This window comes from Quadrisphaera sp. GCM10027208 (genome assembly GCF_042658805.1).
In the GTDB taxonomy this organism is placed as follows: Bacteria; Actinomycetota; Actinomycetes; order Actinomycetales; family SCSIO-59966; genus SCSIO-59966.
Genome location: NZ_JBHSRC010000005.1, coordinates 1 through 230,686, shown reverse-complemented (window position 1 = coordinate 230,686; position 230,686 = coordinate 1). Strand labels below are relative to the sequence as shown.

The 230,686-nt window shown below is 73.3% G+C and carries 197 protein-coding genes, 1 tRNA gene and 1 pseudogene (1 of these 199 cut by a window edge); 73 read left to right on the top strand and 126 right to left on the bottom strand.

The genetic code is table 11. The features are described 5' to 3' along the window. From ACFP6A_RS10325 to ACFP6A_RS10290, 8 genes are all read right to left on the bottom strand, one after another. A protein-coding gene (locus tag ACFP6A_RS10325; protein WP_379603429.1) for a MerR family transcriptional regulator crosses the window boundary here: on the bottom strand, positions 1-16 show its start. The gene continues 737 nt to the left of window position 1, outside the view; only the first 16 of its 753 coding nucleotides appear in the window; its start codon is at positions 14-16; the stop codon falls past the left edge of the window. Next, positions 13-516: an FHA domain-containing protein gene (locus tag ACFP6A_RS10320; protein WP_379603428.1), complete on the bottom strand. Its 504-nt coding sequence runs from the start codon at positions 514-516 to the stop codon at positions 13-15. Before ACFP6A_RS10320 ends, ACFP6A_RS10325 begins: the two co-directional genes overlap by 4 nt. Before the next feature lie 117 nt (positions 517-633). Further along, positions 634-1,020, bottom strand: coding sequence for a glycine cleavage system protein GcvH (gene gcvH, locus ACFP6A_RS10315; protein WP_379603427.1), 387 nt, complete (start codon positions 1,018-1,020; stop codon positions 634-636). Positions 1,021-1,087: 67 nt separating this feature from the next. Continuing rightward, positions 1,088-1,858, bottom strand: coding sequence for a DUF881 domain-containing protein (locus tag ACFP6A_RS10310; RefSeq protein WP_379603426.1), 771 nt, complete (start codon positions 1,856-1,858; stop codon positions 1,088-1,090). Next, complete coding sequence (locus tag ACFP6A_RS10305) at positions 1,855-2,187, bottom strand: small basic family protein (protein ID WP_379603425.1); 333 nt, start codon at positions 2,185-2,187, stop codon at positions 1,855-1,857. The genes ACFP6A_RS10310 and ACFP6A_RS10305 overlap by 4 nt, the downstream gene beginning before the upstream one ends. Continuing rightward, positions 2,184-3,077: a DUF881 domain-containing protein gene (locus ACFP6A_RS10300; protein ID WP_379603424.1), complete on the bottom strand. Its 894-nt coding sequence runs from the start codon at positions 3,075-3,077 to the stop codon at positions 2,184-2,186. Before ACFP6A_RS10300 ends, ACFP6A_RS10305 begins: the two co-directional genes overlap by 4 nt. A 10-nt stretch (positions 3,078-3,087) precedes the next feature. Continuing rightward, positions 3,088-3,690: a CDP-alcohol phosphatidyltransferase family protein gene (locus tag ACFP6A_RS10295; protein ID WP_379603499.1), complete on the bottom strand. Its 603-nt coding sequence runs from the start codon at positions 3,688-3,690 to the stop codon at positions 3,088-3,090. Between the two features lie 34 nt (positions 3,691-3,724). After that, a complete protein-coding gene (locus ACFP6A_RS10290) occupies positions 3,725-4,831 on the bottom strand; it encodes a CapA family protein (RefSeq protein WP_379603423.1) in 1,107 nt (368 codons plus the stop codon). A 175-nt stretch (positions 4,832-5,006) separates the two neighbouring features. Between ACFP6A_RS10290 and ACFP6A_RS10285 the strand changes: the two genes are divergently transcribed. Continuing rightward, positions 5,007-5,080: transfer RNA gene (locus ACFP6A_RS10285), tRNA-Pro, on the top strand. Positions 5,081-5,127: 47 nt separating this feature from the next. Here the strand turns inward: ACFP6A_RS10285 and der are convergent. From der to ald, 10 genes are all read right to left on the bottom strand, one after another. Continuing rightward, a complete protein-coding gene (gene der / locus ACFP6A_RS10280; protein WP_379603422.1) occupies positions 5,128-6,588 on the bottom strand; it encodes a ribosome biogenesis GTPase Der in 1,461 nt (486 codons plus the stop codon). Next, positions 6,585-7,280: a (d)CMP kinase gene (gene cmk / locus ACFP6A_RS10275; protein ID WP_379603421.1), complete on the bottom strand. Its 696-nt coding sequence runs from the start codon at positions 7,278-7,280 to the stop codon at positions 6,585-6,587. Before cmk ends, der begins: the two co-directional genes overlap by 4 nt. 200 nt (positions 7,281-7,480) lie before the next feature. Continuing rightward, complete coding sequence (locus ACFP6A_RS10270) at positions 7,481-8,620, bottom strand: prephenate dehydrogenase (RefSeq protein ID WP_379603420.1); 1,140 nt, start codon at positions 8,618-8,620, stop codon at positions 7,481-7,483. 3 nt (positions 8,621-8,623) lie between these two features. Next, complete coding sequence (aroH, locus tag ACFP6A_RS10265) at positions 8,624-8,986, bottom strand: chorismate mutase (protein ID WP_379603419.1); 363 nt, start codon at positions 8,984-8,986, stop codon at positions 8,624-8,626. 141 nt (positions 8,987-9,127) lie between these two features. Beyond that, entirely contained in the window at positions 9,128-10,006 is an 879-nt protein-coding gene (locus ACFP6A_RS10260) for a pseudouridine synthase (RefSeq protein WP_379603418.1), read from the bottom strand. Continuing rightward, entirely contained in the window at positions 10,003-10,662 is a 660-nt protein-coding gene (gene scpB / locus ACFP6A_RS10255) for an SMC-Scp complex subunit ScpB (protein ID WP_379603417.1), read from the bottom strand. The genes ACFP6A_RS10260 and scpB overlap by 4 nt, the downstream gene beginning before the upstream one ends. Further along, a complete protein-coding gene (locus tag ACFP6A_RS10250) occupies positions 10,659-11,534 on the bottom strand; it encodes a segregation and condensation protein A (protein ID WP_379603416.1) in 876 nt (291 codons plus the stop codon). The genes scpB and ACFP6A_RS10250 overlap by 4 nt, the downstream gene beginning before the upstream one ends. Further along, positions 11,518-12,396, bottom strand: a complete 879-nt coding sequence (locus ACFP6A_RS10245) for a ParA family protein (RefSeq protein ID WP_379603415.1) — start codon at positions 12,394-12,396, stop codon at positions 11,518-11,520. Before ACFP6A_RS10245 ends, ACFP6A_RS10250 begins: the two co-directional genes overlap by 17 nt. Before the next feature lie 67 nt (positions 12,397-12,463). Continuing rightward, on the bottom strand, positions 12,464-13,426 hold the full coding sequence (gene xerD, locus ACFP6A_RS10240) for a site-specific tyrosine recombinase XerD (protein WP_379603498.1): 963 nt from the start codon (positions 13,424-13,426) through the stop codon (positions 12,464-12,466). Further along, positions 13,423-14,538, bottom strand: coding sequence for an alanine dehydrogenase (gene ald, locus ACFP6A_RS10235; RefSeq protein ID WP_379603414.1), 1,116 nt, complete (start codon positions 14,536-14,538; stop codon positions 13,423-13,425). The genes xerD and ald overlap by 4 nt, the downstream gene beginning before the upstream one ends. A gap of 346 nt (positions 14,539-14,884) precedes the next feature. Between ald and ACFP6A_RS10230 the strand changes: the two genes are divergently transcribed. Further along, positions 14,885-15,727 (top strand): spermidine synthase, encoded by an 843-nt coding sequence (locus ACFP6A_RS10230; protein ID WP_379603413.1) that lies wholly within the window; start codon positions 14,885-14,887, stop codon positions 15,725-15,727. Positions 15,728-15,749: 22 nt separating this feature from the next. On the opposite strand, the gene ACFP6A_RS10225 is transcribed toward ACFP6A_RS10230, so the two are convergent. Beyond that, on the bottom strand, positions 15,750-17,510 hold the full coding sequence (locus ACFP6A_RS10225; protein WP_379603412.1) for a DUF885 domain-containing protein: 1,761 nt from the start codon (positions 17,508-17,510) through the stop codon (positions 15,750-15,752). Positions 17,511-17,757: 247 nt separating this feature from the next. On the opposite strand from ACFP6A_RS10225, the gene ACFP6A_RS10220 reads away from it, so the two are divergent. From ACFP6A_RS10220 to ACFP6A_RS10205, 4 genes are all read left to right on the top strand, one after another. Beyond that, positions 17,758-19,119, top strand: a complete 1,362-nt coding sequence (locus tag ACFP6A_RS10220) for an ABC transporter substrate-binding protein (protein WP_379603411.1) — start codon at positions 17,758-17,760, stop codon at positions 19,117-19,119. A 123-nt stretch (positions 19,120-19,242) separates the two neighbouring features. Next, entirely contained in the window at positions 19,243-20,232 is a 990-nt protein-coding gene (locus ACFP6A_RS10215) for a carbohydrate ABC transporter permease (protein WP_379603410.1), read from the top strand. Beyond that, the gene (locus ACFP6A_RS10210; RefSeq protein WP_379603409.1) at positions 20,229-21,164 is read left to right on the top strand and encodes a carbohydrate ABC transporter permease; all 936 of its coding nucleotides are present in this window, start codon (positions 20,229-20,231) and stop codon (positions 21,162-21,164) included. The genes ACFP6A_RS10215 and ACFP6A_RS10210 overlap by 4 nt, the downstream gene beginning before the upstream one ends. Positions 21,165-21,244: 80 nt before the next feature. Continuing rightward, a complete protein-coding gene (locus tag ACFP6A_RS10205; RefSeq protein WP_379603408.1) occupies positions 21,245-23,374 on the top strand; it encodes a RecQ family ATP-dependent DNA helicase in 2,130 nt (709 codons plus the stop codon). 388 nt (positions 23,375-23,762) lie between these two features. Here the strand turns inward: ACFP6A_RS10205 and ACFP6A_RS10200 are convergent, their stop codons facing one another. The 6 genes from ACFP6A_RS10200 to ACFP6A_RS10175 all read right to left on the bottom strand — a co-directional run bounded on the left by ACFP6A_RS10200 (position 23,763) and on the right by ACFP6A_RS10175 (position 28,919). Then, complete coding sequence (locus ACFP6A_RS10200) at positions 23,763-23,966, bottom strand: hypothetical protein (RefSeq protein ID WP_379603407.1); 204 nt, start codon at positions 23,964-23,966, stop codon at positions 23,763-23,765. Positions 23,967-24,003: 37 nt separating this feature from the next. Further along, a complete protein-coding gene (locus tag ACFP6A_RS10195; protein ID WP_379603406.1) occupies positions 24,004-25,044 on the bottom strand; it encodes a zinc-dependent alcohol dehydrogenase family protein in 1,041 nt (346 codons plus the stop codon). Next, positions 25,044-25,571 (bottom strand): shikimate kinase, encoded by a 528-nt coding sequence (locus ACFP6A_RS10190; protein ID WP_379603405.1) that lies wholly within the window; start codon positions 25,569-25,571, stop codon positions 25,044-25,046. Before ACFP6A_RS10190 ends, ACFP6A_RS10195 begins: the two co-directional genes overlap by 1 nt. Then, the gene (mgrA, locus tag ACFP6A_RS10185; RefSeq protein WP_379603404.1) at positions 25,568-26,599 is read right to left on the bottom strand and encodes an L-glyceraldehyde 3-phosphate reductase; all 1,032 of its coding nucleotides are present in this window, start codon (positions 26,597-26,599) and stop codon (positions 25,568-25,570) included. Before mgrA ends, ACFP6A_RS10190 begins: the two co-directional genes overlap by 4 nt. Positions 26,600-26,674: 75 nt before the next feature. Further along, positions 26,675-27,721: an App1 family protein gene (locus tag ACFP6A_RS10180; protein WP_379603403.1), complete on the bottom strand. Its 1,047-nt coding sequence runs from the start codon at positions 27,719-27,721 to the stop codon at positions 26,675-26,677. Positions 27,722-27,740: 19 nt separating this feature from the next. Continuing rightward, positions 27,741-28,919 (bottom strand): zinc-dependent alcohol dehydrogenase, encoded by a 1,179-nt coding sequence (locus ACFP6A_RS10175; RefSeq protein ID WP_379603402.1) that lies wholly within the window; start codon positions 28,917-28,919, stop codon positions 27,741-27,743. Between the two features lie 56 nt (positions 28,920-28,975). Between ACFP6A_RS10175 and ACFP6A_RS10170 the strand changes: the two genes are divergently transcribed. Genes ACFP6A_RS10170 through ACFP6A_RS10160 form a run of 3 tightly spaced genes read left to right on the top strand, consistent with a single transcriptional unit; the run spans position 28,976 to position 31,490 of the window. Further along, positions 28,976-29,944 carry a glucosyl-3-phosphoglycerate synthase gene (locus ACFP6A_RS10170; protein WP_379603401.1) on the top strand — a complete coding sequence of 323 codons (969 nt, stop codon included), beginning with the start codon at positions 28,976-28,978 and terminating at the stop codon, positions 29,942-29,944. Positions 29,945-29,985: 41 nt separating this feature from the next. Continuing rightward, positions 29,986-30,798 (top strand): dihydropteroate synthase, encoded by an 813-nt coding sequence (gene folP, locus ACFP6A_RS10165; RefSeq protein WP_379603497.1) that lies wholly within the window; start codon positions 29,986-29,988, stop codon positions 30,796-30,798. After that, complete coding sequence (locus tag ACFP6A_RS10160) at positions 30,795-31,490, top strand: hypothetical protein (RefSeq protein WP_379603400.1); 696 nt, start codon at positions 30,795-30,797, stop codon at positions 31,488-31,490. Before folP ends, ACFP6A_RS10160 begins: the two co-directional genes overlap by 4 nt. Here ACFP6A_RS10160 and ACFP6A_RS10155 read toward each other — a convergent pair. Further along, on the bottom strand, positions 31,442-32,398 hold the full coding sequence (locus tag ACFP6A_RS10155; protein ID WP_379603399.1) for a DUF72 domain-containing protein: 957 nt from the start codon (positions 32,396-32,398) through the stop codon (positions 31,442-31,444). The genes ACFP6A_RS10160 and ACFP6A_RS10155 overlap by 49 nt on opposite strands. A gap of 4 nt (positions 32,399-32,402) precedes the next feature. Continuing rightward, entirely contained in the window at positions 32,403-33,530 is a 1,128-nt protein-coding gene (locus tag ACFP6A_RS10150) for a Vms1/Ankzf1 family peptidyl-tRNA hydrolase (RefSeq protein WP_379603398.1), read from the bottom strand. A gap of 183 nt (positions 33,531-33,713) precedes the next feature. Here ACFP6A_RS10150 and ACFP6A_RS10145 point away from each other — a divergent pair, with 183 nt between their 5' ends. Continuing rightward, positions 33,714-35,741, top strand: coding sequence for a SpoIIE family protein phosphatase (locus tag ACFP6A_RS10145; protein WP_379603397.1), 2,028 nt, complete (start codon positions 33,714-33,716; stop codon positions 35,739-35,741). 22 nt (positions 35,742-35,763) lie between these two features. Here the strand turns inward: ACFP6A_RS10145 and ACFP6A_RS10140 are convergent, their stop codons facing one another. After that, complete coding sequence (locus ACFP6A_RS10140) at positions 35,764-36,609, bottom strand: NAD-dependent protein deacetylase (RefSeq protein WP_379603396.1); 846 nt, start codon at positions 36,607-36,609, stop codon at positions 35,764-35,766. A gap of 56 nt (positions 36,610-36,665) precedes the next feature. Between ACFP6A_RS10140 and hrpA the strand changes: the two genes are divergently transcribed. Then, positions 36,666-40,670: an ATP-dependent RNA helicase HrpA gene (gene hrpA, locus ACFP6A_RS10135; RefSeq protein WP_379603395.1), complete on the top strand. Its 4,005-nt coding sequence runs from the start codon at positions 36,666-36,668 to the stop codon at positions 40,668-40,670. A gap of 309 nt (positions 40,671-40,979) precedes the next feature. Continuing rightward, positions 40,980-41,444 carry an ATP-binding protein gene (locus tag ACFP6A_RS10130; protein WP_379603394.1) on the top strand — a complete coding sequence of 155 codons (465 nt, stop codon included), beginning with the start codon at positions 40,980-40,982 and terminating at the stop codon, positions 41,442-41,444. Between the two features lie 29 nt (positions 41,445-41,473). Here the strand turns inward: ACFP6A_RS10130 and ACFP6A_RS10125 are convergent, their stop codons facing one another. The 6 genes from ACFP6A_RS10125 to ACFP6A_RS10100 form a co-directional block, all read right to left on the bottom strand. Then, positions 41,474-42,742 (bottom strand): class I SAM-dependent methyltransferase, encoded by a 1,269-nt coding sequence (locus ACFP6A_RS10125; protein WP_379603393.1) that lies wholly within the window; start codon positions 42,740-42,742, stop codon positions 41,474-41,476. A 22-nt stretch (positions 42,743-42,764) separates the two neighbouring features. Beyond that, positions 42,765-44,090 (bottom strand): FAD-binding oxidoreductase, encoded by a 1,326-nt coding sequence (locus ACFP6A_RS10120; protein WP_379603496.1) that lies wholly within the window; start codon positions 44,088-44,090, stop codon positions 42,765-42,767. Between the two features lie 91 nt (positions 44,091-44,181). Further along, positions 44,182-44,496, bottom strand: a complete 315-nt coding sequence (locus tag ACFP6A_RS10115) for a DMT family transporter (protein WP_379603392.1) — start codon at positions 44,494-44,496, stop codon at positions 44,182-44,184. 14 nt (positions 44,497-44,510) lie between these two features. Next, positions 44,511-44,720 (bottom strand): RNA-binding S4 domain-containing protein, encoded by a 210-nt coding sequence (locus ACFP6A_RS10110; RefSeq protein WP_379603391.1) that lies wholly within the window; start codon positions 44,718-44,720, stop codon positions 44,511-44,513. 76 nt (positions 44,721-44,796) lie between these two features. Further along, positions 44,797-46,527, bottom strand: coding sequence for a sodium:solute symporter family protein (locus ACFP6A_RS10105; protein ID WP_379603390.1), 1,731 nt, complete (start codon positions 46,525-46,527; stop codon positions 44,797-44,799). After that, positions 46,524-46,802 (bottom strand): DUF4212 domain-containing protein, encoded by a 279-nt coding sequence (locus ACFP6A_RS10100; RefSeq protein ID WP_379603389.1) that lies wholly within the window; start codon positions 46,800-46,802, stop codon positions 46,524-46,526. Before ACFP6A_RS10100 ends, ACFP6A_RS10105 begins: the two co-directional genes overlap by 4 nt. 205 nt (positions 46,803-47,007) lie before the next feature. Between ACFP6A_RS10100 and ACFP6A_RS10095 the strand changes: the two genes are divergently transcribed. After that, positions 47,008-47,409: a hypothetical protein gene (locus ACFP6A_RS10095; protein WP_379603388.1), complete on the top strand. Its 402-nt coding sequence runs from the start codon at positions 47,008-47,010 to the stop codon at positions 47,407-47,409. 9 nt (positions 47,410-47,418) lie between these two features. On the opposite strand, the gene ACFP6A_RS10090 is transcribed toward ACFP6A_RS10095, so the two are convergent. The 4 genes from ACFP6A_RS10090 to ACFP6A_RS10075 form a co-directional block, all read right to left on the bottom strand. Then, positions 47,419-49,461, bottom strand: a complete 2,043-nt coding sequence (locus ACFP6A_RS10090) for an exonuclease domain-containing protein (RefSeq protein ID WP_379603387.1) — start codon at positions 49,459-49,461, stop codon at positions 47,419-47,421. Then, positions 49,461-50,504 carry a putative nucleotidyltransferase substrate binding domain-containing protein gene (locus tag ACFP6A_RS10085; protein WP_379603386.1) on the bottom strand — a complete coding sequence of 348 codons (1,044 nt, stop codon included), beginning with the start codon at positions 50,502-50,504 and terminating at the stop codon, positions 49,461-49,463. The genes ACFP6A_RS10090 and ACFP6A_RS10085 overlap by 1 nt, the downstream gene beginning before the upstream one ends. 67 nt (positions 50,505-50,571) lie before the next feature. Further along, on the bottom strand, positions 50,572-52,788 hold the full coding sequence (locus ACFP6A_RS10080; protein ID WP_379603385.1) for an NADP-dependent isocitrate dehydrogenase: 2,217 nt from the start codon (positions 52,786-52,788) through the stop codon (positions 50,572-50,574). A gap of 126 nt (positions 52,789-52,914) precedes the next feature. Next, positions 52,915-54,585, bottom strand: a complete 1,671-nt coding sequence (locus tag ACFP6A_RS10075; RefSeq protein WP_379603384.1) for an NERD domain-containing protein — start codon at positions 54,583-54,585, stop codon at positions 52,915-52,917. Positions 54,586-54,718: 133 nt separating this feature from the next. Here ACFP6A_RS10075 and ACFP6A_RS10070 point away from each other — a divergent pair, with 133 nt between their 5' ends. Further along, a complete protein-coding gene (locus tag ACFP6A_RS10070) occupies positions 54,719-55,519 on the top strand; it encodes an SDR family NAD(P)-dependent oxidoreductase (protein WP_379603383.1) in 801 nt (266 codons plus the stop codon). On the opposite strand, the gene ACFP6A_RS10065 is transcribed toward ACFP6A_RS10070, so the two are convergent. From ACFP6A_RS10065 to ACFP6A_RS10055, 3 genes are read right to left on the bottom strand one after another with little or no spacing between them, the layout of a single operon-like run. Then, positions 55,459-55,956, bottom strand: coding sequence for a hypothetical protein (locus ACFP6A_RS10065; RefSeq protein ID WP_379603382.1), 498 nt, complete (start codon positions 55,954-55,956; stop codon positions 55,459-55,461). The genes ACFP6A_RS10070 and ACFP6A_RS10065 overlap by 61 nt on opposite strands. A gap of 59 nt (positions 55,957-56,015) precedes the next feature. Next, positions 56,016-57,149, bottom strand: a complete 1,134-nt coding sequence (locus ACFP6A_RS10060; protein WP_379603381.1) for a calcium/sodium antiporter — start codon at positions 57,147-57,149, stop codon at positions 56,016-56,018. After that, positions 57,146-58,573, bottom strand: coding sequence for a glycosyltransferase (locus ACFP6A_RS10055; RefSeq protein WP_379603380.1), 1,428 nt, complete (start codon positions 58,571-58,573; stop codon positions 57,146-57,148). Before ACFP6A_RS10055 ends, ACFP6A_RS10060 begins: the two co-directional genes overlap by 4 nt. A gap of 76 nt (positions 58,574-58,649) precedes the next feature. Here ACFP6A_RS10055 and ACFP6A_RS10050 point away from each other — a divergent pair, with 76 nt between their 5' ends. Further along, positions 58,650-59,306, top strand: a complete 657-nt coding sequence (locus tag ACFP6A_RS10050; protein ID WP_379603379.1) for a hypothetical protein — start codon at positions 58,650-58,652, stop codon at positions 59,304-59,306. Here ACFP6A_RS10050 and ACFP6A_RS10045 read toward each other — a convergent pair. The 4 genes from ACFP6A_RS10045 to ACFP6A_RS10030 are packed head-to-tail and all read right to left on the bottom strand — an operon-like array spanning position 59,222 to position 68,622. Then, positions 59,222-60,748, bottom strand: coding sequence for an FAD-dependent oxidoreductase (locus ACFP6A_RS10045; protein WP_379603378.1), 1,527 nt, complete (start codon positions 60,746-60,748; stop codon positions 59,222-59,224). The two genes, ACFP6A_RS10050 and ACFP6A_RS10045, sit on opposite strands and share 85 nt — an antisense overlap. A gap of 16 nt (positions 60,749-60,764) precedes the next feature. Further along, positions 60,765-66,476: a carboxyl transferase domain-containing protein gene (locus ACFP6A_RS10040; protein ID WP_379603377.1), complete on the bottom strand. Its 5,712-nt coding sequence runs from the start codon at positions 66,474-66,476 to the stop codon at positions 60,765-60,767. Continuing rightward, positions 66,409-68,373, bottom strand: coding sequence for a heavy metal translocating P-type ATPase (locus tag ACFP6A_RS10035; RefSeq protein ID WP_379603376.1), 1,965 nt, complete (start codon positions 68,371-68,373; stop codon positions 66,409-66,411). The genes ACFP6A_RS10040 and ACFP6A_RS10035 overlap by 68 nt, the downstream gene beginning before the upstream one ends. Positions 68,374-68,382: 9 nt before the next feature. Then, positions 68,383-68,622, bottom strand: coding sequence for a heavy-metal-associated domain-containing protein (locus ACFP6A_RS10030; protein WP_379603375.1), 240 nt, complete (start codon positions 68,620-68,622; stop codon positions 68,383-68,385). A gap of 146 nt (positions 68,623-68,768) precedes the next feature. On the opposite strand from ACFP6A_RS10030, the gene ACFP6A_RS10025 reads away from it, so the two are divergent. Further along, positions 68,769-69,527, top strand: coding sequence for a Crp/Fnr family transcriptional regulator (locus ACFP6A_RS10025; RefSeq protein WP_379603374.1), 759 nt, complete (start codon positions 68,769-68,771; stop codon positions 69,525-69,527). On the opposite strand, the gene ACFP6A_RS10020 is transcribed toward ACFP6A_RS10025, so the two are convergent. After that, positions 69,502-70,689 (bottom strand): acyl-CoA dehydrogenase family protein, encoded by a 1,188-nt coding sequence (locus ACFP6A_RS10020; RefSeq protein ID WP_379603373.1) that lies wholly within the window; start codon positions 70,687-70,689, stop codon positions 69,502-69,504. The genes ACFP6A_RS10025 and ACFP6A_RS10020 overlap by 26 nt on opposite strands. A 128-nt stretch (positions 70,690-70,817) precedes the next feature. On the opposite strand from ACFP6A_RS10020, the gene ACFP6A_RS10015 reads away from it, so the two are divergent. Next, entirely contained in the window at positions 70,818-72,107 is a 1,290-nt protein-coding gene (locus ACFP6A_RS10015; protein WP_379603372.1) for a hemolysin family protein, read from the top strand. Between the two features lie 10 nt (positions 72,108-72,117). Here ACFP6A_RS10015 and ACFP6A_RS10010 read toward each other — a convergent pair whose 3' ends face one another. Both ACFP6A_RS10010 and ACFP6A_RS10005 read right to left on the bottom strand, forming a co-directional pair. Continuing rightward, entirely contained in the window at positions 72,118-73,614 is a 1,497-nt protein-coding gene (locus ACFP6A_RS10010) for a DEAD/DEAH box helicase (protein WP_379603371.1), read from the bottom strand. A 249-nt stretch (positions 73,615-73,863) separates the two neighbouring features. Further along, positions 73,864-74,487 (bottom strand): hypothetical protein, encoded by a 624-nt coding sequence (locus tag ACFP6A_RS10005; protein WP_379603370.1) that lies wholly within the window; start codon positions 74,485-74,487, stop codon positions 73,864-73,866. Between the two features lie 46 nt (positions 74,488-74,533). Here ACFP6A_RS10005 and ACFP6A_RS10000 point away from each other — a divergent pair, with 46 nt between their 5' ends. Then, on the top strand, positions 74,534-75,154 hold the full coding sequence (locus ACFP6A_RS10000) for an L-threonylcarbamoyladenylate synthase (protein ID WP_379603369.1): 621 nt from the start codon (positions 74,534-74,536) through the stop codon (positions 75,152-75,154). Between the two features lie 2 nt (positions 75,155-75,156). On the opposite strand, the gene ACFP6A_RS09995 is transcribed toward ACFP6A_RS10000, so the two are convergent. After that, the gene (locus ACFP6A_RS09995; protein ID WP_379603368.1) at positions 75,157-75,648 is read right to left on the bottom strand and encodes a beta-class carbonic anhydrase; all 492 of its coding nucleotides are present in this window, start codon (positions 75,646-75,648) and stop codon (positions 75,157-75,159) included. 178 nt (positions 75,649-75,826) lie between these two features. Between ACFP6A_RS09995 and ACFP6A_RS09990 the strand changes: the two genes are divergently transcribed. Then, a complete protein-coding gene (locus ACFP6A_RS09990; RefSeq protein WP_379603367.1) occupies positions 75,827-76,573 on the top strand; it encodes a hypothetical protein in 747 nt (248 codons plus the stop codon). 18 nt (positions 76,574-76,591) lie between these two features. Here the strand turns inward: ACFP6A_RS09990 and recD are convergent, their stop codons facing one another. The 10 genes from recD to ACFP6A_RS09940 form a co-directional block, all read right to left on the bottom strand. Beyond that, positions 76,592-78,550, bottom strand: coding sequence for an exodeoxyribonuclease V subunit alpha (recD, locus tag ACFP6A_RS09985; protein WP_379603366.1), 1,959 nt, complete (start codon positions 78,548-78,550; stop codon positions 76,592-76,594). Next, positions 78,547-82,035 (bottom strand): UvrD-helicase domain-containing protein, encoded by a 3,489-nt coding sequence (locus tag ACFP6A_RS09980; RefSeq protein ID WP_379603365.1) that lies wholly within the window; start codon positions 82,033-82,035, stop codon positions 78,547-78,549. Before ACFP6A_RS09980 ends, recD begins: the two co-directional genes overlap by 4 nt. Further along, complete coding sequence (gene recC, locus ACFP6A_RS09975) at positions 82,032-85,487, bottom strand: exodeoxyribonuclease V subunit gamma (protein ID WP_379603364.1); 3,456 nt, start codon at positions 85,485-85,487, stop codon at positions 82,032-82,034. Before recC ends, ACFP6A_RS09980 begins: the two co-directional genes overlap by 4 nt. A gap of 135 nt (positions 85,488-85,622) precedes the next feature. Beyond that, positions 85,623-86,477 (bottom strand): YhjD/YihY/BrkB family envelope integrity protein, encoded by an 855-nt coding sequence (locus ACFP6A_RS09970; RefSeq protein ID WP_379603363.1) that lies wholly within the window; start codon positions 86,475-86,477, stop codon positions 85,623-85,625. A gap of 75 nt (positions 86,478-86,552) precedes the next feature. After that, positions 86,553-87,308, bottom strand: a complete 756-nt coding sequence (locus tag ACFP6A_RS09965) for a dienelactone hydrolase family protein (protein ID WP_379603362.1) — start codon at positions 87,306-87,308, stop codon at positions 86,553-86,555. Positions 87,309-87,476: 168 nt separating this feature from the next. After that, positions 87,477-88,712 carry a TIGR02679 family protein gene (locus tag ACFP6A_RS09960; RefSeq protein WP_379603361.1) on the bottom strand — a complete coding sequence of 412 codons (1,236 nt, stop codon included), beginning with the start codon at positions 88,710-88,712 and terminating at the stop codon, positions 87,477-87,479. Next, entirely contained in the window at positions 88,712-92,902 is a 4,191-nt protein-coding gene (locus ACFP6A_RS09955; RefSeq protein WP_379603360.1) for a TIGR02680 family protein, read from the bottom strand. Before ACFP6A_RS09955 ends, ACFP6A_RS09960 begins: the two co-directional genes overlap by 1 nt. Further along, the gene (locus tag ACFP6A_RS09950; RefSeq protein ID WP_379603359.1) at positions 92,899-94,131 is read right to left on the bottom strand and encodes a TIGR02678 family protein; all 1,233 of its coding nucleotides are present in this window, start codon (positions 94,129-94,131) and stop codon (positions 92,899-92,901) included. Before ACFP6A_RS09950 ends, ACFP6A_RS09955 begins: the two co-directional genes overlap by 4 nt. A 25-nt stretch (positions 94,132-94,156) precedes the next feature. Beyond that, the gene (locus ACFP6A_RS09945; RefSeq protein ID WP_379603358.1) at positions 94,157-95,734 is read right to left on the bottom strand and encodes a TIGR02677 family protein; all 1,578 of its coding nucleotides are present in this window, start codon (positions 95,732-95,734) and stop codon (positions 94,157-94,159) included. Positions 95,735-95,900: 166 nt separating this feature from the next. Next, the gene (locus tag ACFP6A_RS09940) at positions 95,901-96,095 is read right to left on the bottom strand and encodes a hypothetical protein (RefSeq protein ID WP_379603357.1); all 195 of its coding nucleotides are present in this window, start codon (positions 96,093-96,095) and stop codon (positions 95,901-95,903) included. A gap of 227 nt (positions 96,096-96,322) precedes the next feature. Here ACFP6A_RS09940 and ACFP6A_RS09935 point away from each other — a divergent pair, with 227 nt between their 5' ends. Beyond that, complete coding sequence (locus tag ACFP6A_RS09935) at positions 96,323-96,739, top strand: PPOX class F420-dependent oxidoreductase (RefSeq protein WP_379603356.1); 417 nt, start codon at positions 96,323-96,325, stop codon at positions 96,737-96,739. Positions 96,740-96,749: 10 nt separating this feature from the next. On the opposite strand, the gene ACFP6A_RS09930 is transcribed toward ACFP6A_RS09935, so the two are convergent. Continuing rightward, entirely contained in the window at positions 96,750-97,580 is an 831-nt protein-coding gene (locus ACFP6A_RS09930) for a nuclease-related domain-containing protein (protein ID WP_379603355.1), read from the bottom strand. Positions 97,581-97,860: 280 nt separating this feature from the next. Between ACFP6A_RS09930 and ACFP6A_RS09925 the strand changes: the two genes are divergently transcribed. From ACFP6A_RS09925 to ACFP6A_RS09895, 7 genes are all read left to right on the top strand, one after another. Then, a complete protein-coding gene (locus tag ACFP6A_RS09925) occupies positions 97,861-99,786 on the top strand; it encodes a DNA/RNA helicase domain-containing protein (protein WP_379603354.1) in 1,926 nt (641 codons plus the stop codon). A 110-nt stretch (positions 99,787-99,896) separates the two neighbouring features. Further along, positions 99,897-101,312, top strand: a complete 1,416-nt coding sequence (locus ACFP6A_RS09920; protein ID WP_379603353.1) for an MFS transporter — start codon at positions 99,897-99,899, stop codon at positions 101,310-101,312. 111 nt (positions 101,313-101,423) lie between these two features. Continuing rightward, on the top strand, positions 101,424-102,359 hold the full coding sequence (locus tag ACFP6A_RS09915) for a hypothetical protein (RefSeq protein ID WP_379603352.1): 936 nt from the start codon (positions 101,424-101,426) through the stop codon (positions 102,357-102,359). After that, positions 102,356-102,790 (top strand): nucleotidyltransferase domain-containing protein, encoded by a 435-nt coding sequence (locus ACFP6A_RS09910; RefSeq protein WP_379603351.1) that lies wholly within the window; start codon positions 102,356-102,358, stop codon positions 102,788-102,790. The genes ACFP6A_RS09915 and ACFP6A_RS09910 overlap by 4 nt, the downstream gene beginning before the upstream one ends. Before the next feature lie 661 nt (positions 102,791-103,451). Next, on the top strand, positions 103,452-104,729 hold the full coding sequence (locus ACFP6A_RS09905; protein ID WP_379603495.1) for an acetamidase/formamidase family protein: 1,278 nt from the start codon (positions 103,452-103,454) through the stop codon (positions 104,727-104,729). Between the two features lie 178 nt (positions 104,730-104,907). Further along, positions 104,908-105,639 carry a hypothetical protein gene (locus ACFP6A_RS09900; RefSeq protein WP_379603350.1) on the top strand — a complete coding sequence of 244 codons (732 nt, stop codon included), beginning with the start codon at positions 104,908-104,910 and terminating at the stop codon, positions 105,637-105,639. An 18-nt stretch (positions 105,640-105,657) separates the two neighbouring features. Further along, complete coding sequence (locus ACFP6A_RS09895; RefSeq protein WP_379603349.1) at positions 105,658-106,038, top strand: HigA family addiction module antitoxin; 381 nt, start codon at positions 105,658-105,660, stop codon at positions 106,036-106,038. Here ACFP6A_RS09895 and ACFP6A_RS09890 read toward each other — a convergent pair. From ACFP6A_RS09890 to ACFP6A_RS09880, 3 genes are read right to left on the bottom strand one after another with little or no spacing between them, the layout of a single operon-like run. Beyond that, positions 106,014-106,967, bottom strand: coding sequence for a PD-(D/E)XK motif protein (locus ACFP6A_RS09890; protein ID WP_379603348.1), 954 nt, complete (start codon positions 106,965-106,967; stop codon positions 106,014-106,016). The genes ACFP6A_RS09895 and ACFP6A_RS09890 overlap by 25 nt on opposite strands. After that, a complete protein-coding gene (locus ACFP6A_RS09885) occupies positions 106,964-109,174 on the bottom strand; it encodes a Z1 domain-containing protein (RefSeq protein ID WP_379603347.1) in 2,211 nt (736 codons plus the stop codon). Before ACFP6A_RS09885 ends, ACFP6A_RS09890 begins: the two co-directional genes overlap by 4 nt. Positions 109,175-109,212: 38 nt before the next feature. Beyond that, on the bottom strand, positions 109,213-110,799 hold the full coding sequence (locus ACFP6A_RS09880) for an ATP-binding protein (RefSeq protein WP_379603346.1): 1,587 nt from the start codon (positions 110,797-110,799) through the stop codon (positions 109,213-109,215). 127 nt (positions 110,800-110,926) lie between these two features. Here ACFP6A_RS09880 and ACFP6A_RS09875 point away from each other — a divergent pair, with 127 nt between their 5' ends. Both ACFP6A_RS09875 and ACFP6A_RS09870 read left to right on the top strand, forming a co-directional pair. After that, positions 110,927-113,140, top strand: coding sequence for an RNA polymerase sigma factor (locus ACFP6A_RS09875; RefSeq protein ID WP_379603345.1), 2,214 nt, complete (start codon positions 110,927-110,929; stop codon positions 113,138-113,140). Continuing rightward, the gene (locus ACFP6A_RS09870; protein WP_379603344.1) at positions 113,115-113,567 is read left to right on the top strand and encodes a very short patch repair endonuclease; all 453 of its coding nucleotides are present in this window, start codon (positions 113,115-113,117) and stop codon (positions 113,565-113,567) included. Before ACFP6A_RS09875 ends, ACFP6A_RS09870 begins: the two co-directional genes overlap by 26 nt. Here ACFP6A_RS09870 and dcm read toward each other — a convergent pair. Further along, positions 113,547-114,863 (bottom strand): DNA (cytosine-5-)-methyltransferase, encoded by a 1,317-nt coding sequence (gene dcm / locus ACFP6A_RS09865; protein WP_379603343.1) that lies wholly within the window; start codon positions 114,861-114,863, stop codon positions 113,547-113,549. The genes ACFP6A_RS09870 and dcm overlap by 21 nt on opposite strands. 77 nt (positions 114,864-114,940) lie before the next feature. Between dcm and ACFP6A_RS09860 the strand changes: the two genes are divergently transcribed. Continuing rightward, positions 114,941-115,177, top strand: a complete 237-nt coding sequence (locus ACFP6A_RS09860; protein WP_379603342.1) for a hypothetical protein — start codon at positions 114,941-114,943, stop codon at positions 115,175-115,177. 16 nt (positions 115,178-115,193) lie between these two features. On the opposite strand, the gene ACFP6A_RS09855 is transcribed toward ACFP6A_RS09860, so the two are convergent. Beyond that, on the bottom strand, positions 115,194-115,640 hold the full coding sequence (locus ACFP6A_RS09855) for an acyl-CoA thioesterase (RefSeq protein ID WP_379603341.1): 447 nt from the start codon (positions 115,638-115,640) through the stop codon (positions 115,194-115,196). 84 nt (positions 115,641-115,724) lie between these two features. Beyond that, complete coding sequence (locus tag ACFP6A_RS09850) at positions 115,725-119,342, bottom strand: ATP-binding cassette domain-containing protein (protein ID WP_379603340.1); 3,618 nt, start codon at positions 119,340-119,342, stop codon at positions 115,725-115,727. Between the two features lie 203 nt (positions 119,343-119,545). On the opposite strand from ACFP6A_RS09850, the gene ACFP6A_RS09845 reads away from it, so the two are divergent. Further along, the gene (locus tag ACFP6A_RS09845) at positions 119,546-119,905 is read left to right on the top strand and encodes a type II toxin-antitoxin system HicB family antitoxin (RefSeq protein ID WP_379603339.1); all 360 of its coding nucleotides are present in this window, start codon (positions 119,546-119,548) and stop codon (positions 119,903-119,905) included. A gap of 60 nt (positions 119,906-119,965) precedes the next feature. Here the strand turns inward: ACFP6A_RS09845 and ACFP6A_RS09840 are convergent, their stop codons facing one another. From ACFP6A_RS09840 to nrdR, 5 genes are all read right to left on the bottom strand, one after another. Further along, positions 119,966-120,562 carry a hypothetical protein gene (locus tag ACFP6A_RS09840; protein ID WP_379603338.1) on the bottom strand — a complete coding sequence of 199 codons (597 nt, stop codon included), beginning with the start codon at positions 120,560-120,562 and terminating at the stop codon, positions 119,966-119,968. Between the two features lie 43 nt (positions 120,563-120,605). Then, positions 120,606-123,653 carry an AAA family ATPase gene (locus ACFP6A_RS09835; protein WP_379603337.1) on the bottom strand — a complete coding sequence of 1,016 codons (3,048 nt, stop codon included), beginning with the start codon at positions 123,651-123,653 and terminating at the stop codon, positions 120,606-120,608. Position 123,654: 1 nt separating this feature from the next. Continuing rightward, positions 123,655-124,755, bottom strand: a complete 1,101-nt coding sequence (locus ACFP6A_RS09830; protein ID WP_379603336.1) for an exonuclease SbcCD subunit D — start codon at positions 124,753-124,755, stop codon at positions 123,655-123,657. A 242-nt stretch (positions 124,756-124,997) separates the two neighbouring features. After that, positions 124,998-128,945 (bottom strand): vitamin B12-dependent ribonucleotide reductase, encoded by a 3,948-nt coding sequence (locus ACFP6A_RS09825; RefSeq protein WP_379603335.1) that lies wholly within the window; start codon positions 128,943-128,945, stop codon positions 124,998-125,000. A 144-nt stretch (positions 128,946-129,089) separates the two neighbouring features. Then, positions 129,090-129,617 (bottom strand): transcriptional regulator NrdR, encoded by a 528-nt coding sequence (nrdR, locus tag ACFP6A_RS09820; protein ID WP_379603334.1) that lies wholly within the window; start codon positions 129,615-129,617, stop codon positions 129,090-129,092. A 345-nt stretch (positions 129,618-129,962) separates the two neighbouring features. Between nrdR and ACFP6A_RS09815 the strand changes: the two genes are divergently transcribed. From ACFP6A_RS09815 to ACFP6A_RS09795, 5 genes are all read left to right on the top strand, one after another. Beyond that, complete coding sequence (locus ACFP6A_RS09815; RefSeq protein ID WP_379603333.1) at positions 129,963-130,184, top strand: helix-turn-helix domain-containing protein; 222 nt, start codon at positions 129,963-129,965, stop codon at positions 130,182-130,184. Positions 130,185-130,387: 203 nt separating this feature from the next. Next, on the top strand, positions 130,388-131,329 hold the full coding sequence (locus ACFP6A_RS09810; protein ID WP_379603332.1) for an ABC transporter ATP-binding protein: 942 nt from the start codon (positions 130,388-130,390) through the stop codon (positions 131,327-131,329). Positions 131,330-131,333: 4 nt separating this feature from the next. Further along, complete coding sequence (locus ACFP6A_RS09805) at positions 131,334-133,046, top strand: ABC transporter permease (protein WP_379603331.1); 1,713 nt, start codon at positions 131,334-131,336, stop codon at positions 133,044-133,046. Between the two features lie 10 nt (positions 133,047-133,056). After that, complete coding sequence (locus ACFP6A_RS09800) at positions 133,057-133,980, top strand: ABC transporter ATP-binding protein (RefSeq protein WP_379603330.1); 924 nt, start codon at positions 133,057-133,059, stop codon at positions 133,978-133,980. Next, positions 133,977-135,158, top strand: a complete 1,182-nt coding sequence (locus ACFP6A_RS09795; RefSeq protein ID WP_379603329.1) for an ABC transporter permease — start codon at positions 133,977-133,979, stop codon at positions 135,156-135,158. Before ACFP6A_RS09800 ends, ACFP6A_RS09795 begins: the two co-directional genes overlap by 4 nt. Positions 135,159-135,316: 158 nt before the next feature. Here the strand turns inward: ACFP6A_RS09795 and ACFP6A_RS09790 are convergent, their stop codons facing one another. Continuing rightward, the gene (locus tag ACFP6A_RS09790; protein ID WP_379603328.1) at positions 135,317-136,372 is read right to left on the bottom strand and encodes a DMT family transporter; all 1,056 of its coding nucleotides are present in this window, start codon (positions 136,370-136,372) and stop codon (positions 135,317-135,319) included. Positions 136,373-136,448: 76 nt separating this feature from the next. On the opposite strand from ACFP6A_RS09790, the gene ACFP6A_RS09785 reads away from it, so the two are divergent. After that, entirely contained in the window at positions 136,449-137,087 is a 639-nt protein-coding gene (locus ACFP6A_RS09785; protein WP_379603327.1) for a CGNR zinc finger domain-containing protein, read from the top strand. Here the strand turns inward: ACFP6A_RS09785 and ACFP6A_RS09780 are convergent. From ACFP6A_RS09780 to ACFP6A_RS09765, 4 genes are read right to left on the bottom strand one after another with little or no spacing between them, the layout of a single operon-like run. Continuing rightward, entirely contained in the window at positions 137,030-137,494 is a 465-nt protein-coding gene (locus ACFP6A_RS09780) for a nitroreductase family deazaflavin-dependent oxidoreductase (RefSeq protein ID WP_379603326.1), read from the bottom strand. The genes ACFP6A_RS09785 and ACFP6A_RS09780 overlap by 58 nt on opposite strands. 20 nt (positions 137,495-137,514) lie before the next feature. Beyond that, a complete protein-coding gene (locus tag ACFP6A_RS09775; protein ID WP_379603325.1) occupies positions 137,515-138,492 on the bottom strand; it encodes a hypothetical protein in 978 nt (325 codons plus the stop codon). A gap of 5 nt (positions 138,493-138,497) precedes the next feature. Continuing rightward, positions 138,498-139,772 carry an RNase A-like domain-containing protein gene (locus ACFP6A_RS09770; protein ID WP_379603324.1) on the bottom strand — a complete coding sequence of 425 codons (1,275 nt, stop codon included), beginning with the start codon at positions 139,770-139,772 and terminating at the stop codon, positions 138,498-138,500. Positions 139,773-139,801: 29 nt separating this feature from the next. Beyond that, positions 139,802-140,092, bottom strand: coding sequence for a hypothetical protein (locus tag ACFP6A_RS09765; RefSeq protein ID WP_379603323.1), 291 nt, complete (start codon positions 140,090-140,092; stop codon positions 139,802-139,804). Between the two features lie 139 nt (positions 140,093-140,231). On the opposite strand from ACFP6A_RS09765, the gene ACFP6A_RS09760 reads away from it, so the two are divergent. Beyond that, a complete protein-coding gene (locus ACFP6A_RS09760; protein WP_379603322.1) occupies positions 140,232-141,509 on the top strand; it encodes a D-alanyl-D-alanine carboxypeptidase family protein in 1,278 nt (425 codons plus the stop codon). An 831-nt stretch (positions 141,510-142,340) separates the two neighbouring features. On the opposite strand, the gene ACFP6A_RS09755 is transcribed toward ACFP6A_RS09760, so the two are convergent. Then, on the bottom strand, positions 142,341-142,760 hold the full coding sequence (locus tag ACFP6A_RS09755; RefSeq protein WP_379603321.1) for a LysM peptidoglycan-binding domain-containing protein: 420 nt from the start codon (positions 142,758-142,760) through the stop codon (positions 142,341-142,343). 390 nt (positions 142,761-143,150) lie between these two features. On the opposite strand from ACFP6A_RS09755, the gene lexA reads away from it, so the two are divergent. Continuing rightward, on the top strand, positions 143,151-143,891 hold the full coding sequence (gene lexA, locus ACFP6A_RS09750) for a transcriptional repressor LexA (RefSeq protein WP_379603320.1): 741 nt from the start codon (positions 143,151-143,153) through the stop codon (positions 143,889-143,891). A gap of 20 nt (positions 143,892-143,911) precedes the next feature. On the opposite strand, the gene ACFP6A_RS09745 is transcribed toward lexA, so the two are convergent. The 4 genes from ACFP6A_RS09745 to hflX form a co-directional block, all read right to left on the bottom strand. Then, a complete protein-coding gene (locus ACFP6A_RS09745; protein WP_379603319.1) occupies positions 143,912-144,283 on the bottom strand; it encodes a TraR/DksA family transcriptional regulator in 372 nt (123 codons plus the stop codon). Then, on the bottom strand, positions 144,280-145,359 hold the full coding sequence (locus ACFP6A_RS09740) for an aminotransferase class V-fold PLP-dependent enzyme (RefSeq protein ID WP_379603318.1): 1,080 nt from the start codon (positions 145,357-145,359) through the stop codon (positions 144,280-144,282). Before ACFP6A_RS09740 ends, ACFP6A_RS09745 begins: the two co-directional genes overlap by 4 nt. Positions 145,360-145,408: 49 nt before the next feature. Further along, positions 145,409-147,466: an ATP-dependent DNA helicase gene (locus ACFP6A_RS09735; RefSeq protein WP_379603317.1), complete on the bottom strand. Its 2,058-nt coding sequence runs from the start codon at positions 147,464-147,466 to the stop codon at positions 145,409-145,411. A gap of 74 nt (positions 147,467-147,540) precedes the next feature. Continuing rightward, entirely contained in the window at positions 147,541-149,019 is a 1,479-nt protein-coding gene (gene hflX, locus ACFP6A_RS09730; RefSeq protein ID WP_379603316.1) for a GTPase HflX, read from the bottom strand. Positions 149,020-149,172: 153 nt separating this feature from the next. Here hflX and ACFP6A_RS09725 point away from each other — a divergent pair, with 153 nt between their 5' ends. Beyond that, complete coding sequence (locus ACFP6A_RS09725; RefSeq protein ID WP_379603315.1) at positions 149,173-149,799, top strand: class I SAM-dependent methyltransferase; 627 nt, start codon at positions 149,173-149,175, stop codon at positions 149,797-149,799. Between the two features lie 19 nt (positions 149,800-149,818). Here the strand turns inward: ACFP6A_RS09725 and ACFP6A_RS09720 are convergent, their stop codons facing one another. Continuing rightward, positions 149,819-150,022, bottom strand: a complete 204-nt coding sequence (locus ACFP6A_RS09720; RefSeq protein ID WP_379603314.1) for a hypothetical protein — start codon at positions 150,020-150,022, stop codon at positions 149,819-149,821. A 219-nt stretch (positions 150,023-150,241) separates the two neighbouring features. Here ACFP6A_RS09720 and ACFP6A_RS09715 point away from each other — a divergent pair, with 219 nt between their 5' ends. Then, positions 150,242-151,789 (top strand): S-layer homology domain-containing protein, encoded by a 1,548-nt coding sequence (locus tag ACFP6A_RS09715; RefSeq protein WP_379603313.1) that lies wholly within the window; start codon positions 150,242-150,244, stop codon positions 151,787-151,789. Positions 151,790-151,836: 47 nt separating this feature from the next. Here the strand turns inward: ACFP6A_RS09715 and dapF are convergent, their stop codons facing one another. The 3 genes from dapF to miaB form a co-directional block, all read right to left on the bottom strand. Next, positions 151,837-152,766, bottom strand: a complete 930-nt coding sequence (gene dapF / locus ACFP6A_RS09710; RefSeq protein WP_379603312.1) for a diaminopimelate epimerase — start codon at positions 152,764-152,766, stop codon at positions 151,837-151,839. A 9-nt stretch (positions 152,767-152,775) separates the two neighbouring features. Then, complete coding sequence (miaA, locus tag ACFP6A_RS09705) at positions 152,776-153,762, bottom strand: tRNA (adenosine(37)-N6)-dimethylallyltransferase MiaA (protein WP_379603494.1); 987 nt, start codon at positions 153,760-153,762, stop codon at positions 152,776-152,778. 329 nt (positions 153,763-154,091) lie between these two features. Beyond that, positions 154,092-155,570 carry a tRNA (N6-isopentenyl adenosine(37)-C2)-methylthiotransferase MiaB gene (gene miaB, locus ACFP6A_RS09700; protein ID WP_379603311.1) on the bottom strand — a complete coding sequence of 493 codons (1,479 nt, stop codon included), beginning with the start codon at positions 155,568-155,570 and terminating at the stop codon, positions 154,092-154,094. 234 nt (positions 155,571-155,804) lie between these two features. Here miaB and ACFP6A_RS09695 point away from each other — a divergent pair, with 234 nt between their 5' ends. From ACFP6A_RS09695 to ACFP6A_RS09680, 4 genes are all read left to right on the top strand, one after another. Next, positions 155,805-156,545, top strand: a complete 741-nt coding sequence (locus ACFP6A_RS09695) for an amino acid ABC transporter ATP-binding protein (RefSeq protein ID WP_379603310.1) — start codon at positions 155,805-155,807, stop codon at positions 156,543-156,545. Positions 156,546-156,621: 76 nt separating this feature from the next. Continuing rightward, a complete protein-coding gene (locus ACFP6A_RS09690; RefSeq protein ID WP_379603309.1) occupies positions 156,622-157,488 on the top strand; it encodes a glutamate ABC transporter substrate-binding protein in 867 nt (288 codons plus the stop codon). A 69-nt stretch (positions 157,489-157,557) separates the two neighbouring features. Then, entirely contained in the window at positions 157,558-158,205 is a 648-nt protein-coding gene (locus ACFP6A_RS09685) for an amino acid ABC transporter permease (RefSeq protein ID WP_379603308.1), read from the top strand. Continuing rightward, the gene (locus tag ACFP6A_RS09680) at positions 158,202-159,125 is read left to right on the top strand and encodes an amino acid ABC transporter permease (RefSeq protein ID WP_379603307.1); all 924 of its coding nucleotides are present in this window, start codon (positions 158,202-158,204) and stop codon (positions 159,123-159,125) included. The genes ACFP6A_RS09685 and ACFP6A_RS09680 overlap by 4 nt, the downstream gene beginning before the upstream one ends. Here ACFP6A_RS09680 and rny read toward each other — a convergent pair. From rny to recA, 3 genes are all read right to left on the bottom strand, one after another. Next, positions 159,082-160,629 (bottom strand): ribonuclease Y, encoded by a 1,548-nt coding sequence (gene rny / locus ACFP6A_RS09675; RefSeq protein ID WP_379603306.1) that lies wholly within the window; start codon positions 160,627-160,629, stop codon positions 159,082-159,084. The two genes, ACFP6A_RS09680 and rny, sit on opposite strands and share 44 nt — an antisense overlap. 48 nt (positions 160,630-160,677) lie before the next feature. Beyond that, the gene (locus tag ACFP6A_RS09670; protein WP_379603305.1) at positions 160,678-161,346 is read right to left on the bottom strand and encodes a regulatory protein RecX; all 669 of its coding nucleotides are present in this window, start codon (positions 161,344-161,346) and stop codon (positions 160,678-160,680) included. A gap of 83 nt (positions 161,347-161,429) precedes the next feature. Then, positions 161,430-162,476: a recombinase RecA gene (gene recA, locus ACFP6A_RS09665; protein ID WP_379603304.1), complete on the bottom strand. Its 1,047-nt coding sequence runs from the start codon at positions 162,474-162,476 to the stop codon at positions 161,430-161,432. Between the two features lie 263 nt (positions 162,477-162,739). Between recA and ACFP6A_RS09660 the strand changes: the two genes are divergently transcribed. Then, positions 162,740-163,108: a pyridoxamine 5'-phosphate oxidase family protein gene (locus tag ACFP6A_RS09660; protein ID WP_379603303.1), complete on the top strand. Its 369-nt coding sequence runs from the start codon at positions 162,740-162,742 to the stop codon at positions 163,106-163,108. Here the strand turns inward: ACFP6A_RS09660 and ACFP6A_RS09655 are convergent. The 3 genes from ACFP6A_RS09655 to ACFP6A_RS09645 all read right to left on the bottom strand — a co-directional run bounded on the left by ACFP6A_RS09655 (position 163,066) and on the right by ACFP6A_RS09645 (position 165,624). Then, complete coding sequence (locus ACFP6A_RS09655) at positions 163,066-163,821, bottom strand: ABC transporter permease (RefSeq protein ID WP_379603493.1); 756 nt, start codon at positions 163,819-163,821, stop codon at positions 163,066-163,068. The genes ACFP6A_RS09660 and ACFP6A_RS09655 overlap by 43 nt on opposite strands. Positions 163,822-163,882: 61 nt before the next feature. Next, on the bottom strand, positions 163,883-164,707 hold the full coding sequence (locus tag ACFP6A_RS09650) for an ABC transporter permease (protein ID WP_379603302.1): 825 nt from the start codon (positions 164,705-164,707) through the stop codon (positions 163,883-163,885). Next, positions 164,707-165,624, bottom strand: coding sequence for an ABC transporter ATP-binding protein (locus ACFP6A_RS09645; RefSeq protein ID WP_379603492.1), 918 nt, complete (start codon positions 165,622-165,624; stop codon positions 164,707-164,709). Before ACFP6A_RS09645 ends, ACFP6A_RS09650 begins: the two co-directional genes overlap by 1 nt. A 415-nt stretch (positions 165,625-166,039) precedes the next feature. Between ACFP6A_RS09645 and ehuB the strand changes: the two genes are divergently transcribed. The 4 genes from ehuB to ehuA are packed head-to-tail and all read left to right on the top strand — an operon-like array spanning position 166,040 to position 169,099. Further along, positions 166,040-166,942: an ectoine/hydroxyectoine ABC transporter substrate-binding protein EhuB gene (gene ehuB / locus ACFP6A_RS09640; RefSeq protein WP_379603301.1), complete on the top strand. Its 903-nt coding sequence runs from the start codon at positions 166,040-166,042 to the stop codon at positions 166,940-166,942. Between the two features lie 12 nt (positions 166,943-166,954). Continuing rightward, positions 166,955-167,680 (top strand): ectoine/hydroxyectoine ABC transporter permease subunit EhuC, encoded by a 726-nt coding sequence (ehuC, locus tag ACFP6A_RS09635; RefSeq protein ID WP_379603300.1) that lies wholly within the window; start codon positions 166,955-166,957, stop codon positions 167,678-167,680. Continuing rightward, on the top strand, positions 167,680-168,330 hold the full coding sequence (gene ehuD / locus ACFP6A_RS09630) for an ectoine/hydroxyectoine ABC transporter permease subunit EhuD (protein ID WP_379603299.1): 651 nt from the start codon (positions 167,680-167,682) through the stop codon (positions 168,328-168,330). The genes ehuC and ehuD overlap by 1 nt, the downstream gene beginning before the upstream one ends. After that, positions 168,317-169,099, top strand: a complete 783-nt coding sequence (gene ehuA, locus ACFP6A_RS09625; RefSeq protein ID WP_379603298.1) for an ectoine/hydroxyectoine ABC transporter ATP-binding protein EhuA — start codon at positions 168,317-168,319, stop codon at positions 169,097-169,099. Before ehuD ends, ehuA begins: the two co-directional genes overlap by 14 nt. 14 nt (positions 169,100-169,113) lie before the next feature. Here the strand turns inward: ehuA and ACFP6A_RS09620 are convergent, their stop codons facing one another. After that, a complete protein-coding gene (locus tag ACFP6A_RS09620) occupies positions 169,114-170,382 on the bottom strand; it encodes an MFS transporter (RefSeq protein ID WP_379603297.1) in 1,269 nt (422 codons plus the stop codon). Continuing rightward, a complete protein-coding gene (locus ACFP6A_RS09615) occupies positions 170,379-170,603 on the bottom strand; it encodes a DUF3046 domain-containing protein (RefSeq protein WP_379603296.1) in 225 nt (74 codons plus the stop codon). The genes ACFP6A_RS09620 and ACFP6A_RS09615 overlap by 4 nt, the downstream gene beginning before the upstream one ends. Positions 170,604-170,682: 79 nt before the next feature. On the opposite strand from ACFP6A_RS09615, the gene ACFP6A_RS09610 reads away from it, so the two are divergent. Then, entirely contained in the window at positions 170,683-175,290 is a 4,608-nt protein-coding gene (locus ACFP6A_RS09610) for an ATP-dependent helicase (RefSeq protein WP_379603295.1), read from the top strand. A 61-nt stretch (positions 175,291-175,351) separates the two neighbouring features. Here the strand turns inward: ACFP6A_RS09610 and ACFP6A_RS09605 are convergent, their stop codons facing one another. Further along, positions 175,352-176,368 (bottom strand): class I fructose-bisphosphate aldolase, encoded by a 1,017-nt coding sequence (locus ACFP6A_RS09605; protein WP_379603294.1) that lies wholly within the window; start codon positions 176,366-176,368, stop codon positions 175,352-175,354. Positions 176,369-176,495: 127 nt separating this feature from the next. On the opposite strand from ACFP6A_RS09605, the gene ACFP6A_RS09600 reads away from it, so the two are divergent. Then, positions 176,496-177,323, top strand: a complete 828-nt coding sequence (locus tag ACFP6A_RS09600) for a DNA-formamidopyrimidine glycosylase family protein (protein WP_379603491.1) — start codon at positions 176,496-176,498, stop codon at positions 177,321-177,323. Between the two features lie 39 nt (positions 177,324-177,362). On the opposite strand, the gene ACFP6A_RS09595 is transcribed toward ACFP6A_RS09600, so the two are convergent. From ACFP6A_RS09595 to ACFP6A_RS09570, 6 genes are all read right to left on the bottom strand, one after another. Then, positions 177,363-177,695, bottom strand: a complete 333-nt coding sequence (locus tag ACFP6A_RS09595) for a helix-turn-helix domain-containing protein (RefSeq protein ID WP_379603293.1) — start codon at positions 177,693-177,695, stop codon at positions 177,363-177,365. A 183-nt stretch (positions 177,696-177,878) separates the two neighbouring features. Further along, complete coding sequence (locus tag ACFP6A_RS09590) at positions 177,879-179,456, bottom strand: S8 family peptidase (protein WP_379603292.1); 1,578 nt, start codon at positions 179,454-179,456, stop codon at positions 177,879-177,881. 212 nt (positions 179,457-179,668) lie between these two features. Next, positions 179,669-180,139: a CinA family protein gene (locus tag ACFP6A_RS09585; RefSeq protein WP_379603291.1), complete on the bottom strand. Its 471-nt coding sequence runs from the start codon at positions 180,137-180,139 to the stop codon at positions 179,669-179,671. A 5-nt stretch (positions 180,140-180,144) separates the two neighbouring features. Next, on the bottom strand, positions 180,145-180,786 hold the full coding sequence (gene pgsA / locus ACFP6A_RS09580; protein WP_379603290.1) for a CDP-diacylglycerol--glycerol-3-phosphate 3-phosphatidyltransferase: 642 nt from the start codon (positions 180,784-180,786) through the stop codon (positions 180,145-180,147). After that, a complete protein-coding gene (gene rimO, locus ACFP6A_RS09575; protein ID WP_379603289.1) occupies positions 180,783-182,213 on the bottom strand; it encodes a 30S ribosomal protein S12 methylthiotransferase RimO in 1,431 nt (476 codons plus the stop codon). The genes pgsA and rimO overlap by 4 nt, the downstream gene beginning before the upstream one ends. A gap of 66 nt (positions 182,214-182,279) precedes the next feature. Further along, positions 182,280-182,702 carry an SPW repeat protein gene (locus ACFP6A_RS09570; protein ID WP_379603288.1) on the bottom strand — a complete coding sequence of 141 codons (423 nt, stop codon included), beginning with the start codon at positions 182,700-182,702 and terminating at the stop codon, positions 182,280-182,282. Between the two features lie 43 nt (positions 182,703-182,745). Between ACFP6A_RS09570 and ACFP6A_RS09565 the strand changes: the two genes are divergently transcribed. Further along, the gene (locus tag ACFP6A_RS09565) at positions 182,746-183,231 is read left to right on the top strand and encodes a cation:proton antiporter regulatory subunit (protein ID WP_379603490.1); all 486 of its coding nucleotides are present in this window, start codon (positions 182,746-182,748) and stop codon (positions 183,229-183,231) included. Between the two features lie 10 nt (positions 183,232-183,241). Then, complete coding sequence (locus ACFP6A_RS09560; protein ID WP_379603287.1) at positions 183,242-184,378, top strand: cation:proton antiporter; 1,137 nt, start codon at positions 183,242-183,244, stop codon at positions 184,376-184,378. 391 nt (positions 184,379-184,769) lie between these two features. Here the strand turns inward: ACFP6A_RS09560 and ACFP6A_RS09555 are convergent, their stop codons facing one another. Further along, positions 184,770-187,592 carry a DNA translocase FtsK gene (locus ACFP6A_RS09555; RefSeq protein ID WP_379603286.1) on the bottom strand — a complete coding sequence of 941 codons (2,823 nt, stop codon included), beginning with the start codon at positions 187,590-187,592 and terminating at the stop codon, positions 184,770-184,772. 69 nt (positions 187,593-187,661) lie between these two features. Here ACFP6A_RS09555 and ACFP6A_RS09550 point away from each other — a divergent pair, with 69 nt between their 5' ends. Further along, positions 187,662-188,087: an OsmC family protein gene (locus ACFP6A_RS09550; RefSeq protein WP_379603285.1), complete on the top strand. Its 426-nt coding sequence runs from the start codon at positions 187,662-187,664 to the stop codon at positions 188,085-188,087. Here the strand turns inward: ACFP6A_RS09550 and ACFP6A_RS09545 are convergent. Genes ACFP6A_RS09545 through dapA form a run of 4 tightly spaced genes read right to left on the bottom strand, consistent with a single transcriptional unit; the run spans position 188,065 to position 192,590 of the window. Next, the gene (locus tag ACFP6A_RS09545; protein WP_379603284.1) at positions 188,065-188,940 is read right to left on the bottom strand and encodes a thioesterase family protein; all 876 of its coding nucleotides are present in this window, start codon (positions 188,938-188,940) and stop codon (positions 188,065-188,067) included. The two genes, ACFP6A_RS09550 and ACFP6A_RS09545, sit on opposite strands and share 23 nt — an antisense overlap. Then, positions 188,937-189,974 (bottom strand): TIGR03617 family F420-dependent LLM class oxidoreductase, encoded by a 1,038-nt coding sequence (locus ACFP6A_RS09540; protein ID WP_379603283.1) that lies wholly within the window; start codon positions 189,972-189,974, stop codon positions 188,937-188,939. Before ACFP6A_RS09540 ends, ACFP6A_RS09545 begins: the two co-directional genes overlap by 4 nt. Positions 189,975-189,987: 13 nt before the next feature. After that, complete coding sequence (locus tag ACFP6A_RS09535; protein WP_379603282.1) at positions 189,988-191,673, bottom strand: ribonuclease J; 1,686 nt, start codon at positions 191,671-191,673, stop codon at positions 189,988-189,990. Then, on the bottom strand, positions 191,670-192,590 hold the full coding sequence (dapA, locus tag ACFP6A_RS09530) for a 4-hydroxy-tetrahydrodipicolinate synthase (RefSeq protein ID WP_379603281.1): 921 nt from the start codon (positions 192,588-192,590) through the stop codon (positions 191,670-191,672). Before dapA ends, ACFP6A_RS09535 begins: the two co-directional genes overlap by 4 nt. A gap of 251 nt (positions 192,591-192,841) precedes the next feature. Between dapA and ACFP6A_RS09525 the strand changes: the two genes are divergently transcribed. The 5 genes from ACFP6A_RS09525 (at position 192,842) to ACFP6A_RS09505 (ending at position 198,023) form a co-directional block, all read left to right on the top strand. Continuing rightward, positions 192,842-193,270 carry a TadE/TadG family type IV pilus assembly protein gene (locus ACFP6A_RS09525; RefSeq protein WP_379603280.1) on the top strand — a complete coding sequence of 143 codons (429 nt, stop codon included), beginning with the start codon at positions 192,842-192,844 and terminating at the stop codon, positions 193,268-193,270. Next, positions 193,258-194,292 (top strand): pilus assembly protein TadG-related protein, encoded by a 1,035-nt coding sequence (locus ACFP6A_RS09520; protein WP_379603279.1) that lies wholly within the window; start codon positions 193,258-193,260, stop codon positions 194,290-194,292. The genes ACFP6A_RS09525 and ACFP6A_RS09520 overlap by 13 nt, the downstream gene beginning before the upstream one ends. A gap of 233 nt (positions 194,293-194,525) precedes the next feature. Next, positions 194,526-196,151 (top strand): GAF domain-containing sensor histidine kinase, encoded by a 1,626-nt coding sequence (locus tag ACFP6A_RS09515; RefSeq protein WP_379603278.1) that lies wholly within the window; start codon positions 194,526-194,528, stop codon positions 196,149-196,151. Further along, positions 196,148-196,777 (top strand): response regulator, encoded by a 630-nt coding sequence (locus tag ACFP6A_RS09510; protein WP_379603277.1) that lies wholly within the window; start codon positions 196,148-196,150, stop codon positions 196,775-196,777. The genes ACFP6A_RS09515 and ACFP6A_RS09510 overlap by 4 nt, the downstream gene beginning before the upstream one ends. A 244-nt stretch (positions 196,778-197,021) precedes the next feature. Continuing rightward, positions 197,022-198,023 carry a DnaB-like helicase C-terminal domain-containing protein gene (locus tag ACFP6A_RS09505; RefSeq protein WP_379603276.1) on the top strand — a complete coding sequence of 334 codons (1,002 nt, stop codon included), beginning with the start codon at positions 197,022-197,024 and terminating at the stop codon, positions 198,021-198,023. A 47-nt stretch (positions 198,024-198,070) separates the two neighbouring features. Here the strand turns inward: ACFP6A_RS09505 and ACFP6A_RS09500 are convergent, their stop codons facing one another. The 9 genes from ACFP6A_RS09500 to ACFP6A_RS09460 form a co-directional block, all read right to left on the bottom strand. After that, positions 198,071-198,904 (bottom strand): hypothetical protein, encoded by an 834-nt coding sequence (locus ACFP6A_RS09500; protein WP_379603275.1) that lies wholly within the window; start codon positions 198,902-198,904, stop codon positions 198,071-198,073. Positions 198,905-198,944: 40 nt separating this feature from the next. After that, positions 198,945-199,868: a type II secretion system F family protein gene (locus ACFP6A_RS09495; protein WP_379603274.1), complete on the bottom strand. Its 924-nt coding sequence runs from the start codon at positions 199,866-199,868 to the stop codon at positions 198,945-198,947. A gap of 1 nt (position 199,869) precedes the next feature. After that, positions 199,870-201,819: a type II secretion system F family protein gene (locus tag ACFP6A_RS09490; RefSeq protein WP_379603273.1), complete on the bottom strand. Its 1,950-nt coding sequence runs from the start codon at positions 201,817-201,819 to the stop codon at positions 199,870-199,872. After that, positions 201,816-203,237, bottom strand: coding sequence for a CpaF family protein (locus ACFP6A_RS09485; RefSeq protein ID WP_379603272.1), 1,422 nt, complete (start codon positions 203,235-203,237; stop codon positions 201,816-201,818). Before ACFP6A_RS09485 ends, ACFP6A_RS09490 begins: the two co-directional genes overlap by 4 nt. A 2-nt stretch (positions 203,238-203,239) precedes the next feature. Beyond that, on the bottom strand, positions 203,240-204,436 hold the full coding sequence (locus ACFP6A_RS09480) for a CpaE family protein (protein WP_379603271.1): 1,197 nt from the start codon (positions 204,434-204,436) through the stop codon (positions 203,240-203,242). Continuing rightward, entirely contained in the window at positions 204,433-205,218 is a 786-nt protein-coding gene (cpaB, locus tag ACFP6A_RS09475) for a Flp pilus assembly protein CpaB (protein ID WP_379603270.1), read from the bottom strand. The genes ACFP6A_RS09480 and cpaB overlap by 4 nt, the downstream gene beginning before the upstream one ends. Positions 205,219-205,260: 42 nt before the next feature. Further along, positions 205,261-205,413 (bottom strand): hypothetical protein, encoded by a 153-nt coding sequence (locus ACFP6A_RS09470; RefSeq protein ID WP_379603269.1) that lies wholly within the window; start codon positions 205,411-205,413, stop codon positions 205,261-205,263. A gap of 93 nt (positions 205,414-205,506) precedes the next feature. Then, positions 205,507-205,701, bottom strand: a complete 195-nt coding sequence (locus tag ACFP6A_RS09465; protein WP_379603268.1) for a Flp family type IVb pilin — start codon at positions 205,699-205,701, stop codon at positions 205,507-205,509. A 205-nt stretch (positions 205,702-205,906) separates the two neighbouring features. Further along, positions 205,907-206,872, bottom strand: coding sequence for a lysophospholipid acyltransferase family protein (locus tag ACFP6A_RS09460; protein WP_379603489.1), 966 nt, complete (start codon positions 206,870-206,872; stop codon positions 205,907-205,909). A gap of 112 nt (positions 206,873-206,984) precedes the next feature. On the opposite strand from ACFP6A_RS09460, the gene ACFP6A_RS09455 reads away from it, so the two are divergent. Together ACFP6A_RS09455 and ACFP6A_RS09450 are read left to right on the top strand one after the other, a co-directional pair. Then, the gene (locus ACFP6A_RS09455; RefSeq protein WP_379603267.1) at positions 206,985-207,746 is read left to right on the top strand and encodes an alpha/beta hydrolase; all 762 of its coding nucleotides are present in this window, start codon (positions 206,985-206,987) and stop codon (positions 207,744-207,746) included. Continuing rightward, positions 207,743-208,297, top strand: coding sequence for a hypothetical protein (locus ACFP6A_RS09450; protein WP_379603266.1), 555 nt, complete (start codon positions 207,743-207,745; stop codon positions 208,295-208,297). Before ACFP6A_RS09455 ends, ACFP6A_RS09450 begins: the two co-directional genes overlap by 4 nt. 72 nt (positions 208,298-208,369) lie before the next feature. Here ACFP6A_RS09450 and ACFP6A_RS09445 read toward each other — a convergent pair whose 3' ends face one another. The 7 genes from ACFP6A_RS09445 to ACFP6A_RS09415 all read right to left on the bottom strand — a co-directional run bounded on the left by ACFP6A_RS09445 (position 208,370) and on the right by ACFP6A_RS09415 (position 213,564). Beyond that, on the bottom strand, positions 208,370-209,080 hold the full coding sequence (locus ACFP6A_RS09445; RefSeq protein WP_379603265.1) for an endonuclease/exonuclease/phosphatase family protein: 711 nt from the start codon (positions 209,078-209,080) through the stop codon (positions 208,370-208,372). A 9-nt stretch (positions 209,081-209,089) separates the two neighbouring features. After that, on the bottom strand, positions 209,090-210,064 hold the full coding sequence (locus ACFP6A_RS09440; protein ID WP_379603264.1) for an ROK family glucokinase: 975 nt from the start codon (positions 210,062-210,064) through the stop codon (positions 209,090-209,092). Positions 210,065-210,066: 2 nt separating this feature from the next. Further along, a complete protein-coding gene (locus tag ACFP6A_RS09435; RefSeq protein WP_379603263.1) occupies positions 210,067-211,008 on the bottom strand; it encodes an ROK family glucokinase in 942 nt (313 codons plus the stop codon). Between the two features lie 10 nt (positions 211,009-211,018). Continuing rightward, positions 211,019-211,462 (bottom strand): hypothetical protein, encoded by a 444-nt coding sequence (locus ACFP6A_RS09430; RefSeq protein ID WP_379603262.1) that lies wholly within the window; start codon positions 211,460-211,462, stop codon positions 211,019-211,021. 33 nt (positions 211,463-211,495) lie between these two features. Then, complete coding sequence (locus tag ACFP6A_RS09425; protein WP_379603261.1) at positions 211,496-212,689, bottom strand: ArsA family ATPase; 1,194 nt, start codon at positions 212,687-212,689, stop codon at positions 211,496-211,498. A gap of 8 nt (positions 212,690-212,697) precedes the next feature. Then, positions 212,698-213,141: an SRPBCC family protein gene (locus ACFP6A_RS09420; RefSeq protein WP_379603260.1), complete on the bottom strand. Its 444-nt coding sequence runs from the start codon at positions 213,139-213,141 to the stop codon at positions 212,698-212,700. A 72-nt stretch (positions 213,142-213,213) separates the two neighbouring features. Continuing rightward, positions 213,214-213,564, bottom strand: a complete 351-nt coding sequence (locus ACFP6A_RS09415) for a hypothetical protein (protein ID WP_379603259.1) — start codon at positions 213,562-213,564, stop codon at positions 213,214-213,216. Between the two features lie 166 nt (positions 213,565-213,730). On the opposite strand from ACFP6A_RS09415, the gene ACFP6A_RS09410 reads away from it, so the two are divergent. From ACFP6A_RS09410 to ACFP6A_RS09395, 4 genes and pseudogenes are all read left to right on the top strand, one after another. Next, positions 213,731-215,536 (top strand): AMP-dependent synthetase/ligase, encoded by a 1,806-nt coding sequence (locus ACFP6A_RS09410; protein WP_379603258.1) that lies wholly within the window; start codon positions 213,731-213,733, stop codon positions 215,534-215,536. A gap of 1,160 nt (positions 215,537-216,696) precedes the next feature. Beyond that, a pseudogene (locus ACFP6A_RS09405) lies at positions 216,697-216,810 on the top strand (hypothetical protein); the annotation flags it as partial. Positions 216,811-216,945: 135 nt separating this feature from the next. Continuing rightward, positions 216,946-217,338 (top strand): hypothetical protein, encoded by a 393-nt coding sequence (locus ACFP6A_RS09400; RefSeq protein ID WP_379603504.1) that lies wholly within the window; start codon positions 216,946-216,948, stop codon positions 217,336-217,338. Next, positions 217,335-217,961, top strand: coding sequence for a response regulator (locus ACFP6A_RS09395; protein ID WP_379603257.1), 627 nt, complete (start codon positions 217,335-217,337; stop codon positions 217,959-217,961). Before ACFP6A_RS09400 ends, ACFP6A_RS09395 begins: the two co-directional genes overlap by 4 nt. Before the next feature lie 66 nt (positions 217,962-218,027). Here the strand turns inward: ACFP6A_RS09395 and ACFP6A_RS09390 are convergent, their stop codons facing one another. Genes ACFP6A_RS09390 through ACFP6A_RS09380 form a run of 3 tightly spaced genes read right to left on the bottom strand, consistent with a single transcriptional unit; the run spans position 218,028 to position 220,877 of the window. After that, positions 218,028-219,161 (bottom strand): glycosyltransferase family 4 protein, encoded by a 1,134-nt coding sequence (locus ACFP6A_RS09390; RefSeq protein WP_379603256.1) that lies wholly within the window; start codon positions 219,159-219,161, stop codon positions 218,028-218,030. Positions 219,162-219,172: 11 nt separating this feature from the next. Further along, positions 219,173-220,690, bottom strand: coding sequence for a peptidase MA family metallohydrolase (locus ACFP6A_RS09385; protein WP_379603255.1), 1,518 nt, complete (start codon positions 220,688-220,690; stop codon positions 219,173-219,175). Next, on the bottom strand, positions 220,653-220,877 hold the full coding sequence (locus tag ACFP6A_RS09380) for a hypothetical protein (RefSeq protein WP_379603254.1): 225 nt from the start codon (positions 220,875-220,877) through the stop codon (positions 220,653-220,655). Before ACFP6A_RS09380 ends, ACFP6A_RS09385 begins: the two co-directional genes overlap by 38 nt. Positions 220,878-221,020: 143 nt before the next feature. Between ACFP6A_RS09380 and ACFP6A_RS09375 the strand changes: the two genes are divergently transcribed. From ACFP6A_RS09375 to ACFP6A_RS09365, 3 genes are all read left to right on the top strand, one after another. Continuing rightward, positions 221,021-222,838, top strand: coding sequence for a DEDD exonuclease domain-containing protein (locus ACFP6A_RS09375; RefSeq protein WP_379603253.1), 1,818 nt, complete (start codon positions 221,021-221,023; stop codon positions 222,836-222,838). 18 nt (positions 222,839-222,856) lie between these two features. After that, positions 222,857-223,141, top strand: coding sequence for an Lrp/AsnC family transcriptional regulator (locus ACFP6A_RS09370; protein WP_379603252.1), 285 nt, complete (start codon positions 222,857-222,859; stop codon positions 223,139-223,141). Positions 223,142-223,553: 412 nt separating this feature from the next. Further along, positions 223,554-224,531, top strand: coding sequence for an aldo/keto reductase (locus ACFP6A_RS09365; protein ID WP_379603251.1), 978 nt, complete (start codon positions 223,554-223,556; stop codon positions 224,529-224,531). Between the two features lie 252 nt (positions 224,532-224,783). Here ACFP6A_RS09365 and trpD read toward each other — a convergent pair whose 3' ends face one another. Next, positions 224,784-225,806: an anthranilate phosphoribosyltransferase gene (gene trpD / locus ACFP6A_RS09360; RefSeq protein ID WP_379603250.1), complete on the bottom strand. Its 1,023-nt coding sequence runs from the start codon at positions 225,804-225,806 to the stop codon at positions 224,784-224,786. 4 nt (positions 225,807-225,810) lie between these two features. After that, positions 225,811-226,251, bottom strand: coding sequence for a hypothetical protein (locus ACFP6A_RS09355; RefSeq protein WP_379603249.1), 441 nt, complete (start codon positions 226,249-226,251; stop codon positions 225,811-225,813). Positions 226,252-226,343: 92 nt separating this feature from the next. On the opposite strand from ACFP6A_RS09355, the gene ACFP6A_RS09350 reads away from it, so the two are divergent. Genes ACFP6A_RS09350 through ACFP6A_RS09335 form a run of 4 tightly spaced genes read left to right on the top strand, consistent with a single transcriptional unit; the run spans position 226,344 to position 230,555 of the window. After that, on the top strand, positions 226,344-226,988 hold the full coding sequence (locus tag ACFP6A_RS09350) for a heme-copper oxidase subunit III (RefSeq protein WP_379603488.1): 645 nt from the start codon (positions 226,344-226,346) through the stop codon (positions 226,986-226,988). Between the two features lie 56 nt (positions 226,989-227,044). Beyond that, the gene (locus tag ACFP6A_RS09345) at positions 227,045-227,839 is read left to right on the top strand and encodes a c-type cytochrome (RefSeq protein ID WP_379603248.1); all 795 of its coding nucleotides are present in this window, start codon (positions 227,045-227,047) and stop codon (positions 227,837-227,839) included. Between the two features lie 44 nt (positions 227,840-227,883). Further along, positions 227,884-228,897, top strand: a complete 1,014-nt coding sequence (locus ACFP6A_RS09340; protein ID WP_379603487.1) for a Rieske 2Fe-2S domain-containing protein — start codon at positions 227,884-227,886, stop codon at positions 228,895-228,897. Continuing rightward, the gene (locus ACFP6A_RS09335) at positions 228,894-230,555 is read left to right on the top strand and encodes a cytochrome bc complex cytochrome b subunit (protein ID WP_379603247.1); all 1,662 of its coding nucleotides are present in this window, start codon (positions 228,894-228,896) and stop codon (positions 230,553-230,555) included. The genes ACFP6A_RS09340 and ACFP6A_RS09335 overlap by 4 nt, the downstream gene beginning before the upstream one ends. The last annotated feature ends 131 nt before the right edge of the window (positions 230,556-230,686 follow it).

Here is a 230,686-nt window from a genome sequence, read left to right as displayed (position 1 = left end):
AGGCGGCCGTACTCACTGCGCGGTGCCACCGGTGGCGTGACGGTGGGGGTGGAAGGTCATCCGGAACTTGCCGACCTGGACCTCGTCCCCGGCCGCGAGCAGGACGTCGTCCACCCGGTCGCGGTTGACGTACGTGCCGTTGAGGCTGCCGACGTCGCGCAGACGGAACCGGTCGCCCTCGCGGAGGAACTCGGCGTGCTTGCGGGAGACGGTGACGTCGTCGAGGAAGATGTCCGAGGCGGGGTGACGGCCGGCGGTGGTGCGGTCGGAGTCCAGCAGGAAGCGGGCCCCCGCGTTCGGGCCGCGGCTCACGACAAGGAGCGCCGAGCCGGGCGGCAGGGCGTCGACGGCCCGCTGCTCGTCGCGCGAGAGCGTGGTCTGCTCGGCCTCCCCCTCGGCGGCGGAACCACCCCAGGACACCGTGGTGTCGGGCCCGGACCGCTGGGGCTCTGCGGGCGGTTCTGCCTGGGGCTCTGCGGGCGGTTCTGCCGCGGCCGGGTCGTCCTCGGACGCCATCACGACCTCCTCCCCCTGTCTCGTCGGCTCACGCCGTGGTGCGGCACACCCTAACCCTCGCCTGGAGGGTCGAGGTAGACGTGCGACGTCGTCGTCGCGGCTGCTGTCCCGGTGCGGTCAGGACAGGCTCTGGCGGTACCCGTCGGCGTCGAGCAGCCCGTCGAGCGCGGCCGGGTCCTGGGGCTGCAGCTCGAACAGCCACCCGTCGCCGTACGGGTCGGAGTTGACGAGCTCAGGGCTGGCGTCCACGGCGTCGTTGACCGCGGTGACCGTCCCGTCGACAGGCGCGTAGACGTCACTCACGCTCTTGGTCGACTCGATCTCCCCGCAGGGGCTGCCCGCGTTGACGACGTCCCCGACGGCCGGCAGCTGCAGGTAGACGATGTCCCCGAGCGCGTCCTGGGCGTAGGCGGTGATGCCGACCCGAACGACGTCCCCGGCGCGGCGGACCCACTCGTGCTCGGCGGTGTACCGCAGGTCCTCCGGGTACTCGAACTGGGCCATGTCGGGGCTGCTCCTGTCTGCGGGGACTGCTCTACGGACTGCTCTACGGACTGTTCTACGGACTGTTCTACGGGGACGGCGGCGGAGGGGGGGCCACCGGCTCGGCCGGGCGAGCGTACTGAGGCTCCTCGAGCGGCCGCAACGCGTCGATCAGCACCTCGTCGTGCTGGGTGACGACCGCGCTGCCGTCGCGCTCGACCTTGTCCACCACCCCGTCGGGGAAGGACATCGCGGTCGCCAGCGTCTGCGGGTCGCCGATCGCCCGGAACACGTACGGCTGCTCCACGACTCTGCCGTCCACCTCGAGCCGGCCGCCCGGCAGGTCGACGAACGGCGTGCTCGCGACCACGCGCACGTCGTTGACCTGGATCGCCTCGGCCCCGGCGTCCCGCAGCTCCTGGACGACGTCGACGACGAGCCGGGCGTCCACGCCGTCCCCGCGCAGGGTCAGGTGAATTCCCGGCCCCCGGGCCGGAGCGGTGCCGGCGAGGATGGACAGCACCTCGACCCGCTCCTGGGCCTGCAGCCGGGCGGCCTCACGGCTGTCACTGCCGGAGAGCAGCTCGTCCCGCGTCGCGGCGAGCTCAGCGGCCTCCTCGTCCAGCCGGTCGGACCGCTCGGTGACGTCGTCGAGGATGCGCACGAGGTCGGACTGGCGCAGCGTGGACAGGTCGGCCTCGTCCGTGGACCCCACCTGGACGACGAGGGCGAACCCGAGCAGGCCGAGGAGCAGGCCGGCGAGGAGCTGGCCGCGTGAGGCCCGGGGCCGCAGGCTCTCCGCGAGCCGCTGCCAGGCCTGGGACCGCTGAGGGTCCTGCGGGGCGCCGGTGGTGCTCATGCCCGGAACAGGTGCCGGCGGATGGCCGCGGCGTTGGAGAAGATCCGGATGCCGAGGACGACGACGACGCCGGTGGAGAGCTGGGCGCCGACGCCGAGCTGGTCGCCGAGGTAGACGATGAGGGCGGCGACGACGACGTTGGACAGGAACGACACGACGAACACCCGGTCGTCGAAGATCCCGTCGAGGACTGCGCGGAACCCGCCGAACACCGCGTCGAGGGCGGCGACGACGGCGATGGGCAGGTACGGCTGCAAGGCGACCGGCACCGCTGGCTGGAAGACCAGGCCCAGGACGATACCGACGAGCAGTCCGAGCGCCGGGATCACGAGCTCACCTCCGTGGGGTCCATCGTCTCACCGGCGCCCTGCGCCGCGGCGCCGTCGGGCACCTCGGCGTACCGCAGCCGCAGCGTGCCGGTGCCGGGCAGCTCCAGGTGGTCCTCCTCCTGGACCGACACCCGCAGCCCGTACCGGTCCTGGACGAACGCGAGGTAGCTGGCGGCGGAGGACTCGGCGAGACCGGTGCGCAGCGCGGCCGGGTCGCCGATGGCCTGGACGCGGTAGGGGGGCTGCAGCGGCCGGAAGCCGACGAGGACGGCGCCGCCGGCGGACCGGATCGCCGACAGCGACGTCAGTCGCTGGTCGTTGACGGCGATCGCCTCGGCGCCGGCCTCCCACAGCCCGTTCACCGTGACCTGCACGTCGGCGTCCACGACGCGGTCGTCCTCGGCGTCGCTCTCCCGGGGGTCCTCGGCGAGCGGGTCCCGGACCCGGGAGGCGTCGTCCAGGGTGACGACGAGGCCGGGCCCGGTGACCGGGACGACGCCGGCGTCCTGGGACAGCCGGCGAGCCAGCTCGAGCACCTCGGGCTCCCCCTGCAGGGCCTCGGCCTGCAGTGCCTCCACCTCGGCACGCAGCGCGTCGACACGCTCGCGGGTCTCGTCGGCGTGCTCGGACCGGGCGGAGATCTCCTCGAGCAGGATGGTGCGGGCGTCCCCGGGCTCGGGACGGCGCAGGTCGAGCACGGCCGCGCCGAGCAGCGTCCCGGTGACGACCGCGGCGAGGGTCCACAGCACCAGGCGCCGGCCGCGGGTGGGGGGCACCCGGCCTTCTCGGCGGTCCTGCGCCGCGAGGGCGTACCCGGGGTCGAGGGGGTTCTCCATCACCTCGGTCAGCAACGACATCGAGTCGTCGCGGCGACGGGTCGGGGTGCTCACCGGCCGGCCCTCACGCAGGCTCGCCGACGCGGGTGCCGGCGAGCAGCAGGCGCATCTGACGCAGGTAGAGCAGGCCGGCCCACCAGTACAGTCCCGTCCCCCACCAGGCGAACGCCCAGCCGAGGGGGCGGGCAACGTCGCCGACGAGGCCCGGCCACTCCCCCAGCAGGATCAGCGGGAAGGCGTAGAGCAGGTTGAACGTCGCGGCCTTGCCGAGGAAGTGCACGGGCAGTGGCCCGTAGCCGTGCCGCGCGAGCACCGGCATGGTCAGCGCCAGCAGCACGTCGCGGGAGACGATGAGGGCCACCAGCCACCACGGGATGAGGTCCCGCCAGGCGAGGCCGAGGAGGGTGGACAGGATGTAGAGCCGGTCGGCGGCCGGGTCGAGGAGCTGCCCGACCCTGGAGATCTGCTGCCACCGACGGGCGAGGTAGCCGTCCAACCAGTCGGTGAGCCCGGACACGGCGAGGACGAGCAGCGCCCAGCCGTCCTGCTCGGCGACGATGAGGACGGCGAACACCGGGACGAGCAGCAGGCGGAGCAGGCTCAGGGCGTTCGGGATCGTCAGCACCCGGTCCGTCGTCGCGGCATCCACGAGCTGGGACCTCCTGATGCTCACCCCCACTGACGTGCGCAGCCTATGCCAGTCAGCACGTGGAACCGGGAGGCGCCCACCCTGCGGCGGCGTCCTGCTGGGGGCCGGTGGGGTACGGCAGGCCGTCGGTGATCCGCATCGGCTGCCAGCGGGCGTCCTGGACGCCGTCGGCGCCGACCTCCAGGGTCAGCACCCCGGAGGACCGGGCCGGCTCGCGGAAGGCGTAGAACACGAAGTTTCCCAGGCCGTAGTGGACGTAGACCCCGTCCGGACGCCGCTCGGCCGGCAGCGGGACGTGGGCGTGGCTGCCGACGACGGCGTCCGCGCCGGCCTCGGCCAGCGCGTCGGCGAGCTGGATCTGGCGGTCGGTGGGGCAGGCCTCGTACTCGCGGCCCCAGTGGGCGACGACGACGACGACGTCCGCGGTCGCCGCCTCCTGCCGGACGGCGCGCAGCAGCCGGGCCTCGTCCGTGCCCTTGGCGGAGGCCATCCCCGGCCGGTCCCCGCGAGCCACCCAGGCGTCGATCGCGAACGTGTCGAGGACGTCGGTGACTGCGAGCACGGACACGTCGAGCCCGTCGACCGTCGTCCGCAGCGGCGCGTACGCGGCGTCCTCGTCGCGGCCGGCGCCGATCACCTGGACGCCGGCGTCCTCGGCGGCGGTGAGGGTGTCGTGGAGCCCGAGGACCCCGTAGTCCATCGCGTGGTTGTTGGCGAGGGAGACGGCGTCCACCCCCGCGTCGGCGAGGACGTCGAAGGCGCGGTCGTCGGTGCGGAAGAGGTACGTCTTGGGCGCCGGGGTGCCACGGTCGGTGACGGCGGTCTCGAGGTTCACCACGGCGAGGTCGGCGGCGGCGAGCAGGTCGGTGGCCGGGCCGATGCCCTCGGTGAGGGCTCGGCCGGACACGCCCTCGAAGTGGACGTCGCCGGCGACGGCGAGGGTCGCCGTCCCGGTCGGCACCGGCTCGGCGGTCACCACGGCGTCCGCGGGGACGGCGGCCGCGGCCGGAGCGGCGGGAGCGGTCACAGGGGGCCTGGTGGGGGTCCCGGCCGGCTCGGGCGTGCCCACGGCCTCCTGGGCGGCTGCCCCGCCGCTGCAGGCGGCGAGGGTCAGCGCGGCGCAGACGGCCGTGGCGACGAGGCCGGGGCGGGCAGGCACAGGCAGGTCCCCCTGGGTGGTCGTGGTGTGGCTGTGTTGTGTGTGGCTGTTTGCGTGTGTGCGTCTCGGCGCGGGCCAGCGACGGGCCGGCGCGCCCCAGGGTACGTGACGGCTCACCAGCGTCTCCCGTCCCGGCGAGGGACGGCGTGGCGGACGTGTAGCATTCCGGCCGTCGCGGGCTGTGGCGCAGCTTGGTAGCGCACCTGACTGGGGGTCAGGGGGTCGTGGGTTCAAATCCCGCCAGCCCGACGCTGTGGCGTGAGGTGCCGAACCGAGCGCGCTCCTGCCTGGAAGGGTCAGCGACCGGGACGGCCGCGGCGCTTCTCCCGCACCCGCACGGACACCTCGATCGGCGTCCCGGTGAACCCGAACGTCTCGCGCAGCCGGCGCTCGATGAAGCGGCGGTACCCCGCCTCGAGGAAGCCGGAGGCGAAGATCACGAACCGGGGCGGCCGGGTGGCGGCCTGGGTGGCGAACAGGATCCGCGGCTGCTTGCCACCACGGACCGGGTGCGGGTGGGCCGCCACGAGCTCACCGAGGAACGCGTTGAGCCGGCCGGTCGGGACCCGGGCGTCCCACGACTCCAGCGCCGTGTCGAGCGCCGGCACCAGCCGCTCGACGTGCCGGCCCGTCCGGGCCGAGACGTTGACCCGGGGCGCCCACTGCACCTGAACGAGGTCCCGCTCGATCTCCCGCTCGAGGTAGTGGCGGCGCTCGTCGTCGAGCAGGTCCCACTTGTTGTAGGCGATGACCAGCGCCCGCCCCGCCTCGACGACCATCGAGATGATCCGGGTGTCCTGCTCGGTCAGGGTCTCGCTGGCGTCGATGAGGACGACGGCCACCTCGGCCTTCTCCAAAGCGGCCTGGGTGCGCAGCGATGCGTAGAAGTCTGCGCCGCGGGTCTGGTGGACCCGGCGACGGATGCCGGCGGTGTCGACGAGCTGCCACGTGCGCCCACCGAGCTCGACGAGCTCGTCGACCGGGTCCCGGGTGGTGCCCGCGGTGGCGTCGACGACGACCCGCTCGCTGCCGGCGAGGCGGTTGAGCAGGCTGGACTTGCCGACGTTCGGCCGGCCGACGAGGGCCACCCGCCGCGGCCCCCCGGCGACCGGACCGAGCCGCTCGCGGGGGGTCTGCGGCAGCACCTCCAGGACGGCGTCCAGCAGGTCCCCCGAGCCGCGCCCGTGCAGGGCGGACACGGGGTGCGGCTGCCCGAGGCCCAGCGACCACAGCGACGCGGCCTCCAGCTCCCCGCGCTCGTCGTCCACCTTGTTCGCCACCAGCAGCACGGGCTTGCCGCTGCGGCGCAGCAGCCGGACCACGGACTCGTCGGTGCTCGTCGGTCCCACCGTGGCGTCGACGACGAACAGGACGGCGTCCGCCAGCTCGACGGCGATCTCCGCCTGCTCGGCCACCCGGGCGTCGAGGCCCGCGACGTCCACCTCCCAGCCGCCGGTGTCCATCACCGTGAAGCTGCGCCCGGCCCACGTCGCGGGGTAGGTCACCCGGTCCCGGGTGACCCCGGGGACGTCCTCGACGACGGCCTCCCGCCGTCCGAGGATGCGGTTGACCAGGGACGACTTGCCGACGTTGGGGCGCCCGACGACGGCGAGCACCGGCAGCGGGCCGGCGTCAGCGCCGGGCAGGTCCTCCGGTGCGGCGTCGAGCAGCGAGATGTCGGACTCGTCGAGCTCGTAGTCCTCCAGCCCGGCGCGCAAGGCCTCTGTCGGGTCGGCGGCGTCGTTCGGGTCGGTCATCGGGGCTCTCCGGTGCGGTCGGCGACGACCTGGAGGACGGCGTCCACCGCCTGCTCGAGGGTGAGGGTCGAGGTGTCCACGGTGACGACCCCGTCGGCTGCTACGTGGAAGGTGGAGACGGTGGCGTCGTCGCGGTCGCGGCGCAGCACCTCGTCCCGGGTGGCGGCCAGCGCCTCCTGGGCGCTGTGGCCGTGCAGCTCGAGGGCGCGGCGGGCCAGTCGCGCCTCCTCGTCGGCGGTGAGCAGCACCCGCACGTCGGCGTCCGGCGCGACGACCGTGGTGATGTCCCGGCCCTCCGCGACGATGCCGGCCGTGGCCGCGGCGATGATCTCCTGCTGCCGGCGGACGAGCTCGGCGCGGACGGCGAGGTTCGTGGCGACCAGGCTGACCTGCCGGGAGATCCGGCTCTCCCGGATGGCGGCGCCGACGTCCTGACCGTCGACGAGGACCCGGGGACCGGCCGGGTCGGTCCCCATCTGCAGGGGCAGGCGGCGGGCCTCCTGCGCGACGGCCTCGACGTCGGTCAGGTCGATGCCCCGCTCGAGGCACCACCAGCACACCGCCCGGTACATCGCCCCGGTGTCGAGGTACGCGAGCCCGAGCCTGCGGGCCACCTCACGGCTGACCGTCGACTTGCCCGAGCCGGACGGACCGTCGATCGCGACGACGATGCGGCGCTGCAGGGCGGGCACGTGCGACTCCTCGACGGTTCGGTGGGGGCTGTGCCGAGCCTAGTGGAGTACGCCCCCACCCCCTCCCCCGTCTGTCTCCACCCGGCCCCCTCCCCCGTGATCATGCAATCCCGCCACCCTCGTAAGGCGTGATGCAGCTGTTCCACCAGCACAGACAGGGGTGGCGGGATTGCATGATCACCGAAGGGGTGTTCGAGTGATCAGCGAGGGGAGGAGTGGACGACCCAGCCGCGGTGGCTCAGGGCGGTCTCGAGCCGCTCCCGGGCGGCGGGTACCACCGACAGCTCAGCCAGACCCACCGGCTGCCCCGGAGAGTGCTCCAGACGCAGGTCCTCGAGGTTGACCCCGATCTCCCCCATGTCGGAGAACAGCCGCCCGAGCTCACCAGGCCGGTCCGGGACGACGACCGTGACGACGGCGTACGGCGTGGGCGGCGCCCCGTGCTTGCCGGGTATGCGCGCGTGCCCGTCGTTGCCGGCGGCCACCAGAGCGGCGAGCGCGGCACTCGCGCCGACCGCCGGGCCGCCGTCCCCCGCGGCGGCCCCCGCGTCGTCCGCACCGCCGCCGGCCAGCCGGTCCAGGGCGTCCAGGACGACGTCGAGGTCGTCGCGCAGCGCGCCGAGCACCCGGCGAACCGGGGCGGCGTTCCCGCCGAGGATCTGCACCCACAGGGCGGGGTCGCTGGCGGCGATCCGGGTGACGTCCCGCAGCCCCTGACCGGCCAGGGCGACGGCCTCGGCAGGGGCGTCGCGCAGACGGGCCGCCACGAGGCTCGCCGCGACCTGGGGGACGTGCGAGACGATCGCGACGGCCTCGTCGTGCGCCGCCGCCGACAGCGCCACGGGGGTCGCGCCGATGTCGGTAACGAGGTCCTCGACCCGGCGCACGGCAGCCTGGTCCGCACCGGGGACGACGACCCACGGCCGGCCGGCGAACAGGTCCGCGCGTGCCGCGACCGCGCCGCCGCGCTCGCGCCCCGCCAGGGGGTGCCCGGGGACGTAGCGGGCCAGGTCACCGCCGCGGTCGGCGACCTGGCGCAGCGGACCGGCCTTCACGCTCGCGACGTCGGTGACGACGGCGTCCGGCCAGCGCGCCAGCTCGTCGGCGACGACGTCTCCCGTGACGTCCGGCGGTGCGGCGACGACGACGAGGGCCGGCGGGGGGTCGTCGTCGGTCGCGGGTCGGCCGGCGCCGAGGTCACGAGCCAGAGCCACGGCGGACGGCGAGGGGTCAGCCAGCAGGACGTCGACCCCGCGCGTCGCCAGGGCCAGGCCGACGGACGTGCCGAGCAGCCCGGTGCCGACGACGCGCACCGGCCCGCGGGTCCGGGTGGGGGTCACGGCCTACTGCGCGAGGTCCCGGCGCAGCACCTCGGCGCCGCGCAGGTAGACGTGCTGCACCTGGCTGCGCGGGACGTCCAGCTCCGCGTGCGCCATGAGCCGGACGACGCGGGGCAGGGCGCCGGGGACGTCGACCTCGACCGTGCACAGCAGCGGGACGTCGCCGAGCCCCAGCTCCCGGGCCGCCAGCGCGGGGAACTCGCTGCGCAGGTCGGCGGTCAGGGTGAAGATGATCGAGATGAGGGCGTCCCGGTCGAGGCGGTTCGCCTCGAGCACCTGGGTGACCAGCTCGCGGGTGCGCTCGAGCAGGTGCTCGCGCTCATCCACCTCGAGCTGAGTGGCCCCGCGGATGGCCCGCACCGCCATCGGTACCCCTCCTCGCGTCGTCCGCCGTCGGGACGAGCCTACCGACGCATCCACGTGCTGAGACGCCATGACCACGACTCGGACCACGACTCGGACCACGGCGCCCCGCGCTCGCCGGCGTCCCTCACCGGCGCACCGACGTCACAGCCCGGTGTCGAGCAGCAGCGCGCTCAGCTCGGCCCGGGTCAGCGGCCGGGTGCTGCCGGGGCGCAGGTCCCCGAGCCGCACCGGGCCGACCTCGGTGCGCACCAGGCGCGTCACCGGGTGACCGACCTCGGCGAGCAGACGGCGGACGACGTGCTTGCGGCCCTCGTGCAGGACCACCTCGACGAGGGTGCGCCCGCCGGCGGCGTCCACCACCCGGAAGGAGTCGACCGCGACCGGCCCGTCCTCGAGGTCGACCCCGGCCCGCAGCCGGCGACCGACGTCCTTGGAGACCCGACCCTCGACCTCGGCCAGGTAGGTCTTGCGGACGCCGTAGGAGGGGTGCTGCAGCCGGTGGGCGAGCTCGCCGTCGTTGGTCAGCAGCAGCAGACCCTCGGTGTCGGCGTCCAGACGGCCGACGTGGAACAACCGCTCCCCGCGGTCACCGAGCAGGTCGGCCAGGCACGGCCGGCCCTGCGGGTCCTCCATCGTGGACAGCACGCCGCGAGGCTTGTTGAGGGCCAGATACGTCCTGGACTCGTCCAGCTGGAGGCGCACCCCGTCGACCGTGATCACCGCCGTGGTGGGGTCGACCCGCACGCCGAGCTCGGTGACGACGTGGCCGTCCACGGTGACCCGGCCGGCCGCGATGAGCGCCTCGCAGGCCCGCCGGGACCCGACCCCGGCGTGCGCGAGGACCTTCTGCAGCCGGACGCCGTCCGGGTCGTGGACGTCGACCGCGGGCTCGACCGGCTGAGCCGGCCCCGGACGACGAACCCGCTGCCTGGCCGGCCCGGCGGACGGCCGGCCGGTGGGTCGGGCGGGGCGCCCGCGGTGACCGCCTCGGCCCTGCCCGCGGCCGTCGGGCGGGCTCACCGCTCCTCCCCCGCCAGCTGCTCGAGGACGTCCGCGTCGGGCAGGTACGGGGCCAGCGGTGGCAGGTCGTCCACCGACGTCAGCCCCATCCGCTCGAGGAAGTAGCTCGTCGTCCGGTAGAGGACGGCGCCGCTGTCGGGGTCGTGGCCGGCCTCCTCGACCAGACCGCGACTGCTGAGGGTGCGCATCACGCCGTCGACGTTGACCCCCCGGATCGCAGACACTCGTGCCCTGGACACCGGCTGACGGTAGGCGACGACGGCGAGGGTCTCCAGGGCGGCCTGGGTGAGCCGAGCCGTCTGCCCGTCACGGACGAACCGCTCGACCACCGGGGCGACGTCCGGCCGGCTAAAGATCCGCCAGCCGCCGGCGACCTCCCTCAGCTCAAAACCCCGGTGCTGCTCGGCGTAGTCGGCGACGAGGTCGGCCAGGAGCGCCTCCACCCGCTCCACGGGTAGGACGAGAGCGGACGCCAGCTGGAGCACGGGCACCGGTTCGTCGACCACCATGAGGACGGCCTCCAGAGCAGCCCGCGCCCCGCCGGGGAGCACGTCGAGGTCGAGGCCCTCGGCCACCGGGTCCTCCCCTGCCGCCCGGCTCGTCGCGCCCTGTGCTGCCGCGTTCGCCGCGTCGCTGTGCGTGCCGGCGTCGGTCACGGTGCCACCTCCTGCTCGGCGTCCCGGCCGGCGAGCTGCACGCCGTCCGGGTCTGTCTGGTCGAACTCATCGTCCACCTCGACGTCACCATCCTCGCTGCCCGTCCAGCGGACGCTGAGCTCCGCCAGTGCCTCGACCTGGTCGAACGCCACGGCGCCGTCGCGGAACAGCTCGAGCAGCGCGAGGAAGCGGGCGACGACGACCGTCGTCGAGGAGGCGTCGGCGACGAGCGCGCGGAAGGTGGTGCGGCGGCTGCGACGCAACCGGTCGGCGAGGACCTGCGCCTGCTCCCGGACGCTGACCAGAGCACTGTGCAGGTGAGCCAGGCTGACCCCCTCCGGCTGCGGACGGGGTGCCAGCGCCCGCGCTGCCGCGGTGGCCAGCTGCTCGGGCGTGGTGCTCATGACGAGCTCGGGCAGCAAGTTCGCCAGGTGCGGCTCGAGCGGCACCGACCGCGGGTACCGACGGCCCTCGGTGGCCAGGCGCTCCGCCAGGGAGGCGGCGACCTGCTTGAACGCCCGGTACTGCAGCAGCCGCGCGAAGAGCAGGTCTCGCGCCTCCAGCCGGGCGACGTCCTCGTCGTCGTCGACCTCGCCGGCGGGCAGCAGGCGGGCCGCCTTCAGGTCCAGCAGGGTCGCGGCGACGACGAGGAACTCGCTGGCCTGCCCGAGGTCCCAGCCGCCGTCGGCGGCCGAGCGGATGTGCGCGACGAACTCGTCGGTGACGGTCGCCAGGGCGATCTCGGTGATGTCGAGCTTGTGCTTGGCGATGAGGGACAGCAGCAGGTCGAACGGCCCGCTGAAGTTCTCCAGGTGGACCTCGAAGGAGCGTCCGGCGGGGCTGCCCGGCCCCTGCTCAGGCGGCGTCACCACGGGCGATGAGCTCGCGGGCGAGCTGCCGGTAGGACTCGGCCGCCGGGTGGCCGGGCGCGTACGAGGTGATCGGCTCCGCGGCGACGGACGCGTCCGGGAACTTCACCGTGCGGGCGATGACGGTGTGGAAGACCCGGTCGCCGAACGCCTCCACGACCCGGGCGACCACCTCCCTGCTGTGCAGGGTGCGCGAGTCGTACATCGTGGCCAGGATGCCGTCGATCTGCAGCGCGGGGTTCAGCCGGTCCTGGACCTTCTCGATGGTCTCCACCAGCAGCGCCACCCCGCGCAGGGCGAAGAACTCGCACTCCAGGGGGATGACGACGCCGTGGGCGGCGGTCAGCGCGTTGACGGTCAGCAGGCCCAGGGAGGGCTGGCAGTCGATGAGGACGACGTCGTAGTCGTCGGCCACCGGGCGCAGCACCCGGGCGAGCACCGTCTCGCGGGCCACCTCGCCGACCAGCTGGACCTCCGCCGCGGACAGGTCGATGTTCGCCGGCAGCAGGTCGAGTCCGGCGACCCCGGTGGGACGGATGACCTCCCGGACGTCGCTGGAGCGCTCCATGAGCAGGTTGTAGATGGTCCGGTCGAGCTCGTGCGGGTTCACCCCGAGGCCCACCGACAGCGCACCCTGGGGGTCGAAGTCGACGAGGAGCACCCGGCGGCCGTACTCGGCCAGGGCAGCACCCAGGTTGATGGTCGTCGTCGTCTTGCCGACGCCGCCCTTCTGGTTGCACATCGCGATGATCCGAGCCGGACCGTGCCCCGCCAGCGGGGCGGGTTCGGGAAAGGCGGGCAGTGGGCGGCCGGTCGGGCCGACCGTCTCCCCGGCAGGCACCACGGTGGTGTCACTGCTGCTCACAGGTGCTCTCGTCTCCTGCTCGGACGGCGGTCAGATCGCAGCGACCCTACCCCAGCAGCACCGCGGGTCAGCGGGCCCGCGGGTGCGCGGCGGCGTACACCTCGCGCAGGGTGTCGACGGTGACGAGCGTGTAGACCTGCGTGGTCGTCACCGAGGCGTGTCCGAGGAGCTCCTGGACCACCCGGACGTCGGCGCCGCCCTCGAGCAGGTGGGTGGCGAAGGAGTGCCGCAGGGTGTGCGGGGAGACGTGCTCGGACAGCCCGGCCCGCTGAGCGGCCGAGCGCAGCACCGCCCACGCGCTCTGGCGCGACAGCCGTCCGCCCCGGCTGTTGAGGAAGACCGCCGGGGTCCCCCGCCCGGCCCGGGCCAGCACCGGGCGGGACCGGACGAGGTAGGCCTCGAGCGCCTGCACGGCGTAGGACCCGAGCGGCACCAGCCGCTCCTTGCCGCCCTTGCCGACGAGCCGCACGGCGGCGCCGACGCCCCCGTCGTCCCCGGTGAGCACGTCGTCGACGTCCAGCCCGACGGCCTCGCTGATCCGGGCGCCGGAGCCGTAGAGCAGCTCGAGCAGCGCCCGGTCCCGTAGCGCGGCGGCGGTGTCGCCGACCGACGCGGCCTCGAGCAGCCGGGTGACCGCGGCGACGCTGATGGCCTTGGGCAGCCGCTTGGGCGGGGTCGGCGGGCGGACGTCCCGGGCCGGGTCGGCGACCGTCGTCCCCTCGAGGGCGAGAAAGCGGTGCAGGCCGCGCACGGCGACGACGGTGCGCGCCGCCGACGAGGCGGACAGCGCCGGGCGGCCGTCCTGCCCGGTGCGGATGGTGGCGAGGAAGTCGCTGACGTCCTGGGCCACGACGTCGCCGGGGTCACGCCGGCCCTGTCCCTCCAGGAACGCCACGTACCGCTCGAGGTCCCGGCGGTAGGCGCCGAGGGTGTTCACCGACAGTCCCCGCTCGACGGTGAGGTGCTCGAGGTAGCCGGCCACCGCGCGGGCCAGGCCGCTCGGTGGTGCTGGCCGCCGCGGGCTCGTCAGGAGAGCACCTCGGCCAGCGGGACGGCGTCCAGCCCGTGGGCCTCCGCGACCGGGGCGTACGTCACCGCCCCGGCGTGGGTGTTGAGCCCGAGGGACAGCGGCTCGTCGTCGCGCATCGCCTGCTGCCAGCCCTTGTCGGCCAGCTCCAGGGCGTACGGCAAGGTGACGTTCGTCAAGGCGTAGGTGGAGGTGTGCGGGACGGCGCCGGGCATGTTGGCGACGCAGTAGAAGACCGAGTCGTGCACCCGGTAGGTGGGCTCCGCGTGCGTGGTCGGGCGGGAGTCCTCGAAGCAGCCGCCCTGGTCGATGGAGATGTCGACGAGCACGCTGCCGGGCTTCATCCGGGAGACCAGCTCGGTGCTGACCAGCTTGGGTGCCCTGGCGCCCGGGACGAGGACCGCTCCGATGACGACGTCGGCGTCCAGGACGGCCCGCTCGATCTCGTAGGTGTTGCTCGCGACCGTCTGGCAGTGCCCCTGGTAGATCGCGTCCACCTGGCGCAGCCGGGCGACGTTCTTGTCGAGCAGGAGCACCTCGGCCTGCATACCGAGCGCGATGGCGGCCGCGTTGAACCCGGCCACGCCGGCTCCGATGACGACGACCTTGGCGGCGTAGGTGCCCGGCACACCCCCCATGAGGACGCCGCGGCCGCCCTGGGCGCGCATCAGGGTGTGCGCGCCGACCTGCGGGGCGAGCCGGCCGGCGACCTCGCTCATCGGGGCGAGCAGCGGCAGCGAGTGGTCCGGCAGCTCCACGGTCTCGTAGGCGATGGCGGTCACCTTGCGCTCGACGAGCTCGGTGGTGAGCCGGGCGTCGGCGGCCAGGTGCAGGTAGGTGAAGAGAGTCTGCCCCTCGCGCATCCGGTGGTACTCCGACGCCACCGGCTCCTTGACCTTGAGCACGAGGTCGGCCTCGGCCCACACGTCGTCGGGTGAGTCCAGGATCTGGGCTCCCGCGCCGGCGAAGTCCTCGTCGGAGATCGAGGACCCGGTCCCGGCGTCCGTCTCGACGTACACCTGGTGACCGTGGCGGACCAGCTCGTGGACGCCGGAGGGGGTGGCGGCCACCCGGTACTCGTTGTTCTTGACCTCGCGCGGGATGCCGATCTTCACGAGCCGTCACTCTAGTGTCATCTGCGTCACCTCCCGCCACGTCCGCGCTCGGCGGTCCGTCAGCCGACCACCCTCGGTGGTCAGTCGACAATCCCCCCTCGTGATCATGCAATCCCGCCACCCACCCGCTCGCAGAATGCTGGGTTGTGGGCGCGACACGCCGGCCAGGCCGTGCTGAGCGCAGCATTCTGTGGTGGAGGCGCGCCACCCGACGTGAGGCTGACATGGCAACCAAGACCACCTCGGAGGGTGGCGGGATTGCATGATCACCGAGGGGTGGGGCTCGGAGGGTGGCGGGATTGCATGATCACGGCGAGGGGAGGGTGTGGGGGTGGGGAGGGTGGGGATGAGGAGCCGGCAGCGTGACGGCCATGGGCGCAGCGACCGGTCAGGACCGGTGGAGGGCGAGTACCCGGTCGACACCGGCACGGTGCGCCTGACCCGCGACGGCGCCGACCCCGACGCGTGGACGGTCTGGGTCAACGGGGTGCCGAGCTCGCCGGTCAACCTGCGCGACCCGACAGTCCTGGACTTCGAGTACCTGCAGTGGATGGCGGACGTCGTCGAGGTCGCGGCCGCCCCGGCTCCCCAGCCGCTCGACGTCGTCCACCTCGGCGGCGGCGGGTGCGCCCTGGCCCGGCACCTGGACGCCGTCCGGCCGGGGTCCCGGCAGGTCGTCGTCGAGCTGGACGCCGAGCTGAACCGGCTCGTCCGCGGCTGGTTCGACCTGCCCCGCTCCCCTCGCCTGCGGCTGCAGTCCGGGGACGCCCGGGAGGGCCTGGCAAGGCGTCCGGACGCCAGCGCGGACGTCGTCGTCCGGGACGTGTTCGCGGGCTCCAGGACTCCCTCGCACCTGACGACAGCCGAGTTCCTGGCCTGCGTCGCCCGGGTGCTGCGCCCGGGCGGGGTCTACCTGGCGAACGTCGCCGACCCCGGGACCCTGGCGGAGCTGCGCGCCGAGATCGCTTCCGCGACAGCTGTTTTCGAGTCCGTCGCCGTGCTCGCCGAACCCGCGGCGCTACGGCGCCGGCGGTGGGCGAACGCCGTCCTCGTCGGGTCGCACGCCCTCCTGCCGATCGCGGCCCTCGCACGCCGGGCGGCGTCCGGGGCCGTGCGGGCCCGACTGGTGCACGGGGACGCCCTGGTCCAGCTGCGGGCCGGTGCCCGGCCGCGGCACGACCCCCGCTGAGCGCGCCGCGACCGGCTCCGTCTCACAGGCCGGCGAGCACCTCGGTGAGGTCGTCCAGGCCCAGGGACCCGGCCGACAGGGCGGCCATGTGCCAGGCCTTGAGGTCGAAGTCCTCGCCCCGGCGGCGGCGCGCCTCCTCCCGCCCCGCGAGCCACGCGCGCTCCCCCAGCTTGTAGCTGATCGCCTGCCCGGGCCAGCCCAGGTACCGCACGACCTCGCTGTCGATGAACGCGGCCTCACGCCCGCTGTGGGCTCCGAAGAACTCCCTGGCCAGCTCCGGCGTCCAGGTCTGCCCGGGGTGGAACGTGGAGTCCTCCGGCACGCTGAGCCGCAGGTGCATGCCGATGTCGATGACGACCCGGACGGCGCGCATCATCTGCGCGTCGAGGTAGCCCAGCCGGGCGCCTGGGTCGGCGAGGTAGCCGAGCTCGTCCATGAGGCGTTCGGCGTACAGGGCCCATCCCTCGGTGTTCGCGCTGACCGAGCCGACCGTCGTCTGGTAGGTGGACAGCTGTGGCGCGACGTACGCCCACTGGGCCAGCTGCAGGTGGTGGCCCGGGACGCCCTCGTGGTACCAGGTCGAGACCAGGTTCCACAGCGGGAACCTGGTCTGCCCCAAGGTCGGCAGCCAGGTACGGCCCGGCCGGGAGAAGTCAAGGGTGGGGCGGGTGTAGTACGGCGCGGCAGCGCTACCGGGTGGGGCGATGCGGGCCTCGACGACCTTCACCGGCTCGGCGATGTCGAAGTGCGTCCCGTCGAGGTCGGCGACGGCGCCGTCGAGCATCTGCTGCAACCGTTCCCGGACCTCCTCGACGCCCTCCACCACCTCGCCCTCGGCGTCCAGGTGCCGCATCGCCTCCAGCGGCGTGGCGCCGGGTAGGACGCGCTCGACCTCCTCGCGCATCTCGGCGTCCAGGCGCAGGTACTCCTGCCAGCCCCAGTGGTAGGCCTCCTCGAGGTCGAGGTCGGCACCGGTGGACAGCCGCGCGAGCAGCCGGTAACGCTCGGCGCCGACGGCGTCCGGGGTGCCCTCGGTGGCCGGCAGGTACTCGTGCAGCAGAACCCCCCGCAGGTCGGCCGTGGCCCGGTTGGCCGACTCGGCGGCCCGCCTCAGGTCGATCCGCAGGCTCTCGGGGAGATCGGCGGGCGCCTCCTCGACGAACCCGGTGAACCAGCCCCGACCGCCGGCGGCGTCCAGCCAGTCCCCGAGCTGGTCGGCGAGCGTGCGCACCTGCCGGGGCGCGGCGTACAGACCACGGCGGCCTCCCGCGCGCAGCGACTCGACGTACCCGGCGAAGGACTCGTCGACCCGGGACATCCGCCGGGCGATGACCGCCCAGTCCTCCGGTGTGCGCGCCGGCATCATCGAGAACAGCTGCCGGACCGCCTGGGGCGGTCCGAAGATGTTGCGCACCTGGCGCAGGTGCTCACCAGCAGCACTGACGGCGAGCTGGGCCTCGAGCCGCTCCCGCAGCAGCCGGGCGGCCCGCGCCTCCAGGGGGTCCTCGGCCGCACCCGCGGCCTCGGCCGCCGCGAGCCGTCCGAGTGCCCGGCGGGCGGCGTCGTCCTTGGCGTCCTGGGCCTGCGGCGACAGGTCGGGGGCCCGGTCGTCGCCGGGACGTCGTCCGAGAGAGGTGGCGACCAGCGGGTCGAGCTCGACGAGCTCGTCGACGTAGGCGTCCGCGATGGCCCGAGGGGTCCGCGGCCCGTCGTCCCGAGGCCCCGTGCTGGGGCCCGTGCTGGGGCCTGTGCTGCCGCTCGGCCCGGTCGTGGTGGGTGGCATGTCCTCATCGTGCCGGAGTCAGTCGTCGGAGCGCTCGTCGAGTCACGATCACCCGTGTGCGGCGGTATGTCGCTGTCTGCGGTGATTGGCCATTCTCGTCGGGCGGCCCGGACCTGAGTTACCGCGCACGTGACCGGATTGTTACGCCGATGTTGACGAGTCTGCTTGCCGCTCACGGCCCTGGGGAGTTGGCTCGTGACGCACTGTGCGGCAACCCCGCCGCAGTCCCGATGGAAGGACCAGGTTCATGGCATTCAGTACGCGCAGACGTCGTTCTGCCGCGGTCGCGGGCGGTCTGGGCATCGCCCTCGTCCTGACCGCCTGCGGCGGCGACAGCGGCGACGGCGGAGACGGCGACGCCGAGGCCGGCGGCGAGGTCGACTGCTCGGCGTTCGAGGAGTTCGGCGACCTGGCGGGGGAGACCGTCTCGGTCTACACCTCGATCGTCTCCCCCGAGGACGCCCCGCACATCGAGTCCTACAAGCCGTTCGAGGAGTGCACCGGCGCCGAGATCGACTACGAGGGCTCCCGCGAGTTCGAGGCCCAGCTCATCGTCCGGATCCAGTCGGGCAACGCCCCGGACATCGCCTACATCCCCCAGCCGGGCCTGCTGCAGACGCTGGTGCGTGACACCGACGCGGTCGTCCCGGCGCCGGACAGCGTCGCGGCCAACGTCGACGAGTTCTGGAACGAGGACTGGAAGGAGTACGGCTCGGTCGACGGGACCTTCTACGCGGCCCCGATCGGCGCGAACGTCAAGTCGTTCGTCTGGTACTCGCCCTCGATGTTCCAGGAGGCCGGCTACGAGATCCCGCAGACCTGGGACGAGCTCATCGACCTGTCCGACCAGATCGTCGCCGACGGCGGCGTGCCGTGGTGCGCCGGCATCGGGTCCGGCGACGCGACGGGCTGGCCCGCCACCGACTGGCTGGAGGACCTCGTCCTGCGCACCGCAGGCCCGGAGGTCTACGACCAGTGGGTCGCTCACGAGATCCCGTTCGACGACCCACAGATCGCCGAGGCGCTCGCGGAGGTCGGCTCGATCCTCAAGAACGAGGAGTACGTCAACGGTGGTCTGGGCGGGGTCCAGAGCATCGCCTCCACCGAGTTCGGCGACGCCGGCCTGCCGATCCTCGACGGCGCGTGCTGGATGCACCGTCAGGCGTCCTTCTACCAAGCCAACTGGCCGGAGGGCACCGAGGTGGCCGAGGACGGCGACGTCTTCGCGTTCTACCTCCCGTCGATGGACGACACCCGGCCGCTGCTCGGCGGTGGCGAGTTCGCCGCCGCGTTCTCGGACCGGCCGGCCGTGCAGGCGTTCCAGACCTACCTGTCCTCGGACGACTGGGCGAACGAGAAGGCGAAGGTCAGCGGACCGGGCTGGGTGAGCTCGAACACCGGCCTGGACCCGGCGAACCTCGAGTCGCCGATCGACCAGCTCTCCGCCGAGCTGTTCCAGGACGAGGAGGCGATCTTCCGGTTCGACGCCTCTGACCTCATGCCCGGTGAGGTCGGGGCCGGCAGCTTCTGGACCGAGATGACGAACTGGATCGCCAACGACAAGGACGACCAGGCCGTTCTCGAGGCCATCGAGGCCTCCTGGCCGTGACGGTCGAGTGACCCGGACGTCGTCCTGACGTCGTCGTGACGTCGTCCGGCCGGGAGTGCCGGGGCCTGTGGCAAGGTGGCCCCGGCACTTCCGGTCCGGGCGGCACGCAGCGAGGAGAACGAGATGGACTGGTTGCTCGACGCCGGGACGCCCGGCGAGAAGTTCCTCGTGATGGCGTTCGCCATCGCGCTGTTCGTCGTCGTCATGGCCGGCATCCTCTTCGCCGTCGACCGGCCCAAACGCATCCCGAACTGGGTGGTCGTGGCCGGCTTCCTCGGCCCGTCCGTGCTGATGCTGCTCCTCGGTCTCATCTACCCGGCGATCCGCACGATCGTGGACTCCTTCTACGACAAGAACGGGCAGAACTTCATCGGCCTGGCCAACTACGAGACCATCTTCACCCAGGAGGGCTTCCAGATCGTCCTGCGGAACACGGCGATCTGGGTGCTCGTCGTGCCGATCGCGGCGACGTTCCTCGGCCTCGTCTACGCCGTCCTGGTCGACCGCTCACGCTTCGAGTCGTTCGCCAAGGCGCTGATCTTCCTGCCGATGGCCATCTCCATGGTCGGTGCGAGCGTCATCTGGAAGTTCGTCTACGAGTTCCGTCCCGACCAGCCGGGCGTCAGCCAGATCGGCCTGGCCAACCAGGTGCTCGTCTGGCTCGGCCTGGAGCCCTACCAGTTCCTCATCAGCACGCCGTGGAACACGTTCTTCCTCATCGTCGTCTTCATCTGGATCCAGGCCGGCTTCGCCATGACCGTGCTCTCCGCGGCTATCAAGGCCATCCCCGACGACATCATCGAGGCCGCTCGTCTCGACGGCGTCGGCGGCGTGCGGATGTTCCGCTACGTGACCGTGCCGAGCATCCGCCCCGCGATCGTCGTCGTCTTCACCACCATCGCGATCGTCACGCTGAAGGTCTTCGACATCGTCCGGACGATGACCGGCGGGAACTTCCAGACCAGCGTGGTCGCGAACGAGTTCTACGTGCAGGCCTTCCGGCAGTTCAACACCGGCCTGGGAGCCGCGCTCGCCGTCATCCTCTTCGTGCTCGTCATCCCCATCGTCGTCTACAACGTCCGGCAGATGCGCCTCTCCGAGGAGATCCGGTGAGCACGACCACACCCGCCGCCACCGCCACCGCCGTCGAGACCTCGCGCCAGAGCCGCAAGGCGGCGAAACGAGCCCAGCGCTCCGCCGAGGCGAAGACGAAGCTCAGCTCCCCGTGGGCGTCGGGCATCGCCATCGTCATGGCGATCCTGTGGACGATCCCGACTCTCGGCCTGCTCATCACGTCGTTCCGGCCGGAGATCGACATCCGCAGCTCGGGGTGGTGGGAGTTCCCCTTCAATCCGGAGGTCACGCTCGCCAACTACGAGCAGGCGCTCTTCGGCACCGGCGTGAACTTCTCCACGTTCTTCGTCAACTCCGTCGTCATCACGATCCCCGCCGTGGTCATCCCGATCACGCTGGCGCTGCTGGCGGCGTACGCCTTCGCGTGGATCGACTTCAAGGGACGGGACACGCTGTTCGTCGCCGTCTTCGCCCTGCAGATCGTCCCGATCCAGGTGACGCTGATCCCGCTGCTGACCCTCTACGTCGACTGGGGGCTGGCCGGCTCGTTCTGGACGGTCTGGCTGTCCCACTCCATCTTCGCGCTGCCGCTGGCCATCTTCCTGCTGCACAACTTCATGAAGGACATCCCGCGCTCGCTCATCGAGGCCGCCCGGATGGACGGCGCGGGACACGTGAAGATCTTCTTCCAGGTGCTGTTCCCGCTGCTCGTGCCGGCCATCGCCGCGTTCGGCATCTTCCAGTTCCTCTGGGTGTGGAACGACCTGCTGGTGGCCCTGACCTTCGCCGGCGGCGACCAGAACGTCGCCCCGCTCACCGTGCAGCTCGCGAACATGGTCGGCACCCGCGGGTCGGAGTGGCACCTGCTGTCAGCCGGCGCGTTCATCGCGATGATCGTCCCGCTCATCGTGTTCGTCACCCTGCAGCGGTACTTCGTGCGGGGACTGCTCGCCGGTGGCGTGAAGGGCTGATCCACCGGGACGGCGCGCCCGGAAGCGCGGAGGGGCGGCCGGTCGACCTCGTTGTCGGCGGCCGCCCCTACGCTCGCCGCATGCCGAGCGCCGCACCCCCTGTCCCCGCGTCCGAGGACGCCCTGCGCCTGCTGCGCCGCCTCACCGGGAACCAGGACGCGACCTTCCGTGAGGGCCAGGACGACGCGGTCCGGGTGCTGGTCGAGGACCGCGCCCGGGCCCTGGTCGTCCAGCGCACCGGGTGGGGGAAGTCCGCGGTGTACTTCGTCGCCACCGCGCTGCTGCGCGGCCGCGGCGCCGGCCCGACGCTACTGGTGTCCCCGTTGCTCGCCCTGATGCGCGACCAGGTGACGGCCGCGGGCCGCGCCGGAGTGCGCGCGGTGGAGATCAGCTCCTCGAACGTCACCGAGTGGGACGACGTGGCGGCCGCGCTCGACCGCGACGAGGTCGACGTCCTGCTGGTGTCACCGGAGCGACTCACCAACCCGCGGTTCGCCGCCGAGCAGCTGCCCGACCTGCTTCGGCGCTGCGGGCTGCTCGTCGTCGACGAGGCGCACTGCGTCTCCGACTGGGGGCACGACTTCCGGCCGGACTACCGCCGGATCGGTGACCTGCTCGACCGTCTGCCCGCGGGCACGCCGGTTCTGGCCACCACGGCGACGGCGAACGCCCGGGTCGTCGAGGACGTGGCCGAGCAGCTGGGTCGCGGCGGCGTGCCGGTCACGACGATCAGGGGGCCGCTGGCCCGCACCTCGCTGCGTCTCGGTGTGCTGAGGCTGCCGAGTGCCGAGGACCGGCTCGGCTGGCTGGCCACGCACCTGCCCGCACTGCCCGGCAGCGGGATCGTCTACACGCTCACCGTCAGCGCCGCGGAGGACACTGCCGCGCTGCTGCGCGAGGCCGGTCACGACGTCCGGGTCTACACCGGCCGCACCGACGACACCGAGCGCCGCGAGGCCGAGGAGGCCTTGCGCGACAACCGGGTCAAGGCGCTGGTGGCGACCTCGGCGCTGGGCATGGGCTTCGACAAGCCGGACCTCGGCTTCGTCGTGCACCTCGGAGCGCCGTCCTCACCGGTGACCTACTACCAGCAGGTGGGTCGGGCCGGTCGTGCGGTGAGCACGGCGGACGTGCTGCTGCTGCCGGGTCCGGAGGACCGTGAGATCTGGCGCTACTTCGCCACCGCGGCCATGCCCCGCCGCGAGGACGCCGAGGCGGTGCTCGCCGCGCTGGCCGCAGCAGACCAGCCGCTGTCCGTCCCTGCGCTGGAGACGGTCGCCGACGTCCGCCGCACGCGGCTGGAGCTGCTGCTCAAGGTCCTCGCCGTGGACGGCGCCGTCCAGCGCGTGGGCGGCGGCTGGACGGCGACCGGCCGGCCGTGGGTCTTCGACGCCGAGCGGTACGAGCGGGTGGCGCAGGCACGCGTGGCGGAGCAGGACGCCATGGTCGCCTACCAGCACGGCGCGACCTGCCGGATGGCGTTCCTCCAGCAGCAGCTCGACGACGAGACCGCCGCACCGTGCGGCCGCTGCGACGTCTGCGCCGGGCCCTGGTACCCCACCGCGGTCCCCACCGAGGTACGACAGTCGGCCGGCGCCGCGATCCGCCGGGTGGGGGTGCAGGTCGACCCCCGGACGACGTGGCCCACCGGGATGAGCCGGCTCGGCGTCCCCGTCCAGGGACGGATCCCCGTGCAGGAGCAGGTGGCGCCGGGACGCGCCGTCGCACGGCTCACCGACCTGGGCTGGGGGCAGCGCCTGCGGGGACTGCTCGCGGACGAGGCCGAGGACCGTCCCGCCGACGACGAGCTCGTCCGGGCCTGCGTCGACGTCCTGGCCGGGTGGGGCTGGCAGGTGCGGCCGGCCGCCGTCGTGACGGTCCCGTCGCGCCGCCGCGGGCGCCTCGTCGCCTCGGTCGCCGAGCAGATCGGGGCACTGGGCAGGTTGCCGGTGCTCGGGTCGCTCGTTGCCGTCGACGGTGGTCCGGTCGGTGCCCGCGGTGGCAACAGCGCCTTCCGGCTAGCGGGCGTGTGGGACCGGTTCGAGGTGCCGCCGGACATGGCCGCGGAGGTGCGCCGGCTCGCTCCGGCGCCCGTGCTCCTCGTCGACGACCTCGTCGACTCCAGGTGGACGCTGACGGTCGCGGGGCGGCTGCTGCGAGTGGCCGGTGCGGGTGGCGTACTGCCGTTCGCCCTCGCCGTCGCCGCCTGACCCCTCGCCGCCGCCTGACCCCTCTGCGGGGCAGCCCAGGCCGCTCTGCGTGATCAGTCGACTAACCCCGTCACGATCCGTCGACCACCCTTCGTGATCAGCTGCGAATCCCCTGTTCGTGATCATGCAATCCCGCCACCCTGGCCGCACGGCTCCCGGGTCCGCCACCTCGCAGAATGCTGGGTCGCAGGCACGACACGCCGCTAGAACGATGCCGCAGCCAGCACTTCGTGCTGGGGTGGCGGGATTGCATGATCACGGGGGGGTGCCGGCCGGGGGTGCCGGCCGGGGGTGGCGGGATTGCATGATCACCGGGAGGTGCCGGCCTGGGGTGGCGGGATTGCATGATCACCGGGGGGTGCCGGCCTGGGGTGGCGGGATTGCATGATCACGGGGAGGGGGGGTCGTGGGGGTCCGGCGCGCTGCCGTCGCCGTCGGCAGGGTGCTTGGACGCCGCCTGCGGCTCCGGGGCGGTGCGCCGCTCCTCCTCGGGCTCCTCGCGGTGGAAGGGCTCGGTCTGCGCCGCCCGGTCGGCGGCCTCCTTCGCCCGCTCCACGGCCTCCCGCGAACGCTCCAGCGGTTCGTCACTCATGACACCGAACGTACCGGCGGTCCCCCGACCCGGCACCTCACGGCACGGCCACCGTGATCCCGGCGCCGAGGCGCCCCTCGCCGAGGGCGGCCAGCGCCGCCGGCACCTCCTCGAGCGCCACGGTCCGGTGCACCAGGGCAGCCCGGGGCAGCCGACCGGAGGTGACGAGGTCGAGCAGGGGCGGGTAGTCGGCGGCTGGCATGCCGTGACTGCCCAGGAGGTCCAGCTCGTAGGCGATGACCCGCTCCATCGGGACCCGCGGGTGGCCGGTCGCGGCCGGCAGCAGCCCCACCTGCACCTGGCGGCCGCGCCGGCGCAGCGAGAGCACCGAGTCGGCGCAGGTGACGGCGGAGCCGAACGCGTCGAGGGCGACGCGTGCTCCGCCCCCGGTGGCGGCGACGACAGCAGCGGGCACGTGGCCGTCCGTGGCGGCGTCCAGCACCACCTCGGCGCCGAGCTCCCGCGCCGCGGACAGCGCCTCGGGGCGGACGTCCACGGCGACGACGCGCGCTCCGACCGCGACGCCGATGGCCACGGCCGCCAGGCCCACACCGCCGCAGCCGTGCACGGAGAGCCACTCCCCCGGCTGGACCCGACCGCGCGTCACGACGGCGCGGTGGGCCGTGGCGACCCGGCAGCCCAGGCCCGCTGCGGTGACCGAGTCGAGGTCGTCAGGCAGTGCGACGAGGTTGGTGTCGGCGTGCTCGAGGGCGACGAGCTCGGCGAAGGACCCCCACCCGGTGAAGCCCGGCTGGGTCTGGTGCGGGCACACCTGGCCGTCGCCGGCCCGGCAGACCTCGCACGTCCCGCAGGCGCAGACGAACGGGACGGTGACCCGCTGCCCCACGGTCCAGCGGACGACGTCAGGGCCGACGGCAACGACCGTGCCGGCGAGCTCGTGCCCCGGCACGTGCGGCAGGACGACGTCGGGGTCGTGCCCCTGCCAGGCGTGCCAGTCGCTGCGGCAGATGCCGGTGGCCTCGACCCGGACCACCACGCCGGCCGGCGACGGCACCGGGTCGGGCACCTCCCGCAGCACCGGCAGCACGCCGAACTCCTCGACCACGACCGCGCGCATCAGGGACCCGCCGGGTCGACGCCGACGGCGGCACGCGCCCTGGCGAGGACCTCCTCGACCGGCGCCGAGGCGTCCAGCACGACGTCCGCGACCTGCGCGAACAGCGGCCGGCGCACCGGGTCCTGACGACGCAGCAGCTCCAGCGGGTCGCTGCCGAACCGGGGCCGGTAGTCGCCGGCACCGAACCGCACCGCGAGCACCTCCGGCGCGGCGTCGAGCCACAGGACGAACGCGTCCGCCAGCGCCGCCCGGCACCTGGGCACCTCCACGGTGCTGGCCGCTGCCGCGACCACCACCGCAGGGCGCTCCGCCACGCCGGCGAGGAGGTGCTCGGCCTCCCACCGGTGCAGGGCGTCGACCCCGTCCCGGTCGGCGAGCGTCGCGGTGTCGATGCCGTGCTCACGCAGCAGGTCGGTGTCGCTGTCGCGCAGCGGCCGGTCCAGCGCGCGGGCGAGCTCCGAGGCCACGGTGCTCTTGCCGGAGCCCATCAGCCCGAGCACGACGACGGCCCGGTCGCGCACCGTCATGCCTGCCGGGAGGACGCCCACAGGTCGATCCCGGTGTCCACGGCGTGCTCGTCGATCGCGGCCAGCTCGTCGTCGGTGAACGCCGGCGCCCGCGTCGCTCCCAGGTTCTCCTCCAGCTGCTGCACGCTGCTGGCACCGATGAGCACCGAGGTGACCCGCTCGTCGCGCAGCGCCCAGGCCAGCGCCATCTGCGCCAGGGTCTGACCGCGAGCGGCCGCGATCCCGTTGAGCGCCCGGACGTGCTCGAGCGCCTCGTGCGTGAGCAGCTCGCTCGACAGAGAGCTGTCGCGGGCTGCCCGGGACCCCTCGGGCACGCCGTCCAGGTACTTCGTCGTCAGCATCCCCTGAGCCAACGGCGAGAACGCGATGCAGCCGGCGCCAACCTCCTCCAGGACGTCGAGCAGCCCCTCGGTCTCGATCCACCGGTTGAGCATCGAGTAGGACGGCTGGTGGATCAGCAGCGGTGTGCCGAGGTCCGACAGGATCCTGGCGGCCTCGCGGGTGCGCTCGGGACCGTAGGAGGAGATCCCGACGTACAGGGCCTTGCCGGAGCGGACGGCGGTGTCCAGCGCGCCCATCGTCTCCTCCAGCGGAGTCGTCGGGTCGTACCGGTGGGAGTAGAAGATGTCGACGTAGTCCAGGCCGAGACGCCGAAGGGACTGGTCCAGGCTGGCCAGCAGGTACTTGCGCGACCCGCCACCTTGCCCGTACGGGCCCGGCCACATGTCGTAGCCGGCCTTCGTCGAGACGATGAGCTCGTCCCGGTACGGCCGCAGGTCCTCGCGCATCACCCGGCCGAAGTTCAGCTCCGCGGAGCCGTACGGCGGCCCGTAGTTGTTCGCCAGGTCGATGTGGGTGACGCCGAGGTCCACCGCGCGACGCAGGATGGCCCGCTGGGTGTCCAGCGGCCGGTCGTCACCGAAGTTGTGCCACAGCCCGAGGGAGACCACCGGCAGGTCCAGGCCGCTGCGCCCGCACCGGCGGTAGGTCATCGTGTCGTACCGGTCCGGTGCCGCCGGGTAGCTCATCCGCCCATCCTGGCAGGACCTCCCCGGACTGCCGACTCGACCCCAGGCTGCCGACTCAACCCCAGGCGGCGTCCCTCACAGCAGCCCGGCGCGGCGCAGCGCGTCGCCGAGGCCGGTGCCGTCCGGAGCGCGGACCTCCGGCACCGGAGCCTCAGCGGGCCCGTGGTCCTCCGGCCTCGGGCCGGTCGTGCCCCGGGACAGCACCCGCTCCCCCGTGGTCAGCTGACGGATCGCGATCCCACGCACGTGCTCGGGGTACTCCCGGGCGAAGTCCAGGTAGATGTCCGGGTCGTGCTGCCCGTCGTCCCCGATGAGCAGCCAGCGCACCTGGGGCAGCTCACGGGCCAGCCGGCGCAGCGTCGCCGCCTTGTGCTGGCGCCCGGAGCGGAACCACCCGGCGTTCGTGGGGCCCCAGTCGGTGAGCAGCAGCGGCCCGGCCGGGTACCCGTGGCGGGTGAGGAACCGGGACAGCGTCGGGGCCACGTTGAACGCCCCGGTCGACAGGTAGACCACGAGCGTCCCCGGCTGCCGGACGACGATCTCCCGGTACAGCGGCGCCATCCCCGGCACCACGTACCGGGCCTGCTCGTGCAGGACGAAGGTGTTCCAGGCGGCGATGAGCGGGCGCGGCAACGACGTGATCATGACGGTGTCGTCGATGTCGCTGACCACGCCGAGGGTCTGCTGCGCGCCGACGACGGTGACGACGGCCGAAGCGGGCTCCCCGTCGGGCAGCCGGAGCGTCACCTCGTGCGTACCGGCGGGCAGGTCGCACTCGACGACGGCGTCGACGTACCCGCTGCGGTTGGTCCTCACCGTCCGGGTGGACGACCCGGCAGTGACCACCACGTGCGCGCCCGCGACGGGTGCGGTGGCGAAGCTGCGCCACCCCCGGACGAGCCCCTGCCGGCGCGGCCGGCCGGCGGTCCCCGGGCGCGAGAGCAGCACCCGTCCGAGCACCCGGACCCAGCCGGGCGCGCCGTCACGGGCGACCGAGCCGTACCCGGGGTAGGCGACGACGTGCGGAACCCAGCCCCGTCCACGCAGGACCTGCTCGACGACGGCGTCCGCACGGGCCTCCAGGACGGCGGCCAGGTGCGGCTTGGCCCTGGACTCGGTCACACGGCCGGAGTCTGCCGCCTCACGGCTGGAAGAGCACCTTCACCGCACCGTCCTGCTTCTTCTGGAACATCTCGTACGCCTGCGGCGCCTGCTCCAGGGGCAGCCGGTGGGTGGCGAAGTCCTGGACGCCGAGCGGGTCGTCGTCGGTGAGCAGCGGCAGGATGTCCTCGACCCAGCGCCGCACGTTCGCCTGCCCCATCCGCACGGTGATCTGCTTGTCGAACATCTGCATCATCGGCAACGGGTCGGCCATCCCGCCGTAGACGCCGGACAGCGACACCGTCCCGCCGCGGCGGACCGCGTCGATCGCGGTGAGCAGGGCGCTCGTCCGGTCCACACCGAGCGTCTCCATCACCTGCCGGGCTAGGGGACCGGGCAGCAGACCGACGACCTGGTGGGCGCTCTTGGCGACCGGCGAGCCGTGCGCCTCCATGCCGACGGCGTCGATGACGGAGTCGGCGCCGCGGCCGGCGGTGAGCTCACGGACGGCGTCCCCGACGTCGTCCACGGCGCTCAGGTCGATCGTCTCCAGCCCGCGCGAGCGGACCCGGGAGAGGCGCTCGGGGACGAGGTCGACGCCGATCACCCGGTGCCCCCGGTGCGCGGCGACCCGGGCGGCCATGTCACCGATCGGCCCCAGGCCGAGGACGACGAGCGTCCCGCCGTCCGGGACGTCGGCGTACTCCACCGCCTGCCACGCCGTAGGCAGCACGTCGGAGAGGTAGACGAACCGGTCGTCCGGCGGGCCGTCGGGGACCGTGATCGGCCCGTAGTGGGCCTGCGGCACCCGCAGGTACTCGGCCTGCCCGCCGGGGACCTGGCCGTAGAGCTTCGTGTAGCCGAACAGCGACGCGCCCTTGCCCTGGTCGGTGTTCTGCGTCGTCTCGCACTGGGACTGCAGGCCGCGCTCGCACATCCAGCAGGACCCGCAGGAGATGGTGAACGGGACGACGACCCGGTCTCCCGGCCGCAGACCGGGGACGCCGGGTCCAACCTCCTCCACGACGCCCATCGGCTCGTGACCCAGGACGTCACCGGGGTCGAGGAAGGGTGCGAGCACCTCGTAGAGGTGCAGGTCCGACCCGCACAGCCCGGTGGTCGTCACCCGGATGATCGCGTCGGTGGGCTCCTCGATGCGCGGGTCCGGGACCGTCTCGACGCTGACCGACCGCTTGCCCTGCCACGTCACCGCTCGCATGCCCCCGACGTACCCGCACCCCGCGCCCCGAAACCTTCACCAGTTACGTTCCTGTCGTGGATGCGCGGGCGGCGGACTGGTTCGAGCGGCGCACGTCGACTGCCGGGGACTGGCCCCTGGAGCGGTGCCTGCGGCTACGCGCGCAGACCGGCACCAGGGTGAGCGTGATCGTCCCGGCCCGGGACGAGGCGGACACGATCGGAGACGTCGTCGGCACCCTGCGCCGGGACGTCCTCGACGTGGGCCTGGTCGACGAGCTCGTCGTCATCGACTCCGACTCCACCGACGACACCGCCGCGGTCGCGGCGGCAGCCGGAGCCGTCGTCCACGCCTCCCGGGACGTGGCGCCCGAGCTGGGCACGTTGCCGGGCAAGGGCGAGGCGCTGTGGAAGTCGCTGCTCGTCACCACCGGCGACGTGCTCGTGTTCGTCGACGCCGACCTCACCGAGTGGGGCCCGCACTTCGTCACCGGGCTGCTGGGCCCGCTGCTGGCCGACCCGGGGGTGCGGCTGGTCAAGGCCTTCTACGACCGGCTGCTCGACGAGGCAGCGGCGCCTGCCGGCGGCGGCACCGCCCCGGCCGGCGGTAGCTCGTCGACGGACGGCGGCAGGGTCACCGAGCTCGTCGCCCGCCCCCTGCTGTCGCTGTGGTGGCCGCACCTGGCCGCGGTCGTCCAGCCGCTGGCCGGCGAGTGGGCGGTGCGCCGGTCGCTGGCCGTCGAGCTGCCGTTCCCGGTCGGGTACGGCGTCGAGCTGGCCACCCTCATCGACACCGCCGACCGGTACGGGCTGGACGCCGTCGCCCAGGTGGACCTGGGCAGCCGCGGCCACCGCCACCAGGCCGTGCACGACCTGGCCGTCATGGCCGGCGAGCTGCTCGCGGTCGCCGACGCCCGGCGCGCGGCGCCGCGGGGCGTCCCCGCCGAGCCGGTGCTGCACCAGTACCGCCGGTCCGAGGGGGGCTGGCGGGCCCGGCCGGTGCCGGTCGCCGAACGGCCCGCGCTGCAGGAGGTGCTGGGGTGCTGAGGCTGGGCCGGCGGGTGTTCGGCGACAGCGAGCTGCTCGTCATGGCGATCGTGAACCGGACGCCGGACTCGTTCTACGACCGGGGCGCCACGTACGCCGAGGACGCCGCGCTGGACCGGGTGGACGAGGTGGTCGCCGCCGGGGCGCAGATCGTGGACGTCGGCGGGGTCAAGGCCGCGCCGGGCGAGGAGGTGGACGCCGCAGAGGAGATCCGCCGGACCGCCGGCTTCGTCGCCCGGGTCCGTGACCGGCACCCCGACGTCGTCATCAGCGTGGACACCTGGCGCTCGGAGGTCGCCCGGGTGGTCTGCGGCGAGGGCGCCGACCTGCTCAACGACGCCTGGGGCGGGGTGGACCCGGCGCTGGCAGAGGTCGCCGCCGCCCACGACGTGGGTCTGGTGTGCACCCACGCCGGAGGCCAGCAGCCACGCACGAGGCCGCACCGGGTCGCCTACGACGACGTCGTCGCGGACGTCGTCGAGCGGACCACGGCCCTGGCCCGCCGGGCCGTCGGCCTCGGCGTCGCACCCGAGTCGGTCCTCATCGACCCGGGCCACGACTTCGGCAAGAACACCTGGCACTCCCTGGAGGTCACCCGCCGGCTCGACGAGGTGGTCGCCACCGGCTGGCCGGTGCTGGTGTCGTTGTCCCACAAGGACTTCGTCGGCGAGACCCTCGACGCGCCGGTGACCGAGCGCCTGGTCGGGACGCTCGCTGCGACCGCCGTGTGCGCCTGGCACGGCGCCCGCGTCTACCGGGCGCACGAGGTGGTCCAGACCCGCGAGGTGCTCGACATGGTGGCCACCCTGCGCGGGACGCGGCCGCCGGCACGCACGGTGCGGGGTCTGGCGTGAGCCGTCCGCCGGTGGCGCTGTGCCCGCACCCTCCGCTGCTCCTGCCCGGGCTCACCGGCGCCGCCGACCCGGTGGCCGACCTGCGGGCGGCCTGCCGGGACGCGGTCGGCGTCCTGCTCACCGACCGGCCGGGCAGGGTGCACCTCGTCGGCGCAGACGGCCCGGCCGTCGACGCGGCGTCCTTCGCCCCCGGCGCGAACCGACCGGCACCCACCGCGGACCGGGCAGGCCCGCTGTCCGCCGCCCCGCTGCCGCTGCTCGTGGGGCGCGCGCTGCTAGCCGGCACCGGGTGGACCGGCCCGGTGACCGAGCACGCCGTCGCGGCGTCGTCCGCTCTCGCCGACCGGGTCGCCCTCGGCCGGCAGCTGTCGGCCGGGGGCGACCCGGTGCTGGTGCTCGGCGACGGCAGCGCCCGCCGGGGGGTCAAGGCCCCCGGGTACGTGGACGAGCGGGCGGTGCCGTTCGACGACGCCGTGCTCGCCGCCCTGCGCGCTGCGGACACCGCCACGCTCGCCCAGGTCGACGACGACACCGCCGCGGAGCTGCTCGCCGCCGGCGCCGTCGCCTGGCACGTGCTCGCCGGGCTGCTCGACGGCCTGCCACCGGCGCAGGTCCGGTACGCCGACGACCCGTTCGGGGTGGCCTACGTCGTCGCCACCTGGTCGGACAGGTCGTCCGGCCCCTCCCGCTGACCGGCGCCCGGACCGGCGCCCGGACCAGGGCCCGGACCGGTGCCCGGGGAGCCGGCCGGCGCGTCACCCCACGGCGCGGGGACGAGGTCGCGGACGCGTTCGGACAGGGCCAGGGCGTCGAACGGGGCACGGACCTTGGCGTCGTTGTCGAAGTACACGTAGACGTCCCGGCCGTCACCGGCCCACCGGCGGACCCGCTGCGCCCACAGGTCGAGCGCGTCGGCCGAGTAGCCGCTGGCGTACAGCTCGGTGTCCCCGTGCAGGCGGACGTAGACGAAGTCGGCGGTGGCCTGCAGGAACAGCGGCCACCGCCCGGCGGTGTCCGCCACGACGAGCCCGATCCCCTTGTCCCGCAGCAGGTCCGGGAACGCGTCGGTGACGAAGCTCGGGTGGCGCACCTCGACCGCGTGCCGCAGCGGGCGGTCGGCGTCCGTCGTCGTCCACGACCGGTCCGCGAGGCGCTCGTCGTGCCCGGCCGCCAGCACGGCGGCCTCGGTCGTCGTCCGGGGCAGCAGGTCGAGAAAGGCCCCGAGCCGCCCAGGGTCGAACCCCAGCGTGGGCGGCAGCTGCCACAGGAAGGGGCCGAGCCGGTCCCCGAGGGCGAGCGGCCCGGAGGCCAGGAAGTTGGCCAGCGGCACCTCGACGTCCCGGAGCTTCTTCATGTGGGTGATGAACCGGCCGCCCTTGACGGCGAGGACCGACCCGTCCGGTGTCTGCGCGCGCCAGGTGAGGTAGGTCGTCGGCCGCTGCAGCGCGTAGAAGGACCCGTTGACCTCCAGGGTGCTCATCCGCTGCGCCGCGTACTCCAGCTCGCGTCCCGCAGGCAGCCCGGGCGGGTAGAACACCCCCCGCCACGGGCGGTACCGCCACCCGGAGATCCCGACCCGGACGACGGACCGGCTGGCCATCGGGTCAGGAACGGCCGGGTACCGGCGGACGGACGTCGAAGCGCAGCAGCGCGCCGACGCCCCCGTCCAGGACGTCGGTGCCCTCGACGAGCTCGATGTCGCCGCGCTGGGCGACCAGGGCCCGCAGCAGGACCGCGTCGGCCCGGTCGCTCGTCGCCGACGTGGAACCCAGGGCGGCGACCTCCTGCTCGGTCCGGCCGATCTGCAGCGGCTGGTCACCGGCCCACAGCCGCTCGGTCGAGGACGGGTCGTCGGCGAGCAGCAGGACGTCCACGGCACCGGCGCGCAGCGCCTCGACGACGGCCGGCAGCCCGTGGGCCACCGAGTCGTCCCGGCCCAGGTGCTCGGTGTACCGGGCCAGCAGCTCGCCCATCGCGGCCTGCCGGTGCCGGCGCAGCGCCCCCTCCACCGCCTCCTGGAACGCCTCCTCGTGCACCCCCTCGGCGCGGCCTCCGCTCTCGAGGTCGGTCAGCAGCTCGGCGACCCGGCCGGTGGCGTGCCGGTGGACGAGGCTGCGGACCTGCGGGTCGCCGGCGAGCAGCAGCAGCGCGGGCCGGTGCTGCGCGACGACCCGGTCCAGACCGTCGGCGACCGCGGCGGCATTGCGCTCCCAGGAGTCCTCGACCCGCATCTGGAACCGGCGGTGCGACCACCCCCCGCCGCCGAACTTGTGCAGCACGTCGTGACCGCCCTCGATCTCCCGCTCGAGCACCGGCTGGCCGAGGGCGTCGACGAGGGTGACGTCGGCGCCCGCCGCGTCGACCTCGACCACCGCGTAGGGGACGGCGTCCACGAGCCCGCGGACCAGGGGCATGAGGTGGGGCACCGGGCCGTAGGAGCCGCTGTCGCGCACCGGTCGGCGGGGCAGGATGCGGTCCAGGACGACGCCGGCGGGGCCGGCGATCACCGTGCGACCCTGCTCCCCGGGCAGGCCCGTCTCGGACAGCACGACGTCCTCGACGACGCCGACGACGTCCTGCGGCGCGCCCTGGTCCAGCAGCGACTGACGCACAGCAGCCCACCGCAGCCGGAGCTCCTCGGCCGAGGTGGGCTGGTCGCGGGTGACGTCGAGGTGGACGCTGGCGAACGGGCCGTCGGCCTCGACGACCTCCTGGAGCCAACCGGTCTGCATCGGGTCTCCTCTCTGCGACGGGCCTGTCGGTCCTGCTGCTACCCGATCACGACGGCGGCGAACCGGCCACCGGAGACCGTTCGGCACCGGGTCCTCAACGGCGGCGCGGCAGCGTCACCCACCGTTACAGTGAGTCCCGGTCCGGCACCCCGCCGGAGACGTGCGAGGTGGAGGCGCGGTCGGATGCTCGACGAGGCCACGATCGGTCGCGTCCTCACCGCGGTCTCCGACGCCTCCCCGTACGGCATGTGCGTCATCGACGCCGACGCCGTCGTCGTGCACGCCAACCCGGCGATGGGCCGGCTGCTCGGCACCGCCGCCGAGGACCTGCCCGGCGCCGTCCTGACCTCGTGGCTGCGGCCCGCCGACCGGGCCGACGAGCAGCCGGTGGACGGTGCCCTCGCCCCGAGCAGCACCGGTGAGGACGGCCGCCGGCTGCGCCGCCGGGTCGTGCGCGCCGACGGCCGCGAACGCGTCGTCACCCTGCTCCTGTGGGACGTCCCGGGAGACGTGGCCGACCGGGAGCTGTTCGTCGTCCAGGTGCTGCCGGACGCCGAGGACGCCTGGTCCCTCCGGCCCGCCCCGGCCTCCCGGGTGCCGTTGCGGGTCGTGCAGGCCCGGGCCGTCGAGGAGGCGGCGACGGCGCTCGCCGGCGCGGTGACCGTCGCGGACGTCACCGCGGTGATGGAGCGACAGCTGCAGGCGTTCGACGCTCAGGGCCTGCTGATCTCGCTCGCGGACGGGCCCCGGCTGCGGCTGGCGTCCAGCCGCGGCTACCCCGACCCCGTCCGGGAGGTGCTGCAGGACCAGCCGATGTCCGAGCGCTCACCGATGGTCGAGGCGGTCCTGGAACGCAGTCCGATCTTCGTCGAGACCTTCGAGGACTACGTCGCCCGCTACCCGCAGCGGCAGGCGGTCGCCCGAGCCGCGGGCAAGGGGGCCTGGGCGTTCCTGCCGATGATCGCCGGGGGCGAGGTGATCGGGTCGTGGTGCCTGAGCTTCGACGGCCCGCACCGGTTCACGGTCTCCGAGCGGGCGCTGCTGACGACGCTGTCCGGCCTGCTGGCCCAGGCCGTCGCCCGCTCCGAGGTGCTGGCCGCCGAACGGTCGCTGACCCGGACCCTGCAACGGTCCCTGCTCCCGCAGCACCTGCCGGACGTCCCCGGCTGCGCCATCGCGGTCCGGTACCAGACGGCCGTCGCGGGCCTCGAGGTCGGCGGCGACTTCTACGACGTCATCCCTCTGCCCAAGGGGGGCACCGGCATCGTCATCGGCGACGCCCAGGGCCACTCCGCGGCGGCCGCGGCACTGATGGGCCAGGTTCGCGGGGCGCTGCGGGCCTACGCCGCCGAGGGGCACGACCCGGCCACCATCGTCGCCCGGGCCAACCGGTTCCTGCTCACCGCGGGCGCGGACTCCTTCGTCACGTGCACCTACGCCGCGCTGGACGCGACCCACGACGGGCTCACCATCGTGCGGGCCGGGCACCCGCAGCCGCTGCTCGTCATGCCGGACGGCACGGCCGGGTCGCTCGACGTCCCGGGCGGGCTTCCGCTGGGCATCGACGCCCAGGCGTCCTACCCGGTCACCTGGGTGCCGCTGACCGAGGGCTGCCGGGTGGTCCTCTACACCGACGGCCTCGTCGAGCGCCGCGACCTGGACCTCGGACGTGGCGAGGCGGCCCTGCTCGCCCGGGCCCGCTCCGCCGTCCGGGAGCCGCTGCCGGCGTTCGCCGACGCCCTCATCGGGCACGACCCGGCCAGGGAGGACGACGTCGCCCTGCTCGTCCTGGAGCGCACCGGCAGCGACGGCGGCCCGGCCGTGCGCCAGGCCACCTTCGAGGCGGCGACGACGGACGCGGCGGCGGTGCGCGCGATGCGGCGGGCGATCACCGACCAGGTCCGCGACTGGGGCTGGCACGAGCGGGCCGACGAGGTCGAGCTGCTCGTCAGCGAGCTGATCACGAACGCGGTCGTGCACGTGGGCGGGTCCGTCGTGGTGACGGTCACCGGCTCGGACGCCGAGCTGACCGTCGCGGTGTCCGACACCAGCGTGCACGTCCCGCAGCCCAGGACCGACGACCTGACCGGTGAGGACAGCGTGTGGCGGACGTCGGGGCGCGGCCTGGCGATCGTCTCCGCCGTCGCCGACTCCTGGGGCATCGATCCCTCCGGCCCGGGCAAGAGCGTCTGGTTCTCCCTCAGCGCCTGACCGAAGCGCCTGACGGGCAGGGTCAGGCTGTCCGGTCCGCCGGGACGGCCAGTCGGGCCGCCAGCACCGGCAGCACGTCCCCCAGCGGCGCGTCGACCCGCACGTCGGCACGGTCGTCGGCGCGGGTGGGGCCGCGGTTGACGACGGCGACCGGGATGCCGCGGCGGGAGGCGTGCAGCACGAACCGGTACCCCGACATGACCGTCAGGGACGATCCGAGGACGACGACGGCGCGGGCGGCGTCCACCAGCGTGAAGCAGCGCTCGGTGCGGTCGGGCGGCACCCGCTCGCCGAAGAACACGACGTCCGGCTTGAGCGGGCCGGAGCCGCAGCGCAGGCAGTCGACGACGACGAAGTCCTCGAGCACCTCGTCGGGCACCTCGGCGTCCCCGTCGGGGTTGACCCGCTCGACGTCCGCTCCGAAGCCCGGGTTCGCCACCGTGAGCCGGGCGTCCAGCCCGGCCCGCGAGGTGACGTCGCCGCAGCACAGGCACACCACCCGGTCCAGCCCGCCGTGCAGCTCGACGACGTCGCTCGAGCCGGCGGCCTGGTGCAGGCCGTCGACGTTCTGGGTGATGACGGCGTCGACGAGACCGCGGTGCTGCAGCCGGGCGACGGCGTCGTGACCGGCGTTGGGCCGCGCCCGTGCGATCGTCCGCCAGCCGAGGTGGCTGCGGGCCCAGTACCGGCGCCGGGCCGCCGCCGACCCGGTGAACTCCTGGAACGTCATCGGGCTGCCGCGCCGCAGCGACCCGGTCGGCCCCCGGTAGTCCGGGATGCCGGAGTCGGTGGACAGGCCGGCGCCGCTGAGCACGAGCACGCCGCCCCCGGCCACCAGCTCGACCAGGCCGCCCAGTCCCGTTGCCACGGACGGAAGCCTACGTTCGCGTCGGCCCCCAGGGTGCGGCGTACCCTGGCCCGGTCATGTCGGCGCTGCCTGCGGTGGACCCGCTCCAGAGCCTGCACGGGCGCCTGGCCCGGCTGACGCTGGCGGACGAGCGTCGGCTGCGCCGACGGCTGGACGGCGTGCGGTCGCTGCGCGACGAGGCCCGCAAGGGGCGGGCACTGACCCAGGTCGAGGCCGCGCTCGAGCAGGCCGAGCAGCGGGTGGCCCGCCGGCGCGCGGCCGTCCCGCAGGTCAGCTACCCCGAGGAGCTGCCGGTCAGCCGGCACCGGGAGCAGATCGCCGCCGCGATCCGCGACCACCAGGTCGTGGTCGTCGCCGGGGAGACCGGGTCGGGCAAGACCACCCAGCTGCCGAAGATCTGCCTCGACCTGGGCCGTGGGGTGCGCGGGACGATAGGCCACACCCAGCCACGCCGGATCGCCGCGCGGTCAGTGGCCGAACGGGTCGCCGAGGAGCTCGGTGGTGAGCTGGGCGGCGTGGTCGGCTACAAGGTCCGGTTCACCGACTCCTCCCGGCAGGACACGCTCGTCAAGGTGATGACGGACGGCGTCCTGCTGGCCGAGATCCAGAACGACCGGTCGCTGCTGCGCTACGACACCATCATCATCGACGAGGCGCACGAGCGGAGCCTCAACATCGACTTCCTGCTCGGCTACCTCAAGCAGCTGCTCCCCCGCCGCCCGGACCTCAAGGTGGTCATCACCTCGGCGACGATCGACCCGGACCGGTTCTCCCGGCACTTCGACGGGGCCCCCGTGATCGAGGTGTCCGGCCGCACGTACCCCGTCGAGGTGCGCTACGAGCCGTACGACCCGGAGGAGACCGACCAGGTACAGGCGGTCTGTGACGCGGTGTCGCGACTCGCGGACGAGGCGCCCGGCGACGTCCTGGTCTTCCTCTCCGGGGAGCGGGAGATCCGGGACACCGCGGACGCCCTGCGGGCGATGTCGTTGCGCGGCACCGAGATCCTGCCGCTGTACGCCCGGCTCAGCGCCGCGGAGCAGCACCGGGTGTTCAGCCCGCACCCCGGCCGCCGGGTCGTGCTCGCCACCAACGTCGCCGAGACCTCGCTGACGGTCCCCGGGATCCGCTACGTCGTCGACGCGGGCACCGCCCGGATCTCCCGGTACAGCCACCGCACGAAGGTGCAGCGGCTGCCGATCGAGCCGGTGTCCCAGGCGTCGGCGCGGCAGCGGGCCGGCCGCTGCGGCCGGGTCGCCGACGGCGTCGCCGTCCGGTTGTACTCCGAGGAGGACCTGCTCTCCCGCCCGGAGTACACCGACCCGGAGATCCTGCGGACCAACCTCGCCTCGGTCATCCTGCGGATGTCCGCCCTCGGTCTCGGTGACGTCGCGGCCTTCCCGTTCGTCGACCCGCCCGACCCGCGGCAGGTCCGTGACGGCCTCGCCCTGCTCCACGAGCTCGGCGCCATCGACCCGGACGAGAAGGACCCGCGCCGGCGTCTCACCCCGCTCGGACGCCGGCTCGCCCAGTTCCCCGTCGACCCGCGGCTGGGCCGGATGGTCCTGGAGGCGGACGCGAACGGCGCCGTCCACGAGGTCCTCGTCATCGCGGCGGCGCTGTCGGTGCAGGACCCGCGTGAGCGCCCGGCGGACCGGCAGCAGGCGGCCGACGAGGCGCACCGCCGGTTCCGCGACGAGACGTCCGACTTCCTGGCCTACCTCAACCTGTGGAACCACGTCACCGAGCAGCAGAAGGCGTTGTCCTCAAGCGCGTTTCGCCGGATGTGCCGCACGGAGTTCCTCAGCTACCTGCGGGTGCGCGAGTGGCAGGACCTGTACGCCCAGCTGCGCGAGGTCGCGCGGAACGTGGACGTGAGTGTCAACCGCACCCCTGCCACGCCGGAGCAGGTGCACCGGTCGCTGCTCGCCGGGCTGCTGTCGCACATCGGCCTCAAGCAGGGCGACCGCAACTACTACCTGGGGGCGCGGGGCACCCGGTTCGCCGTCTTCCCCGGGTCGGCGCTCTTCCGTCGGCCGCCGGCCTGGGTGATGGCCGCCGAGCTCGTCGAGACCTCGCGGCTGTGGGGCCGTGAGGTGGCCCGGATCGAGCCGGAGTGGGCCGAGGCGATCGCCGGGCACCTCGTCAAACGGGTCTACAGCGAGCCGCACTGGTCCAAGAAGCAGGGCGCGGTGATGGCGCAGGAGAAGGTGCTGCTCTACGGGGTGCCGCTCGTCGCCGCGCGGCGCGTCGGGTACGCCGCCGTCGATCCCGAGACCTCGCGGGAGCTGTTCATCCGGCACGCACTCGTCGAGGGGGACTGGGACACCCACCACCGGTTCTTCCACCGCAACCGCGAGCTGCTCGCCGACGTCGAGGACCTCGAGCACCGGGCCCGCCGCCGGGACATCCTCGTCGACGACGAGACGCTGTTCGACTTCTACGACCGGCGGGTCCCGGCCGACGTCGTGTCGGCCCGCCACTTCGACGCCTGGTGGAAGCGGGAGCGGCACCGGCACCCGGACCTGCTGACCTTCGACCTCGACCTGCTGGTCAACCCCGAGGCCGGGGACGTCGACGAGCGCGACTACCCGCGGACGTGGCGACAGGGGCCGATCGTGCTGCCGCTGAGCTACCAGTTCGAGCCGGGGTCGGACGCCGACGGGGTCACCGTGCACGTCCCGCTGGCCGTCCTCAACCAGGTGACCGCGTCGGGGTTCGACTGGCAGGTCCCCGGGCTGCGGGCGGACCTCGTCACCGCGTTGATCAGAGGCCTGCCCAAACCGGTGCGCAAGCAGCTCGTGCCCGCCCCGGACCGCGCCCGCGAGGTGCTGGCCCGGCTGCCCGCCGAGCCGGACGGCCGAACGCTGACCCGTGCCGTCGCCGACGAGTTGCACCGCACCACCGGCGTGGACGTGCCCGACGACGCGTGGGACCCGACCGGGGTCCCGGACCACCTGCGCGTCACGTTCCGGGTCGAGGACGACTCCGGCCGCCGGCTCGCAGAGGGCAAGGACCTCGAGGCCCTGCGCCGCCGGCTGGCACCAGAGGTGGCCCAGGCGGTGGCCCGGGCGGTCGCCCGGGCGGTGACGGCCGCCGGGTCACCGGAGCCAGCCGGGGGGACGACGTCCGCCGGGGGGACGACGTCCGCCGGTGGGACGACGTCCGCCGGTGGGGCCATGTCGCCCCTGGAGCGCACCGGCCTGACCGAGTGGGACGTCGACGCGCTGCCCCGGGTGGTCGAGCAGGTCACCGCCTCCGGCCACCTCGTGCGCGGGTACCCGGCCCTGGTGGACGCCGGTGGCCGGGTCGACGTCCGGGTGCTGCCCACCGAGGCCGAGCAGCGGCGGGCCACCTGGGCCGGCCAGCGGCGGCTGCTGCTGACTGAGGTGCCCAGTCCGGGTCGGGTGGCCCGCGAGGTGCTGGACAACGCCGGCCGGCTCGCGCTGACGCGCAACCCGCACGGCAGCGTCGACCGGCTGCTCGAGGACTGCGCCGCGTGCGCCGTCGACACGCTGATGACGACGGGTGGCGCGCCGGTGTGGGACGCGGCCGGCTGGGAGCGGCTCGCAGCGCACGTCCGCGGCTCCGCCGAGCCGGTGCTCGCCGACGTCGTCCGAACCGTGGCCCGGGTGCTCGCGGACACCCACGCCGTCGCCGTCCGGCTGGACGCCGCGGCGTCCCTGCCGCTGCTGCCCTCGCTGGCCGACGCCCGGGCCCAGCTCGACGCCCTCGTGCACCCCGGGTTCGTCACGGCCACCGGAGCGCGGCGGCTTCCCGACCTGCTGCGCTACCTGCGGGCCCTGCACCGGCGGCTCGACAAGCTGCCGGAGGACCCGGCGCGGGACCGGGACCGCACCGGCGTCGTCCAGCGGCTGGCGCAGGAGTACGCCCGGGCGGTGGACCGGTTGTCCGAGCACCGCCGGGAGGACGACGACGTGGTCGCCGTGCGGTGGATGCTCGAGGAGCTGCGGGTGTCGTTGTTCGCCCAGGGCGTGGGCACCGCGCACCCGGTGTCCGAGAAGCGGATCCGCAAGGCCCTGGCCGCACTGTCCCCCTGACCTCGTGCCCCACCATTCCGCCACCCCGGAAAGCCACCGTCCGGCTCGCAGAATGCTGGGTTGGTGGCGCGACACGCCGGGAAAGTTGTGCCGAGCGCAGCATTCTGTGAAGGCGCCCGACCCGGCGTGGGACGCCACGGCCAGCAACGCCGCGGGCGGGGTGGCGGGATTGCATGATCACGGGACGGGGGCGGGGTGGCGGGATTGCATGATCACGGGACGGGGACGGGGTGGCGGGATTGCATGATCACGAGGTGGGGCGGGGGGCTCCGACGGGCGGCTGGGTAGGGCACGCCGTACCCTCGCCGGGTGGCGCGCCCCGAGACCCCGGGCGGCACCGTCGGCGACCCGTCGTCCGCGGTGCCGGGTCCACCGCTCCCACCGGGAGAGCCGGTGGCCGGTGGCGGGGCGGGCACCTTCGAGCACGTCGTCCGACCAGACCGGCCGGACCTGTCGAGGATGCGGCGGCGGCTCGCCGACTGGCTGCGGACCCACGACGCCCCCGACGACGACGTGGAGCTCGTCGTCCTGGCCTGCTCGGAAGCCGTAGCCAACGCCGTCGAGCACGGTTCCCCGGACGGCGAGGTGCAGGTCTCGGCCGCGGTGCGGGACGGGCGAGTGCACCTGGAGGTGAAGGACGCCGGCCGCTGGGACGACTCTCCGAGCGAGCCGCACCGCGGTCACGGGCTCCGGCTCATCCGCCGGGCGATGAACCAGGTGCGGATCTCCACCGACGCGGGGACCGTCGTGCGGATGGAGCGGGCGCTGCGCTGAGCCCCGCTGGACTCACCCTCGGCCTGGGGTCACGGGGTCCAGTCCGGGCGGAGCGGAAAGTCTGGTGCGCCCGCCTCGGTGCGGGTGCACAGCACCTGGTGCAGCTGCAGGGCGTTGCGCTCGAACGACAACCGGGAGCCGGCCATGTACAGGCCCCACACCCGCGCCGTTCCCTCACCGACGTCAGCGACGCACTCGTCCCACCGGTCGACAAGGTTGCGGCACCAGGCAGCGAGGGTCAGCGCGTAGTGCTGCCGGAGGTTCTCGTCGTGCTGCACCTCGAACCCGGCGTCGTGGATCTCGGTGATCAGCCGGCCAGGGGACGCGAGCTCGCCGTCCGGGAACACGTACCGGTCGATGAACGCCCCGGTGCGGTGCGAGGCACGGCTGTCGCTGCGGGTGATGCAGTGGTTGAGCAGCCGGCCACCGGGCACCAGCAGCTGGCGCAACCGGCGGAAGTAGTCGGGGTAGTTCTCTACCCCGATGTGCTCGGTGAGCCCGATCGAGCTGATCGCGTCGAAAGGAGCGTCGGTCGGCAGGTCCCGGTAGTCGAGGTAGCGCACCTCGGCCAGGTCGTCGAGCCCCTCCTTCTTGATCGCCTCTGCCGCCCACGTCGCCTGCTGGCGGGACAGGGTGACGCCGAGGGCGCGCACGCCGTGCTCCCGCGCCGCGTGCCGCACCATGCCACCCCACCCGCAGCCGACGTCGAGCAGACGCATACCGGGCCGCAGCCCGAGCTTGTCGGCGACCAGGGCGTACTTCGCCTCCTGCGCGGTCTCCAGGCTGTCGTCGGGACTGCGGTAGAGGGCGCACGTGTACGTCATCGACGGGCCGAGCACCTTCTCGTAGAAGGAGTTCGAGACGTCGTAGTGGTGCTGGATCGCCGCGGCGTCCCGCGACCTGGAGTGCCGCAGACCCTGCAGGGTGCGCCGCCAGCGCGGCAGGGACTCCTGCGGCGGCGGCTGGGGCGGACGCAGCCGACTCAGACCCAGCTCCCGTGCCAGCGCCAGCACCTCCGCCGGCGACGGACGTCGCAGCGGCAGTTCCTCAGCGGCCCGCAGCAGCTCGTACGGGTCGCCGGGGTGCACGCCGTGCGCCTCGATGTCGCCGCTGACGTAGGCACGCGCCAGGCCGAGGTCTCCCGGGGCCGTCAGCACGTACGACAGCCCCCGCTCGGAGGCCACGTGCAGACGGAACGGCGCGTCACGGGGCCCGACGTCGCTGCCGTCGTAGGCCGTGAGCCGCAGCGGCAGCGGTCCGTCGGTCACGGCGTCGACGATGTCCGCGACTGTGGTCATGTCCCTCCTTCCGGAGCCGGACTCAGCGCCGGCCCACCACCTTGTCGTACATGTCCGTGAGCCGGTGGGCGGGGTCGTAGCGCTCCTTGGCCGAGCGGTACGTCTGGCCGCCGTACAGCCGGTCGAACGTCTCCCGGTCGTAGTACGCGTCCGAGTACAGCGACTTGTGCCCGCCGGCGTCTGCCACCGCCTGTTCGACCGCACGGTTGACGTCACCGTCGACGGCGCCGGGCGCGATCGGCACCGTGCCCCAGAAGCCCACGTTGACGTAGGTGCGCCCCGGCGACAGCGGGTACAGCGGCCACGCCCGGTCCGAGCGCAGTCGTACCGGGCACAACCACACCGGTTCCATCGGCACGTTGTCGGAGAACCACCGCAGGAAGTCGGCGGTGCCCTCCAGCGGGATCTCGACGTCCTGCACGACGCGTTCGCGCGGCGGCAGGCCGCGCAGCCGGTCGAGGCGTGCGGCGACGTGCAGCCGGTGGTCGAGCCCGACGAGCCGGTGGTAGACGTCGCTGCGCCGGTACTGCCGCGGCCACACCCGGCGCACGAGCGGGTTCTGCACGCCGAAGGCCCGCGAGCACCAGAACCAGTCGGTGTCCCACCGCCACAGGTAGTCGTGCGCGGTGAGGCCGTCGCGACCCCGCTCGCGCAGCGAGCGGTAGTACACGTCCTGACCCGTGTAGTCGCTGACCGCCGGCACGTCGTCGGTGAAGGTACCGAGCACGAGGTACGCCTCGTGCGGCGAGAACATCACCCCGTCCATCGCGTCGACCTGCTCACCGTCCCACAGGCCCGTGCCGGCCACCTCACCGACGGCCGACACCAGCTCGTCGAGGTCGGTGAACCGGACGTTGCGCAGCGCGACGTAGGGCCCCACCGGGTGCAGCTCGATCCGCAACCGGGTGGCGTAACCGAGGGCGCCGTAGGAGTTGGGGAACGCCCGGAACAGCTCGTCGTGCTCGCCGTCCGGCGCGGCAGTGACGACCTCCCCCGCACCGGTGAGCACGTCCATCTCCAGCACGGACTCGTGCGGCAGCCCGTGCCGGAACGAGGTCGACTCGATGCCCAGCCCGGTGACCGCGCCCCCGAGCGTGATCGTGCGCAGCTGCGGGACGACGAGCGGCGCGAGCCCGTACGGCAGGGTCGCCTCGACGAGGGTCTCGTAGGTGCACATGCCCTGCACCTCGGCGGTGCGAGCGTCCGGGTCGACCTCCAGGACGCCGGTCAGCCCGGAGGCGTCCAGCCCCGCGACCACCGTCCCGGTCCGGGGACGGAAGAGGTTCGACGTCCGCTTGGCGAGCCGCACCGGCGCCCCGGGCGGGACGGCCCGGTAGGAGCGCAGCATCGCCTCGACGGCGCGGGTGTGGGCGTCCCACCGGTCGACAGCTGCAACCACGAGATCGATCATAGGCTCGCCGAGGCAGCCGTGACCGGGCTCAGTCGATCAGTCTGAGCCCGACGACGCAGACGACGATCCCCGCGAGCAGCAGCACCCGCAGCACCGAGACCGGCTCGGCGCCGGTCACCATCGCGTAGCCGACGGTCAGCGAGGCGCCGATGCCCACCCAGACCGCGTAGGCGGTGCCGGTGGGCAGCTCACGCATGGCGTAGGCGAGACCCGACATGCTGAGCACCAGCGCGACGGCGAACACCACGGTCGGTCCCAGCCGGGTGAACCCCTCGGAACGGCCGAGGGCGGTGGCCCACACCGCCTCCAGGACCCCGGAGACCACGAGCACGAGCCAGGACACCGAGATCGCTCCGTTCAGGCCACGCGGGCCGGCGCCGCGCCGTCGACCTCGACGACGTCGCCGCGGTGCAGCTGCCGGCCGCGACGGGTCTCCACCTCACCGTTGACCCGCACGCCTCCGGACCTCAGCAGGGGGCGGACGTCCCCGCCGGCGTCCACGGTCCCGGCCAGCTTGAGGAACTGGCCGAGCCGGATCATGTCGCTGCGGATCGGGATGTCGAGCACGCACCGAGGCTAGACGACGCGCCCCCGGCGCCGGCCCGCCGCAGCGGGACCGGCGCCGGGGCGTCGTGCAGGTCGGTCAGTGCCGAGGACCCGACGGAGGCTCGTCACCGTCCTCGATGACCACGTCCTCCAGGTGCCCCTCGGCGTGCGCGACGACGAGCTCCGTCTTGCCGGGGTAGCGGATCTCCTCGACGAGCTCCTGCATGGCCAGCGACGGCTTCGTCGTGAACTGCGAGACGACGATCGTCACGACGAAGTTGATGATCATGCCGACGGTGCCGAAGCCGGTCTCGTGGATGCCGAGGATGCCGTCGCTGTTGCCGTAGATGTCGATGGTCCACACCATGTACAGCAACGTCGTCCCGAGGCCGGCGATCATGCCGGCTGCGGCGCCGGCCGCCGTGGTCTTCTTCCAGAAGATGCCGAGCACGAGGGTCGGGAAGAAGCTCGCCGCGGCCAGGCCGAAGGCCAGTGCCACCACCTGCGCGACGAAACCGGGCGGGTTGATCCCGAGGTAGCCGGCGACGACGATCGCGGCGGCCATCGCGATCCGCCCGACCATGAGCTGGCGCGCCTCGGTGGCCTGCGGGTTGATCCGCTTGTAGTAGATGTCGTTCGCCACCGCGGAGGAGATGACGAGCAGCAGGCCGGACGCCGTCGACAGGGCGGCGGCCAGGCCACCGGCGGCGACGAGGCCGACGATCGGGGCCGGCAGACCGGCGATCTCCGGGGTGGCGAGCACGATGATGTCGTTGTTGATGACGAGCTCACCGGCCTCCCCCGGCACGTAGTCGATGATCCCGTCACCGTTGAGGTCGGTGTGGGTGATGAGGCCCACCTCGGACCAGTTCGTGAACCAGGACGGCACCTGGTCGACCGGCGTGCCGGCGATCTGGTCGATGATGTTGAACTTGCTGAACACGGCCACGGCCGGGGCCGAGGTGTACAGCAGGGAGATGAAGAACAACGCCCACAGCGCCGAGAACCGCGCCGCCCGAACGGACTTGGCCGTGTAGAAGCGGACGATGACGTGCGGCAGGCCGGCGGTGCCGAACATGAGCGCCGCGGTGATGAGCACCATGTTGAGCATGTTGGTCTGGGTGAAGGCCTCGGTGTACGCGGCGAAACCGAGGTCCTGCTGCAGGCCGTCGAGCTCGTCGAGCAGCTGGCCGAACCCGATCTGCGGCACCGGGATCCCGGTCAGCTGCTGGGAGATGGCGAACACCGGGATGAGGTAGGCGATGATCAGCACCGTGTACTGGGCCACCTGGGTCCAGGTGATGCCCTTCATCCCGCCGAGGACGGCGTAGAAGAACACGATGACCATGCCGATGACGATGCCGGCGGTGGTGTCGACCCCGAGGAACCGCTGGAACACGACGCCGACGCCCGACATCTGGCCGGCCACGTAGACGAACGAGACGACGATCGCCGCGATGACCGCCACGAGCCGCGCGGTCTCGTTGTACCGGTCACCGACGAAGTCGGGGACGGTGTACCTGCCGAACTTGCGCAGGTACGGCGCGAGCAGCATGGCGAGCAGCACGTAGCCGCCGGTCCAGCCCATGAGGTACACCGAGCCGGCGTACCCGTTGTTGGAGAACGCGACGATGCCCGCCATCGAGATGAACGACGCCGCCGACATCCAGTCCGCGGCGATGGCCGCGCCGTTGGCCGGCGCGGGGATGCCGCCGCCGGCGACGTAGAAGCCCGAGGTCGTGCTGACCCGGCTGGCGTAGGCGATGTAGATGTACAGACCGAACGTCAGGACGACGAAGACGAGGGTCCACAGCTGGATGTCGCTCACGAGTGGTGGACCTCCTCCTCGTACTCGGTGATCCCGTACTCGGCGTCCAGCTTGTCCATCCGCCACACGTAGACGGCGATGAGGACGACGAAGGTGATGATCGACCCCTGCTGGGCGAACCAGAACCCGAGCGGGAAGCCGAGGATGCTGAACTCGTTGAGCGCGTCGACGAAGAGGATGCCGGCGCCGTAGGACACGAGCGCCCAGATCGTCAGCAGCACCGCCATCAGGCGGAGGTTCCTGCGCCAGTACTCCCGGCGCTGTGTCGCGTCCATGCGGTCTCCCTGGGACGACGGAGGGGCAGCGGTCGTCGGCAGGAAACAGACCCGTCATCTCACGGTCAAGCACTCGCCGTGATGTGGCTCACACCAATCGCCGGGCGGTCACCCCTCGACCGCTCGTCGCGTGAGGCACGCCGCTCGGCGCGCCGCCGGCGAGGCGGGTGGACCCAGCAGCCGGGGACGTCGCACGCTCACCGCCATGAACGCCGTCAGCACACCTGCCCGGCGCCCGGTCGCCCGTCGCAGCCGCTACAGCCGGCACCTGCTCGGCGCGGCCCTGATGATCCTCCTCGGCGCCTTCCTGCCCTGGGTGTCGACCGCCCTCGGCAACGTCGCCGGCGTCCAGGGGGCCGGCATCTGGACGATGTACGCGGCGATGCTCGGGGTCGCCGGGGCGATCCTGCGCTCCCCGCGCTGGGCCGCCGGCCACGCCGCGGTGATGGGCGCCGTCGCCGTCGCTCTGAGCCTGTGGCAGGTCCTCCACCTGGTCGGGCTGGTCGGGTTCTCCGGCTGGATGCCCGGTCCAGGGCTCGTCCTCACCGTCGGTGGCGGGGTGCTGGCCCTGGTGGCCGCCACCGGCCTGCTCCGCGAGGCCCGCTGACCGCGCGCCTCACCGCCCGCCACCGTTGAGCCGGCGGTCGACCCGCGCCTGCTGGGTGCTGCGGCTGAGCCGGATCGCCTCCCCCAGCGTCGTCACCCCAGACCGACGAAGCAGCACGAGCTGACGCACGAGGACCTCGGCGGTGACGAGCGCGTCGCCGAGCGCGGTGTGCCGCCCGACGACGTCGACGCCGAGCCGTTCGGCGATGGCCTCCAGGGTGTGGCTCTCGTGGTCCGGGTGCAGGGCGGCGTCGATCAGCAGCGTGTCGAGCACCGGCAGGTCGAGCCGGACGCCGGCGGCGTCCGCGGCCGCCTGCAGGAAGCGCAGGTCGAACCCGACGTTGTGCCCGGCGAGCACGGTGCCGTCCGCGAAGCGCAGGAGGTCGGGCAGCACCTCGGGCAGTGTCGGCTGGCCGGCCACCATCGCGGTGGTGATGCCGTGCACCGCCGTCGAGGCCGCGGGCACCGGGCGGCGGGGGTCGACGAGCCGTTCGAGCACCTCGTCGTGGAGCAGCCGGCCGTTGACGACCCGGACGGCGCCGACGGCGACGACCCGGTCGGTGGCCGGGTCCAGTCCGGTGGTCTCGGTGTCCAGGACGGTGAACGTCAGGTCGGCCAGGGGCCGGTCCGCGAGGTCCGTGTCCGGCGCAGGCGCGGGCAGCTCGAAGTCGTAGAACTCCGGGCGGCTACCGGTCGCCACCGCCGGCCGCAGGACGCCGGCTCCAGCAGCAGGGGCACCGGACGACGCGGGCACGGCCGGCAGGTGCAGCCGCAGCAGCCCCGGCGCGCCGTCGACCCGCCCCCGGTGGCGGGCGAGCAGCGCCCGGGAGGTCAGCCCCGCGATCGGGGCGGGCCGGTCCAGCAGGTCGTCTAGCCAGTCACCCGGCAGGTCCCCCGGCAGGTCCCCCGGCCCAGCGGCACCGGCCCGGGGCGTCCAGGTGACGGTCAGCGTCACCTCCCCGGCCGGACCCGGCGTCCGCGACACGTCCTCCTCCCCCGGCCCGACCCGCACGGTCACCGGGGCGGACCCCCCGGCACCGGCGAGCAGCCGGACGACGAGCCGCGCCAGGGCGTGCGGGTCCGCCCGGACCCAGCCGGCGCCCGGTGCGGTCGGCGCCTGCACGGCGACGTCCGCGTCCGGGCCGAGGTGCTCCTGGACGGTACCGGCGACCACCTCGGCGAGGTCGTCGGCGGAGATCTCCGTCATCACCGGCAGCAGGGGGACGGCGGCACTGTGCTGGACCCAGTCCGCGACCAGCCGGCGCAGCTGCTGCGGGTCGTGAGCCTCCGTCAGCCGCTCGGTCAGAGCAACGAGCGAGGCCTCTCGGCGGTCGGTCGCCCGGACCGTCTCGGTGACGTCCTCGAGGACGAGGACGAACCCGCCGTCCTGGCCACCGGGCTCCTGCACCGCGGTGAGCCGCACCGACAGCAGCCGGCCGCGGTGCACCGTGGTGCCGGTGTACCCGCGTCCGTCCCGGCGGGCCCGGGCCAGTCCGTGGGCGACGAGGGAGCGGTCCACGACACCGAACACCGGTCGGCCCAGGCCCAGCAGGGTCTCGTCGTCGACGAGCCGGCGGGCGGCGTCGTTGTACAGCAGCACCCGCCCGTCGGGGGCGCAGACGACGACGGGCAGGGCCAGGCCGGCGAGCAGGGCGGCGAGCCGGTTGCGTTCGGCCTCGAGGTCACGGCGGGCGGTGGCGACACGTTCGGCGAGGCCAGCCTCGGCGTCCTGGCGGGCGTCGGCGAGCCGGTTCACCGCCGCGGCGAGCAGGTACATCTCCCCGGCGGCCACGGGATCGAGCCGGTGGGCGGGGTTGACGTCGAGCAGCACCCTGGTGTCGGCGGCCAGCCGGCGCGCGGTCGCCGCGGTCCGGCTGACCCGCGCCGCGAGCAGCCACGCCAGCCCCAGGACCGAGGCGGTGGCGAGCAGCGCGGTGGCCACCGGGTCGGCGCCGCCGGCGAGCAGGCCGGTGACGACGCCGCCGGCGGCGACCGCGTAACCGGTGACCCCGGCCACCCACAGCCGCTGGCGCCGGTCGAGCTCCAGGGCCATCAGGTCACCGTGTGGGTGGCGTAGCGGGACTCGGTGACCTCCTGGACCACCCGGACGGTGCGGACGGCGTCACGCAGCCGCCGCTGGTCGGCGGCGGACAGCCCGGCCACGTGCACCCGGTTGTCCGGGGGCAGGCCGGCACGCACCTGGGCCACCTGGTGGCGAAGTCGCAGCCCGGTGAGCAGCCGGTAGGCCGCCAGCAGCTGGTCGGCGCCGGCCGGGCTCAGCGCGCCGTGATCACGGGCTGCCGCCAGGCGGGTCGTCGTGCTGCGGGCCGCGGAGCCGACGGACAGCGCGTACAGACGCGCCAGCAGGACGATGGCGGCGGTGCCGGCCCGCTTGACGTCCAGGTAGCCGTGGTCGGTGTGCAGCCGGCCGAAGATGACCCGCGGCGGACGGAACGACACCGCGGCCCGGGCCATCTGCAGGACGAAGGCGCCACGCTGCCCGCCGCGCACGAGGATCCGGTCCAGCCGAGCGACGTCGAGGTCGCCGTGCACGGGGCGGACGTCGAGGAACACCTCGGCCTGCAGCAGCGCGGACGGCAGCGGGTGCTCCACCCAGTGCTCGAAGGCGGCCGCCAGGTCGTCGAGGGACCGCCACCAGGACGTGGCCATGTACCCGCCGCTGCAGCGCCGGATGCCGGCCCGGGCGAGCCCGTCGACGACGTGGCCGGCCAGCCGTGGGTAGTACTGCGCCGGTTCCCCCGGGCCGAGCCGGGGGCCGCCGAAGGCCAGGGCGCTGTCCTGGTCGCTGGACAGCACCTGCTCGCCGCGGCCGTGCGAGCCGAGGGCGAGCCAGGCGTAGGCGAAGGGCGGCGGCCCCAGCGCCTCCTCGGCGAGGTGGAGCAGCCGGACGGTGAGGACGTCGTTGACGCCCGCGACCGTCCGGGTCACCTCGAGCGGGTCGGTGCCGGCGTCCAGCAGGGCCGCCGTGGCCGCGGTCATCCGCGCCGGGAAGGCGTCCAGGACGTCGAGGTCGTCGACCGAGCCGAGACCGGAGACGAGCTCGAGCGGGCCGGCGACGTCGTCCGCGCGCTCCACCAGGCCGAGACTAGCCGCCTGGGCAGCGCCACCGCCCCGACCGCACGGGCGGGACGGCCTCGCTGCGCTACAACGCGGCGAGAGCCTCGTTGAACGTCGTCGACGGGCGCATCACCGCGGACGCCAGCCGCGGGTCAGGGTGGTAGTACCCGCCGATGTCGACCGGGGAGCCCTGGACGGCGAGGAGCTCGTCGACGATCGTCTGCTCCTGCTCGCCGAGTCGCTGGGCGAGCGGGGCGAAGGCCTCGGCGAGCCGCGGGTCGTCGTCCTGGGCCGCGAGCTCGCGGGCCCAGTACAGGGCCAGGTAGAAGTGCGAGCCCCGGTTGTCGATCCCGCCGAGCCGCCGGGTCGGCGAGCGGTCCTCGTTGAGGAACGTCTCGGTGGCCCGGTCGAGCGCCGCCGCCAGCACGGTCGCGGCGGGGCGCCCGGCCTGCTCGGCGTAGAGCTCCAGCGACGGCACGAGGGCGAAGAACTCCCCGAGGCTGTCCCAGCGCAGGTAGTTCTCCTTGAGCAGCTGCTGGACGTGCTTGGGGGCCGACCCTCCGGCACCGGTCTCGAACAGACCACCGCCGTTCATCAGCGGGACGATGGACAGCATCTTCGCGGAGGTGCCGACCTCGAGGATCGGGAACAGGTCGGTGTTGTAGTCGCGGAGCACGTTCCCGGTGACCGAGATGGTGTCCTGGCCGCGGCGGATGCGGTCCAGGGAGTACCGGGTGGCCTCGGCGGGGGCGAGGACCTCCAGGGTCAGCCCGTCGGTGTCGTGCTCGGCGAGGTAGGTGCGCACCTTCTCGACGAGCACCCGGTCGTGGGCGCGGGTCTCGTCCAGCCAGAACACCGCCGGGGTGTCGCTGGCCCTGGCCCGCTGGACGGCGAGACGCACCCAGTCCCGGATCGCGGCGTCCTTGGTCTGGCAGGCGCGCCAGATGTCGCCGGGCTGGACGTCGTGCTGGATCAGGGTCCGCCCGGCGGAGTCGACGACCCGCACGGTGCCGGCGGCGTGGACCTCGAAGGTCTTGTCGTGCGAGCCGTACTCCTCGGCGGCCTGGGCCATCAGGCCGACGTTGGGCACCGAGCCCATCGTCGCCGGGTCCAGGGCGCCGTGGGCCTTGCAGTCCTCGATCACCGCCTGGTAGACGCCGGCGTAGCTGGAGTCCGGGATCACGGCCAGGGTGTCGTGCTCCTGGCCGTCCGGGCCCCACATGTGCCCGGAGCTGCGGATCATCGCCGGCATCGAGGCGTCGATGATGACGTCAGAGGGCACGTGCAGGTTCGTGATGCCCCGGTCGGAGTCCACCATCGCCAGCGCCGGGCCCTCGGCGAGCCGGGCCTGGACGGCGGCCCGGATCGCCGGCCCCTCGGGCAGCCGGTCGGCGGCCGCCAGCAGGCCGGCCAGCCCGTCGTTGGGCGACACCCCGGCGGCGGCCAGCTGCTCGCCGTACTGCTCGAACAGGGTCGGGAAGTACGCCTGAACGGCGTGGCCGAAGATGATCGGGTCGGACACCTTCATCATCGTGGCCTTGAGGTGCACCGACAGCAGGACGTCCTGCTCCTTGGCCCGGGTGACGCACTCGGCCAGGAACCGGCGTAGCGCGGCGACGTCCATGAAGGTGCCGTCGACGACCTCCCCGGCCAGCACCGGCACCTCCTCCTTGAGGACGGTGACCGTGCCGTCGGGGGCCACGTGCTCGATCCGCAGCGTGTCGTCCTGCTCGACGACGACCGACTGCTCGTTGGAGCGGAAGTCGTCGTGGCCCATCGTGGCCACCGCGGTCTTGGAGTCGGGGCTCCACGGCCCCATCGAGTGCGGGTGCGCCCTGGCGTAGTTCTTCACCGAGGCCGGAGCACGCCGGTCGGAGTTGCCCTGGCGCAGCACCGGGTTGACCGCCGAGCCCTTGACCTTGTCGTAGCGGGCGCGCACGTCGCGGTCCTCGTCGGTGCGCGGGTCGTCCGGGTACTCCGGCAGGTCGTAGCCCTGGGCCCGCAGCTCGGTGATCGCGGCCTTGAGCTGCGGGATGGACGCGCTGATGTTCGGCAGCTTGATGATGTTCGCCTCGGGGCGGGTGGCGAGGTCACCGAGCTCGGCCAGCGCGTCGCCGACCCGCTGCTCCTCGGTGAGCCGCTCGGGGAACAGGGCGAGGATGCGGCCGGCGAGGGAGATGTCCCGGGTCTCGACCGCCACCCCGGCCTTGGCGGCGTAGGCCTCGAGGACCGGCAGGAACGAGTACGTCGCCAGCAGGGGCGCCTCGTCCGTGAGGGTGTAGATGATCTTCGGGTCGGTCACCGGGACTCCGTTCCACCGTCGAGGACGTCTTGACGTGAAGATACCGCGCGCGTCGGGTGCACCGTCCGGCCGTCCATCCTGCCGCTTCGATCCTGCCGCTTCGATCTGGCGAAGCGACGTGGAGTCTCAGGTCGGGCCGGACGTGCCGAGCCGTCGGGCGACGTCCTCCCCCACGACGGCCCGCACCTCTCCTGGGTCGCCGCAGACGACGAGCTGGTCCCGGGCCCGGGAGAGCCCGACGTACAGCCGTTCCCGGCCCCGGTCGGCCAGGCCACCGTTGACCGCGAGGACCACGGCGGAGCGCTCGAGGCCCTTGAAACCCAGCACGTGCCCGTAGAAGACCTGGTCGGCGTCCCAGAAGGTGTCCCAGTACGACTGCTGGCCCCGGTCCTGACGGGCCACCTGCTCGGGGTGCCGGGACCCGGTCGCCAGCAGCGCGACGTCCTGGGGCCGCCAGCCCTCGGCGAGCAGCCGGTCCACCTCACGGTCGGCGACGTCGATCGCGTCCAGCGCGGGGCAGGGCACGAACCGGACGTCGGGTCCGTCGCCGCCGAGAAGTCGCATCCGGACGTCGGTCAACGGGTTGAAGGTGTCCGCGATCTGCCGGGTGTTGCGCAGGTTGTGGTCGAGCACCAGCGGCACGAGCGGCACCGGCGGGGCGCCGAAGCGGTCGAAGACCCGCTGCCCCTCGTCGGAGAAGACGTACAGCCCGCCGTCGTCCCCGTCCCGCAGGGAGGACAGCAGCGGCGCCCACCAGGCGTCGGCGAAGTCCTGGGCCTCGTCGACCACGATGCTGTCGAACCGGTGCCCCGGGTCCAGCGCGGCCGCCAGCCGGGTCATCCGCTCCGGCAGCTCCCGCTCCCAGAACCGGGCGGCGTCCGCGCTGCGGTCGCTCTCCGGCGGGCCCTGCGGCGCCCCCCACAGCCGGCCGAGGGCGTGGAACTCCCCGACGTAGGCCGGCTGCTGGCGCCGCGGCCAGCCGGCGACCACCCGGCGCAGGTAGGAGGCCAGCCCGTGCGAGTAGCACACCAGTGCCACTCGCTCACCGTCCCGGGCGAGCCGGCGGGCCCGCTCCATGGCCAGGAACGTCTTGCCGCTGCCCGCGCCGCCCCGGACCTCGACCCGACGCAGCAGCCGGGTGGCGTCGAGCACCAGCCCCTGCTCCTGGGTGAGCTGCACCTGCACCTGCTGGTCCCGGGCCGCGGCCTCGGCGACCAGGTCGCGCTGCGGCAGTCCCCGGCCGCGCAGGATCTCCGCGATCAGCTCGACGTCGTCGAGGTCAGGGGCCCGGTTCGGGCTCTGCTGCCGCACGGGGATCTCGCGCAGGCGGGCGGCCAGCGTGTCGAGTCCGCGGCTGTCCACGACCGACCAGCGGGGGCAGTCCGGCAGCGAGAACTCGTCCGGGAGGGTGGTGGCCGGCAGCACCAGGGCGTGTGCCCAGCGCACCCGCCGGCGGCTGGAGTCACGCCACCGCGGGTCGTGCTCGACGTAGTCGCGGACCGCGTACTTGTTCGTGCGGACCTGGTCCACGGGGTCGAGGGTGGCGTCGCGGCCGTTCCAGCGGCGGTGCCAGGACCGCCCGTCGTGCCAGAGCGCACCGCCCTTGACCTCCACGACCACCACCCCGGCGTCCGGCAGCACGACGATCATGTCGATCTCGTGGTCCTTGCTGCGGTCCGTGATCCGCTGGTTGGCCACGAGCAGGTCGTCGGGGCGCAGGGTGGAGCGCAGCCGCTCCCAGACGAGCTGCTCGGCCGGACTGGCGAAGCGTGGACGCTCGGGCAGGCACCGGGGCACGACCCATGTCTACCGCAGCGCGTGTCTACCGCAGCGGTGCCGGCTGGCCGTGGCGCTGCGCCCGTACGCTTCACCCGGCTGAGCCGGTAGCGGCCTGGCCTGCCCCTGCCGACCCCGAGGAACGAGGTGCCCCGTGCCGGTGCTCGACGCAGCCGCAGACCGTCCCGAGCGGGTCGCGCTGGTCACCGGCGCGGGCAGTCCCACCGGGATCGGCGTCGCCTGTGCCAGAGCCCTCGCCGAGACCGGCGCCGCCGTGGTGCTGGCCGCCACCACCGACCGCGTGCACGACCGGGTGGCCGAGCTCACGGCCGCCGGCTGGCCCGCTGCCGGCGTCGTCGGCGACCTCACCGACGAGCGAGTCGCCGAGGCGGTGGTGGGCCAGGCCCGGCAGCAGTGGGGACGGCTGGACGTCGTGGTGAACAACGCCGGGATGGTCTCGGCGTCCGACCCCGACTACCAGTCCGGGACCCTGGACCGCGTGCCGGTGAGCACCTGGCACGCCTCGTTGCGACGCAACCTGGACACCGCGTTCCTCGTCACCCGCGCGGCGCTGCCGGCCCTGCGCGCGGCCGACAGCGGCCGGGTGGTCATGGTCGCCAGCGTCACCGGCGCGGTGATGGCGATGCGCGGCGAGGTCCCGTACGCCGCGGCCAAGGCCGGGCTCGTCGGGCTGACCCGGGCGCTGGCGGTGGACCTCGCCGCGGACGGGATCACGGTCAACGCGGTCGCGCCGGGCTGGATCGCCACCGGCTCGCAGACCGCGGCCGAGGCGCTGGAGGGGCGCCGCACACCGCTCGGGCGCAGCGGCACACCGCAGGAGGTGGCCTCCGCGGTCTGCTGGCTGGCCTCACCGGGAGCCGGGTACGTGACCGGTCAGCTGGTGGTCGTCGACGGCGGCGCGTCGGTGGCGGAGGAGCGGGTCACCGGCGGTTGAGACGCCTCGACCACCCCGGGGACTGCTCCTGCCGGGACACCGCAGGCCGCCGGGTCGCTCAGCCGCTGGGCGAGGCCGAATCCGACGACGGCCAGCGCGAGCGCGGCGGTGCCGCCGTCCCCGGCGGCGCCGTTGCGCAGCACGAGGGTCGCCGCGAGCACGGTGACCGCCGACAGCGCCGCGCAGGTCGTGCAGCCGAGGTCGGGCCGGCTACCGACGGCCGGTACGTAGCTGGCCAGCACGAGAGCGCCGGCGAGGGAGGTCAGCAGGACCAGTCCTGCCCATCCCAGCGGCAGGCCGGCGCCGGCGGCGAGCAGCTCGCCGGCCCCGGCGGCAGAGCCGAACCAGGCCAGCAGGACCGGCAGCACCACGACCGTGACCACCCAGCGCCGGGCGGTCCACCCGGCCAGCGGCGTGCGGGCGACGAGGACGCGCATCCCGTCACGATACCCCCTGGGGTGTACAACTCCGCCGGCCGCGCGAGGGCGCGGCAGGGTCACGTGGGACCGGTGCCCCGCTCCGCCGCGGACCTGCGCCCGCGCCGCAGCCCGAGCTCGTACCCGACGAGGGCGACGAAGGTGAGGACGGTGAGCGGGACGACGAACCCGAGCATGACGGCGCTGAACGCGGGAAGGGCGTCGTGCGTGGTCGCGTCCAGCAGCAGGAACGCCACGTAGGCGCCGTAGTAGCCGACGAAGACGACCGCCTCCCACCGGGCGACGGTGAAGCCGGTGAATACGATCGGCAGCAGCAGCAGCGCCACCGCGACCATCACCGGCAGGTCGAAGCGGACGGCGCTCGGTTCGACCGGCACCCCTCCCGGCGCCACGGCGGCCGACAGACCCATCACCGCGCCGATGTTGAAGATGTTGCTGCCGACGACGTTGCCGACGGCCATGTCGCGTTCGCCGCGCACCGCGGCGATGACCGAGGTCGCCAGCTCGGGCAGCGACGTGCCCACCGCGACCACGGTCAGACCGATGACCATGTCGCTGAGACCGAGCGCGCCGGCCACCTCGGTGGCAGCGCCCACCAGCCAGTCGGCGCCCAGCACCAGGGCGGCCACCCCGACGGCGAGGAGAGCGCCGTCACGGAGCATCGCCCCGGCGGTCCGTCTCCCGTCGGCCGCATCACGCCGGTCGTGCTCGCCGTCACCGGCAGGTGGCCCGGCCGGGTCGGCGCGCCGTCCGCCGACGATGGACCACACGACGTACCCGACGAGCAGGACGACGAGCAGCAGGCCGTCGAGCCGGGACACCCCGCCGTCCAGGGCTAGGACGAGGAGCAGCGCGCTGAGCGCCAGCATCACCGGCACGTCCCGGCGCACCAGGGAGGAACGCACCGCCAGCGGCAGGATGAGCGCCGACAGGCCGAGCACGAGCAGGACGTTGACGATGTTGCTGCCCACGACGTTGCCGACGGCCAGCCCGGGGCTGCCGGACACGGCGGCGTCCAGGGTGACGGCGAGCTCGGGGGCGGACGTCGCGAAGGAGACGACGGTGAGCCCGACGACGAGCGGCGACAGGCCGAACCCGCGGGCGAGGCCGCTGGCGCCGCGGACGAGGACCTCACCGCCGCCGACGAGGAGCACCAGGCCCCCGAGGAGCATCCCGAGGGTCGGTGCGTTCACCGCACCAGCTCCTCGATCAGCGTGACGTACTGCCGCAGGTGCCGGTCGCCGAGAAAGGCGTCGAGCACCCGGCGGCGGCCCGCGGCACCGATCCGGTCGGCGAGGTCCCGGTCGGCGAGCAGCCGTTCGAGGGCGCGGGCGAGCTCGTCGAGGTCGGTCGGGTCGTGCACCAGCAGCCCGGTGCGGCCGTCCTCGATCTGGTCCTGGATCCCGCCGACGGCGCTGGCGACGACCGGGCGCCCCTTCCACATCGCCTCGGTGACGGTGAGCCCGAACCCCTCGACGAGGCTCTTCTGGACGACGACGTAGGCGTGCCGCTGCAGCGCGTTCACGATGATCGCGTTCTCGTCGATGTCGTCCATCGGCAGCTCGGCGAGGTGGACGCGCTCCCGGCACGCAGGCTCGAGGCGCCGCCAGCGGGCGATGCAGTCGGCGAGCACCTCGGCGCCCTCCGGGTCGTCCGACACCCCGCTGACCTCGGGACCGGCGAGCACGAGGTGCACGTCGCCGGGCAGGTCATCGACGTGCCGGGTGAACGCCTCCAGCACGCCGGCCATGTCCTTGAGCCGGTCCCACCGGCTGACCTGGACGACGAGCCGCGCGTCCAGCGGCGGGGCCGCTGCCGCGTCGACGAGGACGCCGGTGTGCCGGCCGACGACGTCCGGGCGACCGTCCCGGCGGGTGAACTCCACCGGCGGGTGCTCCTCCTCGCCGTCCCGGACCAGGCCGGCGGCCAGCAGCACGCCACGGACCTGCTCGCCGGTGAGCTCCTGGTTCTTCGCGGTGAACGGGTCGATGGACGGCGGGATGATGGTCACCCGGTCCTGCGGCAGCCACTCGGGCACGTACTGGGACCGGGAGAAGATGAACCGCTCGGCGTCGGCGAGGTACGGGCGCAGGAACTCCCAGGCCCGGTCGGTGTGCTCGTTGTCCTCGTCCCGGCCGACGTGCGACCGCCAGACCACGTGCGCCCCGGCGGCGCGCAGTCCGGCCGCGAGCCCGGCCGTCTGCGGGTCGTGCAGGAGCACCGCGTCCCCCGGGGACACCTCGTGCGCGATCGCCTCGAGGTTGTCCTGCAGCACCTCCTCGTAGTGCGCCCGCTCGGCGTCCCCGAGCGGACCGCCGTCACCGGGTGAGCCGTGCAGGAGGTTGTGCAGCCGCTTGGTGATGGTGAAGAACCGCGGGTCGCCCCGCAGGACGAGCCAGCGCGCGTCGACGCCGGCGCCGCGGATGTAGGCGAGCAGCGACTGGAGCATCTCGGCCACCCCGCCGCCCTGGGCGGTGGCGTTGACGTTCCACACCACGCGGCCGGCGAGCGCCTCGCGGGCGTGCTCGGCGGTCCGGCGCAGCTGCTCGGCGCGCTCCGGCGGCAGGAGGCCGGCCAGCCGTTCGGGGGGCAGGGGGTCGATCCAGACGTGTCGCACCGGTTCTTTCTAGTGCACCTCTTGTCCGACGGCACCCGGCGTGCCTACCGTCGGGCGAGGCGACGGAGGTCGAGCCATGACGGTCACGCAGTCCCAGGTCCCCGACGGTCTGCCCCGGCTGCTGCGCGGCAGCCACGACGACCCCACCGAGGGTGCCTGCTTCATGGAGTACGCGTCGGTGCTGGCCGGCGAGCCGTTCAGCGACCAGCCGCGGTGCACCCACCCGCTGCTCGCCGAGCTGGCCCGGATGGTCAACGACATGGTCAGTGACGCGGCGAGAGCCGGCCTGGTCCCGCTCGTGCCGCGCGTGGTGGGCTGCACCACGGACGACCCGGCCTGCGCGCCGCGGCTGGTGGTGGACCTGCTCACGGTGGCCTCCCGGCACGGTCTGCGCGGCACCGTGCTGGAGTGGCACCAGGCGCGCGCCGCCCGCCGGCTGCGGGCGGTCCGCCGCCGGCGCCCGGCCGGTGGGCCGGTCTCCGGCGCGCGACGGCTGCGGGACCTGCTGTACGCCGAGGGGCCCGCGGTGCGGGCGGTGAGCGCCGTCGGCTGCGCCGCGGCCGGGCTGAGCCCCGCGCGCCGGGACGCCGTGCTCACCGAGCTGCTCGAGTGCGGGATCCGGACCGTCACCGAGGTCCGGGACGCCGCTCAGCCGGCCGGGTCGACCGGCGCCAGCGGCTCCACCGCCGGCCCGTGGAGCACCGCACCGGTGGGGTCGAACCGGGAGCCGTGACAGGGGCAGTCCCAGCTGCGCTCACCGTCGTTCCAGGAGACGTAGCAGCCCAGGTGCGTGCACCGGGCGGAGACGCTGTGCAGCAGGCCGTCCTCGTCCCGGTAGCAGGCGGCGGGGCTGCGCCCGAGGCGTAGCACGGCGGCCTCGCCGGGCGCGAGGTCCGCCGGGGAGCGAGCGTCGCGGGTGGTCGCCCGGTCGGTGACGAACCGCTGACCGACGTGCAGGTTCTGCCGGGCGAGGCGGCTCGCGGTCGCGGCCAGGTTGATCCGCCGGGCGTCCCACGCCTGCGCCCACGGGTTCTCCTGGTCAAGCAGCAGGTCGGTGAGCAGGACGGCGGCCGCGGTCCCGTTGGTCATCCCCCAGCCGGCGAAGCCGGTCGCGGTGAGCAGCCGCTCGGTGCCGGGGGTCAGCCAGCCGACGTAGGGCATCTCGTCCAGGCTGGTGAGGTCCTGGGTCGCCCAGCGGTAGCGGACCGGGCCGGCGCCGAGGTGCTCGCGGCCCCAGTCGGCCAGCGTGCGCCACCGCGCCGCGGTGTCCCGGTCGTGACCGACCGGGTGGCTCTCCCCCACGACGACGAGCAGCCGCTCGCCGTCCAGGCGGGCGGTCCGGGTGGACCGGCTCGGCGAGTCCACGGAGATGGTCATCCCGGCGACGACGTCCTCGGGCAGCGCCAGCGCCACCCCGTAGGCGCGCTTGTGCGACAGCCGCGCGAAGTGCATCCCGCGGTCGAGCACCGGGTAGTGGGTGGCGACGACGACCTGCTCGGCGGTCAGGTCGCCGCGCTCGGTGGTGACCACGCAGGGGGCGTCGTCGCTGACCCCGGTGGCCCGGGTGCCCTCGAGGAGGGTTCCGCCGGCGGCGACGAAGGCGGCGGCCAGCCCGTACAGGTAGGCCACCGGGTGCAGGGCCACCTGGTCGTCGAAGGCCACCGCCGCCCGGACGGCGAACGGCAGCGGCACGTCGCCGGTGAGCCGGGCCGGCAGCCCGAACCGGCGGGCGAGGTCGGCCTCCCGCTCCAGGGCGGCCACCCGGTCCGGCTCGGCCGTCCAGACGACGTGCGGCGCCACCTCCAGGTCGCAGTCGATCCCGTGCTCCTCGACCAGGGAGCGCACGGTGGCCAGCCCGGCCTGGTTGGCGTCGGCGTAGGTCCGTGCGGCGTCCTCGCCGAGCCGGTCGCTGATGCTGCCGAGCACGGTGCCCTGCCCGACGGTCACCTTGACCGTGGAGTGCCCGGTGACGCCGTGCCCGACGAGGCCGGCGTCCAGCAGGGTCACCTGCCTGCCCGCGCGCTGGACCAGCAGCGCGGTGGTGAGACCGGCGACCCCGGCGCCGAGGACGACGACGTCGGCGTGGCCCGGGCGGAACGTCGTGTCCCCGAGGTCGGGGCGGGTCGCGGTGGCGACCCACGGGGACACGTGCCGGCCGGTGGTCGGTGTGCTCATCGGGACCTCGTCGTCGTCAGCCGGCCCGCCCGGCGCGGGCCGTCCTGTCCCCACCCTGCCCCGCGCCGTCTGGCGGCGCACCTCGCCCGCAGCGGGCCAGCCCGGCCTCGACGGCGGCGACCAGCCGGGGCCGCAGCTCGTGCGGGGCGATGACCTCGTCGACGGACCCGACCTGGACGGCGCGGTGGATGCTGTGCACGCGGTCGAACTCGGCGGCGACCTCGGCCAGCCGCTCGGTGCGCACGGCCGAGCGCACGGCGTCCAGCTCGGCGAGCAGGCCCGCGCGGGCCGCGTCGTCGGCGGCGGCGAGCCGCTCCTCCAGCGCCCGCACCCGCGGGTCCGCGGCGGTGCGGGCGTCCACCTCCCCGGCGAAGACGACCGCCGCCGCGGGGGCCCCGCCGATGACCGAGGCGTAGGACCCCTCGACGGCCAGCACGGTCATCGCGTCGTTGAGCGCCTTGGAGAACACGACGAACGCGCCGCCGTGGTACCGGGACACCACGCAGAACACGATCGGGCCGTCGAAGTTGACGACCGCCCGGCCGATCTCGGCGCCGTACTCGAGCTGCAGGTTGCGCATGGACTCCGGGGAGCCGTCGAAGCCCGACAGGTTCGCCAGCACGACGACGGGCCGGTTGCCGCTGGCCGCGTTGATGGCCCGGGCGGTCTTCTTCGACGACCGGGGGAACAGGGTGCCCGCGGTCCAGGTGGCGGGCCCGTCGCTGGGCGGGAACCCGCGCCGCGGGACCGGGTGGGACTCGATCCCGACGAGGCACACCGGCCAGCCGCCCAGGGAGGCGTCCAGGACGACGGACGTCTCGGCGTCCGCCATGTCGGCCCACCGCTCGAGCACCGGCTGGTCGGCGTCCGCCACGGCCCGCATCAGGGTGCGGATGTCGAACGGCTTCTTGCGCTCGGGGTTCCGCTCGGCGGAGAACACGTCGCCGATGGTGGCGAAGTCGCTGCCCGCCAGGGTGTGCGGCGTGGTGCAGACGTCCCGGTCCACCGGGTCGGTGGTCCGCGCGCGCCGGGGCCCGGGCTCGCCGGGTGCCCGGTAGGTGTGCTCGTGGTGGGCGAGCAGCAGGTCGACCGCCGAGCCGAGGTCGGGGGCCCAGTACTGCGCCTGCCCGTTGGGGCCCATCACCCGGTCGTAGCCGCCGATGCCGACGTTGTCCTCCGCGGAGACCCCGCCGGAGAAGTCCAGGGACTGCTTGCCGGTCAGCACCATCGCGCTGTCCGGGGTCATGACGAGGATGCCCTTGGTGTGCATGAGCATCGTCGCCTCGGCGTTCCAGTACGGCTGGGCGCCGACGGTGATGCCGGCGACGACGACGTGGACGGTGCGACCGTCCTGGGTGAACCGGACCAGGCGCCGCAGCGCCCGGGCCACCCAGTCCATGTTCTCGGTGCCGGAGTCCATCGCGATCCGGGCGCCGGCGGACAGCGCGTACCAGTCCACCGGCACGTCGAGGCGCTCGGCGAGGTCGAGGGCGGCGATGATCCGGCGGCACTCCGGCTCGGCGACCGCCCCGAGCGCCCGGGTCGGGTCGCCCATCAGCACCACCCGCCGCACGCCCTCGGGGTGCCGCGCGGTGGGGGTGACCGCGACGCCGACGACGACCCCGGCGCTGTTGCGGCCCTTCGGCCGGTCGACGGGTACCAGGGTGGCCCCGTCCTCGGCGAGGTCGTACTCGGTGAACTGCCCGCCGGGTCCGGCGACCCGTTCGGCGAGCTCGTGGGGGTGCACGGCGCCGCGACGTCGGGCCCGGATCACCTTCTGCGCGTAGCCGTCCAGCGGCGCCAGCCGCCGGGTCGGCGGCCCACCGACGTCGGCGACGACACCGGTGCCCGGCCGGTAGCCGAACCGGACGGCGGCCCGGCGGGTGCCCCCGTCGGCGTCCCGGACCCGGCCCTGGACGACGACCTCCTGGACCCCGGCGCCGACGGTGAGCGGGGAGACCCGCTCCTTCAGCGGCAGGAGCTCCTCGAGCGAGGCGTCCAGCACCGGCCAGATGGTGAGCCACACGTGGTTGGTGTCGAGCCGCGACCCGGCCGGACCGCGGGCGCTGCGGGCGCCGCGGATCGCCTCGAGGCAGGCGGCCAGCGCCCGCTCGAGGTGCGGCAGGGAGGTGACCGTGCCCTCGGCGTCCCGGACGACGACGAGCTCACGCACCTGGGCCAGGGCGACGAGCCGCTGGTCGGACGGGTTGTCCGGGGCGACGCAGTGGTACAGCAGGACGTCCCCGGGCGCCTCGAGCCGGGTCACCTCGAAGTCCCGCAGCCGCCACAGGTCGAGGCGCCGGGCGACCATCGGGTGCACGCCGCGGACCAGCCGGTCCTCCACCAGGGTCCGGGTGGGGTCGTCGTCCTCGGCGCCGGACTGCTCGGGCTGGTAGGTGAGGTACTGGACGTCGCGGCCGTCGCCCGGGTGCACCCCGACGACCACCCGCTTGACCCGCCGCAGGACCTCGACCTGCTCGAGCACGGCACGCAGCCGGTCGGCCAGGTCGTCCGGCGCCACGGGGGCCCCCGGCCAGTACAGGTAGAGGTCGACGGCCCGCTCGACGCCTGACCCGGCGCCTGACCCGGCGCCGGCCAGCAGGTCGGCGAGGTCGCGCGCCAACGGCGCCGGCCTGGTCGGCCTGCCCGGTGCCCCAGGGCCGGCGTCCGGGGCCAGCTCCTCGACGTGCCCCAGGGTGCTGACCAGGACGGTGTCCCGGCCGTCCAGGGTGTACCGGGCGCTCACCGCGGCCCGGGAGCCGTCGTGCACCCGCAGGTCGCGGACGTCGTGCTCGCGGTAGTGCCGGCCGACGAGGACCTCGAGCATCGGCTCCCGGGCCGGGACGCCGCGCTCGAGGCGCTGGGCGAGGACACCGACGATCCGCTCCGGCACGGCGACCAGGGCGTCGATCCGTCTGGCCCGGTCCGGCGCCTCGGGATCGGCGAGGGCGTCGACCTCGGCGGGGACGCCGGCGAGCACGTCGGCGCGGGCGGCGTCGACGAGCGGCTGGTCGAACCACCGGAACCGGGCGCTGCGGGCCAGGTCACCCAGCAGCGGGTGGCGCAGCTGGGTGGCGAGCACCAGGTGGTCCAGGACGTCGTGGACGCGCTCGGCACGGACCCCGTCCGGGGCCCGGTCGGTGAGCCACTGCTGCAGGACGGCGGCGACGGCGCCGGCGTGTGCCGCGGCCTGCTGCTGGGCCAGGAAGAGCCGGTACACGGCCTGCTCCAGGGCGGGGGTGCGCTCGAGGTCACCGACCCCGTAGTGCGCCAGCGCCCGGACCAGTCGGCGCCGGAACGACTCCGGCAGCCGCTCCCGTTCGGCGTCCAGGCTGTGCAGGTAGCTGTGCAGGTGCTCGCGCGGGGAGTGCACCCGGGTCTCGGCGTCCTCCTCCCCGGCGGGCCGGTTTCGGGCGACCTCGGCCACGTCGGCGAAGGCCTCGAGCAGGGCCACCTCGGCGTCCAGGACCGCCGGTGGCACCGGGTCGGTGCCGGCGCGGACCGCCCGGTAGGCGGCCAGCGCCCGGTCCTGCTCCCCCGGCAGCAGGTCGTGGCCGAGGACGAGGTCCCGCAGGTCGCGCAGCGCCGCCACCGCGGTCGCGGCGGGGTCCTCGCCGGTGGACGACGCCGCCTCGGGCAGTCCGAGCGGCTCGGGGACGTCGGCCGCCGGCCGCGGCGCGGCTGGGTCCTGAGCGGCGTCGGGGGCGTCGGGGTCGTCGGGGTCGAGCCGCAGCAGCGGCGTCCCGGACTCGACCTGCCCGCCCACGGCGACGGCGACCTCCCGCACCACCCCGTCGTGCGGGGCGGTCAGGACGGTCTCCATCTTCATCGACTCGAGCACGACCACCCGCTCGCCGCGCCGGACCCGGTCGCCGGGGCCGACCGGGGTGGCGACGACCAGCGCCGGTGCCGGGGAGCGCACGACCCCGCCCTCGTCCCGCCAGACCCGGTGCACGGCGCCCTCGACGTCGATGGTGTGCACGGCGCCGTAGGTGGCGCTGACCACCTGGAAGGCGCTGTCCCCGACCGTGACCCGGGCCGTGTAGCGGTCGAACCGCTCGACGCCGACGTCGACCGGTGCCGCCCCCTCCCCCGGGGCGACCCGGTAGCGGGTCGGGCCGCGGCGGGTGACGGTGACCCGGTGCAGCCGGTCGCGCAGCCGCAGCTCGACGGCTCGCAGCGGCTCGTGCCGGACGTGCGGGCGTCCACCGTGCGCGGTGGTGAGGAAGTGCGCGCGCTCGTGCGCCTCCTCCTGGTCGTGCACCTCGATCGCGGCGACGACGACGGCGACGCCCGCGTGGGTGGTGGAGGCGAGCCGTCCGGAGGCGCGGACGCGGTCGATCCAGCCGGTGTCGGCGCTGCCGTCGACGACCTCGCGCTGGTGGAGCAGGTCGAGCAGGAAGCCCTTGTTCGTCGTCCCGCCCTCGACGACGACGTGGGTGTCGGCCAGCGCCCGGCGCAGCCGAGCCAGGGCCTCACCGCGGTCCCGCCCGGTGGCGATGACCTTGGCGACCATCGAGTCGAACTCGGCCGGGATGGTGTCCCCCTCGGCCAGGCCGGTGTCGACGCGTACGCCCGGCCCGCTGGGCAGCCGCAGCAGGGCGACCCGGCCGGGGGCGGGGGCGAAGTCGCGGTCGGGGTCCTCAGCGTTGAGCCGCGCCTCGACGGCGTGCCCGGCCTCCCTCGGCCGCTCCCCCTCGAGGCGGCCGCCCGCGGCGACGTGCAGCTGGGTCTTCACCAGGTCCGTCCCGGTGGTCAGCTCGGTCACCGGGTGCTCCACCTGCAGGCGGGTGTTCACCTCGAGGAAGGCGAGGGTGCCGTCGCCCGGGTGGTAGAGGAACTCGACGGTGGCCGCGCCGCGGTAGCCGACCTCCAGGACGAGCCGCTCGGCGGACTCGCGCAGCCGGCGGTCGGCGTCCGCCGGGAGCACCGGGGAGGAGGACTCCTCGATCAGCTTCTGGTTGCGGCGCTGGACGCTGCAGTCGCGCACCCCGAGCGCCCAGGCGGTGCCCTGGCCGTCGGCGACGACCTGGACCTCGACGTGCCGGGCACCGGTGACGAGCCGCTCGAGGAAGACGACGTCGCTGCCGAACGCCCGGGCGGCCTCCTGGCGGGTGCGCTCGAACGCGTCGGCGAGCTCGGCGTCCGTGGTGACGACGCGGATGCCCCGCCCGCCGCCGCCGGCGGTCGCCTTGAGCACCAGCGGGTAGCCGATCCGGTCGGCGGCGGCGCGGGCCTGCTCGAGGTCGCTGACGGGTCCACGGCTCCACGGCGCGACCGGGACGCCGACCGACTCGGCGAGCAGCTTGGCGCCGATCTTGTCGCCGAGCCGGCGCATCGCCTGCGCGTCCGGGCCGACGAAGGTGACACCGAGCCGGTCGCACAGCTCGGCGAACGCGGGGTCCTCCGCGACGAACCCCCAGCCCACCCACGCGGCGTCCGCCCCGGTCGCCGTGAGCGCCCGCTCGAGGACGGCGAGGTCGAGGTACGGGCGTGCCGCCGCCGGGCCGAGGTCGTACCCGGCGTCCGCCTCCCGCACGAACCGGGCTCCAGCCTCCTCGGTGACGTGGAGGGCGACGGTGCGCACCGGCGGGGTCGAGGGGTCCTCGCCGCGGGCGGCGTTGAGCTCTCGGACGGCGTGCAGGAGGCGGACCGCGGCCTCACCGCGGTTGACGATCGCGACGGTGCGCAAGGGGCGCGGGGACGTGGTGGTGGTGGTGCGGCTCACCCGCGTCACCGTAGGCACTACTGCCCGGTAGGCCGGTATCGCGTGGCCGGCCCCGCAGCAACCGCATGGCGTTAAGGATCACCGCCAGCACCGACACCTCGTGGACGAGCATGCCGACGGACATCGTCACCCCGCCGACCAGGACCCCGACGAGCAGGACCACGACGGTGCCCACGGCCACGGCGATGTTCTGCCGCAGCACCCGCACGGTGCGCCGGGCCAGGGCGAGCGCGTACGGCAGGCGCAGCAGGTCGTCCGCCATCAGCGCGACGTCCGCAGTCTCCACCGCCACCGCGGTGCCAGCAGCGCCCATCGCCACACCGACGTCTGCGGTGGCCAGGGCAGGGGCGTCGTTCACCCCGTCGCCGACCATCGCGACCACGTGCCCCTCGGCCTGCAGCTCTCGGACGGCGTCCAGCTTCGCCTCCGGCAGCAGCCCGGCGCGGACGTCCTCGATCCCCACCTGCGCGGCGACGGCTACCGCCACCTGCGGAGCGTCTCCGGTCAGCATGACGGTCCGCAGCCCGAGGGCGTGCAGCTGCTGGACGGCGCGTCGCGACTCGGCCCGGACCGGGTCGGCGACGGCGAGGACCCCGACGACCTGGCCGTCCACGGCGACCGCCACCGGCGTGCGGCCGAGCGTCGCGAACCGGTCCAGCAAGGGCTCGACGACAGCGGTGCTGACCCCTCGGGCACGCAGCAGCGCCGCGGTCCCGACCAGGACGGCGTGGCCGGCAACGACGGCCACCACCCCGTACCCGGGGACGGGCTCGGTCTGCTCGGGCAGCGTCGGCGCGGGCAGTCCCGCGGCGCGTGCGGCGTCCATGATCGGCCGGGCCAGCGGGTGCTCCGAGCCGGCCTCCGCCTGAGCCGCCCACCGCAGCACGTCGTCTTCGTCGGCGCCCGGCGCGACGGCCACGACGTCGGTGAGCCTGGGTCGGCCCTCGGTCAGGGTGCCGGTCTTGTCGAGCGCGACCACGCTCACCCGGGCGGTGGTCTCGAGGTGCTCCCCGCCCTTGACCAGGACGCCGTCACGGGCGCCGCGCCCGATCCCGGCGACGACAGCGACCGGCACGGAGATGACAAGGGCACCGGGGCAGCCGATGACCAGCAGGGTCAGCGCCAGCACGACGTCACCGCTCAGCACGCCGGCCACGACGGCCAGGACGATGACGGAGGGCGTGTACCAGGCCGAGAACCGGTCCATGAACGCCTGGGTGCGGGCGCGAGCGTCCTGGGCCTGCTCGACCCGGTGGATGATCCGGGCCAGCGTGGTGTCGGCGCCGACGCCCACGGCGCGGACCTGCAGCAGGCCGCCGCGGGAGACCGTGCCGGCGAACACGTCGTCCCCGCGGCTCTTCTCCACCGGCATCGACTCCCCGGTGACGGTGGACTCGTCGACGGCCCCGGAGCCACCGGTCACGACGCCGTCCACGGGGACCTTCGCCCCGTTCTTGACGAGCACGCTCTCCCCGGGCCGGACGGCGAGCGCGGGGACCTGTACCTGCTCGCCGTCCCGGACGACGACGGCGACGTCCGGGGCGACGGCGACGAGCTCGGCGAGAGCCGACCGGGTGCGGGCCAGGGTGGCCGCCTCCAGGGCGTGCCCGACAGCGAACAGGACGGTCACCGCGGCGGCCTCCCAGTACTCGCCGATGAGGACCGCGCCGACGGCCGCGACGGAGACGAGCAGGTCGATGCCGACGGTGCGGACCCGCAGAGCGCGCACCGCGCCGCGGACGATCCCCGTGCCGGCCACGACGGCGGCGGTGACCATGAGCAGGTCCTCGACGGCGTGCCGGTCCAGGACTCGACCGGCCAGCAGGCCGGCGACGACGAGGCCACCGGAGACCGCGGGAACGGCCCACCGGCTGCGGGTAGCGGCGGAAGGGTGCACGGCTTCTCCTCAGAACGCGGCGGGCACGGCGCGGTAGCCGGCGTCGGCGACCTCGGCGACGAGGTCGCCGACGGGGACCCGCTGCGGGTCGTGGTCGACCTCGATCCGCCCGGAGGCGAACCGGACGGTCGCCGCGCTCACGCCGTCGAGGCGCAGCAGCCGCTTCTCGATCGTCGCCACGCAGGAGGGGCAGGAGAAGCCCTCCGCGCGCAGGACGGTGTGGGTCGGGGTGGTGGGTACTGCGGTCATCTCAGCTGCCTCCCGGCGGGACGGACGGCCCCGGTCGGGGCCGGACCCCGCACGGTCGCGGGGCACGTCCGGGACGCTAGGAGCTCGCCGGAGCACCGACCATGACGTGCGTCAGGTTGCGGCAGAACGGCCCTAGGCTGGCGCCGATGGCACGCCGACACGCCCCGCTGCGCCGGGTATGCGCCGAGCCGCACGCCTGCCCGCTGCCGCTGCGGCTCGAGGTGCTCGCCCACGTGCCCGTGCTCGCCGGCCTGACCCGTGGTGAGCTCGCCGGAGTCGACCGGCGGATGAAGAGCCTCGCCTGGGGGCAGGGCGAGGCCCTCTACCGGGCCGGGGAGCCGGCCGAGTACCTGTTCGTGCTCGCCGAGGGCCGGGTCAAGGTGACCCAGCCCACTGCGTCCGGCGCGGAGGTGGTCACCGACGTCCTCGTCCCCGGTGACCTGTTCGGCTCGCTGACCGTGCACGGCGAGGCCCGCTACCCCGAGTCCGCGGTGGCACTGACGACGGTGTGCGCGCTGCGGATCGGGCCGGCGGCCTTCCGGCAAGTGCTCACCGAGCACCCGGCGGTCGCCCTGCAGGTGCTGGACGACGTCGCCGTCCGGCTCGAGCGCAGCCGCACCTCCACGAGCCGGTCCGCGTCGGGCACGGTCACCGAACGGGTCGCCGCGACCCTGCTCCGGCTCGCCGACCGGGTGGGTCAGCGACGCACCGACGGCGGGACGCTGCTGCAGCTGCCGCTCACCCGCGCCGACCTGGCCGGGATGACGGGGTCGACCCCGGAGTCGGTGTCGCGGGTGATGAGCCGACTGGTCGCCGACGGTGTCGTGGAGACCGGGCGTCGGTGGACGGCGGTGCTGGACCGTGACCGGCTGGAGGAGCTCAGCGGAACGCGGAGTGCCCGGTGAGGGCCTGCCCGACGACGAGGGTGTGCACCTCGGAGGTGCCCTCGTAGGTCAGCACCGACTCCAGGTTGCTGGCGTGCCGCATCACCGGGTAGTCCAGGGTGATGCCGTTGGCGCCCAGCAGGGTCCGGGCCTCCCGGGCGACCGCGAGGGCCTCCCGCACGTTGTTGAGCTTGCCGACGCTGACCTGCTCGGGGCGCAGCCGGCCGGCGTCCTTCAACCGCCCGAGGTGCAGTGCCAGCAGCATCGACGTGCCGAGGGCCACGGTCATGTCGGCGAGCTTGCGCTGGGTCAGCTGGTAGCCGGCCAGCGGACGGTCGAACACCTCCCGCTCCGCGGTGTACGCCAGGGCGGTCTCCACGCAGTCGCGGGCCGCGCCGACGGCGCCGAAGACGATCCCGAACCGGGCCTCGGTGAGACAGCCCAGCGGCCCGGCCAGACCCCTGGCGCCGGGCAGCTCGGCGCCGGCGGGCAGCCGCACGCCGTCCAGGGCCAGCTCGGCGGTCACCGAGGCGCGCAGGGAGAGCTTGCGCGGCACCGGGGTCGCGGTGAAGCCGGGGGTGTCGGTGGGGACGACGAACCCGCGGACGCCGTCCTCGGTGCGGGCCCACACCACGGCGACGTCGGCGACGGACCCGTTGGTGATCCACGCCTTCGTGCCGTCGAGCACCCAGTCGGGGCCGTCCCGCCGGGCCCGGGTCCGCATCCCGCCGGGGTCGGACCCGTGGTCCGGTTCGGTGAGGCCGAAGCAGCCGATCGCCTCGCCGGCGGCCATCCGCGGCAGCCACTCCTGCTTGTGCTCCTCGCTGCCGTAGGCGTGCAGCGCGTACATCGCCAGCGACCCTTGGACGCTGACGAGCGAGCGGACGCCGGAGTCGGCGGCCTCCAGCTCGAGGCAGGCCAGGCCGTACTCGACGGCGCTGGTGCCGGCGCACCCGTAGCCCTGCAGGTGCATCCCGAGCAGGCCGAGACCGCCCATCTCGCGGGCCAGGTCGCGGACCGGCAGGTCACCGGCGGCGAACCAGTCGGCCACGTGGGGCCGGACCCGGTCGCTGCAGAACCGGCGGACCGTCCGCTGGACGTCCCGCTCCTGCTCGGTCAGGAGCGAGTCGACGTCGAGCAGGTCGAGTGGGGCGACCGGCCGGGGTCGCGTCGGCTGGGTCACGGGGCCTCCCGGGGACGGCTGTGCGGCGCAGGCTAGCCGCCGGCGCCGCCGGCAGGGTGACCGTGCTGCCGGTCAGGCGCCGACGAGTGACATCCTGACGCGGTGAGCGTGCGGGACGGAGGGGTCCGGTGGACGGCGTCCTGAGCGACGTCGGGATGGTCGTGCTGTTCATCCTCGTCGGCGGCTTCTTCGCGGCGAGCGAGATCGCCCTGGTGTCGCTGCGCAGCACCCAGCTGGAGCGCCTCGCCGAGCGGGGGGCTGCCGGCGCGCGGGCCGGGCGGCTCGCGGCCGACGCGAACCGGTTCCTGTCGACCGTGCAGATCGGGGTCACCTTGGCGGGGTTCTTCTCCGCCTCCTACGGCGCGGTCACGCTCGCCCCCTACCTGGCCCCCGTCCTCGTGGACTGGGGGCTCGGCCAGGAGGCGGCCGACACGGTGGCGTTCATCGTCATCACCGTCGCGATCGCCTACCTGTCGCTGGTCTTCGGCGAGCTGGCGCCCAAACGCCTTGCGCTGCAACGGCCCGAGGGCCTGTCCCTCGTCGTCGCCATCCCCCTGGACCTGCTGGCGACCGTGCTGCGCCCGGTGATCTGGCTGCTGTCCCGGTCCACGGACGTCGTCGTCCGGCTGCTCGGCGGTGACCCGACGGCCCAGCGGGAGGAGATCAGCGAGGAGGAGCTGGCGGTGCTGCTGCGCGGCCACCAGTCGCTGACCGTGCACGAGCGCCGGATCCTCGGCGACGTGCTGGAGGCCGGTGACCGGCACGTCCGGGAGGTGATGCTGCCGCGGACCGAGGTGGAGTTCCTGCCCGCCGACCTGCCGTTGGCCGAGGCGGTCGAGACGTGCCGGGGGCGGCCGTACTCCCGCTACCCCGTGATCGGGACGACCCCGGACGACGTCCGCGGCTTCGTCCACGTGCGCGACCTGTTCGACCCAGCCACGACCGCCGGCGCCCAGGTCGTCGGTGACGTCGTGCGGGAGGTGCCGCTGCTGCCCGAGTCCATGCACGCGCTGGTGGCGCTGGCCCGGATGCGTGCCTCGGGCACGCACCTGGCCGTCGTGGTCGACGAGTACGGCGGGACGGCGGGGATCGTCACCCTCGAGGACCTCATCGAGGAGCTCGTCGGGGACATCCGCGACGAGTACGACCTGGTCCCGGAGGTGCCGCCGCCGGCGCCGGTGGGCGCCCGGACGCTGGACGGGCTCACCCGGGTCGACGAGGTCCACGAGACGGTGCCGGGCCTGCGTCTGCCGGACGGCGACTACGACACCGTCGGCGGGTTCGTGATGGACCGGCTCGGGCGCGTGCCCCGCCTCGGGGACCGGGTGACAGCGGACGGGCACGAGCTCGAGGTGGTCGAGATGGACGGCTACCGGGTCGCCCGGGTGCTCGTCCGACCGGTCTCCCGGCCCGACTGAGGTCTGCGGGTCAGCGACCGCGGCGCGGGCCGCCGGCCCGGGAGACGTCGACCGCCGTCCGCGGAGCGCCACCGGTCCGAGGGGTCCCGGTCCGAGGGGTCCCGGACCGAGGGGTCCCGGCCCGAGCGCTACCGGCCCGAGCGCTACCGGCCCGAGCACTCCCGGCCCGGCCGCCGCCGGCCTGGGCACCGCCGGAGGGGCGGGACCGGCCGCGAGCACCCGACGGCCCGGCTGCCGGCACCGGTGCCGCCGCCGGCTCGACGTGCGCCGCGCGGTCGCCGACCAGGCGGCGCAGCACCGGCGCCCCGGCCGAGGCCGGGGAGTGCTCGGCGGTGATCCCGGCCTGACGCATCAGGGTGCGGACGTCGCCGCGCTGCTCGGTGAGCATCACGGTGACGACCGTCCCGCCGGCCCCGGCGCGCGCCGTCCGACCGGAGCGGTGCAGGTAGGCCTTGTGCTCGACCGGCGGGTCGACGTGCACGACGAGCTCGACGTCGTCCACGTGGATGCCCCGGGCGGCGATGTCGGTGGCGACGAGCACCCGCACCGCCCCGTCGGAGAACGCCGCCAGGTTCCGCTCCCGGGCGTTCTGGGAGAGGTTGCCGTGCAGGTCGACGGCGGGGATGCCGGCCGCGGTGAGCTGCTTGGCCAGCTTCTTCGCGGCGTGCTTGGTGCGGGTGAACAGCAGCCGGCGGCCGGTGCCGGCGGCCAGCTCGTGGACGACGTCCCGCTTGTCGCCCGGACCGTCCACCGCCAGGACGTGGTGGGTCATGCCGGCGACCGGAGAGGACGCCGAGTCGACCGAGTGCGTCACCGGGTCGCGCATGTAGCGGCGGACCAGCACGTCGACGCCGTTGTCCAGGGTGGCGGAGAACAGCAGCCGCTGGATGCCCGCCGGGGTCGCGTCGAGGATCCGCTTGACCCCGGGCAGGAAGCCGAGGTCGGCCATGTGGTCGGCCTCGTCCAGGACGGTGACCTCGACGGCGTCCAGGGCGATGTGCCGCTGGCCCATCAGGTCCTCCAGCCGGCCCGGCGTGGCGATGACGATGTCCACGCCGGCGCGCAGGGCGGTGACCTGACGGTGCTGGGAGACCCCGCCGAACACGGTGGTCACCGACAGCCCGGCGACCGCGGCGAGCGGCTCGAGGACGGCGGTGATCTGGTTGACGAGCTCGCGGGTGGGCGCCAGGACGAGCCCGCGGGGGTGGCCGGGGCGGGTGCGCCGGCCCCCGGCGGTGAGCCGGGTGAGGAGCGGCAGGGCGAAGGCGAGGGTCTTGCCGCTGCCGGTGCGGCCGCGGCCCAGGACGTCACGGCCGCGCAGGGAGTCCGGCAGGGTCGCGGCCTGGATCGGGAACGGGGCGGTGATGCCCTGGGCGGTGAGGATGGCCGCCAGGGCCGCCGGGACGCCGAGGGCGGTGAAGCCGTCGGCCCCGGCGGGAGCGGCGGCGGGAGCAGTGCGGGTGCTGCGAGGGGACGTGCGAACAGGGGACAGCGTGCTGCTGGTCAAGGGGAGGTGCCTTCCGGGCAGAGGGTCGGGGCGCCGCGCAACGGGCACGGACACGGCCGGTGAGGGCGGGTGCCGGGCGGGAGCTCCACGACGGGCGGGTGCGCCGGGTCGGCGCTGCCTCGCAGGTCCCAGTATGCCCTATCCCCGACCAACCGCCGTCCGGGGCTCTCCTGACACGCTATCTCTGGAGGCTTTGCGTGGTCTCAGGTGGCTACGAGACCACGGAAGGCCTCCAGAGATCGGGGGACGTCAGGGGGTGGTGAGGGTGGGGGTGGTGATGTCGGCTCCGTAGCCGTCGCCGCGCTGGGCGAGGGTGGTCACCCAGAGCATCCAGTACCGGTGGGCGCCGGCGTCCGCGGCGGACAGCTCGTTGGTCCCGGCGACGGTCGTCGTCTCGGCCACCGGTGTCATCCCCTCAGCGGCCCCGGACGGCGGGGCGTCGCCGGCGACCAGGGCGACGGCCACGCCCGCGGAGGCACTGTCGAACGTCACCGTGCCGACCTCGCGGGGTTCGCCGAGGTCGACGAGCAGGCCGACGCCGGGCTTGAGCCGGCCGAAGTCGGCGGTGGTGTACGTCTGGGTGCTCCACGCGCCGCCGCCCTCGTCCTGGAAGCCGCTGCCGCCGACCGGGTCGTAGCTGGTCACCGAGACCGGCTCGATCACGACGGGCTCCTGGGTCGGTTCGTCGGTGATGGTGACGACCGGGGGGTCGTCGGCCGGCCCACCGAGCCGGCCGAGCAGGACCCCGGCCCCGACCCCGAGCACGGCGGCCAGGACCAGGCTGAGCAGGACGACGGGCAGGCCGGGCCCGCCTCGACCTGCGGGGACCGCGGGGACGCCGTCGACCGGGGTGACAGGACCGGAGGTGGACACGGGCGTCAGTCCACCACACCCGGGCCGGGCGCCCTACGCTCCCAGGATGGCCCGGTACCTCGAGGTGCACCCCCAAAACCCGCAGCCGCACACGATCGCCACGGTCGTCAGGATGCTGCGCGACGACGCCCTCATCGCCTACCCGACGGACTCCGGCTACGCCCTCGGCTGCGTGCTCGGCAGCCCGACCGGCGCCGAGCGGATCCGGCGGATCCGCGGCCTGGACGACGGGCACCACTTCACCCTGCTGTGCGCGAACTTCGGGCAGCTGGGCCAGCTGGTGCACCTGAGCAACACGGCCTTCCGGTCGGTGAAGGCGGCGACCCCCGGGCCGTACACGTTCATCCTCCCGGCGACCAAGGAGGTCCCGCGCCGGCTCGCGCACCCGCGCAAGCGGACCGTGGGCGTGCGCATCCCGGACCACCCGGTCACGACGGCCCTGCTGCGCGAGCTCGGGGAGCCGCTCATGTCCAGCACGTTGATCCTGCCCGGGGAGCAGGAGCCGATGACCGACGGCTGGGAGATCAAGGAGACGCTGGACGGCGCGGTCGACGTCGTCCTGGACTGCGGTGACAGCCGCCCCGGACCCACCACCGTCGTCGACTGGTCCGGCCCGGAGCCGGAGGTGGTGCGGGTCGGGGTCGGCGACCCGTCCCGTTTCAGCTGACGTCAGTGCACCTCGGTGAGCGTGCCGTCGGTCACCGAGTAGACGAAGCCGCGCACCTGGTCCTTGTGCGGGATGAAGGGGTTGGCGGCGATCCGCCTGAGTGACTGCCGCACGTCCTCGGCGGGGTCCTTGAAGGCCTCGGCGGCCCAGGGCGGGCGGATGCCGGTGTCGGCCTCGACCTGCGCCTTGAAGCCGTCGTCCGTGAACGTCAGCATTCCGCAGTCGGTGTGATGGATGAGGATGATCTCGCGTGTCCCGAGGAGGCGTTGGCTGATCGCGAGGGACCGGATCACGTCCTCGGTGACAACCCCACCGGCGTTGCGGATCACGTGGGCGTCGCCCTCCACCAGTCCGAGCAGGCCGTACGGGTTGAGGCGGGCGTCCATGCAGGCGACGACGGCGACCTGCCGGCCTGGCGGCATGGGCAGATGACCCACGTCGAAGGAGGCGGCGTAGCTCTCGGCGTTCCGTAGCAGGTCATCGGTCGTGCTCATGGCGGTGCTCCTCACCGGGATCGCGCGGAAATCTTCGTGCCGCGGAGCGACAGCCCCACGGAGCCACGAGATTCGCAGAGGAGCCGGGCGTCGACAAGCGGTCGACAGGGGCTGGACCAGAGGGCCGAGAGCGGCGCAGACTGGTCGGGTCGGACGACCCGTCCCCAGGGGGTGCCTCGTGGCCCACATCCTCGATGTCCCGGACGCGCTCGGCGTCCCGGACGCGCTGCCCGTCCTGTCCCGCGGCAAGCACCGCAGACCGCGGCACGGCGGGTGCTTCATGGAGATCGCCTCCTTCCTGGCCGGGGAGCGGTGGAGCGACCACCCGGCCTGTACCCACCCGTTGCTCGCGGCGCTGGCCCGGCACGTCAACGACGTCACCGGGGACGACGCCCGCCCCCGTCTGGCGCCGCTGATCCCGTCGGTGATCGGCGTGGTCGGGGACGACCCGCGGCTGGACGTCGAGCTGGCCCGGCTGGCGGCCGTGCGGGCGCTGCCGGTGACCTCCGAGGAGCGTCAGCACGTGCTCGCCCTCGCGCTGCTCGCCACCGAGGCCGTCGACCGGTTGCTCGACGGCGGGCCGCCGGACGACGAGATCCGTTCCCCCGAGGTCCGGGCCGTGCTCCGGCTGGCGCCCGGGGCGGAGGCGTGGGCGCGGGACTTCCGGCGGCGGGTCGGCGGCCGGGTGCCGGTCTCGGTGCGGACGTTCCGCCGGTTCACCGCACCCAACACGGTCCGGCACGCGGTCGAGGGGATCGCGACGTCGTGCACCCAGGACCCGGAGCGGATGCTCTACGACCTGCTCGTGGACGCGATCGCGGTGAGCCGGGAGGTGCTCGGGCGCGGGACTGTGCAGGCGCCGTCGGCCGAGCAGTGGGACGCCGCCTGCCGGCTCGTCGGGACGGCGCCGGGGCCGCGCGGCTGACCCGCTCGTAGCGGCGGCTCAGCCGATCGGCCGGCGCAGGCCGCTGGCCCGTCGCACCGGCCGCTCGACGGCGGCGGTGACCGCAGCCGCGGTCCCGACGACCCGGACCCGTTCGCGGGCCCGGGTGACGGCCGTGTACAGGAGCTCACGGGTCAGCAGCGGTGAGGTCGCCAGCGGCAGCAGCAGCGACACGGCGCCGAACTGGCTGCCCTGCCCCCGGTGCACTGTCATCGCGTGCACGGTCTGCACGGCCGGCAGGCGGTGCGGGCGCACCAGCAGCGGGGCCTCGGGGGTGCCGAAGACGGCGACCACCCCGCCGGGCGCGGCGACGACGACACCCGTGTCGCCGTTGTACAGCCCGCTGTCGCGGTCGTTGGCGGTGACGAGCAGTGGCCGCCCGGGGTACCAGGGGCCGTGGGCCCCGCCCGGGTCGGGCCCGGTCTCCTCGGCGACCCAGGCCTCCACCTCGGCGGCCCAGTGCGCCACGCCGGCCGGGCCGCGGCGGTGAGCGAGCAGCAGCCGGTGCCGCTCCAGGGCGGCGAGCGCCGCGGGGACGTCTCCGCGGCGGGCGGCCTGGACCAGCTCGGTGCCCGCGGCCACCGCGTCGGCCCGCACGCCGGCGATGTCCGCGGCGGTGGGCCGCTCGCTGGTGACCTCGACGAAGGACACGGCGTCCCCGCCGGTGCGCAGCAGGTGGAGGACCTCCTCCGCGCGCCCGCGCCGGACGGCGCCGGCGAGCTCGGCGATGACGGAGCCGTGCCGGTGCACCCGTTCCAGCCGGACGACGCCGTTGCCGAGCGCGATCCGGTCCGCCGGGTGCTGGGGGACGTCGTCCGGGACGGCGGTGGCGAGCAGTGTGGGCAGGGTCCCGGCGACCGGGGGACGGGCCACGAGGTCGCCGAGGACGGCGCCGGCCTCGACCGAGGCGAGCTGGTCTGGGTCCCCGACGAGCACGACCCTCGCCTGAGGTCGCAGCGCCTCGAGCAGCCTGGCCATGAGCGGCAGGGACACCATCGACGTCTCGTCGACGACCACGACGTCGTGCGGCAGGTGGTAGCCGCGGTGGTGGACGAACCGGGTGCTGGTGCCGGGCCGCCAGCCGAGCAGGCGGTGCAGGGTGGACGCGGTGAGGCCGCCGAGCCGGTCGGCCGTCTGCCCGCCGACGACGCCGGTGCTGCGCAGGTCGGCCACCTCGGCCCGGACGGCCTCCTGCAGCCGGGCCGCGGCCTTGCCGGTCGGCGCGGCCAGGGCGATCCGCAGTCCCGGTCCGGCGACGTCGTCGAGGGCGGCCAGGAGCCGGGCGACGGTGGTGGTCTTGCCGGTGCCCGGTCCGCCGGTGAGCACGGTGAGCGGGCTCAGGACGGCGCAGGCGGTGGCGAGCCGTTGGCGGGCGTCCTGCGGCCGGGGGAAGACCCGCCGGGCGGCGTGCCCGGCGCGCAGCGGGTCGACCCCGGTCGGGCCGGTGCCCTGACCCGACCCGGCAGTGCCCTGGCCGGACCCGGCAGTGCCCTGGCCGGACCCGGCGGTGAGCCGGCCGTCCACGTGCCGGCGGACGAGCTGCTCGTCGCGCCAGTACCGGTCCAGGTACATCCGCCCGTCGACCCACCGGACCGGGCGCTCCGGTGACCCGCCGGGGCCGACCGCGACCAGCGGGCTGGCGGCGATGGCGGCACGCCACTGCTCCGGGTCGGGCCAGGGCAGCGCACCGAGCGGCTCGGCGTCCTCCGCCTCGGGGACGGCGAGCGCGTCGAGGTCGTCGAGGTCCAGGCACACGGACCCGGACCGCAGCGCCCGGACGGTGAGCGCGACGGCGAGCAGCACCCGTTCGTCGTCCTCGCCGGTGAGCCGGCCGAGCCGGCGAGCGACGTGGACGTCGGGGGCGGCGACGACGCCGGCCCGGTTGATCTCGGCGATCAGCGGCGGGGCGTGCACCGCAATGCGGGGGTCGCTGCCGGCGGCGGCGTCCAGCGGGCTCACCGGGTGCCGTCCAGGAGGGTGGACAAGCCGGTGACGACCGGGGTCGGGGGACGCCACGCCAGCACCCCGCAGGGGCTGCCGTCGACGACCGGGGTGGCCGGTCCGGCCATCCCGCGCACGAACAGGTACAGGCCGCCGCCGAGGTCGGAGTCGGGGTGGTAGCCGGGGACCCGCCAGCGCAGGTACCGGTGCAGGGCGACGGTGTAGAGCAGCAGCTGCAGCGGGTAGTGGGAGCGCATCATCGCCTCGGCCATCGCCGCCGGCCGGTAGTGCCCGAGGGTGAGCGGCTCGTCGGGGGCGGCGAGGTGGTTGGTCTTGTAATCCACGACGACGTACCGCCGGTTCTCGGGCGGCCCGACCCGCAGCACGACGTCGATGGAGCCGGTGAGGTAGCCGAGCAGCCGGGCGCTGCCGAGGCCGTCGTCGAGCATCCGGTCGGGGTAGGCGGCGAACAGGTCGTCGGCGGGCAGCTCGCGGCGCAGCAGGTCCGCGACGTCGGCCAGGGCCCCGGCCACCCGACCGGCCGTTGCGGCGTCCTCGCCGCCTAGCGGCAGAGCGGCGTCCCCGCCGCCCATCGGCAGAGCGGCGTCCCCGCCGCCCATCGGCAGAGCGGCGTCCCCGCCGCCCAGCGGCAGCTCGAACTCCAGCTCCGCCAGCCGGTCGCGAGCCGGGACGTCGGCCAGCGTCAGCCCGTCGAGGGTCGGGCCGAGCGGGGTGGCCAGGACCGGTTCGAGGGCGGCGGCCAGGACCTCGGGGGCGACGCCCACGGTCCGCGCCGACCCGGCCTCGGCGCAGCGGCGCGCCAGCTCGGCGGCCGGGTCGCCGGCGTCCGGGTCGACGTGCTCGAGCACTTCGTGGACGACGGTCCCGAACGCCGCTCCCCCGGGCAGGTCGGCCATCGGGGAGGGCTGCGCCAACGGGTCGTCCCCGGCGGGCTCGCCGGCTACCTCCCCGGTCGTCTCCCCGGTTCCCGTGGCAGTGGCCGCACCGCCCCGGACGGCGATGTCGGTCTCGTCCTGGACGCCGGTGGTCTCCGGCTCGCTGGTCACCCCGGGCGCGGTGGCGTGCGCGGCTGCGGTGAGGCCGGTGTACGACGTCCGGCGCCAGGTCTGGTCGAGGACCCGGCCGAGGCGGCCCACGGACAGCTCCGCGCCGGTGGGCTCGGCCGCCGGCCAGTGCAGCCGGGCGGGGGCGGCGTCGACCAGCTCGTGCACGACGGTCCCCTGCGAGCCCGCGGCGAGCCCCGCCAGCCGGGTGGCGACCGCGTCGTCGGCGAGGCGGGCGGCGGTGACCCGTTCGGGCGGCTGGGCACCGGGCGGGTGCCCGCCGAGCAGCAGCCGGGTCAGCGGCCCGCAGGCGGTGTTCCGCTGCGTCGGGCACCACCACAGGACGACCTGGGAGCGGGCCCGGGTCAGGGCGACGTAGAGCAGGCGCAGGTCCTCCCCGCGCTCCTCGGCCCGGTGGCGGGCGCCGGCCTCGTCGTGACCGGGGTCGGTGGAGCCGCCGACGGACAGCACCCGCTCGCCGCGTTCGTCGTGGTAGCGCAGCACCCCGGGCAGGCGGCCGTCGTTGCGGTCCCACCCGAACGGGACGTAGACAACGGGGAACTCCAGGCCCTTGGCCGAGTGCACGGTGACGACCTGGACGGCGGCGGCGTCGGTCTCCAGCCGCCGGCTGCGCTCCTCGGCGTAGTCGGCGTCGGCCTCCTGGGTGCGCCGGCGAAGCCACTCGGTGAGCGCGGAGGTCCCGAGCCCGTGCTCGAGGGCGGCGGCGTGCAGCACCTGCCCGATGTGGCGCAGGTCGGTGAGCACGCGCTCACCGGTGTCCGTGCGCAGCAGCCGCTCGGCCAGCCCGTCGGCGGCGGCCGCCTCGAGCAGGGCGGCGACCCCGCGGGTGGTGAGCAGCCGGCTCCAGCGGCGCAGGGTGTCGGCGAGGGCGTCGCGCTCGTCGTCCCCGGCGGTGGCCAGCCGGGCGGCGTCCCAGCCGAGGAAGGGCGTGAGGGCGGCCGCGGCGACGAGCCCGGAGCGCCCGGGCTGCTCGAGGGCGGCGAGCAGGGTGGTCCAGGCCCGGGCGGCCGGGGTGTCGAAGACGCTGGCCTGGCCGGACACGACGGCGGGGACGCCGCAGGCGACGAGCTCGTCGCGGACCTGGGCGGCCTCCTTGTTGGTCCGGGTGAGCACGGCGACGTCGGCGGGTCGCAGCGGGCGCCAGCCGTCGCCGTCCTGCACCCGGACGCCGCCCAGCTGGCGGACGACGTCGGCGGCGACATCGGCGACGACGAGGTCGCGGGCCGACTGGACCCTGGGGCCGGCGGACGGCGAGCGGGGCCCGAACGCGGCCCGGGTCACCTGCCGGACCCGCAGCGGGGCGCCGCCGTCGAGCCGGCGGCCGGCGTGCTGGGCCTGCACCGGGTGGACGACGATCGCGTCGTCACCGAGGGCGGCGCCACCCAGGACGGCGTCCAGGGCGCGGGCCAGGGGGGCGTCGCTGCGCCAGCTGCGCCCGAGGGTGGCGACGTGGTGGGCCCGGGTCCGGGCGGCCAGGTAGGCGTGCACGTCGCCGCCGCGGAAGGCGTAGACGGCCTGCTTGGGGTCGCCGATGAGGACGAGGGTGCGGTGCCCGTGGAACGCGCGCTCGAGCACGGTCCACTGCACGGGGTCGGTGTCCTGGAACTCGTCGACCATCACCACCCGGTAGCGCGAGCGGACGCGTTCGGCGACGACGGGTCCGTGCTCGGGGTGCACGAGGGCGTCGCGCAGCAGGGTGAGCTGGTCGTCGTAGTCGAGCAGCCGACGGGCCCGTTTGCGGCGGGCGACCTCGGCGACGACGTCCCGGGCCAGGGCGTACCGGTGACCGGCCTGCGTGGCCGGGTCGGCGTCGGCGGGCTCGAGCCGCGCCTGCCGGTCCCAGGCCGCGGCGCGGGCGACCGCGCGGGCCTCCGAGACGCTGAGGACCGGGTCGGGGTCGTCGGCGTACCGCTGCAGGTACAGGTCGTCGACGACCTCGTCGACGACGTCGGCGATGTCCGGCAGGAGCACCGCGTCACGGTCCATGTCCCCGGCGACCCCGAGGGAGAGCAGCATCTGGTGGCAGAAGCCGTGGGTGGTGGTGATGGTGGCGGCGTCGACGTCGGCGAGGGCCCGGGTGAGGCGGCTGCGGCGGCGGTCGAGCTCGTCGTCGTCGACGTCGGCGAGCAACCGGATCAGCGGGTCGTCCGCGGTGCGCGCGTCCACGGCTCGCAGGGCCCGTTCGGCGCTGACGAGCCGCTCCCGGACCCGGTCACGCAGCTCGCTGGTGGCGGCGCGACCGAAGGTGACGAGGAGCAGGTCGGCGAGGTCGGCGTGCCCCTCGGCGACGTAGCGGGTGGCGAGGGCGGCGATGGTGAAGGTCTTGCCGGTGCCGGCGCTGGCCTCGAGCACGGTGGTGCCGGCGGGCAGCGGTCCGCAGACGTCGAAGACGTCCGGCGGGGCGAGCAGGGAGGTCATGACGTCTCGGTCTCCTCGTGCGCCAGCAGCGGGTGCCACACCCGCCGGGCCAGGACGCCGAACCGGGTGGTCTCCTGCGGCCACCAGGCCTGCTCGGTGGGGTCGGGGACGCCGGCCAGGGCACTCAGCGGCACGTCGTCGCCCCAGCACAACCGGTGGTGCTCGTCGGCCCGCTCGAACCCGTCATGCCAGGTGCGGGCGGCGGCCTCCAGGGCGACCGGCTCGGTGTCGCCGCCGAGCCGGGCCCGGGCGTAGGAGGCGGCGGTGTCCACGGGCAGCGGCAGCGGCTGGCGGGCGGCCCGGGGGCGCAGCCGGACGAGCTCGTCGAGCCGCCGGGTCGCGGTGGCCTGGTCCAGTGGTGGCAGCAGCGCCGCGGTGGCCGTGGGCCGCCCGGTCGGGCCGCGTCCCACGGTGACAGCCCGCCACCCGCCGTCCGGGCGGGCGGCGCTGAGCGCGAGCAGCTGGACCCAGGCCCGCAGCCGGTGCTTGGCGCCGAGCCTGGAGTACACGGCGCGTACGACGGTGCGTTCGTGCACGCCGGTGACGCTGCCGGTGAGCCGGGTGCCGTCGGGCAGGTCGACGGCGACGTCGACGACCTCGCCGCCACCCGGGTCGCCGCCCGTGTGCCGGCGGGTGAGGGCCAGGACCGGGGCGAGCTCGTCGAGGACCGTGTTGAGCACTGCCCGGCCCAGCGCCCGGGGCGGTACCTCCCCGCGGCGCCACTCCGCGGCCGCGGCCCGGTCGCGGGGCACGCCGGCGAGCGCAGCCTGGAGGAGCCGGTTGCCGACCGCCCACTTCTGCAGGGGGTCGACGGTGAGCGGCAGCCGGTCCTCGACGTCCGGCTCGTCCCCGGCCAGGGAGATCCCCAGCCGGTGACGCAGGAACCACTTGGCCGGGTGCTCGAGGAGGGCGACGAGGTCGTCGAGGTCGACCTCGGCGGGCGAGGGCTCGGCGGGCAGCGGCCCGGGCAGGAAGGGCGGTGTCGGGGTGCGTCCGGCGCGGGCGGCGAGCGCGGCGCGGTGGGCGTGGACGTCGAAGCTGAACGGGCCCGGCCGGCGCAGGGCGCCGGGTGTGAAGGCCCGGTCGTCGACCGGCTGCAAGGGGTGCCGGACGACGACGTGGTCGCGGACGGGCCGGCCGTCACCGGCGGCGGCGGTCACGTCGAGGGCGTCGAGGAGCTCCCCGACCGGGACGGCGGGCGCCCGGACGGCTCCGGTGCGCTCGTCCGCGCCGGCGTACAGGACGACGAGGCGCTCCCCGGCGGCGGCCACCGCGTCGAGGAACAGCTGACGATCCTCGCTGCGCTGGTCCCGCTCGCCCAGGCACGGGTCGCGCAGCAGGATGTCGTCCCCGTCGGTACCGGTGCCGCGGGGGAACGCCCCGTCGTCCATGCCGAGCAGGCACACGACCCGGTGCGGGACGGCGCGCATGGGCTCCAGCGAGCACACCGTCAGGGCGCCGGTGCGAAACCCGGCGCGGGTGGGCCGGCCCTCGAGCCGGCCGGCGAGCAGGGCCCGGACGTCGGGCAGCCGCAGCGGCACCCCGTCGTGGGCCTGCCCGGCGCGTCGCACGTCGGCGAGCACGCGGCGCGCCTGCACGGCCTGCCAGGACTGGTCCGGCGGGACGTCGGTGAGCAGGTCCAGGGCCCGGTCGAGGTCGTCGAGCCAGTGGGCCAGCGGCCGGGTGCCGTCGAGGGCGGCGAGCACGGTGCCCAACCGGTCGACGAGCTCGGCGAGGCGTCCGGCGAGGTCGACGTCGGTGCTGTCGACGTCGTCCAGCGGCAGCGCGGACCCGACGTAGCGGTGGTCCTCCTCGGCCATGGCGACACCGAGCAGCAGCCGGTCCAGGCCGGCGTCCCAGGTGCCCTGGCGCAGGACGCCGAGTCCGTACCGGGCGCGGCGCCGAGTGTCCTCCCCCCACCGGGTCCCGGTCGCGACCACCCAGCCGCGGACGCGGTCGAGGTCGTCGTCGCCGAGGGCGAACCGGCGCCGGACCGGTTCGCGGGCGGCGAGGTCGAGGACCTCCGAGGCGGTGACGCGCCCGTCGGCGAGACGCAGCAGGTCCTCCAGCACCCCGAGGACGGGGTTGGTGCGCCGCGGTGACCGGTCGGCCAGGCGCACCCGCAGCGTCTGGCCGGGGTGGACGACGTCCGGGCCGTCGTCGTCCCCGGCCAGGCCGAACGTCGCCGTGACGAGCGGGGCGTAGGCCTCGACGTCCGGGCACATGACGAGGACGTCGCGCGGTTCCAGGGTGGGGTCGTCGGCGAGCAGGCCGACCAGTGCCTCGCGGAGCACCTCGACCTGGCGGGCCCGGCCGTGGCAGGCGTGGACCTCGACGCTGCGGTCCTGCGGGTCGAACGGCACCGGCGGGGAGGAGGCGTCGTCGTCCCGCAGCCGCTGCTGCAGGGCGCCGAGCAGGGTGGCCGGGGGCGCCGGCGCCGGGTGGTGCTCGTCTGTGTGCGGGACGGCCAGCGCGCCGAGCCGCACCTGCAGCTCGACGGTGTCGCGGGCCATCGGCGCGAGCAGCGGGTGGGCGGCCGGCGGCGGAAGCGCCCGGCGTCGCGGGCCCGGCGCCGGCGCGGCGGCCACCTTGTCCCACAGCCGGGGGGACGGGTGCGGCAGCCACAGGTGGACGTCGCGGTGCTCGGCCAGGGCGGCGAGGACGGCGAGGTGCTCGGCGGGCAGCCGGGTGGGCCCGAACACGCTGAGCCGGGCCGGCAGGTCCACCCGGTCGGGCTGGTCGCGCAGCAGAGCGACGGCGTCCTCGAGCCGCTCGGCGGGACTGGGGACGCCGACCTCGCGGCGCACCCGCCGCCAGAGCTCGGGCTGCCACCGCAGGTCCGCCGGGACGGTGCCGCCGGCGCCGTCCCCGTCCCCGCCGTCGAGCCACTCGAGCACGAGCCCGGGTCGCTGCCGGTGGTAGGAGGCGAACAGGCCGGCCAGGTGCCGGGCGACGGCGAGACGGCGGCCGCGGCGCGGGCCGGCCGGGTCGTCGCGGTCATCGGACTCAGCCGCGTCGACAGCGTCGGCAGGGTCGGCGAGGTCGGCGGCATCAGCGGGGTCGGGGTCGACCGCGACGTCCAGCCCGAGGTGCCGGGTGAGCACCTCGCACCACGGCTCGCCCGCGGAGTGGTCGATCACCCGTAGCAGCGGCCAGAGGAGCCGGTCGGGGTGCCACGGGTCGTCGTCCGGGTCGACGTCGAGCACCCCGGCCAGCACGGAGCCGACGAGCCGGGACGGGGAGGCGAAGTCGACGTTGGCGCACACCCCGGTCTCGCCGTCCGGGCCGGCGCCGAGGTGGTGGGACAGCCGCTGGGCCAGCCACCGCTCGACGCCCCGGGTGGGGACGGCCACGACGTCCGGGGTGAACGGGTCCTGCGGGGGCACGGCGAGCACCGCGGCGAGCGGCGCGACCAGCGCGTCCGCGCGCTGCGAGCGGTGCGTCCTCAGCACGTCGTCCCCTCCCCGTGACCTGTGGCCGGCTGGCCCCCGGCCGGTGCACCGGGCCGTGACGGCCACGGCTGGTGCGTCGCCAGCGACCCTAGAGGAGCCCACCGACAACGCCTGGACGCCGCCACGCGAGGCCGGTCAGTTCCGCAGTGATCGGCGGTGCAGCAGCCGGTAGCCGACGAGCAGGACGCCGTTGCTGAGCAGCAACCACAGCGCCAGCAGCACGAGGGTCGCCAGCGAGCTCGCCCCGTAGCGCTCGGTGACGTCGGCGAACACCCGCAGGTACACCAGGTAGCCACCGGTGACGACGGCGATGAGGCCGGTCGTCGCCAGCGCCGCCACTGCGACGTCCCGCCAGCGGGTGCCTTCCAGACGGAAGACGCCGAAGAGTCCGGCGACGACGAGGGCCAGGACGGCGAACGCGCCGACGGCGAGCAGCGCCGTCAGCAGCCACCCGGTGCCGAGTACACGGGGCGCCAGGTACAGCACGACGATGGTCGACAGGACGACGAGGGGCAGCACCGCGACGACGCCGAGTGCGGCGAGCCGGCGGCGCCAGCCGCGCAGCCGGCGCTCGGAGTCCGGCGCGACCTCGGTGAAGGCACGGGCCAGCGCCGAGCCGTAGGCCGTAGCGGGCCACAGGGCCGCGAGCACCGACACCCAGCCGGCCGTGGTGGCGACGTCGATGAGCCCCTGCAGGACGGTCCCGACCGGCAGCTCCTGAGGTGCCCGCTGGTCGAGGGTCGTCCCGAGCTGCTGGAGCTCGTCGTCCGAGACGAACGACCCGGCCACCCAGAAGGCGATGAGGACGGTCGGCGGCAGTGAGATCAGGGCGTAGAACGCCAGGCCGGCGCTCGTCGTCGTCAGCTCCGGACTCACCAGCCAGCGCGCCAGCCGCCGGATCGGCGCGGGCACGTGCGACGTCCACTCGTGCACCCAGCGGCGCAGCCGACCGCTGACCCGGCGCTCGACGGCTGCGCTCTGCCCGGTCATGCGGCTCAGGCAACCACGGCGGCGACGGTGGTGCCGCTCGGGCGCAGCCACTCCCGCCCGGCGCTGCTGCGTTGTTCAGCGAGCGGGGCCGGCCAGGTGCTCGGTGAAGAACGCGTCGATGCGGCGCCACGCGTCGGCCGCCGCCGCCGGGTCGGGTCCGGCCCCGAGCACCCGCTTGAGCAGCGGCCGCAGCAGCCAGGGGACGTCCTCATCGCTGTCGTTGAGGAACGAGTGACCGGCTGTCGGGTACTGCTTGACGTCGTGCGGGACGCCCGCTGCCGACAGGGCCGCCTCGAGTCTGGCCGGAGCCTTGCGCAGCGTGAGGTCCCGCCCGCCGTAGCTGGCAACGATCGGACAGGCTCCGGCGAGAGCCTCGTCCAGGTGGCGAGGCAGCTGACCGTAGTTGACCGATGCCACGTCGAAGCCCTTGCCGTCGGCGGCCATCAGCGCGAACCCGCCGCCCATGCAGAACCCGAGGACACCGATCCGACCCGTGCAGTCGCTGCGGGCGAGCAGCGCCTGACGGGCCACCTCGACGTCGACGAACGCGCGACCCTCGCCTCGGAGGATGTCAGCGAAGGTGGACCGCAGGCACTTGCGCGGACCTCCCTCGACGAACAGGTCGGGCATCAGGACGAGGAACCCGGCGTCGGCCATGCGCTGCACCTGCCGCCGCATGGTTGGGGTGAGTCCGAACGCCTCGTGCACCATGACGACGCCCGGCCACGGGCCCGGGCCCTCGGGCACCCCGAGCACCCCGCGCAGGTGCGGGCTGGCCCCCGGCGCGTCCGACGGCAGCTCGATGTCAAGAAGGGTGGAGCTGCTGGGCATGAAGGCCTCCGGCTCGAAGAGGTGACGAACAGCTGCGCACAGAACAGCTGGACACAGGATGCTGGTTCTGGCCGCCACAGAATGCTGGATTTTGCCGCCGCTACGCGGCGTGTCGCGGCAACAACCCAGCATTCTGGGAGAGGGGATTCTGGGAGAGGCGGGAGGGGTTCACCACAGGTGGTCGAGGAGGGTGTCGAGCACGGCCTCCTCGTGCACAGCTCGCCCGGTGCGACGCATTGCCTCACCGAGGGCGGGGTCCCACTCGGGGGCCACGGGTGCCCCCAGCAGCGCGGGCCCGTCGGCACGGACGGCGACCTGGTAGTCCTCGGCGGACATCCGCCACGGCCGGCAGCCGGCCGTGGCGACGAGCCGGTTCGCGATCGCGACCCCGGGCCAGTCGAAGTCGCCGTGGTAGTCCAGGTGGGCGCCGCCGGCCCGCAGCTGCCGCAGCACGTCGGAGGTGACCAGTCCAGGCATCCCGGACGTGCACACCACCGGCACCGCACCCCCGCGCCGCTCGGCGACAGCCTCCAGCACGCGGGGGTTCTCGCAGACCAGGACCCGGGTGCCCGCTGGCACGGCAACGTCCGCCCGGGCCAGGTCCCACGCGGTGAGGTGCACGGGGTCACCGTCGTCCGCGGCCAGAGCCAGCCGGTGCGCGAGCGCGGAGCGGGCTGCGGGCCGCAGGCCGAGGGCAAGGCAGGTCCCGGACACGGCGTCGGGGCGCACCCCGTGCCGCTCCCACAGGGCGCGGCGGGCGGCGGCGGTACGCGGCGCCTCCTCCCCCACGGCGGCGGCGAGCGCCCGCAGCACCAGGGCGCCCAGCACCGTGCCGTCGTCCAGGGCGTGGGCGTCCCCGGCGACCCGAGCGGCCAGCACGTTGCGGCCGGTGGGCACGGAGTCCCCGTCCCCTAGCAGACCGGCGGCCACGGCCGCCGCCTGGACGAGCGCCCGACCGGCGTCCTGGGGGTCCGTGACCCGGGCCAGCAGGCCGGAGCGACGGACGCCGGCCAGCCACGGCTCCACCCACGGCTGGGCCGCGACCGCGGGGTGGTCGGCGAGCCAGGACCGCAGCGCCGCGTACGGGGCCTGCCGGGCCGCGGCGGCGGCAGACCGTTCCGCCACGCGGTCACGCAGCGGGCCCCCGACCGCCTCCACCAGGGCCACCACGCCGGCGGTGCCGGCCCGCTCGCGCGCCACCGCGTCCAGCAGCTCCAGGTCGATGCGCACCCGGTCGCGCAGCACCGGCCGGCCGAGCAGGCCGGAGACGGCGTGGCGGACCGACCGGTCCGGGCAGTCCACCGTGATCGTGCCAACCGGTTCGAGCCCGTTGCGCTCCAGCCGCCTGCGGGCGGCCCTCCACACCGGCGACAGCGCCGGGTCGAGCGCCCACGGGGCGGGCATCAGGCGCCGACCGCCTGGAGCCGGGCGCCGTCCCAGGTGTACCGGTACTGGGCGATCCCCCGCTGCCCCGGGTCGCGCAGCGCCTCGTAGATCGCCAGGGACGGCACGGTCGCGTGGTCGCCCCAGAGCCGTTCGCTGGTGACGATGAAGTCGAGGTCGAGGTCGACGAGCAGGCCGAACAGCAGCGGGTGGGTCCGGACGTCGATCTTGGGGAAGGCGTCGTCGAGCAGGATGAACCGCGGAGCGTGCGGTGCGGCGCCGGCCAGGGAGGTGAAGTGCGCGGCGGCGGCCGCGAACAGGGGCAGGTAGCACACCACCTTCTGCTCCCCCTGGGACAGCGGGGAGCGCCGGTGCAGGTCCAGCCAGGTACCCGGCGCCTCGGGGCGGGTGTAGCGGATCCGGAAGGCGAACCACTGCCGGTAGTCCAGCGCCCGGCTCAGGTGCTCGGTGTAGCTCTCCTCGGGCGCCTCCACCCGGGAGGCCTCGATGAGCCGGTGCAGCGCGTCCCGCAGCTCGGTCCGCTCGCTGGGCAGCAGCGCGCCGACGTCGCGCCCGAGCAGGTCGACCGCGCGCCGGGCGTCCTCGGGGACGTCCTCGCGCATCTGCCAGCGCAACCGGACCGCGATGCCCTGGGACGTCGTCACCTGGCCCAGCAGCCGGTTCATCCCCTCGACGAGATCGGCGGCCTCGAGCCGGCGCCGGCGCAGCACCGCGCCGAGCTCGCCGATGAGGTGCTCCTCGAACAGGGTGCGCTCCCGTTCGGTGAGCAGCTCCCGGTCGCGGCGGATGGCGGCCTCCAGCCGGGTGGCCAGCTCGGTCACCGGGTGCTCCCCGCCGTCGTCGCGGCCGAGCGCGGCGAGCAGGTCGCCGAAGGGCAGCACCCGCGGCTCGTGGTCGGCGGCGTCGCTGCTCGTCGCCTGCTGCAACGCGGCGTACAGGGCGGCAGCGTCGACCGGACGCGACGGCTCCGGCAGGGCGGCGAACCGGCGGGCCAGGTCCAGGACCGGCCGCGGCACGGGCGCCCCGGCCTGCAGCCCCGCGGCCAGGCTGAGTGCGGCGCCGTCCGGGGAGCCGCCGTCCGGGGAGCCGCCGTCCGGGGAGTCACCGTCCGGGGAGTGACCGTCCCGGGCGACGTCGACGGCACCGACGAGTCCCGGGACGTCGCCGAGCTCCGCGAGGCGACGGCCGGCGGCGACGACGAGCGGCTCGGCCTCCTCCCGCCGCTGGGCGGCGGCCTGCAGGGCGGTCCGCGCGGCGCCGAGCTGTTCACGCAGCCGGCCGGCGTCCTGGCGCAGCACCCGCAGCTCGCCGCGTGCGCTCTCGGTCTCGGCGCGGGCGGCGGCGAGCCGGCGTTCCAGCTCGGCGATGCCGGCCCCCACGGCGTCGGCGAGCGTGCGGTGCTGCTCGTCCGCCGACTGGGCCGCCATCCTTGCCTGCGCCGCCTGCTCGGCCAGGTTGTCGGCGTGCTCGGCGTCCCCGCGCCACAGCTCCCAGTCATCGCCCCACCGCTTCAGTCGCCGCTGCAAGTCGGGGACGGCGTCGACGAGCCGGTTCACCCGGGTCCGCAGGGTGACGAGCAGGTCGCGGCGCTCGGCGAGCGCCTGCCCGGAGGTGGGCAGCCGGTGCCGGTCGGCGAGGCTGACCAGGGCGGCCCGGCGCTCGGCGGCCACCGTCCGTGCCGCGACCGCAGCCCGCTCGGCGGTGTCGGCCTCCTCCTCGGCGCGGCGGGCGGCCTCGGTGCGCTCCTCCAGCCGCGTCCACGCGGTGAGCAGCGGTTGACCGGAGGGCAGGTCGGCGAGCCAGCTCTCGATGTCGCGGCGGCGGGCCCTGGCGGTCTCCCGCTGGCGGCGGGCGTCGTCCCGGCGGCCGGTGGCGGCGAGGATCCGGGCGGTGACGTCGGCGAGGCGGCGCTCGCGCTCCGCGGCCCGGGCGGTGGCCCCGAGGTACTGGGCCGCGGGCTTGGCGGCCCGGCCGATCAACGGGCCCAGCCGCCACGACCCGTCGAGGGCGACGGTCGCGGTCCCCGGGGACACGGCGGCGTCCGTGTCGCCCACGGCGACCCGGCGCAGGACGCCGGTGACCAGGTCCGCGGTGACCGGGGACCCGGCGGGTACGTCGACGACGAGGACGTCGGCCAGGGTGCGGCCGGCGGCGGGCTCGCCGCTGGGCAGGACGACGTCACGGCGGTCGGGGTCGAGCAGCGCACCGTCGGCCCGCACCCAGGCGTCGAGCAGCCCGGAGGACTCCAGGGCTGCCTCCAGGGCGGCGCGCCGATCGTCGTCCAGGTCTGCGACGACGTCGACGAGCCGCCACAGCGGGGCGCCGTCAGCGTCGTCCCGGGGAGTGCGGCCGAGCGGCGGGGCGGGCGGCGCCGGGTCACGCTCGGCCTCGACCGCCTGGCGTTCGGCGGCCAGCTCGGCGAGCAGCTGGTCCTCCGCCCGTTCGGCGGCGGCCGCAGCCGCCTCGGTCTCCCGCAGCTGGCCGGTCTGCGGCTCAGCGACGGCCCGGACGGCGGCGGGCAGCCCCGCGATGGTGGTCGCCGTGAGCTCGGGCAGCTCGACCGGGACGCCGCGCGCGTCAGCGCGCCAGGTGGCCAGCTCGGTGAGCAGCCGCTCCTCGGCGTCGGCGGCCAGCCGGGCGGCGTCCTGGCGTCGTCCGCGTTCCGCCTCGGCGCGCCGCTCGGTCTCCGCGGCCCGCCGCTCGGCCGCCTCCCGCTCGGCGTCCGCCCGCTCGGCGGTCTTGCGGGCGTCGTCGACGACGGCGACCGCGGCGAGCAGCTCCCCGAGCGGACCGAGCACCGAGCGCACCGCGGTGGCGTGCTCGGTGAGCCGGTCGACCAAGGCGTCGGCGGTGCCACGGTCGGTCAACGGGCCCTCGCGCAGGCCGGCCGGCAGGGCGGGGACCTGCGCCAGCCCGGCGTCCGACGCCGCGCCGAGCACCTCGAGACCGGCAGCGGCCACCGACGCCGTCTCCTCAAGCAGGCCGCGGGCGTCGGCGGCGACCCGCTCACCGACCTGCTGGGCCCGCCCCCGGGCGTGCTCGGCGGTCCGCTGGGCCGTGTCGGCGACGTCGGCGGCCTCTCGGGCCCGGGCGGCGAGGTCCAGCACCCGTTGGTGGCTGCGGGCCTCTGGGCTGGACTCCAGCTCGGCGGTGCGCGCCTGCGCCCGCTGCAGCCGCTGCTCGGTGTCCGCGAGCCGGAAATCCACCTCGTCGTTCTCGCGCTGGCGGTCCTGCGCGTCCTGGGCCGCCCTGGCCTCGGCGTCCCGGCGCCGGCCCAGCTCGCGGTGTGCCTCGACGAAGGCGGCGCCGCGCTCCCGGGCCCGGGCGGTGGCGTAGCCGCGGTAGATGGCGGCCATCGCGGCCACGGCCTCGGCTGCCCGGCCGCGGCGCTCGATCTGCTCGCCGAACGCGGCGAGCTCGTCGAAGGTGTCCCCGGCGGACCGCACCGCGTCGTCGTCGAGCTGGGGCAGGGCCTGGGCGAGCTGGTCGGCCAGCCGCGCGGGTTCGATGTCCTCGCCGATCTGCGGCTGGCGCAGCCAGTACAGCAGCCGGAGCAGCTCGTCGTAGCGGGCGGCGTCGAGGCCGAACAGGACCCGCCCGACGTGTGCCTTGTAGGCGCGGGCCTGGTCGAAGAAGGAGCCGTCGGCGGACACCTCGGCCCGCAGCCGGTCTCGGGTCAGCGGGCCGGCGTCGTCCTCGAGGAACAGGTCGACGCCCACCGACCGCGGGCAGGTGAAGTACCAGGACGTCGCGGTCCTGGCGGTGGAGGAGGCCCGGACGCCGACCCCGCAGGTGAGCACCTCGCGCTCGCCGTCCGGCGTGGTCCGGGCGAACTCCACCCACAGGTAGCCGGTGCGGTTGCCGTCGTGACCGTCGGTCATCAGCCACAGCAGGCTGGTGTGGTGCCGGCCCGAGGCGGTGATCCGCATCTTGTCGCCGTCGATCGCGAACGGCAGCAGCATCTCCAGGGTCTTGGACTTGCCGGCGCCGTTCGCGCCGCGCAGCAGCATCCGGCCGTCGGCCAGCTCGAAGACCTGGTCGTCGTACTGCCACACGTTGAGCACGCCGGCGCGGGACAGCCGGTACCGGCCGGCCGACGCCGTCACGTGATCGGTCGTCTGATCGTTCGTCGCGGGCCCGGCGGTCACCTGCTCGGCGGTCAGCTGCTCGGTGACGGTGCGCGCACTCACTGGCCCTCCTCGTCGTCGAACAGGGACGCCTCGCCGGAGGGCGCCGCCGCGGCCAGTGTCGGGCGGGCTGCGTACCGGGCGGCGGCCGCGTGCAGCCACCACCCGCCGCCGGGGTCGAGGCGGACCAGGCCGGCGTCGGTGAGGACGTCGGTGGCCTCCGCCCGGGCCGCCTGCGGGTTGTCGCGGTGCTCCCGGCGCAGCCCCGCGCCCCACTCGGCCAGCACGTCCTCGGCCGCCCGGGCCACGACGTCCGGGGCGAGCCACCACCACACCCGGTCCGCGGTGTCCGCGCTCCGGGCCGCCGGGCGGGCCACCTCCACCAGCCGTTCCAGCCACAGCAGGGCGAGGTGCCGTGCGGACCCGGTGCCGGGGAACGGGGTGTCGGTCAGCTCGTCGAGCGGGTCGACGGCCAGGGCGCCCTCGGCGCGCAGCTCGAGGTCGAGCCCGAACCGGTCGGTGAACCAGTCCCGCTCCCGGTTGCGGTTGCGCCGCCACCACTCGGCCTGGTCCTCGGTGAGGTCGGTGACGGACAGCACCGGGGTCTCCACGAGCCGGCGGCGGACGGCGACCCGGGCGCCCCCGGACGCCGAGGGCAGGGCCGCGACGTCCAGCAGCTCGCGGGGGCCGGTGGCCGAGGCCAGCGGGGCGGCGACGAGCAGGCCGAGCCGGTCGCGGCGGACGTCGAGCAGGGACAGGGTGCGCTGCTCGGCCCAGTGCTCGAGGTCACCGTCCCGCTCGGTGAGCACGCCGAGGTCGACGAGGGCCAGCAGGGCGCCGTGCAGGGCGCGGCGGTCGGCGATCGCGTCGAGGTCCACGTCGAGGCCGGCGTCCCCGGCCGCGGAGCGGACCTCGGCGACGAGCTCGTCGACGAGCAGCTGGGTCTTGCACCGGGTGAGCGCGGCGAGGGTGAGGCAGAGCAGGGCGTAGCCGCGGGGCCCGAACGGCCGGCCGGACCGGCGCCGCAGGGGCCGTGAGGCGTCGTCGCCGAGACCGGCCTTGAACAGCCGGGCCGCGCCCGGTTCGACGACGAGGCGGTACCCGAGGCCGTCGGCGAAGGTCCTCGTCAGCTCGTCGCGGTGCCGCCGGACCAGGCGCAGCAGGGCGGCGGAGTCGTCGTCCTCGTCGGTGACCAGGGGCGTGCGCAGCAGGCCACGGGCGGCGCGTCGACGCTCCTGGGCGGCCTGCAGGTCCCCCGCGGGCGCGGGACGGTCGACCCGGGGCTGGGTCACTGGTCCCCCATCCATGTCGCGGCGCTCACGCGCTGACCTCCTGCCGCCCGGTGCGGACATCTGTCGCGGTGGTGAGGCTAAGGGTCAGGTCCGACAGCACGAGCCGCCCTTCCGGGCTGGCGATGGTCGTGCTGCGCCCGGGGGTGCGGCGGACCGTCAGGCGGAAGGCGGCCTGGCTGCCGGTGGACGCGGTGGCGTCGGCGCGGGCCTCCCCGCCGGCGCCGAGTGCCGGGCCGCTGCCGGTGAGCGCCCGGGCCAGCACCTCCAGCAGGGCCGCGCGGGCGTCGTCGGAGATCCGCAGCACCTCCGGCTCGCCGCTGTGCCGGGCCACCTCGGCCAGGGCGGCGGCCCGCCGACGCTCGGCGGCCTGCCGCTCGGCGAGCCGGGCACGCTTGGCGTCGGTGAAGTCCTCGCGGCGTCCGGAGCGGCCGGTGACCTTGCGCTCACCGCGTTGCCGCAGCGTCACCGGGACCTCGGCGACCGGGGTGCGCCACCAGGAGGCGGTGGCCGGGACCGGGTCCGCGTCGTCGTCCGCCGGGAAGGCCAGGTGGCGGCAGGAGTACAGGCCGAACGCAGCCGCCCACAGAGCGTGCGCCGTGGCGTCGTCCGCCTCGTCGAACCACCCGGCGAGCCGCAGCAGGTCGGCGTACCGGCTGCGCTCCCGGTCGCTGCTGGCGGCGATCCGGCGCAGGTTCACCAGCAGTGCCCGCATGGCCTCGGTGGCGAGCCGGCGGACCCCGTCGGCGTCGGCGTCCCGGCCGGGGGTGCCGACGAACCAGCTGTGCAGACCGTCCCAGTCGCGGGGGTCCAGGCCGCGGGCGCGGCGGGCCTGCCGGCCGTCCAGGGACATCAGCCGGCTGCCGGCGTTGGCGCGGGCGGTCAAGGCGGGCACGAGGGGACGCAGCGCGGTCAGCTCCTCGGCGATCTGCGGCATCCGGCGGGCGACCTCCTCGACGAACCGCTGCAGGTAGTCCAGCAGTGCCGTCTTGAACGCCTGGTACTCGTCCCGGTCCAGGTCGTAGCGGACGAGCACCTGGGACAGGTAGGTGTAGAACTCGCGGGTCGACTCCACCAGCCGCTCGAACTGGGCGAACACCGTGCCGATCCGGCGGGCGACGTCGTCCGGGTCGGCGGCGGCCAGTGCAGGCGCGTCGTCGCGGCGCAGCCGGCGCAGGCCGTCGAGGATCCCGCCGAGCATCTCAGTGGACACCTCGTGGGCGGTGTCGGTGTGCTGCAGCAGCTCCTCCACCTGTCGCTGGACGAGCTCGCCGCGCTGGGTGAGCTGGTAGCGGGCCCGGTTCGCCAGGTAGTCGCGCAGGCTGCGGGCCTCGGTCTCCCGGGGGCTACGGGCCAGGTTGCCGTGCTCGACGAGGTAGGACAGGCGCGCGTCGACGGTGTCGACGTCCAGCTCCAGACCCTGCTCGGCGAGCCGCTGGGCCACCTCCGCCGCCGACTGGTCCGACAGCAGCCCGGCGATCGCGCCGGTGAACGTCCGCATGATCGCCAGGTAGGACGCCGCCTCCTCGTTGACGGCGTAGCGCAGCGCCTCCAGCCGGACCCGGTCGTCCTGGCCGAGTCGCTCCGGCGGCAGCTGCTGGCTCACGATCGGCCACGATAACCACGCCCACCGACAGGACTAGCGTTCCGGCACGAGCGACCACATGGAGGACGGGGTGCGCGCCGGCCAGGGCGACGTCTGCCCGCTGGCCTTCGTCAGCCGGCCAACCTCTGGAAGGCCCGCGCCCAGCACTACCCTGAGGACCCCGCCCTCATCGGGGCTGGAACGGCTCGGTGCGGCGCCGCCGCAGCGAGGCACCCTGCCAGAAGAGCAGCGCGGCGATGACCAGAACGAGCCAGGTGACTCCGCCGTACCTCGGTGAGACGAGAAGACCGAGAACGGCGCAGAGGGCCGCGGCCACGAACGTGATGATCTCGGACGCGCCGGGACGGGTGTCCTGGGTCATGACGGTTCCTCTCCTCGAGCCCGGTCAAGTCAACTGGTAGGTGCGGAATCGGGAGCGACGGGCGCCGCCGCACGGCATGTCGCGCCGGCAACCGAGCATACGGCGAGGGGCGAGGGGATGGCCGGCAAGGGGTAGCCACCGACAGTAGTGGTGCAGATCACCGGCACCGCTCCCCTGCGGCGCTCGGCCACGGTCACCACGCCCACCGACAGGACTAGCGTTCCGGCATGAACGACAGCATCGAAGACGCCCTCGCCTTCATCTCCCGGCACCACCACGCCGTCATGGCGACCACTCGCGCGGACGGCCGGCCGGCGATGTCCCCGGTGCTGGCCGTCGCGGACGACGAGGGGCGGGTCCTTGTCAGCTCCCGGGAGACGGCGATGAAGGTCCGTCACGTCCGCCGGGACCCGTACGCGTCGCTGTGCGTGTTCACCGACAAGTTCTTCGGGTCCTGGGTGCAGGTCGAGGGCGAGGTGGAGGTGCTTTCGCTGCCCGAGGCGATGGAACCGCTCGTCGACTACTACCGGCTCGCCGTCGGGGAGCATCCGGACTGGGACGACTACCGCGCCGCGATGACCAGGGAGCAGCGGGTGCTGCTGCGGATGACGGTGACCAGGTCGGGGCCGACGCAGCAGGGCTGAGCCGGTGTCCTCACGGCTGGCCCACGACGCCGGGCGGCGCGGCGGGCGCGCTCGGCGCGCTCGCACGGAGCAGGCCACCGGTGAGGTTGTTCAGCCACAGCAGGGACATGACGATCACGCCCACGGCGACAGCGGCCTTGAGTCCGCGGCCGCCCTCGGACGACGGCACCCCTCTGCCGACGGACGCGCGACGACCTGACGGGTTTCGCGGCGGGGTGCGTGACGGGTTACGTGGCCGACCGGTGGGCCGGGCCAGGACGGTCGGGGCCCGCTGGGCCAGCGCGGCCGTGGTGGCCAGCTCGGGGCTGTGCGGACCGCCGAGGTCACGGCGCAGGGAGGCGTGCAGGGCGGCGACCTCCTCTGGGCGCAGCACCGGCGGCAGGGAGCGCAGCCACGGCGCGAGGCCGGTCAGTCCGACGAGGACGGCGCCGGGAGGCAGTGTCTGCGGGCCGATCGGCTGCTGGACCAGGCACACCACGGCACGCACGGCGGACCGGTGCTGCGGCGCGAGCAGGGCGGTGACGGCTCCGGCGGCCGCGCAGACGGCGACCGGGACCTGGTCGCGGCGGTAGCCGTTCTGGCGCAGGACGCCGTCGTGGACCGTCACCGTGCCGGACCAGTTCTTCGCGTCGATGACGACGACGCCGCCGGGTCCGATCGCGACGTGGTCGAGGTTGGCCTTGGGCCGCCCGGGCCAGTGGACGTCGTGCAGGACGCGCCAACCGTTCTCGCCAAGACTCTCCAGCACGCCGCCGACCGCCCGCTCGCCCGCGGCGCCGGCCTCCCAGGCCTCCTTCTCGCGCTTTGCCCTAGCCTCGCGCGCCGCGGCGCGGCGGGCCATGTCCTCTGCCCCACCGCCCGCAGCTCCTGTCACGGACACGTGGCACCCCCCGTCGTTGCCGCCTGCACCGGCGTCCTGGCCGGTCCTGGGACGGCTTCGGCCAGACCTCCCTCTCTCGACCGAACCTGTGACGGGCTTGAGCGCTGGTACGCCGTCCGGGTGAGCCCCCGGACGGACCCGGGACTCGCTATGGTGCCGCTCAGCGGCCCGACGGGCTTCCCGTGTCACGGGACATGCCCCCACCCGCACGAGTCAGTTCGTGCTGCCTGGGGGACCATCCGTGACGCTGCTCCGCCGCTCCGCGGCCGCGCTGCACGCCGAGCTGTCCGCCGGCGACTCCGTGGTCGAGCACATGATGCGCCAGATGATCCACCGCATGGGGCACCGGCCGGCCGAGGCGGAAGTCCACTCCTGGCGACGCAGCCTTCCCGTGCTCATGACCGACCTGGTGGAGGCCGGGCTCGGGAACGTCGAGGTGCTCGTCGAGCACCACCTGCCGCTGACGAGTCAGCGGGCGGACGTCGTCCTGGCCGGCGCACACCCCCGGACGGGCGACCCCTCCTACGTCGTCGTCGAGCTCAAGCAGTGGAGCGCGGCCCGCAGCTGGGAGGACGACCCGAACCTCGTGGACGTGCCGGGCATGCCCGGCGGCCCGAAGCTGCACCCGGTCAAGCAGGTTCGCGGCTACTGCGAGTACCTCATGGACTTCACCCGGAGCGTGCAGGACCTGCCCGACGCGCTGGCCGGCGTCGCCTACCTGCACAACGCGGTCGAGCGGGAGCGCGTCGGGGACCTCCTCGCCTATCCGATGGACCTCACCGGGCGGCTGTTCACGGCCGCGGACCGCGGGGCGCTGCGGGAGTTCCTGCGCCAGCGGCTCTCACCGGACGTGGCCGGTGCCCCGTTCGCGGACGCGCTGCTGCACTCGAAGGTGGCGCCGTCCGTGCAGCTGCTGAAGGTCGCCGCGGACGAGGTGCGCGACCGGGAACGGTTCCGACTGGTAGGCGACCAGCAGCTCGCCGTCGACATGGTCCTGCACGAGGTGGAGCGGTCGCGGCGGGCGGACAGCAAGCGGGTCCTCGTCGTCACGGGCGGGCCGGGCAGCGGCAAGAGCGTCATCGCCCTGTCCCTGCTGGGCGAGCTCGCCCGCCAGGGGCGCTCCGTCGTCCACGCGACGGGCTCCCGCTCCTTCACCCAGACCCTGCGACAGGTCGCGGGGCACCGGGCTCCGCGGGTGCGCAGCCTGTTCAAGTACTTCAACCAGTTCATGACGGCGGAGCGCAACGGCCTCGACGTCCTCATCCTCGACGAGGCGCACCGGATCCGCCGGACGTCCGTGGACCGGTACACCCGGGCCGAGCTGCGCAGCGACCGTCCGCAGCTCGACGAGCTGATCGCCGCGGCACGGGTGCCGGTGTTCCTGCTCGACGAGGAGCAGACCGTGCGCCCCGGGGAGATGGGGTCCGTCGAGGAGATCGCGGCCCACTGCGCCCGGCTCGGTCTCGACCACTGCGTCGTCGAGCTGGGCAGCCAGTTCCGCTGCGGTGGTAGCGAGGAGTACGTCCAGTGGGTGCACCGGCTGCTCGGTCTGGCGGACGGCGGGCCGGCGCCGTGGCCGGGGGACCCCACGATGCAGTTGCGGGTCGCGGAGAGCCCAGAAGAGCTTGAGGTCTTCCTCGAGCAGCAGCGGGAGCAGGGCTACTCCGCACGGATCACTGCCGGCTACTGCTGGCCGTGGAGCGATCCCCGCCCGGACGGCACGCTGGTGGCGGACGTGAGGATCGGGGCCTGGAGCAGGCCCTGGAACGTCAAGGGCGACCGCCGGGTGGGTGGCGCGCCGCCGGCTGCCCTGTGGGCGACGGACGACGCGGGCTTCGGCCAGGTCGGGTGCGTGTACACGGCCCAGGGCTTCGAGTACGACTGGAACGGCGTCATCCTGGGGCCCGACCTGGTCTGGCGCGACGGCCGCCTGGTCAGCGTGCGAGCAGCGAACAAGGACCCAGACTTCCGCAACACCAAGACGGTGAGCGACGCGGACTTCGACCGCCTCGTGCGCAACGTCTACAAGGTGCTGCTGACCCGCGGCATGGTCGGGACCGTTGTGTACTCGACCGATCCGGCGACGCAGGAGGCGCTGAGGCGGCTGGTCGACGGCCCAACGCCGACGGGTCCCGTCGACGGGTCCCTCAGGCCCCGGGTGAGCTGAGGCCCGGGCGGTCGACCCGACTGTGTGCTCGGTGCTTCACCGCTCGCGCACCCGCTTGCCGGACCGCTGACGCAGCCGTTCACAGCACGCCGGCTGCGAGCATGGTGGGCATGGCACCGGTGACGCTGCGATCCGCGACGGGTCGGTGGGTGGTCTTCACCGCCACCCTGGGCTCGGCGATCGCCCTGCTCGACGGGACGATCGTCAACGTCGCCCTCCGGCCGATCGGGCTCGACCTGGGCGCCACCCTCCCGGAGCTGCAGTGGGTGGTCAACGCCTACATGCTCGCCCTGGCCTCACTCATCCTGCTGGGTGGGTCCCTCGGTGACCGCCTCGGCCGGCGCCGCGTGTTCCTCGTAGGCGTGGCCTGGTTCGCCGTCGCCTCTCTCGCCTGCGGCGTCGCGCAGAGCACCCAGGAGCTCATCCTGGCCCGCGGGTTCCAGGGCATCGGTGGCGCCCTGCTCACGCCGGGGAGCCTGGCGCTCATCCAGTCCACCATCGCCGAGGAGGACCGGCCGCGCGCCATCGGGGTGTGGTCGGCGTGGTCCGGCGTCGCGGGCGTCGTCGGACCGCTGCTCGGTGGCGGGCTCATCGAAGTCCTCTCGTGGCGGTGGATCTTCCTCGTCAACCTGCCGGTAGCCGCAGTCGTCATCGCGGTGGGCCTGCTGCGCGTACCGGAGTCCGGCGGGGTGCCGCGGTCCGCACGCGGCGGCTTCGACGTCGGCGGCGCCGCGTTAGGGGTGCTCGGGCTCGGCGGTGTCACCTTCGCCCTCATCCAGGGCGGGTGGCTGGCCGCCGCGATCGGCGCTGCGGGGCTGGCGGCATTCCTGCTCGTCGAGGCTCGAGGGGACCATCCGATGCTGCCGCTGCGAGTCTTCGCCGACCGGACGTTCTCGGCCGTGAACACGATGACCTTCGTGGTCTACGGCGCCCTCGGCGCGCTGATGTTCTTCCTGGTCCTGCAGCTGCAGGTGGTCGCCGGGTACAGCCCGCTGGAGGCAGGGGCAGCCACCATCCCGTTCACTGTGCTCATGCTGCTGTTCTCCCCACGGGTGGGGACACTGATGAACCGCACCGGGCCGCGCCTGCTCATGACCGCCGGTCCGGCGGTCGCCGCGCTCGGCGTCCTGCTCCTTGTCCGGGTGCCAGCGGACGCCTCGTACCTCACCGAGGTGCTGCCCGGGGTGTTCCTGTTCGGCGCGGGGCTCACGCTCATGGTCACGCCCCTGACCGCGACGGTTCTCGCCGCGGTCCCGGCTACGCAGGTAGGCCTGGCCAGTGGGGTGAACAACGCCATCGCACGAGCCGCGAGCCTGCTCGCCGTTGCCGCCGCGCCCGCGGCCGTGGGACTGGCCGGGGACGACTACGAGGCCCCGGAGGTGTTCAGTGCCGGGTACACGCAGGCCATGTGGTGGTGTGCCGGCCTGCTGCTCACCGGAGCGGTGATCGCCGCGCTCTTCGTGCCCGGGCGCGGGGAACGAACCGGCGCCGCCCCCCGATCAGAGCCGGGGACGTTCACCGTGTGACGCCCGGGCAGTCCTGGGACGCAGCCGGTCGGCGACGCCCGAGGCCCCGGCTTGCCCGCTGCCCTGTGGATGACGCCAGCGAGCCCCCCGGGGATGGGCCAGGCTGGCGGGATGACGATCGCCTCGTACTGCCTCAGCCTGTTGAGCCAGCGCTCCCCGCAGACACTGGAGGAGCTGACGGACGCCTGCGTCGCCGCCGGGGTCACGCGGTCCCGAACCCCGCTCACGTCGGTGAGGCAGGCCCTGGCCGGCCACGGCGACGTGGCTCCGGAACTCCCCGGCGGCCGCTACGCCTACTCGCGGCACCTGCTCGACGGGCGGTGGTTCACGACCCGGTGCCACGACGGGCGCCGCCTGAGCCCCTCCTTCGACCTGCGCCTGCTGCAGCGGCTGCTCGCCGCGCGGTCGACTCCGCTGGTGAGCGGAGGCGACGCCATCGCCGCTGCGAGCGCCGACGGCTGGGCGGGCCCCGCCGGCTGGCTCCCCGAAGCAGGCGAGCTCGTCGGCGTCCGTCTCCGCGGCGACCACCTCGAGGTGCGACGGGTCGACCTGGACGCACGTGCCGGTGCCCGGGGTGCGGACCTGGCCGAACGACTACGCGTCCGCGCCAGCCGGCACTGTTGGTGGCCGGCGAGCGGCGTGGGCGATGAGGGCGGGGTCTGGGACGCCGTGCTCCAGCTGCTGGCCGAGGATGACGACGTCCTGCGGGACCCGGTCCCGCCGCTGGCCGACCTGCTTCCTGACATGGCGCACCGACCGGAGGCACAGGTCCGGCTCGGTCACCCGGTGACGCTGCGGCTGCCCGAGCTGTTGCAGAAGCGGCTGACGCGACTGGCGACCGAGGAGGACACGCCGCTCGGTCGCTGGCTCACCGACAGGTTGGAGGAGGTCGCGAGCGAGCCGGAGACTGCGTGCCGCCGGTACGGCCGCCGCTGGAGCCGGGACGGCTCCTGGGATGACCGCGCCTGGGAGAATGACCGTCGCTGGGACGACGGCCCCTGGGCTGACGTCGTCCCGTTGGGCGGCCCCTACCGCGAGGAGTGGTGACGCCCGCACAGGAGCGGCTCTTCAGCGCCGCGCGTGCCAGACTGATCAACGTGGTCCTGGACGACGACGAGCGGCAGGCGGCAGCCGTGGCTGAACTGAGGGCGGCCGGCGCCAGGTTCGCGTTCGTCCACGGCAGCCGGGCCCGCGGAGACCACCGGCCAGACTCCGACCTGGACGTCGCCGCCTGGTGGGGATCCGGGGCCCCGGCATCCTTCGAGGTGCTGCTGCCCCCCGGTGTTGACCTCCTCGTGCTCGACACGGCGCCCCTCGAGCTGGCCGGCCGCGTCGCGGTCGAGGGCGTGCTGCTGTTCGACGACGACCCTCCCGCTCGCGTCCGCTGGGTCGCCACGACACGGAAGATCTACTTCGACGAGCTGCCCCGCATCCGGCGTGCCCACCAGGAGTTCGCGGAGAGCCAGCGCCGTGGTTGACGAGACGCGCGTCCTCCGCCTGCTGCGATCGGTGACGGCCGACATCTCCTTCCTTGAGTCGGAGGCCTCCACCGACGCCCAGCGGCGCTCTCCATGGGCACGGGGCCACCGGCACAACCCGTTGTCCGACCCGGCACCTGGTGTCGTTCCCATCAGTGGTGGACGCCCCTCGGCCGAGGCGATGGAGCAGCCCTCTCACGAGGTTCGCTGACGTTCTGGCGGTCACCGACGGCGTGTCGCGCACGGTCCCACAGCCGAAACGTCAGCGAACCCGGCGTCGCGTCGCCCGCACCGCCACGATCAGGACGTCAGCGACGTGACGGATGACGACGACCGCGACGACCAGCTTGAAACCGTCCCCACCTGGACCTCTCGAACCCCGCGACAGCGTGCGTGGTCGGCTGCGCGCGGACGCACCAGCGAGCGAACTCCTCGTCGACTGATCCGACGGTGCTCACCCTGTTCGCACTGGCACTCCCCGTGATCGCGGCCGCGCTGATCACGTCAATCGAGGCTCGGGTCCGGGGACGGGCTCTGGTGCGGTCGCGACTCGTTACCTGGCGGAAGCACAAAGGTGCCATCCCCGGAAACGCGGTTGGGATGGCATGTCGCGGACCTGTTCCCCAGGAGAAGGAGGCCTTCCGTGTCCTCGATCTCGACGATGTCAGCCACGGATGCCGACGAACTCGCCGGTCTCCTCGGCGTCGGTCTGCGCCGGCGCGCGTTGCTACGTGCGACCGTAGGTGCCGCCGCGATCGGTGGTCTGGCAACCGGCGCGGGCGCCTTCGCTTCTCCTGCGCAGGCCAGCGGTCCGCGCAGTGGGAAGAACTTCCACGTCCTCCAGCCTGGTACCGGGAAGCGGCCTGGCCTCTACATACCGGCGAAGGCGCAGGAGGTCTCATGGGGGTTTCTGCCGAACAGGTCCAGCGAACCTGTCGCGGTCGTGGGCTCGGGCGCCGTGATCACTATGGACACGGTTAGCCACGAGGGGATCTTGGAGGATCAGGGGCAGGACCCCCGGGAGTTCTTCGCCAGCTACGGTGTGGCCGAGCGGCAGGTGCTCGAGGATGCCGTGGACGTCGCCGCCAACTCGATCCATGCCGGTCCGGGGCCGCACGTGGTCACCGGTCCTGTCTACGTCCGCGACGCCGAGCCCGGTGACGTGCTGAAGGTCGACGTACTCCGGGTCGCGCTGCGCGTGCCTTACGGCGTCATCTCGAACAGGGAAGGCAAAGGCGCTCTCCCCGGTGAGTATCCCGAGGCGTTCCGTGACGTCCCCGAGTACGCCCCGTATCTGAACCAGGGCGGCAACGTCAGTGTCTTCGCCTCCGTCGACAAGGGCCGAGGGGTCCTGCCCGGCGAGGTGCCGGTGGGCTTTGAGCTGGCCCCGTTCATGGGCGTGATGGGCGTCGCCCGCGACACCACTGCCCAGGTGGACTCTGTGCCACCCACGGATGCGGGAGGCAACATCGACATCAAGGACCTGACCGTGGGGTCGACGCTCTACCTGCCCGTGCAAGTTCCAGGAGCCCTGTTCTTCAGCGGCGACCCGCACATGGTCCAGGGCAACGGCGAAGTTGCCCTTACGGCCATGGAGGGCTCCTTGCGAACCACCTTCCGGCTGACGTTGATCAAGGCTGGCAGCGGCGAGGCACCCTCCGTAGCGTTCGACTACCCCTTCGCGGAGACCCCCGACCATTGGATCCCCATCGGCCTCAGTGATCCCGATGGGCCGGAGAACGGAGGCAACGCGACCAGCCTTGACATCGCCATGAAGACCGCGGTCCGGCACGCCCTGTCGTTCCTCACCGATGACGTGGGGATGGCCGGCCCGGTCGCCTACGCCTACCTCTCCGCGGCCGCCGACTTCGCATGCTCCCAGGTGGTGGATCGAACTACGGGGATCCACTGCCTGATCCGCAAAGCGGACCTCGGCTGAATGTTCAGTCCTGACCCCGCGGGCAGGCTGGGTGCTCTCCATCGGCTGTTCGGCCGTTCCTCGCACACGCTTCTCGCCAGTGGGCGCGCCTCTGGGGCATCCTGACCACACGACGAGGGAGGCGCGAATGGCACGGTTTCCATTCGGTTCTGAGGCCGGCAGATGTGGGTCCAGGCGAGTGCCGGCGGCCGAGGTCATGGTCATCGGCGTCTACCCGTCTGCCTTGCATGTCCGCTGGCAACCGCACGGATCCAGCGGCGTACGCGCTCTCGCCGTCGCACCGGAGCCCTGGCCGTTCTGGGACGGCGGCGACGCAGCGGACCGAGTAGCCCAGTGGAAAACTGACCTGCCGTGGCTCGACACCTGGGGCACGGCCACGAACCCTGGTCCCGTCAACGGCTCCTCGGGCCGACGCGTGCGTGACGAGGTTCTCGGGCCCCTCGGCATCTCCATCGACGACGTCTGGACCACCGACGTCCTCCCGTACTTCTTCGTCCACCGGGGCGCTGGGAGCCAGGGGGACGCGATGACGAAGCGCTACGACCCGTGGGCAGCCGGGAACGGCCTGCCCGCCCATGACCTCCCGTACCGGCCGTCCCCCTCCGCGCTCGTCACGAGGGCGATCGCTGAGGAGGGCGAGCGCCTGGCCGACGAAATCCGGTCCAGCTCATGCCACTACGTCGTGACACTCGGCAATGAGGCTCTGCAGGTCATTCACCATCTGGCCGACGAACACGACCTTCCGCAACGACTACACCCGGACGACACCTACGGGCGCACCTATCAAGCATCCGTGCTCGGCAGACACGTCACCGTGCTGCCGTTGGTTCACCCCGGGCAGCGGAGCGCTACCTGGCGGGCCGTGCACGAGGCGTGGACGGCGAACGCCGGCCAGCTCATCCATGGGTGAGCTGCGGTACGCGGAGAAGTGACTGACCGTGGCGAAGGCACATCACCCGATACTCCCGGCGAGGTCCTCCTCGAGGAGGTCCTGCAGCCGCTGGGCATCACGCAGTACCGCCTCGCCCAGGCCACCGGACTCCCCCAGACCCGAACCAGCGAGATCGTCCGCGGCAAGCGAGCCATCATGGCCGACACGTCGCTGCGCCCGTCCCGGGCGGTCGGTGTCGACGGCCGCTTCTGGATCAGCATCCAGACCGACTACGACCTCAAGGCAGAGCGCGGCCTGCACGGTGACGACATCGGTAACGTGATCCCCTCATCGCGCGATAACCTCATCTCAAGGAACGCGGTCGCGGCTGGCATGTGTGTTGAGACAAGAGGCTATAATTTCACGGGGCCTAACTGAAACGGCACATCGTCAACGTCTACCTTCAAGCGAACCCACAGAATCGTCGGGTCTAGTTCTTGGCGGATGCTCGGTACGTCCTCTGCACGCAACAGCCGCAGTCCCGCCTCCGCCTGAGTGCGGTCCCATCGCAGGCCCCGCGTTGAAGTGACCCAGTCCTCCCCCAGTGTCTCGGCGATCACATCGTAGATCTTCAGGATGAGGTCCATCCTGTCCGCCAGCATTGTTTGCAATTCGTCAACTAGTTCTCCGACACTCGTGCCGGCACTCGTCGCGGTGGTAACGATGCTCGCCACATGAACCACGGCGCCCTCGACGGGGCTGAGTTGCGCCAGATCAAACTCGTGGGCCCGGGAACCGCTTTGAGTGGTCTTGACCTCTAAACGGCTAGCCGGAGCGGCGAAGTCAAATCTGTCGTCGATGTCGACGTGCCAGGCCTCAATAAAACGCGCTGGCGCGGCTGATGACAGGGCGGTCAAGAGCTCGCCCCAGATGCCCAGCACGCTGCCCTTCCCGCCGGTACGCGGCTCAAAGAGCCGGACGACGTGCCGGAGGGCCGCTCGGACGGCGCCCGGCGCAGGCGAGTCGCCAACGAGGTCGACGACGGTGGCCGCGATCCCGCAGAACGCGGGAACGAGATCCTCACCCAGATCCCGCAGCTCCAGGAAGCCAACAAGCTCGTCCGCCGGTGGGTGCCCGGGGCCTTCTACTCGCACGACGGCACGCGCGTGGGCGGTGAGCCGACGCAGGCGCGTCGGTGCACCGACGTGCGCATCGACCTCAGCCGGGGTGAGGAGGACGACAGAGCCGTCACCGCCGCGACCTACGCGAAAACTCGGTCGACCCGGCAGCTGAAGAGCGTTGAAGCCGGTGTCCCCGGGCGGACGTACCCGGTCGAGGACAGCGCGAACATCGCTGGCCGTGGTCATTCTGGTGCCTCGACCAGGGCACCACCGGCAAGATGGTGCGGCACCCAGACCGCTAGGGCGCGGAGGTCGCGTGCCACTACCGGACCGTCCGCGCCGTCGGTCGCGTCCACACTAAAGAGTTGGACTGTCACCCGGTCCTCGGTGTGGAAGGCGGCATCCCCAGGGAATCTGGTGTAGCCCGTATCTCTTGGCCGGCGACCTTCCTGCAGGTTGAGAACCAACCCGTCCGGTGCCGACACGATACGGCGTCTCCTCGATAAGCCTTGACGCATCCACACGACATCTGCCCGCTCGCCAGGGTACTCGTCGAGACCCGCGCCCAGCACAAGTAGAAGCTGATTTAAAACGATCTGATCCTGCGGGTGCGCCGCCCAGGGCTCAAGCAGAACCCCAACCAAGTCGGCTAGGGACGAGGTGGCGATCTGGTGCCGGTGATCCGACCGTTCATCTAGAGGGTGCTCTTGCCAGCGAAGCGCCTCCACAACTCGACTAACTAGGGCACGGTTGTGTCGTTGACCCTGCTCGGTGAGCTGCACGAGTCGCTCGAAGCGCAGCCACTTCTCGGCAGGAACCTTGGAGTGCAGGTGAGGCAGACTGATCACCGACCGTCGGCAAGGCCTGAGCGCCGGGTCCAGCAGCATCCGTCGTTTCCACCCCTTGAGCCCCTGTCCCGCCGACTCTAACTCGGTTAGCTCTTTGCGGAGGTAACGCTCGTGCTCGACGTAGCGAGAAAAGGCGTGCGCAGTGAGGGGGGCTAACCAGGCACGGCAAAACTCCGCGTAGGGGCGCTTGTAGCCGAAAAAACGAGCCCGCTGCTGGATGGTGTCAGCGTTACCTACCCCGGCACCGCGGGGCATGTACGTGACAACGAGCCCCTCCACCGTGAAACCCCGGTCCAACTTATTTCCGCCGACGAGAATCCATGCGGGCGAGACGCCCCATGGAATACCGTCCTCCTCGGGCACCTCGCTGTTCACCACCTGGACGCGCACGCGGGCAATCCAGTGCGGCAACTCATTCAGCACCTGTTCCAACGTGACGACGGGTGCATTACTGGTTGAAAGCCTTCGCCATGCCGGCTCCAGGAACCCCTCGACCAGGTCGTCGCGGTCGGGCCCGCCCAGTTGGAGAGTCTCCTGCCATGCGTCAAGAATTCCGCTGATCCAGGCTCGGTAGCGCTGGTGCATGTCCTTGGCGTGGGAGGGGTGGACGAGCATGGCAAGCTGCCGCTTACCCTGCTGTGAGACAACAGCGACAAGGAAAGTCGCCAAGGCGTCCAGCAGCGAGTCTGGAGGCTCGTGGTTCTCCGGGTCGACTGCCGCCTGAGCCTCCGACTCAGGTATGGTCTGAAGGAACGTCGCCCGATGCTCAACGAAAAAGTACTCACCACCGGTGTACTCGTCGCCGGGGTCGAGAACGCGGACAAAATCTGGAGAAAGTGTGTCAGCCAGGTTCAGGAGCAGCGGCGCCTGTGGCGTCGCCGTGTACATGAGATACGTGTGCCGCGGCACGGCGGCGCGAAGCCGCATGATCGCGCCGTAGGTGGCACTAGGGTCTTCCGCGTCGCGGGTGTTCAGGCCGGCCTGGTCAGCTTCATCATCGATGACGAGGACTGGGGTGTGCGAACCCAGCACTCCCTCCTTGCTCATCTCGTTCAAGACAGCCGTGACGGCGTCCAGGCGCGTCTTGTTCTTCATAGCAGTGATGACAACGGTCTGCCGGAACGGCAGAGGCAGCGCCGGGTCATTTGCGCTCTGAACTGCTTTAGCGATGGCCTCGGCACCCTGGTTCCCGACCTTGGGATTGTCTACGAACAGCCATGGAGACATGCCGCCCGCGCGCTCGACCTTGAGGTCCCTCCGAAGCCGCTTGGACGTCTGCCTGTGGAGGTTGGTCTTCGTTCCGGCGAGCAAGATCACCAACGGAAAGCCGTTATCACGGGCGAGCGCTGTGACTGCGGTGAACGACAATGTCTTGCCGCTCTGCACATACCCGACGACGAGGCCGGTCCGCTGCTCGGCACCCCGGTCCCGTAGAGGAGGCAGGCAGGAGGACAGGATTGCGACTGACTGGTCCTCGACCCGCAAGCGAGACACATCATCTAACCCGCTGTCGGCGAGCAGACGTGCCGTCTCCTCGCCCACCACGGGGGACCACAAGGTCCCGGACGCCGGGATCTCCCGTACCAGTTGCACGTGCTCGATCACTTGTGTCCCCGTCTCCTTGTCAAGTCCTCAGGGCAACGCTAGGACGGTTGGACCGCCAGAACGCGGACCATGGCGTTCACGGCTTGGGTGACATAGTTTGGAAACCTGGCTCCGCGCGACCGGGCTACTTCCTGCGCGAGTCCCACGGCGACAGCCACCCGCCACACTGGTTCCAGGTCTTGAGACGGCATTTCACAGAAAGCACGCATGAACGGGTGCGCTTGGTTCACCGTGATCCTGACCAACGGCGTGGGACCGTCGTCGGCGCGTTGCACGGTCAGCCAGTCCCGGATCGCAGGCTGCTCGACGAGCTCTAGATCAGCACGCCAGCTCTCCCCGTCGTGGGCAATTTCAAACCGACGGTCAACAGGTGTAGCAGCCTCGCGAGTAACGTCAGCCGTCAGGTAGGAAGGCGCGGTGGCCTCCTCCACGTTCTTACCGTCGTCGTCAGCTGTCCAGAGCGCGCCGAGGTCACCGGCGTTGCGAAGAAGTTGGCCTGTTCGGTTGACGACTTCCAGCAGCCGGTCCCTAGGCACGTCCTGCGGCTTACGGGCGCGATAGTTTCGGGCCTGCGTCAGGATCGGAAGCGGCTCACTCTCCAACTCTTCCTTAAGTTGAAGGATGACGTCCTCCTCCTCGTCAAACCAAACGAGGCTGTCCTTGGTATACGTGACGTCGAAGTCGCTCATGTCGAGTTCACCAAAAACGCGTTGGGACTCGAACGAGTTCTGGGACGCGAAGATTTCCACGGGCTTGTAGAGGTCATCCCCAGCGCCGCTGATTACTTTCCCACGGTAGAGCAGTGCTAGCCCCGCCTCTCGGCCCTTACCCGACTCGCGTATAGCTACCCAGCCCGTAACTCGTCGGCCAGAGTCGAGGCGCAAGTGGACATCCTTCTTCCAAGTTCTCGGCTCACCCTCTTGGTCCCGCCAGTCAGGAGCGACCAGGATCGGCTGCTCTGTGTACTCAAGGGGGTCACCGTTGTACGTAATCATAACGCGGCCGTCGCGGAGGAACGTACGATAGATCGACGTCAGGTGATCCTTGATCTTAGCGATTGTTCGTCCGCGTGGGGTGCGGTGCAGGTCCCAGAGTCGAAGCTCAGTCCAGTGCTCCGCTGCAGCGACGGCACCCTCATCAACCTCCAGTTCTTCCATGCCGGCATCCAGGATGGCGGGGACGTCGAACTCCACCGACCGCTCGACAGGGTCGCCGAGAGCCGTCGTCCGCAGTGACCACCGTCGGGCGAACCAGCAAGCGGCTGCCTTCATGCCGATCCCGAACTGTGATAAACCGGTCGCGTCGCTAGGAGGCTCCGCCACCTGAAACGCTCGGCCCCAGTCCTTGGCCTCGATACCGGCAGCATTGTCCCTGACAGTGATCAACCCGCCGTCCGCCGGATCGACACTGATGTGGATCTGAAGCTGGAAGTCCGGTCCGTCGGCCTCCTGCAGGGCCAGGCGGTTGCTGATCCAGCTCTGCAGGCTGTTGTCCACCAGCTCACCTAGCGCATACCACTCTCGGTAGCGCATGTGAGGGAAGAGCCCGAGCATGCGGACCCCAGGGCGGATGCTGACGTTCTGACTCACGGTGTACCTCTCGAGCTCCTCGTTGACCGTACCCATCTTGCCGCATGTCGTGCCACAGAGGCCGGAGCGCCATGCGGTGCCGTAGCCCCTTGCTGTCGGCGGCTCCCCTACAGTTGGAGGTGTCGTTGGCCGACACTGCTTAGAGTTAGAGCGGGGGAGCACAGTGACAGCACTCGGGTTGACTGGTTCGCCCTCCACCCACCTCGTCGCCGGCTCGAGCCCGGTCACCCTTGACCAGCTGCTCGACGAGGCCAACCTGTCGTCGTCAGCGCGGTCTCTGGCTCTCTCCATGCTGCTGCCCCCGCCGGACGCAACGGTGGCCGGGGATGCGCGGACGGCCCGAGAAGCGGCGGACTACCTCGACCTCGATCCCTCAGAAGCGCGCGCACTGTGGCGGAGGGTGCAGCTGAGTATGGACAAGGTCGCCGCTCGATTCCGCTGGCAGGACAATGTAGCGAAAACTATGGCGGCGCTTGAAGGCGTGGCTACCCTCCGTGAGCTTGCGCAGCACATCCACGATCATCGAGTTGCCAGGGACGCGGTGTATGCGCTGACTCGATGCACGGTGGAGACAGCACCCGCGGAGCTTCTAGACTGGAGGCGTATCAGTCGACAGGTGGTCATCGCACTTCCGGGACATCAAGGCTCAACGGAGGAGTTGATTGAACAGGTCCGCGAGCTTGCTCACATCACCAGGAACCATCTGAGCACGGTCGGAATCCTTACTCCAGACCGTCTGGATAGGGCAACCGAACTGTTCCGCCTCCCGTCGATTGCTCAACTGACTGAGCACCGCAGGTCCACTCTTGCCGCTCATCTTGTGCCGGAAGCAACTGTTAACCGTCGCGGCGACGTGTATGCCGTCGGTCTTCATCCCGAGACCGCCCTGCAGCACGTGAGAACCGGGCTGGAATCCGTTCAGCAGGTGAGCCTTGAGTTTCTTCGGCGACGAGTTCGGGCTCGCTTTCCCGAGGCCAAGCCTTTGCCTGACCGTCCTCAGCTGGACGATCTAGTGCTTGAGGTTCTGGGAAGGCGCTGGGACAACGGCGTGTACGTGGTCGGCGAACCTGACCCCCGCCCTCCCCTACGTGTGAGCGTCCTGACGGAACAGCCGGCAGAGGTTCAAGGCGCACGGACCACCCCCCGGCGGGGATTTACCGAGACCACTGGCCCAGTGCGCCGTCCCGCGCCGCATCAGCCCGCTTCGAAAAAGCAAGTCCGCCGGACAGGAAAACTCAGTCGTCGGGAAGACACCAAAGCACTGACTTCGTCCGTGGAGCCATCGGAGAGATTCAGCGCGGGGCCGGCACGCGAGCAAACGGAAACGACGGACGTTGGTGACGAACCCGTCCCACAGTTAAACGCAACGGTACTGACCACGGACCCCATCAAAGACTACCTCAAGAAGATCGGGAGAGTGGCCCTGCTCAACGCCGAGCAGGAGGTCAGCCTCGCCAAGCGCATCGAGGCCGGTCTACTTGCCCAGGAGCAGTTGATGTCGGGCGCGCGAATAGAGGGCACGCTTCGGCGTGAGCTAGAATGGATCGCGCAAGATGGACGTCGCGCCAAGGACCATTTAATCGAGGCAAACCTGCGGCTCGTCGTCTCCGTGGCCAAGCGGTACACAGGCCGGGGGGTGGAGTTTCTGGACCTGGTTCAGGAGGGCAATCTCGGCCTTATCCGTGCAGTTGAGAAGTTCGACGCGGAGAAGGGGTTCAAGTTCTCCACGTACGCCACTTGGTGGATCCGCCAGTCCATCACCCGAGCTCTGGCCGACCAGGCCCGAACCATCCGCATACCCGTCCACATGGTGGAGATCATCAACACGGTCACCGCTGCTGCACGCTCATACAGCAACCTGCACGGACGGACCGCCACGGCGACCGACCTAGCGCCGGCCCTCGGGATGACCGAAGAACGGATTGAAGAAATCATGGGCTATGCTCGGTCGCCACTTTCGCTCAACATGCACGTACGCGTTGACCACTGCTGCGGAGCGACGACTAGCTACTACGAGGACGGGTCGTGGTGGGACGAGCTGGCTGCCGTCATTGTGGACCCTGACGCGTTACTACCTGACGACAGCGCCGAGCGCTGGGCCGTGGTCAACGGAATACAGCGTCTGCTTGAGAACCTAGATTACCGGCAGGCTGGCATACTCCGCTATCGCTTCGGGATAGACGGCGAGCCACACACACTCGACGAGATCGGCAAGATCTATGGCGTGACCCGTGAGCGGATCCGTCAGTTGGAAAGCAAGGCACTCGGGGAACTGCGCGAAGCAGCGCGAGTGAGAGGCATGTTCGACTTCGTGCCGCACGTTCCTCGGCAGCACAACAGCGACAATTTGGATGGCTCTGATGCGGCGCTCCAGTGAACCAGCACGTGTGAGGCCCGCTTCGCAAGTCAGCGCCCGTTACTCGGCGCTCAGAAGAGAGCACACTGGTCCAGAGCTTGCGCTTCGCCGAGAACTTCACCGACGCGGACTCCGCTACCGAGTCCAGCAAAGGATCGAGGGCCTGCCGCGACGCAAAGTAGACATTGTATTCAGCCGTGCTCGCCTCATCGTGCTGGTCGATGGCTGCTTCTGGCATGGCTGCGAACAGCATGGAAGCACGCCTCGGACCAACACAGACTGGTGGGCATGGAAGATTCAACGGACACAAGAACGAGATGCCGACACGAATCGCCGTCTGGCGGAGCTAGGCTGGTCAGTCCTCAGGGTCTGGGAACACGAGCTTCCCGTCGGCGCGGCTGATAGAGTCCAGGAACAGTTGTGCGCCTTATTGGGAGTGCGGCCGTAGCACCGGCGCAAGTGGCGCGGTCTCCGCCGCGGTCACTAGCTCAACACCCCCTGGCTGATCCAGCAGGTCGTCCTTGTCCCGCAGGAGATGCTGAACCAGCACGTAGTATGCGGCGCCGACGTGGACTGCGTTGCCCAGCTGCTTGTATGTCAAGCCAACGGGCTGGCCGCCGAAGTCGAACCAGTCTGGGAAACCCTGTAGCCGGGCGGCTTCCCGCGGCGTCATCTTGCGGAGACGTGGGCCGACAACGGGTGTCTGAGCGATAGCAACCAGAGCCGGCGCGTAGGTCGGCTTTTTGGCACGAATCCCGGAGGGCCGGAAGTGAAGAAGACACGCCCGAAGATCTCGAACGGCGTCCTGCGCCTGCCACTCGAGCTTCTGACGGCTGGGGGGAAAAGAGCGCACCTCGGGATTAGCTCGCAACCAGCCGCGAATAGCCTGACGGTTTTCGCGGTAGAAGTTGATATTCTTTCTCTCGATGGCCTGTTTCCACAGTGGAGCGGCCTCATCCACAACAGCATCGTCGTGCCAGTAAAAGCTCCACAGCGGAAATCCGGGCAGTTGCACGTGCTGCGTACGAGCGAGGAAGTCGTTCCACACGGCCACCCACTCCTGCTCTGTCTCACTCAGAGAGTAAGTGTCTCGGGCAAGGATCTCGTGCTCCTCTTGCAGCACGTGCCGCTCGAGATCCCATTTGTGCGGATCCCAACCATCTACGGGCCGTCGCTGCACCACCGGATCCACATCTGTCTCTGTCAGGGCGCGCTTTGTGCCGACATAGGTGCCGAGAATGTAGACTCGGTCACGGACCTGCGGGGACCCGCCGCGATCTGGGTGCAACAGGTGAGGACTAAAGACGCACGGCTGCTGCGGCACCCGGTACCCGGCATGACGCAGTCCGTCCAGTACGGCCTCCCACACCGTTCGCTGCCTCGGACCAGCAATGTTCCGAACATTTTCCAGCACCACCACGGGAGGTTTTCGCGCCTCCAAAATGCGAAGAATCTCGTTGAAAAGCCGTCCCCGAAGTTCGGCCATGCCCAGTTGCCGGCCCGATTTGCTGAAGGGCTGGCAGGGGAACCCTCCCGCCAGGACCTGGTGCTCAGGAACCCGGGCCTCGGCGTCCTCGGCCAACGCAGTGACGTCACCGTGAGGCACGACCCCCCAGTTCCGGGCGTACACGGAGGCCGGGTATGGGTCGATCTCCGAGGCAAGCAGGGCTCGCCCACCTAGCGCGGTCAGGGCAGCATGGAACCCTCCGATGCCAGCGAAGAGGTCAACGAAGCCGAAGGACACGTTCAGAAACTAGCGGTAGTGGCCGACAGTCCACCGGAGACACACCGCGCCAAGTCCACCACCAGGGAGGGAGCCCCGTGGCGTTCATCACTCAGTTCTTCCCCCTACCATCGGACGGAGGTGGACGACGCCACAGCGAGTGCGCGTGCGGCTGGAAGGTCGTCGAGCGAGACGGCGTCAGAGTCGTGCAGCTCGACACCTACGGAAGCCACGACCGGCAGGACCGAGGCACCGTGAGCCAGTCGCTTCAGATGGACGAGGAACGCGCAAGGGAACTCGTACAGATCCTCAGGAACGCCTTTCCAGCGCTGTGACCAATATCAGCCAAGGTCAGGCCTCACGCAGTTCCATCAGCCGCGCCGCCAGATCCTCCGACACCGGAGCCTTCCTGCTGGTGTCGTAGTCAAAAGTGACGATCACCGACTCGCCGTCTGCGGCGACCGCCCCGTGCTGGTGACTCACGATCCGGTGCCGCATGACGAACCGGTCGTCGCCGACGTCCCCGATCTGCGCGCCGACGGTCACGGTGTCGGGGTGGGTCAGCGGGATCCGGAACCGGCAGCTGGCCGAGTGCAGGATCGGTCCGACGCCGCGTGTCTGCTCGATCGAGCCCAGGCCGAGCACGTCGAAGCACTCGATCCGCGCGGTCTCGAAGTAGCGGAAGTAGACGGTGTTGTTCACGTGGCCCATGGCGTCCATGTCGCCCCAGGCCACGGGGATCTCCACCCTCACGGGGTAGCCGGCGAGCAGCTCGTTGATCCGGTCGTGGTCAGTCACCGGCCCAGGCTAGCGATCCGAGATGCCAGCGTGTCGACGTCCAGTCCTGTGTCGTCCCCGCGTCCCACTCATCCCGCGAAGCACTCATCCCGCCAGGTGACTCCACGCCGGCGCGAGCTCGTGCCAGGGACCGGTGGCTGCCACCTCTCCGTCGACGAGGACGACGACCCGGTCGGCCTGGGCCAGGGCTGCCCGCTTGGCCGTGGCCCCGATCACCGTCGTCCCCCGTTCCCGCAGCGCGGCCCACAACTCGATCTCGGTGCTGGCGTCCAGGGCGCTGGAGACGTCGTCGGCCAGGAGCAGCTCGGTGTCGGCGGCGAGCGCCCGCGCGAGGGCGAGCCGCTGGACCTGCCCGCCGGAGAGCCGGACGCCGCGGTGCCCGACGACGGCGTCCTTCCCACCGGCGTCCTCGATGTCACGTCCGAGCCGGGCGGCGGAGACCGGGTCCTCGAAGGTTCGCCGGTGACCCAGCAGCACGTTGTCGGAGAAGCTGCCGGACAGCACCCGCGGCACCTGGGCGACGTGGGCGACCTGCGCGGGCCGAAGGAACGCCTGGGGGTCGGTGACCGGCCGGCCGTTCCAGAGCAGGACGCCGGTGTGCTCGATCAGCCCGGCAAGCGCCGACAGCAGGCTGGACTTGCCGGCGCCGACCTGCCCGACGAGCAGCACGAGCTCGCCGGCCTCCACGGTGAGGTTCACGCTGCTGACGCCGATCGTGCCGTCGTCGTGGATCGCCGAGAAGCCGCGCAACTCGAGGCGCTCCAACGGAACCCGCCGGACCGGCTCCGGCGCCGGGGCCGCCCCGGTGACGAGGTCGACGTCCGGGGGGAGGTCCATCAGGTCGGCCCCGCCGGCGAACCGGCTGGTCTCCTTCTGCCATGCCCGGGTCCCGGGCGCCTCGGTGACCACCATCCCGGCGACCCGACCGAACCAGTCGAACCCGCCGACCGCGTTGGCCACGAGCAGGGCGACCGCAAGGCTCCAGCCGTCCAGGAAGTAGATCCCCCACGCCGCGACGACACCGCTCTGCACCATCACCGTGGGCACGCCGTCCAGGAACGCCTGCACCCGGTGCTCCGTGACCGCGGCGTCGACCCGGCCGGAGTCCACGCGGCGCAGGTGGGCATGCAGCTCGGGGACGGCGGCAGCCAGCTTGACGGTCCGCACCGAGTCGAGCCCGGAGACGAGGGCGCGCCCGAACCTGGCCCGGGCCCCGGACGCCGCGGCCGCCGACCGACCGGCGATGGGCCGGCCGAGCGTCGAGGCGAGCGCCGAGGCGACCATCACGGCGAGCAGCACCGCGCCGGCCACCCAGGTGCCGGCGAGCACCGCGGTGACGCCGGCGATGACCAGCCCGTTGAGGAAGTCGATCCACCGGTCGGCGTACCGGGTGTAGCGGTCGGCGTCCATCGAGCGGGCGACGACCTCGCCGGGCGGCGTGCGGGCCAGCCGGCGCTGCCCCGTCTGGCCGTAGAGCACCGCCATCCGGGCCCGGAGCAGGACCTCCACCCACCACCGGGGGTAGCGCCAGAAGGCGTTGGCCAGCATGAGCGGGGCGGCGAGCAGGCTCACCGCGACCGCGCCGGTCAGCCACCACGGGTCCCCGCCGGCCTGGAGGGTCTCCACGGTCCGGCCCCACAGGAGCCCGGTGACGGCGCCCTGCGCTCCGGTGAGGGCGGCGAGCAGGAACAGGAGCGCCCCGAGCAGCCCCCACACCGGACGCACCACGAGCGCGTGCGCGATGCCGCGCGCCAGCGAGGGACCCGTGCCGGCGTCCTCGATCTCCGGCGGCGGACCGGACCGGCGGCGCCCCCCGACGCCGTCGTGGTCCGCCGCGGAGAGCTCGGCCGCGGAGAACTCGGCCTGGGAGAACTCGGCATCGGAAGGCTCGGCGGTGGAGAGCTCGGCCGCGACCTGCCCCTTGGCGTCGATGCCGTCCGCGGCGGTGGGGTCGTGGCCGTGGTCGCTGCGGCTGGCCGTCAGCAGGTCGCGGAACGGCCCGGGGGTCACGGCGAGCTCGGTGCGGGGGCCCTGCTGAACGATGCGCCCGCGGTCCAGGACGGCGACCAGCGGGGCCCGCTCGATGGTGGACAGCCGGTGGGCGACGAGGATCCCGGTCCGGGCCGTGAGCAGTCGGCCGGCGGCGGCCACCACGCGGCGCTCGGTGAGCGGGTCCATCCGGGCGGTGGCCTCGTCGAGCACGACCACCCGGACGTCGCGGACCAGCAGGCGCGCGAACGCGACCAGCTGCTCCTCCCCCGCCGACAGCGACGTCCCCCCGGGTCCGAGGAGCGTCTCGAGACCGTCCGGGAGACCGGCGACCCAGCCGGCCAGCCCGAGTTCCGCCACCGCCGCCTCGACCCGGTCGCGCGGGACGTCGGCGAACAGGGTGATGTTCTCGGCGAGGGTGCCCGCGAGGATCTCCGTGCGCTGCGTGACCACGCCGACCGAACGCCGAAGGAGCTGGAGGTCCAGGTCCCGGACATCGACGCCGCCGAGGAGCACCGCGCCGCGCGGTGGCTCCATCGCCCGGGACACGAGGGCGGCCAGGGTCGACTTGCCGGAGCCGGTGCGGCCGACCAGGGCGACCGTCTGACCGGCGGGGACGTGCAGGTCGATACCCCGCAGGGCGAACGTCCCCTCGGCGTAGGAGAAGTCGAGACCCCGTAGTTCCAGGTCGACCGGCCCGTCGGGGACTGGCCGACCACCCTCCGGCTCGGGGACGACGCCCAGCATCTGCCGCAGTCGGATGACGGCCCCGAGGCCGGCCTGCAGGTCCGGCAGGTGGTTGGCGACCATCGCGATCTGGCCGACGAACGAGGAGGTGACGAGGAAGAGGGTCACCACCTCGGCGACCGAGAGGGCGCCGCTGGAGGTGAGCGCCACCCCGGCGACCGCGACGCCCGCCAGCAGAGCGTGGAGCAGGACGCCGGCGCGCCGGGCCAGGCGGCTCTCGACGTCGACGACCGAGCGGAACTTCGCGTGGACGTCGGCGGAGAGCCGGGCCAGGCGGCGCAGGACGTAGGCCTGGCCGAGGCTGGTGCGCAGGTCGTCGCGGCCGGCGATGCCCTCCTCGAGGACGGCGGCGTGGTCGGTCCACGCCATCTCCTCGACGACCTTGCGGCGCGAGATCTCCCCGAGCAGCGACCGGACGGCGAACCAGGTGACGGCCGCGAGCACCGGGAACAGGATGAAGGACGGCCACCAGGTGACGCCGGCGACCACCCACATCGGCAGGGCGCCGAAGACGGTGCGGGCGAGCATCCAGAACTGCCACCGGACGAGGTTGCCGACCTCGTGGCTGTCGTCGTCGATCCGGTCGAGGATCTCGCCGACCGCCTGCTCGCTGAGCGCGGGCAGCGGCTGGCGCAGCGCCGCCTGGAGCAGGTCCTCACGCAGCCGGCCCTCGGCGCGGTCCGAGCAGCCGACCCAGGCGATCTTGCCGGCGGTGTCGATGACGGCGGCGCCGACGAGACAGACGGCGAGCAGCCAGACCAGGGCCCGGGTCGGGTTCTCGGCGAGCTGCCCGGCCACGACGGTGCCGAGCGTCATCCCGACCGCTCCTACCGCGGACGCGGTTAGGGCGGCCGCCGCGACGGCGGTCTTCAGCCGCCGCCAGTCGATCCGGCGGGACGGGTCGACGTCCGGAGGGGCCGCCCGCCGCTGGTCCGGGGTGGCGGCCTCCGCCGTGATCGCAGCCATGGTGAGGTCACGCTATGCGGAGGAGGGGACGTCTTTCGCCTGGTTTTTCTGCCGGCGAAGGCCCGCCAAGGGCTGTCCGGACCGGCGAGCGGGCGGCGAGGGCCGCGGCCGCGCTCTCCTTCCGTCAACGCTGCTGCGGGTACCCGATCGCTGACACCGGGAGCACCGTTGCCACGTGGTACCGCTGGCAGTACCATCTGCGTATGGCTCCGGCAGACCAGCAGGGCCCGTACATCGAGGTGTCTCACTACACCTACCGCGTCACCTGGTCGGCGGAAGACGATGCCTTCGTCGCCACCGTGGTGGAGTTTCCCTCCCTCTCGTGGCTGGCACCCTCCCAGAGCGAGGCTCTCCAAGGCCTTGAGGCCCTGCTGTCAGACGTTATTGCCGACATGCTGCAACAGGGCGAAGACGTGCCGGAGCCGATCTCTGAGCGCAGTTACTCCGGTAAGTTCAATCTCCGGCTGGGCGAGACGCTGCACCGAGACATTGCACTGCGTGCGGCCGAGGAGAATCTGAGCATCAACCAATGGGTGGTTCGAAAGCTCATGGCCGACCGATGATCTCCACGACGCATGGCCGCAGGCGAGATATGGCGAGGAGCAACCCCATCGAACGGCCGTTCACTCCCCGGTCTCGGCGGCAGCCAACGTGATCAAGTCTCGTTCACCAGGAGTGCCCAACAGGTCCTTGGGTGAACGACCTCCCAGCCGGCTGTTACTGCCAACCCACCAGGAGGCGACGCCCCAGGGGTCGTCGGCCGCTCCCAGCTCGTGGTTCACCTGGGAGACCACGGCTCGCAAGCAACGGGCTACCGGGTCAAACTGAAACGCGGGGTACAGGTACTGGTGCTGGTACGGGATGCCTACCAGCCGTCCGGCACGACGCAGGGTGCTGGCGGCCTCACGAGAATTCTGGCCAGTCCGTCCCAGCGCCTGAGCTACAGCGCGAGAATCCAGCAGGTCTTCGGCAAGCACGGCCCGGTGAGCGCCGGAACGGATCACCGCCCGGCGCAGCTCGTCTTCCAGATGCGTGCGGGCGTTCACCGGAGATCCGGCGTGCGCCTCCACCGTCACGTCCTCGGTGAGGACGGCGACGATGAGGGACCCAACCTCGGAGGCCCGACCGTCGGAGACTCGACCCGCCAACGCTGTCTGCACGACGTTGGCGAATTGGCTCGGGGACAGCTCCCTCAGCTCTGCGATCAACGCGTCGGTCATCTCGACCTCCGAGGCCCTACGTTCGACGAGCCAGCCGCTGGATTCACACTACGACCAACCGGGGCAGCTCGACCACGCTGTGCCGCCGCTCGTCGACGAGCCGCTCCTTGGCCCAGTCGAGCACGACCGGCTCCTGGGCGAACAGCACGATCTGCCGCTCCTCGGACAGCCGCAGCAGCAGGTCCAGCAGCTGGCGGGTGCGCCCGTCGTCCGCCTGGACCGTGACGTCGTCCAGCAGGAGCGGACTCGTCTCACCCTCGGTGGTCAGGTGCTCGGCCAGCGCCACCCGCAGCAGGAGGTAGACCTGCTCAGCGGTGCCCACGGACAGCTGGTCCGCGGACCGCCAGCGCCGCTCCGGCCCGCACACCTGCACCCGCAGCGTGGCCGGGTCGACGGTGGCGTCGACGTACCGGCCTTCCGTGACTACCGGCAGCCAGCCGCGCAGCGTGGTCGCGATCACCGGGGCGATGTCGCGGTGCACCGTGTCCTGGGCCCGGGTGAGGAACTGCTGGGTGAGGGCCAACGTCCGGGACAGCTCGGTCACCCGGTCGAGCTCCGCGGTGGCGGCGGCGAGCTCCTCCTCGGCCTCGGCCACCGACGAGAGGGTGCGGGCCCGTTCCTGCAGCACGCCGTCGGCGTGCTCGGCCCGCGCAGCGGCCTGCCTGGCCTCGGCCCGGGCGGCGTCGAGGGCCTCTCCGGTTACCTGCAGGTGCTGGGCGGCGGCCTGCGCGTCGAGCGACCCGGTAACACCGATGGCGCGGGCGTGCTGGTCGCGGCGCTCGGCGGCCTCCGCGGCCACCTGCCGGTCACGGTGAAGCGCGAGGTCGGCCCGGTCCCGGTCCTCCGCCAGCACCTGGACGTTCTTGCGGACGTCCTCGACGGTGTCTCCCGCCAGCAGGGTCGTCAGCTCCGACCACTCGCGCTGGCGCTGCTCCCGGCCGGCGGCCGCGGCGTCCTGGCCTTGCTGCCACTGCTCGAGTCGGACGGCGAGAAGATCCAGGTCGTTGTCCGCGCCGCCGGGGCCGGCCGGGTCGATCACGCCGACCAGGGCTGCGGCGGACCGCAGCGCCTCGCCGGCCTCCTCGCGGCGCCGGTGCGCCTGCGCGGCGGCGGCCTCCTCACGCCGCCGCGCGTCCAGGGCGGCCAGAAGGCTGTCGCGCCGCGACGCCGCTGCGGCGGTCTGCGCGCGCTCCGCGCACTGCTCCTCGTAGGCGCGCACCGCGCTCTCGACGGGCTCGCCGTCCTGGACCGGGTGGCCACGGTCGGCCAGCGCCGCGCGCAGCCGGTCACCGGCCGCTGTGACGTCCTCGGCGCAGGTGTGGTCGTCGCGCTCCCACCGGTCGAGCCGGCCGCGTTCCTCGAGCACCTGCTCGGCCTGAGCCGCCAGCTCGCGCAGGCGCTGCGGGTCGGTGGGCAGGCCGCGGGCCGTGGCCCGGGACTCGATCTCCGCCCGCACCGCCTCGGCGCGCTGCGCGGCCGACAACGCAGCGGCACGCCGCCCCTCGAGCTCGGCGACGGTCCGCTCGGCGGCCAGCACGTCGACCGGCGGGGCACTACTGCCGGCCGGAGCGCCCCGCCGTCGTCCGAGGACGACCGCGCCGACGGCGGCGCCGGCCGCGACCAGCCCGGCGCCCACGGCGGCCGGCACCTGACCGGCGACGCCCAGCACCACCGCGAGCGCGGCGGCGAGCCCGGCGAGCACCCAGCCGACGAGCGCCGTCCGCGGCCCGGATGCGGCCGGTGCCCCGGCGGCGCGTGCCGCAGCGAGCGCGCGCTGGGCCTGCTCCAGCTGGCGGTCCAGGTCCGCGGTGTCGGGTTCGGTGCTCCGGACGCCGTCCAGCTGGGAGGCGAGGTCGCGGACGACGGCGGGCCCGGCGGCGACGGCGGCGGCCACGTCGGGACGTTCGTGCAAGCCCTCGGTGACCTGCGGTCGGCGGTCGTCGTGCGCCTGGGCCACGGCCACCGCGTTCTGGTAGCGGTCGAGTGCGGTCCGGACCTGCGCGCTGACCGCCGTGTCGCCCTGCGGTGCGGCCGGCAGGGCCTCCACCTGGGCCTCGAGGTCTGCGGCGGTGGGCCCGTGCAGGGTGGGTGGCGCCGGGGCGGCGCGCCAGGCGGCCAGGGCGTCGGTGACCGTCCGCGACTGGTGCCCGGCATCCTCGTGCCGGGCCGGCGGCCCGTCGGGGAAGGTGGCGTGCAACTTTTCGATGCGATCCAGCCGCTCGCTCTCGGCGGTCAGCCGGGTGGCGGCGTCCTGCGCGTGCCGCTCGGCGAGGCCGACACGCTCGGCGGCGGTCGCGGCGTCCCGGACGAGGGACACCAGCGTCTGCGCGGACCGGTGGGCGTCCTCGGCGGCGCGGACGGCGTCCTCGGCGGCGGTGGCCGCGGCGCGCTGGACGTCGGCGTCCTCGACCAGCTCGAGGTACTCCTCGTGGGCGGATCGGGCACGGTCGAGTGCCGCCTGGGCGGCGGCCAGCCGGTCCTTCACCTTGCGCAGCGGACGGGTGGAGTTGGCCTGGTCGCGTCCGACCCGCTCACGCATGAACGTGTCGAGGGCGGTGAGGGCAGCGGCGGCCGTCGCGTCGGTGCCGGCGGTGGACGCCGCGCGCTGGAGGTGCTCCTGCAGTCCCTCCGCGGAGGCGAGCACGGACAGCAGCTGTGCCTGGGAGACGCACGCGGTCGCCGCGAAGGACGTGCGGTCCAGGCCGAGCCAGCGGGAGGCGTCCGGCGCGCCGTCGTGCATGATCTCGTCGGAGACGTCGCGGCCGAGCGCCAGGTCCATGGCCCGGCAGTCGACCTTGCCCTCGAGGTCATGGGTCAGCTCGACCTTGCGGCCGTCGTTCAGGACGACGACGGCGGACACCCGCCAGTCCGGGTGGTCCCACGGGCGGTGCTTCGCGGCGAAGGCCCGCTCCTGCTTGGTCGACGCGCCCCGGCCGCGGCGTCGGCCGACGAGGGCGGCGTAGATCGCGGCGTGCCAGGAGGACTTGGCCGACTCGTTGACGCCGGCGATGACGTTCATCCCCGGGGCCAGCTCGAGGCTCTGGTCGACCAGTGGGCCGAACGCGTGCGCGGTGACGGACTCGATCCGCATGTCAGTGCACCTCCAGCTCGCTGGCTCGCCCGTCCAGGGCTCGCAGCCCGGTGACGATGACCCGGCGCTGCTCGTCCTCGTCGAGGCCGGCGGCGAGCACGTCGCGGACGAACTGGCCGCGCACCGTGTGCTCGGCGGCCAGCGCCTGGACGTCGTAGCCCACCGCGATCCGGCCGAGCCGGGGCACCAGCGCGTCCAGGTGGGCGCCGACCCCGTCGAGGTCGCCCAGGTGCACCTCGACGTCCGGGGCGACCTCACCGGTCACGGTGACGCGGACGATGCCGGTCAGCCCGCGGACGACCGCCTCGGTCCGTGCCCGGACCTCGCTGGACGACGTCGCGCCGGTCACGTCGACGGTCACGTCGTGCACCGCCGTCGACGCCACCGGGTGCCGCTGACGCTCGACGGTGCCGTCGTCGTGGACGGTGACCAGGACGGCCGCCCGCTCGCCGGTCTCGCCGAACGACAGTGGGTCCGGGTTGCCCGGGTAGGTGTGGCGCTCGGCGTCCCGCGGGGTGTGGAAGTGGCCGAGCATCGCGTGGTGGATGCCGGACCGCTCGATCTGCTCTGCGGAGAACGGGGCGTGCGGTGCCTTGCCGGCCTCCTGGAACGCCAGGGCGGCGGCCTCCGAGCCGTGGAAGAGCGCGACGTGGACGCCGCTGCGCTCGACGCGCCAGTCGCCGGCCAGGAAGCCGTCGGTGTTGGCCGGGGCGCGGTGGGCCGCTCCCCACAGGGTGAGACCGTCGTCCATCGTCACCGGGAGCAGTCGGTCCTCGGTGAACACGTGCACGTTCGGGGTCCACTCGACCTGCCGGTACAGGCTCGCGGGGCCGTACCAGTCGTGGTTGCCGGGGGCCAGGTAGACCGGGCACTCGGTGCGGGCGAACTGGTCGCGCAGGAAGTTCGCGGTGTCGGGTGTGAAGCGCTCGTGCTCGTACAGGTCGCCGGCACAGGCGATCGCGTCGGCGTCCAGCTCCTCGGCGAGCTCGACGATGCGGCACAGCGTGTCGCGCAGGGCGTGCCGGCGCCGACGGGCCAGGTCCGGGCCGGCCCAGCTGAACGGCGTGTCGAGGTGCAGGTCCGAGAACAGCAAGAACTTCATGGCACTTCCCCGTTCCTGGCCCTGTCCCCCGGCGCTGCGGACCGGGCGGGACAGGGCCGTCTCCGCTGGTCCTTCGATACTGCCAGGGGGCACCGACAACGACGTGGACCTGGGGCTGCGCCTGGGCAAGTGGTCGAGCCGTGGGACCGCGGTTGACGTCGCTGACGGCACAGCTCGCACTCCAGTGCGTCGGCGGCCGCCGGTCATCGTGACCGGCGGCCGCCATCACAACCGATGCCGCGTCAGCTGCAGCCGCTCGTGCTCCCGCACCCCTCGCACACGTAGCAGCTGCCCGCCGGCCGCATCTTGGTGCCGCAGGTGAAGCACATCGGTGCGTCCGACGCCTTGCCCTGCAGCGCCTCCATCAGCTCGGCCGACGAGTGGACCTCGACCGGCGCGGACTTGGCGGTGGCTGCCCCGGCGCCGGAGTCGGTCGCCTCGACGGGAACCGGCTTGGCCTGCGTGACCGGCGCCGACTGCGAGAGGCCCTCGTAGTCGTCGTCCGACTCTTCCGTGATCGGTTCGTACGTGCCGGTCTCGAGCTGGCGGGCCCGCTCGGCGGCGGTGTAGATCCCCATCCCGGCCCGCGTCTCGAACGGCAGGTAGTCCAGGGCCAGGCGGCGGAAGACGTAGTCCATGACGGACTGGCTCATCCGCACGTCCGGGTCGTCGGTCAGACCGGCCGGCTCGAACCGCATGTTGGTGAACTTCTCGACGTAGGTCTCCAGCGGCACGCCGTACTGCAGCGCGATGGAGATCGCGATCGAGAAGGCGTCCATCACGCCGGCCAGGGTCGAGCCCTGCTTGCCGAGCTTGAGGAACACCTCGCCGAGCCCGTCGTCCGGGTAGGAACCGGCCGTCATGTACCCCTCGGCCCCACCGACGCTGAAGGACGTCGTCCGGCTCGGACGAGACTTCGGCAGCCGCCGGCGGGTCGGCCGGTACTCGACGACCTTCTCCACCTTGGGCTCGTCGGCCGCGGCCTCCTTCTTCTTGCCGTCGCCGAGCGGCTGACCGACCTTGCAGTTGTCACGGTAGACCGCGATGGCCTTCAGACCGAGCTTCCACCCCTGGAAGTAGATGTCCTCGATTTCCTCGACAGTCGCCGACTCCGGCAGGTTCACGGTCTTCGAGATGGCGCCGCTCAGGAACGGCTGCGCCGCAGCCATCATCCGCACGTGGCCCATCGGCTTGATAGCCCGCTCACCGATCGCGCAGTCGAACACCTCGTAGTGCTCCGGCTTGAGGCCAGGGGCGTCCACAACATGCCCGTGCTCGGCGATGTACTCGACGATCGCCTCGACCGTCTCGTCGGCGTAACCGAGCTTGCGCAGCGCCCGCGGGATCGTCTGGTTGACGATCTGCATCGACCCGCCGCCGACAAGCTTCTTGAACTTGACCAGGGAAAAGTCGGGCTCAATTCCCGTGGTATCACAGTCCATCATAAATCCAATGGTGCCAGTCGGAGCTAGAACACTGGCCTGTGCATTTCTCCAACCATTCTTGGCGCCAATGGAGTTGCCCTCTTCCCACATCTTCGTCGCGAGCCGCTGCACGTCCTTGTCGATTGCGTGCATCGTGCGGATCGCGTCGTTCGCCGCGGCGTGCTTGCGCATCACCCGGGCGTGCGCCTCGGCGTTGCGAGCAAAGCCCTCGTACGGTCCGACCACGCCGGCCAGCTCCGCCGACCTCTTGTACGCCGTCCCCGTCATCAGGGACGTGATCGCCGCAGCCAGCGCGCGACCGCCGTCCGAGTCGTACGCCAGGCCGGAGGCCATGAGCAGGGCGCCAAGGTTGGCGTACCCGATGCCAAGCTGGCGGAACTTGCGCGTGGTGTCGCCGATCGCCTCGGTCGGGAAGTCCGCGAAGCAGATCGAGATGTCCATCGCCGTGATGACGAGCTCGACCGCCTTGGCGAACGTCTCGGCGTCGAAGCTGCCGTCGTCCTTGAGGAACTTCAGCAGGTTCAGGCTCGCGAGGTTGCAGCTGGAGTTGTCCAGGTGCATGTACTCGGAGCACGGGTTGGAGGCGTTGATCCGGCCCGACTCCGGCGTGGTGTGCCAGTCGTTGATCGTGTCGTCGTACTGGACGCCCGGGTCGGCGCACTCCCACGCCGCCTTGGCGATCTTCTTCCACAGGTCACGGGCGTCGATCTCCTCGATCACCTCGCCGGTGGTGCGGGCGGTCAGGCCGAACCGGCCGCCCTCCTCGACCGCCCGCATGAACGCGTCACTGACCCGCACGGAGTTGTTCGCGTTCTGGTACTGGACGCTCGTGATGTCCTTGCCGCCGAGGTCCATGTCGAAGCCTGCGTCGCGCAGGACCCGGATCTTGTCCTCCTCGCGCGCCTTGGTCTCGACGAACTCCTCGATGTCCGGGTGGTCGACGTCCAGGACGACCATCTTCGCGGCCCGGCGGGTCGCCCCACCGGACTTGATCGTCCCGGCGGAGGCGTCAGCCCCCCGCATGAACGACACCGGACCGGACGCCGTCCCGCCGCTGGAGCGCAGCAGCTCCTTCGACGAGCGGATCCGTGACAGGTTGAGGCCGGCGCCGGAGCCGCCCTTGAAGATCATCCCCTCCTCGCGGTACCAGTTGAGGATCGAGTCCATCGAGTCGTCGACGGAGAGGATGAAGCAGTTGTGGACTCGAAGGTTTCCGCTCAGGTACTCGCCGGACTCGGTCTGGATGTCATAGACGTCCATGGCACCGATCGGCTCGATGCGGGCGATCTCAAGCCTCTTCGTCGCCTGGGAAGAAAGGCCAGGCTTGTCGAAGCTTCGCTCAAGCTTCTCACTCTTGATGGGATCGACGAAACCGATCTCGTCGGTGAACGTCCTCCGGTCGCCCTCGTTCTGGATGCGCAGCGTCCAGCAGCCGACACGATCCGTGCGGGCGTCCCTCTTGAAGCCGACGCGGGAGAAAATTCCGAACCGCAACAGCAGAGACTGCATTCCGCGAATGATCCCTTCGGAGATCATGTCGACCTCAACCACGGTGGAAGACGACCGTGCTGAGACAAAACCTTCGGCCTGGAAGACGCTCCGCAGATAGGCAGCGACAACCGGCAACGGGGCGCTGTAGAGCTGGGCCGGGACGGTCATCTCGACCCCACGCGTCCGGAGGCCCCACCGCTCGACGAAGTCCGTGAGCGGCTCGCCGTACAGCCGCGTACGACGACAGTCGAGCGTGGCGTCCTTGGTCTCCACGCGCCGCTCATGGCGGTGGACGTTGGGGAAAACGACATCGAGCGCATCCGTCACCCACGCCTTCTCTGCGTCGGTGACCGTCATAGCCTCAATGGTCAACGAGCGGTTGGTTCCCTCGTAACGCCCAACGAAACCATCCGACTGCAGCCACCCAGCCAAGGCGGCCTCTGCCACATCGCGGCGGGTGATTTCGGCGTCTCCGAACGCCTCCCTGCGGTGCCACTCCAACTGATCCCCGGCCTGCAGGGTTCCGGCAGGGACGAACCCGCCAGAGCCCTGACCGGAACTCTTCCACACCAAGTGGTCCGCAGTGACGTCGAGCTGGTACCCGGCCTTGGTGTGAATGCGCAGCACGTCCTTCACACCATTGTGCTTGACCGCCAGGATCTTGGTGAGCCCGTGAGCGTCGTAGACCTTCGTCCCGACAGCGTTGCGCTCCACCAGCTCACCGATTGGCACGAAGCCGTCAGGCGTGCTGACGAGCGCGTCGTACGGCTGGCAGGCGCTCACCTGCTGCGGGCTCGACGTCCCGACGTTGAACCACACCGGCGAGTTGAACGAGAACACCTGGTGCAGCAGCATCCAGGTCAGTTCGTGCTCGAAGATCTCGGCGTCGGTGTCACCGGCGAAGTAGCCGTGCTCCTTGCCGGCCCGGACGTAGGTGAGCACGACCCGGTCGATGAGCTGCTTGAGGCTCTGCTCGCGCTCCTCGGTCCCCACCGCACCACGGAAGTACTTCGTCGTGACGATCGTCGAGGCGTTGACGCTCCAGAAGTCGGGGAACTCCACGCCTCGCTGCTCGAAGATCGTCTCCCCCGTCTTCCAGTTCGTCTGGACGACGTCCCGCCGCTCCCAGGTCACCTCGTCATAGGGGTGCACACCGGGGGTGGTGTAGACCCGGTCGATGGTCAGGCCCTTGCCGCCGGCGGGCTTCGGCGTCCGCTTGCGGCCCGCGGTGGTGTCGGGCGTGGTCTCCGTCATGGCGTGCTCCCCAATCCCCTGGTGCTCTCAGTGTCGACGTACTGGTGTTGTCGTGCTGCTCGGTGCCCCTGTGGCGGGGTCGGCTGCTGTGGCGTGGTGACCGCTGGCGGCGTCGGCTTCCCCTCCGCCGCCGCCAGCGGTGGTCTAGGTGCCGCGGCGGACGGCGGTCGCGGGCTCGGCGCTGGTCGCGGGCTCGGAGCTGGTCGCGGGCTCGGCGCCGGTCGGCTCCCGCTCCGCGCGCAGCAGAGTGATCGCGGCCTCGAAGTCCTCGAGGGACTCGAAGCCCTGGTAGACGCTGGCGAACCGCAGGTAGGCGACCTCGTCGAGGTCGCGCAGGGGGCCCAGGACGGCGACCCCCACCTCGTGCGCGTCGATCTCGGCACTGCCCGAGGCCCGGATCGACTCCTCGACCTGCTGGGCGAGCAGTGCCAGCTGGTCGTCGGTCACCGGCCGCCCCTGGCAGGCCTTGCGGACCCCGGCGATGACCTTGTCGCGGCTGAACGGCTCACTGACCCCCGAGCGCTTGATCACGGTGAGGCTCGCGGTCTCGGCGGTGGTGAACCGCCGACCGCACTCAGGGCACTGTCGCCGGCGGCGGATCGTCGTGCCGTCGTCGGAGGTGCGCGAGTCGACGACCCGCGAGTCGGTGTGCCGGCAGAACGGACAGTGCACCGTCGTCCTCCTCTCCCGCCTGTCCACCGGCTGTGGACGAGTTCGTCGTCCCTGTCCACAACCTGTGGAGGAATGCCACCAGTGTAACTACTAGATGTTGGGGTGAACGCTAGGCCGAGACCCAGTCGTTGCGCAAGGTCCGCGGGCCGAGTTCTCGCGTGTCGCGGCAAACCCGCAGGTCGGTGCCCACGCCCGCGTGTCGCGTCCTGCGGCTGTCTGCGGCGGACGCCGTCCTGGCGAACCCGATCGGTCCCGGTTGCGCCCGGTCCGCGCCCCAAGCATGATCACAAGTAGCAGCAGGGTGGGCACCGGTCCTGGTGCCACCACCACACGAGGAGGCAGCTGATGGCATTCACCTGGCCCGAGGACCGCAAGGGCAAGCGCATCCGGGGCGACGAGCGCGCGGCGATGGCCGCCGAGGCACGGCGGCTCTACGAGTCCGGCAAGTCCATCCGGGACATCCACGAGATCTCCGGGCGCTCCTTCGGGTTCATCCGCAACCTCCTCGTCGAGAGCGGCGTGACCTTCCGCGGCCGCGGTGGAGCCACCCGGCGCAAGGCCTCCTAACTGGCCCAGGCCCCCGACGACGGCGCGTGATCGCCGTCCGAGGAGGAGAAACCGGGCCGCCAGGGGCCACCCGCCCCCGCGCACGGCCGCGACTCCTCCCCCGGTGGCGATGACGCCCGGGTGTCGCACCAGCTGCCCGTCCCTGGCCTTTCGCCCCTGGCCGGCCTTCAGCACGCGGCGCAGGCTGACCGCGGGAGGCAGCCATGCACGCCATCACGGTCTCGGACCTGCACAAGCGCTACGGCGACGTCAGGGCCGTGGACGGCCTGTCGTTCACCGTTGGCTTCGGGGAGGTCTTCGCCGTGGTCGGCCCCAACGGGGCCGGCAAGACGACGACGGTGGAGATCCTCGAGGGGCACCGCCACCGCACCTCCGGCACCGTCGACGTCCTGGGCACCGATCCGGCCACCGGCGGGCGCTCCTACCGGGAACGGATCGGGATCGTGCTCCAGGACGCCGGTCTGGAGGAGGACTTCACCGTCGCCGAGCTGGTCCGGCTCTACCGCGGCATGTACCCACGCCGACTCGACGTGGACGAGGTCGTCGCACTGGTCGGGCTCGCCGACAAGCGCGACGCCCGGGTCAAGACGCTCTCGGGCGGGCAGCGGCGCCGCCTCGACCTCGCCCTGGGACTCGTCGGCGACCCGGACGTGCTGTTCCTGGACGAGCCGACCACCGGGTTCGACCCCTCGGCCCGGCGCCGCGCCTGGGACCTCGTCGGGTCACTGCGCGGCCTCGGCAAGACGGTCCTGCTCACCACGCACTACATGGACGAGGCCGAGCACCTCGCGGACCGCGTCGCCGTCGTCGTCGCCGGTCGGCTCGTCGCCTGCGGCACGCCGGAGGAGATCCGGGCTACCGGCGACGCCGTTGCCACCGTGGCGTTCCGGCTTCCGGCCGGCGTGGTGCCCGCCGACCTGCCCGAGCTGGACGGCGCCCTCCTGCCCCGAGGTGCCGGCTGGCGGCTGAGGACGACGACCCCGACCCTGGCGCTGAACAGGCTGACCGGGTGGGCGGTCGGCCGCGGCGAGGAGCTGCCGCAGATCGAGGTGACCCGGCCGTCCCTGGAGGACGTCTACCTCGAGCTCGTCGCGGCTGCGGGCACCGACGCCCGTCCCGACGCCTCGACTCCGCGGCACCGGTGAGTCCGTGAGCACAGGCCTGTCCAGCCGAACGGCACGCCCGTCCACCGAACGACGTCCGTCTCTGGGCCGGCTCGGCCTGGACCAGCTGCGGTTCACGCTCACCGACCTGTGGCGGGCTCGGCTCGTCGTCATCTTCACCCTCGTGCTGCCGCTGACCTGGCTCGTCGTCCTCGGGTTCCTCGCCGGCAACGACGTGCTTGACGGCACCTCCGGGATCCGCGTCATGCAGGTGGTGACCCCGAGCGCCGCAACGATGGGCGTGCTGTTCGCGGCCTTTCCCACCGTGGCCACGGCAGTCGCCGTCGCTCGCGAGCGCGGAGTGCTCCGCCGGGTGCGCGGGACGCCGCTACCCGCCGGCGTCTACCTCGGGGCCAAGGTGGTCAGCGCAGCGCTGGTCGCGGTCGCCGCCTACACGCTGATGCTCCTCGTCGGCGTCCTGGTCTACGACGTCCAGGTGTTTTGGCGGACCGTGCCGGCCATGGCAGTCACCGTCCTGGTCGCCACCGCAGCCTTCGCAGCCCTCGGCCTCGCCGTCGCGGCACTGGCCCGCTCGGGCAACACCGCTCAGGCCGTCGCGATCGGGCTGGCGGTGACGATGTCTTTCCTGTCCGGGTTGTTCACCGTCGGGGAGATGCCGGCGTGGATGCAGCACGTCGCTGACGTCCTGCCGGTCGGGGTGCTGCTGCGGGCCCTGCAGGGGCAGCTCGACCCGTTCTCCACCGGCTCAGGGTGGGACGGCGGGGCCCTGGCCGTCCTCGTCGTCTGGGGCGCCGGGGCGGCGGCAGTCACCCTGCGCACCTTCCGCTGGGAGCCGGCGGCCGACCGGACGTCGTCCCGGGGACGGCGGGCCACCACCCACCCGGCACCCGGGCCGACGCACAACAGCAGCGGGGCCTCTCGGCGTCCGGCGGGTCTGGCCGTGGCCGAGGCCGGTCGTCCGGGCCCGGTGTCCCTGGTCGTCGCGCAGACGGCGGCGGCGACCCGGGCAGCGATGCGGGACCCCGGCTGGCTGTTCTTCGCCGTCGCGATGCCGCTCGGCCTCTTCGTGCTCAACGCGGGGATGAGTCGCTCCGCCGGGGGCGACCCGGATCTGGTCGCCGTCCTGGCGGCCGGCATGATCGCCTTCGGGACGGCCGTCACCGCGTTCGTCAACCTGCCGGAAGCCGTGGCCACCGCCCGGGACCGCGGTGTGCTCAAGAGGCTGCGTGGGACGCCGACACCGGCCGCGGCCTACCTCGCCGGGCGGATCCTGTCGGCGCTCTGGATCGCACTGCTCACCGCCGTCCTCCTTGTCGGGGTGGGTGTGCTGTTCTTCGGCCTGACCCCCACCTGGCCCGGCCTACTGCTCGCCGGCGCGTTCGTCGTCCTGGGTGCGGTGACCCTCGGCGCGTGCGGCTTCGCCCTCGCCGGCGGCCTCCCGGACGCGAAGGCCGTCGGCGCGGTGGGGCTCGGCGTGCTGCTGCCGGCGTCGTTCTTCTCCGACGTCTTCGTCGTGAACCCGCCGCAGTGGATGTCGACGGTCGGGTCGGTGCTGCCGCTGCAGCACGTCGTCCGGCTGCTCGACCGTGCGCTGGACCCGGCCGGGACGGCCGTGGCGTGGGGCTCGTTCGCCGTCGTCGTCGTCTGGCTGGTCGGCGCCTCCCTCATCGCGCTGCGAACCTTCCGGTGGGAGGCACGCGAGGACCACGACCCCGGACGGCGCCCCCACGGCCGGTAGCGTGCCACCCGTGACCAGGGGGCTCGGCGTCCGCGACGTGGCGCACGCGTTCGGCGGACGGCAGGCGCTGGCCGGAGTGTCCTTCGACGTCGTCCCGGGAGTGATCACCGGCCTGCTCGGCCCCAACGGCGCCGGCAAGACGACGCTGCTGCGGGTGCTGCTCGGCGTCCTGACCCCCGACCGTGGCGAGGTCACCTACGACGGCCGGCCGGTCCTGCCGCAGGACCGGCAGCGCTGGGGGTACATGCCGCAGGAGCGTGGCCTGTACCCGGCGATGCCCGCCGGTGAGCAGGTCATCTACTTCGGCCGGCTGCACCGGCTGGCCAAGGACGACGCCACCACCCGGGCCCGGGCGCTGCTCGCCGAGCTCGGGCTGGGCGACCGGTGGGACTCGCGCACCGACAAGCTGTCCGGCGGGATGCAGCAGCGGCTGCAGCTGGCCACCGCGCTCGTCCACGACCCCGACGTCATCGTGCTCGACGAGCCGTTCAACGGGCTCGACCCCGTCGCGGTGGAGAACCTGTCCGCGACGCTGCGCCGGCGCGCCGAAGCCGGGCGCACCGTGCTGTTCTCCTCCCACCAGCTCGACCTGGTCCAGGACCTCTGCGAGGACATCGTCATGGTCGACGCCGGGCGCACGGTGCTGGCCGGACCGGTGGCCCGGCTGCGCGCTTCCTCCGGGGAGCGCCAGCTGCGGCTGCACGTGCGCGGGGCCGGCCGCGACTGGGTCGCCCGCTTTCCCGGCGTCCGGGTGGTCAGCGACGAAGTCGACGAGCTGCGGCTCTCCCTGACCCCGGACGTCGACGCGCTCACCGTCCTGGACGCTGCCCGCGCCCAGGGCGAGGTCGTCGACTTCGGGCTGGACCTGCCCACCCTGTCCCACCTGTTCCTCACCGCCGCCGGGCGGACCAGCGTCGAGGAGGTGCCGGCGTGAACGAGTGGTGGCGCGGCACCCGGCTCGTCGCCGGACGGGCGATGACCGAGACCGTCCGGTCGCGGTCGTTCAGGGTGGTCACGTTGATCCTGCTGCTCATCGGCACCGCCGGGGTTGTGCTGCCGCAGGTGCTCGGCGGGGACGACGGCACCCGGGCCCTGGCGACGGTCGGGCCGGCCCCGGCGGGTCTCGTCGAGTCGCTCGACGCGACCACGGCCGGCAGCGGCCTCGAGGTCGACTACGTCGAGGTGGACTCCGAGGACGCCGCGCGACAGGCCGTCGAGGACGGCGACGCCGACGCCGCCCTGGTCGGCGACACCCTCTACGCCGGCAGTGACCTCACGGCCACCTTCCCCGCGACCGTGGCGCAGGCCGTGACCGCGTTGGAGACTGCCGATCGGCTCGCCGAGGCCGGGCTGTCCCCGCAGCAGGTCGCCGAGCTGCAGCAGGTGACGCCGCCGGAGCTGGTGCGGGTCGGGGGCGCCGAGGACGCCGACCGCGCGGGCGCCGGGTTCCTGGTCGGGATCGTCCTGTACCTGGCAGTGACGTTCGCCGGCAGCGCGATCGCGACGTCGGTGGCGACCGAGAAGGCGAGCCGGATCTCCGAGGTGCTGCTGCCGGTGCTGCGCTCCAGCCAGATCCTCGTCGGCACGGTGGCCGCGGTGGGACTCACCACGCTCGCCCAGCTGCTCGTCCTGCTCGCCCCGGTCGCGATCGGCGTCCGGGTCACCGACGAGATCGGTCTCCCCGAGGCCGCCTCGAGCGACCTCGCCCTGGGCGTCGTGTGGTTCGTCCTGGGGTTCGTGATGTTCGCGTTCGTGTTCGCGGCGTCCGGGGCGATGGTGGACAAGGTCCAGGACGTCGGGGGCACCATCGCCCCGATCAGCATCATCCTGATCGCCGGCTACATGCTCGGTGTCGTGTTCGCCGCGCAGGACAGCGACGGACCGGTCGCCGTGGCGGCCTCGATCGTGCCGGTCACCGCGCCGCTCGTGATGCCGATCCGGTGGGCGGCGGGCACCGTCCCGGTGTGGCAGCTCGTGCTCGCGATGGTGCTCACCGCGGCGACCGCCGTCCTGCTCGCGGCGCTGGCGTCGCGGGTGTACCGCCGGGCGCTGCTCATCACCGGCCGGCGGGCGAGGTGGCGCGAGGTCCTCGGCGGCTCCACCCCCACCTGACCCCCGCCCCCCTCGGTGATCATGCAATCCCGCCACCCTGCCCACTGAGCGCCCGCTGCCAGAATGCTGGATTCAGCGCCGCTCTCGCGGCGTGTCGCGCCAACAACCCAGCATTCTGCGAGCCGGACGGTGGCCGGTGGGGTGGCGGGATTGCATGATCACGAAGGGGAGCTCTCCGGGTCGGGGACGGCGTCCGGGTCGGGGACGACGTCCGGGCCAGGGATGACGTCCAGCCCCGCGAGGACGTCCAGGCGCTCCCGCAGCTCGTCGTACCGGACGGCCAGGACGCCGGCGACGATGAGCACCCCGCCCGCAAGCTGCACCGGCATCGGCAGCTCCCCGAGCACGAGCCAGGCGAAGACCACGCTGAACAGCACCTCGGTGAGCCCGACGAAGCTGGCCAGCTTGGAGCCCAGCCGCCGGGTGGAGGCGATCCCGGTGGCGTAGGCGAGCGCCGCGGCGACGACGACGAGCAGACCCGCGGGCACCCACCAGGGGACGAGCGCACCCGCCAGCCGGACGTCGTCCGCCGCCCAGGTCATCGGCATCACGCCCACCGCCCCGGCCACGACCAGGGCGACGGTCGCGACGACCATGCCGCCCGCGGCCATGACGAGCGGCGGCAGCCCGGTGGTCTCCCGGGCGGACAGGACGAAGTAAAACGCCAGGCCGACCGCCGCACCGAGTCCCCACAGGGCGCCGCCGAGGTCGACGCGCATGCCGCCGGTGAGGTCGAGCACGAGCAGCAGACCGGCCACCGACAGGACGACGCCGACGAGCGTCCAGGACCGGGGCCGCTGGCCGTGGCGCAGCCACAGCCACAGGACGACGAGGACGACGCCGAGGTACTCCAGCAGCAGGGCGACGCCGACGCTGAGGGTCGTCACCGCGTTGAAGTAGAACAGCTGGACGGCGGCCATCGCGACGAGGCCGTAGACGGTGATGAGAGCGGCGTTGCGGCGCAGCACGTCCCAGCGGCCCCGCAGGGCGACGACTGCCGGCACGGCGAGCAGCAGTGCCGCTCCCCCGATCCGGACGGTCACCGCCGCGCCGGGCGACCAGCCGGTCTCGAGCAGGGACTTCGCCAGCGTGCCCGAGCTGCCGAACGCCGCGGCCGAGACGAGCGCCAGCCAGATGCCGGCTGCATCGACGCCCGGACGGCGCCGCGCGGGGGTGGCGGGACGGTCCAGGACGGCAGGGCGCACGGCACTCACGACGGCAACCTCATCTGACAGGGGTAAACTGCGGGAACGGTGATGACACTACGAGCCCGTAACGTCAGGAGTCAACATGGTCTTCGCCCATGACACCGAGACGTCCCTGGCGTCGTCCGCGGCCTTGATCAACACCCTCGGCGACGGCACCGAGCAGGGCGACACCCTGCGCACGGTCGAGGACCTCGACGCGTTCGTCGAGGCGTGGGAGTACACCGGCAGCCGGACTCACGACGAGGCCGAGCTGGCCGCCGTCCGGGACCTACGCCCGGTGCTGCGCCGGATCTGGACCGCCGAGGACGACGAGGTCGTCGTGGCGGAGGTGAACGCCCTGCTCAGCGGTGCCCGGGCGCTGCCGCAGCTCGTCCGGCACGACGGCTGGGACTGGCACCTGCACGCGACCAGTCCGGAGCAGCCGCTGGCCACCCGGATGGCGGTGGAGGCCGCGATGGCGCTCGTCGACGTCGTCCGCAGCGGGGAGCTGAGCCGGCTGCGAGTGTGCGAGGCCGAGGACTGCGGCGCCGTGCTGGTCGACCTGTCCCGCAACCGCTCCCGCCGGTACTGCGAGGGCGGCTGCGGCAACCGGGTGGCCGTCGCGGCCTACCGGGCGCGCCGGGCAGCCGGCCCTCAGCCCACCGGGCCTCAGTCCGCCGGGCCTCAGCCCACCGGCTCGAGCACGAACAGCGGGATCTCCCGCTCGGTGCGCTCGGCGTAGTCGGCGTAGTCACCGAAGGCCGCCACCGCCCGCTGCCACCACACCGCGCGCTCCTCGCCGTGCACGAGCCGGGCCCGGCAGTCGACCACCCGCGGACCGTCCTGCACCCGGACGTCGGGGTGGGCGAGCAGGTTGTGGTACCAGTGCGGGTGCCGCGGTGCGCCGCCCTCGGACGCAACCGCGCAGTAGACCCCGTCGTGCTCGACCCGCATCAGCGGCACCTTGCGCAGCCGGCCGCTCCGGGCCCCCCGCATGGTCAGGACGACGACCGGTAGCCCGCGCATCGTCGTCCCGCGGGTGCCGCCGGAGGACTCGTACTCCTCGACCTGGCGGCGGACGTGCTCCTTCGGGCTGGGCTCGTAGTGGCTGGGCTCGGACTGGCTCAGCTCGGAGTCCTGTGTCTGCACGGCCGCACCGTACGCGGCGCTCAGCGCGACCACCCGCCCAGGGCGTAGTCGTCGATGGGCGTGCCGTGCTCGTCGCGCAGAGGGCTGCCGATCCGGTTGCGGATCATCTCCAGCCACGGCCGCACGGCTCCGGTCCGCACGTGGCTGCCCATCGCCTCGACCGCGGCGGCCAGCCCCGCGTCGTCCGGGTGGTCGGCGAGCAACCGGTCGAGCTGCTCGCGGACGGCGGCCCGGGCCGGGCCGACGGTGGACCGGACCAGCAGCTGCTGCCCTGTCCACGCCGACTCCCCCGCCGCCGCCAGCCACGACCCCAGCGCACTGGCGAGGTCGGGGTACCTGGCCCGCAGCTCGGCGTCCAGCGGCACCTCCGGCCACACGGTCACCGCCCTCGGCGTGCCGCCGGACCGCTGCTCGAGAACGAGCGCGGCGCCGGTCACCTCGGTCTCCCGCCCGGTACGCAGGTCGGTGACCACCCCGACCGGGCGGCCGGTGTCGGCGTAGCCGTGCCAGCGCCAGGCGCCGCGGCTGTCGGCCGCCCAGCGCTGGATCTCCTCGCCGTGGGCGGCGGCGACCGCGCGGGCCGCGACGTCCTGGACGCCGGGCTCGGGGTGGAAGCGGCTGGTCCGCAGCGGCCGGGCGACCTCGTCGTCCGGCGTCAGGACGGTGAGCGTGCCCGGGGCGGTGCGGGCCAGCTCGACGAGCGCCTCCAGCTGGTCGAGCAGCTCGGTCCACGGCACGCCGTCCGGTGGCCCGTCGGGGTCGCCGAGCCACGGTCCGAGGACGGCGGCGAGCGCGGCCTCGGGGTCGTCGGCGGCAGCGGTCAGCTCCCGCAGCTCGGCGACCTCGGCGGCCCACCGCTCGGTCTCGCCGTCCTGGGTCAGCCGCCACACGCGGGAGCCCAGGGCGAGGTCCGGGTCGAGCCGGTCACGCTCGTAGCCGGGCGGGAAGGCGCCACGCAGGAGGGCACCGGTCAGCGGGACGTCGGGGACGGTCGGCATGGGTGTCATCGTCGGCTCCGGTCGGTCGTGAGGGGGGTGTCGGGGTAGGCGGTGAGGATGAACACGTCGTCGCCGTCCCGGGCCAGGACGACGCGGACCGTCGAGGGCGCGAGCAGCTGGTGTCGGCCGTCGACGAGTGTCATCACCGTGCCAACGTCCGGGTCGGCCGGCACCTGGACGACGAGGGGGCGCCGGCCGCGGCCGGCGGCCCACTCGCGGACCTCGGCCTCGTGCCGCCGCAGCGCCTCACCGACCCAGCGCTCTGCGGTCGCGGCGTCCGACCAGCTCGACGCCCGCCGGGAGGCCGGCGGCGGGCCGCGGTACCCCTCGTCGTAGACGGTGCCGTAACGCAGCCGGTCCTCGAGCAGGTCGGCCTCGAGCCGGTGGCGACGCAGGGTGTGACCGAGCGCGTGGTGCTCGTGGGCGCTGAGGTCCACGCCGGCGAAGAGCTCCTCGAGGCTCTGCAGCCGGGGGCGCGGGGCATCGGGATCGGCCAGGTACGGCGCCCAGCGGGCCCGCTCCTCGGGGGTGAGCCGGGTACCGAACCGCCACGGCAGGGCACCGGCCAACAGGGCACCGACTCCGGCGCCCCACTCCCCGGCCCGCCAGTACGGCCCGGCGAGCATCTCGTCGAGCGTGCGGACCGGGTGGCGCACGGTGTCGAGCAGCCCGTCGCGCAGTCCGGCCACCGTGTCACGCCACGCGTCCCGGTCGGTGACGAACCCCGCGGTGAGGGCCCAGGCGAGCCGGGCCGGGTCCACCACGGCGTCCTGCCAGAACTGCTCGACGCCGGCGCGCAGCTGCGCGGCCGGACCGGTGGCCAGGGCGGCCGTCTCGGCCTCGACCTCGGCCAGGGCGGCGGTGGCGTCCAGGACGGCGGCGGTGTACCGGCGCTCGGCCGCCGCGTGGTCGGCCCACGCCCGCTCGATCCGGGCCGCGGCCGCCGGGGACGCCGGGTCGGCGGCCTGCAGCCGCAGGCCGGCCTCGAGGTCCTCACCGGCCCGGCGCATCGCGGCCAGTGCGGGCGCGACCCGCGCGGCGTAGTCCGCCAGCGCGGCCGCGACAGCGCCGGCCAGCCGCTGCACCTGCTCGGCCTGGCGGGCGAGGTCGGCCCGGACGACGCGCTCGGCGTCCGCGGCCCGGCCGTACCACTGGACCGGGACGGTTCTGCCGACGTCCTGGGCCGCGCCGGCGGCCGCGGCGGCGGCGCGGGCCAGCCGTTCGGCGTCCCGCCCGGCGGCGGCGGGATCGACCGCGGGGACCTGAACCGGCGGGGTCACGGCCGGCGCTGCCCGGACCGGAGCGGGGGTCACCGCGGCCACCAGGTGTCGCTGGCCGCGTAGGACTCCGCGGCCCGGCGCAGTGCGTCCTCGAGCGCGGACGCCGGGTCGACGCCGAGCCGGGCCGCGGCGGTGAGGTCGGCGACGGCACGGCGGGCGGTCGCGGCCAGAGCCGGGTCCTGCGCCCACGGGTGCGGGTCGCCGGCGGCGAGCGCGAGGTCGTGGGCGGCGCGCAGCCGCTGCCCGATCTCGCGGGCGGCCGCAGCGGCCCGGTGCAGCTCACCGGGGTCGACGCCGAACCGGACGGAGGTGGTGCCCACGGGGGGAACGGTAGGCAGGACCGGGGTCACCGCGGGCTCGTCGTCCACAGGCTGCCGGGTGCGGCTGCGGCGTACTGGTGCAGTGAACCTGTGCCGGCCGCGGGCTCAACCCGTCCCTGGGTCACGCCGATGGGTGATCGTGCCCCTGTCCCGCCTGCGCCGTGCCGCCGCAGCAGCCCTGGCCGCTGCCGGGCTCGGGGTCGCGCCGCTCGCCGTCCCGGCTGTAGGAGCCGCGGTCGCGGTCGCGCAGCCGTCGGCGCCGTCGCAGGAGCAGGTCGAGGCGCAGCGCGACGTGGCACACCGGCTGCGGTCCGTCGCCGACCAGCGCGCGCGAGACGTCACCGAGGCGCAGCGCCGCCTCGACGAAGCCGCCCGGGCGGCAAACGCGGCGCTCGAGGTGTACGCGGCGGCGATGCGCGAGCAGCAGGAGGCGGAGGCAGAGCACTGGGAACGCTCCGAGGAGCTCACCGCGGCGCGGACCCGGTACAACGCGAGCCGGGACGACCTGGGTCGGTGGGCCGCCCGCACGTACCGCGAGGGCTCCGGGCTGGCCGCCTACGAGGGCGTGATGACCCTGCTCGAGGCCCGGAACCCCGAAGACCTGTCGCGTCGGGTCGCCATGCTGCAGGTCGTCGGACGGGCCCAGCAGGACACCGTCGTCGTGGCCGGGGCCGCGGTGGACGAGCAGGAGGACGCCGCGGCCGCCGCCGAGCGGACGGCGCTGCGGGTCCGGGAGACGACCCAGGCGGCCACCGACGCCAAGGAGGACGCCGACCGGCTGGTCGCCGCCCACGAAGCGGAGCTGAGCCGGCTGCGGGGGCTGCTGCTGTCCAGCGAGACGGCCGTGGCGACGGCGGACGCCGAGGCCGAGCGGCTTGCCGAGGCCCGTCGTCAGGTGCTCGCCGGGACGACCAGGTCAGCCCCGCCGTCCAACCTCGACGGCCTGGACGTCGGGACCCTCGGCGGCGGCGGCAACGCCGTGACCGGGCGGACCGGTGCCTGCACGAGCCAGGGCGTCGAGCGGTTCCCCAACGGGCAGATCCCGCGCTCGGCGCTGTGCCCGCTGTGGGGCGCCCCGGGGCACCTGCTGCGCGCGGACGCCGCCTACGCCTTCGACCGACTGGCGGAGGCGTACGCCTCGACGTTCGCCGAGCCGATCTGCGTCACGGACTCCTACCGCACACTGCAGTCACAGGTCCGGCTGCGCGAGCAGAAGCCGGCCCTGGCGGCTCGGCCAGGCACCAGCAACCACGGCTGGGGCACGGCCGTCGACCTGTGCGGCGGCATCGACCGGTTCGGCACGCCCGAGCACCGGTGGATGCAGCTCAACGCCCCGCGCTTCGGCTGGTTCAACCCCGGGTGGGCACAGCAGGACGGCAGCAAGCCCGAGCCCTGGCACTGGGAGCTCGGCGCCTGACCCCTTCACCCCCTCGGTGATCATGCAATCCCGCCACCCCGAACGCCGCCCCCTCGATGATCATGCAATCCCGCCACCCCCGCACGCCGCCCCCTCGGTGATCATGCAATCCCGCCACCCCCGACGCCGCCCCCTCGGTGATCATGCAATCCCGCCACCCCGTACGGCCCACGTCCACTCACAAAGTGCTGGGTTGCTGGCGCAACACACCGCAAAAACCATGGTGAATCCAGCATTTTGTAACCGCCCGCAGCACCCGTAGCAATGCATTCAATCGCCCGACGCCGCGACATCTCCCCTTTCGTGATCATGCAATCCCGCCACCTTGCAGAAGGCAGCCAGCAGCGGCTAGACCGTATCCCACCTCGCGACGTTGCATGTAGGCCGAACTCCGCGGAGAGGGCCAGGACGGCCCGGTTCGCTCTGGAGGCTCGTCGCAGGACGGGCCCGGGATCGCCGTGCCCGCCTCTTCCAGATGGCGCAGTGCATGGTCACCACAAGGAGGGCCGAATCACAGGCGTCATGCCGCTTGAAAGGCCGACGCCAGAACCAAACAGGCACTCTTTCCACAGTCTGCCACAGAGTTCTGAATCAGTCAGAACTTCCCCGCGTAACGCCACTCTGCGCGGGCGATGCGTGAAGAGGTGGCGGGATTGCATGATCGCCGAAGGGGCAGCGTCCGGGGGTGTGACCAGGGTGGCGGGATTGCATGATCACCGAGGAGGGCGGCGTCCGGGGTGGCGGGATTGCATGATCACCGAGGGGGCGGCGTCCGGGGTGGCGGGATTGCATGATCACGAAGAGAGTGGTGCCGACCTGAGCACGGAGGGATTAGGGGGTGGCTGGGACGAGGAGCTCCTGGCCGACGTTCACCGCCGAGGTGCTCAGGCCGTTGAGAGTCCTGATCTCGACGATCACGTCGCGGACGTCCTCTCCTGGCGCGGCGACGCCGGAGGCGATGCCCCACAGCGTGTCGCCCGGCAGGACCACGACCGTGTCCATCGGCGGCGGGGCGGCGTCCGGACCGGCGAGAGCCTGCCCTGCGGCACCCAGCCCGGCGACGGCGAGGACCGCCGACAGGACCAGCATCAGGGTGAGTCGCCCGCGCCGGGTGATCCGCAGCGGCACGGCCGGTCCACCGGCTACGGCAGCCGGCGCCTGCCGCACCGGCAGGGGAACGACGTCGGCGGGCCGGTGCGACCGCGCACGGCGAACCGGGACCAGGCGGTGGTCGATCGTGACTGCGCTCATCAGGTACCTCCAGGGCGTTCCGTGACGTAGGGCCCGAACGTGTGTTCGATCGAACGCCTGTCCGATGTCTAGCACTCGGGAGCGACTGTGTCCACCGCTCCCGGCGCAGCCATCGGCCGGCCGCTCGCTTCCCACCTGGACGTCACTCCAGCACCGGGCACCGACAACGCCTCTACCCAGCGGTCTCGCCAGCACACCGCCGAGCAGCACTGACATCGCGACGACACGCTCGAACAGGTGTTTGAAACCGTCGGTGCCCCGGTCTAGCGTGTCGATCACCGGCGGCCGGCCAGCGCAGCGGCAGGACGGCAGAACCGGTCGAACAGAGCCAGCAGCACGACAGAGCCAGCAGCACGACAGAGCCAGCAGCACAACAGGGACGGAGCGGACGTGGCCACAGCGAAGGACCATCCCGGCACGACGGACGGCGCGACGGTGCACGAGCTGCCGGACCAGCCCGCCGGCGGGGACGGCCTCACGGCCCGGCAGCGCACGATCCTGGAGAGCATCCGCCACGCCGTGGAGACCCGCGGCTACCCGCCGAGCATGCGGGAGATCGGTCAGGCGGTGGGGCTGACGAGCCCGAGCAGCGTCGCGCACCAGCTCGCCGCCCTGGAGCGCAAGGGCTACCTGCGACGGGACCCGAACCGGCCGCGGGCCATCGAGGTGGTCACGCCGGGACGGGGCGCTCGCGCCACCGCCGAGTCCGAACTGCCCCCGGACGTCGACGAGACAGGTGTCGGGGACGCGCGGCCGGCGGCGTCGTACGTCCCGGTGGTCGGCCGGATCGCCGCCGGCGGGCCGATCCTCGCCGAGCAGGCGGTCGAGGACGTCTTCCCTTTGCCCCGTCAGCTCGTGGGTGACGGGCAGCTCTTCCTGCTCAAGGTGTCCGGTGACTCGATGATCGACGCCGCCATCTGCGACGGCGACTGGGTCGTCGTCCGGCAGCAGCCGGTCGCCGAGAACGGTGAGATCGTCGCCGCGATGATCGACGGCGAGGCGACGGTGAAGACGTTCAAGCGACGCGACGGTCACGTCTGGCTGCTGCCGCACAACCCGGCCTACGAGCCGATCCCCGGCGACGAGGCCACCGTGCTCGGCCGGGTCGTCGCGGTGCTGCGCAGCGTCTAACCGGCGGTGCTGCGCAGCGTCTAACCGGCACAGTCGATGCACACCCGCGCGGTGGGCCGGGCCGCCAACCGCTCCGCGGCCACCGGTCGTCCGCACCGCTCACACACCCCGTAGCGGCCGGCGTCCAGCCGTTGCACGGCCGCCTCGATCTCGGCGAGCTGCTGGCGTGCCTGCTCGCGCAGCGCCTGCAGCTGGGCTCGACCGACCGCGAGCCCGCCGGAGCCGTCCGGGTCGTGCTCGTCGTCGGTCGCCACCTCGGCAGCGGACTCCTCGAGTCGGCGGAGCTCCGCGTCCAGGGAGTTGACCCGGTCGCGTGTCGCGACGCGTTCAGCGTCCAGCCGCCGGCGCGGGTCCGCGTCCAGCCGCCGGCGCGGGTCGGCCTCCCCGCTCACGCGGGGGTGGCGAGGGCGTCGAGCACCAGCCGTACGTCGTCCTCGTCGTTCCACAGGTGGAAGGCGATCCGCACACTGCCCGCCCGGGCCGCGACGACCGCCCCGGCCCGTTCCAACCTGGCCTGCCGGTCGCCGTCCGGGTCCGGCAGGGACACGACCGCGCGCCCGGCCGGGGCGAGACCCAGCCCCTCTCGGAGCCGGTCGGCGAGCGCAGCGTCGTAAGCGCGCACCTCGGCCGGGTCCAGCGCGGCGAACAGCCGCAGCGCGGGCACCGTGCCGACCCAGGACAGCCACGCCGGGGACACGTCGAAGCGCCGGGCGTCCTGGGCCAGCCGCATCCGCGGTCCGTAGATGGAGTCCCACACGTCGTCACCGGCGTACCACCCGGCCGAGGTGGGTCGCAGCCACCCTGCCGCACGCTCGCTGATCGTCGCGAACGCCGACCCGCGTGGGCTGCACAGCCACTTGTACGCCGAGCAGATGGTGACGTCGAAGCGTGAGGCGTCCACGGGCATCCACCCCACCGCCTGGGTGAGGTCGCACAGGGTGGCCGCGCCGGCCTCGTCGGCCGCCTCGGCCACGGCGTCCCCGTCGACCACGGTGCCGCACGCCGACATCGCCAGCGAGAAGGCGACGAGGTCGGTGCTGGGACGCACCTCCTCGGCCAGGCGCTCCAGCGGGACGTGCCGGACGGTCACTCCGCGGTCGGCGTGGACCAGGAACGGGAAGATCACCGAGGTGAAGTCGCCGTCGACGCAGAGCACCTCGGCGCCGTCGGGCAGTGAGCTCGCAACCAGGCCGGCGAGCACGGACACCTGTGAGCCGACCGCGACCCTGGCGGGGTCGACGCCGACCAGCCCGGCGTACAGCCGGCGGGACTCCGCGACCGCGACGTCGTAGCGGCCGGGGGTGGCCCGGCCCCGGCGCCACTCGTCGAGCGCGTCCTGGAGCGCGGCGAGCACGCCTGTCGTCGGCAGGCCCATCGAGGCCGCGTTGAGGTAGCCGGGCACGGGCTCGAACTGCGCCCGGGCGTCCGCGACGCTCATCGGCACCGTCTGCTCAGCAGAAGTCGTCACACGGGTCAGCGTGCCGTGCCCGCCGCTGACGCCGCCAGCGGGGGGTGTCTCAGCCGCCGGCCGCCAGGGCCCGGGCGACGGGTTCGGCGACCGGCCACGGCTGCCCCGCGGCGGCGTCGATGCGGCGCAGCGCGTCCAGCACGGTGGCGCGGTCGGTCGTGCGCCACAGCGGCGGCAGCGACCGGGCCAGGAACGTGCCGTAGCGGGCGGTGGCCAGCCGGGAGTCGAGCACCGCGACCACGCCGCGGTCCTCGGCGGAGCGGATCAGCCGGCCGGCTCCCTGGGCCAGCCGCAGCGCGGCGTGGGTGGCGGCGACGGCCATGAAGCCGTTGCCCCCGGCGCGTGACACGGCCTCCTGCCGGGCGGAGGACAGCGGGTCGTCCGGTCGCGGGAACGGGATCCGGTCGATGACGACGAGCTGGCTGGCCGGCCCCGGCACGTCGACGCCCTGCCACAGCGACAACGTGCCGAACAGGCAGGTCGCCGGGTCTGCGGCGAACTGGCGGACGAGGGTGGCCGTCGTGTCGTCCCCCTGGCACAGCACCGGGACGTCGAGCCGGGCACGCAGCGCCTCGGCAGCGGCCTCGGCGGCGCGCCGGGAGGAGAACAGCCCGAGGGTGCGCCCGCCGGCGGCCTCGACGAGCTGGGCGAGCTCGTCCATGGCGGCGTCCGGGGTGCCGCTCCGGGTCGGCGGCGCCAGGTGCCGGGCGACGTAGAGGATGCCCTGGCGGGGGTAGTCGAACGGGCTGCCGACGTCCAGGCCGCGCCAGTCGGGGGCGTCGTCCCCGAGCAGGCCGACCGAGCCGGCCGCGGCGTCGAAGGTGCCGCCGAGCGACAGCGTGGCCGAGGTGAGGACGACGGTGCGCTCGTCGAACAGCTGCTCCCGCAGCGTCTCGGCGACCGACAGCGGCGCCACGTGCAGCGCCCGGCGCACCAGGGAGAAGCCGTCGTCGCGCACCGACAGCCAGGCGACGTCGTCCTCGGTGAGGGCGGCGAGCCGTTCGGCGACGTCGAAGACCTCCAGGACGGCGGACCGGGCGACCTGGCGGCCGCCGTCCCCCGTCTGGTCGTCCCCGCCGGCGGGCCGGTCGCCGTCCTTGAGCTGGGAGAGCACGTCGCGTGCGGCGTCCCGCAGGGAGACGACGGTGGCGAGCAGCGCCTCCGGCAGCCCGCTGGCGAACCGTCCCTCCGGGACGCCGTCGAGGACGGCGTCGAGGTCCTCACCGGCGACCTCGAGGCGCTGGGTGTCGGCGTCGCCGTGCCGCCGGGCACGGGTGGCAGCGGCCGACACCATGCCGGCGGTCAGCTGGCCGGAGACGACGGAGGTGACCCGGTCGGCCAGCTCGTGCCCCTCGTCGACGACGACCACGTCGTGCTCGGGCAGCAGCTGGCCGCCCTCCATCGCGTCGATGGCGAGGAAGGCGTGGTTGGTGACGACGACGTCGACGTGCCGGGCGCGCTCGCGCGCCCGTTCGACGAAGCACTCGGCGGCCTGCGGGCACCGCTGCGCGCCGAGGCACTCCGCGGCGGTGACGGACACCTGACGCCAGGCGCGCTCGGTCACCCCGGGGACGAGCTCGTCACGGTCGCCGCTGTCGGTGCCCTCGGCCCACTCCCGCAGCCGGACGACGTCGCGCCCCAGCCGGGACGTCGCACCAGCACCGGTGCCAGCACCGGTGCCGGCGCCGGCGTCCGGGACCGAGAAGAGGACGGCGTCGTCGTCCACCGGGAAGCCGCCGACGAGCTTGTGCCGGCAGACGTAGTGGGAGCGGCCCTTGACGAGCTGGTAGGTGGGCCGGCGACCGAGCGGACCGGCCAGGGCGTCGGCGAGGCGGGGCAGGTCCCGGTCGACGATCTGGGCCTGCAGCGCCAGGGTGGCCGTCGAGACGACCACCGGCCGGCCGGTGGCCACCGCGTGCCGGACGAGCGGCACGAGGTAGCCGAGCGACTTGCCGGTGCCGGTCCCGGCCTGGACGAGCAGGTGCTGACCGGAGTCGATCGCCTGCGCCACCGCGTCGACCATCCGCTGCTGGCCCTCGCGGGGGACGCCGCCGAGGGCGGCGACCGCGGTCCGCAGCAGGTCGCCGGGCGGCGGCAGGTCGGTCACCGCGACAGCGTAGGCCGACGCGGTGACACCGCCGAGCGCCGTGCACAGCCGCCCAGCCGCTTCCTGGCGCGACCTCACACGGCGGCGGTGCGGAACTCCCCCAGGTCGGCCGCGACGTCCTGGCGGACCCTGGCGCGCAGCCAGGTGCCCTCGGCCCGGTGCTCGCTGGCGATGACCTCGCCGGTGGAGTGGACCCGGCTGACGACGTCACCGCGCTCGTACGGGACGAGCAGCTCGACCTCGGTGTCGGGACGGGGCAGGGCCTCGGCGATCACCTCGCGCAGCACCGCCAGCCCCTCCCCGGTACGGGCCGACACGACGACGCTCGTGGGCTCGCGCCGGCGGACCCGGTCGACGACGTCCGGGTCGGCGGCGTCGGCCTTGTTGAGGACGACGACCTCCCGGACGTCGGACGCGTCCACCTCGCCGAGGACCTCCCGGACCGCCGCGATCTGGCCCTCGGGGTCGGGGTGGGAGACGTCGACGACGTGCAGCAGCAGGTCGGCGTCCGCCACCTCCTCGAGGGTGGAGCGGAACGCCTCGACGAGCTGGTGCGGCAGGTGCCGGACGAAGCCGACGGTGTCGGCGAGGGTGTAGAGCCGGCCGTCCGGCGTCTGCGCCCGGCGGACGGTCGGGTCGAGGGTGGCGAACAGGGCGTCCTCGACGAGCACCCCGGCACCGGTGAGCCGGTTGAGCAGGCTCGACTTGCCGGCGTTGGTGTAGCCGGCGATCGCGACCCCGGGGACGTGGTTGCGACGCCGACCGGACCGCTTGGTCTCCCGCGCGGGCTTCATGTCCTTGATCTCGCGGCGCAGGCGGGCCATCCGGGTGCGGATGCGGCGCCGGTCCAGCTCGATCTTGGTCTCGCCGGGACCGCGGGAGCCGATGCCGGCACCGGCGGCGACCCGGCCACCGGCCTGGCGGGACATCGACTCGCCCCACCCACGCAGACGCGGCAGCAGGTACTCCAGCTGAGCCAGCTCGACCTGGGCCTTGCCCTCCCGGGACTTGGCGTGCTGGGCGAAGATGTCGAGGATCAGCGCCGTCCGGTCGATGACCTTGACCTTGACGATGTCCTCCAGGCCCCGGCGCTGGGACGGCGACAGCTCGCCGTCGCAGATCACGGTGTCGGCGCCCGTCGCCGCGACGATGCCCCTGAGCTCCTCGGCCTTGCCGGAGCCGAGGAACGTCGCCGGGTCCGGGGACGGCCGACGCTGGATGACCCCCTCGAGCACCTCGGAGCCGGCGGTCTCGGCGAGCGCGGCGAGCTCGGCCAGGGAGTTCTCGGCGTCCTGGACGCTCGTGCCGCTGGTCCACAGGCCGGCGAGGACGACGCGTTCGAGCCGCAGCTGGCGGTACTCGACCTCGGTGACGTCGGTGAGCTCGGTGGACAGTCCGGCGACGCGACGCAGGGCCTGGCGCTCGGCGAGGTCGAGCTGTTCGCCGTCCGCTCCCTCGATCGGGTCGATCGGGTCGACGGGGTCGGGGACGCCGGCGTGCCGGTCAAGGATGCGGTCGACGGTGGACCCGTTGGGCCGCTCGGGGTGGGTCATGTGCCTCCTGACTCGTGGTGCCGCGTTCGGCACCATCTGACCACTCCAACAGCGGACGGCGCGACCGTGTTTCCCCGCGGTCGTCCCGGTCGTCCCGGCCGTCCGTTCCCCTCCCGACCTCCCCACCTCCGGCGCGAGTGACGTGGACGCCGGATGACAGACTCGACGCCGATGGACGGCGACCACTACTTCTCCGCCGCCCCCGCGACCCCGGACCAGCGGCGGACCCTGCGGGTGCGGCTCGCCGGCCGCGACGTCGAGGTGCAGACCGCGCGCGGGGTGTTCAGCGCCGACCGGGTCGACCTGGGCACCTCGGTGCTGCTGCGCGAGGTCCCGGACCCGCCCGAACGGGGCGACCTGCTCGACCTCGGCTGCGGCTGGGGACCGGTCGCGCTGACGATGGCGATGCTGTCCCCGGGTGCGACGGTGTGGGCGGTCGACGTCAACGCGCGGGCGCTGGACCTCGTGCGGCGCAACGCCGAGTCGCTGGGTCTGCGCAACGTCCGGCCGGCGACCCCCGAGGAGGTCCCGGACGACGTCCGGTTCGCCGCCCTGTGGTCGAACCCGCCGATCCGGGTCGGCAAGACCGAGCTGCACGCCCTGATGACCCGCTGGCTGCCGCGGCTGGACGACGGCGCGTCGGCCTACCTCGTCGTCCAGCGCCACCTCGGCGCGGACTCGCTGCACTCCTGGTTGCGGCACACGATGCCGGACCTGGACACCACCCGGGTGGGCAGCGCCAAGGGCTTCCGCGTGCTGCGGGTCCACCGGGCCGGCTGACCGGCCCGCTCGTCCGCAGTCAGGCCGTCCGGTCGGCGAGCCGGCGGCGTCGTAGCCGCCGGGAGAGCTCGATGCTGTGAACGAGCTGGTCGCGGCGACGCAGCCGCTCGGCGCGGTCGAGCTCGCCGTCCTGGACCGGACCCACGGCGGACCGCAACCGGACCCGCTGGGCCGCCAGAGCGGCGTCCGGCGCAGCCCCGTGCGGCTCGAAGAGCTCCCGCATGTCTCCCCCTGCTCGTGACGACCGGTCGTCCCTCTCACCCGGTGTGACGCACGAGACGCCGGAAAGGTTGCCTGCGCGCCCGGACTCTGTGCGGCCGACGCCTGCCCGCAGCGTGAGATCCGTGTCCCTGCGCGCATCAAGCCCGCGCCCTCGCCGGCCGACACACCGGACAGAACCTGACCGGGCCGAGGCACCCGGCGGGCACCGAGGAGGCACAGGATGCGGGCACGACGACTGACGACGGCTGCCGCCGCAGCACTGGTCGCGGCGGGGGCGCTGACGTCCCCGGCGGCCGCGTCCCACGGGTACGACGTCGACTGCGGGGACTTCTCCTACCAGCAGGACGCGCAGGCCCACCTCGACGCCCACCCCGGCGACCCGGACCAGCTCGACGCGGACGGCGACGGCGTCGCGTGCGAGTCGCTGCCCTCCCGGCCCGGGACGCCCACCCCCACGCCGACGCCCGCCCCGGGCGTTCCCCGCCCCGTGGCCGAACCTCGCGACATCGCCCCGGCGTGCCCACCCGGCGTCATCGGTGAGGACGGGTTCACCGACGTCCCGGCGACCAGCCCGTTCGAGACCGCCGTCGACTGCGTCCGGCACTGGCAGGTGGCGAACGGACGGACCACCACCACGTACGCCCCGGCCGACCCGGTGACCCGGGAGCAGATGGCGGCGTTCATCGCGCGGCTCATCCAGTACACAGGCGGGACGCTGCCGGTCGCGCCACCGAACGCGTTCACGGACGACGACGGCTCGAACTTTGCCGCGGACATCGACCAGCTGGCGGCAGCGGAGGTCGTCCGGGGCACGAGCACGACGACCTTCTCACCTCGCCAGCTCGTCACGCGCGCCCAGATGGCGGCGTTCCTCGTCCGCGCCTACGACTACCGGGCCGGTCAGGCCGGCCTGCCCCCACTGGCCCCGGGCGGCGACTACTTCCCGGACGACGACGGCAGCACCCACCGCGACGACATCGACACCGCTGCGGCGGCGGGGTTCGCCGCCGGCGGCACGGACGGCACCTACCGCCCCGGGGATCCGGTGCGACGCGACCACATGGCGGCCTTCCTGTCCCGCGTCCTGGCCGCGACGGTGGAAGCCGGGATGGCGACCGTTCCGAGTGCCCCGGGCACGGACGGCGGGGCACCCGCCCCCACGGGAAGCACCGACGGCACCACCGACGGTGGGGTCACGACCGCTGCCCAGCTGCTCGCCGAGCTGCCCCTGGCACCGGAGTCCGGAGCGGGCTATGACCGGGACGCCCTCTTCGGCGGGTGGACCGACGACGACGGGGACGGTTGCGACACCCGCTCAGAGGTGCTGCAGCGCGACTCGGAGGTCGCCGTCACGTTCGGCTCCGGGTGCACGGTGGCGACCGGCCGCTGGACCTCCCCCTACGACGGCGCCGTGTGGACCCTGGCCTCGGACGTCGACATCGACCACGTCGTCCCGCTCGCCGAGGCGTGGGCGTCCGGGATCCGGACCGACGGCTGGCCGGCGTCCCGGCGGGTCGCCTACGCCAACGACCTCGGGTACGACTGGTCGCTGCTGGCGGTGACCGACAACGTCAACCAGAGCAAGGGGGACCGGGACCCGGCCGAGTGGCTCCCGCCGTCCCCCGAGGCCCGGTGCACCTACGCCGTCCAGTGGGTCTCGGTGAAGCACCGGTGGGACCTCAGCGTCGACACGACCGAGCAGTCCGCGCTCACGTCGCTGCTCGACACCTGTGAGCCGGTGCCGGTCGCGGTCCCGCCCCGGCCCTGAGGCCGTCTGGGCCAGTCTGGGCCCGTCTGGGCCCGTGTGCGCCGGCGTCAGCCGGCGGCGACCCACCCCGGGTCCAGGACGCCGTCCGCGACCAGCACGGCGGGCCCGGCGAGCTCCACCCGTGACCCGCTGACCCGGACGCCGAGCGTCCCACCCGGGACGTCGACCAGCCAGCGGTCCGGGCCGGTCGCACCGGCCCAGGCCCGCGCGGCCAGGGCGGCCGCGCAGGCCCCGGTCCCGCAGGAGCGGGTCTCGCCCACCCCTCGCTCGTGCACCCGCATCCGCAGCCGCCCGACCGTCTCACCGCCGACGTCCTCGGGGTCGAGGGGGACGACGAGCTCGACGTTCGTGCCGTCCAGCGGCACGGGCTCGACGAGCGGGGGGCGGGTGAGGTCGACGGCGGCGAGCTCGGCGTGCTCGGCCAGGGCGACGACGGTGTGCGGGTTGCCGAGGTCGACCGACAGCGCGGGCCGGGCGACCTCCAGGCCCGGCACGTGCACCGTCGCGTCGTGACCGGCGGCGACGGCGTCCCGACCGCCGGGCACCCGCCACGGCCCCATGTCGACGGCGATCCAGGCCGGGTCCACGGCCCCGGCCGTGCCGCCGTCCCGGACGGTCTTGACCCCGTCGCGGGTGCCGATCGGCAGCCCGGCGGCGAGCGCCCCGGGCTCGACGAGCCGCTCGCGCAGCAGGTAGGCGGTGAGCACCCGGACGCCGTTGCCGCACATCTCGGCGACGGTGCCGTCGGCGTTGCGGTAGTCCATAAACCACTCGCTGGCGGCGGAGTCCGGCACGTCCTCGCCCAGCGCCGCGGTGCGGACCACCCGGATGAGCCCGTCGCCGCCGACACCGGCGCGCCGGTCGCAGATGCGGGCGACGAGACGGGCGTCGAGGTCGAGGTCGCCGTCGGGGTCGGGCACGAGGACGAAGTCGTTCTCGGTGCCGTGCCCCTTGGTGAACCGGATGCCCTCGCCCATGGCTCGAGCCTACGGGCCGGGCCGTTGGGCGCCGTCCGCCGCGGGGCCGGCGTCCGCCGCGTCCACGGCGTCCACGTCGTCCAGAGAGTCCACGGCGTCCACGACGGCCAGGGCCCGGTCGAGCAGGTCGGGGGCGGCCGCGTCCAGCCAGACGACGCGCTGGTCACGGGCGAACCACCGCTCCTGACGGCGGGCGAGCCGGCGGGTCGCGCGGACCGTGTCAGCGCGTGCCTGGCTGTCGGTGAGCCTGCCGTCGAGCAGGTCGAGCACCTGGGCGTAGCCGACGGCGCGGGACGCCGTCCGGCCGCGACGCAGCCCCGCGGCCTCCAGCCGGCGCACCTCGTCGACCAGGCCGCTTGCCCACATGGCGTCGACGCGGGCGGCGATCCGCTCGTCGAGCACCGGCCGCGGCAGGGTGAGCCCCAGCCGCACCGAGGGCATCGCCGGTCGTCCGGTCGGCAGGGTCGCGGTGAACGGGCGCCCGGTGATCTCGACGACCTCCAGGGCCCGGACGACGCGGCGCACGTTGCCGGGCAGGATCGCCGAGGCCGCGGCGGGGTCGACGGCGGCCAGGCGGGCGTGCAGAGCCGCCGGTCCGACGTCGGCGGCCTCGGCCTCCAGCCGGGCCCGGACGGCGGGGTCGGTGCCGGGCAGGTCGAGCTCGTCGAGGACGGCGCGGACGTACAGCCCGGAGCCACCGACGAGCAGCGGGGTGCCCCCACGGGCGGCTACCGCGGCGAGGTCGGCGCGGGCGTGCCGCTGGTAGGCCGCGACGCTGGCCTCCTCGGTGACGTCGAGGACGTCGAGCTGGTGGTGCGGGACGCCGCGGCGCTGGTCCAGCGGGACCTTGGCGGTGCCGACGTCCATCCCCCGGTACAGCTGCGAGGCGTCGGCGTTGACCACCTCCCCCGGGCGGCCACGGTCCGCGAGGGCCTCGGCGAGGTCGAGGGCGAGGTCGGACTTGCCGGTGGCCGTCGGCCCCACCACCGCCACCACGACCGCCCTCGTCGTCCTCACACCCACCCTCCTCGGTGATCATGCAATCCCGCCACCCCGCGAGCCCCACCCCTCGGTGATCATGCAATCCCGCCACCCCGCGAGGTGGTCTTGGTTGCCATGTCAGCCCACATCGGGTGGCGCGCCTCCAGCACAGAATGCTGCGCTCAGCACAGCCTGGCCGGCGTGTCGCGCCCACAACCCAGCATTCTGCGAGCGGGTGGGTGGCGGGATTGCATGATCACGGATGAAGGGGGCGCAGCGGGTCGGTGGGCGGCAGGTCGGCAGGTCGGCGGGTCGGCGGGTCAGCGGGTCGGCGGCACAACGGGTCAGTGGCGCAGCGTGGGCAGCCCCAGCGGGACCGGACTACCCGCCGCGGCACCCGCTGCCGCGGTCGCCGGGACGCCGCAGGTGTCGGCCTGCCGCCGGTCCCACGCGTCCCCGGCCCGGGTCCGGCGCAGCGCGATGACCCCGCCGTCGGCAACAAGGTGGTGCGGAGCGCCGTAGTCGACCCGAACGGTGACGACGTCGCCGGGCCGGGGCACCTCGGCGGCGTCACCGAGCGCGAAGTGCACGAGCCGACCGTCGCGGGCCCGGCCGGTCAGCCGAGCGGTGGCGTCGTCCTTGCGCCCCTCGCCCACCGAGACGAGCACCTCGAGCTCCCGCCCCTCCTGAGCCCGGTTCTCCTCCCAGGAGATCTGCTCCTGCAGGGCGACGAGCCGCTCGTAGCGCTCCTGGACCACCGCCTTCGGGAGCTGGTCCGGCAGGTCGGCGGCCGGCGTCCCCGGTCGGCGGGAGTACTGAAAGGTGAAGGCCTGAGCAAACCTGGCCCGCTCCACGACGTCCAGGGTGGCCTGGAAGTCCTCCTCGGTCTCCCCCGGAAAGCCGACGATGATGTCGGTGGTGATCGCGGCGTCCGGGATGCGCGCCCGCACCCGGTCGAGGATGTCGAGGAACCGCGCCGACCGGTAGGACCGGCGCATCGCGCGCAGCACCCGGTCCGAGCCGGACTGCAGCGGCATGTGCAGCTGCGGCATGACGTTGGGGGTCTCGGCCATCGCGGCGATGACGTCGTCGGTGAACGCAGCCGGGTGGGGACTGGTGAACCGGACCCGTTCGAGGCCCTCGATGGTGCCGCAGGCGCGCAGCAGCTTGCCGAACGCCTCCCGGTCGCCGAACTCGACGCCGTAGGTGTTGACGTTCTGCCCGAGCAGGGTGACCTCGACGGCGCCGTCGTCGACGAGCGCCTGCACCTCGGCGAGGACGTCCCCGGGCCGGCGGTCCTTCTCCTTGCCGCGCAGCGACGGCACGATGCAGAACGTGCAGGTGTTGTTGCAGCCGACACTGATCGACACCCACCCGGACGACGTGCTGTCGCGCTTGGTCGGCAGGGTGGAGGGGAACACCTCGAGCGCCTCGAGGATCTCGACCTGGGCCTCCGCGTTGTGCCGGGCCCGCTCGAGCAACGCCGGCAGCGAGCCGATGTTGTGCGTGCCGAAGACGACGTCGACCCACGGGGCGCGCCGCACGATCGTGTCGCGGTCCTTCTGGGCCAGGCAGCCGCCGACGGCGATCTGCATCCCCGGCCGGCCGGCCTTGCGCGGGGCGAGGTGGCCGAGGTTGCCGTAGAGCTTGTTGTCCGCGTTCTCCCGGACGGCGCAGGTGTTGAGGACGACGACGTCCGCGGCGTCCGGGTCGGTCGCCGGCACGTACCCGGCGTCCTCGAGCAGGCCGGCGAGGCGCTCGGAGTCGTGGACGTTCATCTGGCACCCGAAGGTGCGCACGGTGTAGCTGCGGGGGGTCGTCATGGCGCCGTCCAGGGTACGTCGTCCGGGCCGGGGCCGAGGCCGCGCACGAGGGTGGCGGGATTGCATGATCACCGACGGGAGGGGGGAGGGTGGCGGGATTGCATGATCACCGAGGGGAGGGGGCAGGGTGGCGGGATTGCATGATCACCGGGGAGGTTGCGGGATGGTCACAGTCGGGGCCTGATCTCGGCGCGATGGTGTGCTCAGGCTGTCCGGAACGCTAGGTTCCGCACCATGTCCGAGCCCCTCGTCGTGCTGGAGAAGGTCAACAAGCACTTCGGCGACCTGCACGTCCTCAAGGACATCGACCTCACCGTGCACCGTGGTGAGGTGGTCGTCGTCATCGGCCCGTCGGGGTCCGGCAAGTCCACGCTGTGCCGAGCCATCAACCGGCTCGAACCCATCGAGTCCGGCCGGATCACCCTGGACGGCGTGCCGCTGCCGGAGGAGGGCAAGGACCTCGCCCGGCTGCGCGCGGACGTCGGCATGGTGTTCCAGTCCTTCAACCTGTTCGCCCACAAGACCGTGCTGGAGAACGTGACGCTCGGTCCGCTGAAGGTGCGACGGCAGAAGAAGGACGCCGTCGAGCAGCGGGCCCGCCAGCTCCTCGAGCGCGTCGGCGTGGCCGACCAGGCGGACAAGTACCCGGCCCAGCTCTCCGGCGGCCAGCAGCAGCGCGTCGCGATCGCCCGGGCCCTGGCCATGGACCCCAAGGTGATGCTCTTCGACGAGCCCACGTCGGCACTCGACCCCGAGATGATCAACGAGGTGCTCGACGTCATGACGAACCTCGCCCAGGAGGGCATGACCATGATCGTCGTCACCCACGAGATGGGGTTCGCCCGCCGCGCGGCGAACCGCGTCGTGTTCATGGCCGGCGGCGAGATCGTCGAGACCAGCACCCCCGACGAGTTCTTCACCAATCCTCAGTCCCCGCGGGCGCAGGACTTCCTGTCGAAGATCCTGACCCACTGAGATGCTCACCCACGGCGGGCGCAGCCGCACTGGCGCCGTCCGAACCACCCGCACACCGACACTGGAGGACCACCTCATGCGGTTCCGTCGCAGCACTTTCGCCGCCGGCCTGGCCGTCGCGGCCCTGACCCTGTCCGCCTGCGGAGGCGGGGAGGACGAGCCCGTCACCGAGGTGGAGGAGAGCCCCGAGTTCGAGGCCGGCACCACCATGGCCGAGCTCGCCGAGGCCGACTCCATCACCATCGGCACGAAGTTCGACCAGCCGCTGTTCGGCCTGCGCGGCCCCAGCGGTGACCCGGAGGGCTTCGACGTCGAGATCGGCAAGCTCATCGCCGCCGAGCTGGGCATCGAGCCGGAGAACATCGAGTGGGTCGAGACCGTCTCGGCCAACCGTGAGTCGTTCATCGAGGAGGGCCGCGTCGACATCGTCGTCGCCACCTACACGATCAACGACGCCCGCAAGGAGCGGGTCGACTTCGCCGGCCCGTACTTCGTCGCCGGCCAGACCCTCCTCGTGCTCGAGGAGAACACCGACATCAACGGCCCGGAGGACCTGGCCGGCAAGACCGTCTGCACCGTGGAGGGCTCGACCCCGGCGGAGAACATCCGGGAGAACTTCCCCGAGGCGGAGCTGTCGCTCACCGACGCCTACGGCAACTGCCTCGAGCCGCTGCGCAACGGCCAGGTGGACGCCGTGACGACGGACAACGTCATCCTGTCCGGCTTCGTGGACCAGAACCCCGGTGAGTTCAAGATCGTCGGGGAGCCCTTCACCGAGGAGCCGTACGGCATCGGCCTGCAGAAGGGCGACGACGCCTTCCGCGACTTCATCAACGACGTCCTCGAGGAGTCCTACGAGAACGGCGCCTGGGCGGAGGCCTGGGAGAAGACCGCGGGCACCGTCCTGGAGACCCCGGAGCCGCCGGCGGTCGACCGGTACTGACGACCTGGACGACGTCCCGGGCCCGTCCGTCGGGCCCGGGACGTCGCCGGACCGCGCCGAGGAGGTGACGTGGACGCCATCATCGACAACGCCGACCTGTACTGGGAAGGCTTCACGACGACGCTGAGCCTGGCGGTCGTGTCCGGTGCCCTGGCCCTGGTGCTGGGCACCGTGCTCGGGGCGTTCCGCGTCTCCCCCATCCCGCCGTTGCGGCTCGCCGGCGCCTGGTACGTCGAGACGGTCCGCAACACCCCGCTGACGGTGGTGTTCTTCTTCACCGTCTTCGTCATGCCGCAGGTGGGCATCCAGGTGCCGTTCTACTCCTCGGCGGTCGTCGCCCTGAGCGTGTACACCGCGGCGTTCGTCTGCGAGGCGGTCCGGTCCGGGGTGAACTCGGTCGGGGTGGGGCAGGCGGAGGCGGCCCGCTCCATCGGCCTGACGTTCGGCCAGTCGCTACGTCACATCATCCTGCCCCAGGCGTTCCGCACGGTCATCCCGCCGCTCATCAACATCTTCATCGCGCTGACCAAGAACACGTCGGTGGCTGGCGGGTTCTTCGTCGCGGAGCTGTTCAACGTGGGGCGCCGGCTGTCGAACTCGCTGTCCGACCAGGTCCCCTGGGTGCTGCTCGGGGTCGCTCTGTTCTACCTGCTCATCACGATCCCGGCCGGCGCCCTCGCCGGCTGGGCGGAGCGGAAGGCGGCGTTCGCCCGATGAGCTCGGTCCTGTACGACGAACCCGGCCCCCGCACCCGCCGGCTGATCCAGGTCGGCACCGTCGCCGGCGCCTTAGTGCTCGCCGGCGTGGCCGCCTTCGTCCTCGTCCAGTTCAGCTCTCGCGGGCTCCTCGACGCCGACCGCTGGGACATCTTCGTCGAGCGGACCGACGTGTGGGAGTTCCTCGGCAGGGGGCTGCTCGCCACGCTGCAGGCGGCCGCCACCGGCGCGGTGCTCGCCGGCGTCCTCGCCGTCGTCCTGGCCGTGCTGCGGATGTCGGGCAACGGGCTCGTCCGGCGTAGCACCGCAGTGGTCATCGAGCTGTTCCGCGGACTGCCGGTCGTGCTGCTCATGCTCGCCGGCGCGCTGCTGCTGCCGGTGTCGCTGTTCTGGGCCGTCGTCATCGGACTGACGATCTACAACGCAGCCGTGATGGGCGAGATCCTGCGGGCCGGCATCCTGTCGCTGCCGAAGGGCCAGTCGGAGGCGGCGTACGCGATCGGGCTCACCCACTTCCAGACGCTGCGGATGATCCTGCTGCCGCAGGCGGTCCGGCAGATGCTGCCGTCCCTGGTCAGCCAGCTCGTCGTCCTGCTCAAGGACACCTCGCTCGGCTACATCGTCGGCTACCTCGAGCTGCTGCGGTCGGTGCAGAACCTGCGCGACTTCTTCGGCAACCGGTACCTGTTCTCGGTCTTCTTCGTCGCCGCTGCCATCTACATCACGGTGAACTTCCTCGTCTCCCGGCTGGCGGTGCTCACCGAGCGGGTGCTGTCCCGCTCGCGCAGCGGAGGCGGCGGGGACGTCGCCCCGGTGAACGTCGACGAGAACACCCCGGACGGCGGGGTGGGCACCAGGGGTGGGTCCGTCCCCACCGCTACGTCGCAGTCGCGGTCGCCCGGGACTCGCGAACGACAGTGATCCGGATCTGCCCCGGGTAGGTAAGCTCCTCGGTGACCTGGCGGGCGATGTCACGGGCCAGCAGGTCTGCGGCGAGGTCGTCCACCTCCTCGGGGCGGACCATCACCCGGACCTCACGGCCGGCGGACATCGCGTAGACCTTCTCCACCCCGGGCCGGGACCCGGCGATCTCCTCGAGCCGGTGCAGCCGCTGGACGTAGGTCTCCAGGGCCTCGCGGCGGGCGCCCGGCCGCCCGCCGGAGCAGGCGTCCGCGGCCTGGGTGAGCACCGCCTCGACCGTCTGCGGCGGCACCTCGTCGTGGTGGGCGGCGATGGCGTGCACGACGTCGTCCGGCTCCCCGTAGCGACGCGCCAGCTCGGCGCCGACGGCGGCGTGCGTGCCCTCGGCCTCGTGAGTGAGCGCCTTGCCGATGTCGTGCAACAGGGCGCAGCGCTTGACCAGGGCGACGTCGACCCCGAGCTCGGCGGCCATCACGCCGGCGAGGTGGGCGCTCTCGACGAGGTGCGCGAGCACGTTCTGCCCGTAGGAGGTGCGCAGGTGCAGGGCGCCGAGGGTGCGAACGAGCTCGGGGTGCAGCCCGGTGACCCCTGCCTGCTCGACGGCCCGGGCACCGGCCCGCTCGATGGCCCGGGCGAGGTCGGCGTCCGCGGCCTCGACGGCCGCCTCGATCCGGCCGGGGTGGATCCGGCCGTCGGCGACGAGGGCCTCCAGCGCCAACCGAGCCCGCTCTCGGCGCACCGGGTCGAAGCAGGAGAGCAGGACCGCGCCGGGCGCGTCGTCGACGACGAGATTGACGCCGGTGACGGCCTCGAAGTGCCGGATGTTGCGGCCCTCCCGGCCGATGATGCGTCCCTTCATCTCGTCGTTCGGCAGGTGGACGACGCTGACGACGGACTCGGCGGTCTGGTCCGAGGCGACCCGCTGGACGGCGTCCGCCACGATCCGACGGGCGATCGCCTCCCCGTCGCGCCGGGCCTCCTCCTCGATCCGGCGGACCGTGCCGAGCGCTTCGAGGCGAGCGGAGTCCCGCACCTCGGAGACGACCTCGGCCCGGGCCTGTTCGGCGGTGAGTCCGGCGACGCGCTCGAGCTCGGTGCGCCGCGCCTCGTCCGCGACCTTCCAGGCGGCGCGCCGCTCGGCCTCCTCGGCGTCCAGTGCCGCACGCTGCTCCTCGGCTTCCCGGCGGGCCGCGGCCAGGTCCGCCTCGAGCCGTCGACGCGCCTGCTCCAGCTCGAGGCGGTCGGCGTCGAGCCGGTTGACCGCCTCGACGAGGCGGGCCTCCCGCTGGACGAGTCGGCGCTCCCGGGCAGCGACCTCCTTGTCGGCGCGCTCACGCTCGGAGCGGGTCTCGGCGAGCAGCTCCTGCGCCCGGGCGTGGGCCTCGGCGACCTCGCGCTCGGCGCGAGCGTGCAGGGCCCGTGCCTCCCGTCGGGCCAGCACGGTGAGGGCAGCGGCGACGAGCAGTCCCAGGACGAGGACGACGATCCCGGCGAGATCCGCCACGGCGCACCTCCTGCCAGCTGCCTACCGTTCTGGGAGGCTACCTCGGCGTCACCCGTCGTCGGCGGCCAGACCCGGCGGATGGTCCGGACCGAAGGCCTCGCCGGCCTCACCGGCGTTGCCCGCGTCGTGGGCCAGGCCGGCACCGGGCTCCTCGCCGGCCGACGTCTGCGCCTCCGCGGCGAGAGCGTCCCGGACGACCGCGATCGCCGTCCCCGGCGGGTAGCCCTTGCGGGCAAGCATCGAGGCGAGGCGCCGGGTGCGCCGCTCCCGGTCAAGACCCCGGGTGGCCGGCAGCCGGCGCTCGACGAGGGCCCGGGCGCTGCGCAGCTCGTCGTCCGGCTCGAGCTCCTCGAGCGCCTCCCGGACGGTGTCGTCGTCGACCCCGCGGTGGCGGAGCTCCTGGGCCAGGGCACGGCGGGCCAGGCCCTTACCCGCCGAACGGGACCGCACCCACGTGCGGGCGTACTCGGCGTCGTCGACGAGGCGCACCTCCTCGAACCGGTCGAGCACCCTGCCGGCGACGTCCTCGGGGACGTCGCGGCGGGCCATCGCCTCGGCCAGCTGGTGCCGCGTCCGGGGTGCGGCGGTGAGCTGGCGCAAGGCGATGGCGCGGGCGACCGACTCCGGGTCCGGCTCGGGGTCGGCGGCCGCTGGTCCCGACTGCGGTGGTTCCTCGGCCGGCCGGCGGCCCCGGGGGCGGCGCGGTCCCGTGCTCACCTGTGCGCCCTCCCGCTCGTCCTGGTCGTTCTGCTCGTTCTGCTCGTCCTGCTCATCGGCGGTGTGAACCGGCGCCGGACGGCTCAGAAGTCGACCGGCGGGTCGGCCGGCAGGTCGGCCGGCGCGTCGAGGCGCGGCCCGACCCCGAGCTTCTCCTTGATCTTCTTCTCCAGCTCGTCGGCGAGGTCGGGGTTGTCCCGCAGGAAGGCGCGGGCGTTCTCCTTGCCCTGCCCGAGCTGGTCGCCCTCGTAGGTGTACCAGGCGCCGGACTTGCGCACGAAGCCCTGCTCGACACCCATGTCGATGAGACCACCCTCCCGGGAGATGCCGACGCCGTAGAGGATGTCGAACTCCGCCTGCTTGAACGGCGGCGACATCTTGTTCTTGACGACCTTGACGCGGGTCCGGTTGCCGACCGGCTCGCTGCCGTCCTTGAGCGTCTCGATCCGGCGGACGTCCAGCCGGATCGAGGCGTAGAACTTCAGCGCCTTGCCCCCGGTCGTGGTCTCGGGGGAGCCGAACATCACGCCGATCTTCTCGCGCAGCTGATTGATGAAGATGGCGGTGGTCTTGGAGTGGCTCAGCGCGCCGGTGATCTTCCGCAGCGCCTGGGACATCAGCCGGGCCTGCAGCCCGACGTGGCTGTCCCCCATCTCGCCCTCGATCTCCGCGCGGGGCACGAGCGCGGCCACCGAGTCGATGACGATGATGTCGAGCGCCCCGGAGCGGATCAGCATGTCCGCGATCTCCAAGGCCTGCTCGCCGGTGTCCGGCTGGGAGACGAGGAGGGCGTCGGTGTCGACACCGAGCCGCTTCGCGTACTCCGGGTCCAGGGCGTGCTCGGCGTCGATGAACGCCGCGATGCCGCCGGTCTTCTGCGCGTTGGCGACCGCGTGGAGGGCGACGGTCGTCTTGCCGCTGGACTCCGGGCCGTAGATCTCCACGACCCGGCCGCGGGGCAGGCCGCCGATGCCGAGGGCGACGTCGAGGGCGATCGACCCGGTGGGGATGACCTCGACCGGGGGACGCACGTCGTCGCCAAGGCGCATGACGGAGCCCTTGCCGAACTGTCGGTCGATCTGCGCGAGAGCGGTGTCGAGTGCCTTCTCACGGTCTGCGGGAGCGGGCATGGCCTCACCTCTGGTCGGCGGCGCGGGGCGCCGGGGCTGCGTGGTCCGTGCTGCGGTGGCTGCTGGGGTCTTCGCTGTCGTGGCTGCTGGGGTCTTCATCGCCGGGAACGCTAACCGCCGCCACCGACACCGCCCGGCAGGAGGACCGCCGCTGTGGACGGCGGCGGCACCCCGGCCGAGGTTGTGCACAACCCTAGGACGTACAGGTGTTCGAGCGTCGGGCGACACGCCGCAGCGCGCCCGACGGCACCTACAGTGACCGGGTGACCATCCCCGTCCCGCTCGAGGACCTCGCCGGAGCACTCGCCGACCGCCCGTGGGCCTATCTCATGACGGTCTCCGACGACGCCCGGGTGCACGTGGTCGCCGTCGTCCCCGCGCTCACCGCCTCCGGGCTGCGGGTGGCCGAGCCCGGACGCCGGACCCGCGCCAACGCCGGCGCCCGCCCCGACGTCACCCTCGCCTACCCACCTGCGGAGCCCGGCGGGTTCACCCTCGTCGTCGACGGCACCGCCGCCGCCGACGAGGACGGGTCCCTCGTCGTCCGGCCGTCCTCGGCCGTCCTGCACCGACCGGCGCCGGTCGCGGCTCAGGACAGCAGCAGCCGCTCGAGCCGCCGGCCGGTGACGTAGAACCCGACCAGCCCCATGACGACGAGGTACGCGACGTGGCCGAGCAGGCCGACGTGCAGCTGGCCGATCATGACGTCGCGCACGAGCGCCACCCCGTGGTACAGCGGCGTGGCCTGCACGACGACCTGGAGCGAGTCCGGGTACGTCGACAGCGGGAAGAACGTCGCGGAGAACAGGAACATCGGCAGGATGGCGAGCTGGACGTAGTCGAAGTCGACCCAGCTGCGCATGAACGTCGTCGCGGCCATGCCGACGCCGGCGAACGCGAACCCGATCAGGGTGGCGGCGGGCAGCGCGAGCAGCGCCCACCACGACTCGACCAGACCCGCCACCGCCACGACGACGAGGAACGCCACCGCGTACACCTGCCCGCGCAGCAGCGCCCAGCTGATCTCCCCGACCGCGACGTCCCGCGGACCGAGCGGGGTGGCCAGCACCGAGTCGTAGAGCTTCGCGTACTTCAGCTTGAAGAAGACGTTGAACGTGGAGTCGTAGACCGCTCCGTTCATCGCCGAGGCGGCGAGCAGTGCCGGCGCGACGAACGCGGCGTAGGCCACCTCGGCGCCGGAGTCGGTCGTCACGGTGCCGACGAGCGAGCCGAGCCCCACCCCGAGGGAGAACAGGTAGAAGACCGGCTCGAAGAAGCCGGACACCAAGGTGATCCACCCGTGCCGGAAGGCGCGCACGTTGCGCTCGACGAGGGTGCGGGCCATCCCGGCCCCGGCGGGCAGCGGGACGGCGCGGGCCAGCCGGGTGGCGACCGGGACGCTCACCTCACACCTCCAGCCGGGAGCGGAAGGCGCGCCGGGCGAGCAGGAAGCCGCCCGCCGTCCACACCGCCAGGACGAGCACGTGGCCGAGCACCGGCAGCACCTCCGCGGTCCCCAGGGACAGCGCCCGGCTCGCCGACACTCCGTGCCACAGCGGGGTGAACCAGGCGACGGGCTGCAGGACGCCGGGCAGCTGGCTGATCGGGAAGAACGTGCCGGAGAACAGGAACAGGGGCATGACGACGAACCGGAACAGCACGTTGAACCCGGCGTCGGACTCGGTGGTGGCGGCGAAGGCGAACACCGGTGTCGCGAAGGCCATCCCGGTGAGCACGGCAACCGGCAGGGCGAGCACCACCCACCACGACAGGAGCACCCCGAGGGCGCCGGCGACGAGGAGGAACACCGCGCTGGTCACCAGCACCCGCAGCGCGACGTAGACGAGGTGACCGACGAGAACGTCGGTGACGCCCATCGGCCCGGCGAGCATGGCGTGGTACTGCCGCTGCCACTTGATCGCGCCCATGACGCTGAACGTGGACTCTCCCACCGCCGTCTGCATCGCGGTGGCGGCGAGCACCCCGGGGGCGATGAACGAGACGTACGGGACGCCGAGCGCGTCGTCCGGGCCACGGTCGACGAGGGTGGCGAGCCCGAACCCCATCGCGGCGAGGAACAGCAGCGGGGTGAGGAAGCTCGACACCACCGACCCGCGCCAGGTCCGCCGGTAGTTCAGCAGCCAGTAGGACAGCGCCCGCGTCCACATCCTGCCGGGGCGGTGGACGACGGCCGCGGCGGTGCCGTGCGCGGGCAGGGTCGGCGCGCTCATCAGTCCACCAGGGTCCGACCGGTGAGCCGCAGGAAGACGTCCTCCAGCGTGCTGCGGCGCACCAGGCTCGACAGCGGCTCGACGCCGCGCTGGTGCAGGGCGGCGGTCGCGGCGTCCCCGTCGTCGGTGTACAGCAGGAGCCGGTCGGGCAGCACCTCGACCCGCTCCGCCAGACCGTCGACGGCGGCGGCCAGCGGGGCGTGGTCGTCGACGGCGAACCGCAGCTCGAGCACCTCCCGGGTCGAGTACTGCTCGATGAGCGAGCGCGGAGAGCCCTCGGCGACGATCCGGCCGCGGTCCATGACGACGAGCCGGTCGCACAGCTGCTCCGCCTCGTCCATGTAGTGCGTGGTGAGCACAAGGGTGACGCCGGAGCGCTTGAGTCGGAACAGCCGGTCCCACAGGGCGTGCCGGGCCTGCGGGTCGAGCCCGGTGGTCGGCTCGTCGAGCAGGAGGATCTCCGGGGCGTTGACGAGTGACCGCGCGATCGTCAGCCGCCGCTTCATCCCGCCGGACAGCGGCTCCACCTTGGCGCCGGCACGCTCGGTGAGCTGGGCGAACTCGAGCAGCTCACGGGCGCGCTCACGCACCAGGGCGCGGGGCAGCCCGAAGTAGCGGCCGTAGACGAGGATGTTCTCCTCGACCGTCAGCTCCTCGTCGAGGGTGTCCCGCTGCGGGACGACGCCGAGCCTGGCGCGGATGGCGGGCCCGTCGGTGCGCGGGTCCATCCCGAGGATCCGCAGGTCACCACCGGACGGCGGGGACACGCAGCCGATCATCCGCATCGTCGAGGACTTCCCGGCGCCGTTCGGCCCGAGGAAGCCGAACGCCTCGCCGCGATGAACCTGGACGTCGATCCCGTCGACGGCGGTGAAGTCGCCGAACCGCTTGGTCAGGTTCCGGGCCTCGATGAGCACGTCGGCGTCCCCGGACGGAGGTGGTGAACCGGCCCCGGCAGGTCTCGCCTCGCTGCTCGCCTCGACGGGTGGTCGCACGGTTCCGCACCCTAACCCCGGGGCCCGACATCCCGCGAAGGCGTTTCCCCGTCCCGCCCTCGGACGCCGATCCGGTCCACGAGACCGTCCTCGTTGGTCACTATTCGGTAACGATGGCCTTCCCTGGTCTGCCCCCCCGATCACGCACCAAACCGCAGGTCAGCCGCGGACCGCAGCCCGCCGGACGGGTCCCGCTGCCCGGGCTCACCGACTTGGGCGGGCACGCGAGCACCGCCTACGGTTTACCCGCCCATGACCATTCGGGGCGACATCCGTCCGGCTGCGCGCGTCGGTCGCGCGTGACGGGAGGCCGTGCCTCGTTCAAACCGAAGGGACCATGATGAGCGCACGAACACGCCGCCGCGGCGTGATGGCAGTGACCGGTGGAGCGCTGGCTCTGGTGCTCGCCGCCTGTGGAGACGGCGGCGACGGCAACGGCACCGCCGAGGGCGGCGAGGGCCGTCTCGCCGAGCTGCAGGAGGCCGGCACCATCACCGTCGGCTTCGCCGGTGAGGCGCCGTACAGCTTCATGAACGACGAGGGCGAGCTGGTGGGCGCCTCGGTCGCGCTCCAGGAGCGCATCTGGGGCGAGCTGGGCATCGACAACATCGAGGGTGTGCAGGCCGAGTTCGGCCAGCTCATCCAGGGGCTGAACGCCGGCCGCTTCGACATCGTCGCCGCCGGCATGTCGATCCTGCCGGACCGGTGCGAGCAGGCGCTGTTCTCCGACCCGGAGTTCCAGTACACGACCGCCCTGCTCGTCGAGGCCGGCAACCCGCACGGCCTGACGAACATGCAGTCGATCGCCGAGTCCGACGTCACGATGGCCGCCATGCGCGGGGCGATCGAGGCCGACTACGCCAACGACCTCGGGATCGAGCCGGTCCTGGTCGGCGACCCGCAGGACGGCATGGACGCCGTGACGAGCGGTCGTGCGGACGTCTTCGCCCTGACCGGGATCTCGCTGAACTGGATGGTCGAGAACTCCGGCACGGACGCCGTCGAGGTGACCGACTCGTTCGTCGCCGAGATCGACGGCGTCAAGCAGTACGGCGCCGGCGGCACCGTGTTCCGCCAGGAGGACGAGGAGCTGCGCGACGCCTACAACGAGCACCTCGCGGACATCGTCGGCGACGAGGAGACCTACCTCGACGTCGTCGGCGAGTGGGGGTTCACCGCCGAGGAGCGGCCGACCGGGGAGTTCACCACCGAGGAGCTCTGCGCCGGCGAGATCGGGTAGGCACCCGACACCATGAGCGACAACCTCACCGCACTGGAGACGATGCTGCCGAGGTTGGCTGACGGGTTGCTCGTCACCCTGCAGCTGACCGTCGGCGGTGCCACGCTGGCATTCGTCATCGCAGTGGCCCTGGGCCTGGCCGCGCGCCACCACAGCACGGTGGTGCGCGGCCCGGCCCGGGTGCTCATCGAGTTCTTCCGCGGCACGTCACTGCTCGTCCAGCTGTTCTGGCTGTTCTACGTCATGCCCCAGCTCGGGCTGACCCTGAGCTCGCTGTTCACCGGCGTCCTCGCCCTGGGCCTGAACTACGGCGCGTACGGCGCCGAGGTGGTGCGCGGGGCGATCAACTCTGTCCCCAAGGGCCAGTGGGAGGCGGCGGTGGCCCTCAGCCTGTCGCCGGTGCGGCGGATGAGGAAGGTGATCTGGCCGCAGGCGTGGGCGATCATGATCCCGTCCCTGAGCAACCTCGCGGTGATGCTGCTCAAGGGCACTGCGGTTGCCTACGTCATCCTCATGCACGACATCACGTTCGTCACCGAGCAGCTGCGCCAGCGGACCAACGACACGTTCTTCTCCTACGGCGTCGGGATGGTGATGTACTTCGCCATCGCCTACCTGATCGTGCTGCTGGCCAACGCGCTGGAGATCCGGGCGAAGAACCGGCTCGGCACCGGTCCGCCGCTGCGGGACGTCTTCCGGCCACGGGACCCGGCCGCGCACGCGGGCGAGGTGACGTGATGGGTGACATCTGGAGCTGGGAGCGCGCCGCCGAGGTGCTCCCGATGCTGCTCGAGTCCTTCGTCGAGGTGACGCTGCTGGCGACCGTGGTGGGGTCGGCGATCGCCGCCGTCCTCGGGCTCGTGGTCGCCGTCATGCGCCGGTCGGCCCCGGCGCTGGTCGCCAAGCCCGTGCACGCCGTGATGGAGTTCATCCGGATGACGCCCATCGTCATCCAGCTGCTCTTCGTCTACTACACGTTCCCGACCTGGCCGCCGCTGTGGATCGGGATCGGCGTCCTCGGGGTGCACTACGCCACGTACATGGCCGAGGTGTACCGCTCCGGGATCGACGCCGTCCCGAAGGGCCAGTGGGAGGCCGCGACCGCGCTGTCGCTGCCGCGGCGGCGCACCTGGGTGCGGGTCGTCATCCCGCAGGCGCTGCGCACCACGCTGCCCGCGCTCGGGACGTGGGTGATCTCGATGTTCAAGGACACACCGTTCCTCATCGTGATCTCGGTGCTCGAGATGGTCGCTCGGGCCGAGCTGTACGGATCCCGCACCTTCGTGTACATCGAGGCCTTCACGCTGGCAGGCCTCATCTTCCTGGCCGCCAGCTACCCCACCTCCGTGGGCCTGCGAAAACTGGAGGCACGTCTTGCCCGCTACTGATACCGGCACTCCGGTCATCACGTTCGACGACGTCGTCAAGAGGTTCGGTCGCACCACCGTGCTCGACGGCCTGAACTTCCAGGTCGACAAGGGCGAACGGGTGACCCTGATCGGGCCCAGCGGGTCCGGCAAGACGACGATCCTGCGACTCGTGATGACGTTGGAGGACCTGACCGACGGCTACATCTACATCGACGGCGAGCCGTTCACCTACGAGCAGCGCAACGGACGGCGCGTCCGCCGCAAGCCGAAGGACGTGGCGAGGATCGCCCAGCGGATCGGGATGGTGTTCCAGCAGTTCAACCTGTTCCCGAACATGACGGTGATCGAGAACATCGTCGAGGCGCCCATCCACGTCCTGGGCCAGTCCAAGGAGGAGGCCGTGACCCGCGGCACGGAGCTGCTGGACCTGGTCGGGCTGGCGGACAAGGCCGACGAGCACCCCACCCGGCTGTCCGGCGGTCAGCAGCAGCGGGTCGCGATCGCCCGCGCACTGGCGATGGACCCGGAGATCCTGCTGCTCGACGAGGTGACCTCCGCCCTCGACCCCGAGCTCGTCGGCGACGTGCTCAACGTGCTGCGGAACATCGCGCAGACGACCGACATCACGATGCTCATCGTCACCCACGAGATGCAGTTCGCCCAGGAGGTCTCGCACCGGGTGCTGATGTTCGACCAGGGCCGGATCATCGAGGACGCCCCGCCGGACGTGATGTTCTCCTCCCCCCAGGAGCAGCGGACCAAGGACTTCCTCAAGGCAGTGCTGTAGCGGTGCCGGTGGGCTCACGCCGGAGCTTCGGTGCGGCGCAGGGCCAGCACGGCCACCGGGACGAGCAGCGCCCCGGCAGCGAGGGTCAGCACCGGGTAGCCGCCGGTGGCGAGCACGGGCCCGGCCAGGGCCCCCGCGGCGGCCCCTGCCAGCCCCATGACGAGGTCGGAGGCGCCCTGCACACCGGTGCGGGCGGCGTCCGGGACCGACTCGGACAGCAGCGTCGACCCACCGACGAGGGTGCCGGACCAGCCGAGGCCGAGCAGGAACAACGAGACCCCGACCGCCAGGTGGTCCTGCGGGGAGGCGAGCGCACCGAGCACCACGGAGACGGCCAGGACCGCCAGGCCGGTGACGATCGTCTGCACCCGCCCGAACCGGTCGGACAGCCAGCCCATCACCGGGCTCAGCGCGTACATCCCGGCGACGTGCACGCTGATGACGACGCCGACGACGGTCAGCGAGGCCCCGTGGTGGTTCAGGTGCACCGGGGTCATCACCATCACCCCGACCATCACCGCGTGGCCGACCGCGATGGCGGCCATCCCGAGCCGGGCCCGCGGAGCGGCGTTCACGGTGCGCAGCGTCTCCCGCAGGCTCGGACGCGGCCGGTGCGGCACGACGCCGTGGGCCTGGTGGGCCGCGCGCGCCGCGTGCAACGGGTCGGGCCGCAGCAGCAGACCGACCGCGAGCGCCGCGGTGAGGAACGAGACCACCGAGAACAGGTACGGGCCGACGAGGGACGGCAGGCCCAGCGACACGCCGAGCCGGCCGCCGACGCCGGACAGGTTGGGGCCGGCGACGGCGCCGATCGTGGTGGCCCAGACGACGACGGACAGGGCGCGCCCGCGGGTGGCCGCGGAGGACGCGTCGGTGGCGGCGTACCGGGCCTGCAGGTTGGACGCCGTCCCGCCGCCGAACAGGGCGGCGGCCACGAGCAGCAGCGGGAAGGAGGACACCACGCCGGCGACGACGGCGAGCGCGGCACCGAGCAGGCCGAGGCCGTAGCCCAGGGCGAGGGCCCCGCGGCGTCCCAGCCGGTCCGCTGCCCGGGCCAGCGGCAGCGCGAGCAGGGCGGCTCCGAGCACGGTGAAGGTCTGGGCGAACCCGGCCAGGGACGTCGACCCGGACACCTGCTCGGCGAGCAGGCCGCCAACGGCGATACCGCTGGCCACCCCGACCCCGCCGAGGACCTGGCTGGTGACGAGCACCCGCACCGTGCGGGTCTGCACGGGGGCGAGCTGGGCCTGTGCCGCCTCGGCCGAGCGCTCCTGGGTGCTCACCGGCGCGCGGCCCGTGGCTCGCGCCCGAGCCGCCGCTCGGCAGGGACCTGCATGTGCTCGCAGACGGCCGCCCACACGTCCCGGGGGCGGACGCCGTCCTCGAGGGCCTGGCGGGCGGTGCGCTCGCCGAGGTCGGCGATCACCTGGTCCCCGGCCAGGGTCCGGGCGTAGTCGGGCCCGAACTCGTCGTCCATGAGCCGCCAGAAGTCGGAGTGCCGCACCACGGCAGGATCGCACGGCGGCTCCCCCCACCTGGGCATCGGGGCACGCCCTGTCGGTGCCGGAGGCGACAATCGGCGGGTGCTCGACGTCCTGGACCGGTTCTCCCCGGCGACCCGCGAGTGGTTCCGCGGGGCGTTCGCGGCGCCCACCCCGGCCCAGGAGGGCGCCTGGACGGCGGTCGCCGGCGGCGACCACGCGCTGGTCGTCGCCCCGACGGGCTCGGGCAAGACGCTGTCGGCGTTCCTGTGGGCCCTGGACCGGGTCCTCACCGCGGAGGCGCCCACCGACCGCGAGCACCGTTGCCGGGTCCTGTACGTCTCGCCGCTCAAGGCGCTGGCCACCGACGTCGAGCGCAACCTGCGAGCCCCGCTGACGGGGATCCGGCACGCGGCGGCCCGGCTGGGCCAGCAGGTGCCGCAGGTGCGGGTCGCCCTGCGCTCCGGCGACACCCCCGCTGACGAGCGCCGCGCCCTCACCCGGACCCCTCCGGACGTGCTGATCACCACCCCGGAGTCGCTGTTCCTGCTGCTCACCTCCCGGGCGCGTGAGGTGCTCGCCGGGGTGGAGACGGTGATCGTCGACGAGGTGCACGCACTCGCCGGGTCGAAGCGGGGCGCGCACCTGGCGCTGTCCCTGGAGCGGTTGGACGCGCGGCTGGCACGCCCGGCGCAGCGGATCGGGCTGTCCGCGACAGTGCGTCCGGTCGAGGAGGTGGCCCGGTTCCTCGGGGGCGCCCGCCCGCCCGGTGACGGGAGCGCCGGCGGACGGCGGGTGGTCGTCGTCCAGCCCCCGGCGGACAAGCGGATCGAGGTGGACGTCGTCGTCCCGGTCCCGGACATGGGCGAGCTCGGCCAGGTCACCGAGGACCTCACCGGCCCGGCCGCCGGGCCGGAGCGGCGGACGTCGATCTGGCCGCACGTCGAGGAGCGGGTGGTCGACCTCGTCGCGGCGCACTCCTCGACCCTGGTGTTCGCCAACTCCCGCCGGTTGGCCGAGCGGCTCACCGCCCGGCTCAACGAGGTGTGGGCCGAGCGGCAGGGGGACGACGGGCAGCCGGACCGCGACCCGCCGGCGGTGCTGGCCCGCGCCCACCACGGGTCGGTGTCCAGGGAGCAGCGCAGGCTCATCGAGGAGGACCTGAAGTCCGGCCGGCTGCCGGCGGTGGTCGCCACCTCGAGCCTCGAGCTCGGCATCGACATGGGCGCCGTGGACCTCGTCGTCCAGGTGGAGTCCCCGCCGAGCGTGGCCAGCGGCCTGCAGCGGGTCGGGCGCGCCGGTCACCAGGTCGGTGCCGTCAGCCGGGGGGTGGTGTTCCCGAAGTACCGCGCCGACCTCGTGCAGACCGCGGTCGTCGTCGAGCGGATGCGCTCCGGCCAGATCGAGGCGCTGCGGCTGCCGACGACGCCGCTGGACGTGCTCGCCCAGCACGTGGTGGCGATGACGGCGATGGACGACTGGACGGTGGACGACCTGCTGGAGACGACGCGCCGGGCGGCGCCGTTCGCCGGCCTCACCCGCGGCGTGCTGGAGTCCGTGCTCGACATGCTGTCGGGGCGCTACCCGAGCGACGAGTTCGCCGAGCTGCGCCCCCGGATCGTGTGGGACCGCGTCGCCGGGGTGCTCTCCGGGCGTCCCGGCGCCCAGCGGCTCGCGGTGACCAGCGGCGGGACGATCCCGGACCGGGGGCTGTACGGGGTCTTCCTGGCCACCGGCGAGGGCCCGGGCCGGCGGGTCGGTGAGCTCGACGAGGAGATGGTCTACGAGTCACGGGTCGGGGACGTGTTCACCCTCGGCACGAGCACGTGGCGGATCGAGGACATCACCCACGACCGGGTGCTCGTCACCCCGGCACCCGGCCAGCCGGGCAAGCTGCCGTTCTGGCACGGGGACGCCCTCGGCCGGCCGGCCGAGCTCGGCCGGGCCCTCGGCGGCTTCGTCCGGGAGGTGCTGTCCCTGGACGGCGAGGCCGCGCGGGCGCGGGTCGGCGCGGCCGGGTTGGACGAGTGGGCCACCGACAACCTGCTGGCCTACCTCGCCGAGCAGGCCGGGGCGACCGGGCACGTGCCGGACGACCGGACCGTCGTGGTGGAGCGGTTCCGCGACGAGCTGGGCGACTGGCGGGTCGTGGTCCACTCCCCTCTCGGCGCGCAGGTGCACGGACCGTGGGCGCTGGCGGTGGCGGCCCGGATGCGCGAGCGGCACGGCGTCGACGTGCAGGCGATGCCCGCCGACGACGGGATCGTGCTGCGCCTGCCCGACCTCGACCTGGAGGACGGCTCGGCGCCCGACGTCGTGGACTGCCTGCTGCTGGCGCCCGAGGAGGTCGAGCAGCTCGTCACCGACCAGCTCGGCGGGTCGGCCCTGTTCGCGGCCAGGTTCCGTGAGTGCGCCGCCCGGGCCCTGCTGCTGCCACGCCGGCGCCCCGACCGCCGTCAGCCGCTGTGGCAGCAGCGGCAGCGGGCCGCGCAGCTGCTCGAGGTCGCCAGCCGCTACCCGTCGTTCCCGATCGTGCTGGAGGCGGTGCGCGAGGTGCTCCAGGACGTCTTCGACGTCCCCGGTCTGGTCGCGCTCATGCGCGACCTCGCCGCGCGCCGGGTCCGGGTGGTGGAGGTGACGACCGACCAGCCCTCGCCGTTCGCCCGGTCCCTGCTGTTCGGCTACGTCGCGCAGTTCCTCTACGAGGGCGACTCCCCGCTGGCCGAGCGGCGGGCCGCGGCGCTGGCGCTCGACCCGTCCCTGCTCGCCGAGCTGCTCGGCCGCGGCGAGGGAGCGGCGCTGGCGGACCTGCTGGACCCGGCGGCGGTCGACCGCACCCACGCCGAGCTCCAGCGGCTGGCCCCCGAGCGCCGGGCCCGGGACGCCGAGGACGTCGCCGACCTGCTGCGGGTGCTCGGTCCGCTCAGCACGCAGGAGGTGGCCGACCGGTCGGTCGAGGGCGCGGACGTCGTGCGCTGGCTCACCGGGCTGGCGGCCACCCGCCGGGTGATCCAGGTCCGGGTCGCGGGCCAGGACCGGTGGGCGGCGGTCGAGGACGCCGGGCGGCTGCGGGACGCGCTCGGCGTCCCCCTGCCGGTGGGGGTCCCGGAGGCGTTCACCGCGCCGGTCGCCGACCCGGTCGCGGACCTGGTGGCCCGCTACGCGCGCACCCACGTGCCGTTCACCGCGGCCGCGGTCGCGGCGCGGCTCGGTGTCGGCGTCGCCGTCGTGACCGACGCGCTGGCCAGGTTGGAGCGGGCCGGCCGGGTGGTCTCCGGGGAGCTGCTGCCGCCGGAGTCCCGGCGCGCCCTGGACGAGCACCCGGGCGCGCCGGACTGGTGCGACGCCGAGGTGCTGCGGGTGCTGCGACGCCGGTCACTGGCGGCGTTGCGGGCCGAGGTCGAGCCGGTGCCGCCGCGGGCACTGGCCCGGTTCCTGCCCGCCTGGCAGGGCGTCGGGTCGACCAGCCGCGGGCTGCGGGGGGTGGACGGCGTGCTGCGGGTCGCCGAGCAGCTCGCGGGGGCGGTGCTGCCGGCCAGCGCCCTGGAGACGCTGGTCCTGCCGTCGCGGGTGCAGGGGTACTCCCCCGCGATGCTCGACGAGCTGACCGCCGCCGGGGAGGTGCTGTGGTGCGGGCACGGCGCGCTGCCCGGGCACGACGGGTGGGTGTCGCTGCACCTGGCCGAGACGGCGGCGCTCACCCTGCCCGGGCCCGACGACGCCTTCGAGCCGGGTCCGGCGCACCGGGCGGTGCTCGACGCCCTCGCCGGGGGCGGTGCCTACTTCTTCCGGGGGCTGTCCGACGCGGTGGGGTCCACGGACGACGCGGCGCTCACCGAGGTGCTGTGGGACCTGCTGTGGGCCGGGTACCTGACCAACGACACCCTCGCGCCGCTGCGGGCCCGGCTGTCCGGGGGCCGCACGGCGCACCCGGGCCGGCGGCCCGCGCCGCGGGCCCGGTACGGGCGGCGTCCGGCCCTGCCGAGCCGGCAGGGCCCACCGTCGGCCGCGGGCCGCTGGTCGGCGCTGCCCGCCGTGTCCGGTGACGCGACGTCGCGGGCGCACGCGACCGCCGAGGTGCTGCTCGACCGGCACGGGGTGCTGACCCGCGGCGCCGTGGCCGCGGAGCGGATCGCCGGCGGGTTCGCCGGGGTGTACCGGGTGCTGGCCGCGATGGAGGAGGCGGGCCGGGTCCGGCGCGGCTACTTCGTCGAGGGTCTCGGCGCGGCCCAGTTCGCCACCGCCGGGGCGGTGGACCGGTTGCGGGCCGGGGCAGACACCGACGCGGTGGCGAGTGCCGACCCGGCAGCGGGTGCCGTCGTCCTGGCGGCGGGTGCCGTCGTCCTGGCAGCGGCGGACCCGGCCAACCCCTACGGCGCGGCGCTGGGGTGGCCCGAGCGCGAGCAGTCGCTGAGCACCGGGCACAAGCCGGGCCGCAAGGCCGGCGCGCTCGTCGTCCTCGTCGACGGCCGGCTGGTCCTGTACGTCGAGCGCGGCGGCCGCTCCCTGCTCACCTGGAGCGAGGAGCCGGGCGAGCTGCGGGCCGCCGCGGACGGCCTCGCCCGCGCCGTCCGGGACGGCGCGCTAGGCCGGCTCACCGTCCAGCGCACCGACGGTGAGGGCGTGCTCACCGGGGGCCACCCGCTGGCGGGCGCGCTGGAGGCCGCCGGGTTCCACGCCACCCCTCGGGGGCTGCGGCTGCGGGCCTGACCCCGGCTCGGCCCTGCGCCAGAGGCTCGAGGCACTCGGCCCCTGGGTGGAGCGCTCGCCGTCAGGCGGCCTCGTCCGCCGGGTCGTACCGGCCCGAGCGCGCGAGCCCGTTGAGCCGGGCTCGCCGCAGTAGCGCCTGCTGGGCGGCCGCGACGTTCTCCGGCCGACCGGCCCAGGTGCGCAGTGCGGTCTGCTGCAGCGCGCGGCCGTAGCTGAAGCTCAGCTCCCAGGGCGCACCGCCGATCCGGTTCATCAGCGACAGGTGGTGGGTGGCCTCGGGCTCGGTCTGCCCGCCGGACAGGAACGCGATGCCGGGGACAGCCGCCGGCACGTGCCGCAGCATGACCCGCAGCGTCGCCTCGGCGACCTCCTGGGGTCCGGCCCGGTGCTCGGCCTGCAGCCCGGAGATGACCATGTTGGGCTTCAGGACCATGCCCTCGAGGACCACCCGGTGGGCGTGCAGCTGGCTGAACACGGCAGCCAGCACCTCCTCGGTGACCTCCGCGCACCGCTCGATCGAGTGGTCGCCGTCCATCAGCACCTCCGGCTCGACGACCGGTACCAGCCCCGCCTCCTGGGCCAGCGCCGCGTAGCGGGCCAGCGCGTGGGCGTTGGCGTGGACGCCGAACGGCGTGGGGACGTCGGGCGAGACGTCGATCACCGCCCGCCACTTGGCGAACCGGGCGCCCATCTCGACGTACTCGGCGAACCGGTCCCGCAGGCCGTCCAGGCCCTCGGTGACCCGCTCACCGGGGAACCCGGCGAGCGCCTTGGCCCCCTTGTCCACCTTAATCCCGGGGACGATCCCGGCGCGCTCGATGACGGTGGCCATCGGGACGCCGTCCGAGGTCTGCTGCCGCAGGGTCTCGTCGAAGAGGATGACCCCGCCGATGTGCTCGCCCAGGCCGGGGGTGGTGAAGAGCAGCTCCCGGTAGGCGCGGCGGTTCTCCTCGGTCGACGCGACCGAGACCGCCGCGAACCGCTTGGCGATCGTCGGGCTCGACTCGTCCGCCGCGAGAATGCCCTTGCCCGGAGCGACCATGGCCCGGGCGACGTGCTCCAGCTGCGAGATGTCCATGCCCCCACCCTGCGCCGCGCCGGCGGCGGGGGTCCAGGGACGATGGTCACCGGGTTTCGGCGGGGCCAGCCCGCAGGAGGGGCCGCCCGGCACGGGCCGCCCAGCACACCGGAGGGGTGAGGTGAGGATGCCCGAGGCGGACGTCGTCTGGCGCACCGCGCGGCGCCTCGACCAGGCGCTGGCCGGGCGCGAGCTGGTGCGCGTCGACCTGCGCTGGCCCTCGCTGGCCACGGTGAACCTGACCGGGCGCCGGGTCGACGCGGTGGCCAGCACCGGCAAGCACGTCCTGGTGCGGATCGCGGCGGCCCCGGGCGCACCCGCGGTGACGCTGCACAGCCACCTGCGGATGGACGGCTCGTGGCACGTCCACCGCACCGGGCAGGGACGGGCGGCGGGCGGGCCGGCGTCCGGCGTCCGGGCCGTGCTGGCGAACCGGGAGTGGACGGCGGTCGGCCACGACCTCGGCATGCTGGACCTGGTGGCGACCGCCGAGGAGGAGACGCTCGTCGGCCACCTGGGCCCCGACGTCCTCGGTCCGACCTGGGACGCGGTGACCGCGGCGGAGAACCTGGCCGCCGACCCGGGGCGCCCGGTCGGGGAGGCGCTGCTGGACCAGCGGGTGCTGGCCGGCGTGGGGACGTTCTTCATGGCCGAGGTGCTGTTCGTGCTCGGCGTCACCCCGTGGACGCCGGTCGGCTCGCTGGCCGACCCGCGGGTGGTGGTCGACCGGGTCCGCGACATGATCGCGCTCAGCGCCCGGTCGGCGCTCCAGACCACGACCGGGGACAGCCGGCCGGGCAGGCGGCAGTACGTGCACGCGCGGGCAGGGCGGCCGTGCCGCCGGTGCGGGACGACGGTGCGGGTGGCGCCGCTCGGTGCAGCGCCGCAGGAGCGGGTCGCGTTCTACTGCCCGCACTGCCAGCACGGACCGCTGCCGGGCGGTCCCGTCGAGTAGCCGGGCTCACAGGCTGCCGGGGCTCAGGGACTGCCGGGCTCAGGGGACGCCGGCTCCGACGAGACCACCGGAGGCCATCCCGTCCGCCAGGTCGACCGGGACCGTGTCCGGTACGGACAGCGGCTGCAGGTCGGTGCCCTCGCTGAGGGCCACCCGCTCGGTCACCTCACGCAGCACGATCGACATGGGGACGTCGAGGGCGCCGCAGATCGAGGACAGCAGCTCCGAGGAGGCCTCCTTCTGCCCGCGCTCGACCTCCGAGAGGTAGCCGAGGGAGACACGCGCGGCGGACGACACCTCGCGCAGGGTGCGACCCTGGCGCTGGCGAGCGTCGCGGAGGACGTCGCCGATCTCGCGACGGAGCAGGACCACGACACGCCTCCCCTCCCCGGGCTTCTTGCCTGCCGGATCGGCACCACGGTACCCCGACGGGGGGACGGTGAGCGCGCGGTCCGCTGGGTGAGCACGGTTCGGTACCACGTACGGCTCAACTCCCGGAGCACCAACGGTGTTCCGGGAGCTGAGCCGCACAGGAACTGCCGACTGCGCAGGTGGCTACGGCCGGGCCGTCTCCAGGGTGTAGGAGCCCGAGCCGGAGTAGGAGTACACCTCCCAGTAGTACGAGCCGGCGGTGCCCGAGTAGCTGATCGTCTCCGTCGACGTCACCGACTCGCTGCGGGCGACGACCACCCAGCGCGAGCCGTTCCACTTGTACAGGTACAGGTCGAAGTCGGCGCTGGACGGGCCGGTGAGGCAGCCGACGTGGGTGCCGGAGGTCCCCGAGGAGTAGTAGGTGCCGTTCGGCTGGATGTCGTAGTCGCCCCTGCCGGACAGCGTGCCGGTGTAGGTGGCCGTGGTGGCGTCGCACCCGGACGGCGCGGGCGTGCCGCCGCCCCCGGACCCGGTCAGCGGCGAGTACACCAGCCGGTTCGGCGAGCCGGAGCCGATCCCGGTGAGCACCCCCGTCGTGGCGGTGCTGGTGATCGCGTCGGTCACGGTGGCGGGGCTCGCGCCGGTGCTGCCCTGCAGGTAGAGGGCGGCCACGCCGGCGACGTGCGGGCTGGCCATCGACGTCCCGCTGATGGTGTTCGTCGCGGTGTTCGAGGTGTGCCAGGCGGAGGTGATCGAGCTGCCGGGGGCGAACACGTCGAGACAGCTGCCGTAGTTCGAGAAGCTCGCGCGGGCGTCGCTGCTCGTGGTGGCGCCCACGGTCACCGCGTTCGGCACCCGGGCCGGGGAGCTGTTGCAGGCGTTCTGGTTGTCGTTGCCGGCGGCGACCACGTACGTGACGCCGGCCGAGATCGACCGGTTGACGGCGTCGTCCAGCGCGGTCGACGCACCACCGCCGAGGCTCATGTTCGCCACCGACGGGCCGGACCGGTTCGCCGTGACCCAGTCGACGCCGGCGATGACACCGGAGTTCGTGCCGCTGCCCTGGCAGTCCAGCACCCGGACGGGGACGATCGTGACGCCCTTGGCCACGCCGTAGGTCGAGCCCCCGACGGTGCCGGCCACGTGCGTGCCGTGCCCGTTGCAGTCGTCGGTGCCCCGGCCGTCGTTGACGGCGCTGTAGCCGGAGGTCACCCGGCCGCCGAAGTCCGCGTGCCCGGCGCGCACACCGGTGTCGATGACGTACGCCTTCACGCCGGCGCCGGTCGGCGTGTACGTGTACGTGCCGTTGAGCGGCAGGTTGCGCTGGTCGATCCGGTCCAGGCCCCAGGTGGCGTCGTTCTGCGTCGTGCTGGCCTGCACCACCTGGTCCACCTCGACGTAGGCCACCTGCGGGTCGTCCTGCACCCTGGCGAGCTGGGCGGGGGTCATCCGCGCCGCGTAGCCCTTGATCGCGGACCGGTACTCGCGCTGCACCGTCGCGCCGTGCCCGCGGGCCCGGTCGGCGGCGGCCCGGACTCCGGAGGGGCTGACGTCGTCGTCGAGGACGACGATGTACTGGCCGGGGACCGCCCGAGCAGAGGGCGCGGCTTTGACCGGTGCCTGACGCTGGGACTGGGAGACGCCCGGTGGCTCGTCCGGCGCCGCCGACGGTGCCGCGGTGGCGGCAGCGACCGGCGCGCCGAGCAGCGCCGCGAGCCCGACGGCGGCGATGACCGCCCGGACCCGCACTGTGCTTCTCACATGGACCTCCTGGTAGGTGCCGGCCCCCCGGCGGACCCTCCGCCACCGGCCAGGCGGACCTTAGGAGCAATCCGGACAACTCCACCAGACTGGAGTTTCACGCTGCGTAGTGCTATACGCACCCACCGCAACCCACTGCCGTCCGATCTCTGGAGGCCTTCCGGGGTCTCGACCCGCGTCGAGACCCGGGAAAGTCTCCAGAGATCGCGCAGTTACGGGCGGGTGGCGGTGGTGAGGAGGAGCGTGAGAGCGAGGTCGACCGTGGCTGCACGGACGGCGGCACGGTCGCCGGGCAGGTGCTCGCCGAGCACCTGGGAGGTGCGGTCGGTGGCGACGGCGACGTAGACCGTACCGGGCGGCCGGCCGTCAGCGGGGTCGGGTCCGGCGACGCCGGTGGTGGCGACGCCGATGTCGGCGTCGAGCCGCTCCCGCACCCCGCGGGCCATCTGCGTGGCCACCTGCGGGTCGACGGCGCCGGCGCGGCGCAGCAGCCCGGCGTCCACGCCGAGCAGGGAGGCCTTGAGGTCGCTGGCGTAGGCGACCACCCCGCCGCGCAGCACGTCCGAGGCGCCAGGGACGTCGGCCAGCCGGGCGGCCACCAGGCCGGCGGTGAGCGACTCGGCCACCGCGACGGTGAGACCGGCGGCCCGGCAGGCGGCGACGACGTCCGCCGGCTCGGTCACCGCGGTCACGTCCCGCTCTGGCGTTGGGCCTTCTTCCTCGCCGTCCGGGCGCTGTGCCGCCGCAGGTGCAGCGCCGCGTAGACGTACGCCACCCCGGTGGCCACGGTGACCGCGACGGCCGCGAGCATCACCCACCACGCCACCGTGGTGGCCCAGGTACCGAACCACTCCTGCAGGGGCAGCAGGTAGAGCCCGATCGCCGTGGCCTGCAGCACGGTCTTGATCTTCCCGCCGCTGGAGGCCGGCATCACGCCGTGCCGGATGACCACGAAGCGCAGGGCAGTGATCCCCAGCTCCCGGGCCAGGATCACGACCGTGACCCACCAGGGCAGCTCACCGAGCACGGACAGCGTGACCAGCGCCGCGCCGATGAGCGCCTTGTCGGCGATGGGGTCGGCCACCTTGCCGAAGTCGGTGACGAGGTTGCGCCGCCGCGCCAGCTCGCCGTCCACCCGGTCGGTGAGGATCGCGACGGAGAACGCGGCCCAGGCGCCGAGTCGCCACCCCGTCTGGTCGCCCCCGTCGTACGCGAGCAGCCAGACGAACAAGGGCACCAGGGCGATCCGGACGACGGTCAGGGCGTTCGGCAGGTTCCACGCGCTGGGCGCCGTGGCGGCGTCCGCGAGGTGGTCGTGGTCGGCGGTCACGCGCCGGCTCCCGGTTCGGCGAGCAGGTCCACGCCCTCGCTGCCGACGACGCGCGCGGTGACGAGGTCGCCCACCGGCACCGGCCCGGTCAGCCGGGTCACGCCGTCCACGTCGGGTCCCTGGTGCGCCGCCCGGCCGACCGGCTCGCCGTCCTCGACCTCCTCGACGAGCACCTCGACCAGCGAGCCCACCCGCTCCTCCGCCCGCTGTGCGGTGAGCTCCTCGACCAGCCGGGAGACGTGGTCCACCCGGGCGGCGATCTCGGCCTCGTCGAGCTTGCCGTCGAGACCGGCGGCCTCCGTGCCCTCCTCGTCGGAGTAGCCGAACACGCCCACGACGTCGAGACGGGCTGCGACCAGGAATCGCTCGAGCTCGGCGAGGTCCTCCTCGCTCTCCCCCGGGAAGCCGACGATCACGTTCGAGCGCACCCCCGCCTCCGGTGCCCGGCGACGCACGTCGTCCAGCAGGCCGAGGAACTCCTGCGTGCCGCCGAACCTGCGCATCCGCCGCAGCACCGTCGGCGAGGAGTGCTGGAAGGACAGGTCGAAGTACGGGACGACGCCGGGCACGGAGGTCATCGCGTCCAGCAGCCCGGGGCGCACCTCGGCGGGCTGCAGGTAGGAGACCCGCACCCGCTCCAGCCCCTCGACGGCGGCGAGCTCGGGCAGCAGCGCCTCCAGCAGCCGGACGTCGCCGAGGTCCTTGCCGTAGGAGGTCGAGTTCTCGCTGACCAGGTAGACCTCGCGGACCCCCTGACCGGCCAGCCAGCGCGCCTCGTCGAGGACCTCGGCCGGACGCCGGGACACGAACGCCCCCCGGAACGCCGGGATCGCGCAGAACGAGCACCTCCGGTCGCAGCCGGTGGCGAGCTTCAGCGGCGCCCACGGCCGCCCGTCCAGCCGGCGCCGGACGACGCGCGGCCCGGACGCGGGTGCGACCCCGTCCGGGAGGTCACCGGCCACCGCCCGCCCGGCCTGCCGCTCGGCCGGGGCGACCGGCAGCAGCCGCCGCCGGTCCGCAGGGGTGTGGGACGCCGGACGCTCACCGCGCAGGACGGCGGCCAGGTGGTCGGAGAGCCCGGCGTAGGAGTCGAAGCCGAGGACGGCGTCCGCCTCGGGGAGCGCGTCGGCCAGCTGGGTGCCGTACCGCTCGGCCAGGCACCCGACAGCGACGACGGCGCGAGTCCGACTCGCGCCGTCGTCCTTGAGCCCGGCGGCCTCGAGCAGCGCGTCGACAGAGTCCTTCTTCGCCTGCTCGACGAAACCGCAGGTGTTGACCACCACGACGTCCGCGGCGGCGGGGTCCGCCGCGAGGCGCCACCCGGCCTGTGCCAGCCGACCGGCCAGCTCCTCGGAGTCCACCTCGTTGCGGACGCACCCGAGGGTCACCAGGGCCGCGGAACGAGACGTCTCGGTCGCGGCAGCCACACCCCACAGACTACGGCGTCAACTCACCTGCCCGTGCGTCTGTCAGTTCGTGTGCCAGTTCGTCTGTCAGTGCGCCGTCACCTGCCTCACGTGCTCGCTGCGGCTCTCCGGCAGCGCCCACAGCCCCATCACGACGGCGACGGCGCCGGTGACCCACGCTGTCCACGACAGCCCGGTCAGGTTGGCGAAGCCCATCACCCAGGGGGAGAGAACGAGCAGCGCACCGAGCGCCACGTGGGTCCACTCGGACACCACTGCGTCCGGTCGGACGACGGACCAGGCCGCTGCGAGTGCCAGCAAGGCGCCCAGGCCGACCATCGTCCAGGTAGCAGAGGCCTCGGTCGTCGTCCAGATCGGCGACAACACGGCGTACAGACCGGCCACCAGGGCTACCCAGTCCTGCCACCGACTCTTGAGGTTCATCTCCTGCACCTCCGCGCACGACGTCGCGGTCGACGCCTTGTCGACCGGCGTCAACTGGTAGAACACCGAGCGGGGCCTGGGAATGCCCGGTGCTGGCAGGATGACCACCGTGGATCTGGTGGAGACGCTGCTGCCAGGGGTCGGCATCCGGTACGAGCTCACGACGCGGTCGGGGCTGGTGCTCGGCATCGTCGTCCAGCGGGAGGGCCCGGTCGAGATCGTCGTCTACGACGCGAAGGATCCCGACCGGGCCAAGGGCGTCTTCCAGCTCGACCGGGACGAGGCGGAGGCCGTCGCCGACATCCTCGGCGCACCCCGGCTGACCGAGCGGTTCGCCGACCTGTCCCGCGAGGTCCCGGGACTGCGGTCGGGCCGCTTCGCGATCCGGCCCGGCAGCCCGTTCGTGGACCGCCCGCTGGGCGACACCCAGGCCCGCACCCGGACGGGTTGCTCGATCGTGGCGATCGTGCGTGGCGCGGACGTCGTCACCTCCCCGGGGCCCGGTGACGTGCTGCGCACCGGCGACGTCCTCGTCGTGATCGGATCGGAGCAGGGACTCGAGCAGCTGGGGGCGCTGCTCGCCGGCGACGCCTGAGGTGCCGCCGGTGGGGGACGTCGCGGCGTTGCTGCTCGAGCTCGGCGGCCTGTTCCTCGGGCTGTCGGTGCTCGGTCTGCTCGCCCGACGGCTGGGGCTGTCCCCGATCCCGTTCGTGCTGCTGGCCGGCCTCGCCTTCGGCGAGGGCGGGATCGTCCCGCTGGAGTCGGCGGAACCGTTCGTCGAGGTGGCCTCGGAGATCGGGGTGGTGCTGCTCCTGCTCACCCTGGGACTGGAGTTCACCGCCACCGAGCTCGTCGCGAGCCTGCGGCGGCACACGCCGTCCGGGCTGGTGGACCTCGCTCTCAACGCCCCGCCGGGGCTGGTCGCCGGCCTGCTCCTCGGCCTGCCGTGGCAGGGGGCGCTGGCGCTGGCCGGCGTGACGTGGATCTCCTCGTCGGGCATCGTCGCGCGGCTGCTGGGCGACCTGGGACGCCTGGCGAACCGGGAGACGCCCGCGGTGCTGTCCGTGCTCGTGCTCGAGGACGTCGCGATGGCGCTGTTCCTCCCGCTGCTCGCGGTGGCGCTGGCCGGTGGCGGGCCGGTGCAGGCCGTCGGCGGCGCCGTCCTGGCGGTCGGCGCCGTGCTCGTCGTGCTCGTTGCGGCGCACCGTCACGGTCACCGGCTCGGGCGGTTCCTCACCCACACGGACGACGAGCAGGTGCTGCTGCGGCTGTTCGGGCTGACCTTGCTCGTGGCCGGGGTGGCGCAGACGCTGGGGGCCTCGGCCGCGGTCGGCGCCTTCCTCGTCGGGATCGCGATCCCCGCGTCGATGGCGGACCGGGCCCGGACGCTGCTCTCCCCTCTGCGCGACCTGTTCGCAGCCACGTTCTTCGTGGCGTTCGGCCTGGCCACCGACCCACGGGCGGTGCTGCCGGTGCTGCCCGTGGTGCTGGCCCTGGCGGCGGTGTCGCTGGTGACCAAGCTGGCCACCGGCTGGTACGCGGCCCGCCGGGACGGCGTGGGCGCGGCGGGCCGGCTGCGCGCCGGCGCGGCCCTGGTCGCCCGCGGCGAGTTCTCCATCGTCATCGCCGGGCTGGCAGTCGCGGCCGGCCTGGACGACGTCGGGCCGGTCGCCACCGGCTACGTGCTGGTGCTCGCGGTCGTCGGCCCAGTGCTCGCTCGGGTCGTCGACCGCTCGGCCTGAGCCCTGGACGATCCGACGCGACCACCCCACCCCCCTCGGTGATCATGCAATCCCGCCACCCCACCCCCCTCGGTGGTCATGCAATCCCGCCACCCCACCTGCCGCCGTCCAGCTCGCAGAATGCTGGGTTGCTGGCGCGACACGCCGGCAATGCTCTGCTGAATCCAGCATTCTGCGAGGAGCGGGGCCCAGGGCATGGAGCATCAGACGCTGCCCTGCAGGGTGGCGGGATTGCATGATCACGGCGCGGAGGGGGCCCTGCAGGGTGGCGGGATTGCATGATCACGGGTGGGAGTCACGGCGCGGAGGGGGCCGTGTGAGGGTGGCGGGATTGCATGATCACGAGCAGGGGTAGAGCGCGCGGGGTGGGGCGGAGTGCCGGGCCTCGCTCTCACTCGCGCCCGGTGAGCTCCCAGGCGTCCTCGGCCGGACCGTCGTCCGGGTCGGCGACGTCGACGACGTCGACGGCCTGGTCGTACGCCTGGTCCCCGGACGCCGCCGGCGGGGGGTCGTCGCCGCGGATGAACGCCAGGGTCTGCGGCAGGTCGTCGGCCTTGACGAGCACGTCGCGGGCCTTGGAGCCCTCCGAGGGGCCGACGACGCCGCGGGACTCCAGCAGGTCCATCAGCCGGCCGGCCTTGGCGAACCCGACCCGCAGCTTGCGCTGCAGCATGGACGTCGACCCGAACTGGGTGGTGACGACGAGCTCGGCGGCCTGCAGGAGCAGGTCGAGGTCGTCGCCGATCTCCTCGTCGACCTGCTTCTTCTCCACGGTGGGGACGACGTCGTCCCGGTAGCTGGGCTGCAGCTGGGTCTTCACGTGGGCGACGACCTGGTGCACCTCGGACTCGGTGACCCACGCGCCCTGCACGCGCATCGGCTTGCTCGCGCCCATCGGCAGGAACAGGGCGTCGCCCTGACCGACGAGCTTCTCGGCACCGGGCTGGTCGAGCACGACCCGGGAGTCGGCCAGCGAGGACGTCGCGAACGCCATCCGGGAGGGGACGTTCGCCTTGATCAGACCGGTGACGACGTCCACGCTCGGTCGCTGGGTGGCCAGGACGAGGTGGATCCCGGCGGCCCGGGCCAGCTGGGTGATCCGGACGATCGAGTCCTCCACGTCGCGCGGGGCGACCATCATGAGGTCGGCGAGCTCGTCGACGATGACGAGCAGGTACGGGTACGGCGCCAGCTTGCGCTCACTGCCGGGCAGTGGCTGGATCTTGCCGGAGCGCACCGCCTTGTTGAAGTCGTCGACGTGCTTGAACCCGAACGTGGCCAGGTCGTCGTAGCGGACCTCCATCTCGCGGACGACCCACTGCAGCGCCTCGGCGGCCTTCTTCGGGCTCGTGATGATCGGCGTGATGAGGTGCGGGATCCCCTCGTAGGCGGTGAGCTCCACCCGCTTGGGGTCCACGAGCACCATCCGGACCTCGTCGGGGGTGGACCGCATGAGGACCGACACGATCATGGAGTTGACGAAGCTCGACTTGCCCGCGCCGGTGGCCCCGGCGACGAGCAGGTGCGGCATCTTCGCGAGGTTCGCCACGACGTAGCCGCCCTCGACGTCCTTACCGACACCGATGACCATCGGGTGCTCGTTGCGCCGCGCGGCCTGGCTGCGCAGGACGTCGCCGAGGCTGACCGTCTCCCGGTCGGCGTTGGGGATCTCGATGCCGATCGCCGACTTCCCAGGGATCGGGGACAGGATCCGGACGTCGGCGGAGGCCACCGCGTAGGCGATGTTCCGGCTCAGCGCGGTGACCCGTTCGACCTTGACACCCGTGCCGAGCTCGACCTCGTAGCGGGTGACGGTCGGGCCGCGGGAGAACCCGGTGACCTGCGCGTCGATGCCGAAGCTGTCGAGGACCTGGGTGAGCGCCTCGACGACCCGGTCGTTCGCCGCGCTACGGGCCTTGTGCGGGGTGCCGGGGGCCAGGATCTCGTTGGGCGGCAGCGTGTAGGTGACGTCACCGGCCAGGGCGAGCTGCTCGACGCGCTGCGGCAGCGGTGTCGTCGGCGGGGACTCCGCTGCTGCCCGGTCGGACGCCGGGGCAGCGGCCGGGGGCTCACCGGACGCCGAGCCGGTCCCGGACGCCGGGCCGGTGCCGGACGCCGGGCCGGTGCCGGACGCCGGGCCGGTGCCGGACGCCGGGCCGGTTCCGCCGGGGGCCGGGGAAGCAGCCGGGGCCGCCGAGGACGGGCCGGAGCCGGTGCCGGCGGCAGCGGGGCGCTTCTGCCCGGGCAGCAGTCCCCCGCGGCGGGCGGGGGCGACGTCCGCCGCCTGCTCGAACGCCTCGTCGCCGACCCGAGTGTCGTCGTCCCGGCGCATGCTGCCGACCCGACGTCGAGCGCCGCGGCCTCGGCGCAGACCCGGCCGGTCCGGCTCTCCGGCCACGGGGCGGGCACCGGCACGGTCGGGCCGACCGTCGGCGTCCGCATCAGCCGGGCGCCTGGTGAGCCGGTGGTACAGGCCGGTGAGCCGCTCCGGGATGGCGTGCACCGGGGTCGCGGTGACCACGAGCAGGCCGAAGAAGCCCAGCAGGAGGAGCAGCGGCACGGTGACCCAGGCGGTGAGCGCGGCGACGAGGGGGCTCGAGGCGAGGTAGCCGATGATGCCGCCGGCCTCGCGCATCGCCTCCGCGCCGTCCGGGGGGGTGGGCACCCCGGCGGCCACGTGCACGAGCCCGGCGGTGGCGACGGCGAGCGCGGTGAGCCCGATCCCGATCCGGTTGGTGGCCCCGGCGCGGTCGGGGTGGCGCAGCAGCCGGACGCCGAAGCCCAGCAGCAGCAGCGGGACGACGAGCCCGACCCGGCCGAGCGTGCCGGCGACGACGGCGTGCACGGCGTCCCCGAACGTGCCGGGCAGGCCCCACCACTCCCGGGCGGCGACGACGATGGCCAGGCCGATGAGGGCGAGGCCGATCCCGTCCCGGCGGTGGGCCGGGTCCAGGTCGCGGGCGCCGTCCCCGATCCGGCGCGCGGTGCCGCCGACGAGGTGGGCGGTGCCCATCCAGGCGCCGCGGGCGACGCGCACCGGCAGTGGCGCGCGCTGCCGCGGGCCGCGGGCCGGGCTGCTGCCGCGGGACCGGGACGCACCCCCGGCGGGTCCACCCCAGCCGGAGCCACCCCGCGCGGGAGCACGGCCGGGGCTGCGCGCGCCGGAGCCGCGCGGGGAGCCCGACCTGTTCGCGGTGGAGCCACGGGTCGCCATTGAGACGAGGCTAGTGCGTCGTCCCACCCATCACACGCCTCACACGCCGGGTCTGGGAGAGTTCGCGCCATGAGCGACGACACCCGACGGTCCGTGTCCCTTGAACGGGTTGAGACCGGCGTCTACCGGGCCCGTAACGACCGTGGCGGCGAGCTGGTGTTCGGCAGCCACGCCGGCGCCGGCTTCACCCCGGTCGAGCTGCTGCTCGCGGCGATCGCCGGCTGCTCGGCGGTCGACGTCGACGTCGTCACCGGGCGGCGGGCCGAGCCCGAGCGGTTCGAGGTGCGCTGCTCGGCGGACAAGGTCCGCGCGGACGGCGGCAGCCAGCTGGAGAACATCGAGCTGACGTTCTCGCTGCGGTTCCCGGCCGGGGCGGACGGCGACGCGGCCCGAGAGATCCTGTCGCGGGCGGTCGCGGCGTCCCACGACCGGACCTGCACGGTGAGCCGGACGATCGAGCGTGGCACCCCGGTCACGGTGCGGGTCGAGGACTGAGCCCCAGCCGCAGCGACGCGAGCTGGTGACCGGTCGCGACGAGAGCACCGGTGGAGTCCCACACGTCGCAGGTCTCGTCGACGGTCGCCGAGCGGCCGCCGGACGCCGACCCGTCGTCGACGACCCGTACCCGCTGCCGGACGGCGAGCGGGCCGGGTGCCGGGTGGGCACGCAGCCAGACGGAGAGCTGCAGGGTCGGCACCCACCCGGTCAGGCCGAGATCGAAGGTGGCCGGCGGCAGCGCGTCGGCAGCGAGCAGGAGTGCCAGCGCGTCCGGCGGCCGGCCGTCGTCGAAGGTCAGGTAGCCGCGCAGCTCGCCCCGCCCGGACGGCGGACCGGTGACCCAGCCGAGGCAGTCGGGGTCGACGTGCTCGGCGACCTGCCCGAGCAGCGGCGCCTCGTAGTCCTTGGTGCCGGCGGGCAGCCGGACGCACCGCTCCAGCGGCGGCAGGGCGACCGGCGGGACGGCGTCGTGCCGGTGGCCGCGACCAGCAGCGGGCAGGGTCCCGCAGGTGAGGGTGACCGCGACGTAGGCCTCGTCGTCCTGCGGTGCGTGCACGGTCGCCCGCAGGACGCTGGTCCCCCGCCCGGTGCGCAGCACCTCGACGTCGACGTCGAGGGGACCGGCCGGGGCGACGGCGAGGTAGGCGCCGCTGACGGCGAGCGGGTCGAGGTGCTCCCCGCCGCGCGCGTCGACCTCGGCGAGCGCGGCGCGGGTCGCCAGCGCGAGCAGGTAGCCGCCGTTGGGGCGCCCGCCGATGGTCCACTCGGGGTCCACCGCGCAGCGCCACCGGCCAGGGACGCCGGTCGCCGTGACGGCGGTCGCCGCGTCGAAGCGGTACGTCCCGGTCACGACGCGTCAGCGGCGGCGCGCACGTCGGCCGCGATGGCGACCGCGACCTGGGGGTCGAGCTCGTACGGGGTGTACAGGCCGGCCCGGGTCATCAGGTCGCCGTAGCGGCGGACGAGCTCGGCACCCACCGACTCGGGCTCGCCGACGACGGCGAACGCGTCGAGCACGTCGTCGTCGATCAGCGCGCCCATCTCCTGCCACCGGTTCTGCAGCGACAGGGTGTGCAGCTGATCTCCGAGGTCGGTCCAGCCGTGCAGGTCGAGCACCGGCCGGTACGCGGGGGTCGACGCGTAGAAGGCGATCTGGCCGCGGACGGCGTCCCGGGCGGCGGCGAGCTCCTCCTCGGTGCGCCCGGTGGCGACGAACGGCGCACCGCTGACCTCGAAGCCGTCCATCGACCGGCCCGAGCGCTCCCGGCCGCGGCGCAGGGCGGGCAGGGTGACCTCCCGCAGGTACCGCTCGGTGGTGAACCCGTGGACGATGAACCCGTCGGCGACCTCGCCGGCCACCTCGGTCATCCGGTCGCCGACGCCGGCGAGGTAGACCGGTGGGGACCCGTACTCGTTAGGGCCAGGGTTGAAGAACGGCGACATGAGGGTGTGGGTGTAGAAGTCGCCCTCGAAACGCAGCCGGGTCCCCTGGTTCCACGAGTCCCAGATGGCGTGCAGGGCGCAGATGAACTCCCGCATCCGGGCGGCCGGCTGCGACCACGGCATGGAGAACCGGCGGCTGATGTGCGGCTTGACCTGGGAGCCCAGGCCGAGCAGCAGCCTCCCGCCGGAGACGGCGTGCACGTCGTTGGCGCTGACCGCGAGGGTCATCGGGTTGCGGGCGAACGCCACGGCGATGGCGGTGCCGAGGCGGATCCGGTCGGTGACCGTGGCGGCGAGGGTGAGCTGCAGCAGCGGGTCGTGCCGGACCTCGCTGGTCCACAGCGCGTCGTAGCCGGCCTGCTCGGCCAGGCCCGCGTAGTGGCGGACGTCGACGGGAGCGGTCGGCGGCAGTCCGGCGTCCATCTTCATACCGGTCTTCATACCGCTGGGCTCCTCAGGCCTCGACGACGACGGGGATGATCATCGGACGGCGGCGGAGCTTGGTACCCGCCCAGCGGCCCACCACCCGGCGGACGACCTGCTGAAGCTGGAGGGTGTCCCCGATCCCCTCGCGACCGGCGTCCGCGAGCGCCTCGGCGATCTGCCGCTTGATCGGCTCAAACACCGACTCGTCCTCGGCGACGCCGCGGGCGTGGATCTCCGGGCCGACGACGACCTTGCCGGTGCCGGAGTCGACGGCGACGAAGATGGAGATGAACCCCTCCTCGCCGAGGATCCGCCGGTCCTTGAGGTCGGCGTCGGTGAGGTCACCGACGCTGGAGCCGTCGACGTAGACGTACCCGCACGGCACGGCCCCGGCGATGCTGGCCTTGCCGTCGACGAGGTCGACGACCACGCCGTCCTCGGCCACGGCGATGCGCTCGCGGGGGATCCCGGTCAGCGCGGCGATGTCCGCGTTGGCGATGAGGTGACGGACCTCGCCGTGCACCGGCATGACGTTGCGGGGCTTGACGATGTTGTAGCAGTAGAGCAGCTCGCCGGCGCTGGCGTGACCGGAGACGTGGACCCGGGCGTTGCCCTGGTGGACGACCTTCGCGCCGAGCCGGGCCAAGCCGTTGATGACCCGGTAGATGGCGTTCTCGTTGCCTGGGATCAGCGAGGACGCCATGATCACGGTGTCGCCCCGGCCGATCCGGATCCGGTGGTCGTTGTTGGCCATCCGGCTCAGCGCGGCCATCGGCTCTCCCTGCGAGCCGGTGGACATCAGGACGACCTGCTCGTCCGGCAGGTCGTCGACGGCCTTGATGTCGACGAGGACGCCGTCCGGTGCCTTGAGGTACCCGAGCTCGATGGCGACGCCCATGTTCCGGACCATCGAGCGCCCGACGAAGGCCACCTTGCGGCCGTGGGCGGCGGCGGTGTCCAGCACCTGCTGGACCCGGTGCACGTGGGAGGCGAAGCTCGCCACGATGATCCGGCGCTCGGCCTGGTGGAAGACCGCGTCGAGGACCGGCCCGATCTCGCGCTCGGAGACGGTGAACCCGGGGACCTCCGCGTTGGTGGAGTCGACCATGAACAGGTCGACGCCCTGCTCGCCGAGCCGGGCGAACGCGCGCAGGTCGGTGATCCGCCCGTCGAGCGGCAGCTGGTCCATCTTGAAGTCACCGGTGTGCAGCACGGTGCCGGCACCGGTGCGGATGGCGACCGCGAGCGCGTCGGGGATGGAGTGGTTGACGGCGACGAACTCGCACTCGAACGGGCCGAGCCGCTCGGTCTGCCCCTCGGTGACGGTGAGCGTGTACGGCTTGATCCGGTGCTCCTTGAGCTTGGCCTCGACGAAGGCGAGGGTGAGCTGGGAGCCGATGAGCGGGATGTCCTGGCGCAGCCGGAGCAGGAACGGGACCGCGCCGATGTGGTCCTCGTGGCCGTGGGTGAGGATGACGGCGACGACGTCGTCGAGCCGGTCCTCGATGTAGCCGAAGTCGGGCAGGATGAGGTCGACGCCGGGCTGGCTGTCCTCGGGGAACAGCACGCCGCAGTCGATGACGAGCAGCTTGCCGTCGTACTCCAGGACGGCCATGTTGCGGCCGACCTCGCCGAGCCCGCCGAGCGGGACGACGCGCAGCCCGCCAGGGGCGAGCGGGCCGGGGGCGGTCAGTTCGGGGTGCGGGTGGCTCACAGGACTCCTGCCTTGTCGAGGTCGCCACGGAGCTGGGCGACCTGGTCGTCGGTCGCCTCGACCAGTGGGAGGCGAACCGTTCGGGTGGGGATGACCCCAGCGAGCTGCATCGCGGCCTTGACCATGATGGCGCCCTGGGTACGGGTCATGATCGCCTCGACGACGGGGAGCAGCCGGTGGTGGACGGCGAGCGCCGCGGCCAGGTCGCCGGCGTCGACGGCCCGGACCATCTCGGCGTACTGCCGCCCGGCGACGTGCCCGACGACGCTGACGACGCCCACGGCGCCCTGGGTGAGGTGCGCGAGGTTGAGCACGTCGTCGCCGGAGTAGTAGACGAGGTCGGTGGCGGCCATGACCTGCGCACTGGCGAACAGGTCGCCCTTGGCGTCCTTGACCGCGACGACGCGGTCGTGGTCGGCCAGCCGCAGGAGCGTCTCGGTGGTGATCGGCGTGCCGGTGCGGCCGGGGATGTCGTAGAGCATGACCGGCAGGGCGGTGGCGTCGGCGACCGTCGTGAAGTGCCGGTACAGCCCCTCCTGGGGCGGTTTGTTGTAGTACGGGGTGACGACGAGAAGCCCGTCGGCACCGGCCTTCTCGGCGGCGCTGGCGAGCTCGACGCTGTGGGCGGTGTCGTTCGTGCCGGCGCCGGCCACGACGTGCGCCCGGTGCCCCACGGCCTGGACGACGGCGCGCACCACGGCGACCTTCTCGTCGTCCGTCGTGGTCGGGGACTCCCCCGTCGTCCCGTTGACGACGATGCCGTCGTGGCCGGTGTCGACGAGGTGCTCGGCGAGCCGCTGGGCGGCGTCCAGGTCGACTGCGGAGCCGTCCGCGGTGAACGGCGTGCACATGGCGGTGAGGACTGCGCCGAACGGACGGCCGGCGCTGCGCGCGGGGGCCGGGGAGGTGTCGGGCATGAGGGGCAGGCTACCGCCGTGGGCCGACAACGCCGCTTCGTCGAGGCCCGAAGTAGCGGGTGTCAGGGGGATCGTGCAGATCCCGGCGGCCGATGCGGGGCTGTCCGTATCCTTCTGCTCGCGCGTCCCTTCTGACCCGAATGCCCTCGGCCGAACGGACGACGACGCCGTGTTCCGAACAGCCGCCGCGCGGTGGCGCGCCACCGTCCTAGCCTGCCTCGAGGTGGCAACTCGAGCAGCAAGGTGGGCACGTGAGAGCACTCCGGGGAGATCGTGAGCGCGGCGCTGCGGCCGTGGAGTTCGCCTTGGTCCTGCCCATGCTCATAGTTCTGGTGTTCGGGATCATCTCGTTCGGGTTCATGTACACGAACTGGACGGCACTGGAAAGCGGCGCTCGCGAAGGTGCCCGGTACATGGCCATCCACTCCAGCACGGACTCAACCGCAGGTGCTGTGGCGGAAGAGCGAGCCAAGGCTGCTGCCGTACTCCCCTGTGGAGCGGACGCAGACGGAGATGGTCTCGGGGATTCCTGCACAGCCGTCCCGGACCCGATCCAGTGTGCGGCAGGTGTCACGGACATCACGTACCGGATGACGGCACCCGTGGATCTCACGATCCCATTCGTGACCAGCGAGACGATCGTCTTGACAGCAGAGGCGGTCATGCGATGCGGCGGCTGAGGAATGACGACGGCGCCACGGCTGTCATGGTGGCCATTCTCATGGTGGTTCTCGTGGGGATGGCGGCCTTCGCCGTGGACATGGGCTCCATGCACCTGCAGAACCGGGAACTGCAGAACAGCGCGGACGCCGGCGCCTTGGCGATCGCCCAGCAGTGCGCCGCCGGTTCCTGCCCAGACGACGAGGATGCTGAAGCACTCTTCTACGCCGGGGCCAACTCGACGTCCGGCGGCGGCTTCTTCGAGAACACGGCTGCAGACGCGGACCTCAACGTGACGGCCCAGAAGGTCACGGTGACGGCCACCGGCGACAACACCCCGCTGTTTCGGGGCGTCCTCGGAGTCGGCGACTCGACGTTCGCCCGCTCGGCGACAGCGATCTGGGGGCCACCTGCCTCCTTGGTCAGCTCGATCCCGTTGACGATCTCCCAGTGCGAGTTCGACAACGCTATTCCCACGCCTGGCGCCTTGGCCGACCCCGCTGCACTCGAGGCTGCCGTGGCGTCGGGATCGATCGGGACTCCGCCGTTCCCGGCGGGCGAAGTGACCTTCAATTTCCATTCCCCAATTGAGATTCCTGGCTGTCCGGAAGGTCCGCCTGGGTCGGACCATCCCGGGGGCTTCGGGTGGCTCGAACCCGATGATGACGACGACACGACCGACTGCGAGACGTCAAGCGACACGTCCGGAATGTTCAGTACGAGCACGGGGGTATCCATCCCCTGCGACAAGGACGAGTTCGCCGCGCTACGAGGGACGGTAGTGCCCCTCCCAGTTTACGAGTATGTGAAGGGGAAGGGCGACAATGCCGAGTACAAGATGGCCGGTTTCGCGGCGTTCTTCCTCAGCGGTTGGCGGTTCCCGAGTTTCACTGGTGACTCCTACGCGACAGGTTCACCACCGTGCAGTCCGCCCGACACCTGCATCAGCGGGTGGTTCACCTCGGCAACTCTCGCCGACGGCGGGGAAGTCGACTTCGGGGCAGGCGGCGGCGGCGTCAACGTCGTCCAGCTGATCGGCTGACCGATGCACCGGACGCCGCCGCGGCTCCCAGCAACGGCGACCTGGCTCGAGTTCCGCGGAGCGCTTCGGCGACTGCGAGTCGAACGGGACGTGGCGCTGGACAACTACCCGGACAAATCAAACATCTTGACCGCGTGACCTTCGCACTCCTTTCCGTCCAGTTACGCCGTTCGACTGACAAGTTGGACAGAACACTGTTAACAATTCCCGACGAACGCACTACTGTGCGCCTCGTGCCGGGGAAAGCGCCTGTCGGCGTGCCCGACCTCGCGGGCTGGCTGCGCGCGGGTCTGGCGATGCTGTGCGTCGTGGCGGCGATCGGTGAGTCGTTCGTCGTCCAGGCCTTGCCCTGGGCGCTGGGGGTCGTGCTGCTCGAGCTGCTCGCCACAGGTCGCGACAGCCGGGGCCGGCTGGCGGTCCTCGTCACCGAGACCGGTGTCGTCTTCGCGGCGGTCCTGTCCACCTTCCCGGACCACCGGTCGCTGCTGCCGCTGCTGCTCGTCCCGGCCTTCCGCGCCGGTGAGCTCCACGGCGTCCGAGCGGGACTGCTGACAAGTGGCGTCCTCGCCCTGGCGCCGCTCACGGCGTGGCTCAACGCACCGAACCCCGAGGACGTCAGCGTTGGCCTCCAGTGGAGTGCCCTGGCCCTCGCCATCGCCGTCCTGGGTGCCTGGGGATCAGGCTTCGAGCGCGACCGGCACTCCGGCGCGGCCGCCGCGCGGAAGGCAGGGGAGCTGTTGGGGCGCCTGCAGGACCTCGCCAAGGAGCTGCCGGCGGGCTTCGACGTCCCAGCCGTGTCCGAGATGCTCGTCGACGAGGTCCTGCGTGCGGCGCCTGCGCACCGTGCCGCCGTGCTCGTGCGCATCGGCCCTGACGAGATGAGCCCGGTCGTGGTCCGCGGCGTGGACCGGGTGCCGTGGCGCGACCCGGTAACCGCCCCCGGTACGGCGCACCGGGCCTGGATCGGTGCCCGCACGGTCAAGGACGTCCGCCGCGCTGACGTCGAGGGACGACGTCGTGGGTCGGCCATGCTGGTCGTCCCGGTCGCGGACCGGGACGACGAGGTGCTGGGTCTCCTGGTGCTCGAACGGCTCGCCCCCCGGCAGTTCTCGATCGAGGAGGTCGCGTCCGTGGAGCGGGCCGTGGCCGTCGCCGCACCACGGCTGCACGCGGCGCTGGCGTTCGTCGAGCTGCGCATCATGAGTGAGGTGGCCGAGCGCGAGCGGCTGGCTCGCGAGATGCACGACGGCGTCGCGCAGGACCTCGTCGCGGTCGGGTTCGGGCTCGACATGGTCCAGCGGCAGCTGAGGGCACGCGACCCGGAGATGGCATCACAGGTGCAGGAGGTTCGAGGCCAGCTCAACCGCACCCTGCGCGACATCCGGTACTCGATCGCCGCGCTGCGTACGTCTGTGCGCCCCGAGCGAGGTCTTGGAGCAGCACTGTCGAGCGCGGCGCAGGCGCTCGGGCCGGCCACCGGCGCCTCGGTGTCGTTCTCCCTCAAGGAGTCCCCGTTCCGGCTGCCGGCGCACGTCGAATCCGCGCTGCTGCGCCTCGCGCAGGACTTCTTCGCCGACGTCCGCAGCGCGGGCACGGTCTCGAGGGTGCACGTGGTCCTGGAGACCGACGCGCCCACGGCCCGGTTGAAGCTGGGCCACGACGGCCCGCACGCGTGGGCACCGGACCCGGCGTTCGTCACCGCCCTGGCCGACCTGGGTGGCTCCGTGGCCCACCGCCAGGTTGACGGCGTCTGGACATCGACGCTGTCCGTCGGCACCACGCTCGGAGAACGCCCGAGCACCCCTGGAGGGGCTGCCGAGAGCACGGGGACGAACCTGGTCACGGAGGTGTCGCCATGACGACGCGGGTGCTGCTGGTCGACGACCACACTGTGGTGCGCAGCGGACTGAAGACCATGCTGGACGCCGAGCCTGACCTCGAGATCGTGGGCCAGGCCGACGGCCTCAACTCGGGCTGGCGTGCCCTGGTGAGCCTCGATCCGGACGTGCTGGTCTGCGACGTGACGATGGCTGACGGCAGCGGGATCGACCTGTGCCGCAAGGCTCGCGGCGACTTCCCCGGCCTCGGCATCGTCGTCCTGACCATGCACGGCGACGACGACACCTTGTTCGCCGTCCTGGACGCGGGTGCCTCGTCGCTGGTGCTGAAGAGCGCCGGGCTGGACGACGTCCTGGCGGCGGTACGCCAGGCAGCCTCCTCCCCCGACGTCTTCTCGGCGGCCGGGCTCGGCGCGGCGATGCGTCGCCGCGCCAACGACGACCGCCCCAGGCTGACCCCCCGCGAGACCGAAGTCCTCCAGCTGCTCAAGGACGGGCTGTCGATCCACCAGGTGTCCAGACGACTCTACCTGTCGGAGTCGACCGTCAAGACGCACGTCGCGAAGTTGTACGACAAGCTCGGCGCGACCAACCGGGCCCAGGTGGTGATGAACGCCGTCCGGCTCAAGCTGATCCCCACCGACTGAGCCCGGATCGCCCGTTCGGACGACGGGGGTCGGGCCGCTTCGCCGACGCTCTCCGCCCGCTGCGGCGAGACACTCGGACGATGAGGCGACCGTGACCGTGTGGCGCGCGAGGAGGCGACGGGCCAGAGGGTGGCGCCACCGCGGGGTGCTCCTGGCAATGGCATCCGGCGGTTTCGCGATCGTCCTGCTCGTGTCGCTGCTCGGGCTCGTCGGACCGGGCCTGTGACGAGATGAAGGAGTCGCCATGACGCACCCCTTGACGGAGGCCGCACAGGTCACGCCCGTGACGGCCACCGAGGCACTGAGGCTGGCTGACGAGGGCGTGCGTCAGGGCAGCGCGCTGGCCCGGGTCTGGGGCACCGGCTTCACGCCCCTGGACACGCACCTCCAGGGCGGCCTGCACGCGGGCGACCTGTCGCTGCTCGCCGGCGCCCAGGGCACCGGGAAGACCACCTTCGCCCTGCAGGCGGCCCGCAACGTCTGCCGGCGCGGCGACTCCGCCGTCGTCGTCTGCTACGAGCACACACCGGCGCAACTGCTCGAGCGGCTCGTGGTGATGGAGGCCGCCCTCGCCGCCGGGCCGTCGGCGCCGACGCAGGAGGAGGTGCGCCGGCGCCTCTCCCCCGGCGGAAGTGACCTCCTCACCGGCCTGCGCGACCTGCCGGGCGCGGCCGAGGCGCTGGAGGCCATCGAGACCTACGGCTCGCGGCTGCACCTCGTGCCCGCCCGCGGTGACGTGACCGGGCTGCAGGACATCAGCGCCCTCGCCCGTACCGCCGGCGGGCCGGCGCTCGTCGTCGTCGACTACCTGCAGAAGGTGTTCGCCGGCGACATCGACGACGAGGACGTGCGGGTCGCCCGCATCGCGACGTCGCTGAAGGACCTGGCGCTGGAGCTGTCGTGCCCGGTGCTCGCCGTCACGGCCGTCGACCGCACCGGCCTGGACGCGCGCCGTATCCGGGCCCGGCACCTCAAGGGCTCGGTGACCCTCGCCTACGAGGCAGACTCGATCATGGTGCTGCAGGACAAGTACGACGTCGTGGCACGCCAGCACCTCATGTACGACCTGGCCGGGGCCGCGCAGCACCACAACTGGGTCGTGGTGAGCGTGGAGAAGAACCGGCACGGTCGAGGCGGCGTCGAGCTGGAGTTCCGCAAGCGGTTGTCGCACGGCCACATCGACCCGCACGGCCGCGTCGTCGAAGACCAGCTCGTCGACGAGCGGATCCACGTCGAGCAGGACTGACCGGACGGCAAGACCGGCAGAACGGCAGGACCGGCAGGACGGCACGGTCACGGCAGCCGGTGCGTCTCCAGCTCGTCGGCCAGGCGCAGGAGTTCACATGCCGTGGTGAGGTCGTCCCGCTCGTCGCGCACCGCCGTGACCAGCGTCTGCACGTCGGCCTTGCGGTACGGGTGCTCGCGACCCAGGACGACGACGAGGTCCTCCGTCCGGGTCATCAGCACGGACAGGTGGCGGGCCAGCGGGACGCCGATGAGCTGGCTGCGCAGGTCGTCGCTGTCACCTACCGACAGCGTGGGGTGCTCCGGTGTCAACAGGGCCATGGCGGCCGGGAGCTCCTCGACGTCACGCCACTCCAACGGTCTGAGGCCCCGGCCAGCGATGACGCGCCAGCGGGCTCCGCGTCGGAACAGCACGGCCACGTCACTGTCGAGTCGGTCGGCCAACGCGGCCGCGAGGTCCTCGGCCACGGCGGACACGGACCGCGCCCTCGTCGCCAGCGCTGCGACGTCCGACGGGGAGGGCTCGCGCCGGCGGCCCACCGGCTCGGCCTCAGGAACGACGGTCGGCGTCACCACCGTCGCTGTCGCGCCGTCGCGCCGTGGGATCGCGGCGAGGATGTCCTCACCGGACGCCGGTGGGAGCACCACCGTCACGCCGTCGAGGGCAGCCAGGGTCGGATGCGGTGACAGCAGGACGACGGGCAGCTGCGGGTCGGCCTGCCGCAGCCGGGCCAGCGCCTCGGCGGCGGCGCCCGGCTCCGCGAGGTCGATGACGGCGCAGTCGAAGGGATCGGTGGCCGCATCGGGAGCTGACGGCCTGTGGTCGACGGTGGCTCCGGCGGCCCGCAGGGCCAGCGCCCGCGGCATGTGCGGGCTGATCACGAGGACCCGAGGCGCTCCCCCAGTGGCGCGCACCCTCGGCTCACAAGGTCCCGGTGAAGGCGTCGATCATCCGGATGACACCAGGCCCGATGATCACCACGAAGAGTGAGGGGAAGATGCAGAAGATCAGCGGGAACAGGATCTTCACCGGGACCTTCTGCGCCTTCTCCTCCGCGCGCTGGCGTCGGATCAGCCGCATCTCCTTGCTCTGCTCGCGCAGCACGTTGGCGACCGGGATGCCCAGCCGGTCGGCCTGCACGATGGCGGCCACGAAGGTGCGCAGCTCGTCGACGTTAGTCCGCTCGGCGAGGTCCTGGAACGCGGCGGCCCGGGCCTTGCCGATCTGGATCTCCTGCAGCACCCGGGAGAACTCGCCGGACACCGGTCCGTCGGTGTTCGTGGCGACCTGCTGCAGCGCCGCGTCGAAGCCCAGCCCGGCCTCCACGCACACCGTCAGCATGTCGAGGGCGTCCGGCAGCGACTTGCGGATCCCGTCCTGCCGGTGAAGGCCCCGGTTGTAGACGAGCAGGTCAGGCAGCCAGAACCCGGCGGCGCCACCGACCACGGCGAACAGCAGCCCGCGGAGCCCGAAGCCCCCGACGAGGCCGGCGAGCACCGCTCCGCCGACCAGTCCCGCGCCCTTGACCCCCAGCACCCGGTCGACCGTCCACCCTGGCGGGTTGCCCGCGAAGTCGAGGTTCTTCTGCAGCCGGCCCACCGTCCCCGCGGGTGACAGGCGTGAGCCCAGGGAACGACACCTCTCGATCGCGGGATAGAGGATCCGTTCCCTGAACGGCAGCTCGTGCCGGGCGACCTCGCGCTGTGCTCGCATCTGGTCGATGACCGCGAGGGACCTGGCCACGCCGGTCGGCTGGGCGGAGCCCATGACGAGCGCCAGCACGAGCAGCGCGACGCCCAGCCCGACGGCGCCGACGGCGGTGAGCAGGAGCAGGTCGGCGTCCATGTCAGACCTCCACCTTGACGACCTTGCTCATCCACCAGCTGCCGATGACCATGCCGACGAGTGCGACGGACACCATGATCCAGCCGAGGACGTCGGTGAACAGCAGGCCGATGTACTCCCGGTTGGAGACCCAGAGCCACAGGGCGACGGCGATCGGCAGGCCGATGAGGATGTAGGCGGAGAGCTTGCCCTCGGCGGACAGCGCTTTGACCTGCCGGCGCAGCGCGGAGCGTTCGCGCAGCGTGGCTACCGTCGTGCGGAGCGTCTCGGCGAGGTTGCCCCCGACCTGGCGCTGGACCCGGATCGCCAGCACCGCCCACCGCAGGTCCTCGTTGTTCATCCGGTACGCCGTCCGCTCGAGAGCGTCCTCGACGTCCATCCCGAGCCTGGCCTCGGCGAGCGCACGCCCCATCTCCACCCGCATCGGGTCGTGGGTGTCCCTCGCCACCGCGTCGAGCGCCTGCGGCAGGGAGAACCCGGTGGAGATGCTCGAGGCCACGAGGTTGAGGGCGTCGGGGAGCTGGCTCGCGAACTGCGCCACGCGGCGCTCGCCGCGGATCCTGACGTACAGCCCGGTGGCGACCCAGGCGAGGACGCCCCACAGCAAGGCCCAGAACCAGCCGGCCCCGGCCACCGCCGAGACGGCGACCGCGACGAGGACGGCCGCACAGCGCAGGACGAGCCACTCGTGCGGGCGCAGCGACATGTCCGCCCGGTCCAACTTGAGTGCCCACCCCGTCGCCAGCCCGCGCCACTGGACGAATGACTCGGCCGCGTGCAGGAAGGGCTGGGCCGCGGCGTTGGGCGACGCGGCTTGCAGCGCGTCGCGTGCGCGCACCCGCCGGCCTCGCATGGAGTACAGCTCGAGTTGTCGGGTGCGGCGCCTACCCGAGGACTCGAGCAGCGGAGAGGCGATGAGCAAGCTGATGATGAGCACGAACAGCCCCACCGCGACGGCGATGGGAAGCGGGGTCGCCAGCCAGGTCGGGATGGTCGCGGTCTGCGTACCGGGCACGAGCAGCGGGGTGACCGCCTCCTGCCCGCCGTCGCCGGCCAGCACCGGGTCGTCGGGCAGGGCGACCGTGGAGGACGCCGTCACGGTGTCCTCGCCGGCGGCTGCGGTGACGACCACCTCGACGTCGCCACCGACCCCGTCGGGTACCGGGGCGGAGACCCGCAGCTGGCGGTTGAGCGTGCGCGCCGCACTGGCGAACGCTGCCGCCAGGGCGTCGGCGTCGCCGGCCTGCGTCACACGTCCCCGACCCGCTAATGCCAGGTCGGCGAGCACGTCGTCCTGGCTCTCGTCGGTGCGGAAGCCGACGACGTCGGCCCGGACGCCGGAGGCGGCGACCGCGGCGACCGCGGTCTCCTTGGTGCCCAGGCTGACCGTGTCACCGCCGTCGCTGAGCACCACCAGCGTGCGGTCGCCGGTGTCACCGAGGACGTCGAGGGCGACCGGCACGGCGTCGTAGAGGGCCGTCTCCCGCGACGGCTGCAGCGAGTCCACCTGGGCGAGGACGACGTCTCGGTCCCGAGTCGGCTCCGCGAGGACCTCAGCGGTGTCGTTGAACGCGACGAGCCCCACCTCGACGTCCGCCGGAGCCGCCTGCAGGAACGCTGCCGCCGCCGTGCGGGCGGCCTCGATACCGGTCCCCTCCATCGAGCCGCTGATGTCGACGAGCAGCACGGCACGGCGCTGGACGGAACCACCGCCGGCCGGTTCGACCGTCGCGTCGACGACGTGGCCGCCGACACGGACCTCGAGGGAGCCCGGGTCGATGCTGGCGTCCTGCGGGAGGGTGGCGGCCGTGAGCAGCGCCTCGATGCGGTCCCCCCGCAGCTGGAGGCCGTCGAGGGACCCGCTGACCTCGTCCGCGACGGCAGGTGCGGCGCCGAACGCTGCCAGCACCAGGGACAGGCACAGCCCGACGACGAGGCGCAGCCGTCTCACACCGCACCTCGCGGGGCGATGGCGAACAGCTGGGGCGGCAGCTGGATCCCCACGTCGGAGAGCCGCTCGACGAACCGCGGACGCAGCCCGGTGGCCCGAAGCGACCCGCGGAAGCGGCCGTGCTCGTCCATGCCGGCGTGGAAGTCGAAGCTGAACAGGTCCTGCAGGGTGATGACCTCACCCTCCATGCCGACGACCTCGGAGATCTGCACGACCCGGCGGGTGCCGTCCTTGAGTCGCTGCTGGTGCACGATGAGGTCGACCGCACTGGCGACCTGCTCACGGATGGCACGCATCGGCAGGTCGACGCCGGCCATCAGCACCATGGTCTCGAGCCGAGACAGGCTGTCCCGCGGGCTGTTCGAGTGCACCGTCGTGATGGAGCCGTCGTGACCGGTGTTCATCGCCTGGAGCATGTCGAGTGCGGCTCCGTCGCGGACCTCGCCGACGACGATGCGGTCCGGGCGCATCCGCAGCGCGTTGCGCACGAGGTCCCGGATGGCGACCTGGCCCCGCCCTTCGATGTTCGCGGGCCGGGCCTCCATGCGGAGCACGTGCTGCTGCTGGAGCTGCAGCTCGGCGGCGTCCTCGATGGTGACGATCCGTTCGTCGTCCGGGATGAACGAGCTCATCACGTTGAGCGTCGTCGTCTTCCCGGACCCCGTCCCGCCGGAGATGATGATGTTCAGGCGGCCTCTGACGCACGCCTCGAGCACGTCGCGCACCGTCCGGCTGATGGTCCCGAAGGTCACGAGGTCGTCGGCGGTGAACGGGTCCGGGGCGAACTTGCGGATGGTCAGCAGGCTGCCGTCCAGGGCGATCGGCGGGATGACGGCGTTGACCCGCGACCCGTCGGGCAGCCGCGCGTCGACCATCGGGCTCGCCTCGTCCACGCGGCGCCCGACCCGGCCCACGATCTTGTCGATCGTGCGGCGCAGGTGGGCGTCGCTGGTGAACCGGCCGCCGGTCTCGTAGATCTTCCCTGCTCGCTCGACGTAGATCTGGTCCGGGCCGTTCACCATGATCTCGGTGACGTCCGCGTCGCGCAGGAAGGGTTCCAGCGGGCCGTGCCCGAGGATCTCGTCGGCCACCTCCTGGGCGATGCGGGTGCGGTCCGTCGCCGACAGGGGCGTCTCCTCGAGCTCCAGCACGGCCTGGAGGGTCTGGCGGACCTGCTGCTCCAGCTCCGCCTGCTCCATCCGCGGGTCGTACAGCCGTGGACCCAGACTGTCCAGCAGGGCCTGGTGGACGCTCGCCTTGACGGTGACGAACGGGTCGGCCGGTCGACCGACGGTCGGCAGCGACCGTCTCGGCCTGGCGGCTGCGTCGCCGGTCGCGGCCCCGCCGTCCGCGCTGTGCTGCGGCTGGCCCGGCGCGGCCGAGGATCGAGCGGCGTTGATGCGGTCGGCGAGGCTCATCGTCAGTCCCTTCCCCGTCGCAGCAGCGACAGCCTGCGTCCGGTCCGCTCGCTGCGACGCGCGGGCGGGGCAGCAGCGGTGGCGTCGTCCCCGCGGAGCCGCTGGTCGGCGAGGTTGCGGATCGCGACGCTCACCGGGTGCTGCGGGTCGTCGAGGACGAGCGGCACCCCCTTGTTGATCGAGGCGGAGACGGCCCTGCTGCTGGGCACCTGCGCCGCGATCGGGCACTTGAGGGTCTGCTCGACGTCCGCGATGGACAGTCCCACCTTGGAGTCCGACCGGTTGAGCACCACCTGCCAGCTCTCTCTCGGGTAGCCCAGGAGGTCGAGCATGTCGAGCGTCAGCCGCAGGTTCTTCAGCGCCGGGATGTCGAGCGTGGCCAGCAGGACGTAGGCGTCGGCGCCGTCGAAGGCCGCCAGGACGTGCTCGGTGAACGCCGGCGGGGTGTCGATGACGATGTGGTCGTACATGCCGCGCAGCACCGCCAGCAGCTCGGCCACGACCGGCACCGGGATCCGATCGGCCTCGCCCGGTTCCAGCGGCGCGCAGATGGTGTCCAGACCTGCCGAGTGGGGGGTGATGAGGTTCTTCACGCCCTGCTCGTCGAGCTTGCCCTCCATCGCGATGGCGTCGACGATCGTGCGCGCCGGTAGCAGCTGCAGCGCGATGGCGACGTCACCGAAGGCCAGGTCGAGGTCGAGAAGGCACACCCGCTGACGTCCCCCTGCAGCGAGGGCCACGGCGAGGTTGGTCGCCAGCGTCGTCTTGCCGCAGCCGCCCTTCGCCGAGAACACGACCGCCACCCGGCCACGGCCCGTGGACGGCTCGTGCCCCTGGAGGCCGAGCATCCGGCGACTGACGTCGAGGCTGCGCCGGCACGCCTCGGCGAGCGCCGCCAGGTCCTCGGGGTTGACGACCTCCCGGACGCCGGCGCGCAGGCTCTGGGCGAGCACCGTCACCTCGAGACGGTGCCGGAGCAGGATGACGCCGAGCTCGGGACGCTCCAGCCGGTGGGCCTCCGCGATCTCCAGCGCCGCGGCCAGGTCGACGTCCGGCCCGACGACGAGGAGGAGCTCGGAGCGGTGCTCTGCCAGGGCGCGGCGCGTGGCGGGCACCGAGTCGAGAACCGTGACGTCCGTGCCGAGTGCGAAGTGGTAGCTCTCCGCGGTAGCCGGGTCGGGCTCGAGCAGGAGGGTCACGGCCCCTCCACCGCCGCGAACAGCATGCCATCGTCGATGGTGCCCGCCGGCACCTCGGTGCCGCTGCCGAGCAGGGCCGCGTAGAGGGTGCCGGTCTGGACGCCGTGCACGAGCCGTTGGCCGTCCTGCGGCGTCAGCGCCAACGTGACCAGGGCAGTTGGCACCTGCTCGGCCTGGGGCTGGTCGTCACCGGTCGGCGTCTGCGCGGTGCCGAGCGTGGTGCTGCCCACGGCGAGGACCTCGACCTTCGGCAGGAGGACCCGGGTCACGTCCTCCTCGGCGGTGAGCTCCTGCCCCTCCTCACCCTCACCGGCTGCCTCAGGTTCGGCCTGAGTGGTGTGGTAGACGGCGATCTCGGACCCGGGCCGCAGGAACGGGCCCACACGTCCGGGGTCGGACAGCTGCACCGTCACGGCGACCATCCCCTCCGGGACGACGAGCGCCGTCTGCCCGGAAGTCTGGGTGCCGAACCGGCGCGCCAGGACGATCTCGCCCGGCGCGATCGAGGACATCGCGACCTGGCTGCCCATGTCGTCGGTCACCTCGGTCAGCGCACCGTCCGGGACGCCTTTCGCGGCGACCAGGCTAGTCTGCAGCAGGCCACGTTCGACGGCGTCCACCACCGTCGTGCCCGCCGGCACCTCACGGGTGCTGACGTACACCTCGACGGTCTCCTGGCCGGCCACCGCACGCTGATCTGCGGACCGCGCGTAAGCGAGGACGCCGACGGCGCCCACGACCGCCAGCCCGACGGCGACGAGGATGACCAACATTCGCTTCATGTTTCGTCTCTCCAGACGAGGTGGCCGCCAGTGAAGGTGGCGTCAGGGCACAAGCGCGTCGAGCAGATCGGGGATGGTGAACGGAGCGACCGTTGCTCCGCCGAGGGCGGCGACCGCGACTACGATGACTGCTGCGATGAAGCCCGCCAGAATGGCGTACTCGGAGGCCACGGCGCCGTTGTCCGACATGTTCATTCCTCCGAAGCCTCGATGCGCAGGCTTGGGGTGGCCGCAGACAGCGACCACCCCAAGCCGTCAGTTCAGGCGGGGGTGCCGCCGTGAGCCAAGTCAGGAGGCGGGGGTGCCGCCGATCGCCGTCAGGACGGTCTCGAACATAACGTCCAGTTGCGTTCCCAAAAGGGTAACGGTGGCGACGATCGCCACTGCAATGAGGGCCACCATCAAGCCGTACTCAACGGCGGTCGCGCCCTCGTCCTGGGTCCGAGCGGCGCGGTTCTTCAGGTACACGTAAGCCTTGACCATCGGGAACTCCTTGTGTCTGGCGGGGGATGGCCCACCCATCCCGCTCACCGCAAGGTTCGCCGCAGCAGCGCACCCGTCACCACGGGTGATCGGGCCGACCACCTGTCACAACCAGACGACGGCACCTCAGCCGAACGGCCGATCCTCAGGAGTTCACCGGTCAGCACTCCCGGGGTGGCGGGATTGCATGATCACGAACAAAGGGTTAGGAAGCTCGAGGGTTGCGCTCCTCGACAGGGTCAACCTGTTCCACGACGTCCGGCCTGGCGACACCGTTGTGGGTGGCCAGGTCGCCACCGTCCTCCGCAGGGCTGTCCGGCGCGACGGGCCCCTCGGCCGAGGCGACTTCCTCGGCCGCCCCAGCCACCACGGCGTCCGCGGCGGCAGCGTCCGGCTCCTCCGGGCGCTCCGCCGTCCCGTGCCGGTCGCCGTCCCTCTTGTCGAGCACCTCACGACCACGGGCGGCGAGCTCCTCGAACCGCTCCCGGGCCACCGTGGCGAGCCGGGCCTTGACGGTAGATGCGTAGACGTCCACGTACTCCTGGCCGGACAGCTTCATCAGCTCGTACATGATCTCGTCGGTGATGGAGCGCAGGATGAACCGGTCACCCTCCATCCCCTCGTACCGGGAGAAGTCCATCGGCTCACCGATGATCATCCCCACCCGTCGGATCCTCGGGATGCGCTGGCCGATCGGCTGCACCTTGTCGGTGTCGATCATGGCCACCGGCAGCACCGGCACCTTGGCCTCCAGGGCGAGCCGTGCCACACCGGTCTTACCCCGGTACAGCCGGCCGTCGGGGCTTCGGGTGCCCTCGGGGTAGATGCCGAGCAGGTCGCCGCGGCGCAGCACCCGCAGCCCGGTGCGCAGAGCGGCCTCGCCGGCCCGGCCGCCGGAGCGGTCGATCGGGACCTGGCCGACCCCGCGGAAGAAGGCCGCCGTCGTGCGTCCCTTGATCCCGCGGCCGGTGAAGTAGTCGGCCTTGGCCAGGAACGTGATCCGTCGCGGCACCATCAGCGGGAGGAAGAACGAGTCGGAGAACGACAGGTGGTTGCTCGCGAGGATCGCGCCACCGGACGCGGGGACGTTCTCCAGCCCCTTGACCCAGGGCCGGAACAGCGCCTTGAGGATCGGTCCGAGCACGATCCTCTTGAGCAGCCAGTAGAACAAAGTGGTCTCCACCTCCGGTCCGTCACCGCGGGGGTGACGTGCGCCTCACTCTACGGGGCGCAGGTCGGGGCACGCCCTGTACCGCACCCGGGGCACGTGTCACGATGATGTCGTGCCAGTCGTCCCAGGAGCCGAGCCGTTCAGCCACGACGGGGACCGTGACGTCGCGGTCCTGCTCGTCCACGGCCTCAGCGGCAGCCCGCACAGTATGCGCCCGTGGGGGGAGCACCTGGCCAAGGACGGCTACACCGTCCGCGTCCCCCGCCTGCCCGGCCACGGCACGACGTGGCAGGAGGCGAACGTCACCCAGTGGGCCGACTGGTACAGCCACGTCGAGCGGGAGTTCCGCGACCTGCGCCGCTCCCACCGGGCCGTCGTCGTCGGCGGCCTGTCCATGGGCGGCGCCCTGGCCCTGCGGCTGGCCGAGGACCACGGCCCGGACGTCGCGGGCGTCGTCCTGGTCAACCCGGCCGCCAAGCTCGAGCACGTGCTGCTGCCCGCCGTGCCGCTGCTGCACCGGGTCATCCCCTCCTTCCCGGGGATCACCGACGACATCAAGAAGCCCGGTCAGACCGAGGTGGGGTACGACCGTCTGCCGCTCAGGGCGCTGGCCTCGCTGCTGCGTGCCCAGAAGGACCTCGTGCGTGACCTGCCGGAGGTGTTCCAGCCGCTGCTGGTGTTCCGCTCCGCCGTGGACCACGTCGTCCCGGCGTCGAGCACCGCGCTGATCCTGTCCCGGGTGTCCTCGACGGACGTCACCGAGGTCGTGCTGCACGACAGCTACCACGTCGCGACTCTCGACAACGACGCCGAGACGATCTTCACCGGGAGCGCCGAGTTCGTGGAGCGGGTCACCGCCGGGGACGCGACGTGACCGGCGTGCCTCCCGAGCGCGACGACGACAGCAACGTCGACCTCGAAGCGGCCTGGGCGGACATCGTGGCCAACTGGGACCAGGACGACGCGACGCCGGTGGGCCGCTGGCCGGCCGCCGAGGACACCGAGGACACCGACCACCCCGACGCCCCCGGCGACCCCGACGACGCCCGCGACACCGATCGCGCCGACCCCAGGGACCCTCAGGGCACGGGGCACCCGGTGGACTGGGACGTCGTGCCCACCCACGTCGGCGGGGACCGGGCCCGGGAGGCCGCCGCACGGCCCGACCCGGACGACGAGGAGGAGGGCTTCGTCCCGCCGGAGCCGCCGCCGCTGCCCCGCAGTGACGCCATCACGATGGCGGCGTGGGCGGGGGTCCTCGGCTCCCCCCTGTTCTTCCTGCTGACCGCGCTGTTCTGGCGGGACGTGCCGCAGCTGCTGATCCTGGTGGCCGTCGGCGCGTTCGTCGCCGGGTTCGTCACCCTGGTCGCGCGGATGCCGAGCCGGCGCGACCCGGGCGACGACGACGACGGCGCCGTGGTCTGACCCTGCCTGACGTCGTCTGACCCTGCCCCACGTGGCCTGGGCAGGTCGGCACACCCCGCAGGGGCCGGGGGCTCAGCGCAGCAGCCGCACCGTGGCCGCGACCGGCAGGTGGTCGCTGGCCAGCAGCACGTCACCGGGGTCGACGCCGTCGGGCGACCCGTGGCCCAGCACGTCGAGGACCGGGTCCACCAGGACGACGTCGATGCGGTGCCGGGGCCGACGCGCCGGAAAGGTCGGCAGGCCGTCGTCCGCCGCGGGGTCGGCGACCACCGCGCCCAGGGCCTGCCAGGACGGCCCGCCGGGTGGCTCGTTGAGGTCCCCGGCCACGACCGCCGGTAGCCCGACGGACCGCACGTGCTCGAGGACCCGGGCGACGTGGTCGGCGCGCTCGGCGTCGTCCAGGCCGAGGTGGACGCCGACGACCAGGACGGGGCGGGTCCCGGGCAGGGCGACGACCGCCGACACCGCGCCACGCGGCCGGGTGAACCGGCCCGCCACCGGCAGCCGGACGGCGCTCGGCCGGCTGACGTCGACGCGCACCCGGGCCAGCAGGGCCGTCCCGCCGGAGGCGCGGCCGCCGGTGACGTAGAGCATCCCGGCCCGGCGGGCCAGGTCGGCGATCCGGTTGCGGCTCAGCCACGTCCGGGGCGCCTCCTGCAGGCAGACGACGTCGGCGTGCGCCGAGCGCAGCACCCGGTGGACGGCGAGCGGGTCGCCGCGCAGGTCGCGCACGTTCCAGGTCATCACCCGCAGCGTCGACGTGGCGTCGTCCTCGCTGGGCACGGCTGGACGCTACCGGCCGTCCAGGACGGCCCGACGGGCGAGGTCGGCCATGCCGACGACGCCGGCCAGCGGGCCACGTTCGGCGGCGACGATCTGCGCGGGCGGGCGGTGCCCGCGACCGGTCAGGGTGCGGGCGAACGCCGCCCGCGCCGGATCCAGCAGCAGGTCCCCGGCGGCGGCGACCCCGCCGCCGACGACGAACGTGCCCGGGTCCAGTGCGGCGGCCAGGTTCGCCAGGCCGGCGCCCAGCCACTCCCCCACCTCGGTGACCAGCTCGCCCGCTGCCGGGTCGCCGTCCGTCGCGGCCTGGGTGACCACCTCGCCGGTCAGCTGCGCGGGGTCGCCGCCGGCCCGGGCGAGCAGGGGCTGGGCGGACGGCGACCCCGACGCCAGCAGGGCGCGGGCCTCCCGGCCCAGGGCCCGGCCCGAGGCGTACTGCTCCCAGCAGCCGCGGTTGCCGCACTCGCACCGGTGCCCGCCGGGGACGACCACCATGTGCCCGAACTCCCCGGCGAGCCCGTACCGGCCCCGCTCGAGCCGGCCGTCGATGACGATCCCGCCACCGATCCCGGTGCCGAGCGTCACGCAGACCAGCCGGCTCTCGCCCCGACCGGCCCCAAACCGGGCCTCGGCCCAGGCGGCCCCGTTGGCGTCGTTGTCCACGTGCACGGGCAGGTCGATGCGCTCCTGCAGTGCCTGCTGGAGGGGCTCGTCCCGCCAGGCCAGGTGCGGGGCGAACAGCACCCGGGTCCCGCCCGCGGAGACGAACCCGGCGGCGCCGACGCCGACGGCGACGACGGCCTGCCGCCGACCGGTCGCGGCGGCCCGCAGCGCGGCGACTGCGCCGACGATGCGGTCCTCGACGAGCTGGACGTCGCTGCCCGGCGTGGCGCGCCGGTGCCACCCGCGCACCGCGCCGTCCTCGTCGACGAGCCCGGCGGCGATCTTCGTGCCGCCGATGTCGACGCCGATCGCGAGGGCCACGGTCAGCGCAGGCGGGCCAGGTCCGCGGCGCCGATCACGCCGGCGTCGTTGCCGAGCAGGGCCGGCACGATCCGGGGCTCCGGCCGGTACCCGCGCGCGGTGAGCTGACGGCGGAACGCCGCGCGGGTCGGCTGCAGCAGCAGGTCCCCGGCCGCGGACACCCCGCCGCCGACGACGATGACGGCCGGGTCGAGGACGGCGACGATGCTCGCCAGCCCCTCCCCCAGCCAGCGCCCGAGGTCGGCGAGCAGCTCGATGGCCGCCGGGTCGCCCTCCTCCGCGGCCTGGGTGACGTGCGGTCCCTCGATCCGCTCGGGCTTGCCGTCGGCCAGCTCGAGCAGCCGGGCCGCCATCGGGCTGTCGGTGGAGGCGAGCTCGCGGGCCTCCCGGACCAGCGCCCGACCCGAGGCGTACTGCTCCCAGCAGCCGCGGTTGCCGCAGCCGCAGCGGTGGCCGTCGGGGACGACACGGACGTGCCCGAGCTCGGCGGCGAAACCGGCGTGCCCCCGCAGCAGCCGGCCGTCGGTGACGACGCCGCCGCCGAGCCCTGTGCCGACGGTGACGAGGACCATGTCCTCGATGTCCCGGCCGGCGCCGTGCCGGAACTCCCCCCACGCCGCGGCGTTGGCGTCGTTCTCCACGACGACCGGCAGGCCGGTGCGTGCCTCCAGGTCACGGCCCATCGGCTCGTCCCGCCAGGCCAGGTTCGGCGCGAAGACGATCGTCGACCGGTCGACGCCGACGAAGCCGGCGGCGGCCACACCCACGGCCTCGACGTCGTGCTCGGCGACGAGCTCGGCGACGGCGTCGGCGGCGGCGTCCTCGATCGCGGTGACGTCGTTCGCCGGGGTCTCCCGGCGGACCGTGCGGACGACCCTCCCGCCCTCCGTCACCAGCCCGGCAGCGATCTTGGTGCCGCCGATGTCGAGTCCGATGGTGTGCACGGGTGCCCCCTCAGTCGTCCCGGACGGTGATGTCGATGTGCTGCAGGCGGGCGTCCCGCGGTGGCGGCGGCTGCCCGGCGGTGCCCGACGGCGTGGCAGCGGGGCCGGTGGGGCAGGTGGGGCCGGCGGGGTCGGTGGCGTCGGTGGCATCGGTGGTGGCGGCGCGGCTGGCCGCGACGACGTCGGCGACGGCCGCCGCCAGCGAGGCGGCGGCGTCCGACAGGTGCTGGACGGTCTGCGGCCGCAGGCTCTGGACGACGGCGATCGCCTGGCACAGCGGGCAGACCCGGCACGCCGCCGGGGTGGCGGTGTGCTCGTGCTGGCCGTCGGGCCCGGCCCGCTCACCGGCCCCCTCACCGGCACTGGCGGACCAGGCCGAGGCGGCGTCCTGCAGGGCCGAGACCAGCCGGGCCGCCTCCTCGGCGAGGCTGCCGTGCGGCGGTGTGGCGCTCACCAGGTCCTCCCGCTCACCAGGTCGTCCTCCCGCTCACCAGGTCCTCCACAGCGCCGGGTCCGGGCGGAACCGGACACCCAGGACGCCCTTCCGCAGCGCAGCGCCCTGGACGTCGCAGCGCCGCAGCGCTGACGGCAGGGTGAGGTGGCGGCGGTACGGGCCGACGGTGACGACGAGGTCGTCGCCGTCACGGGCCAGGTCGACGTCCTCGCCCCGGGCGTCCGGCAGGCGCAGCTCCAGCACGAAGTCCTGGCCGTCCCGCTGCACCTGGACCGGCGGGGGCACCGACGCCACCGCCAGCGGGTCCCCGGCCGCCGCGCCACCGGGGTACAGCCGGCCGGCGAGGTCGGCGAGCGCGTCCACCCCCACCGGCTCGGCGGGCAGGTACGGCCCGGTCACGACCGGCAGCGACCCCACGGCGGCCCGGACGGCGCTCAGCTGCTCGGCCTGCGTCCGGGCCCACGCCGACCGCCACGGGTCCGCGCCGTCCGGCACGAGGCGGTTGACGACGACGCCGTCGACGGCGAACCCGAACAGGGCCAGCGACGTCAGCGTGCGTCGGGCCTCCGCCACGGCCACGGCCTCCGGCGTCAGCACCACCCGCACCGAGGTGGTGGGCGCGGTCAGCACGGCGTGCACGTCGGTCAGCTCGCGGCGCAGCCGGTCCACGGCCCCGAGGACCGCCTCGGACGGCAGCGGCAGCCCGCCGGCCCGCTCCAGCACCGGCCGGACGGCGCGGGCGATCCGGCGCTCGGCCGGCACCGCGGCGTCCAGGTACCAGGACAGCGACTCGGGCAGGGCGAGCAGCCGAAGGGTCTCGGCGGTGGCCCCGCAGTCGACGACGACGAGGTCCCACGGCCCGGTCCGCACCTGGTCGCGCAGCTCGAGCAGGGCGAGGACGTCGTCCACCCCGGGCAGGACCGTGAGCTCCTCCGCGGCGACCGGCTCGACCCCGACCGCGTCGAGGACGCCGAGCAGGTACTCCCGGACGCCCTGCCAGGCCCGGTCCATCCGGGTCCGGGGGTCCGCGTGCTGGGCGAAGAGCCCGGGCTCGACCTCGGTCGGCTCGGCCCCGACCGGGACGCCGAGCGCGTCGGCGAGGGAGTGCGCCGGGTCGGTGGACAGCACGAGGGTCTTCGTGCCGCGGCGGGCGGCGTGCAGCCCCGTGGCGGCCGCCGTGGTCGTCTTGCCGACGCCGCCCTTGCCGGTGAGGAGGATGACCCGCACGGACGACGTCAGCCCTCGGCCCGCTTCTTCAGCTCCTTGAGCGCGGTGTCGATGACAACCTTCTCCGCCCTGCGCTTGAGCATGCCGAGCATCGGGATGCGGACGTCGACGGTGAGCCGGTAGAAGACGTCCGTGCCGTCGCCGTCCGCCACCAGCTCGTACTCGCCGTCCAGCCGGGTGATGACCTGCGCCTCGACCAGTCGCCAGGACACGGTCCCGGTGCCGTCGGGAGCGACGTCCCAGGTGTAGGCCAGGGTGTAGGTGTCGCTGACCGGCCCGCTGTCCACGACGAAGCGGGCCTGCTCCGGTCGGCCGTCGCCGTCACGGGACAGCACCTTGACGTCCTTCATCCCGTTGGCCCACTGCGGGTAGGCCTCGAGGTCCGCGATGACCGCGAGCACGTCGGCCGGCGCGGCGTCGACGTGCGTGCGGGACTCGGTGCGGTCGGCCATCGGCCCGGCTCCTCCGGTCACGGGTGGTGGGCGGGGCGCCCGTGGTGCGCGGAAGGCTACCGCGCACCACCGTCACAGCACCGAGCCGACCAGGGCGAGCAAGCCGAACCCGACCGCGCTGACGAGCACGGTGCCCACCAGCATGACGGCGACTCGCGAGCCGGGTGTCGCCACGAGTGCCAACAGCCGCGGCGAGGGCGTCGGGCGCCGCTCGGCGGCGGCGAGCTCGGCGAGCAGCCGCTCGGCGTCCCGGGTCCCTGGCTGGTCGGTGACCGGCACCGTCACCGGAGCCGGTGCGATGTCCGAGACCCCGCCACCGAGCGGTGCGTAGCACTGGGTGCACCACTGGGCGGTGGCGGCGTTGCGGGCTGCGCACTGCGGGCAGCGGGCAGCGGCTGGCGGGCGGTCGTCGTCCCTGGTCATCTCCCGAGCCCCATCGTCAGCCGGACCGGCGGACTTGAACGACAGCGCCGCAGGTCACAGGCGGAAGCGCCACAGGTCACAGCGCGGTCACAGGTCTCCCGTTCGTCAGTAGCGGCCGCTAAGGTCACAGGCAGGATCGTCCACCCTCTCGGAACTGGAGTCCCCCGTGCGTGAAGTGCACGTCCCGCCACTCGTCGAGGTCGACCCGTCGTCGAACCTCACCGACCTCGTGGTCGACAACGCGGTGTCCGACCCCCACAAGGTGGTGTTCCGCCGGCCGGTCGCCGACCGCTGGCAGGACGTCACCGCCCGGGAGTTCCTCGCCGAGGTCACCGGGCTCGCCAAGGGGCTCATCGCCGCCGGGGTCCAGCCCGGCGACCGGGTGGGGCTGATGGCCCGGACCAGGTACGAGTGGACACTCATCGACTTCGCGAACTGGTTCGCCGGTGCGGTCACGGTCCCCATCTACGAGACCTCCTCCGCCGAGCAGGTCCAGTGGATCCTCGGCGACTCCGGCGCCGTCGCCTGCTTCGTCGAGACCTCCTCGCACGCCGCGACGGTGGCGAGCGCGCGAGACAAGCTGCCCGCCCTGCGAGACGTCTGGCAGATCGACAGCGGCGCGGTCGCCGAGGTCACCGCGGCCGGCACCGAGGTCGACGACGCCACGGTTGAGGAGCGACGCCGGATCGCCGGCCTGCACGACCTGGCGACGATCATCTACACCTCCGGCACGACCGGGCGGCCCAAGGGCTGCGAGCTGACCCACGGCAACTTCGTCGTGCTGTCCAAGAACGCCGTGGCCCGGCTGCACGAGGTCGTCGACTACAGAGTCGACGACACAGAGGCCTCGGCCCTGATGTTCCTGCCGCTGGCCCACGTGCTGGCCCGCTTCATCCAGGTCCTCAACGTCGCCGCGGCGGTGACGATGGGGCACACCCCCGACGTCAAGAACCTCATGCCGGACCTGGCGAGCTTCCGGCCCACCTACGTGCTGGCAGTCCCCAGGGTCTTCGAGAAGGTCTACAACTCCGCGGAGCAGAAGGCCGAGGCCGACGGCCGGGGCAACATCTTCCGCCGGGCCGCCGCGGTCGCCATCGACTACTCCCGGGCGCTGGACTCCGGTGGTCCCGGCCTGGGTCTGCGGATCCAGCACGCCGTCTTCGACCGGCTCGTCTACGGCAAGATCCGGCAGGCCCTCGGTGGCCGCGCGAAGTACGCGATCTCCGGCGGCGCGCCGCTCGGGGAGCGGCTGGGTCACTTCTTCCGCGGCATCGGTCTCGTCGTCCTCGAGGGCTACGGGCTCACCGAGACGACCGCACCGACCAGTGTCAACACCCCGGAGCTCATCAAGATCGGCACGGTGGGCCCGCAGCTGCCCGGCAACTCGGTGAAGATCGCCGACGACGGGGAGATCCTGATCAAGGGGCCGCACGTGTTCCGGGGCTACTGGAACAACGAGGCCGCGACGAAGGAGGCGTTCGACGAGGACGGCTGGTTCAAGACCGGGGACCTCGGCGAGCTCGACGAGGACGGCTTCCTGCGGATCACCGGGCGCAAGAAGGAGATCCTCGTGACCGCCGGCGGCAAGAACGTCGCCCCCGCGGCGCTGGAGGACCGGATCCGCGCGCACCCGCTGGTCGACCAGTGCCTCGTCATCGGGGACCAGAAGCCGTACATCGCGGCTCTGATCACCCTCGACCCGGAGATGCTGCCGACGTGGTTGTCGAACCACGGCAAGCCGGAGATGACCCCGGCCGAGGCCGCCCAGGACCCGGACGTGCGGGCGGCGATCCAGTCGGCCATCGACGAGGCGAACGCCTCGGTGTCGCGGGCGGAGTCGATCCGCAAGTTCGAGATCCTGCACAGCGAGCTCACCGAGGGGTCGGGTCACCTCACCCCGTCACTGAAGCTCAAGCGCAGCGAGGTGCTCAAGGACTTCGCGCACAAGGTGGACGAGATGTACAAGGCCTGACCGCTCGCGGTCAGGCTGTCGGACGGCGACTTCTGGCAATCGGCTGACAGCGCCGCAGCCGGTGAGCATGCTGGTGCGGGAGGGGGGAGGCCCGATCACGTCATGCCGTCCACGACGAACGGCCCAGAACGCTGGGGGCGCGAGCGAGTGACGCTGCCCGACCTGCCGGGCTGGGTGCGGGTCGGCCTGTGCCTGCTCGCGCTCGGCGTCGCCGCCGCGCAGGGAACCTTCACCGAGGTGCTGCCGTGGGCGCTCGGACTGGTCGTCCTCGAGGTCGTCGCGGCGCAGACCACCACGGACCGGCGGCGGCTGCAGGTGCTCACCGTGCAGACCGGGATGGTGCTGCTCGCCGTCGTCGTCGGCTACCCCGGACACGCCGCCCTCCTCCCGCTGCTGCTCGTACCCGCCTTCCGCGCCGGTGAGCAGCACGGGCTGCGGGCCGGGCTGGTGACGTCCGGCGTGCTCGCCGCAGTGACCGTCGGCCGCGCCGCAGCCGCCACCGGGTGGCACCTCGCCGCTGCCGGACCGTGGCTGCCCGCCGTGCAGTGGTCCGCCCTCGCGGTGGCCATCGCCCTGCTCGGTGGCTGGGCGTACGGCGCGACCGCCCGCTTTGACGCGCAGCGCCGCACCGACGCGGCGGCCGAGGAGGCCGGCCTGCTGCTGGGGCGGCTTCGGGACCTGGCACGACGGCTGCCCGCGGGGTTCGACGTCCCTGCCGTCGCGGAGATGCTCCTGGACACCGCCCTGGCCGCTGCACCCGCCGAGCGGGCCGCCGTCCTGGTCCAGATCGGACCCGACGAGGTGAGTCCGGTCGTCGTCCGGGGCGCCGACCGGGTGCCCTGGCGGGACCCGGTGAAGGAGCAGGGCACCGCGCACGAGGCCTGGGTGTCACGGCGGACCGTGCACGACGTCCGGGAGGCGGACGCCGCAGGCCGGCGGACAGGGTCCGCCGTGCTCGTCGTCCCGGTGGCCGACGGGGCCGACGAGCTGCTGGGTGTGCTCATTCTCGAACGACTCGCCGCCCGGCCGTTCTCCGCCGAGGAGGTTGGGGCGGTGGAGGCTGCCGTCCGCACCAGCGCCCCGCGGCTGCACGCGGCGATGGCGTTCGTCGAGCTCCGCACCTCAGCGAGGTGGCAGAGCGGGAACGGCTGGCCAGGGAGATGCACGACGGCGTGGCCCAGGACCTCGTCGCCCTCGGGTTCGCACTCGACCTCGTCCAGCGCCGGCTGCGCCAGCGCGACCCCGGGCTCGCCGGGGAGCTGCTCGTCGTCCGCCGACAGCTCAACCAGACCATCCAGGACATCCGGTACTCCATCGCCGCGCTGCGCACCTCGGTGCGCCCCGAACGGGGCCTCGGCGCTGCGCTGTCCGCCGCCGTGCAGAGCCTGGGCCCGGCCACCGGTGCCGCGGTGACCTCGGAGCTGAGGGAGTCGCCGTTCCGGCTGCCGGCTCACGTCGAGTCCGCGCTGATGCGCCTGGCGCAGGACTTCCTCACGGCGGTGCGCGGCGACCCGGACGTCACCCGGGTGCACGTGGCGCTGCGGACCGACCCTCCGGCCGCCGAGTTGGAGCTGCGCCACGACGGCAGGGCCCGCTGGGAACCGGCACCGGAGTTCGCCGCCGCGCTCGCCGGCCTCGGCGGGCGGATCACCACGACCGGGGCCGCTCAGGGCTGGGTCACCGCGCTGCGGATCGGCCCCGTCGACTCGGCCGCGGAGGACGGCGGCCTCCAGCCAGGGGTCGCAGGCGAAACCGCCGGGACCGCACGACCCGGGCCCGAGGGGACGGACGCGTTGCGATGACCCGCATCCTGCTGGTGGACGACCACACCGTGGTACGCGGCGGGATCCGCGCGATCCTCGACGCCGAGGAGGGGCTCGACGTCGTCGCCGAGGCGGACGGCGTGCAGAGCGGGTGGACGGCGCTGCTGGACGCGCGGCCCGACGTCCTGGTCTGCGACGTCTCCCTGGGCGACGGCAACGGGCTCGACCTGTGCCGCCGCGCCCGGCGGGAGATGCCCCGACTCGGCATCGTCGTGCTCACCATGCACGGCGACGACGACACCCTGTTCGCGGCCCTGGAGGCCGGCGCCACAGCCCTCGTCCTCAAGAGTGCCGGCCTGGACGACGTCGTCTCGGCAGTGCGCCGGGCAGCCACCGCCCCGGACACGTTCTCCGCCGCCGACCTGGCGGCGGCGGTGCGCCGGCGAGCCACCGACGACCGGCCGCGGCTGACACCCCGGGAGTCCGAGGTGCTCCACCTGCTCAAGGACGGTCTGTCCATCCACCAGGTGGCGCGCCGGCTCTACCTGTCGGAGTCCACGGTCAAGACCCACGTCGCCAAGGTCTACGACAAGCTGGGTGCGACGAACCGGGCCCAGGCGGTGATGAACGCCGTCCGGCTGCGGCTTATCCCCTCGGACTGAGCGCCGCGCGCTGCCCGGGCTGGCGGTCGTCGCCGCGACGATGCAGCTGGTCGGCGGGCCGTGAGGTCAACCCGGGTGGCCGGCGAGCAGGCGCTGCAGCCGGTCGGCCTGCTGGGACCACGACCACTTCTCCAGGACCCACTGGCGACCCCGGCGGGCGAAGTCGGCGGCGAGCCGGCGGTCGAGCAGCAGCCGGGTGACCCGGTCGGCGACGTCGACCACCCGCCGTCCGTCGACGACGAACCCGTTCTCGCCGTCCAGAACGGCGTCCGGAGCACCGCCTGAGCTGCCGGCGACGACCGGCAGTCCCGCCGCGGCCGCCTCCAGGTAGACGATGCCGAGCCCCTCGACCTCCAACCCGCCGAGCCGGGTCCGGCTCGGCATCGCGAACACGTCCCCGGCGGCGAAGTGGTGCTGGATCTCCCCCCACGGCACCCGCCCGGTGAGCACGACGTCCCGCTCCAGGCCGAGCTGGCGGACCAGGCGCTCGACCGCCGGCCGGTGAGGGCCGTCCCCGACGAGCAGCAGGGCGGCGTCCGGGACCCGGGCCCGAATCAGCGGCAGCGCCCGGACCAGCACGTCCTGTCCCTTGCGCGCGACCATCCGGGACACGCAGACGACCACCGGGCGGTCCTGCAGCCCGTGCCGGGCTCGGACGACGGTCCCGTCGACGTCCGGGTGAAAGACCTCCGGGTCGACGCCGGGGGTCAGCTGGACCATCCGGGCCCGGGCAGCCGGGCTCAGCGCCGGGGCGATGCGCGAGCGGGTGGACTCCCCGAGGTAAGTGACGACGTCGGTGCGCTCCCCGATCGCGTGCAGCGCCTGACGGGTCCCCGGGACCCCGGCCCACCACACCTCGTGCCCGTGCGTGGTGGCGACCGCCCGCCGCACACCGGCGGCACGCAGGGTGGGGGCCATCAGGGCCAGCGGTGCGGCGGCGCCGAACCAGACCCGGTCGCAGCCCTCGGCGCGGGCGAGGTCGGCGGCCCGGCGGGCGATCGCCGGGGTGGGGACCATGAACCGCGAGGAGTCCCGCACCACAGGGACGTCGAGGTGTGCGTCGAAGGCCCGGTCACCGGTTTGGCGAGCGGTGTGCACGACGACCGACCCGGCCGGCATCCGCTGCACCATCGCCAGCACGAACGACTCGATCCCTCCGGTCCGCGGCGGGAAGTCGTTCGTGACGACGAGGGTGCGCACGAGGCGCCACCCTACGAGGCGAGCTGAGTGAGGTACGCCTGCCACTCACGGGTGAACGCGGCCTCGTCGAGACCGAGGAGTGCGGTCAGGGCCTCGTCGACGGGGGTGCCCGCGGCGACGGTCCGGTAGAGGCCGACGAGCGCCTCCTCCCCCCAGCGCACCGCGACGAGGTCGGCGGCCAGCCACGACCCCGAGTAGGCGGGGGCGATGTCGCCGTGGGAGGGGTCGAAGTCAAGCCGGGTCGGCAGCGCCGCGGGCAGCTGGCCGGCGCGGACCCGGTCGAGGACGTCCTGGGCGATGACCTGCTTGGCGACCCCGGTGTCGCGGTACGCGACGTGGTCGGCGAACCCCTCACTGAGCCAGATCGGCACCGCCTCGGTCGTCGTCGCCCGCGTGGCCACGTGCGTGATCTCGTGGGTCAGCACGACCCGGCGCCCGAGCGGACCGAGCTGGTCGAACCCGGCCGGGTTCACCACGATGCGGTCGGCCGACTCCCCCGGGTCGTCGAGCCCGACCTCACCGGTGGTGACGGCGGCGATCTGCTCCAGGCCGGCGTCGTCGTCGCGCAGCAGCAGGCGAGCCATCTCCTCCTGGCTGCGGGGGACGAGGACGACGACGGTGCGCGGCCAGTCGCCGCCCCAGACCGCGTCGACGCGCACGGCGGCGTCGTCGGTCTCCGCGGCGTACCGGGTGAGGTCCGCCACCGGCGCGGTGCCGAGCACGAGCGAGCGCTGCCCCCGGACCACGTGCACCGGTCCGAGGTCCCACAGGTCCGGGGCGGTGTCGCCGTCCTGGTCGTCGGCGACGAACCAGTCGTCGCCCCGGCGGACGAGGGTGAGGTGCTGCTCCCGGCGGACCTCTCCGGTGGCGGTGCCAGCAGTGCCGGCGGACCCGGCGGACCCGGCGGGCCCGGCGCCGACGGGCCCGGCGCCGGCGGGCCCGGCACCGGCGGGCCCGGCACCGGTGTCCAGCCGGTAGACGAGCACGACGCGGGCGACCCAGGCCTCGGGTCCCAGGACGGCGCGCCGCTCGGCGGGCAGCGAAGGTCCCTCGCCGGCGTACTCGTACCGCCAGCCGGCCAGCGGCACCTCGGCGAGGTGGTCGAGGACCTGTGCCTGCCGGGCGGCGAACTCTCCGGCGGCGGGGTCGACCGTCGCCAGCCAGGCAGCGCGGTCACGGCGCAGGACGGCGTCCGCCCGGGCCGCCAGCAGCTCGTCGAGCGCCTGCAGGCGCAGCGCCGCCGGGTCGACCGAGGGAGTGAGGGGCCCGACCGTGCTCGGAGCCGACGGTCCTGCGCCGGTGCCGTCGCCGGACCCCGGCGCGGTCGCGGCTCCCGACCTCGCACTCGACTCACCGCCCGGCCCGAGTCGGACGGCCCCACCGCCCAGCAGCAGGCCAACGGCCACGAGCAGGGCGGCGAGCGCCGCGGTGACGACGACCGCGACCGAGGGACGGGCCCCACCCTCGCCGCGGTGCCCGGGCCGCACCCGCTCAGCCGGCCCGCGCCGCACCCCCTGCACGCCGCTCATCGTAGGTCGCCGGCACCAGTCGCAGCGGCGGCACCAGCCCAGAGTCGGCGAGCACGCCGATCGCGGCGCGCTCCTCGTCGTCCAGGACCACCGGCGCCTGCGACTCGGACCGGTCCAGCAGCACGGTGACGACACAGTCGGCACAGGCCACGTCCCGCACCACGCAGGTCTCGCAGTCGATGAGCACGTCGCGCGCACCTCCTCGTGCCGGGCGGGCTCTCCGCGCCGGCCCGACGGACGCTAGGCGGGACCACCGACAACGGTCTCCGGACGGTCTCGACCGCGTGGCGGTCCGCGGGGTTGTCGGTGGTCCCGCCTAGCGTTCCGGCCATGACCTCGTCGGTGCTCGCGCGGCCCTCCTCCGCCGTCGCGCGTGGCGGCGTGCCGGTCCAGACCACCCTGGACGAGCTCGGCACGCCGCTTCGCGACACGACCTTCGTCGTCGTCGACCTGGAGACCACCGGCGGGTCGCCGCAGACGAACGGCATCACCGAGATCGGCGCCGTCCGGGTGCGCGGCGGAGAGGTCCTCGGGGAGTTCCAGACGCTCGTCAACCCCGGGACCCCGATCCCGCCGTTCATCGCCCTGCTCACCGGGATCGACGACGCGATGGTCGCCCGGGCGCCGCGGATCGAGCAGGCGCTGCCCGCGTTCCTCGAGTTCGCCCGTGGCAGCGTCCTGGTCGCGCACAACGCCGGGTTCGACGTCGGCTTCCTCAAGGCGAACGCAGCCCGGCAGGAGATCCCGTGGCCGGGCTTCGAGGTGCTCGACACCGTCCGGATCGCGCGGCACGTCGTGACCGACGACGAGGCGCCGAACCGTAAGCTCGCCACCCTCGCCCGCCTCTTCGGCGCGACGACCACGCCCACGCACCGCGCCCTGGACGACGCACGGGCCACGGTCGACGTCCTGCACGCGATGATCGCCCGACTGGGCAACCTCGGGGTGACCTCCCTCGAGGAGCTCACGACCTTCACCTCCCGGGTCACCGCCGCGCAGCGGCGCAAGCGGCACCTCGCCGAGTCACTGCCGCACGCCCCTGGCGTCTACACGTTCAGCGACGACCGCGGGCGGGTGCTCTACGTGGGCACCTCCAAGGACATCCGCACCAGGGTGCGGTCGTACTTCACGGCGTCGGAGACCCGCAGCCGGATGGCAGAGATGGTCTCGGTCGCCGCGGCCGTCACCCCGATCGTGTGCGCCACCGCGTTGGAGGCGCAGGTACGCGAGCAGCGCCTCATCGCCGAGCACAAGCCGCGGTACAACCGCCGGTCCCGCCACCCGGAGCGGGCACCGTGGGTCAAGCTGACCGCCGAGCCCTTCCCCCGACTGTCCATCGTGCGCACGGTGGGCCCGGACGCGGAGCGCGGAGCGCAGTACCTCGGTCCGTTCGGGTCGGTCGCGGCGGCCGAGGCGGCGGTCGCGGCCTTGCACGAGGCGTTCCGGCTGCGGCAGTGCACGCGCCGGTTGCCGCTACGCCCCTCCCCCACGGCGAGCGCCTGCGTGCTGGCCGAGATGGGCCGGTGCGGAGCGCCGTGCACCGGAGACCAGTCGCGGGACGACTACGGCGGGATCGTGACCGCCGTCCGGGACGCGCTCACCGGTGACCTGCGGGACGTCGTGGAGTGCCTGCTCGAGCGGATCGCCGGGCTCTCCGCGGCGCAGCGGTTCGAGGACGCCGCCACCCACCGCGACCGGCTGCTCGTGCTCGTCCGGGCAGCCGCCCGCACCCAGCGGATCACTCCGCTGGCCCGCACCCCTGAGCTCGTGGCCGCCCGCCGCGCCGATGCCGGCGGGTGGGAGGTGGTCGTCGTCCGGTTCGGCCGGCTGGCCGGGACGACGGTGACACCGGCGGGCCAGGACCCGACGCCCTACATCGAGGCCCTGCGCTCGACCGCCGAGCACGTGACCCGCCCGGTCGGGCCAGTCCCGGCCGCGCACCCGGAGGAGACCGAGACGATCCTGCGCTGGCTGGAGTCCCCGGGAGTCCGGCTGGTGTCCCTCGACGGGCAGTGGGCGAGCCCGGTGCACGGTGCAGGCGCTGCCCGGGCCCGGCTCGACCCGCTCGGGTCCGCCCGGGCGGCCGCCACGCCGTTTCCCGAGACACCGCACTGGGGGGCGGTGCGCGCGCCCCGACGAGCCGGGTGACCGCAGTAGGGTGACGCCGTGATCACCGCCATCGTGCTCATCGACACCGACGTCGACCGCATCCCTGAGGCGGCGCAGGAGATCGCCGAGATCGAGCAGGTCTCCGAGGTCTTCTCCGTCACCGGCGACACCGACCTCATCGCGATGGTCCGAGTGGCCGAGCACGAGCAGCTCGCCGACGTCATCGCCGACCGCGTCTCCAAGGTCCCCGGCGTCCGCAAGACGAAGACCTTCATCGCCTTCCGCACCTACTCCCGGCACGACCTCGAGGCAGCCTTCGCCATCGGCCTCGACGGCGACTGACTCTCTCTCCCCCCTCTCCTGACCCCTCTTCGTGATCATGCAATCCCGCCACCCCCGCGCCCCCCTCCCCTGACCCCTCTTCGTGATCATGCAATCCCGCCACCAGCCCCCACTGCCCGCTCGCGGAATGCTGGGTTGGTGGCACGACACGCCGGCAATGCCGCGCCCAGCTCAGCATTCTGTGGTGATGCTCACCGACCGTGTGCGGTCGCTCGTGTGGCCGTCCACGGAGCCGGCGGTAGCCTGGTGACGTTCGGCGAAGAGCAGGCACTGGTGCCACCGGCGAGCACGAGGCCCTTCGCCGCCGGAACGAACAGTCCGGCCCCGACGACGCCGCGACGGCGCGCCTCTCACGACGTGCCCGCAGCCGCGGCTCGGGCCCTGGCACGACCGAGTGGAAAGGGAAGAACGCATGAAGCACGTCACCCTGGGAACCGCAGGACTGGACGTCTCACGTCTCGGCTTGGGCTGTATGGGCATGTCCGCGTTCTACACCGGCAGCGGCACCAGCGACTCCGAGTCGATCGCCACCATCCACCGGGCACTGGATCTCGGCGTCACGTTCTTCGACACCGCTGAGATGTACGGGCCCTACACCAACGAGGAGCTGCTGGGACGAGCCCTGGGCCGCCGCCGCTCGGAGGTAGTGGTCGCCACCAAGTTCGGCACCATCTCCCACCGCGCCGGCGACACCCCTGGGCTGGACGGCAGCGCGGAGAACGTACGGCTGTCGGTGGAGGGTTCACTGAGGCGGTTGAACACCGACTACATCGACCTGTACTACCAGCACCGCGTGGACCCGGCCACCCCCGTGGAGGAGACCATGGGGGCCTTGGCCGAGCTGGTCCAGGAGGGCAAGATTCTTCACGTCGGACTCTCGGAGGCCGCCCCGGAGACCATCCGCCGAGCCCACGCGGTCCACCCGGTGACCGCGCTGCAGACCGAGTACTCGCTGTGGACGCGTGACCCCGAGGAAGAGATCCTCCCCACCGTCCGGGAACTGGGCATCGGATTCGTGCCCTACTCCCCACTGGGACGTGGCTTCCTCACCGGCACGATCCGCTCCGTGGAGCAGCTGGACGAGCAGGACTTCCGCCGCCACAACCCGCGCTTCGCCGGGGAGAACCTCAAGCACAACATCCGGATCGTCGAGCAGGTCGACGCGGTGGCCGCCGAGCTGGGCGTGAAGCCCGGGCAGGTCGCCTTGGCCTGGCTGCTCGCCCAGGGTGACGACATCGCACCCATTCCCGGTACCAAGCGGGTGGCTTATCTCGAGGAGAACGTCGCGGCGGACGCCATCGAGCTGACCACCGACCAGCTGGCCGCCCTCGACAAGGTGGCTGCCCCGGTGGGTGACCGCTACGAGGACATGTCCACCGTCAACCGCTAGAGGCCCGCACGCCGGCGGCCGCTCCGGGCCGTCACCCACCGGAGCGACGAGCAGGTGCGGCTTGGTGACCGTGGCGGCCATGTCGGGTCAGGCGCCTGGACCACAGAATGCTGCGCCCCGCACGGCCTAGCCGGCGTGTCGCGCCACCAACCCAGCATCCTGTGAGCCGGACCCGCTACCCGGTGGGTGGCGGGATTGCATGATCACGAGGGGGCGTGCGGGGGTGGCGGGATTGCATGATCACGGGGGGGATTACTGCGTGGCGGCGACCCAGCGGTCGAGGACGGCGCGGGCGGCGCCGTCGTCCACGGATCGCTCTGCCTCGGCCAGGCCGGCCTGGAGCCGCTCCGTCAGGTCGCCCTGACCAACCCCGGCGGCCACCAGCGCCGCGGCGGCGTTGAGCAGCACGGCGTCCCGCACCGGACCGCGTTCGCCGTCCAGGACCCGGCGGGCGACGTCCGCGTTGTGCCGAGCGTCCGCGCCGCGCAGGTCCTCCACGCTCGCTCGGGGCACGCCGAGGTCGACCGGGTCGACGAGCTGCTCGCGGACGGTGCCGCTGGTCACCTCCCACACCCTGGTGGGGGCGGTCGGTGTCAGCTCGTCGAGCCCGTCCTCTCCCCGAAAGACCAGAGCCGACGTGCCCCGCGCGGCGAGCACCCCGGCCATGAGCGGCGCCATCCGCAGGTCCGCCACCCCGACCGCGCAGGCCTGGGGTCGCGCCGGGTTCGTCAGCGGCCCGAGAAAGTTGAAGGCGGTCGGCACCCCGAGCTCACGCCGAGGCACTGCCGCGTGCCGGAACGACGGGTGGAAGACCTGCGCGAAGCAGAACGTGATGCCGACCTCGGTGGCGACCTCCTGCACCCGGGCAGGCGGCAGGTCCAGCCGGACGCCGAGGGCCTCCAGGACGTCAGCCGACCCGCAGGCGGACGACGCAGCCCGGTTTCCGTGCTTGACGACGGTGCGTCCGGTGCCGGCGACCACGAGCGTGGCCATCGTCGAGATGTTCACCGTGTGAGCGCGGTCGCCGCCGGTACCGACGACGTCGACGAGCGGACCGGGGACGTCGATGGGGACGGCGTGCTCGAGCATGGCCGAGGCGAGCCCGTCGAGCTCCGCGACCGTCTCCCCCTTGGCGCGGAGCGCGACGAGGAACCCCGCGAGCTGGGCCGGCGTGGCCCGCTCGGTCATCACCTGCTCCATGGCCCAGGCGGTGTCCGCCGCCGCGAGGTCGTGCCCGGCCAGCAGGTCAGCGATCAGCTGAGGCCAGCTGCGCACGGGCTCAGCCGGCCCGGACGCCGCCGAGGCGGGTGCGAGCCAGCCCGACCAGCGCCTCGGTGAGGTCGAACGGGTCCAGCGGGTGCGGCACCGCGGCGTCCGCGAGCGACCAGGCCGCGAGCCACGCGTCCTGGGGACGCCCAGTGAGGACGAGAATGGGGGGACAGCGGTAGATCTCGTTCTTGAGCTGCCGGCACAGGCCCATCCCACCGGTCGGGGCCGCCTCGCCGTCCAGGACGGCGACGTCCACGAGGCCGGCGTCCATCCGCTCGATGACGGCGGGTGCCGTGGCGCACTCGAACCACTCCACCGGCGGCAGGTCCCGGGCCGGCCGACGGCCGACGGCCAACTGCACCGCGTTGCGGGTGTCGATGTCGTCGCTGTAGAGCAGGACGCGCAGCGGCTGCTCGCGTGCCGGGGGTCCGTCGCCGGGGAAGCTGTCCACGCCCGGGATGCTACCGACCCGGACGGCGCGGACCGCAGGGCACGCCGGACAATCCGGGGGTGGTCCCCCGCCAGGGGGGCTTCATGGCCATAATGACGCCCGTGTCGACAGCAACCACGGCGCACGCCGCTGCTCCGGTAACCGTCAACCGGCCCAACACGGTCGCGGTCGGGACCATCGTGTGGCTGTCCAGCGAGCTGATGTTCTTCGCTGGGCTGTTCGCGATGTACTTCACGATCCGGGCCGTCGAGCCGGGGCTGTGGGTGAGCGAGCCGGAGAAGCTGAACCTGCCGTTCTCCACGGTCAACACCCTCGTCCTCGTGGCGAGCTCGTTCACCTGCCAGATGGGGGTGTTCGCGGCCGAGCGGTTCCAGCCGCAGCGCACCGGTGGCCTGCTGGACGTCCGCCGCTGGGGCATGGTCGAGTGGTACGTCCTGACCTTCCTCATGGGGTCGGTGTTCATCGCCGGCCAGGTCTACGAGTACGCCGTGCTCGTCACCGAGGGGGTGACGATCGCGAGCAGCCCCTACGGCTCCGTCTTCTACCTGACCACGGGCTTCCACGGGTTGCACGTGCTCGGCGGCCTCATCGCCTTCCTGATGATCATCGGGCGGGCGTTCGCCGTCCGGCGGTTCGGTCATCGCGAAGCCACCAGCGCGATCGTGACCTCGTACTACTGGCACTTCGTCGACGTGGTCTGGATCGGCCTGTTCATCATCATCTACGTCATCCAGTAGCCGTACCCGTCCCCCGCCCGCACCTGAACGACCTCTCCAGAGACGAGGGATCCGCAGTGACAGCACTCGCCGCCCGCCGGCGCCACCCGCTCGCCACGGTGGTGCTGCTCCTCCTGGCCCTCCTGGTGACCGGCGCCGCCTACGCGACCGTCGCCCCGCGGGAGGCGACCGCGAGCACCACGGCCGGCGCCGACGACGTCGAGGCCGGCCAGGAGCTGTTCCTAGCGAACTGCGCGACCTGCCACGGCACCCAGGCCGAGGGCACCCGTAACGGCCCGAGCCTCATCGGGGTGGGCGCGGCCGCCGTCCACTTCCAGGTCGGCACCGGGCGGATGCCGCTGCAGAAGACCGACGTCCAGGCCCCGCGCCGTGGTCCCGGCGAGTTCAGCGAGGACGAGATCCGCCAGCTGGCGGCCTACGTCGCCTCCCTGGGCCCCGGGCCCGCCATCCCGGACGACGAGTACGTCCAGCCGCTCGACGACCCCGACCGGATCGCCGAGGGCTACGAGCTGTTCCGGGTCAACTGCGCGATGTGCCACAACGTCGTCGGTGCCGGCGGCGCCCTGACCCGCGGCAAGTACGCCCCGGGGCTCATGGACGTCGAGCCCGTGCACATCTACGAAGCCATGCAGACCGGGCCGCAGGCGATGCCGGTGTTCAACGACGCGAACATCACCCCCGACGAGAAGCAGAGCATCATCAGCTACCTCAAGAACGTCGAGGAGCGCTCACCTGCCGGCGGCTGGTCGCTCGGCTCGATCGGACCGGTGAGCGAGGGCCTGTTCGTCTGGGTGGGCCTGCTCGGCCTGCTCATCGGCGCCGCGGTGTGGCTGGGGGCGAAGTCCTCGTGAGCACGCCGACGCCTCCGCCCGGTAACGACCACTCGAAGGACACGATGAGCAGCGAGCAGGAGCCCGGCACGGACGTCGCCGCACGCACCGAGGCGCCCGACCGTTTCGAGAACCCCGGCCTGCCGGCCCACCGGCACCGGCTGGCGGACACCGACCCACGGGCCGCGAAGCGCGCCGAGCGCCAGGTGGCCCTGCTGTTCGGCCTGTCCGCGCTCGGCAGCATCCTGCTCATCGTCACGTACTTCGCCGTCCCCCTGGACGGCACCTTCGCCACCCTGTTCAAGTCCAACCTCGGGCTTGGTCTGGGCCTCGGCCTGGCGATGTTCGGGATCGGCGTCGGCGCCATCCACTGGGCCAAGACGCTGATGCCGGACACCGAGCGGATCGAGATGCGCCACCCGATGCGGGGCAGCGACGAGGACCGCGAGGCTGCCGCCGAGATCCTGGCCCTGGGGGCGCAGGAGTCCGGCCTGGGCCGTCGTGCGCTGCTGCGCAACTCGCTCATCGGGGCGGCCGCGCTGGCCCCGCTGCCGGCCCTCCTGCTGCTCGGCGACCTGGGTCCGTTGCCCCAGGACAAGCTGGCGCACACGTTCTGGGAGCGCGGCAAGCGGCTCGCCCGGGACCCGTCCGGGACTCCGATCAAGGCCTCGGAGGTCACCCGAGGGTCGGTCTACCACGTGATGCCGGAGGGCATCGAGGACGCCGAGCACCCGCTCGAGGAGAAGGCGAAGGCCGCCGTCCTGCTCATCCGGCTCGATCCCCAGGACGTCGAGCCGATGCCCGGGCGGGAAGGCTGGGACGTCGACGGCATCTACGCGTACTCGAAGATCTGCACGCACGTCGGCTGCCCGGTCGCCCTCTACGAGCAGACGACGCACCACCTGCTCTGCCCCTGCCACCAGTCGACCTTCGACGTCGAGCAGCACTGCAAGGTGATCTTCGGTCCGGCGAAGCGACCGTTGCCACAGCTACCCATCACCGTGGACGACGAGGGGTACCTCGTCGCGCAGAGCGACTTCCACGAACCTGTCGGCCCGAGCTTCTGGGAGCGCGGATGAGCACCACGACGACCTCCGGCGCCACGGGATCGGTGGCCGACTTCCTCGACACCCGGCTCGGCGCCTCCAAGGCGGTCCGTGGCCTGGCCCGCAAGATCTTCCCTGACCACTGGTCGTTCCTGCTCGGGGAGATCGCCCTCTACAGCTTCATCGTCCTGCTGCTGTCGGGCACGTTCCTCACCCTGTGGTTCAACCCGAGCATGGGCCTGGTCACCTACGAGGGCAGCTACGCCCCGATGAACGGCCTGGAGATGTCCGAGGCCTTCGCCTCGACGCTGCACCTGTCCTTCGACGTCCGCGGCGGGCTGCTCATGCGGCAGATCCACCACTGGGCCGCGCTCCTGTTCGTCGCCTCGATGGTCGTGCACATGTTCCGGGTGTTCTTCACCGGGGCGTTCCGCAAGCCGCGCGAGGTCAACTGGATGATCGGCTCGGTGCTGACCCTGCTCGGCATCGCGGCCGGCTTCACCGGCTACTCGCTGCCGGACGACATGCTCTCGGGCAACGGCCTGCGGATCATCGACGGCATCATCAAGGCGATCCCGGTGGTCGGCACCTACCTGTCGTTCTTCATCTTCGGCGGCGAGTTCCCCGGAGAGGCCATCATCCCGCGGTTGTTCATCGCGCACGTGCTGCTGATCCCCGGCATCCTGCTCGCCCTCATCGGGGCTCACCTGGGACTGGTGTTCCTGCAGAAGCACACCCAGTACCCGGGGCCGGGCCGCACCAACGACAACGTCGTCGGCTACCCGCTCATGCCGGTGTACATGGCCAAGGCCGGCGGCTTCTTCTTCGTCGTGTTCGGTCTCATCGCGCTCGTCGCGGCCACAGTGCAGATCAACGCGGTCTGGAACTACGGCCCGTACGACCCCTCCCCCATCAGCGCCGGAACCCAACCGGACTGGTACGTCGGCTTCCTCGACGGCGCGCTGCGGCTCATGCCCGGGTGGGAGTGGACCGTCCTGGGGTTCACGCTGTCGTTCAACATCCTCATCCCGGCGGTGATCCTGCCGGGCCTGATGGTGACGGCCCTCGTCGCCTACCCCTTCATCGAGGCCGCGGCCACCGGCGACAAGCGGGAGCACCACCTGCTGGACCGCCCCCGCAACAACCCGACCCGCACCGGCCTGGGGGTCATGGCGATCACGTTCTACGGGATCCTGTGGGCCAACGGTGGCAATGACATCATCGCCACGTCGCTGAACATGTCCATCAACGACCTCATGTGGATCTTCCGCATCGGGCTCATCGTGCTCCCGCCGATCGCCTTCTGGGTCACCAAGCGGATCGCTCTCGGCCTGCAGCGCAAGGACCGCGAGCTTGCTCTGCACGGCCGCGAGACCGGGCGCGTGGTACGGACGGCGGACGGCGAGTACTTCGAGGTCCACGAGCCGCTCAGTGAGCAGGAGCGGTGGGTGCTCGTCCAGCACCCGGTCTACCGACCGCTGGAGATCGAGCCGGAGGTCGACGAGAACGGCGTGCGCCGGCCCGGCGCCCGCCGGGACCGGTGGCGCCAGCGGCTGTCGCGGTTCTACTTCGAGGACCGGGTGGAGCCGCCCACGCCGGCGGAGATCGAGGCCGCCCAGCGGCACGGGACCCACGGCGAGGTGGAGACCTCCGACATCCAGGAGGCCGTGGCCTCCCAGCCTCACCGCTGAGAGCCTGCGGTCGGCGACGTCCACGACGACCAAAGTGGCTCTTCGCAGTTGACGGTGTAGGTGGCGACGGCGCGTCGTTGGCCGGGTAGGGGTCGAGGTCTTCCGATGATGGGAGTTCTGACGCTGCCCAT

Coding starts and splice junctions, on each gene's coding strand:
- ACFP6A_RS10320 (WP_379603428.1), bottom strand. CDS start 516: ATGGCGTCCGAGGACGACCCGGCCGCGGCAGAACCGCCCGCAGAGCCC.
- gcvH (WP_379603427.1), bottom strand. CDS start 1,020: ATGGCCCAGTTCGAGTACCCGGAGGACCTGCGGTACACCGCCGAGCAC.
- ACFP6A_RS10310 (WP_379603426.1), bottom strand. CDS start 1,858: ATGAGCACCACCGGCGCCCCGCAGGACCCTCAGCGGTCCCAGGCCTGG.
- der (WP_379603422.1), bottom strand. CDS start 6,588: ATGACCGACCCGAACGACGCCGCCGACCCGACAGAGGCCTTGCGCGCC.
- aroH (WP_379603419.1), bottom strand. CDS start 8,986: ATGGCGGTGCGGGCCATCCGCGGGGCCACTCAGCTCGAGGTGGATGAG.
- ACFP6A_RS10230 (WP_379603413.1), top strand. CDS start 14,885: ATGAGGAGCCGGCAGCGTGACGGCCATGGGCGCAGCGACCGGTCAGGA.
- ACFP6A_RS10225 (WP_379603412.1), bottom strand. CDS start 17,510: ATGCCACCCACCACGACCGGGCCGAGCGGCAGCACAGGCCCCAGCACG.
- ACFP6A_RS10220 (WP_379603411.1), top strand. CDS start 17,758: ATGGCATTCAGTACGCGCAGACGTCGTTCTGCCGCGGTCGCGGGCGGT.
- ACFP6A_RS10215 (WP_379603410.1), top strand. CDS start 19,243: ATGGACTGGTTGCTCGACGCCGGGACGCCCGGCGAGAAGTTCCTCGTG.
- ACFP6A_RS10205 (WP_379603408.1), top strand. CDS start 21,245: ATGCCGAGCGCCGCACCCCCTGTCCCCGCGTCCGAGGACGCCCTGCGC.
- ACFP6A_RS10200 (WP_379603407.1), bottom strand. CDS start 23,966: ATGAGTGACGAACCGCTGGAGCGTTCGCGGGAGGCCGTGGAGCGGGCG.
- ACFP6A_RS10195 (WP_379603406.1), bottom strand. CDS start 25,044: ATGCGCGCGGTCGTGGTCGAGGAGTTCGGCGTGCTGCCGGTGCTGCGG.
- ACFP6A_RS10190 (WP_379603405.1), bottom strand. CDS start 25,571: ATGACGGTGCGCGACCGGGCCGTCGTCGTGCTCGGGCTGATGGGCTCC.
- mgrA (WP_379603404.1), bottom strand. CDS start 26,599: ATGAGCTACCCGGCGGCACCGGACCGGTACGACACGATGACCTACCGC.
- ACFP6A_RS10175 (WP_379603402.1), bottom strand. CDS start 28,919: ATGCGAGCGGTGACGTGGCAGGGCAAGCGGTCGGTCAGCGTCGAGACG.
- folP (WP_379603497.1), top strand. CDS start 29,986: ATGGCGATCGTGAACCGGACGCCGGACTCGTTCTACGACCGGGGCGCC.
- ACFP6A_RS10155 (WP_379603399.1), bottom strand. CDS start 32,398: ATGGCCAGCCGGTCCGTCGTCCGGGTCGGGATCTCCGGGTGGCGGTAC.
- ACFP6A_RS10150 (WP_379603398.1), bottom strand. CDS start 33,530: ATGCAGACCGGTTGGCTCCAGGAGGTCGTCGAGGCCGACGGCCCGTTC.
- ACFP6A_RS10145 (WP_379603397.1), top strand. CDS start 33,714: ATGCTCGACGAGGCCACGATCGGTCGCGTCCTCACCGCGGTCTCCGAC.
- hrpA (WP_379603395.1), top strand. CDS start 36,666: ATGTCGGCGCTGCCTGCGGTGGACCCGCTCCAGAGCCTGCACGGGCGC.
- ACFP6A_RS10125 (WP_379603393.1), bottom strand. CDS start 42,742: ATGACCACAGTCGCGGACATCGTCGACGCCGTGACCGACGGACCGCTG.
- ACFP6A_RS10120 (WP_379603496.1), bottom strand. CDS start 44,090: ATGCTGCGCTCCTACCGGGCCGTCCCGCCCGGGGCGCCGGTGCGGCTC.
- ACFP6A_RS10100 (WP_379603389.1), bottom strand. CDS start 46,802: ATGGACGCGACACAGCGCCGGGAGTACTGGCGCAGGAACCTCCGCCTG.
- ACFP6A_RS10095 (WP_379603388.1), top strand. CDS start 47,008: ATGAACGCCGTCAGCACACCTGCCCGGCGCCCGGTCGCCCGTCGCAGC.
- ACFP6A_RS10090 (WP_379603387.1), bottom strand. CDS start 49,461: ATGGCCCTGGAGCTCGACCGGCGCCAGCGGCTGTGGGTGGCCGGGGTC.
- ACFP6A_RS10065 (WP_379603382.1), bottom strand. CDS start 55,956: ATGCGCGTCCTCGTCGCCCGCACGCCGCTGGCCGGGTGGACCGCCCGG.
- ACFP6A_RS10050 (WP_379603379.1), top strand. CDS start 58,650: ATGACGGTCACGCAGTCCCAGGTCCCCGACGGTCTGCCCCGGCTGCTG.
- ACFP6A_RS10045 (WP_379603378.1), bottom strand. CDS start 60,748: ATGAGCACACCGACCACCGGCCGGCACGTGTCCCCGTGGGTCGCCACC.
- ACFP6A_RS10030 (WP_379603375.1), bottom strand. CDS start 68,622: ATGACCGCAGTACCCACCACCCCGACCCACACCGTCCTGCGCGCGGAG.
- ACFP6A_RS10025 (WP_379603374.1), top strand. CDS start 68,769: ATGGCACGCCGACACGCCCCGCTGCGCCGGGTATGCGCCGAGCCGCAC.
- ACFP6A_RS10000 (WP_379603369.1), top strand. CDS start 74,534: ATGGCCCGGTACCTCGAGGTGCACCCCCAAAACCCGCAGCCGCACACG.
- ACFP6A_RS09995 (WP_379603368.1), bottom strand. CDS start 75,648: ATGAGCACGACCGATGACCTGCTACGGAACGCCGAGAGCTACGCCGCC.
- ACFP6A_RS09980 (WP_379603365.1), bottom strand. CDS start 82,035: ATGACCTCCCTGCTCGCCCCGCCGGACGTCTTCGACGTCTGCGGACCG.
- ACFP6A_RS09970 (WP_379603363.1), bottom strand. CDS start 86,477: ATGACCGGGCAGAGCGCAGCCGTCGAGCGCCGGGTCAGCGGTCGGCTG.
- ACFP6A_RS09965 (WP_379603362.1), bottom strand. CDS start 87,308: ATGCCCAGCAGCTCCACCCTTCTTGACATCGAGCTGCCGTCGGACGCG.
- ACFP6A_RS09960 (WP_379603361.1), bottom strand. CDS start 88,712: ATGCCCGCCCCGTGGGCGCTCGACCCGGCGCTGTCGCCGGTGTGGAGG.
- ACFP6A_RS09940 (WP_379603357.1), bottom strand. CDS start 96,095: ATGACCCAGGACACCCGTCCCGGCGCGTCCGAGATCATCACGTTCGTG.
- ACFP6A_RS09935 (WP_379603356.1), top strand. CDS start 96,323: ATGAACGACAGCATCGAAGACGCCCTCGCCTTCATCTCCCGGCACCAC.
- ACFP6A_RS09930 (WP_379603355.1), bottom strand. CDS start 97,580: ATGGCCCGCCGCGCCGCGGCGCGCGAGGCTAGGGCAAAGCGCGAGAAG.
- ACFP6A_RS09920 (WP_379603353.1), top strand. CDS start 99,897: ATGGCACCGGTGACGCTGCGATCCGCGACGGGTCGGTGGGTGGTCTTC.
- ACFP6A_RS09915 (WP_379603352.1), top strand. CDS start 101,424: ATGACGATCGCCTCGTACTGCCTCAGCCTGTTGAGCCAGCGCTCCCCG.
- ACFP6A_RS09905 (WP_379603495.1), top strand. CDS start 103,452: ATGTCAGCCACGGATGCCGACGAACTCGCCGGTCTCCTCGGCGTCGGT.
- ACFP6A_RS09890 (WP_379603348.1), bottom strand. CDS start 106,967: ATGACCACGGCCAGCGATGTTCGCGCTGTCCTCGACCGGGTACGTCCG.
- ACFP6A_RS09880 (WP_379603346.1), bottom strand. CDS start 110,799: ATGGGTACGGTCAACGAGGAGCTCGAGAGGTACACCGTGAGTCAGAAC.
- ACFP6A_RS09870 (WP_379603344.1), top strand. CDS start 113,115: ATGGCTCTGATGCGGCGCTCCAGTGAACCAGCACGTGTGAGGCCCGCT.
- ACFP6A_RS09850 (WP_379603340.1), bottom strand. CDS start 119,342: ATGGCTGCGATCACGGCGGAGGCCGCCACCCCGGACCAGCGGCGGGCG.
- ACFP6A_RS09845 (WP_379603339.1), top strand. CDS start 119,546: ATGGCTCCGGCAGACCAGCAGGGCCCGTACATCGAGGTGTCTCACTAC.
- ACFP6A_RS09840 (WP_379603338.1), bottom strand. CDS start 120,562: ATGACCGACGCGTTGATCGCAGAGCTGAGGGAGCTGTCCCCGAGCCAA.
- ACFP6A_RS09835 (WP_379603337.1), bottom strand. CDS start 123,653: ATGCGGATCGAGTCCGTCACCGCGCACGCGTTCGGCCCACTGGTCGAC.
- ACFP6A_RS09830 (WP_379603336.1), bottom strand. CDS start 124,755: ATGAAGTTCTTGCTGTTCTCGGACCTGCACCTCGACACGCCGTTCAGC.
- ACFP6A_RS09825 (WP_379603335.1), bottom strand. CDS start 128,945: ATGACGGAGACCACGCCCGACACCACCGCGGGCCGCAAGCGGACGCCG.
- ACFP6A_RS09815 (WP_379603333.1), top strand. CDS start 129,963: ATGGCATTCACCTGGCCCGAGGACCGCAAGGGCAAGCGCATCCGGGGC.
- ACFP6A_RS09810 (WP_379603332.1), top strand. CDS start 130,388: ATGCACGCCATCACGGTCTCGGACCTGCACAAGCGCTACGGCGACGTC.
- ACFP6A_RS09785 (WP_379603327.1), top strand. CDS start 136,449: ATGGTCTTCGCCCATGACACCGAGACGTCCCTGGCGTCGTCCGCGGCC.
- ACFP6A_RS09775 (WP_379603325.1), bottom strand. CDS start 138,492: ATGCCGACCGTCCCCGACGTCCCGCTGACCGGTGCCCTCCTGCGTGGC.
- ACFP6A_RS09755 (WP_379603321.1), bottom strand. CDS start 142,760: ATGAGCGCAGTCACGATCGACCACCGCCTGGTCCCGGTTCGCCGTGCG.
- hflX (WP_379603316.1), bottom strand. CDS start 149,019: ATGACCCACCCCGAGCGGCCCAACGGGTCCACCGTCGACCGCATCCTT.
- ACFP6A_RS09725 (WP_379603315.1), top strand. CDS start 149,173: ATGACAGACTCGACGCCGATGGACGGCGACCACTACTTCTCCGCCGCC.
- ACFP6A_RS09720 (WP_379603314.1), bottom strand. CDS start 150,022: ATGCGGGAGCTCTTCGAGCCGCACGGGGCTGCGCCGGACGCCGCTCTG.
- ACFP6A_RS09715 (WP_379603313.1), top strand. CDS start 150,242: ATGCGGGCACGACGACTGACGACGGCTGCCGCCGCAGCACTGGTCGCG.
- dapF (WP_379603312.1), bottom strand. CDS start 152,766: ATGGGCGAGGGCATCCGGTTCACCAAGGGGCACGGCACCGAGAACGAC.
- miaB (WP_379603311.1), bottom strand. CDS start 155,570: ATGACGACCCCCCGCAGCTACACCGTGCGCACCTTCGGGTGCCAGATG.
- ACFP6A_RS09695 (WP_379603310.1), top strand. CDS start 155,805: ATGTCCGAGCCCCTCGTCGTGCTGGAGAAGGTCAACAAGCACTTCGGC.
- ACFP6A_RS09690 (WP_379603309.1), top strand. CDS start 156,622: ATGCGGTTCCGTCGCAGCACTTTCGCCGCCGGCCTGGCCGTCGCGGCC.
- ACFP6A_RS09680 (WP_379603307.1), top strand. CDS start 158,202: ATGAGCTCGGTCCTGTACGACGAACCCGGCCCCCGCACCCGCCGGCTG.
- recA (WP_379603304.1), bottom strand. CDS start 162,476: ATGCCCGCTCCCGCAGACCGTGAGAAGGCACTCGACACCGCTCTCGCG.
- ACFP6A_RS09655 (WP_379603493.1), bottom strand. CDS start 163,821: ATGGCCCGCACCCTCGTCGAGCGCAACGTGCGCGCCTTCCGGCACGGG.
- ACFP6A_RS09650 (WP_379603302.1), bottom strand. CDS start 164,707: ATGAGCGCGCCGACCCTGCCCGCGCACGGCACCGCCGCGGCCGTCGTC.
- ehuB (WP_379603301.1), top strand. CDS start 166,040: ATGATGAGCGCACGAACACGCCGCCGCGGCGTGATGGCAGTGACCGGT.
- ehuC (WP_379603300.1), top strand. CDS start 166,955: ATGAGCGACAACCTCACCGCACTGGAGACGATGCTGCCGAGGTTGGCT.
- ehuD (WP_379603299.1), top strand. CDS start 167,680: ATGGGTGACATCTGGAGCTGGGAGCGCGCCGCCGAGGTGCTCCCGATG.
- ACFP6A_RS09605 (WP_379603294.1), bottom strand. CDS start 176,368: ATGGACATCTCGCAGCTGGAGCACGTCGCCCGGGCCATGGTCGCTCCG.
- ACFP6A_RS09600 (WP_379603491.1), top strand. CDS start 176,496: ATGCCCGAGGCGGACGTCGTCTGGCGCACCGCGCGGCGCCTCGACCAG.
- ACFP6A_RS09555 (WP_379603286.1), bottom strand. CDS start 187,592: ATGGCGACCCGTGGCTCCACCGCGAACAGGTCGGGCTCCCCGCGCGGC.
- ACFP6A_RS09550 (WP_379603285.1), top strand. CDS start 187,662: ATGAGCGACGACACCCGACGGTCCGTGTCCCTTGAACGGGTTGAGACC.
- ACFP6A_RS09540 (WP_379603283.1), bottom strand. CDS start 189,974: ATGAAGACCGGTATGAAGATGGACGCCGGACTGCCGCCGACCGCTCCC.
- dapA (WP_379603281.1), bottom strand. CDS start 192,590: ATGCCCGACACCTCCCCGGCCCCCGCGCGCAGCGCCGGCCGTCCGTTC.
- ACFP6A_RS09520 (WP_379603279.1), top strand. CDS start 193,258: ATGCGGCGGCTGAGGAATGACGACGGCGCCACGGCTGTCATGGTGGCC.
- ACFP6A_RS09510 (WP_379603277.1), top strand. CDS start 196,148: ATGACGACGCGGGTGCTGCTGGTCGACGACCACACTGTGGTGCGCAGC.
- ACFP6A_RS09505 (WP_379603276.1), top strand. CDS start 197,022: ATGACGCACCCCTTGACGGAGGCCGCACAGGTCACGCCCGTGACGGCC.
- ACFP6A_RS09495 (WP_379603274.1), bottom strand. CDS start 199,868: ATGGACGCCGACCTGCTCCTGCTCACCGCCGTCGGCGCCGTCGGGCTG.
- ACFP6A_RS09485 (WP_379603272.1), bottom strand. CDS start 203,237: ATGAGCCTCGCCGACCGCATCAACGCCGCTCGATCCTCGGCCGCGCCG.
- cpaB (WP_379603270.1), bottom strand. CDS start 205,218: ATGAAGCGAATGTTGGTCATCCTCGTCGCCGTCGGGCTGGCGGTCGTG.
- ACFP6A_RS09470 (WP_379603269.1), bottom strand. CDS start 205,413: ATGAACATGTCGGACAACGGCGCCGTGGCCTCCGAGTACGCCATTCTG.
- ACFP6A_RS09465 (WP_379603268.1), bottom strand. CDS start 205,701: ATGGTCAAGGCTTACGTGTACCTGAAGAACCGCGCCGCTCGGACCCAG.
- ACFP6A_RS09420 (WP_379603260.1), bottom strand. CDS start 213,141: ATGGCCGACCGCACCGAGTCCCGCACGCACGTCGACGCCGCGCCGGCC.
- ACFP6A_RS09415 (WP_379603259.1), bottom strand. CDS start 213,564: ATGACCAGGGACGACGACCGCCCGCCAGCCGCTGCCCGCTGCCCGCAG.
- ACFP6A_RS09395 (WP_379603257.1), top strand. CDS start 217,335: ATGACCCGCATCCTGCTGGTGGACGACCACACCGTGGTACGCGGCGGG.
- ACFP6A_RS09385 (WP_379603255.1), bottom strand. CDS start 220,690: ATGAGCGGCGTGCAGGGGGTGCGGCGCGGGCCGGCTGAGCGGGTGCGG.
- ACFP6A_RS09375 (WP_379603253.1), top strand. CDS start 221,021: ATGACCTCGTCGGTGCTCGCGCGGCCCTCCTCCGCCGTCGCGCGTGGC.
- ACFP6A_RS09365 (WP_379603251.1), top strand. CDS start 223,554: ATGAAGCACGTCACCCTGGGAACCGCAGGACTGGACGTCTCACGTCTC.
- ACFP6A_RS09350 (WP_379603488.1), top strand. CDS start 226,344: ATGACGCCCGTGTCGACAGCAACCACGGCGCACGCCGCTGCTCCGGTA.
- ACFP6A_RS09340 (WP_379603487.1), top strand. CDS start 227,884: ATGAGCAGCGAGCAGGAGCCCGGCACGGACGTCGCCGCACGCACCGAG.
- ACFP6A_RS09335 (WP_379603247.1), top strand. CDS start 228,894: ATGAGCACCACGACGACCTCCGGCGCCACGGGATCGGTGGCCGACTTC.